This window comes from Nonomuraea sp. bgisy101, assembly GCF_057708945.1.
In genome coordinates this window covers 1-217770 of the sequence record NZ_JBYITD010000020.1, presented here as the reverse complement: position 1 = coordinate 217770, position 217770 = coordinate 1, and the positions used below count along the sequence as shown (strand labels likewise).

233 protein-coding genes, 2 tRNA genes and 4 pseudogenes (1 of these 239 only partly in view) are annotated in these 217770 nt (G+C 70.0%); 98 read left to right on the top strand and 141 right to left on the bottom strand.

What is annotated here, in order from left to right:
• On the bottom strand, positions 1-971 hold the 5' portion of the coding sequence (locus AC3EO4_RS33605; RefSeq protein ID WP_431899395.1) for a DUF2207 domain-containing protein. 625 nt of this gene lie to the left of the window's left edge; 971 of the gene's 1596 nt are visible here — the first part of the coding sequence; its start codon is at positions 969-971; the stop codon falls past the left edge of the window.
• A 196-nt stretch (positions 972-1167) separates the two neighbouring features.
• On the opposite strand from AC3EO4_RS33605, the gene ligD reads away from it, so the two are divergent.
• The gene (gene ligD / locus AC3EO4_RS33600; protein WP_431899393.1) at positions 1168-2133 is read left to right on the top strand and encodes a non-homologous end-joining DNA ligase; all 966 of its coding nucleotides are present in this window, start codon (positions 1168-1170) and stop codon (positions 2131-2133) included.
• Here the strand turns inward: ligD and AC3EO4_RS33595 are convergent.
• Complete coding sequence (locus AC3EO4_RS33595; RefSeq protein WP_431899391.1) at positions 2121-2462, bottom strand: YciI family protein; 342 nt, start codon at positions 2460-2462, stop codon at positions 2121-2123. The genes ligD and AC3EO4_RS33595 overlap by 13 nt on opposite strands.
• Positions 2463-2763: 301 nt before the next feature.
• On the opposite strand from AC3EO4_RS33595, the gene AC3EO4_RS33590 reads away from it, so the two are divergent.
• The 3 genes from AC3EO4_RS33590 to AC3EO4_RS33580 are packed head-to-tail and all read left to right on the top strand — an operon-like array spanning position 2764 to position 5611.
• Positions 2764-3219, top strand: a complete 456-nt coding sequence (locus AC3EO4_RS33590) for a serine hydrolase domain-containing protein (protein ID WP_431899390.1) — start codon at positions 2764-2766, stop codon at positions 3217-3219.
• Complete coding sequence (locus AC3EO4_RS33585; protein ID WP_431899388.1) at positions 3219-3377, top strand: hypothetical protein; 159 nt, start codon at positions 3219-3221, stop codon at positions 3375-3377. The genes AC3EO4_RS33590 and AC3EO4_RS33585 overlap by 1 nt, the downstream gene beginning before the upstream one ends.
• Positions 3378-3379: 2 nt before the next feature.
• Entirely contained in the window at positions 3380-5611 is a 2232-nt protein-coding gene (locus AC3EO4_RS33580; protein ID WP_431899387.1) for an ATP-binding cassette domain-containing protein, read from the top strand.
• Positions 5612-5758: 147 nt separating this feature from the next.
• Here the strand turns inward: AC3EO4_RS33580 and AC3EO4_RS33575 are convergent, their stop codons facing one another.
• Together AC3EO4_RS33575 and AC3EO4_RS33570 are read right to left on the bottom strand one after the other, a co-directional pair.
• Entirely contained in the window at positions 5759-6379 is a 621-nt protein-coding gene (locus AC3EO4_RS33575) for a response regulator (protein WP_379569354.1), read from the bottom strand.
• The gene (locus AC3EO4_RS33570) at positions 6376-7410 is read right to left on the bottom strand and encodes a sensor histidine kinase (RefSeq protein ID WP_431899386.1); all 1035 of its coding nucleotides are present in this window, start codon (positions 7408-7410) and stop codon (positions 6376-6378) included. Before AC3EO4_RS33570 ends, AC3EO4_RS33575 begins: the two co-directional genes overlap by 4 nt.
• A 268-nt stretch (positions 7411-7678) precedes the next feature.
• On the opposite strand from AC3EO4_RS33570, the gene AC3EO4_RS33565 reads away from it, so the two are divergent.
• A complete protein-coding gene (locus AC3EO4_RS33565; protein ID WP_379569357.1) occupies positions 7679-8263 on the top strand; it encodes an ankyrin repeat domain-containing protein in 585 nt (194 codons plus the stop codon).
• A 187-nt stretch (positions 8264-8450) separates the two neighbouring features.
• Here the strand turns inward: AC3EO4_RS33565 and AC3EO4_RS33560 are convergent, their stop codons facing one another.
• Positions 8451-9362, bottom strand: coding sequence for an asparaginase (locus AC3EO4_RS33560; protein WP_379569359.1), 912 nt, complete (start codon positions 9360-9362; stop codon positions 8451-8453).
• Between the two features lie 839 nt (positions 9363-10201).
• Between AC3EO4_RS33560 and dtd the strand changes: the two genes are divergently transcribed.
• The 4 genes from dtd (at position 10202) to AC3EO4_RS33540 (ending at position 13022) form a co-directional block, all read left to right on the top strand.
• Entirely contained in the window at positions 10202-10627 is a 426-nt protein-coding gene (dtd, locus tag AC3EO4_RS33555) for a D-aminoacyl-tRNA deacylase (protein ID WP_431899383.1), read from the top strand.
• A gap of 79 nt (positions 10628-10706) precedes the next feature.
• Positions 10707-11930: a sensor histidine kinase gene (locus tag AC3EO4_RS33550; RefSeq protein ID WP_431899381.1), complete on the top strand. Its 1224-nt coding sequence runs from the start codon at positions 10707-10709 to the stop codon at positions 11928-11930.
• On the top strand, positions 11921-12565 hold the full coding sequence (locus AC3EO4_RS33545; protein ID WP_379569365.1) for a response regulator transcription factor: 645 nt from the start codon (positions 11921-11923) through the stop codon (positions 12563-12565). The genes AC3EO4_RS33550 and AC3EO4_RS33545 overlap by 10 nt, the downstream gene beginning before the upstream one ends.
• Before the next feature lie 13 nt (positions 12566-12578).
• Complete coding sequence (locus AC3EO4_RS33540; RefSeq protein ID WP_431899379.1) at positions 12579-13022, top strand: hypothetical protein; 444 nt, start codon at positions 12579-12581, stop codon at positions 13020-13022.
• A 615-nt stretch (positions 13023-13637) separates the two neighbouring features.
• On the opposite strand, the gene ygfZ is transcribed toward AC3EO4_RS33540, so the two are convergent.
• From ygfZ to AC3EO4_RS33520, 4 genes are all read right to left on the bottom strand, one after another.
• Positions 13638-14576, bottom strand: a complete 939-nt coding sequence (gene ygfZ / locus AC3EO4_RS33535) for a CAF17-like 4Fe-4S cluster assembly/insertion protein YgfZ (RefSeq protein ID WP_431899377.1) — start codon at positions 14574-14576, stop codon at positions 13638-13640.
• 4 nt (positions 14577-14580) lie between these two features.
• On the bottom strand, positions 14581-15000 hold the full coding sequence (locus tag AC3EO4_RS33530) for a Fur family transcriptional regulator (RefSeq protein ID WP_431899376.1): 420 nt from the start codon (positions 14998-15000) through the stop codon (positions 14581-14583).
• Positions 15001-15827: 827 nt separating this feature from the next.
• A complete protein-coding gene (locus AC3EO4_RS33525; RefSeq protein WP_379569373.1) occupies positions 15828-16124 on the bottom strand; it encodes a DUF2470 domain-containing protein in 297 nt (98 codons plus the stop codon).
• Positions 16121-16609: a heme-binding beta-barrel domain-containing protein gene (locus AC3EO4_RS33520; protein WP_379569375.1), complete on the bottom strand. Its 489-nt coding sequence runs from the start codon at positions 16607-16609 to the stop codon at positions 16121-16123. The genes AC3EO4_RS33525 and AC3EO4_RS33520 overlap by 4 nt, the downstream gene beginning before the upstream one ends.
• A gap of 144 nt (positions 16610-16753) precedes the next feature.
• Between AC3EO4_RS33520 and AC3EO4_RS33515 the strand changes: the two genes are divergently transcribed.
• Positions 16754-17116, top strand: coding sequence for a DsrE family protein (locus tag AC3EO4_RS33515; protein ID WP_431899374.1), 363 nt, complete (start codon positions 16754-16756; stop codon positions 17114-17116).
• A gap of 66 nt (positions 17117-17182) precedes the next feature.
• Here AC3EO4_RS33515 and AC3EO4_RS33510 read toward each other — a convergent pair whose 3' ends face one another.
• The 4 genes from AC3EO4_RS33510 to AC3EO4_RS33495 all read right to left on the bottom strand — a co-directional run bounded on the left by AC3EO4_RS33510 (position 17183) and on the right by AC3EO4_RS33495 (position 24398).
• On the bottom strand, positions 17183-17899 hold the full coding sequence (locus tag AC3EO4_RS33510; RefSeq protein WP_379569379.1) for a type 1 glutamine amidotransferase: 717 nt from the start codon (positions 17897-17899) through the stop codon (positions 17183-17185).
• Positions 17889-19118 (bottom strand): MurT ligase domain-containing protein, encoded by a 1230-nt coding sequence (locus AC3EO4_RS33505; protein ID WP_379569381.1) that lies wholly within the window; start codon positions 19116-19118, stop codon positions 17889-17891. Before AC3EO4_RS33505 ends, AC3EO4_RS33510 begins: the two co-directional genes overlap by 11 nt.
• Before the next feature lie 126 nt (positions 19119-19244).
• Complete coding sequence (locus tag AC3EO4_RS33500) at positions 19245-22106, bottom strand: ATP-binding protein (RefSeq protein WP_431899372.1); 2862 nt, start codon at positions 22104-22106, stop codon at positions 19245-19247.
• A 360-nt stretch (positions 22107-22466) separates the two neighbouring features.
• Complete coding sequence (locus AC3EO4_RS33495; protein WP_379569385.1) at positions 22467-24398, bottom strand: hypothetical protein; 1932 nt, start codon at positions 24396-24398, stop codon at positions 22467-22469.
• A gap of 145 nt (positions 24399-24543) precedes the next feature.
• Between AC3EO4_RS33495 and AC3EO4_RS33490 the strand changes: the two genes are divergently transcribed.
• The 3 genes from AC3EO4_RS33490 (at position 24544) to AC3EO4_RS33480 (ending at position 26665) form a co-directional block, all read left to right on the top strand.
• Complete coding sequence (locus AC3EO4_RS33490; protein WP_431899371.1) at positions 24544-25170, top strand: hypothetical protein; 627 nt, start codon at positions 24544-24546, stop codon at positions 25168-25170.
• Positions 25167-25814: a hypothetical protein gene (locus tag AC3EO4_RS33485; protein WP_431899370.1), complete on the top strand. Its 648-nt coding sequence runs from the start codon at positions 25167-25169 to the stop codon at positions 25812-25814. The genes AC3EO4_RS33490 and AC3EO4_RS33485 overlap by 4 nt, the downstream gene beginning before the upstream one ends.
• A 101-nt stretch (positions 25815-25915) precedes the next feature.
• The gene (locus AC3EO4_RS33480) at positions 25916-26665 is read left to right on the top strand and encodes a hypothetical protein (protein ID WP_431899368.1); all 750 of its coding nucleotides are present in this window, start codon (positions 25916-25918) and stop codon (positions 26663-26665) included.
• Here AC3EO4_RS33480 and AC3EO4_RS33475 read toward each other — a convergent pair.
• Positions 26655-27968, bottom strand: a complete 1314-nt coding sequence (locus AC3EO4_RS33475; RefSeq protein WP_431899367.1) for a hypothetical protein — start codon at positions 27966-27968, stop codon at positions 26655-26657. The two genes, AC3EO4_RS33480 and AC3EO4_RS33475, sit on opposite strands and share 11 nt — an antisense overlap.
• Positions 27969-28037: 69 nt before the next feature.
• Between AC3EO4_RS33475 and AC3EO4_RS33470 the strand changes: the two genes are divergently transcribed.
• A complete protein-coding gene (locus tag AC3EO4_RS33470; protein WP_431899366.1) occupies positions 28038-28397 on the top strand; it encodes a tetratricopeptide repeat protein in 360 nt (119 codons plus the stop codon).
• Here the strand turns inward: AC3EO4_RS33470 and AC3EO4_RS33465 are convergent.
• A complete protein-coding gene (locus AC3EO4_RS33465; RefSeq protein WP_431899365.1) occupies positions 28352-29524 on the bottom strand; it encodes a benzoate/H(+) symporter BenE family transporter in 1173 nt (390 codons plus the stop codon). The genes AC3EO4_RS33470 and AC3EO4_RS33465 overlap by 46 nt on opposite strands.
• A gap of 35 nt (positions 29525-29559) precedes the next feature.
• On the opposite strand from AC3EO4_RS33465, the gene AC3EO4_RS33460 reads away from it, so the two are divergent.
• Positions 29560-30111, top strand: coding sequence for a helix-turn-helix domain-containing protein (locus AC3EO4_RS33460; RefSeq protein ID WP_431899363.1), 552 nt, complete (start codon positions 29560-29562; stop codon positions 30109-30111).
• On the opposite strand, the gene AC3EO4_RS33455 is transcribed toward AC3EO4_RS33460, so the two are convergent.
• The 11 genes from AC3EO4_RS33455 to AC3EO4_RS33405 all read right to left on the bottom strand — a co-directional run bounded on the left by AC3EO4_RS33455 (position 30081) and on the right by AC3EO4_RS33405 (position 36496).
• Positions 30081-30554, bottom strand: coding sequence for a type 1 periplasmic-binding domain-containing protein (locus AC3EO4_RS33455; RefSeq protein WP_379569401.1), 474 nt, complete (start codon positions 30552-30554; stop codon positions 30081-30083). The genes AC3EO4_RS33460 and AC3EO4_RS33455 overlap by 31 nt on opposite strands.
• Positions 30551-31318, bottom strand: coding sequence for a methylated-DNA--[protein]-cysteine S-methyltransferase (locus AC3EO4_RS33450; RefSeq protein WP_379569403.1), 768 nt, complete (start codon positions 31316-31318; stop codon positions 30551-30553). Before AC3EO4_RS33450 ends, AC3EO4_RS33455 begins: the two co-directional genes overlap by 4 nt.
• Positions 31315-31869 (bottom strand): RNA polymerase sigma factor, encoded by a 555-nt coding sequence (locus tag AC3EO4_RS33445; protein ID WP_431899362.1) that lies wholly within the window; start codon positions 31867-31869, stop codon positions 31315-31317. Before AC3EO4_RS33445 ends, AC3EO4_RS33450 begins: the two co-directional genes overlap by 4 nt.
• Before the next feature lie 100 nt (positions 31870-31969).
• Entirely contained in the window at positions 31970-32275 is a 306-nt protein-coding gene (locus tag AC3EO4_RS33440) for a DUF1416 domain-containing protein (RefSeq protein ID WP_358144273.1), read from the bottom strand.
• Positions 32275-33114 carry a sulfurtransferase gene (locus AC3EO4_RS33435; protein ID WP_431899360.1) on the bottom strand — a complete coding sequence of 280 codons (840 nt, stop codon included), beginning with the start codon at positions 33112-33114 and terminating at the stop codon, positions 32275-32277. Before AC3EO4_RS33435 ends, AC3EO4_RS33440 begins: the two co-directional genes overlap by 1 nt.
• A complete protein-coding gene (locus AC3EO4_RS33430) occupies positions 33111-33512 on the bottom strand; it encodes a DUF4395 domain-containing protein (protein ID WP_379569410.1) in 402 nt (133 codons plus the stop codon). The genes AC3EO4_RS33435 and AC3EO4_RS33430 overlap by 4 nt, the downstream gene beginning before the upstream one ends.
• A 176-nt stretch (positions 33513-33688) precedes the next feature.
• Positions 33689-34111 (bottom strand): thioredoxin family protein, encoded by a 423-nt coding sequence (locus AC3EO4_RS33425; RefSeq protein WP_431899357.1) that lies wholly within the window; start codon positions 34109-34111, stop codon positions 33689-33691.
• Between the two features lie 36 nt (positions 34112-34147).
• Complete coding sequence (locus tag AC3EO4_RS33420) at positions 34148-34996, bottom strand: anti-sigma factor family protein (protein WP_431899356.1); 849 nt, start codon at positions 34994-34996, stop codon at positions 34148-34150.
• On the bottom strand, positions 34996-35553 hold the full coding sequence (locus tag AC3EO4_RS33415) for a sigma-70 family RNA polymerase sigma factor (RefSeq protein ID WP_431899355.1): 558 nt from the start codon (positions 35551-35553) through the stop codon (positions 34996-34998). Before AC3EO4_RS33415 ends, AC3EO4_RS33420 begins: the two co-directional genes overlap by 1 nt.
• A complete protein-coding gene (locus tag AC3EO4_RS33410; RefSeq protein ID WP_379569416.1) occupies positions 35546-36211 on the bottom strand; it encodes an LmeA family phospholipid-binding protein in 666 nt (221 codons plus the stop codon). The genes AC3EO4_RS33415 and AC3EO4_RS33410 overlap by 8 nt, the downstream gene beginning before the upstream one ends.
• A gap of 33 nt (positions 36212-36244) precedes the next feature.
• Complete coding sequence (locus AC3EO4_RS33405) at positions 36245-36496, bottom strand: MoaD/ThiS family protein (RefSeq protein WP_379569418.1); 252 nt, start codon at positions 36494-36496, stop codon at positions 36245-36247.
• A 218-nt stretch (positions 36497-36714) separates the two neighbouring features.
• On the opposite strand from AC3EO4_RS33405, the gene AC3EO4_RS33400 reads away from it, so the two are divergent.
• The gene (locus tag AC3EO4_RS33400; RefSeq protein WP_379569420.1) at positions 36715-37422 is read left to right on the top strand and encodes a response regulator transcription factor; all 708 of its coding nucleotides are present in this window, start codon (positions 36715-36717) and stop codon (positions 37420-37422) included.
• A 14-nt stretch (positions 37423-37436) separates the two neighbouring features.
• On the opposite strand, the gene AC3EO4_RS33395 is transcribed toward AC3EO4_RS33400, so the two are convergent.
• The 3 genes from AC3EO4_RS33395 to AC3EO4_RS33385 form a co-directional block, all read right to left on the bottom strand.
• A complete protein-coding gene (locus AC3EO4_RS33395) occupies positions 37437-37589 on the bottom strand; it encodes a hypothetical protein (protein WP_379569422.1) in 153 nt (50 codons plus the stop codon).
• A 138-nt stretch (positions 37590-37727) separates the two neighbouring features.
• Positions 37728-38255, bottom strand: a complete 528-nt coding sequence (locus AC3EO4_RS33390) for a GNAT family N-acetyltransferase (protein WP_379569424.1) — start codon at positions 38253-38255, stop codon at positions 37728-37730.
• Positions 38256-38330: 75 nt separating this feature from the next.
• Positions 38331-40088 carry a bifunctional metallophosphatase/5'-nucleotidase gene (locus AC3EO4_RS33385; protein WP_431899352.1) on the bottom strand — a complete coding sequence of 586 codons (1758 nt, stop codon included), beginning with the start codon at positions 40086-40088 and terminating at the stop codon, positions 38331-38333.
• 108 nt (positions 40089-40196) lie between these two features.
• Between AC3EO4_RS33385 and mshD the strand changes: the two genes are divergently transcribed.
• On the top strand, positions 40197-41111 hold the full coding sequence (mshD, locus tag AC3EO4_RS33380; protein WP_431899350.1) for a mycothiol synthase: 915 nt from the start codon (positions 40197-40199) through the stop codon (positions 41109-41111).
• Here the strand turns inward: mshD and AC3EO4_RS33375 are convergent.
• The 3 genes from AC3EO4_RS33375 to dcd all read right to left on the bottom strand — a co-directional run bounded on the left by AC3EO4_RS33375 (position 41101) and on the right by dcd (position 44567).
• Entirely contained in the window at positions 41101-42105 is a 1005-nt protein-coding gene (locus AC3EO4_RS33375; protein ID WP_379569430.1) for an inorganic phosphate transporter, read from the bottom strand. The two genes, mshD and AC3EO4_RS33375, sit on opposite strands and share 11 nt — an antisense overlap.
• The gene (locus AC3EO4_RS33370; protein ID WP_354914137.1) at positions 42106-42723 is read right to left on the bottom strand and encodes a DUF47 domain-containing protein; all 618 of its coding nucleotides are present in this window, start codon (positions 42721-42723) and stop codon (positions 42106-42108) included.
• A gap of 1154 nt (positions 42724-43877) precedes the next feature.
• Positions 43878-44567 (bottom strand): dCTP deaminase, encoded by a 690-nt coding sequence (gene dcd / locus AC3EO4_RS33365; RefSeq protein ID WP_431899348.1) that lies wholly within the window; start codon positions 44565-44567, stop codon positions 43878-43880.
• On the opposite strand from dcd, the gene AC3EO4_RS33360 reads away from it, so the two are divergent.
• The 3 genes from AC3EO4_RS33360 (at position 44553) to AC3EO4_RS33350 (ending at position 45562) form a co-directional block, all read left to right on the top strand.
• Positions 44553-44626, top strand: a tRNA-Gly gene (locus tag AC3EO4_RS33360). The two genes, dcd and AC3EO4_RS33360, sit on opposite strands and share 15 nt — an antisense overlap.
• A gap of 109 nt (positions 44627-44735) precedes the next feature.
• Entirely contained in the window at positions 44736-45038 is a 303-nt protein-coding gene (locus AC3EO4_RS33355) for a DUF6980 family protein (RefSeq protein ID WP_431899346.1), read from the top strand.
• A 266-nt stretch (positions 45039-45304) separates the two neighbouring features.
• The gene (locus AC3EO4_RS33350; protein ID WP_431899418.1) at positions 45305-45562 is read left to right on the top strand and encodes a hypothetical protein; all 258 of its coding nucleotides are present in this window, start codon (positions 45305-45307) and stop codon (positions 45560-45562) included.
• Positions 45563-45613: 51 nt separating this feature from the next.
• On the opposite strand, the pseudogene AC3EO4_RS33345 reads toward AC3EO4_RS33350, so the two are convergent.
• A pseudogene (locus tag AC3EO4_RS33345) lies at positions 45614-45981 on the bottom strand (helix-turn-helix domain-containing protein); the annotation flags it as partial.
• A 120-nt stretch (positions 45982-46101) separates the two neighbouring features.
• Positions 46102-46476 carry a hypothetical protein gene (locus AC3EO4_RS33340; protein ID WP_431899344.1) on the bottom strand — a complete coding sequence of 125 codons (375 nt, stop codon included), beginning with the start codon at positions 46474-46476 and terminating at the stop codon, positions 46102-46104.
• A gap of 364 nt (positions 46477-46840) precedes the next feature.
• On the opposite strand from AC3EO4_RS33340, the gene AC3EO4_RS33335 reads away from it, so the two are divergent.
• From AC3EO4_RS33335 to AC3EO4_RS33325, 3 genes are all read left to right on the top strand, one after another.
• Positions 46841-47494 (top strand): histidine phosphatase family protein, encoded by a 654-nt coding sequence (locus tag AC3EO4_RS33335; protein ID WP_431899343.1) that lies wholly within the window; start codon positions 46841-46843, stop codon positions 47492-47494.
• Positions 47495-47604: 110 nt separating this feature from the next.
• On the top strand, positions 47605-48156 hold the full coding sequence (locus tag AC3EO4_RS33330; protein ID WP_431899342.1) for a zinc-binding dehydrogenase: 552 nt from the start codon (positions 47605-47607) through the stop codon (positions 48154-48156).
• A gap of 166 nt (positions 48157-48322) precedes the next feature.
• On the top strand, positions 48323-48814 hold the full coding sequence (locus AC3EO4_RS33325) for a DinB family protein (protein ID WP_379569444.1): 492 nt from the start codon (positions 48323-48325) through the stop codon (positions 48812-48814).
• Between the two features lie 218 nt (positions 48815-49032).
• Here AC3EO4_RS33325 and AC3EO4_RS33320 read toward each other — a convergent pair whose 3' ends face one another.
• Positions 49033-49662, bottom strand: coding sequence for a hypothetical protein (locus AC3EO4_RS33320; RefSeq protein WP_431899340.1), 630 nt, complete (start codon positions 49660-49662; stop codon positions 49033-49035).
• Positions 49663-50037: 375 nt separating this feature from the next.
• On the opposite strand from AC3EO4_RS33320, the gene AC3EO4_RS33315 reads away from it, so the two are divergent.
• Entirely contained in the window at positions 50038-50583 is a 546-nt protein-coding gene (locus AC3EO4_RS33315; protein ID WP_431899339.1) for a hypothetical protein, read from the top strand.
• Between the two features lie 114 nt (positions 50584-50697).
• Here the strand turns inward: AC3EO4_RS33315 and AC3EO4_RS33310 are convergent, their stop codons facing one another.
• The 3 genes from AC3EO4_RS33310 to AC3EO4_RS33300 form a co-directional block, all read right to left on the bottom strand.
• Positions 50698-51225, bottom strand: coding sequence for a hypothetical protein (locus AC3EO4_RS33310; RefSeq protein WP_431899338.1), 528 nt, complete (start codon positions 51223-51225; stop codon positions 50698-50700).
• Between the two features lie 436 nt (positions 51226-51661).
• Complete coding sequence (locus AC3EO4_RS33305; RefSeq protein ID WP_431899336.1) at positions 51662-52066, bottom strand: hypothetical protein; 405 nt, start codon at positions 52064-52066, stop codon at positions 51662-51664.
• A 167-nt stretch (positions 52067-52233) separates the two neighbouring features.
• Positions 52234-53313: a hypothetical protein gene (locus AC3EO4_RS33300; RefSeq protein ID WP_431899335.1), complete on the bottom strand. Its 1080-nt coding sequence runs from the start codon at positions 53311-53313 to the stop codon at positions 52234-52236.
• 241 nt (positions 53314-53554) lie between these two features.
• Between AC3EO4_RS33300 and AC3EO4_RS33295 the strand changes: the two genes are divergently transcribed.
• Both AC3EO4_RS33295 and AC3EO4_RS33290 read left to right on the top strand, forming a co-directional pair.
• Positions 53555-55771 (top strand): hypothetical protein, encoded by a 2217-nt coding sequence (locus tag AC3EO4_RS33295; protein WP_431899333.1) that lies wholly within the window; start codon positions 53555-53557, stop codon positions 55769-55771.
• 205 nt (positions 55772-55976) lie between these two features.
• Positions 55977-56390 carry a hypothetical protein gene (locus AC3EO4_RS33290; protein WP_431899331.1) on the top strand — a complete coding sequence of 138 codons (414 nt, stop codon included), beginning with the start codon at positions 55977-55979 and terminating at the stop codon, positions 56388-56390.
• 275 nt (positions 56391-56665) lie between these two features.
• Here the strand turns inward: AC3EO4_RS33290 and AC3EO4_RS33285 are convergent, their stop codons facing one another.
• The gene (locus AC3EO4_RS33285; protein ID WP_431899330.1) at positions 56666-57736 is read right to left on the bottom strand and encodes a helix-turn-helix domain-containing protein; all 1071 of its coding nucleotides are present in this window, start codon (positions 57734-57736) and stop codon (positions 56666-56668) included.
• Between the two features lie 221 nt (positions 57737-57957).
• Between AC3EO4_RS33285 and AC3EO4_RS33280 the strand changes: the two genes are divergently transcribed.
• On the top strand, positions 57958-58110 hold the full coding sequence (locus AC3EO4_RS33280) for a hypothetical protein (protein ID WP_431899328.1): 153 nt from the start codon (positions 57958-57960) through the stop codon (positions 58108-58110).
• A gap of 69 nt (positions 58111-58179) precedes the next feature.
• Here AC3EO4_RS33280 and AC3EO4_RS33275 read toward each other — a convergent pair whose 3' ends face one another.
• The 3 genes from AC3EO4_RS33275 to AC3EO4_RS33265 form a co-directional block, all read right to left on the bottom strand.
• On the bottom strand, positions 58180-59805 hold the full coding sequence (locus AC3EO4_RS33275; protein WP_431899327.1) for an ABC-F family ATP-binding cassette domain-containing protein: 1626 nt from the start codon (positions 59803-59805) through the stop codon (positions 58180-58182).
• Positions 59806-60022: 217 nt separating this feature from the next.
• Positions 60023-60580 carry a CGNR zinc finger domain-containing protein gene (locus AC3EO4_RS33270; RefSeq protein ID WP_431899325.1) on the bottom strand — a complete coding sequence of 186 codons (558 nt, stop codon included), beginning with the start codon at positions 60578-60580 and terminating at the stop codon, positions 60023-60025.
• Positions 60581-60631: 51 nt separating this feature from the next.
• Positions 60632-63172, bottom strand: coding sequence for an AfsR/SARP family transcriptional regulator (locus AC3EO4_RS33265; RefSeq protein WP_431899323.1), 2541 nt, complete (start codon positions 63170-63172; stop codon positions 60632-60634).
• A 305-nt stretch (positions 63173-63477) separates the two neighbouring features.
• On the opposite strand from AC3EO4_RS33265, the gene AC3EO4_RS33260 reads away from it, so the two are divergent.
• A complete protein-coding gene (locus tag AC3EO4_RS33260; RefSeq protein WP_379569465.1) occupies positions 63478-64245 on the top strand; it encodes an AfsR/SARP family transcriptional regulator in 768 nt (255 codons plus the stop codon).
• Between the two features lie 52 nt (positions 64246-64297).
• Here the strand turns inward: AC3EO4_RS33260 and AC3EO4_RS33255 are convergent, their stop codons facing one another.
• The gene (locus AC3EO4_RS33255) at positions 64298-67057 is read right to left on the bottom strand and encodes an ATP-binding protein (RefSeq protein WP_431899321.1); all 2760 of its coding nucleotides are present in this window, start codon (positions 67055-67057) and stop codon (positions 64298-64300) included.
• A 317-nt stretch (positions 67058-67374) separates the two neighbouring features.
• Here AC3EO4_RS33255 and AC3EO4_RS33250 point away from each other — a divergent pair, with 317 nt between their 5' ends.
• Positions 67375-67980 carry a TetR/AcrR family transcriptional regulator gene (locus tag AC3EO4_RS33250; RefSeq protein WP_431899319.1) on the top strand — a complete coding sequence of 202 codons (606 nt, stop codon included), beginning with the start codon at positions 67375-67377 and terminating at the stop codon, positions 67978-67980.
• A gap of 22 nt (positions 67981-68002) precedes the next feature.
• On the opposite strand, the gene AC3EO4_RS33245 is transcribed toward AC3EO4_RS33250, so the two are convergent.
• Positions 68003-68401, bottom strand: a complete 399-nt coding sequence (locus tag AC3EO4_RS33245) for an Ohr family peroxiredoxin (RefSeq protein WP_431899317.1) — start codon at positions 68399-68401, stop codon at positions 68003-68005.
• A gap of 238 nt (positions 68402-68639) precedes the next feature.
• Here AC3EO4_RS33245 and AC3EO4_RS33240 point away from each other — a divergent pair, with 238 nt between their 5' ends.
• Positions 68640-69749, top strand: a complete 1110-nt coding sequence (locus tag AC3EO4_RS33240; RefSeq protein ID WP_431899316.1) for an aldo/keto reductase — start codon at positions 68640-68642, stop codon at positions 69747-69749.
• Here the strand turns inward: AC3EO4_RS33240 and AC3EO4_RS33235 are convergent.
• Both AC3EO4_RS33235 and AC3EO4_RS33230 read right to left on the bottom strand, forming a co-directional pair.
• On the bottom strand, positions 69679-70242 hold the full coding sequence (locus AC3EO4_RS33235) for an alpha/beta fold hydrolase (protein WP_431899315.1): 564 nt from the start codon (positions 70240-70242) through the stop codon (positions 69679-69681). The genes AC3EO4_RS33240 and AC3EO4_RS33235 overlap by 71 nt on opposite strands.
• A 66-nt stretch (positions 70243-70308) precedes the next feature.
• Positions 70309-71154, bottom strand: coding sequence for a hypothetical protein (locus AC3EO4_RS33230; protein ID WP_379569476.1), 846 nt, complete (start codon positions 71152-71154; stop codon positions 70309-70311).
• Positions 71155-71489: 335 nt separating this feature from the next.
• Here AC3EO4_RS33230 and AC3EO4_RS33225 point away from each other — a divergent pair, with 335 nt between their 5' ends.
• Positions 71490-74255 (top strand): helix-turn-helix transcriptional regulator, encoded by a 2766-nt coding sequence (locus tag AC3EO4_RS33225; RefSeq protein ID WP_431899313.1) that lies wholly within the window; start codon positions 71490-71492, stop codon positions 74253-74255.
• A gap of 6 nt (positions 74256-74261) precedes the next feature.
• On the opposite strand, the gene AC3EO4_RS33220 is transcribed toward AC3EO4_RS33225, so the two are convergent.
• Positions 74262-75035 (bottom strand): alpha/beta hydrolase, encoded by a 774-nt coding sequence (locus tag AC3EO4_RS33220; RefSeq protein ID WP_431899312.1) that lies wholly within the window; start codon positions 75033-75035, stop codon positions 74262-74264.
• 261 nt (positions 75036-75296) lie between these two features.
• Here AC3EO4_RS33220 and AC3EO4_RS33215 point away from each other — a divergent pair, with 261 nt between their 5' ends.
• Positions 75297-76355: an alpha/beta fold hydrolase gene (locus AC3EO4_RS33215; protein ID WP_379569480.1), complete on the top strand. Its 1059-nt coding sequence runs from the start codon at positions 75297-75299 to the stop codon at positions 76353-76355.
• 85 nt (positions 76356-76440) lie between these two features.
• Here AC3EO4_RS33215 and AC3EO4_RS33210 read toward each other — a convergent pair whose 3' ends face one another.
• The gene (locus tag AC3EO4_RS33210) at positions 76441-76989 is read right to left on the bottom strand and encodes a DUF308 domain-containing protein (RefSeq protein ID WP_379569482.1); all 549 of its coding nucleotides are present in this window, start codon (positions 76987-76989) and stop codon (positions 76441-76443) included.
• A gap of 19 nt (positions 76990-77008) precedes the next feature.
• Positions 77009-78637, bottom strand: coding sequence for a tannase/feruloyl esterase family alpha/beta hydrolase (locus AC3EO4_RS33205; protein ID WP_431899310.1), 1629 nt, complete (start codon positions 78635-78637; stop codon positions 77009-77011).
• 429 nt (positions 78638-79066) lie between these two features.
• Here AC3EO4_RS33205 and AC3EO4_RS33200 point away from each other — a divergent pair, with 429 nt between their 5' ends.
• From AC3EO4_RS33200 to AC3EO4_RS33185, 4 genes are read left to right on the top strand one after another with little or no spacing between them, the layout of a single operon-like run.
• A complete protein-coding gene (locus AC3EO4_RS33200; protein ID WP_379569486.1) occupies positions 79067-79891 on the top strand; it encodes an alpha/beta fold hydrolase in 825 nt (274 codons plus the stop codon).
• 33 nt (positions 79892-79924) lie between these two features.
• On the top strand, positions 79925-80365 hold the full coding sequence (locus AC3EO4_RS33195) for a VOC family protein (protein ID WP_379569488.1): 441 nt from the start codon (positions 79925-79927) through the stop codon (positions 80363-80365).
• 41 nt (positions 80366-80406) lie between these two features.
• Positions 80407-81867, top strand: coding sequence for a dihydrolipoyl dehydrogenase family protein (locus AC3EO4_RS33190; protein ID WP_379569490.1), 1461 nt, complete (start codon positions 80407-80409; stop codon positions 81865-81867).
• A gap of 51 nt (positions 81868-81918) precedes the next feature.
• Positions 81919-82434: a GNAT family N-acetyltransferase gene (locus AC3EO4_RS33185; RefSeq protein ID WP_379569492.1), complete on the top strand. Its 516-nt coding sequence runs from the start codon at positions 81919-81921 to the stop codon at positions 82432-82434.
• A gap of 109 nt (positions 82435-82543) precedes the next feature.
• Here AC3EO4_RS33185 and AC3EO4_RS33180 read toward each other — a convergent pair whose 3' ends face one another.
• Positions 82544-83425 carry an alpha/beta hydrolase gene (locus tag AC3EO4_RS33180; protein WP_431899307.1) on the bottom strand — a complete coding sequence of 294 codons (882 nt, stop codon included), beginning with the start codon at positions 83423-83425 and terminating at the stop codon, positions 82544-82546.
• Between the two features lie 475 nt (positions 83426-83900).
• Between AC3EO4_RS33180 and AC3EO4_RS33175 the strand changes: the two genes are divergently transcribed.
• Positions 83901-84299: a winged helix-turn-helix transcriptional regulator gene (locus AC3EO4_RS33175; protein WP_379569496.1), complete on the top strand. Its 399-nt coding sequence runs from the start codon at positions 83901-83903 to the stop codon at positions 84297-84299.
• Here AC3EO4_RS33175 and AC3EO4_RS33170 read toward each other — a convergent pair.
• Positions 84274-84681 carry a spore-associated protein A gene (locus AC3EO4_RS33170; RefSeq protein WP_379569498.1) on the bottom strand — a complete coding sequence of 136 codons (408 nt, stop codon included), beginning with the start codon at positions 84679-84681 and terminating at the stop codon, positions 84274-84276. The genes AC3EO4_RS33175 and AC3EO4_RS33170 overlap by 26 nt on opposite strands.
• A 159-nt stretch (positions 84682-84840) precedes the next feature.
• On the opposite strand from AC3EO4_RS33170, the gene AC3EO4_RS33165 reads away from it, so the two are divergent.
• Complete coding sequence (locus AC3EO4_RS33165; RefSeq protein ID WP_379569500.1) at positions 84841-85860, top strand: phosphotransferase; 1020 nt, start codon at positions 84841-84843, stop codon at positions 85858-85860.
• A gap of 390 nt (positions 85861-86250) precedes the next feature.
• On the opposite strand, the gene AC3EO4_RS33160 is transcribed toward AC3EO4_RS33165, so the two are convergent.
• Both AC3EO4_RS33160 and AC3EO4_RS33155 read right to left on the bottom strand, forming a co-directional pair.
• On the bottom strand, positions 86251-87138 hold the full coding sequence (locus tag AC3EO4_RS33160; protein WP_431899305.1) for an oxidoreductase: 888 nt from the start codon (positions 87136-87138) through the stop codon (positions 86251-86253).
• 205 nt (positions 87139-87343) lie between these two features.
• Positions 87344-88240: a lytic transglycosylase domain-containing protein gene (locus tag AC3EO4_RS33155; RefSeq protein ID WP_431899303.1), complete on the bottom strand. Its 897-nt coding sequence runs from the start codon at positions 88238-88240 to the stop codon at positions 87344-87346.
• 93 nt (positions 88241-88333) lie between these two features.
• On the opposite strand from AC3EO4_RS33155, the gene AC3EO4_RS33150 reads away from it, so the two are divergent.
• On the top strand, positions 88334-88870 hold the full coding sequence (locus AC3EO4_RS33150; protein WP_431899301.1) for a GNAT family N-acetyltransferase: 537 nt from the start codon (positions 88334-88336) through the stop codon (positions 88868-88870).
• Positions 88871-88960: 90 nt separating this feature from the next.
• Here the strand turns inward: AC3EO4_RS33150 and AC3EO4_RS33145 are convergent, their stop codons facing one another.
• From AC3EO4_RS33145 to AC3EO4_RS33115, 7 genes are all read right to left on the bottom strand, one after another.
• Entirely contained in the window at positions 88961-89191 is a 231-nt protein-coding gene (locus tag AC3EO4_RS33145; RefSeq protein ID WP_379569508.1) for a hypothetical protein, read from the bottom strand.
• A 104-nt stretch (positions 89192-89295) separates the two neighbouring features.
• Entirely contained in the window at positions 89296-89910 is a 615-nt protein-coding gene (locus AC3EO4_RS33140; RefSeq protein WP_431899300.1) for a histidine phosphatase family protein, read from the bottom strand.
• 5 nt (positions 89911-89915) lie between these two features.
• Positions 89916-91067: a bifunctional WXG100 family type VII secretion target/C40 family peptidase gene (locus tag AC3EO4_RS33135; protein ID WP_431899299.1), complete on the bottom strand. Its 1152-nt coding sequence runs from the start codon at positions 91065-91067 to the stop codon at positions 89916-89918.
• Positions 91064-91366: a hypothetical protein gene (locus AC3EO4_RS33130; RefSeq protein ID WP_379569514.1), complete on the bottom strand. Its 303-nt coding sequence runs from the start codon at positions 91364-91366 to the stop codon at positions 91064-91066. The genes AC3EO4_RS33135 and AC3EO4_RS33130 overlap by 4 nt, the downstream gene beginning before the upstream one ends.
• A 175-nt stretch (positions 91367-91541) precedes the next feature.
• Entirely contained in the window at positions 91542-91874 is a 333-nt protein-coding gene (locus AC3EO4_RS33125) for a YnfA family protein (protein ID WP_379569516.1), read from the bottom strand.
• A gap of 21 nt (positions 91875-91895) precedes the next feature.
• Complete coding sequence (locus AC3EO4_RS33120) at positions 91896-92285, bottom strand: MerR family transcriptional regulator (RefSeq protein WP_379569517.1); 390 nt, start codon at positions 92283-92285, stop codon at positions 91896-91898.
• Positions 92282-92611 (bottom strand): hypothetical protein, encoded by a 330-nt coding sequence (locus AC3EO4_RS33115; RefSeq protein ID WP_379569519.1) that lies wholly within the window; start codon positions 92609-92611, stop codon positions 92282-92284. Before AC3EO4_RS33115 ends, AC3EO4_RS33120 begins: the two co-directional genes overlap by 4 nt.
• A 123-nt stretch (positions 92612-92734) precedes the next feature.
• Here AC3EO4_RS33115 and AC3EO4_RS33110 point away from each other — a divergent pair, with 123 nt between their 5' ends.
• Positions 92735-93325 (top strand): shikimate kinase, encoded by a 591-nt coding sequence (locus AC3EO4_RS33110; protein ID WP_379569521.1) that lies wholly within the window; start codon positions 92735-92737, stop codon positions 93323-93325.
• 52 nt (positions 93326-93377) lie between these two features.
• On the opposite strand, the gene AC3EO4_RS33105 is transcribed toward AC3EO4_RS33110, so the two are convergent.
• The 3 genes from AC3EO4_RS33105 to AC3EO4_RS33095 are packed head-to-tail and all read right to left on the bottom strand — an operon-like array spanning position 93378 to position 96850.
• The gene (locus AC3EO4_RS33105) at positions 93378-94574 is read right to left on the bottom strand and encodes a cytochrome P450 (protein ID WP_379569523.1); all 1197 of its coding nucleotides are present in this window, start codon (positions 94572-94574) and stop codon (positions 93378-93380) included.
• Between the two features lie 52 nt (positions 94575-94626).
• Positions 94627-96201, bottom strand: coding sequence for an MDR family MFS transporter (locus tag AC3EO4_RS33100; RefSeq protein ID WP_379569525.1), 1575 nt, complete (start codon positions 96199-96201; stop codon positions 94627-94629).
• A 31-nt stretch (positions 96202-96232) separates the two neighbouring features.
• Positions 96233-96850, bottom strand: a complete 618-nt coding sequence (locus tag AC3EO4_RS33095) for an acyl-CoA-like ligand-binding transcription factor (RefSeq protein ID WP_488186367.1) — start codon at positions 96848-96850, stop codon at positions 96233-96235.
• Positions 96851-96978: 128 nt separating this feature from the next.
• Here AC3EO4_RS33095 and AC3EO4_RS33090 point away from each other — a divergent pair, with 128 nt between their 5' ends.
• The 3 genes from AC3EO4_RS33090 to AC3EO4_RS33080 all read left to right on the top strand — a co-directional run bounded on the left by AC3EO4_RS33090 (position 96979) and on the right by AC3EO4_RS33080 (position 98923).
• Complete coding sequence (locus AC3EO4_RS33090; protein ID WP_379569529.1) at positions 96979-97683, top strand: alpha/beta fold hydrolase; 705 nt, start codon at positions 96979-96981, stop codon at positions 97681-97683.
• Positions 97684-97759: 76 nt separating this feature from the next.
• Positions 97760-98137, top strand: a complete 378-nt coding sequence (locus AC3EO4_RS33085; protein ID WP_431899295.1) for a YybH family protein — start codon at positions 97760-97762, stop codon at positions 98135-98137.
• 138 nt (positions 98138-98275) lie between these two features.
• On the top strand, positions 98276-98923 hold the full coding sequence (locus AC3EO4_RS33080; protein WP_379569532.1) for a neutral zinc metallopeptidase: 648 nt from the start codon (positions 98276-98278) through the stop codon (positions 98921-98923).
• Here AC3EO4_RS33080 and AC3EO4_RS33075 read toward each other — a convergent pair.
• Entirely contained in the window at positions 98920-101529 is a 2610-nt protein-coding gene (locus tag AC3EO4_RS33075; RefSeq protein ID WP_431899294.1) for a M48 family metalloprotease, read from the bottom strand. The two genes, AC3EO4_RS33080 and AC3EO4_RS33075, sit on opposite strands and share 4 nt — an antisense overlap.
• Before the next feature lie 17 nt (positions 101530-101546).
• Positions 101547-102029: a hypothetical protein gene (locus AC3EO4_RS33070; protein WP_379569536.1), complete on the bottom strand. Its 483-nt coding sequence runs from the start codon at positions 102027-102029 to the stop codon at positions 101547-101549.
• Positions 102030-102189: 160 nt separating this feature from the next.
• On the opposite strand from AC3EO4_RS33070, the gene AC3EO4_RS33065 reads away from it, so the two are divergent.
• Together AC3EO4_RS33065 and AC3EO4_RS33060 are read left to right on the top strand one after the other, a co-directional pair.
• Positions 102190-102726 carry a hypothetical protein gene (locus AC3EO4_RS33065; RefSeq protein WP_431899292.1) on the top strand — a complete coding sequence of 179 codons (537 nt, stop codon included), beginning with the start codon at positions 102190-102192 and terminating at the stop codon, positions 102724-102726.
• A gap of 181 nt (positions 102727-102907) precedes the next feature.
• On the top strand, positions 102908-103429 hold the full coding sequence (locus tag AC3EO4_RS33060; protein ID WP_488186366.1) for an N-acetyltransferase family protein: 522 nt from the start codon (positions 102908-102910) through the stop codon (positions 103427-103429).
• Here the strand turns inward: AC3EO4_RS33060 and AC3EO4_RS33055 are convergent.
• Genes AC3EO4_RS33055 through AC3EO4_RS33040 form a run of 4 tightly spaced genes read right to left on the bottom strand, consistent with a single transcriptional unit; the run spans position 103372 to position 105296 of the window.
• Positions 103372-103623, bottom strand: a complete 252-nt coding sequence (locus tag AC3EO4_RS33055) for a DUF6510 family protein (protein WP_379569542.1) — start codon at positions 103621-103623, stop codon at positions 103372-103374. The two genes, AC3EO4_RS33060 and AC3EO4_RS33055, sit on opposite strands and share 58 nt — an antisense overlap.
• A gap of 1 nt (position 103624) precedes the next feature.
• On the bottom strand, positions 103625-104287 hold the full coding sequence (locus AC3EO4_RS33050; RefSeq protein ID WP_431899288.1) for a ferredoxin reductase: 663 nt from the start codon (positions 104285-104287) through the stop codon (positions 103625-103627).
• Positions 104280-104879, bottom strand: coding sequence for a sulfite oxidase-like oxidoreductase (locus tag AC3EO4_RS33045; RefSeq protein ID WP_379569546.1), 600 nt, complete (start codon positions 104877-104879; stop codon positions 104280-104282). The genes AC3EO4_RS33050 and AC3EO4_RS33045 overlap by 8 nt, the downstream gene beginning before the upstream one ends.
• 54 nt (positions 104880-104933) lie before the next feature.
• The gene (locus tag AC3EO4_RS33040) at positions 104934-105296 is read right to left on the bottom strand and encodes a cupin domain-containing protein (RefSeq protein WP_431899286.1); all 363 of its coding nucleotides are present in this window, start codon (positions 105294-105296) and stop codon (positions 104934-104936) included.
• Positions 105297-105335: 39 nt separating this feature from the next.
• Between AC3EO4_RS33040 and AC3EO4_RS33035 the strand changes: the two genes are divergently transcribed.
• Positions 105336-105803: a GNAT family N-acetyltransferase gene (locus AC3EO4_RS33035; protein ID WP_431899284.1), complete on the top strand. Its 468-nt coding sequence runs from the start codon at positions 105336-105338 to the stop codon at positions 105801-105803.
• 11 nt (positions 105804-105814) lie between these two features.
• Positions 105815-106753 (top strand): ribose-phosphate diphosphokinase, encoded by a 939-nt coding sequence (locus tag AC3EO4_RS33030; protein WP_379569552.1) that lies wholly within the window; start codon positions 105815-105817, stop codon positions 106751-106753.
• A 261-nt stretch (positions 106754-107014) separates the two neighbouring features.
• Here the strand turns inward: AC3EO4_RS33030 and AC3EO4_RS33025 are convergent, their stop codons facing one another.
• Entirely contained in the window at positions 107015-107557 is a 543-nt protein-coding gene (locus AC3EO4_RS33025; protein WP_431899282.1) for a TetR/AcrR family transcriptional regulator, read from the bottom strand.
• Positions 107558-107626: 69 nt separating this feature from the next.
• On the opposite strand from AC3EO4_RS33025, the gene AC3EO4_RS33020 reads away from it, so the two are divergent.
• The 3 genes from AC3EO4_RS33020 (at position 107627) to AC3EO4_RS33010 (ending at position 109536) form a co-directional block, all read left to right on the top strand.
• Positions 107627-108256 carry an FMN-dependent NADH-azoreductase gene (locus tag AC3EO4_RS33020; protein WP_431899280.1) on the top strand — a complete coding sequence of 210 codons (630 nt, stop codon included), beginning with the start codon at positions 107627-107629 and terminating at the stop codon, positions 108254-108256.
• Complete coding sequence (locus AC3EO4_RS33015) at positions 108253-108567, top strand: DMT family transporter (RefSeq protein WP_379569558.1); 315 nt, start codon at positions 108253-108255, stop codon at positions 108565-108567. Before AC3EO4_RS33020 ends, AC3EO4_RS33015 begins: the two co-directional genes overlap by 4 nt.
• Positions 108568-108900: 333 nt before the next feature.
• Positions 108901-109536: a maleylpyruvate isomerase N-terminal domain-containing protein gene (locus AC3EO4_RS33010; protein WP_379569560.1), complete on the top strand. Its 636-nt coding sequence runs from the start codon at positions 108901-108903 to the stop codon at positions 109534-109536.
• 207 nt (positions 109537-109743) lie between these two features.
• On the opposite strand, the gene AC3EO4_RS33005 is transcribed toward AC3EO4_RS33010, so the two are convergent.
• Complete coding sequence (locus AC3EO4_RS33005) at positions 109744-110316, bottom strand: TetR/AcrR family transcriptional regulator (protein WP_379569562.1); 573 nt, start codon at positions 110314-110316, stop codon at positions 109744-109746.
• Positions 110317-110325: 9 nt separating this feature from the next.
• Complete coding sequence (locus AC3EO4_RS33000) at positions 110326-110673, bottom strand: TetR/AcrR family transcriptional regulator C-terminal domain-containing protein (protein ID WP_431899412.1); 348 nt, start codon at positions 110671-110673, stop codon at positions 110326-110328.
• 3 nt (positions 110674-110676) lie between these two features.
• On the opposite strand from AC3EO4_RS33000, the gene AC3EO4_RS32995 reads away from it, so the two are divergent.
• Both AC3EO4_RS32995 and AC3EO4_RS32990 read left to right on the top strand, forming a co-directional pair.
• The gene (locus AC3EO4_RS32995) at positions 110677-111045 is read left to right on the top strand and encodes a hypothetical protein (protein ID WP_431899416.1); all 369 of its coding nucleotides are present in this window, start codon (positions 110677-110679) and stop codon (positions 111043-111045) included.
• Positions 111038-112621 (top strand): amidohydrolase, encoded by a 1584-nt coding sequence (locus AC3EO4_RS32990; protein ID WP_379569568.1) that lies wholly within the window; start codon positions 111038-111040, stop codon positions 112619-112621. Before AC3EO4_RS32995 ends, AC3EO4_RS32990 begins: the two co-directional genes overlap by 8 nt.
• Before the next feature lie 4 nt (positions 112622-112625).
• On the opposite strand, the gene AC3EO4_RS32985 is transcribed toward AC3EO4_RS32990, so the two are convergent.
• The 8 genes and pseudogenes from AC3EO4_RS32985 to AC3EO4_RS32950 all read right to left on the bottom strand — a co-directional run bounded on the left by AC3EO4_RS32985 (position 112626) and on the right by AC3EO4_RS32950 (position 121922).
• Positions 112626-113228 carry a gamma carbonic anhydrase family protein gene (locus AC3EO4_RS32985; protein ID WP_379569570.1) on the bottom strand — a complete coding sequence of 201 codons (603 nt, stop codon included), beginning with the start codon at positions 113226-113228 and terminating at the stop codon, positions 112626-112628.
• Between the two features lie 20 nt (positions 113229-113248).
• On the bottom strand, positions 113249-114082 hold the full coding sequence (locus AC3EO4_RS32980) for a CPBP family intramembrane glutamic endopeptidase (protein ID WP_379569572.1): 834 nt from the start codon (positions 114080-114082) through the stop codon (positions 113249-113251).
• A gap of 141 nt (positions 114083-114223) precedes the next feature.
• Positions 114224-115210 carry an ABC transporter ATP-binding protein gene (locus tag AC3EO4_RS32975; protein ID WP_379569574.1) on the bottom strand — a complete coding sequence of 329 codons (987 nt, stop codon included), beginning with the start codon at positions 115208-115210 and terminating at the stop codon, positions 114224-114226.
• Between the two features lie 206 nt (positions 115211-115416).
• A pseudogene (locus AC3EO4_RS32970) lies at positions 115417-116406 on the bottom strand (ABC transporter ATP-binding protein); the annotation flags it as partial.
• Positions 116403-117287, bottom strand: a complete 885-nt coding sequence (locus tag AC3EO4_RS32965) for an ABC transporter permease (RefSeq protein WP_379569576.1) — start codon at positions 117285-117287, stop codon at positions 116403-116405. The gene AC3EO4_RS32965 and the pseudogene AC3EO4_RS32970, both read right to left, overlap by 4 nt.
• Positions 117284-118342, bottom strand: coding sequence for an ABC transporter permease (locus AC3EO4_RS32960; RefSeq protein ID WP_379569737.1), 1059 nt, complete (start codon positions 118340-118342; stop codon positions 117284-117286). Before AC3EO4_RS32960 ends, AC3EO4_RS32965 begins: the two co-directional genes overlap by 4 nt.
• The gene (locus AC3EO4_RS32955) at positions 118339-120168 is read right to left on the bottom strand and encodes an ABC transporter substrate-binding protein (RefSeq protein ID WP_379569578.1); all 1830 of its coding nucleotides are present in this window, start codon (positions 120166-120168) and stop codon (positions 118339-118341) included. Before AC3EO4_RS32955 ends, AC3EO4_RS32960 begins: the two co-directional genes overlap by 4 nt.
• A 122-nt stretch (positions 120169-120290) precedes the next feature.
• Positions 120291-121922 carry an ABC-F family ATP-binding cassette domain-containing protein gene (locus AC3EO4_RS32950; protein ID WP_431899276.1) on the bottom strand — a complete coding sequence of 544 codons (1632 nt, stop codon included), beginning with the start codon at positions 121920-121922 and terminating at the stop codon, positions 120291-120293.
• Positions 121923-121943: 21 nt separating this feature from the next.
• On the opposite strand from AC3EO4_RS32950, the gene AC3EO4_RS32945 reads away from it, so the two are divergent.
• Positions 121944-122294, top strand: coding sequence for a ribosomal maturation YjgA family protein (locus AC3EO4_RS32945; protein ID WP_431899274.1), 351 nt, complete (start codon positions 121944-121946; stop codon positions 122292-122294).
• A gap of 148 nt (positions 122295-122442) precedes the next feature.
• Here the strand turns inward: AC3EO4_RS32945 and AC3EO4_RS32940 are convergent.
• A pseudogene (locus AC3EO4_RS32940) lies at positions 122443-122646 on the bottom strand (heavy-metal-associated domain-containing protein); the annotation flags it as partial.
• Between the two features lie 96 nt (positions 122647-122742).
• Here AC3EO4_RS32940 and AC3EO4_RS32935 point away from each other — a divergent pair.
• Positions 122743-123276, top strand: a complete 534-nt coding sequence (locus tag AC3EO4_RS32935; protein WP_379569584.1) for a type 1 glutamine amidotransferase domain-containing protein — start codon at positions 122743-122745, stop codon at positions 123274-123276.
• On the opposite strand, the gene AC3EO4_RS32930 is transcribed toward AC3EO4_RS32935, so the two are convergent.
• From AC3EO4_RS32930 to AC3EO4_RS32910, 5 genes are all read right to left on the bottom strand, one after another.
• Positions 123269-124462, bottom strand: a complete 1194-nt coding sequence (locus AC3EO4_RS32930; protein WP_379569586.1) for an MFS transporter — start codon at positions 124460-124462, stop codon at positions 123269-123271. The two genes, AC3EO4_RS32935 and AC3EO4_RS32930, sit on opposite strands and share 8 nt — an antisense overlap.
• 287 nt (positions 124463-124749) lie before the next feature.
• Positions 124750-125667 carry a hypothetical protein gene (locus tag AC3EO4_RS32925; protein WP_379569588.1) on the bottom strand — a complete coding sequence of 306 codons (918 nt, stop codon included), beginning with the start codon at positions 125665-125667 and terminating at the stop codon, positions 124750-124752.
• A complete protein-coding gene (locus AC3EO4_RS32920) occupies positions 125664-126485 on the bottom strand; it encodes an ABC transporter ATP-binding protein (RefSeq protein ID WP_431899271.1) in 822 nt (273 codons plus the stop codon). The genes AC3EO4_RS32925 and AC3EO4_RS32920 overlap by 4 nt, the downstream gene beginning before the upstream one ends.
• Complete coding sequence (locus tag AC3EO4_RS32915) at positions 126482-126862, bottom strand: GntR family transcriptional regulator (RefSeq protein WP_379569592.1); 381 nt, start codon at positions 126860-126862, stop codon at positions 126482-126484. The genes AC3EO4_RS32920 and AC3EO4_RS32915 overlap by 4 nt, the downstream gene beginning before the upstream one ends.
• A gap of 53 nt (positions 126863-126915) precedes the next feature.
• The gene (locus AC3EO4_RS32910; protein ID WP_431899269.1) at positions 126916-127440 is read right to left on the bottom strand and encodes a TetR/AcrR family transcriptional regulator; all 525 of its coding nucleotides are present in this window, start codon (positions 127438-127440) and stop codon (positions 126916-126918) included.
• A gap of 118 nt (positions 127441-127558) precedes the next feature.
• Between AC3EO4_RS32910 and AC3EO4_RS32905 the strand changes: the two genes are divergently transcribed.
• The gene (locus AC3EO4_RS32905; protein ID WP_379569596.1) at positions 127559-128392 is read left to right on the top strand and encodes a zinc-binding dehydrogenase; all 834 of its coding nucleotides are present in this window, start codon (positions 127559-127561) and stop codon (positions 128390-128392) included.
• Here the strand turns inward: AC3EO4_RS32905 and AC3EO4_RS32900 are convergent.
• Complete coding sequence (locus tag AC3EO4_RS32900) at positions 128361-130793, bottom strand: GcvT family protein (protein WP_431899268.1); 2433 nt, start codon at positions 130791-130793, stop codon at positions 128361-128363. The genes AC3EO4_RS32905 and AC3EO4_RS32900 overlap by 32 nt on opposite strands.
• 162 nt (positions 130794-130955) lie before the next feature.
• Here AC3EO4_RS32900 and AC3EO4_RS32895 point away from each other — a divergent pair, with 162 nt between their 5' ends.
• Both AC3EO4_RS32895 and AC3EO4_RS32890 read left to right on the top strand, forming a co-directional pair.
• A complete protein-coding gene (locus AC3EO4_RS32895; protein WP_431899266.1) occupies positions 130956-131840 on the top strand; it encodes a phosphotransferase in 885 nt (294 codons plus the stop codon).
• A 19-nt stretch (positions 131841-131859) separates the two neighbouring features.
• Positions 131860-133395, top strand: a complete 1536-nt coding sequence (locus AC3EO4_RS32890) for an amino acid permease (protein WP_379569602.1) — start codon at positions 131860-131862, stop codon at positions 133393-133395.
• 40 nt (positions 133396-133435) lie between these two features.
• On the opposite strand, the gene lipB is transcribed toward AC3EO4_RS32890, so the two are convergent.
• The 3 genes from lipB to AC3EO4_RS32875 are packed head-to-tail and all read right to left on the bottom strand — an operon-like array spanning position 133436 to position 134844.
• Entirely contained in the window at positions 133436-134071 is a 636-nt protein-coding gene (lipB, locus tag AC3EO4_RS32885; protein WP_379569604.1) for a lipoyl(octanoyl) transferase LipB, read from the bottom strand.
• A 19-nt stretch (positions 134072-134090) separates the two neighbouring features.
• Entirely contained in the window at positions 134091-134273 is a 183-nt protein-coding gene (locus AC3EO4_RS32880; protein ID WP_358142826.1) for a PspC domain-containing protein, read from the bottom strand.
• Between the two features lie 52 nt (positions 134274-134325).
• The gene (locus AC3EO4_RS32875; protein ID WP_379569606.1) at positions 134326-134844 is read right to left on the bottom strand and encodes an HAD domain-containing protein; all 519 of its coding nucleotides are present in this window, start codon (positions 134842-134844) and stop codon (positions 134326-134328) included.
• 24 nt (positions 134845-134868) lie between these two features.
• Here AC3EO4_RS32875 and AC3EO4_RS32870 point away from each other — a divergent pair, with 24 nt between their 5' ends.
• Positions 134869-135435, top strand: a complete 567-nt coding sequence (locus AC3EO4_RS32870) for an LURP-one-related family protein (RefSeq protein WP_379569608.1) — start codon at positions 134869-134871, stop codon at positions 135433-135435.
• A 6-nt stretch (positions 135436-135441) separates the two neighbouring features.
• Here the strand turns inward: AC3EO4_RS32870 and AC3EO4_RS32865 are convergent, their stop codons facing one another.
• From AC3EO4_RS32865 to AC3EO4_RS32840, 6 genes are read right to left on the bottom strand one after another with little or no spacing between them, the layout of a single operon-like run.
• Positions 135442-136230, bottom strand: a complete 789-nt coding sequence (locus AC3EO4_RS32865) for an ABC transporter ATP-binding protein (protein WP_431899265.1) — start codon at positions 136228-136230, stop codon at positions 135442-135444.
• On the bottom strand, positions 136224-137180 hold the full coding sequence (locus AC3EO4_RS32860) for an ABC transporter ATP-binding protein (RefSeq protein ID WP_431899263.1): 957 nt from the start codon (positions 137178-137180) through the stop codon (positions 136224-136226). The genes AC3EO4_RS32865 and AC3EO4_RS32860 overlap by 7 nt, the downstream gene beginning before the upstream one ends.
• Complete coding sequence (locus AC3EO4_RS32855; protein ID WP_379569614.1) at positions 137180-138016, bottom strand: ABC transporter permease; 837 nt, start codon at positions 138014-138016, stop codon at positions 137180-137182. Before AC3EO4_RS32855 ends, AC3EO4_RS32860 begins: the two co-directional genes overlap by 1 nt.
• Positions 138013-138939 carry an ABC transporter permease gene (locus AC3EO4_RS32850; RefSeq protein WP_379569616.1) on the bottom strand — a complete coding sequence of 309 codons (927 nt, stop codon included), beginning with the start codon at positions 138937-138939 and terminating at the stop codon, positions 138013-138015. The genes AC3EO4_RS32855 and AC3EO4_RS32850 overlap by 4 nt, the downstream gene beginning before the upstream one ends.
• 33 nt (positions 138940-138972) lie before the next feature.
• Positions 138973-140592 carry an ABC transporter substrate-binding protein gene (locus tag AC3EO4_RS32845; RefSeq protein ID WP_431899260.1) on the bottom strand — a complete coding sequence of 540 codons (1620 nt, stop codon included), beginning with the start codon at positions 140590-140592 and terminating at the stop codon, positions 138973-138975.
• Positions 140589-141710 (bottom strand): C45 family autoproteolytic acyltransferase/hydrolase, encoded by a 1122-nt coding sequence (locus AC3EO4_RS32840; protein ID WP_379569620.1) that lies wholly within the window; start codon positions 141708-141710, stop codon positions 140589-140591. The genes AC3EO4_RS32845 and AC3EO4_RS32840 overlap by 4 nt, the downstream gene beginning before the upstream one ends.
• A gap of 100 nt (positions 141711-141810) precedes the next feature.
• On the opposite strand from AC3EO4_RS32840, the gene AC3EO4_RS32835 reads away from it, so the two are divergent.
• Both AC3EO4_RS32835 and AC3EO4_RS32830 read left to right on the top strand, forming a co-directional pair.
• Positions 141811-142704 (top strand): MurR/RpiR family transcriptional regulator, encoded by an 894-nt coding sequence (locus AC3EO4_RS32835; protein WP_431899258.1) that lies wholly within the window; start codon positions 141811-141813, stop codon positions 142702-142704.
• A 118-nt stretch (positions 142705-142822) separates the two neighbouring features.
• The gene (locus tag AC3EO4_RS32830) at positions 142823-143647 is read left to right on the top strand and encodes an undecaprenyl-diphosphate phosphatase (protein WP_379569624.1); all 825 of its coding nucleotides are present in this window, start codon (positions 142823-142825) and stop codon (positions 143645-143647) included.
• On the opposite strand, the gene AC3EO4_RS32825 is transcribed toward AC3EO4_RS32830, so the two are convergent.
• Both AC3EO4_RS32825 and AC3EO4_RS32820 read right to left on the bottom strand, forming a co-directional pair.
• On the bottom strand, positions 143624-144010 hold the full coding sequence (locus AC3EO4_RS32825; protein WP_431899256.1) for a hypothetical protein: 387 nt from the start codon (positions 144008-144010) through the stop codon (positions 143624-143626). The two genes, AC3EO4_RS32830 and AC3EO4_RS32825, sit on opposite strands and share 24 nt — an antisense overlap.
• A gap of 47 nt (positions 144011-144057) precedes the next feature.
• On the bottom strand, positions 144058-145200 hold the full coding sequence (locus tag AC3EO4_RS32820) for an MFS transporter (protein WP_431899255.1): 1143 nt from the start codon (positions 145198-145200) through the stop codon (positions 144058-144060).
• Positions 145201-145264: 64 nt separating this feature from the next.
• Here AC3EO4_RS32820 and AC3EO4_RS32815 point away from each other — a divergent pair, with 64 nt between their 5' ends.
• Both AC3EO4_RS32815 and AC3EO4_RS32810 read left to right on the top strand, forming a co-directional pair.
• Positions 145265-145585 carry an ArsR/SmtB family transcription factor gene (locus AC3EO4_RS32815; protein WP_431899253.1) on the top strand — a complete coding sequence of 107 codons (321 nt, stop codon included), beginning with the start codon at positions 145265-145267 and terminating at the stop codon, positions 145583-145585.
• On the top strand, positions 145585-148497 hold the full coding sequence (locus AC3EO4_RS32810) for an ATP-dependent RNA helicase (RefSeq protein WP_379569632.1): 2913 nt from the start codon (positions 145585-145587) through the stop codon (positions 148495-148497). Before AC3EO4_RS32815 ends, AC3EO4_RS32810 begins: the two co-directional genes overlap by 1 nt.
• 307 nt (positions 148498-148804) lie before the next feature.
• Here AC3EO4_RS32810 and AC3EO4_RS32805 read toward each other — a convergent pair whose 3' ends face one another.
• From AC3EO4_RS32805 to AC3EO4_RS32795, 3 genes and pseudogenes are all read right to left on the bottom strand, one after another.
• Positions 148805-150370 carry an amidase gene (locus AC3EO4_RS32805; RefSeq protein ID WP_431899251.1) on the bottom strand — a complete coding sequence of 522 codons (1566 nt, stop codon included), beginning with the start codon at positions 150368-150370 and terminating at the stop codon, positions 148805-148807.
• A 116-nt stretch (positions 150371-150486) separates the two neighbouring features.
• Positions 150487-150687: pseudogene (locus AC3EO4_RS32800) on the bottom strand (type II toxin-antitoxin system antitoxin); the annotation flags it as partial.
• Positions 150680-151531 (bottom strand): SPFH domain-containing protein, encoded by an 852-nt coding sequence (locus AC3EO4_RS32795; RefSeq protein ID WP_379569636.1) that lies wholly within the window; start codon positions 151529-151531, stop codon positions 150680-150682. The gene AC3EO4_RS32795 and the pseudogene AC3EO4_RS32800, both read right to left, overlap by 8 nt.
• 182 nt (positions 151532-151713) lie before the next feature.
• Here AC3EO4_RS32795 and AC3EO4_RS32790 point away from each other — a divergent pair, with 182 nt between their 5' ends.
• Positions 151714-152883: an SMI1/KNR4 family protein gene (locus AC3EO4_RS32790; RefSeq protein WP_379569637.1), complete on the top strand. Its 1170-nt coding sequence runs from the start codon at positions 151714-151716 to the stop codon at positions 152881-152883.
• Between the two features lie 71 nt (positions 152884-152954).
• Here the strand turns inward: AC3EO4_RS32790 and AC3EO4_RS32785 are convergent, their stop codons facing one another.
• Positions 152955-153449 carry an NUDIX hydrolase gene (locus AC3EO4_RS32785; RefSeq protein ID WP_431899250.1) on the bottom strand — a complete coding sequence of 165 codons (495 nt, stop codon included), beginning with the start codon at positions 153447-153449 and terminating at the stop codon, positions 152955-152957.
• A 130-nt stretch (positions 153450-153579) separates the two neighbouring features.
• On the opposite strand from AC3EO4_RS32785, the gene AC3EO4_RS32780 reads away from it, so the two are divergent.
• Positions 153580-155895 carry a M28 family peptidase gene (locus tag AC3EO4_RS32780; protein ID WP_379569641.1) on the top strand — a complete coding sequence of 772 codons (2316 nt, stop codon included), beginning with the start codon at positions 153580-153582 and terminating at the stop codon, positions 155893-155895.
• 247 nt (positions 155896-156142) lie between these two features.
• On the opposite strand, the gene AC3EO4_RS32775 is transcribed toward AC3EO4_RS32780, so the two are convergent.
• The 5 genes from AC3EO4_RS32775 to AC3EO4_RS32755 are packed head-to-tail and all read right to left on the bottom strand — an operon-like array spanning position 156143 to position 160624.
• On the bottom strand, positions 156143-156988 hold the full coding sequence (locus tag AC3EO4_RS32775) for an aldehyde dehydrogenase family protein (protein ID WP_379569643.1): 846 nt from the start codon (positions 156986-156988) through the stop codon (positions 156143-156145).
• Positions 156985-157158: a hypothetical protein gene (locus AC3EO4_RS32770; protein ID WP_379569645.1), complete on the bottom strand. Its 174-nt coding sequence runs from the start codon at positions 157156-157158 to the stop codon at positions 156985-156987. The genes AC3EO4_RS32775 and AC3EO4_RS32770 overlap by 4 nt, the downstream gene beginning before the upstream one ends.
• Complete coding sequence (locus tag AC3EO4_RS32765) at positions 157151-158572, bottom strand: aldehyde dehydrogenase family protein (protein WP_379569739.1); 1422 nt, start codon at positions 158570-158572, stop codon at positions 157151-157153. Before AC3EO4_RS32765 ends, AC3EO4_RS32770 begins: the two co-directional genes overlap by 8 nt.
• Before the next feature lie 5 nt (positions 158573-158577).
• Entirely contained in the window at positions 158578-159519 is a 942-nt protein-coding gene (deoC, locus tag AC3EO4_RS32760) for a deoxyribose-phosphate aldolase (RefSeq protein ID WP_431899248.1), read from the bottom strand.
• A gap of 52 nt (positions 159520-159571) precedes the next feature.
• Positions 159572-160624, bottom strand: a complete 1053-nt coding sequence (locus AC3EO4_RS32755; RefSeq protein WP_431899247.1) for a hypothetical protein — start codon at positions 160622-160624, stop codon at positions 159572-159574.
• A gap of 155 nt (positions 160625-160779) precedes the next feature.
• On the opposite strand from AC3EO4_RS32755, the gene AC3EO4_RS32750 reads away from it, so the two are divergent.
• From AC3EO4_RS32750 to AC3EO4_RS32740, 3 genes are all read left to right on the top strand, one after another.
• A complete protein-coding gene (locus tag AC3EO4_RS32750) occupies positions 160780-160932 on the top strand; it encodes a hypothetical protein (protein ID WP_379569651.1) in 153 nt (50 codons plus the stop codon).
• A 78-nt stretch (positions 160933-161010) separates the two neighbouring features.
• Entirely contained in the window at positions 161011-163887 is a 2877-nt protein-coding gene (locus tag AC3EO4_RS32745) for an ATP-binding protein (RefSeq protein ID WP_431899245.1), read from the top strand.
• Positions 163888-164010: 123 nt separating this feature from the next.
• Positions 164011-164478 (top strand): cupin domain-containing protein, encoded by a 468-nt coding sequence (locus AC3EO4_RS32740; RefSeq protein WP_379569657.1) that lies wholly within the window; start codon positions 164011-164013, stop codon positions 164476-164478.
• Between the two features lie 81 nt (positions 164479-164559).
• Here AC3EO4_RS32740 and AC3EO4_RS32735 read toward each other — a convergent pair whose 3' ends face one another.
• On the bottom strand, positions 164560-165126 hold the full coding sequence (locus AC3EO4_RS32735) for a TMEM165/GDT1 family protein (protein WP_379569659.1): 567 nt from the start codon (positions 165124-165126) through the stop codon (positions 164560-164562).
• Between the two features lie 186 nt (positions 165127-165312).
• On the opposite strand from AC3EO4_RS32735, the gene AC3EO4_RS32730 reads away from it, so the two are divergent.
• Positions 165313-165684 carry an ester cyclase gene (locus AC3EO4_RS32730; RefSeq protein WP_431899243.1) on the top strand — a complete coding sequence of 124 codons (372 nt, stop codon included), beginning with the start codon at positions 165313-165315 and terminating at the stop codon, positions 165682-165684.
• Here the strand turns inward: AC3EO4_RS32730 and AC3EO4_RS32725 are convergent.
• The 4 genes from AC3EO4_RS32725 to AC3EO4_RS32710 form a co-directional block, all read right to left on the bottom strand.
• Positions 165681-166700, bottom strand: coding sequence for a UDP-N-acetylmuramate dehydrogenase (locus tag AC3EO4_RS32725; protein ID WP_431899241.1), 1020 nt, complete (start codon positions 166698-166700; stop codon positions 165681-165683). The two genes, AC3EO4_RS32730 and AC3EO4_RS32725, sit on opposite strands and share 4 nt — an antisense overlap.
• An 11-nt stretch (positions 166701-166711) precedes the next feature.
• Positions 166712-168139, bottom strand: coding sequence for a hypothetical protein (locus tag AC3EO4_RS32720; protein ID WP_379569665.1), 1428 nt, complete (start codon positions 168137-168139; stop codon positions 166712-166714).
• Positions 168140-168571: 432 nt separating this feature from the next.
• A complete protein-coding gene (locus AC3EO4_RS32715; RefSeq protein ID WP_431899239.1) occupies positions 168572-168814 on the bottom strand; it encodes a hypothetical protein in 243 nt (80 codons plus the stop codon).
• A 505-nt stretch (positions 168815-169319) separates the two neighbouring features.
• Positions 169320-169811 carry a YajQ family cyclic di-GMP-binding protein gene (locus AC3EO4_RS32710; RefSeq protein WP_379569669.1) on the bottom strand — a complete coding sequence of 164 codons (492 nt, stop codon included), beginning with the start codon at positions 169809-169811 and terminating at the stop codon, positions 169320-169322.
• Between the two features lie 142 nt (positions 169812-169953).
• On the opposite strand from AC3EO4_RS32710, the gene AC3EO4_RS32705 reads away from it, so the two are divergent.
• Positions 169954-170035: transfer RNA gene (locus AC3EO4_RS32705), tRNA-Tyr, on the top strand.
• A gap of 114 nt (positions 170036-170149) precedes the next feature.
• Here AC3EO4_RS32705 and AC3EO4_RS32700 read toward each other — a convergent pair.
• Positions 170150-170416: a site-specific integrase gene (locus AC3EO4_RS32700; RefSeq protein WP_431899237.1), complete on the bottom strand. Its 267-nt coding sequence runs from the start codon at positions 170414-170416 to the stop codon at positions 170150-170152.
• Between the two features lie 126 nt (positions 170417-170542).
• Between AC3EO4_RS32700 and AC3EO4_RS32695 the strand changes: the two genes are divergently transcribed.
• Entirely contained in the window at positions 170543-170692 is a 150-nt protein-coding gene (locus tag AC3EO4_RS32695) for a hypothetical protein (protein ID WP_431899235.1), read from the top strand.
• A gap of 187 nt (positions 170693-170879) precedes the next feature.
• Here AC3EO4_RS32695 and AC3EO4_RS32690 read toward each other — a convergent pair whose 3' ends face one another.
• From AC3EO4_RS32690 to AC3EO4_RS32680, 3 genes are all read right to left on the bottom strand, one after another.
• Positions 170880-171338 carry a hypothetical protein gene (locus tag AC3EO4_RS32690; RefSeq protein WP_431899233.1) on the bottom strand — a complete coding sequence of 153 codons (459 nt, stop codon included), beginning with the start codon at positions 171336-171338 and terminating at the stop codon, positions 170880-170882.
• Entirely contained in the window at positions 171335-171463 is a 129-nt protein-coding gene (locus AC3EO4_RS32685; protein ID WP_379569677.1) for a hypothetical protein, read from the bottom strand. Before AC3EO4_RS32685 ends, AC3EO4_RS32690 begins: the two co-directional genes overlap by 4 nt.
• Before the next feature lie 139 nt (positions 171464-171602).
• Positions 171603-172544 carry a hypothetical protein gene (locus AC3EO4_RS32680; RefSeq protein WP_379569679.1) on the bottom strand — a complete coding sequence of 314 codons (942 nt, stop codon included), beginning with the start codon at positions 172542-172544 and terminating at the stop codon, positions 171603-171605.
• Positions 172545-172653: 109 nt separating this feature from the next.
• On the opposite strand from AC3EO4_RS32680, the gene AC3EO4_RS32675 reads away from it, so the two are divergent.
• From AC3EO4_RS32675 to AC3EO4_RS32645, 7 genes are read left to right on the top strand one after another with little or no spacing between them, the layout of a single operon-like run.
• Positions 172654-172989 (top strand): ArsR/SmtB family transcription factor, encoded by a 336-nt coding sequence (locus AC3EO4_RS32675; RefSeq protein ID WP_354922652.1) that lies wholly within the window; start codon positions 172654-172656, stop codon positions 172987-172989.
• An 11-nt stretch (positions 172990-173000) separates the two neighbouring features.
• Positions 173001-174245, top strand: coding sequence for a GNAT family N-acetyltransferase (locus AC3EO4_RS32670; protein ID WP_431899231.1), 1245 nt, complete (start codon positions 173001-173003; stop codon positions 174243-174245).
• 53 nt (positions 174246-174298) lie between these two features.
• Complete coding sequence (locus AC3EO4_RS32665; RefSeq protein ID WP_431899229.1) at positions 174299-174646, top strand: ArsR/SmtB family transcription factor; 348 nt, start codon at positions 174299-174301, stop codon at positions 174644-174646.
• Positions 174643-175356 (top strand): MIP/aquaporin family protein, encoded by a 714-nt coding sequence (locus AC3EO4_RS32660; RefSeq protein ID WP_431899228.1) that lies wholly within the window; start codon positions 174643-174645, stop codon positions 175354-175356. Before AC3EO4_RS32665 ends, AC3EO4_RS32660 begins: the two co-directional genes overlap by 4 nt.
• Before the next feature lie 48 nt (positions 175357-175404).
• Positions 175405-176085, top strand: coding sequence for an arsenate reductase/protein-tyrosine-phosphatase family protein (locus tag AC3EO4_RS32655; protein WP_431899226.1), 681 nt, complete (start codon positions 175405-175407; stop codon positions 176083-176085).
• 3 nt (positions 176086-176088) lie between these two features.
• Positions 176089-176739 carry an arsenate reductase ArsC gene (locus tag AC3EO4_RS32650; protein WP_379569689.1) on the top strand — a complete coding sequence of 217 codons (651 nt, stop codon included), beginning with the start codon at positions 176089-176091 and terminating at the stop codon, positions 176737-176739.
• Positions 176740-176780: 41 nt separating this feature from the next.
• Positions 176781-177185 (top strand): arsenate reductase ArsC, encoded by a 405-nt coding sequence (locus AC3EO4_RS32645; RefSeq protein ID WP_379569691.1) that lies wholly within the window; start codon positions 176781-176783, stop codon positions 177183-177185.
• A gap of 98 nt (positions 177186-177283) precedes the next feature.
• Here AC3EO4_RS32645 and AC3EO4_RS32640 read toward each other — a convergent pair whose 3' ends face one another.
• Complete coding sequence (locus tag AC3EO4_RS32640; protein WP_431899224.1) at positions 177284-177862, bottom strand: hypothetical protein; 579 nt, start codon at positions 177860-177862, stop codon at positions 177284-177286.
• Positions 177844-178182, bottom strand: a complete 339-nt coding sequence (locus AC3EO4_RS32635) for a PadR family transcriptional regulator (protein WP_431899223.1) — start codon at positions 178180-178182, stop codon at positions 177844-177846. The genes AC3EO4_RS32640 and AC3EO4_RS32635 overlap by 19 nt, the downstream gene beginning before the upstream one ends.
• A gap of 87 nt (positions 178183-178269) precedes the next feature.
• Between AC3EO4_RS32635 and AC3EO4_RS32630 the strand changes: the two genes are divergently transcribed.
• Together AC3EO4_RS32630 and AC3EO4_RS32625 are read left to right on the top strand one after the other, a co-directional pair.
• Positions 178270-178773 carry a hypothetical protein gene (locus AC3EO4_RS32630; protein ID WP_431899222.1) on the top strand — a complete coding sequence of 168 codons (504 nt, stop codon included), beginning with the start codon at positions 178270-178272 and terminating at the stop codon, positions 178771-178773.
• Positions 178774-178944: 171 nt separating this feature from the next.
• A complete protein-coding gene (locus tag AC3EO4_RS32625; protein WP_431899220.1) occupies positions 178945-179772 on the top strand; it encodes a sulfite exporter TauE/SafE family protein in 828 nt (275 codons plus the stop codon).
• 60 nt (positions 179773-179832) lie between these two features.
• Here AC3EO4_RS32625 and AC3EO4_RS32620 read toward each other — a convergent pair whose 3' ends face one another.
• The 8 genes from AC3EO4_RS32620 to AC3EO4_RS32585 form a co-directional block, all read right to left on the bottom strand.
• Complete coding sequence (locus AC3EO4_RS32620) at positions 179833-181047, bottom strand: M28 family metallopeptidase (RefSeq protein WP_431899218.1); 1215 nt, start codon at positions 181045-181047, stop codon at positions 179833-179835.
• Positions 181048-181375: 328 nt separating this feature from the next.
• A complete protein-coding gene (locus AC3EO4_RS32615; RefSeq protein ID WP_431899216.1) occupies positions 181376-182401 on the bottom strand; it encodes an ArsO family NAD(P)H-dependent flavin-containing monooxygenase in 1026 nt (341 codons plus the stop codon).
• On the bottom strand, positions 182398-182766 hold the full coding sequence (locus AC3EO4_RS32610) for a metalloregulator ArsR/SmtB family transcription factor (protein WP_379569705.1): 369 nt from the start codon (positions 182764-182766) through the stop codon (positions 182398-182400). Before AC3EO4_RS32610 ends, AC3EO4_RS32615 begins: the two co-directional genes overlap by 4 nt.
• 31 nt (positions 182767-182797) lie before the next feature.
• Positions 182798-184018: an MFS transporter gene (locus tag AC3EO4_RS32605; RefSeq protein ID WP_431899214.1), complete on the bottom strand. Its 1221-nt coding sequence runs from the start codon at positions 184016-184018 to the stop codon at positions 182798-182800.
• Positions 184015-184284, bottom strand: coding sequence for a hypothetical protein (locus tag AC3EO4_RS32600; RefSeq protein WP_379569709.1), 270 nt, complete (start codon positions 184282-184284; stop codon positions 184015-184017). Before AC3EO4_RS32600 ends, AC3EO4_RS32605 begins: the two co-directional genes overlap by 4 nt.
• Positions 184285-184301: 17 nt before the next feature.
• Positions 184302-185699, bottom strand: a complete 1398-nt coding sequence (locus AC3EO4_RS32595; RefSeq protein ID WP_431899212.1) for an FAD-dependent oxidoreductase — start codon at positions 185697-185699, stop codon at positions 184302-184304.
• A 27-nt stretch (positions 185700-185726) separates the two neighbouring features.
• Complete coding sequence (locus tag AC3EO4_RS32590) at positions 185727-185864, bottom strand: hypothetical protein (RefSeq protein WP_354922619.1); 138 nt, start codon at positions 185862-185864, stop codon at positions 185727-185729.
• A 98-nt stretch (positions 185865-185962) separates the two neighbouring features.
• Positions 185963-187048, bottom strand: coding sequence for a flavin-containing monooxygenase (locus tag AC3EO4_RS32585; RefSeq protein ID WP_379569713.1), 1086 nt, complete (start codon positions 187046-187048; stop codon positions 185963-185965).
• Between the two features lie 81 nt (positions 187049-187129).
• Here AC3EO4_RS32585 and AC3EO4_RS32580 point away from each other — a divergent pair, with 81 nt between their 5' ends.
• Positions 187130-187504: an ArsR/SmtB family transcription factor gene (locus AC3EO4_RS32580; protein ID WP_379569715.1), complete on the top strand. Its 375-nt coding sequence runs from the start codon at positions 187130-187132 to the stop codon at positions 187502-187504.
• Positions 187505-187661: 157 nt separating this feature from the next.
• On the opposite strand, the gene AC3EO4_RS32575 is transcribed toward AC3EO4_RS32580, so the two are convergent.
• Positions 187662-188120 carry a DUF5990 family protein gene (locus tag AC3EO4_RS32575; RefSeq protein WP_431899210.1) on the bottom strand — a complete coding sequence of 153 codons (459 nt, stop codon included), beginning with the start codon at positions 188118-188120 and terminating at the stop codon, positions 187662-187664.
• Between the two features lie 18 nt (positions 188121-188138).
• Complete coding sequence (locus tag AC3EO4_RS32570; protein ID WP_431899209.1) at positions 188139-188357, bottom strand: hypothetical protein; 219 nt, start codon at positions 188355-188357, stop codon at positions 188139-188141.
• A 178-nt stretch (positions 188358-188535) separates the two neighbouring features.
• On the opposite strand from AC3EO4_RS32570, the gene AC3EO4_RS32565 reads away from it, so the two are divergent.
• The 3 genes from AC3EO4_RS32565 to AC3EO4_RS32555 all read left to right on the top strand — a co-directional run bounded on the left by AC3EO4_RS32565 (position 188536) and on the right by AC3EO4_RS32555 (position 190886).
• A complete protein-coding gene (locus AC3EO4_RS32565; RefSeq protein ID WP_431899208.1) occupies positions 188536-188853 on the top strand; it encodes a hypothetical protein in 318 nt (105 codons plus the stop codon).
• A gap of 174 nt (positions 188854-189027) precedes the next feature.
• The gene (locus tag AC3EO4_RS32560; protein ID WP_431899206.1) at positions 189028-189672 is read left to right on the top strand and encodes a DUF998 domain-containing protein; all 645 of its coding nucleotides are present in this window, start codon (positions 189028-189030) and stop codon (positions 189670-189672) included.
• A 476-nt stretch (positions 189673-190148) separates the two neighbouring features.
• A complete protein-coding gene (locus tag AC3EO4_RS32555) occupies positions 190149-190886 on the top strand; it encodes a TetR/AcrR family transcriptional regulator (RefSeq protein WP_431899204.1) in 738 nt (245 codons plus the stop codon).
• 158 nt (positions 190887-191044) lie between these two features.
• On the opposite strand, the gene AC3EO4_RS32550 is transcribed toward AC3EO4_RS32555, so the two are convergent.
• On the bottom strand, positions 191045-191623 hold the full coding sequence (locus tag AC3EO4_RS32550; protein ID WP_379569745.1) for a TetR/AcrR family transcriptional regulator: 579 nt from the start codon (positions 191621-191623) through the stop codon (positions 191045-191047).
• 77 nt (positions 191624-191700) lie between these two features.
• On the opposite strand from AC3EO4_RS32550, the gene AC3EO4_RS32545 reads away from it, so the two are divergent.
• Entirely contained in the window at positions 191701-192522 is an 822-nt protein-coding gene (locus AC3EO4_RS32545; protein ID WP_431899202.1) for an SDR family oxidoreductase, read from the top strand.
• Positions 192519-192716, top strand: a complete 198-nt coding sequence (locus AC3EO4_RS32540) for a pyridoxamine 5'-phosphate oxidase family protein (protein ID WP_379569749.1) — start codon at positions 192519-192521, stop codon at positions 192714-192716. Before AC3EO4_RS32545 ends, AC3EO4_RS32540 begins: the two co-directional genes overlap by 4 nt.
• Positions 192717-192901: 185 nt before the next feature.
• Here AC3EO4_RS32540 and AC3EO4_RS32535 read toward each other — a convergent pair whose 3' ends face one another.
• Positions 192902-193771 carry an anti-sigma factor antagonist gene (locus tag AC3EO4_RS32535; protein WP_431899200.1) on the bottom strand — a complete coding sequence of 290 codons (870 nt, stop codon included), beginning with the start codon at positions 193769-193771 and terminating at the stop codon, positions 192902-192904.
• 290 nt (positions 193772-194061) lie between these two features.
• On the opposite strand from AC3EO4_RS32535, the gene AC3EO4_RS32530 reads away from it, so the two are divergent.
• Positions 194062-194397, top strand: a complete 336-nt coding sequence (locus AC3EO4_RS32530) for a hypothetical protein (RefSeq protein WP_431899199.1) — start codon at positions 194062-194064, stop codon at positions 194395-194397.
• 57 nt (positions 194398-194454) lie between these two features.
• Positions 194455-195255 (top strand): class I SAM-dependent methyltransferase, encoded by an 801-nt coding sequence (locus tag AC3EO4_RS32525; protein WP_431899198.1) that lies wholly within the window; start codon positions 194455-194457, stop codon positions 195253-195255.
• A 115-nt stretch (positions 195256-195370) separates the two neighbouring features.
• Here AC3EO4_RS32525 and AC3EO4_RS32520 read toward each other — a convergent pair whose 3' ends face one another.
• The 4 genes from AC3EO4_RS32520 to AC3EO4_RS32505 all read right to left on the bottom strand — a co-directional run bounded on the left by AC3EO4_RS32520 (position 195371) and on the right by AC3EO4_RS32505 (position 200822).
• Complete coding sequence (locus AC3EO4_RS32520) at positions 195371-196492, bottom strand: catalase family protein (RefSeq protein ID WP_431899196.1); 1122 nt, start codon at positions 196490-196492, stop codon at positions 195371-195373.
• Between the two features lie 299 nt (positions 196493-196791).
• Entirely contained in the window at positions 196792-198111 is a 1320-nt protein-coding gene (locus AC3EO4_RS32515; protein ID WP_431899194.1) for a Dyp-type peroxidase, read from the bottom strand.
• A 215-nt stretch (positions 198112-198326) separates the two neighbouring features.
• The gene (locus tag AC3EO4_RS32510) at positions 198327-198866 is read right to left on the bottom strand and encodes a hypothetical protein (protein WP_431899192.1); all 540 of its coding nucleotides are present in this window, start codon (positions 198864-198866) and stop codon (positions 198327-198329) included.
• Between the two features lie 666 nt (positions 198867-199532).
• Positions 199533-200822: an aminotransferase class V-fold PLP-dependent enzyme gene (locus AC3EO4_RS32505; RefSeq protein WP_431899190.1), complete on the bottom strand. Its 1290-nt coding sequence runs from the start codon at positions 200820-200822 to the stop codon at positions 199533-199535.
• A 712-nt stretch (positions 200823-201534) separates the two neighbouring features.
• On the opposite strand from AC3EO4_RS32505, the gene AC3EO4_RS32500 reads away from it, so the two are divergent.
• The 4 genes from AC3EO4_RS32500 (at position 201535) to AC3EO4_RS32485 (ending at position 205373) form a co-directional block, all read left to right on the top strand.
• A complete protein-coding gene (locus AC3EO4_RS32500) occupies positions 201535-202602 on the top strand; it encodes a PLP-dependent cysteine synthase family protein (RefSeq protein WP_431899189.1) in 1068 nt (355 codons plus the stop codon).
• The gene (locus AC3EO4_RS32495; RefSeq protein WP_431899188.1) at positions 202599-203846 is read left to right on the top strand and encodes an MFS transporter; all 1248 of its coding nucleotides are present in this window, start codon (positions 202599-202601) and stop codon (positions 203844-203846) included. The genes AC3EO4_RS32500 and AC3EO4_RS32495 overlap by 4 nt, the downstream gene beginning before the upstream one ends.
• Positions 203847-204037: 191 nt before the next feature.
• Positions 204038-204769, top strand: a complete 732-nt coding sequence (locus tag AC3EO4_RS32490) for a DsbA family protein (RefSeq protein WP_431899187.1) — start codon at positions 204038-204040, stop codon at positions 204767-204769.
• Complete coding sequence (locus tag AC3EO4_RS32485; RefSeq protein ID WP_431899185.1) at positions 204750-205373, top strand: vitamin K epoxide reductase family protein; 624 nt, start codon at positions 204750-204752, stop codon at positions 205371-205373. The genes AC3EO4_RS32490 and AC3EO4_RS32485 overlap by 20 nt, the downstream gene beginning before the upstream one ends.
• A 12-nt stretch (positions 205374-205385) precedes the next feature.
• Here AC3EO4_RS32485 and AC3EO4_RS32480 read toward each other — a convergent pair whose 3' ends face one another.
• From AC3EO4_RS32480 to AC3EO4_RS32465, 4 genes are all read right to left on the bottom strand, one after another.
• Positions 205386-206324: a M56 family metallopeptidase gene (locus AC3EO4_RS32480; protein WP_431899183.1), complete on the bottom strand. Its 939-nt coding sequence runs from the start codon at positions 206322-206324 to the stop codon at positions 205386-205388.
• The gene (locus tag AC3EO4_RS32475; RefSeq protein WP_379569773.1) at positions 206321-206677 is read right to left on the bottom strand and encodes a BlaI/MecI/CopY family transcriptional regulator; all 357 of its coding nucleotides are present in this window, start codon (positions 206675-206677) and stop codon (positions 206321-206323) included. The genes AC3EO4_RS32480 and AC3EO4_RS32475 overlap by 4 nt, the downstream gene beginning before the upstream one ends.
• A gap of 93 nt (positions 206678-206770) precedes the next feature.
• Positions 206771-207493, bottom strand: coding sequence for a cation efflux transmembrane domain-containing protein (locus tag AC3EO4_RS32470; protein ID WP_379569775.1), 723 nt, complete (start codon positions 207491-207493; stop codon positions 206771-206773).
• On the bottom strand, positions 207490-207903 hold the full coding sequence (locus tag AC3EO4_RS32465; RefSeq protein ID WP_431899180.1) for an ArsR/SmtB family transcription factor: 414 nt from the start codon (positions 207901-207903) through the stop codon (positions 207490-207492). Before AC3EO4_RS32465 ends, AC3EO4_RS32470 begins: the two co-directional genes overlap by 4 nt.
• 272 nt (positions 207904-208175) lie before the next feature.
• On the opposite strand from AC3EO4_RS32465, the gene AC3EO4_RS32460 reads away from it, so the two are divergent.
• The 5 genes from AC3EO4_RS32460 (at position 208176) to AC3EO4_RS32440 (ending at position 211927) form a co-directional block, all read left to right on the top strand.
• Positions 208176-208976: a F510_1955 family glycosylhydrolase gene (locus AC3EO4_RS32460; RefSeq protein ID WP_431899178.1), complete on the top strand. Its 801-nt coding sequence runs from the start codon at positions 208176-208178 to the stop codon at positions 208974-208976.
• A gap of 226 nt (positions 208977-209202) precedes the next feature.
• Positions 209203-209928: a phytanoyl-CoA dioxygenase family protein gene (locus AC3EO4_RS32455; protein ID WP_488186365.1), complete on the top strand. Its 726-nt coding sequence runs from the start codon at positions 209203-209205 to the stop codon at positions 209926-209928.
• Positions 209929-210229: 301 nt separating this feature from the next.
• Positions 210230-210976, top strand: coding sequence for a TetR/AcrR family transcriptional regulator (locus tag AC3EO4_RS32450; RefSeq protein WP_431899175.1), 747 nt, complete (start codon positions 210230-210232; stop codon positions 210974-210976).
• Positions 210973-211584 (top strand): GNAT family N-acetyltransferase, encoded by a 612-nt coding sequence (locus AC3EO4_RS32445; protein WP_431899173.1) that lies wholly within the window; start codon positions 210973-210975, stop codon positions 211582-211584. The genes AC3EO4_RS32450 and AC3EO4_RS32445 overlap by 4 nt, the downstream gene beginning before the upstream one ends.
• A gap of 154 nt (positions 211585-211738) precedes the next feature.
• Positions 211739-211927 carry a hypothetical protein gene (locus AC3EO4_RS32440; protein WP_431899172.1) on the top strand — a complete coding sequence of 63 codons (189 nt, stop codon included), beginning with the start codon at positions 211739-211741 and terminating at the stop codon, positions 211925-211927.
• A 161-nt stretch (positions 211928-212088) separates the two neighbouring features.
• Here AC3EO4_RS32440 and AC3EO4_RS32435 read toward each other — a convergent pair whose 3' ends face one another.
• Positions 212089-213159, bottom strand: a complete 1071-nt coding sequence (locus tag AC3EO4_RS32435; protein ID WP_431899170.1) for a cation diffusion facilitator family transporter — start codon at positions 213157-213159, stop codon at positions 212089-212091.
• A gap of 233 nt (positions 213160-213392) precedes the next feature.
• On the opposite strand from AC3EO4_RS32435, the gene AC3EO4_RS32430 reads away from it, so the two are divergent.
• Entirely contained in the window at positions 213393-214469 is a 1077-nt protein-coding gene (locus tag AC3EO4_RS32430; RefSeq protein WP_379569790.1) for a serine hydrolase domain-containing protein, read from the top strand.
• 83 nt (positions 214470-214552) lie between these two features.
• Here AC3EO4_RS32430 and AC3EO4_RS32425 read toward each other — a convergent pair whose 3' ends face one another.
• Complete coding sequence (locus AC3EO4_RS32425; protein ID WP_431899410.1) at positions 214553-215326, bottom strand: GbsR/MarR family transcriptional regulator; 774 nt, start codon at positions 215324-215326, stop codon at positions 214553-214555.
• Between the two features lie 271 nt (positions 215327-215597).
• On the opposite strand from AC3EO4_RS32425, the gene AC3EO4_RS32420 reads away from it, so the two are divergent.
• The gene (locus AC3EO4_RS32420) at positions 215598-216827 is read left to right on the top strand and encodes a serine hydrolase domain-containing protein (RefSeq protein WP_431899408.1); all 1230 of its coding nucleotides are present in this window, start codon (positions 215598-215600) and stop codon (positions 216825-216827) included.
• Positions 216828-217148: 321 nt separating this feature from the next.
• Here AC3EO4_RS32420 and AC3EO4_RS32415 read toward each other — a convergent pair.
• The coding region (locus AC3EO4_RS32415) for a MerR family transcriptional regulator (RefSeq protein ID WP_431899168.1) at positions 217149-217770 on the bottom strand (622 nt) is incomplete at its 5' end.

Below are 217770 nucleotides of genomic sequence, written 5' to 3'. Positions count from 1 at the left end.
GCCCGCTCGTACGGCATGAGCGAGCCGACGGGCGCGTTCGGCAGCCTGACCAGCAGCCAGTCGGGGGCGTCGTAGGCCTGGCGGGGCTGCTCGTCGATGCGCAGGTAGCCGCGCACCGCCAGGTCGACGATGGTGGCGGTGACGTCGATCACGTCGGCCTGCTCGTCGATCAGCGTGCCGATCTGGCCGGGCCGTACCCCGTCGGGCGGGGTGAAGTGGCCGTCCTGGACGGCGGCGACCGCGCCCTGCTCGTGGCCGACGACGCGGGCGTCGCGACCGCGGGTCCACCACAGCAGGCCCAGCCCGCCCAGCAGCAGGACCAGCAGGCCCGCCAGCGCGCCGCCCGTCACCAGGTCCACCGTGAAGGCGGAGGCCAGCGTCCAGCGCCGCTCCAGGATGGGCTCGCCGCCGCTGGCGCCCTTGGGGAAGCCGACGACGACGGTCAGCGCCTGGCCCGCGTTGAGCCGTTGCTGCTCGAAGTCCGCGCGCGAGCCCGTGTGGTCCATGGACGCGGAGGTGCAGCCGATCGCGGAGGTCAGGTCGCCCGCGAAGCACGAGAGGTTCTGGATCGAGGCCGGGCCCGTGACCTTGACCGTGGCCTTCTCCACGGGGGCGTCCCAGCCGCCGACGGCGAACCAGCGCAGCTCCTCGTTGCCGCCGGCCTGGGTGACGGCGCCGGTGACGTCGTAGGTGACGGTGCCGTCGCCCTTCATCGTGAGCACGTCGCCCGAGAGCGTGCCGCCCTTGACGTTGGAGATCCGGTAGAGCCGGTCGAAGGAGTCGTCGAAGCGGGTGCGGCTCAGGAAGGTCCGCCTGACCTCGCCGCCCGCCCCACTGATCTTCTCGCTCACGTGGAGCACGCCGCCCTTGCCGAGCTCCATCGTCACCTCGTCGGTGAGCGCCCCCGATGGCGCCGTCATGGGGAGCGCTCCAAGCAGGAGTACGGCCAAGGCGACCCTGATACCCGTCATGGCGGCCGATCGTAGCGGTTGGCGCAGACGCTCTGAATGGGTAGGCCCTGACCAGGGGGAATGTGATGGTTCGGGGATTGTCGGCACACCACGGCGCCGGGCGGCGGCCCTGTACGCGCGGCCGCGGACGAGGTTTCATCGTCGGTACGCCGGGAGCGCGCGTCTCCTGGGCCGCGCCCACGCAGGAGGTGTGCTGATGGCACTGCCTTCCTACGAGCCGATGCTCGCCAAGCCCGGATCGCTGCCGGTCGCCGGCGAGTGGGCCTACGAGATGAAGTGGGACGGGGTCAGGGCCCTGGCCTACGTCGAGGACAGGGCGGTCCGCCTCATCTCGCGCAACCACAAGGACATCACCGTCGCCTACACCGAACTGCTCATGCTGGGCGGCGCTGTGGGCGGCCACGACGTGGTCCTCGACGGCGAGATCGTCGCCTTCGACGCCTCGGGCAGGCCCTCGTTCGGCGCCCTGCAGCCGCGGATGCACCAGCGCAACCCCGTGAAGATCGCCGAGCTGGTCAGGTCGGTGCCGGTGACGTTCATGCTGTTCGACCTGCTGCACATCGACGCGGTGAGCGCGGCCGGCCTGCCGTACACGGACAGGAGACTGCTACTGGAGGAGACGGTCACGCCGGGGGCGCGCTGGCAGGTACCCGTGTGGTTCCGCGGGGCGGGCACGGAGGCGGTGGAGGCGAGCAAGTCGCTCGGCCTCGAAGGCGTGGTGGCCAAGCGGCTCGGTTCGCCCTACCGGCCGGGGCAGCGCTCGGCCGACTGGACCAAGGTGAAGAACTTCAAGAACCAGGAGGTCATCATCTGCGGCTGGAAGCCCGGCGAAGGAAGGAGGGCCGGGATGATCGGCTCCCTGCTGCTGGGTGTGCACGACGAGAGCGGCCGGCTGGTCTTCGCGGGGCACGTGGGGACCGGATTCACCGATCGCGCGCTGGCCGACTTGGGCGCGCGGCTGCGACCGTTGGAGAGGCCGGATCCATCGGTGCTCGGGGTGCCGCCCGAGCACGCGCGCGGCGCGCACTGGGTGGAGCCGGTCATGGTCGGGGAGGTCCGCTACGCCGAGTGGACGGCGGACGGGCGCATCAGGCACCCCTCGTGGCGCGGGCTGCGGGAGGACAAGGGGCCGGAGGACGTGCGGATCTCTCAGGCCTCGTGAAGGATCGGCCAGACCTCGACCTGGTCGGCGGGCAGCTCGGCGGCGAGTTCGAGGGCCCGCTCCTCGCTGTCGACGTCGAGGAGGTACCAGCTGGCCAGGTACTCCTTGGACTCCAGGTAGGGGCCGTCGGTGACGACGGGCGCGCCCGTGGTCGTCCTGACCATCTTGGCCTGGGCCGCGTCGGCCACGCCGTACGCGCCGAGCAGCTCGCCGGTCCGCCTGTGCTTGTCGACGAAGGCGTCGAAGGCGTCGATCGTCGACTGCCACTCCTCCTTGGGGACCGACTCCCACAGCTCCTTGTTGCCGTAGATGATCATCATGTACTTCATGACGGACACCATACTGAGGGCGTGAACGGCTTCGGCGAGCTCCTCGACGAGCACAGGCGCGAGCTGCGATCGCCACGAACGCCTGCCTCGACTTCCTCAGGGCGCACCCACGCGAGCCGCGACCGCGTGAGGCGCCCCACGGCCGACGCGCTCGACATCGCCGTGCCGACGGTGAAGAGCGCGCTGCAGCGGGCCCGCCCCGTGCTGAGGGAGCACCTGCCGGCCGAGCGCGGCGAGTGGTCGGCCGAGCCGTCGGCCGCGGACCTGGCCGGGCGCCGCCGACCCCTCCACCGGGCGGCCCATGACCTCCGACACCCTCGTCCACAGCACCTCCACCGGCAAGGGCGTCACGGCGACCGTCGTCAACGTCCTCGTCGACCGCGGGGTCCTGTCCTATGACACGCCGATCGCCGAGGTGTGGCCCGAGTTCGGCGCCCACGGCAAGCAGGCGGCGACCGTACGGCACGCGCTCACCCACTCCACCGGCGTGCCGGGCGTGCCCGCGGGCACCACGCCGGAGGACCTGTGCGACGGGGTCGGGATGTGCGCCGGTATCGCCGCCGCCAAGCCGTGGTGGGAGCCGGGCAACGCGGGCGGCACGTTCTCCGCGCGCGCGATCGCCCGCATGTACGCCGCGCTCATGGACGGGCTGGTCTCGGACACCGTTCTGCGGGGGATCACCTCGGTGGCGGTCGACGGCATGGACGAGGTGATCGGTGTGCCGGTGACGCGATCCTCGGTTATTCGATCAAAATGATGACCCAGACGCTGAATTCGGCCACTATGTTCGGATGGGACGGTAGCGGGGGCACGATCGCGTTCGCCGACACCGCCAGCCGTACCGCCTACGCCCTGACCAAGAACCGCCACTCGGCCGGTGACTTCAGCACGGCCGACCTCGTCTTCAACAGGTGAACATGGACAGCATCCGGATCGTCGGCGCCCGCGAGCACAACCTCAAGGACGTCTCCCTCACCATCCCGAAGAACCAGATCACGGTGTTCACCGGGGTCTCGGGTTCCGGCAAGTCGTCCATCGTCTTCGACACCATCGCGGTCGAGGCCCAGCGGCAGCTCAACAGCACCTACTCCTGGTTCATCCGCAACCAGATGCCGAAGTACGAGCGGCCCCACGCCGACGTGATCGACAACCTGACCACGCCGGTGATCGTCGACCAGAAACCCATCGGCGGCAACGCCCGCTCCACGGTCGGCACGATCACCGACGTGTACGGCATGATCAGGGCGATGTTCGCCAGGGCCGGCGGCCGCCACGTCTCGGCCTACTCCTTCAACGACCCGCAGGGCATGTGCCCGTCGTGCGACGGCATCGGCAGGACCATCAGGGCCGACGTCTCGCTCATGCTCGACCCGGCCAAGTCGCTGGAGGAGGGCGCGATCCTGCTGCCCGGCTACAAGGTCGGCGGCCTCGAGTGGCAGATGTACGGCAAGCACCCCGAGCTCGACGTGACCAAGAAGCTCGCCGACTACACCGCCGAGGAGATGCGGACGCTCCTCCACGGCGACGGCGTCAAGATCGAGCTGACCATGAAGAACGGCACGTTCAGCGCCGAGTACGAGGGCCTGGTCGACCGCTTCACCAGGCGTGGCGTCACCCGCGACCTCAGCACGCTGAGCGAGCGGACCCGCGAGCAGGTGCAGCGCTTCCTCACCGAGGGCACCTGCCCCGACTGCGCGGGCGACCGGCTCAACGCCGCGGCGCTGGAGACCCGCATCGAGGGGCGCAACATCGCCGACTGGGCCCGCATGCAGGTCACCGACCTCATCGAGGTGCTGGACGGCCTCGAGGGCGCCGCCGCTGCGGGGGCGAAGGAGGCCCTGCAGCGGGTCGCCGACATCGGCCTCGGCTACCTCTCGCTCGACCGCGCGACCACGTCCCTGTCGGGTGGCGAGGGCCAGCGGCTGAAGATGGTCAGGCACCTGGGCTCGGCGCTCACCGGCATGACCTACATCTTCGACGAGCCCAGCGTCGGCCTGCACCCCCGCGACGTCGGCCGCCTGAACGACCTGCTCAGGGCGCTGCGTGACAAGGGCAACACGGTCCTGGTCGTCGAGCACGACCCCGACGTGATCACCATCGCCGACCACATCGTGGACGTCGGCCCACGCGCGGGCGTCCACGGCGGCGAGATCGTCTTCACCGGCACGGTCGCCGAGCTGCGCGAGGCCGAGACCCTCACAGGACGCGGCCTGCGCCGCTCCACCCAGGTCAAGCAGTCCGTACGGCAGGCCGCCGGATCCATGCCGATCAGGGACGCGAGCCTGCACAACCTGAAGAAGGTCTCGGTGGACATCCCCACGGGAGTCCTCACCGCGATCACCGGAGTGGCGGGCTCAGGCAAGAGCTCGCTGATCTCCGGCGAGTTCATGGCCGCCTACCCCTCCGCCATCTTCGTCGACCAGTCGGCGATCGCCGCGTCCTCCCGCTCCACCCCCGCCACCTTCCTCGACCTCATGGACCCCATCCGCAAGCTCTTCGCCAAGGCCAACGGGGTCGCGCCGGGACTGTTCAGCTTCAACTCCACCGGCGCGTGCGAGGAGTGCCAGGGACGCGGGGTGATCATCACCGAGGTCGCGTACATGGATCCGGTCACCACCCACTGCGAGAGCTGCGAGGGCCGCCGCTTCAAGCAGTCGGTCCTCTCCCACACGGTTCGCGGCAAGTCGATCGCCGACGTGCTCGACCAGCCCGCGGAGGAGGCCGTCACGTTCTTCACCGAGCCCGCGCTGAAGTCCAAGCTGAACTCGCTGATCGACGTCGGCCTGGACTACCTGACGCTGGGACAGCCGCTGAGCAGCCTCTCGGGCGGCGAGCGCCAGCGGCTCAAGCTCGCTCTCCAGCTCAACCGGACGAGCAGCGTGTACGTCCTGGACGAGCCGACGACCGGGCTGCACATGTCCGACGTCGACACGCTGCTGGCGTTGATGGACCGGCTGGTGGACGCGGGCAACACGGTCGTGGTCATCGAGCACAACCTCGACGTCGTCCAGCACGCCGACTGGGTCGTGGACCTCGGTCCCGACGGCGGCAAGAACGGCGGCGAGGTCGTCTTCACCGGCACCCCGGCCGAGCTGCTGGCCTCCTCGGAGTCACTGACCGGCGAGTACCTGCGCCGCTACCGCACCTGACGTCTTCCCTGCGCTCCTCCTTCGCCGGGCGTCCCTGGTGTCCCTCGGACATCCCCGGGCGCCCGGCGGGCGCGTCCTGGGTGTCCGCGGGGCATCCCGTACGGGGGGCGCCGGGAGGACCGCCCGGCCCTGGCTGGGCCGTTCGGGTCAGCGCCGGATCAGGCCGCGTTCTACCGCGGCGGCGACGGCCGCGGTGCGGGTGTCGACGCCGAGCTTGCCGTACACGTGGACCAGGTGGGTCTTGACGGTCGCCTCAGTGATGAACAGCGCCCTGGCGATCTCCTTGTTGCCCACGCCCTTGGCCAGCAGCTCGAGAATCTCGATCTCCCTGGTGGTGAGGGCCGGGCCGGGGTCGCGCATGCGGCGCATCATCCGCGTCGCGACCTTCGGCGACAGCACGGTCTCGCCCCTGGCCGCCGCCTTGATCGCCTGGAAGAGCTCGTCGGGAGGGCAGGCCTTGAGCACGTAACCGGTCGCGCCGGCGTCGATGGCCCTGACGATGTCCGCGTCGGTCTCGTAGGTGGTCAGCACGAGCACCTGCGGAGCGTGCGGGAGCGCGCGAACGAGCCGCGTGGTCTCCACCCCGTCGGGGCCCTCGCCGAGCTGCAGGTCCATCAGCACGACGTCGGGCTGCCTGAGCGCGATCCCCCTGACCGCGTCCTGCGACGTGCCCGCCTCTCCGACGATCTCCATGTCGGGCTCGCCGCCGACCAGCGCCGCGATCCCCGCCCGCACCACGGGATGGTCGTCGACCAGGAAGAGCTTCACGACGGAATCCTCGCAGCGACGGCCGTGCCTTCGCCCGGCACGCTCTCCACCACCAGGCTGCCGCCGACCTCCGCCAGCCTGTCCCGCATGCCGCGCAGGCCGTACCCGCGCCCTGGGCCGGGGACGGCCTGGTCGAAGCCGACTCCGTCGTCGAACACGTCGAGCGTGACCTCGCCTTCCAGATACGACAGCGTGACGACCACCCTGTCGGCGTGGGCGTGCTCGCGCGCGTTGGCGAGCGCCCCCTGCGCCACCCTCAGCAGGACGGCCTGCGTCTTCGGATCGAGAGGGTACTCCGCCCCCTCCTGGCGGAAGTCGTCGCTGATCGCCTTGAGCGCGTCGGGCAGCGACCGCCCGGCCAGGTCGGCGGGCCCGAGGTCCCTGACGAAGCGCCGCGCCTCCTCCAGGTTGTCGCCCGCCTGGGCCATGGCCTGGCGGAGGTAGGAGCGGGCCCGCCCCGGATCGCTCTCCCAGGCCCTGTCGGCGGCCTGCAACAGCATGCGCTGGCTGGTCAGACCCTGGGCGATCGTGTCGTGGATCTCCCTGCTGAGCCGTTCTCTCTCCTCCAGGATGCCCGCGCGACGCAGCTCCCAGAAGATGACCACGGTCATCGCCGCGACCGCGACCGGCGCGAGCACCTGGCTCGGGTCGAAGCTGTCGGCCAGGTAGATCTGGGCGACGATCACGGCGACGGTCAGCACGGTCGCGGCCACGATCGTCAGCGGCGGGGACAGCAGGCGCAGGCAGACGAAGAACAGCGGGATCGCGCACCACGAGAAGGACGGCGCGAGCTCGACCAGCACGAGCCACAACAGGAGCACCACGACCAGCCACGCGAGCCGCCCACGATGACCCAGCCGGCGCCAGAACACCACGCCCGCCGCGTAGACGACGCCGAGACCGGCGGCAAGGCTCACGTTGCGGATGCTTTCCTGGTTGAGCCCGTGCCTGAACAGCAGCCTGGACGCCGAGGCGGCGAGCAGCAGGAAGAATCCCACGTGCATGGCCCTGTTCAGCCAGACGCGCTCCACCACTCCTCCTGTCCTCGCATCAACCCTTCGGTTGACGTACGGCTCAGCCGTTTTCTTCCCCGAGTTCCACCGGCCGTGCGACGACCTCCCGCTTCAGGAGAGGCAGGCTCACGGTATGGACCCGGTCACGCAGCCCAGCCGCAGGATCATCCTGGCCGCGGCGCTCCAGCTCGGCCTGGCCGCCTGCGCGACCCAGGACCCTTCACCCAGGACCACCGGCCCCGGAGCCCGTCCGTCACCGGCGCGACCTGGCATGAAAGGATCAACTGTGTTCAACGGACAACTGCTCACAGCCGCCGCCTCAGGGGACGCCGCCGCCGTCAGGGAGGCCGTCACCGAGGGCGCCGACCTGGAGGCGCGCGACAGCCAGCGGCGCACCGCCCTGCTCCTGGCCAGCGCCGCCGACCACGTGGAGGTCGCCGAGATCCTGGTCGCCGCGGGCGCCGACCCGAACGCCCTCGACGCCCAGCACGACACCCCGTGGCTGGTCACCGGCGTGACGGGCAGCGTGGCCATGATGCGCGCCCTCCTGCCCGCCCACCCCGACCTGACGATCAGGAACCGCTACGGCGGGATCTCCCTCATCCCCGCCTGCGAGCGGGGCCACGTCGACTACGTGCGCGAGGTGCTCAAGACGGGGATCGCCGTCGACCACGTCAACGACCTGGGGTGGACGGGGCTGCTGGAGGCGGTCATCCTCGGCGACGGGAGCCGGCCGTACCAGGAGATCGTCAGGTTGCTGCTCGCCGCGGGCGCCGACCCCGACCTGGCCGACGCGAACGGGGTGACCGCGCTGCGGCACGCGGAGGAGAAGGGTCAGCGGGAGGTCGCCGAGATCCTCCGTCGCGCCTGAGCCGCCCCATGAGCCCCGCGACAGGCGCCGACCCACCGCCACCCTGCTCGCAGGCCCGTCAGCCACCCTGCTCGCGGGCCCGTCAGCCACCCTGCTCGCGGGCCATCGGCCACCCTGCTCGCAGGCCCGTCAGCCACCCTGTTCGAGGCCGTCGGCCGCCCGCGCGTGGCGGGCTCTCATGAGGCCGTCAGGCGCGCAGCCGTACCTCTCCGACGGGGTGGCCACCGCCGAGCAGCGGCGTGACGGCAAGCGCGTCGAACTCGGGCGCGTCGAGCCCGAGCGCCCGCAGCGCGGCCACGGTCACGGAGACGCGGGCTCGCGACGACCCGTCCTCGATCTTGACGGTCCCCGCGCGGCCGTCGGCGAAGGCGAAGGCGTCGAACCCCTCGGCGCCCACCTTCACCATCAGCCCGGGCACCGCCCGCATCAGCGCGGCCTCGGGCCGGGTGGTACCCGACGTCCACTCTGGGTGGGCGGTCACCGCCTCGTAGACGCGCCGCTCGGGCGAGCCCTGCTCCCCCAGCGGGAACGCCCTGAACGCGCGCGTCACCCCGACCATCGAGACGAAGAACAGCGGCGCGCCGCAGCCGTCCACGCCGGTGGCGGCCACCCGCTCGCCCGTCAGCTCCTCGACGGTCTCCCTGATCGCCCGCTGCAACGGGTGCGTGGGCTCCAGGTAGGTCTCCAGCGGCCAGTCGTTGACGACGCAGGTCGCGAGCATCGCCGAGTGCTTGCCCGAGCAGTTCATGAAGATCCGCGCCTTGGTGGGCACGGACCTGTCCTCCGGATAGTCCTCAGGGCAGAGCAGGGCGCTCTCGTCCAGTCCCACACCGGCGAGGATCTTCCTGGCTCCGTCGACGTGGTACGGCTCGCCCGAATGGGAGGCACAGGCCAGCGCGAGCAGCTCGCCGTCCAGGTCTAGCCCGCTGCGCAGCATGCCGAGCGCCTGCAGTGGCTTCATCGAGGAACGCGGCGAGGCCAGCGCGTCGACGGGACCGTGCGCGCGGACCGGCGTTCCGTCGGCGGACACCGCCAGCATCCGGGCCTGGTGCGTGGACTCCACGAACCCGGAACGGACAACCTCCACAACAAGCGACATTTCCCCTCCCTTTCGCCGATGAGTCTAGCCGTGGCCGCACTCCGTGACCGACGCCTCGCACCCCCGAAGAACCGGCCCCAGGCGGCATCCCGTTCCCGCACGACCGAACCCTCCAAGACCGGAGAAGTCTCCCGGAGACAACGACGACCTCCACCCCGAACCAGGACACGACCCGGGACACCGGCGACCGTCACCTTGGGCAAGGAGACGACCTGCCCCGCCGGCGACCGTCGAGGCGGAAACCGGAGCCGACGGAGCCGTCGACCGCTGCCCCCGGATCCTGGCACACCGCTCCCGAAAACCGGAGACGCCCTTGGGACGGCGGCGACCTCGCCCCCGAGACCGGAAGCTGCCTGGAGACGACAGCGGCCGCCACCCCGAGACCGGAGACCATCCCGGAGACGGCAGCGGCCGCCACCCCGAAACCACCCGCGGACGGCGGTAACCGCCACTCTCCATATCGGCGACCACCCAGGGGACGACGGCGACCTCCACCCCGAAAGTGGCGGCGGCCACCTCCGGGATGACCCCACCTCGAAACCACCGCGGACGGCGGTAACCGCCACTCCCGAAATCGGCGACCACCCAGGGGACGACGGCGACCTCCACCCCGAAAATGGCGGCCACCACCGGGATGATCCCACCCCGAAAGTGGCGGCCACCACCGGGATGACGCCACCCCGAAACCAGGGACCGCCCCCGAAGACGACGGCGACCGCCACATCCGCGACCAGAGATCACCCGTGGGTCGACGGCGAGCGCCGCGCCCGAGTCGGTGCTGCCCCGAAGCGATGGCGACCGTCACCTGGGGGCCGTGAGGTGGGACAGAATGGGGTGTCATGCGAGCAGTCGTGCAGCGGGTCAGCCACGCCTCCGTCGTCGTCGAAGGCCAGACGGTCGGCACGATCGACGAGCCGGGCCTGATGGTCCTGGTGGGCGTCACCCACACCGACACCCCCGCCGAGGCACGCAAGCTGGCCGCCAAGCTGTGGGGCCTGCGCATCCTCGACGGTGAGAAGTCCTGCTCCGACGTCGGCGCCCCGCTGCTGGTCATCAGCCAGTTCACCCTCTACGGCGACACGCGCAAGGGCCGGCGCCCCACCTGGCAGGCCGCCGCGCCGGGCCCGGTCGCCGAGCCGCTGGTCCAGGCGGTGATCGACGAGCTCAGGTCGCTCGGCGCTCATGTCGAGACCGGTAGCTTCGGCGCCGACATGAAGGTCTCCCTCCTCAACGACGGCCCGATCACCCTGGTCATCGACCTGTGAAACGGTAGTGCTAGCCCCACCCCTTTCCGGGGTAGTCCGCCCATTCCCCGCCCCGCGCCGGCCTCTCTACGGTTGACGCATGACCATCTGGCATCGGATCCGCGCCCATTGGGGAGCGGCGACTTGGCTGCGCACGCTTCACGTGGCGATGGGCCTGCTCACCGGGCTCCTCACAGCCGGCGCGATCGTCGCCCTGCTGGCCGCCGCGGTGCTGCTGGTCTGGACCGTGGTCGTGCCCGTGGTCGCGGTCGCCGCGCTGTTCTGGCTGATCCCGCACTTCACCGCCCTGCAGCGCGCCCGCTTCGCCGCCTATCTGGACCTGCGGATTCCGCCCCTCCCGCCGTCGCCGCCCGTCCGCAACCCGGTCAAGTGGCTGATCGGCCAGGCGAAGGCGCTCAGCACCTGGCGGCAGATCGCCTACCACCTGCTGTGCTCGCTGCTCAACGGCCTCGGGTCGGGCGCGCTGCTCATCACGTGGGGCGGCACCGTCGGCATGGCCGTCCTGTCGATCCGCACCCTCGACTTCTCGCCCTACAAAGGCTTGGGCCTGCTGTTCGCGGTGATCGCCCTCGGGCTGTTCTTCGCCGGGCCGCTGGTGGCGAGGGCCTTCACCTGGGTGGACGTGATCGCGGGCGAGGCACTGCTCGGCCCGAGCATCAGTGACGAGCTCGCCCAGCGGGTGGAGACCCTGCAGGAGAGCCGCGCCGAGGTGATCGACGCCGCCGACGCCGAGCGCCGCCGCATCGAGCGTGACCTTCACGACGGCACCCAGCAGCGCCTGGTCTGGCTCGCCATGAACCTCGGCATGGCCCGCGCCACCCTCACCGACCTGCCCGAACCCGCGATCCAGGTGATCGCCCAGGCTCACGAGGAGGCCAAGCAGGCGTTGAAGGAGCTGCGCGACCTCGTGCGCGGCCTCCACCCCGCCGTCCTCACCGACGAGGGCCTCGACGCGGCCCTGTCCGGGCTCGCGGCCCGCGCTCCCCTCCCTGTACGGCTCAGCGTCGATGTCAAGGACCGGGCCTCGCCCACGATCGAGGCCGTGGCGTTCTTCGTCGTCTCGGAGGCGCTCGCCAACATCGCCAAGCACGCCGAGGCGGCCAACGCGTCGATCACGGTGACCCGCAAGGGCGAGCTGTTGCGGCTCGCCGTACATGATGACGGGAAAGGCGGGGCCGCGCCGGAGCGCGGCACGGGCCTGCGCGGGCTGGCCCAGCGGGTCGGCTCGGTGGACGGCAGGCTGCGCATCGACAGCCCTGCGGGCGGGCCGACGACGATCGAAGTGGAGCTTCCATGCGAGTAGTGCTGGCCGAGGACTCCGTCCTGCTGAGAGAGGGCCTGACGTGGGTGCTCGGCTCTGCGGGCATGGAGGTGGTGGCGGCGGTGGCCGACGCCGAGGAGCTGCTGCGCGCCGTCGAGCAGCACAAACCGGACCTGGTCATCACCGACGTGCGGATGCCCCCTTCGCACAAGGACGAGGGGCTGCGCGCGGCGCTCGTCCTGCGCCGCCAGCGGCCAGGACTGCCGATCGTGGTGCTGTCGCAGTACGTGGAGGAGCGCTACGCGAGCCAGCTCCTGTCCACCGAGACCACCGGGGTCGGCTACCTGCTCAAGGACAGGGTGGCCGACGTCGCCGAGTTCGTCGACGCGCTGCGAAGGGTGGCGGCGGGCGGCACCGCGCTCGACCCTGAGGTCGTCGCCCAGCTGCTGCTGCGCGGCCGTAGTGACCCGCTCGACCAGCTCACCCGCAGGGAACGCGAGGTGCTCTCGCTCATCGCGGAGGGCCGTTCCAACAACGGCATCGCCGAGGCCCTGGTCGTCTCGGAGGGCGCGGTCGGCAAGCACATCAACAACATCTTCGCCAAGCTCGGCCTGTCCGGCGCCGACGACAAGGATCACCGGCGGGTGCTCGCCGTGCTGCGGTTCCTGAAGGTCTGAAAGGAGCTCGACCATGCGCAGGCTGTGGCTCATCGGGGGTGGGGCGTTCGCCTTCATCTCGATCGTTGGCATGGGGATGGGATTCGGCTTCGGGGTCGACCCACCCGACGAGGCGGCGGACACCTCCCTGGTCTCCACCACCACGAAGGAGATCACCCAGAGCGTCTACAGGATCACCACACCCGAGGTGTACGTGGACGTGGCCGGCGAGGTCGACATCAGGGTCGTTCCCGGCCAGAGCAGCAATCTGACGATCAGGCGTGAGTCCACCTGGGCCGAAGGGTCCCGCGAACAGAGCGAGTCATGGAACGGCCGCTGGCTTCGCGCCACCTTCGTCTGCGCCACGAAAGGCTGTGGCGCGAGCTACACCCTCGCGGTCCCCAACGGCACAAGGGTGCTCCTGACCGGCCGTCCACGAACGCTCACCTGCCCACGCGGGATGTGCGACGGGATATAGACACCCGCGAACCGCCGAACCACCGCACGCCTGACTGGCCCGCCGGCCGTACCGCGCGAGAGCCTCGAACGGACGCGACGGCTCCCCGGCCGACCAGCGGACGCCACACCCCCGGGACGAACAGCAGACGCGGCGACTCCCGAGACGTCACCAGAAGCGGGCAGACCCCGACAAGCAATGACGCCCGGCCGCCCAGGACGGTCGGTAGAACGCGCGGACCCCCCGAGACCGCCACCAAACAGAAGAAGCGGCCACGCCCCCGACAACCAACGAACGCCCGGCCACCCACGACGGTCGGTAGGACACGCGGACCCCGGGAATCGCCGCCAAACAAAGCGGGCAGGCCCCGACAACCAACGAACGCCCGGCCGTCCGGGACCGTCGGTCGGACGCGCGGACCCCCAGGACCGTCACCAGACAGAAGCGGCCACGCCCCCACAGCCAGCCCAGGACGGCCGGTAGAACGCGCGGACCCCGGAACCGGGCAGGCACCGGGCGGCCAGCGGGCGCGGAACCTCCCGAGACGCCGGTAGACGTGGGGACGCCTGCCCCAGACGGGCAGCCGACGCGGCGGCGCCCCGGATCGATACCGGGCCCAGGAACTCTCGGGAACCGTCAGCGGATGCGGCGGCGCAGGGCCGGGTCGATGGCGACGTTGCGACCCGCGTCCGGGGGCACGATGACCTCCTGACCGGCGGCGACGCCACCGGCCAGCAGTTGCGCGTCGACCGGCACCGTCCGCTTGACCAGTGCGAGCGCGATCGGGCCCAGCTCGTGGTGGCGGGCCGACGATCCGACGAAGCCCACCTCCTGCCCGTCGAGCACCACGGGTGCGTTGTGCGGAGGCAGGGTGTCGACGCTGCCGTCGAGGTGCAGGAACACCAGGCGGCGCGGCGGGTGCCCCAGGTTGTGGACGCGGGCGACCGTCTCCTGCCCGCGGTAGCAGCCCTTGCTGAGGTGAACGGCCTCGCCGATCCAGCCCACCTCGTGAGGGATCGTCTTGTGGTCGGTGTCGAGCCCGAGCCGCGGCCGGTGCCCCTCGATGCGCAGCGCCTCGTAGGCCCACAGCCCGGCCAGCGGCTTGCCCAGATGGTCGGCGAGCTCGGCGCGCGGCACGAGGACGTCTCCGTCGGCGCTCGACAGGACAGCCAAGTTCTCCACGAGCGACACCTCGACCCTCAGCATGAACCGCATGCGGTCGAGATAGTCGATCAACGCGGCCGCCGCCCCCGGCTCCACATGCGCCAGGACGGCCTCGCCGTCGTCGATCAGCGTCAGGTGGTGCTCCACCCTGCCCTGCAGGTCGAGGACCAACGTCTGGGTCCACACGCCCGGCTGCAGGTTGTCGAGCTTCTGCGAGGTGAGGTCGTTGAGCCATTTGAGCCGGTCGACTCCGGCGATCCGCACGATCTCACGGTTGCTGCGGTCGACGACCGCCTCGCCCTTCAGCAGCGCGCGCTGCTCGGCGAACAGGTCACCGTAGTGGGCGGCGACGTCGGCGTCGGGGGCCTCGGCCGCCACGGCGCCGGGGAGATCAAGCAGAGGGCTACGCATGTCGTCAGGCTACCCGGCAGTTACGGCACCGGCCGAAGACGGTCAGGTGCCGGACATCGGTCTCGAAGCCCATCTCGTCATCCAGGCCCTTGACCAGCCCGTCGGCCAGCTCCAGGCGTACCTCGCTCACCTCGCCGCAGTCGCGGCACACCAGGTGGACGTGGTTGGCCTCGGTCGCCAGGTGATAGGTGGGCGCGCCGTGGTTGAGATGGGTGTGGGTGACCATGCCGAGCTCTTCGAGCAGCTCCAGCGTGCGGTAGACGGTGGAGATGTTGACCCCACGAGCCGTCTGCTGCACCTTCGCGCAGATCTCCTCAGGTGTGCCGTGTCCCAGCGTCTTGACCGCCTCGAGGACCAGTTGCCGTTGCGGAGTCACGCGATAGCCCTTGGCGCGGAGCTCCTCGTGCCATGCGGTCTCGGTCATGACTCGAGTCTACGGCCGACCAATAATCGCTTGCCCGTTACCGAACCCTCCACATAGCTTGAAGGCACGCGGAAAGGAGGTGGTCCAAGAAATGGTGATTCATAGTTGGGCTAGCGAGGTGGCTGTCCGCTAGCAGCGGAACCATCCGGACCGAGTCTGGGGGTCTCACGCCGCAGAGGCGAATTTGAGGCAGCCACCGGGGCTCCGAGCAGCTGGAAGGCAGGGGGTTCGCCCCTGTCTGTGGTCCATCCAGCCCGCTTGTACCAAGCGGAGCAAGCTCGGGGCCCTTTCCCATTTCCTGAAAGAACCTGCCCCCTCTTGAGAGCTGCCCCTTCCTGGGGACCCGCTTGAGAGCTGCCCTTTCCTGGGGACCCGCTTGAGAGCTGCCCTTTCCTGGGGACCCGCCCTCTTCCTGGGGACCCGCCCTTCCGGGGGACTCGTCTCTTCCTAAGAACCCGTCCCTTGCAGGCCCATCCTTCTTCGTGACGGCTAAGCCTTTCTTGACGGCACGGCCGTTTCCGTCGCTCAGCGGTCCGTCCGCGGCGAGCACGCACAGTCCCGGGACACGTGGCCATTCCTCGGCGCGTCACCATCCCGCGACCCCTTTGACGCGCCTCCCGTCCCGGACGCGTTTCCGGCCTTCAGACGCGCGGCTGTCTCCGAGGGCATGACCGCTCTCCTGAGCTTGACCGCTCTCCAGACGCACCATCGGCCCCTGACGCAGGAGGTCGAGGTGCCGTGCTCTCGGAGGGCACGACGGAGTGACGTGCCGTGCTCGCAGGGCGGGCCTGGTGGGAGCACGGCGTGCCGTACTGGAACGTGGGACGTCAGTGTTCGCCGCGCGGCGGGACGCCGAGCTTGGCGCAGGCCTCGTTGTAGAGGCGGACGACCGCGAGCCGTACCTGGGGACGTTCGGTCAGTGTCTCGCCCCACGGCACGCGCACCCGCTCGCCCCCGTCGATCGTGAACTCGATCGCCTCGGCGTCCACGTCGCTGGTCGTCGCGGACGTCGCGTCGGGACGTCCGCCGAGCGCGCGCACGATCAGCAGGCCGTCGTCGGCGTGGTCGTCGTTCATGTGACGCTTGATCGCCTCGACGACGTCCGGCGTGAATGGGCTGCTCATGCCACCTTCTTCAGCTCTGCGGACATGTGGGAGGTCATCGGGACACCCTCGGCGGCCATGTCGTAGGCCCACATGAGGTTGCCGTTGACCAGGCCGTACAGGCGGTGACCTGCGGAGTACTCCTTCGCGGTGCCGGTTCGGGCGACCACGTCCGTGCGGAGTTCGATCTTGTGGAACACCACCTCGCCGATGTAGATCTCCACGATGCCCGTCGGATGGGCGAGCAGGACCTCGAGCTGGCGGTCGGGCTGCTGACGCCAGTAGCCGGTCTCGGTGGCCAGCGGGCGGACCTTCGCGCCCGACTCGTCCAGCAGCCAGGCGCGGCTGACGTAGGTCAGGAACGGCTTGCCGTTGTGGCCGAACTCGATCTCCTGGCCGAAGTTGAAGCTGTCGATCGTCGGGTAGCCGCCGACGCCCGCGCCCTCCCACCTGCCGAGTAGCCAGGCGATCGGCTCGAGGTCGGGATGCACTTCAGGTTCTTCCATGTCAAGCAAGCCTAGGCCGTCCTGGCCCTTCCCTGACGGGGACCACACCCTTGGCTGGGTAGTTCGATTCGTGTGGAACGCCTGCCGTTCGGGAAGAACGGCCGGATGCGGACGTCCGGCGCAGATCGGTCTAGGCTGACGAACATGGCACGATCATTGGTCATCAAGGTGACCGCGGGAGCCGACGCCCCCGAGCGATGCAACCAGGCCTTCACGGTCGCGGCCGCCGCACTGGCCAGCGGCGTCCAGGTCTCGCTGTGGCTGACGGGCGAGGCGTCGTGGTTCGCCCTCCCCGGCAAGGCCAAGGAGTTCAGCCTGCCGCACGCCGCTCCTCTGGAGGACCTGCTCGACGCCGTGCTCGCCGCGGGCCGCGTCACGGTCTGCACCCAGTGCGCGGCCAGGCGCGAGATCACCGTCGACGACCTCATCGAGGGCGTGCGGATCGCGGGAGCGCCCGCGTTCGTCGAGGAGGCAGTCGCCGAGGGCGCCCAGGCCCTCGTCTACTGATCTCTCACACAACCGACGATCTTACGGCGCCGCCGCCGTCAGGCTTCCGAACGGCGGCGGCAGGTGTCAGCGGGACATGACCGCGTCGAGCCGCTCCTTGCGCAGCCGGTCGTACCAGGAGTCGTCGATGGGCGAGAGCGTGGTGCCCGTCGCCCAGCCGAGCAGCAGGTCGGCCAGCGCCGGGTTGCGGGCGAGCGCAGGCCCGTGCAGGTAGGTGCCGACGACGTGCCCGGCGAAGCAGCCCTCGAACCCGTCGCCGTTGCCGATCCCGGCCAGCGTCCGCGACAGCGGCTTGACGCCAGGGCCCAGGTGGGTGACCCCCATGTGGTTCTCGAACCCGGTCAGCGTCGGCAGGTTGAGCGAGGTGTCGACCTCGGCCACCAGCTCGCCCACGGCGCGGGCGGGCCCGCGCGAGCTGGCGATGTCGAGCAGGCCGATGCCGTCGACGGGCTGGCCCTCCTCGCCGCCGAACGTGCTGCCCATGATCTGGTAGCCGGCGCAGACCGCCAGCATGGCCGCGCCGCGGGCGATCGCCCGGTGGAGGCCGCCGTCCTTGCGCAGTCTCTGGGCCGCGAGGATCTGCGGCCTGTCCTCGCCGCCGCCGATGAGGTAGATGTCGCCGCTCTCGGGGACGGGGTCGGAGGAGCGGACGTGGACCGTCTCGACCTCGATGCCCCTCTTGCGGGCCCGCTGCTCCAGGACGAGCACGTTGCCCTGGTCACCGTACGTGCTGAGCAGGTCGGGGTAGATCCAGACCAGGCGCAGGGTGCTGTCAGACGGCACGGCCGAACTCCGATCGGATCTGCTGGAAGGCGGTGTAGTTGGCGATCACGTCGAGCCGTCCTGGCGGGATCGCGTTGAACGCCTCGGTGAAGCTGCCGCACAGCTGGAACGGCACCTCGGCGACGTCGAGCCTGAGCGCCAGGTCGAGGCGGCGTTCGCCGGTGATGTAGACGGGACGGCCGCGCAGGATGCGGTAGTCGACGTCCCACAGCCAGGAGGTGTCACGCCCGTCGGGGCCCTGCGCGTTGACCGACAGGATGATCGGCAGCGAGGGATCGGAGACGTCGAACGCCTCCAGCCAGCCCGCGGGGTTCTTCGACAGCAGCAGCCGCGCCGCCCTGCCGTCACGCTGGACGGTCGTGTAGCGGCCCGCGACCGAGGTCACCTCGCGCAGCCTGGGCAGCGCGGACTGCACGTGCAGCCCGAACGCCTCGGCCACCGCCAGAGCCATCGCGCCGTTGGACCGGTTGGCGAGGCCGGGCAACTGCAGGTCGAGCACCCAGCGGTCGCCGCGGGGGTCGATCACCGCGTCGTCGTCGAGCACCCAGTGAGGCTCGGGCCGGTGGAAGGTGCACTCGCGGCACGCCCAGTCGGCGCCCTTCCTGTCGAGCGGGCCTCCGCACTCGGGGCAGCTCCAGGAGTCTTCCTTCCAGCGCTGCCCGCCCGCGACCCAGGTGACCTTGGCGGCCGTGGAGGCGCCCCAGGTGACCAGCGGGTCGTCGCAGTTGGCGATCACGTGGGTGGGCTTGCCTGAGAGCGCCCTGCGCCATTTCTGGGCCAGCAGCCAGATCTCGGCCGCACGGTCCATCTGGTCGCGGCTGAGGTTCATCAGGCAGACGACGCTCGCGCCGGTGGTCTCGAGCACCTCGGGGAGGTACTTCTCGTCCACTTCGAGCACGCCGTACGGCGCGGCCTTGTTGGCCGACAGCGCGGAGACGTGACCGGCGGGCATGTTGGCGCCGAACGCGTTGGTGGCCACCTCGCCCAGCTCGGTCAGTGCCGCGGTGATGAGGCGGGTGGTGGTCGTCTTGCCGTTGGTCGCGCTGACGAGCGCGAGCTTGCGGTCCCTGGCCAGCTGCTTGAGCAGGTCGGGCTCCAGTACCAGGCCGACGCGCCCGCCGATCACGGACCCGTCACCACGCCCGGTGACCCTCGACAAGGTGGCGGCGGTGCGCCCCAGGGCACTCGCGAGCTGGGCCCGCAGCGGAAGCTGGGTCATGCTGACCGATCCTAGTCGAACCGCGTCGGCCGTCACCTCTCGATCACGACGCTGTCGCCCTTTCGCCCGGGGGTTCGAGCGGCACCCGCGGGAACGCCGGGCACCGCTCGATGCCACCGGATGCGGCTAGGAGACGTCGGGAAAGGCGATCTCGGCCGGGCCGTCGCCGTCGAAGGGGAGGACGAAGCGGCGCGGCCACGACAGCACGCCCTCCAGCCAGCCGGCGCCCATCGTCTGCCCCACGTGCCTGATCCTCGCCGAGGGGTCGACTCCGACGGCGACGGTCCCGATGTCCCGCTCCACGCCCGCGTTCTCGTCGTCGCCGAGGATGACCCGCCAGGCCAGGGCCCTGTTGTGGTCCATCTCCATCGACAGCGGGTGGTGCCGCAGCGCCTTGGCCCGATGTCCGAGCAGCTCGCCGGCCGAGGCCCCGCTGAACAGCGCGTACTCCATCGGCGGCGCGGGGCTGCGCAGGTCGGGCGCGGGCCTGCCGTACGGGAAGAGCCTCTCGACCTCGTGCAGCCAGCGCACCTGGGGAATGACCCACGAGGGTCCCGGCCGCTCGCCTCCTGGTTCGACCGCGCCGAGCAGTCGTCCCGCGCTCTCGGCCGCCTTCTCGGTCAGCAGGGCGGGGTCGAACCAGCTGCGCAGCGACCACGCGCGCCGGTTGACGGCCCGTTCGATCAGCGTCGCCAGCAGGCATTCCCTGCGCCGCGCCGGCAGCTCGTTCCAGGTCCCCGCCAGGTGGCGCGGCACTCCGGGCAGCGGCCTGTTGCTGACGTGGGCGAGGACGACCGTGTCGCTCCAGATCCGCAACCACGCCCATTCGGGCGCGTCGGCGAGCAGATCGGCCTCCCGCAGCTCGACCAGCGTGCAGGCCTGCCCGGTACGGCACTGCGTCCCGCACGCCGCGGACCTGCGTCCCCTGATGGGTGGCGGCGGCCCCGCGACGGCGTGCTCCCTGCTCTCGCCGAGCGGCACCTGGATGCGCAGCGGCCTGTCCATCCCGTCGGCGAAGACGGCGGCGACGCCCGGCCGCAGGGAGACGACCTGGCGTGACTGCTCGTCGTTGAGGTTCATCGCCGCGCCGACCAGGGCCCTGTCGTCGGCGGCGGGAAGCCGGTGGACGACCTTCAGCGCCGTGTTCTTCACCACGTCGGGGATGAGCTTGGTGGGGATCTGCTCGGCCACGACGAGGCCTGAGCCGTAGGCCCTGATCTCGGCCAGCATGCCCGCCAGCAGTTCGACCGCGTGGGTGGACGCCCTTCCCGCGCCCCTGTCGCGCAGCAGCCGGTGCGCCTCCTCGATCACGATCACATGCCGGAGATTTCCGGCTTTCTCGTGGCGGGCTCGCATCCGGAGGTGTTCGACGATCCTGATGATCAGCGTCCCCATGAGGAACGCCTTGTCCTCGTCGTTGGCCACGTCCTCGATGGCCAGCACGACGTTGCGCTGGAGGAGCCCGCCGATGTCGGCGGGGTGCCCGCCCTCGAAGAACCGGCCGGCCGAGCCCACGCGCAGCGACCGCAGCCGCAGCGAGATGAATCCCTCGACGTCGGCCTGGACCTCCCGCCCGTAGCCGATCTCCTGGATGACGTGCATGGCGTGCTGCTGGAGCTGCTCCAGCGTCGGCACCGACGGCGGCACCTTGGACCCGGGTACGGCGCCGCCGGTGACGACGTCCCAGCCGTTGGCCTCGTAGACGCGCTGCAGGGCCATGGACATGATCTGCGGGAACGGCTCCTCGGCGTCGAAGGCGGCCATGAACAGCGCCCGCACCATGTCGATGTGCGCCTGCACGGGGTAGCCGGGCTCGGGTTCGAGCGGGTTCACGCTGAACGGCACCGTGTCGGGGGCCGACGGGTTGATCACCGTCACCGGCTCGGCGACGCGCCCCGCCATGGCGGCGTACTCGGACTTGGCGGGTTCGATGGCCAGCCAGGGGATCTTGACCGCGCTGAGCCGTTCGAGCAGGTGTCGTACGGTCTGCGACTTTCCCGAGCCCGTCGCGCCGGTGACGAAGGCGTGCCTGTTGAGCGTGGCGAGCGGCACCCCGAACGAGCCCACGGCCCTGTCCTGCCCGTCGAGGATGGCTCCGAGGTCGAGCTCGCCCGCGGTCTCAGAGGTCACGTCGAAGTATCCGGCGTCGAGCACGCGCACCCCTGGCACCTCCCGCCTGGGCAGCCCGGCGAGCGCGGCCAGCGTCCCCGCCGTCGCCGCGAACGGCACGGCCGCGCCGTCGCCTGTGTCCTGCATGCTCGCCGCGAGCGCCTCCCGCAGCGTGCACGCGGCGGGCAGGGCGCTGCGCAGCCGGTAGGGATGGTGCCCCAGCTCCACCGAGCCGACCAGCACGGGGGCGATCTGCCGCAGGTCCTCGGGGGTCGCCGCGCCCGCCAGCACCCTGACGTTCCACAGCCCCGCCTCGCGGAACGCGTCGAGCTCCTGCATGCGCCGCTCGGCGCGCTCGACGTCGAACCTGGAGCGCTCGGAGGCCTCGCCGTACTGCCTGAGCACGTTGAGCTGGGTGCGCAGGTGGGCGACCTCGGTGTCGAGCAGGCCGGTGGGCTCGGCGACCACCAGCCAGGCGAACGGCCGCGTCATCAGTGTGACCAGCGTCGACTCGAACAGCGTGGGCTCGGAGGGGCCGGCCTCCCGCCTGTTGCCCAGCGGCGGCGCCTGCCGGCCCGGGCACGGCACCCACACCAGGTCTGCGAGGTCGGCCAGGTAGTCCTCCGCCAGCCGCTCGCCGCGCGCCCCTCCCGGGAACAGCAGCGGCTCGACGGGATCGCGCGGCGTCAGCGGGCCCGCGTTGGTGATCAGTTCGAGCGGGGCCCCGCCTCCGCGCGACACCCAGCCGATCACGAAGGAGCTGTCACGCTGCGCGGCGGACAGGACAGCGGGCAGCACGGCGACGAAGTCGGACTCCGCCGAGGCGCAGCGCGCCGGCGCGGCGATGGACCGGATCCGATACCACGGACCACTCAGCACGTCGTTACCTCCAGGGATGGGAAACGTGTGCGTGGAACCGCCGAAGGGTTCCTTGGACGACAGAGGCGGAGGAGGGTCTACGGCACACGTTCCTCATAGGAAAGTCCGCCGATGATCAAGATGCCACCCCTGAATTGACCATCCCATCAGGTTCTCCCGAGGGGACCGTTGCCTTCAAGGCGACGGAGGAATCGGGAGCGGGAGGGCCGCCAAGGCCCGAGCGCGCCCTACCGGATGCGGCCACGAGGCGCACGCCGACGTGAACGCGGCCAAGAACGTTCTCAGGGCAGGGCTTGCCCTTCGCCAGGCTGCGGGAGCGGCTCGGCGAGAAGCCGCTCCCTTCAGGGAGCGGGGGAGTCACTATCCCTTCTTCCGCCAGTCGAGGCGTGGCGGGGGCGGACCGAGGTTCGGCGGCGGCTCGTCGGACTCGGCCGCCTGGTTCATGCCGAGCACCGCTTCGCGGACCTCTTCGAGCTCGCCCAGCGTCGTCTTGGGGAAGGTGAGGATCGCCGGGTTCGCGTCGGCCAGCCGTACCCGGCGGCCGTCGGCGGTGGCGTCGGTGACGATCACGGACGTCGTCGGCAGCTGCTGCAGCTGGTGCGGCTCGACGAGGAACTCGCGCGAGCGCTGCAGGACGCGCTCCTTCTCGCCGATCTTGTCGGCGGTCCTTCCCCACTCGGTGGACTCGGTGATGTCCTCCTTCAGGTCCGTACGGCTGTCGCCCCGCTCCTCCGCCCCCTCCTCCACCTGGTCGATGGTGGAGGTGTAGGGAGCGCCGTTGAGACCGGCCACGGACGCGCTGATCGTCTCGGTGAGCTGGGCCAGCTCCAGCCGGTGCTCGGTGCCGACGTGCTCGCTGGCCACGCGGGCGTCCTCGGCGTTGCCCAGACGCATGAACGCCACCGCGGCGTGCCCGCGCCCGAGCCGCTCGCGCACGGTCGGCGTCAGCGATCTGTAGGTCAGCACCAGCCCCGTCCGCGACGTCTCGCACGCGTCCATGAGCCGGTCGAGGACGTCGCCACGCAGCTTGTCGGCGCCCGCGACGATGATCGTGTGGTACCAGGGCCGGTCGGAGGCGGGCGACTGGCGCAGGATGTGGGTGAGCGCTGTGGCCACGTACGTGCCGAGCACGCGGTTGCCGAACACGCCCGCCTGCCGGTCCATGCTCACCACCCGCAGGCGGGCGGGCGGCAGCCGTACCGCCTCGGTGCCCAGGGTTTCGAGCTTGCGCAGCTGTGACTCCAGCGCCCACGCCCGCTCGATGACCACCCTGTCGCTGACCCCCCGCCCGAACATCGTGCCGATGCGTTCCAGCTGCTCGGCGGTGATGAGCCCGTACTTGAGGTCGTCACGCGGGTCACCCACCTGGGCCAGTGCCCGCAGCGCGGCCGTCACCTGGGCGATCGTCGCGTTCTCTCCGAGCACTTCGAGGACCCGCTCGAGGATCGCGTTGTCGAAGCTCAGATCGCGCGTCGTGCGGTGCTCCTCGCTCACGCTCACCACGTGCGCCAGCACGTCGGCGAACGCCTCGGGCTTCAGCGTCGCCCCCAGGTCGAGCTTGGGCAGGTCGACGGGCAGCACCCACACCAGCGGGTCGTCGCCGCCCCTGCGGGCCAGCTCGATCAGGTCCTTGGCGATCGCGCCCTCCGACAGGTCGAGCACGGTCAGGTGCCCGCCGCTGTAGAGGCGCGTCGCGCCCAGCAGCGTCACCAGCGCCGACCAGCCGGGCAGCGTGCCGCCCGCCACGTCGACGCGGTCGATCTCGTCGGGTACGGCGACCGCGTACCAGGTCAGCTGCCTGTCGTAGCGGTCCTTGAGCTCCTGCCAGCCGCGGTAGCGCTCGGCGTGCTCCTCCTGCGCCCTGAACAGCTCCTTGTCACGTTCCTGCCGGAGCCGGTCGTCCCTGGCCTGCTGCTCCTGCACCCTGTAGCGGACCGCCCTGTCGCCCTGGAGCACGGCGTAGCTGCAGATGCCCGCGACTCCACCCGCCGCCGCCAGGCCGATGATCGCGAACGACCAGTTGAGCGCCCCCGCGATCGCGGCGGCCAGGATGACGACGGCCAGCACCGCCATGAACGTTCGAAAGATCTTGACCGGGCGGTTGAGCAGGTCCTCCTGCATCCGCTCCCTGCGCACCAGCTCGGGATCCGGCTTGGACTCCCGCGCCTGCTCCACGACGGGTGAGGGACGTTTGGGCGGCGATCCCGGATCTGGGTGCAGCAGGACGTACTGCCAGCCCAGGTAGATGCGATCCGCCTGCAGCTGCGCCTGCTCGGGATGCACGTCCGCCACGTGACCCTCCGGCCGCCCTATCTCGTTAGTAGGGCCCAAGCCTACGAGTTCGACGGCCGGTTACGGCAGGGTTCCCGGCAATTCAACCAGCAGATGGGAGGATTGCGGCGGATGGTACAGACGTGACCTATTACCATCGTTGCCCATGACGGAACCCTCCTCCGAGGACAACAGGCCACAACGCCCGATCCTGGTGCCCGCGGTGGGTTTGGTCCTGGCCACCGGACTGGGCATCACCGCCCTCCTCGGCGGCCTGAACGAGGCTCCCGACCCGAATCCGCCCGCGCTCAAGGTCGCCACAGAGATCGACCAGGGCCAGTTCAAGACCCAGTTCGTGGAGAGCAGGGTGACCACCGTGCAGCCCGACACCTCCTTCGGCGACCCGAAGCGCTTTCTCGAGGTGGAGGCGACGGTGACGAACGAGGGTGAGGAGACCGCCCACGCCGGCTCGGCCTTCCAGTCCACGCTGCTGAAGATCACTCCGGAGATCAAGCCGAAGTACGGCGTGATCACGATCGTGCCGACGCAGAGCGGCCCGAGCGAGCAGCTGCAGCCCGGCGTCCCGACCAAGGTCCTGGTCCGCTACGAGCTGGAGCCGGGCGTCGAGCCACCGGACAAGGTCACATTCGACGTGGGCAAGCGCGAGTACCTGAAGGGCGAGTTCAGCCCCGCCAGAGGCTGGGTGACCTCCAGCGAGGAGAAGGACGACAAGCCGGTCCCCGTCGTGCTGGGCCAGATCACGCTCCCCGTGAAGCCGGAGGCCAGGTCATGACCGCCACCGACCAGCGCAGGTCGGCGCCGCCGCGCCAGAACCGCCGAGCCTCCCGCAAGGGCGGCTCCAAGGTCCTCAACGCCGTCGTGGGGCTGGCACTGGCGGGAGGCGCCATCGGCCTGCAGACCCTCATGCTCACCTCCGAGGAAATGGGCGCGCCGCTCACCTACACGGGCGCCGTCAAGGACGAGGTCAGCGCCGGCCGCTTCTCCGCCAGGGTCGACGCGATCTCCTCGGCCCGCGCCATCGACACCGGAGACAAGACGATCGAGGCGGGCAAGGACCAGATCTTCCTCGTGGTGCAGGCGGCGGCCACCGTGCCGAAAGAGCCGCTGCATCTGGAGCCCGCCGAACTGCTCACGGCCGACGGCAAGCGCTTCGCGGCCACGGACCGGCTCGACAAGTCGAAGACCCTGTCCAACCCGTGGATCCAGCCTGGCTGGTGGGCGTCGGGCGTGTACGCGTTCGAGGTGCCCGCCTCCGTCCTTCCGGGCGCGAGGGCGGTGTTCTCCATTCCCACGAGCATCCTCTACGGCGAGCCGTACATGCCGGAGGTCGAGGTGGATCTCGGGCTGGACGACGCGGCGGCCCAGCGGCTGTTCACCGCGCCGAAGGACGTCTACCAGCTGGGGGACAAGCGATGACCGACTGGTTCTCCCCCTCCTCGGGGCAGCAGCGCCCGCAGCCCCAGCGACCGCAGCGTCCGCAGCCCCAGCAACCGCCCCACCTTCCGCAGCACAGACCCGTGCATCCTGACCACCAGGTGTGGCCGCCCGTACCGCCGGGGCGCGAGCCCGCGGGAAGCTCGACGCAGCCGCTGCCCGCCGTGCCCAGTGCCGGCCCGCTGCCGCCTCGGCCGTCCCAGCCCCCGGCGCAGCCGCCCGCGCAGCCTTCCGGGGCCTCGGGGCCTCCCGCGGAGCCTCCAGCCGCCGCGGCCGGCGCGCAGCCGCCCAAACGCCCCCGCCTGCTGCTGCAGGGCGTCGGCGCGATCGTGGCGCTCGCGGTGGCCGTCGGCGTGCCCACCTACGACCGCTTCCTGCTGTTCAAGGGCGGCCAGCCCGACGACAGGATCCACGCGGTCCCGGCCGGTCAGCACATCACGTTCGAGCACGTCACGTGGAAGGTGTCCTACGGGACCATGCAGCCGCCCGCGGGCTCCAAGCACAACACGCCCGACAAGCAGTGGCTCAAGATCGACATCACCAGGAAGGCCGTCGACAAGGACGGAGCGCAGCTGACCGGCCAGCCGGACGTTCGGCTCAAGGACCGTGCGGGCAGGGCCTGGCAGCTGGAGACGCTGGAGGACAAGGCGCCGATCGACCATGTCGTCGGTGAGAGCTACGTGACGACCAAGGTCGCCGTCGTGCCCTCCGCCGTGGCCAAGGAGGTGGAGCTGGAGCTGCGCCCCAGCTCCTACCGCTCGGACACGCCGACCAAGGACCTGCTGAAGTCCACGGGCGACGACAACCTGGACATCCTGCGGTTCAGTCGCTGATGGACTGACCGCTGAGCCTGGCCCTGGTGGCCGCGATGTCGAACGTCGCGGCCAGCAGGCACATCGTCAGCGTGGTCACCAGCAGGTTCTTGACGAAGGCGACCGGCTCACTGATGACCAGCCACCAGTAGGGCGTCTCCGAGCCGATCAGCGTGTGGACGCCCCTGTCGGCGAAGTCGGCTCCCAGACGCAGGGCCACGTACAGCAGGCACATGAGGCCGAAGAGCGGTGCGCCGCCCTTGACGGCGAGCCTGAAGGTGTTGACCAGGGGCACCCAGCGCTCCATGAAGCTGCCCGTCACACGGTTGAACGAGCGCTGGGTGACATCGTGCGACTGCTCGAGCCTGTCGACGCCTTCTTCCAGGCGCCGCACGCCGCGCACCGCCGAGCGGGTGTCCTCGCTGAAGGCGCCGAAGACCAGGATGGCGATGGTCAGCCAGGCGAGCGGCACGATCAGGGCGTCCACCAGGTAGGGCATGATCTCGCCGACCGTGCCCCAGAAGCCCTCCCAGCCGGGCACGTTGTCCTTGGCCTGCTTCCACAGCTCGCCCGAGCCTGCGACGACCTGCCGGTGCCCCACCCAGTCCGCGCGCAACGAGGCGATGGTCAGGGTGGCGTTCAGGCCGAAGAAGAACAGCGCGAACTCCGACAGCGCCGATGCCACGCCCGCGGCCTTGCCCTCGCCGCGCTCGACCATGCGGTTGAAGAACCACTTGAGTCCCAGCGCCACGATCATCGAGGCCAGCGACACGCGCCAGTCGAGGTCGGCGAGCGCCGTGCCCGCCGTGGTCTCGGCCTCCTTGCCCTCCGCCACGGCGGTCAGGATCGGTTTGTAGAAGTTGTCGTCGAGATTGTGCAGCCAGTCGACCTGGTTGAAGTCCTGGGCGTCACGCAGGACGAAGTTCCACGTCAGATAGATGGCCGCGAAGGCGGGAGCGATCCGGTCGAGGGCGGCCCAGAACCGTTCGGGCTCTCCTCCGCGGGCGGCGGTCTCCCAGAGCGCGCCGCGCAGGCTGTACAGCATGCCCGCGGTGGTCACCATGGCGAGCATGACGACGAGCGTCATCACCGCGACGGTCGCGACCAGGCGGGCCTGGCGGTAGTCGCCGTGGGAGATCTCGGTGCCCAGGTAGAGCAGGCCGAATCTGGCGGCCTCCCCCACGGAGAACCACATGATCAAGGGCAGCGCGCATGTGCCCGCAAGGCGTAGCGCGTGCAGGGGCAACGAGAACGGCGACGGCATCCGCTGGGCCGGCGTGGGCGCAGGTCGGGGTGGTGCCGCCACACCTGACGATCCTGACATCTGGTGAATCGTAGCGTCACAGGGTTAACGCCGGGAATGCGGCGCATGTAGTTGAGTGTTCAATCACCCATGAACGAGATCGAGCGGTACCGCTTCGCTGAGCGTCTCCTGGGGATGCGAGACCCGCTCGGCGCCCTGATGATGCTGGAGCCGCTGCTCGAGGAGCACGGCGACGACCACGGCGTGCAGCTGCTCACCGCGCGCGCCTACTACCACTCCGCCCAGCTGGGCAGGGCGAAGCAGGCCCTCGACGGGCTGTTGGAGCGCGACCCGAGCGACCACTACGCCCGCTTCCTGCTCGGCAGGACGCTGGAGCGCGCGAGCAGGCTGGACGAGGCGCTCCCCCACCTGCGCATGGCCGCCGCCATGCACGCCGACCCCGACTACCTGGACTCGGTCGGCAGGGTGGAACGCAAGCTGGCCGCCTGAGCCCGCCGTAGCAGCAGATGCATGAGGCCTCCCGCGACCAGGCCCCAGAAGGCGGAGCCGACACCGAGCCAGCTCACCCCTGAGGCGGTGACGGCGAAGGTGACGACGGCGCCCTCTCTGCCGCGGGGCTCGAGGAAGGCCGAGGAGAGCGATGAGCCGAGCGCGCCGAACAGGGCGAGCCCGGCCACCGCCTCCACCAGGACCGGCGGTGACAGCAGGACGAAGGCGGCGGCCACGCTCGACAGCAGGCCGAGGCCGATCATCGAGACTCCCGCGGTGACCGAGGCGATCCAGCGGCGGGACGGGTCGGGCGAGGCCTCGGGCGAGGCGGCCAGCGCGGCGGTGATGGCGGCCAGGTTGACGGCGTGCCCGCCGAAGGGCGCGCCGAGCGCCGAGGCCGCCCCCGTCGCCAGCAGGACCCCGCGCAGCGGCGGACGGTAGCCGTACCCGGAAAGGACCGCCATTCCCGGCACGTTCTGGGCGGCCATCGTGACCAGGAACAGCGGCACGCCGATGCCGACCACCGCGGGCAGCGTGAAGACGGGAGCCGTCAGCTCCACCACCGGGGCCAGACTGAGGTTCGACGGCGAGGCGGTGAGCGCGATGGCCGCCATCGCGGTGGCGAGCGCCCCCGGCACCGCCCACGTGCGGGCGAAGCGGTACAGCAGCGCCCAGACGACGACCACGGGCCCGGCCAGGTACGGCACGGCGACCATGGCCTGCACCGGCGCGAGGCAGAGCTTGAGCAGCACCCCCGCGAGCATCGCGGCGGCGATCGGGCCGGGGATCGCGGCGATGGCGCGGCCGAGCCACGGCACCAGTCCGGCAGCCATGATGAGCACCCCGCACACGACGAACGCGCCCACCGCCTCGGCGAACCGGCCGCCCGCGGTCAGCAGGAGCGCGGCGCCGGGAGTGGACCACGCGATGGCGATGGGCATCCGGTACCGCAGGCCCAGCACGACGGAGACGGCGCCGACGGCGACGCACAGCGCCATCAGACCGGAAGCGGCCTGCCGTTCGTCGGCGCCGACAGCGCGCAGTCCCGCAAGGACGACGGTGAACGAGCTGGCGAACCCCACTAATGCGGTCACGACTCCCGCGACGATCGGTTGCGTGCGTTCCATATACGGAACGCTACCAGATCGGGCAGGATGACCTCATGACAGCCGTGAACGGCGACCCGCACGAGGTCGGCAGAAGGGTGCGCCGGCTGCGGCAGGAGCGGGGGATCTCGCTGTCCGAGCTCGCCAGGCGGGCAGGCGTGGGCAAGGCGACGCTCTCCGGCCTGGAGACCGGCACCCGCAACCCCACCCTCGACACGCTCTGGGCCATCACCGCGCAGCTCGGGGTGCCCATCGCGGCCGTCCTCGGCCCCCCGGACGACCATGTGACGGTGCGCGGAGCGGCGGTCGAGGCGACGCTGCTCGAGCTGTTCGAGGACGCAGCCGTCACCTACGAGCTCTACCGGATGCGGGTGCCGCCTGGCGCCACGCAGACCTCGCCCGCCCACCACGAGGGCGTGACCGAGCACATCACCGTCTTCACCGGCACGCTCAGCGCGGGCCCGCTCGACGCGCCCCTGCTGGCCGGGCCCGGCGGCTACCTCACGTGGCGCTCCGACGTGCCGCACGGCTACGCGGCCGTGGGCGAGGAGGAGGTCCTCGCCTCGCTGCTGATCCGCTACCCCGCGGCCACCAGCCGGCCGTCGTAGACCAGCCACAGCCCGCCGTCGGCACGCGCGCCGCGCATGCCCTCCGTGGCCTCCTCCCCCGCCAGGGCTGGTAGATCGGGCACGGCGAGGCTCGCGAACGCCACGGTCCTGCCGGGCCGCCACACGCCCGTCGCCACCAGCCGCGGCCCCATGCCCTTCCATCCCTCAGGCTCGTCGGCCACCACCCAGAGGTCTGGATGGCCCGCGACGAGCCTGCAGGCCGGACGCAGCCACGACGCCGCCTCCTGGGGCCACGACACGACCGCGCCGACGTGCCCGCCCACGGCCTCCCACGCCTCCACGAAGGCGCGCGCCCGGTCGGCGGAGGCCGCCGACCGGCCGTGCCCGACGTTGACCAGCAGGGGATGCTGCTGGCTCACCAGCCGCAGCACCCCGTTCAACTCCGCGTCCAGCCCCGCGCTCAGGTTCACCCTCGTCTTCACGCCGCCACCTCCCCCGGCCTGCACGTACGGCACGCGCGATAGCCCGCCGACTCCGCCTGCGCGATGCTGCGGAAGCCGTGCCGATGCCGAGGCGTGATGCGCCTGGCGTTGTGGCAGGTGGGGAAGCACACGATGCCCGTGGTGTCGCTGGCCAGGTAGAAGACCTTCTCCCCTGCCATCGTGCGCAGCCCGTCGAGGTCCACGCCCTCCTCCCGCAGCAGCCGCTCCTTGGCCTCGCCGCCGAACACGTAGTCGCCGACCACGCCGTCCGACCTGATCACCCTGTGGCAGGGGACGAGCAGCGGCACCGGGTTGCGCGCCAGCGCGGTGCCGACCGCGCGCACGGCTCCCGGCCTGCCGATCTGGCGGGCGATCCACCCGTAGGGCCGCACCTCGCCGCGCGGGATGCGCTGCGCCGTCGTCAGTACGTCACGCTGGAAGTCGCTCAGCTCCCGCAGGTCGAGCGGCAGACCCGCGGCCCTCCCCGTGCGAAGCGCGGGCATCAGGCCCGCGGGCGGGCGATCGCCCGGCAGCAACGGCCTGCCGAAGCGGGCCCTGAACTCCTCGGCGAAGCCGGCCAGATCCCCCGCGGCGGGATCCTCGTGCCGGCGCAGGAAGACGATGCCATGGTCGGTGCTGGCGACGGACACCTCGCCGAGCGGGCTCGGCACCCGCACCCAGCGGGCGGCGATCCTGTCGAGCAGCCCCGAGGGCGCGTCGGCGGAGAGTGCGGCGAGCCCTGCGAGCAACGGATCCTGGTTCATCTGGCCATCTCCCTCAGACGCTTGAGCCCCCGCGACACATGCGACTTGACGGTGCCCTGCGGGAGGCCGAGCACCGTGGCCACCTCGCTGACCGGCAGGTCCACGACATGCCTGAGCACGACGGCGGCCCGCTGGTCCTCCGGCAGGAGGCGCAGCAGGTCGGCCAGCTCGCCGCCGGTCTCGCGGCGCTCGGCCGCCGCCTCCACGCCCTCGCCGGTGTCCACCGTGTCCACCGGCTCCTCCAGCAGGTCGGGCGGCGGGTGGCGGACTCTGGACCGGACGCAGTTGCGCCACACGTTCATGAGGATCGTCATCAGCCACGGGCGCGGCTGCAACGCGGCGATGCGCGCGCGATCATAACCCGCCACCGCCCGGTAGGCGCGAAGGAACGCCTCCGCGGTCAGGTCCTCCGCGTCGGCCCACCGCCCGCTCAGCCGCAGCGCCGTGGAGAACACCAGGCCGCGATAGGCCCCGTAGAGCTCGGCGAAGCCGCCGTCGACGTCGTCGAGCAGCGCCTTCCGCACCGGGTCCAGGCAGTCGAGTTGGTTCACGTCCTCTATAACACCGAGATGCCCTGGATCGTTGCGGAATGACGAGAAGGGGGTCACGTCCCGCAGGACGTGACCCCCTTCGAGGTGTCTGGGCGCTCGGTCAGACCGCGACGGCGAGCTGGGCGACCTCACCCAGCTTGGCCTGGACGGCGACGTCCCTGGTGACCCCGCCGCCCGCGATGATGCGGACGGTCCAGTCGCCTGGAGCGGCGAAGAAACGGAAGATGCCCTCGTCTGACACCACGACCTCACCGGTGAACTCGCCCGAGTGGTCGAGCAGGCGCGCGTAGGCGGTACCCGCGCCGGTCACGACGCCCTGGATCACGGCCTGCGTCGACAGGTCGATCCCCGCGGGCAGCGCGACGGTCTGCTCCGGTGCGGCGCATCCCTGAGTCGAAACGGTCATTAGCGTGCCTCCCCCAGCTCGATCGGCACGCCCACGAGCGAGCCGTACTCGGTCCACGAACCGTCGTAGTTCTTCACGTTGGCCTGGTCGAGGATCTCGTGCAGCACGAACCACGTGTGCGCCGAGCGCTCCCCGATCCTGCAGTAGGCGATCGTGTCCTTGCCGAAGTCGACGCCCGCACCCGAATACAGGTCCTTCAGCTCCGTGTCGGACCTGAACGTGCCGTCGTCGTTGGCCGCCTTCGACCACGGGATGTTGCGAGCCGTCGGCACGTGCCCCGCCCGCTGCGCCTGCTCCTGCGGAAGATGCGCCGGAGCCAGCAGCTTGCCGGTGAACTCGTCGGGCGAGCGGACGTCGACGAGGTTGAGCTGGCCGATCGCCGCGACCACGTCATCACGGAAGGCCCGGATGGCGGTGTCCTGCTCCTGCGCCGCGTACGTGGTCGCCGGACGCTCGGGAACCTCGGTCACCAGCTCACGCGAGTCCAGCTCCCACTTCTTGCGACCGCCGTCCAGCAGCTTGACGTTGGAGTGACCGTAGAGCTTGAAGTACCAGTACGCGTAGGCCGCGAACCAGTTGTTGTTACCCCCGTAGAGCACCACGAGGTCGTCGTTGGCGATACCGCGCTCCGACAGCAGCGCCTCGAAACCCGCCTTGTCGACGAAGTCACGACGGACGGGGTCCTGCAGATCGGCCTGCCAGTCGATCCTGACAGCGTTACGGATATGGCCCTTGGCGTAGGCGCTGGTGTCCTCGTCGACCTCGACGAGCACGACACCCGGGGAGTCGAGGTTGGCCTCGACCCAGTCAGCATCCACCAGGGCGGCGGAGCGGCTCATTGGTGAACCTCCATTGTGGCAGCGGGCAGTAGACGGCGAATCATCAAGTACATCTCGCAGCCGAGGCAGAAACCGAAGGCTGCGTTGAGGAAGGCGGCGAGGAGGGCCGCCGCCGTCGCCCCGAGGGCGAGTGGCGTGATCCCGGTGACGAATCCGATCAGCCCCGCGACCGCGAAGACCAGGCCGACCGCCTGCGCGAACCGCGGCGGGCGGGCGTCCTCCGTCTTCTTCGGCGGACTCTTGAAGAGCATCCTGTACGGCGAGCGGCCGGCCACACCGAGTGCGAACACCACGGCTTGGACGGCGAGCAGCCAGACGCTACCCGTCACCAGGACGAGAGCGAGGACGATTGTCGTGACAGCCGCACCGAGGCGCAGCACTCTGGGGTCGGCACGCATCGTGGGATGCTCCTGAAGGGTCGGATGGGGGCGGACCTGAATGTCCGCGCGAGACCGTCCTCAGGCAGCGCGACAGAGCGCGGTGGTCACGCGGCAGAAATCAACCGCGCGCCGCTTCGTCAGCAGCTCTGTCGTGGGGTTCATGGCGACGACATTACCTGTCGTCTCGCCGTCTGTCACATCTCGTCCGGGTCGTGAGACACGATCGGGCCCAGCGCCGCGATCACGTCGGCCTTCCTGGGCTGCCCCGATGCCTTCTTCACGACGTTTCCCGCCCTGTCGAGGACCAGGACGGTCGGCGTCCGCATGATGTCGAGCTCGCGCACCAGGTCGAGCCGCGACTCCGCGTCGATCTCCACGTGCCTGACCCCCGGCACGAGGCCGCTGACGTCCTCGAGAACCCGGCGTGTCGCCCTGCACGGCTGGCAGAACGCCGTCGAGAACTGCACCAGGGTGGCCCGCTCGCCCAGCTCCGTGCCGAGCGTGTCGGCCGTGAGCGTCTGCCCTGCTTCGCGCATGCGTCCGTCGCGGCGCAGCTTCACCACCCCGATCACCGTGCCGAGCGCCAGCGTCGCCAGCACCACCCACCAGCCTGTCATCGCCTGGTGCAACCGCGGTGGCGCGGTGATTCTTCCCTACTTGGCGTTCACCGTGACGAGAAGCCTGCCGGCGTCGTCCCTGATCTCGAAGGCACGGATGGACGCCTGGGGGGTGCGGCTCTCCACGGGGAAGACGGCGGCGCCCTCCTCGTAATGGTTCACGGTGACCTTCCACGGCCTGGTGAACTCGCGCCCGCCGCCCTTGCTCACCACGACCAGCGTGCACTCGGTGCCCGCGGGCACCCCGCCGACCTGCACCTGGAGCGGCATGCCCGGCGTCACGGTCACCATGGCGACGACCTTGCCGTCAGCCGAGTGGCCCCTGAAGGCCGTGCCCTGCGCCTTGAGCGTCATCGCGTCGGACTCGGACGGCTTGGGGGCCGGGGTCGCCGACGGCATGTCGGCGGCGACGCTTGGCTCCTCCTTGGCCAAGGCCTCGGGCTCCTGCGAGGCCTTGCGTTCCGGCGCGGCATCGGGCGCCTTGGTGGCCTCGGGCGCTGCGCCCTGGCCGGCGTCGCCCGCGGAGTCCGCGGCCGGGGCCGAAACCGTGGCCGTCAACTCCTGATGGGTAGTGGTCCAGACCGTGCCGCCCACCGCCAGCACCGCGACCGAGGCCGCGACCGCCAGCAGGATCCGCCCGCGCCTGTGGCGCTTCACGCGGTCGTTCAGCAGCCGGTCGAGCACCTCACGAGGAGGGCGGGCGACCAGCTCCACGTCCCTCTCCGACACCTTCGCCAGGAACGAGGACACCCCTTCGAGCTCCATCAGCTCGTCGGTGCACCCCTCGCACGAGGCCAGGTGCACCTCGATCTCCAGCGCCTCCTCGGGATCGAGTGCCCCGAGCGTGTAGGCGCCGAGCGACAGCCGTACCTCCTCGCACGTCATCACGGCGCCAGCCCCCGCTCTTCCAGGGCGAGCTTCAGCGCCCGCAGCGCGTAGTAGGTCCGTGACTTGACCGTTCCAGCAGGGATGCCGAGCGTCTCCGACGCCTCCTTCACCGATCGCCCCCGATAGTAGACCTCCAGCAGCACCTCACGATGCTCGGGCCGCAGCGCGGCCAGCGCCTCCGCCACCGCCCACGACTCGACCGCCTTCTCGAGCTCGTCGTCGGCGGGGATGACGGCGAGTGCCTCGTCGCCCGTCTCCTGGGGCCTGGCCTTCCTCGCGCGGTGCTGGTCGACGACGAGGTTGCGAGCCACTGTGAACAGCCACGCCCTGATCGGGCGTCCAGAGACCGCCTCGGGATGCCGCCACGCCCGCAGCAGCGTCTCCTGCACGACATCCTCCGCTCGGCCCGGGTCCCCGGTCAGTCGCAGTACGTAACCGTAGAGCGGCCCCGCGTGCTCGTCGAAGAGGGTTCTGACGAGTTCCTCGTCGGCAGTGCCTGCTGGGCTCACCTCCTCATCACGTACGGTGCGCCGTACCGGTTCAAAGTCAGCCACGGAGAGGTACGTCACTTGCCTCGGCGGTGATCTCCAGCCCGGCCGGGACGGTCTTCACTTCCGTCACCTTCACGTCGAACGGGAGTTTGCCCTTGAACGGGATCGTGTAGCCCAGCATGCCCGCGGCCTTGGACGGGATGCCGTTGACCTTCTCCGCGGTCACCCTGATGCCGCCTTCGACGACCTCGACCCGCATCTCGGCGTCGAACTTCACCTTGGTGAGGCCGAGGTTGACCTCGCCCGAGGCGGTCAGCCTGTCGCCGGTCCCGCCGATCTTCACCCCGCGTGGCGCGAACCTGTCCACGGTGGACCTCGACAGGGTGCCCTGGACGTGCACCCGGCCCGCGACGATCTGGGCCCTGTTCTGGATGACGTCGGCGAGCGGTGCCGTCACGTCGTAGGCGGCGCCCCGAAGGTTCTCCACCTTCACAGTGTTGTAGGTCAGCGTGCCCAGGTCGAAGCGGACCTCCGGATAGCGGCCCGCGATCGCCTGCGTGAGGAACGGGATGCCCTCGATCGTCACGGTCGGCGTGCCTGACAGGTCGGAGGCGGCGGCGATCCTGGTGGCGATGTCGCGTTGCACCCCTGACACCGCCACCCTGTCCACGGCTACGAGAAGAACGATCAGCACGATCAGGAAGATGATCAGCTTGCGCATCGGGCTCCTTCGGGGGCGGTGCCTGGCGCTACCCTATCCTCCGGCAAAGGGGGGAAGGATCTCTACAACCGCCCCTTCGGGCAGGATCACCGAGGAATGCTCCCGTTTGCCGACGGGGTCACCGTTCACCAGGAATGACGAGCGGCGCACGACTCTCGCGAGCTCCTCCCGATTCCCTGTGATTTTCATCATGAGCTGGTCCAGCGTGTCGGCCTCGAAAACCTCCTCCGCCACACCCGCCGCTTCCTTCGCCGCGGCCCAATAGCGAACTTTTCCCGTGGCCATAGCCACCTCACAATCAATTCCGTTCCATTGTGCGGGTTCGTTAACGAAGATGTTTCATGTGAACGCCTGTTCACCAGGTGGACGCGACCGAGACGCTTCATTCACGTGGGTTATCCTCACGTACGACGGGATCCGGGCGACGTAGCCCCCGGATCCCACACGTGTTTGTACGGCACACCACGGTCGGCAGACGCGTATGCCCTACCGGAGGAGTCGTAATGAGCAACCTGCTCCTGCTGACCAACGCTCTCGAACCGTCCGCCGAGGTGCTGCCTGCGCTGGGTCTTCTGCTGCACTCCGTCCGTGTCGCGCCGGCCGAGGCCTCCGCGCTCATCGACGCGCCACCGGCCGACGCCGTGCTCGTGGACGCGAGACGCGAACTGGTCCACGCCAAGAGCCTGTGCAGGTTGATCCGCACCACGGGCATCGACTGCCCGCTCCTGGTGATCGTCACCGAGGGCGGTCTGGCGGGCATGACCGCCGAGTGGGGTGTCGACGACGTCCTGCTCGACAGCGCGGGCCCCGCCGAGGTGGAGGCCCGCCTGCGCATGGCCACGGGACGGCTGTCCATGGCGGGGGCGGAGGAGGTCCCCGACGAGATCCGCAGCGGCGACCTGTCCATCGACGAGGCCACCTACACCGCCAGGCTGCGGGGGCGCGCCCTCGACCTGACGTTCAAGGAGTTCGAGCTGCTGAAGTACCTCGCACAGCACCCGGGCAGGGTCTTCACCAGAGCCCAGCTGCTGCAGGAGGTGTGGGGGTACGACTACTTCGGCGGCACGCGGACCGTGGACGTGCACGTGCGGCGGCTGCGGGCGAAGCTGGGGCCCGAGTACGAGTCGCTGATCGGCACCGTGCGCAACGTCGGGTACCGCTTCGTGCCCGACCGGGGTGTCGCCGACGCCGACAGCCCCGCCCACGTCTGACCCTGGCCCCTTCCCTATCCGAGGGTGACGCTCTCCAGCGTCACCAGTCGCATCCCCGTAGCAGTCTGAACGGCCTGGGCGATCTCCACGCAGGCCGGCTCCGCGACCCCGACCGTCAGCCCGGCCCGCTCGTCACACCAGGCGGCGATCCGCTCCGCCGTCGTCACGTGGCTCGCGAAGTGCGCCAGGCTGACGTACGCCGCCGCCCCATCGCCTGGAGCCCTCCACAGGGGGACGGTCGAACGTGGTCCCCCTGTGGAGCAGCGCCGACCGGCCCTGCGCGGCGAACGCCGGGAAGCTCCGCATCAGTCGCGCAGGTCGGATTCGAGCAAGCCCATGATGATCGTGTCGTACCACTTGCCGTCGCGGCGGAAGGCCTCGCGAGCCCTGCCCTCCTCGACGAAGCCGACCTTCTCGTAGACCCGTCGCGCGCCGTCGTTGGCCTCCACCACCCACAGCGTGATCCTGTGCAGGCGCATCTTGTCGAACCCGTACCTGCAGACCAGCCGCATGGCCTCGGTGGCGTAGCCGCGGCCCCACGTGTCCTTCTCGCCGAGGTAGATGTCGAGTTCGGCGTCCCCGGTCTCCGGCTCGGCGCCGCTGAGCCGTACCAGGCCGATCAGCCTGCCCTCGTCGAGGATCTCCACCCCGAGCAGCACGTTCTCGTAGGAGTTGCGGTCACGGGCCTCGTGACGGGCGACGGTCTGGGCGAGGGACTCGGGGTAGCCGTCGTGCAGCCAGCGCATCACGTCAGGGTCGCTGTTCCAGCGCCAGAGCGCCTCGGCGTCGCCGGGCTCCATGGGTCGCAGCCGGATGCGGGTTCCGATGAGCATGGGCGGTAGACGATCAGATCGGACCAAGGGCCCGCAACCGAATAAACCGGGCGGGCCCTTGGCGGGGTGCGAAGGTCAGTCCACGACCGTGATGCGGTTGGTCGCGGGCGGGGCGACGGGGCTGTGCCTGCCCAGGTAGTCGACGAAGGCGTCGATGTCCAGCGGGCCGCTCCACAGGTCCGTGCCGTTCTTGAACTCGGCGAAGGCGTCACCGCCGCCGACGAGGAAGTTGTTCACCGCGACGCGGATCGACTGGCCGTCGGTCACCGCGACGCCGTCGATCTTCATGTTCGACACCTTGGAGCCCCACGGGGCGCTCCTGCTGTAGGTGTAGGTGAAGTTCGCCGACGGCTGGAGGATCTTGGTGAACGCCTGGTTGTTGGGCCCGCCGACGAACTGCTGCTCCAGAGCGGTCTTGAGCTGCGCGCCGGTCAGCGTGATCACCTGGGTGAGGTTGTTGAACGGCTGCACGGTGAACGCCTCGCCGTACGTCACCACCCCGTCGCCCTCGCCCGCGGGCGAGCTCGGGTAGTTGAGGGGCGCGCGCACGCCACCGGGGTTCATGAACGCGATCTGCGCGTTGCCCCCGGTCTTCGTGGCCTCCAGCTGGCTGTCGGCGATCAGGTTGCCGAGCGGCAGCTCGCCCGAAGGAGCGGCGGTGGTGCCGATCTCCGCGCTGATCCTGCCGACCTGCTTGTTCGCGATCGCCGCGCTGGCGTCCTTCCACTTCTTCACCGTGGCCGCGACCTCCGCGTCCTCGGTGACGTCGCGGGTGACGACGTGGTTGCCCGCGACGACGGAGGATCGGACGACGTCACCCGAGCGCCTGTCGACCTGGAAGTCGATCTGGGTGACGACACGGCCGAAGGAGGAGCCCTGCGTGTAGACGCGCGGCTGGCCCGCCGGGTCGTTGGCCTTGCAGATGTAGGCCTGGTGGGAGTGACCGCTGACGATCATGTCGACCTGCGGGTCGAGGCCTTTGGCGATGCGCGAGCCGTTGCCGGGGGTCACCGAGCAGGCGCTCGGGTCCTGGTTCGGGGTGATCTGGTCGCCCTCGTGCACGAGCACGACCTGTGCCTTGACGCCGGCGCGGGCCAGCAGCCTGGACACCTTGTTGGCCGCGGCGACCTCCTCGGTGAACTTCAGGCCCTGGATGCCGCTGGACGAGACGATCGTCGGGGTCGTGGCCGTCACCAGCCCGATGAAGCCGACCTTGACGCCGTTGATCCGCTTGATGAAGTACGGCGGGAGCGCGTACCTGTCGTTGCGCTCCTTCAGCACGTTCGCGCCGAGGAAGTCGAAGTCGGTGCCGCGCCACCTGCCGTCGGGAGAGCAGCCGTCCACCGGGTGGCAGCCGCCCTTCATCAGGCGCTGAAGCTCGGCGTAGCCCTCGTCGAACTCGTGGTTGCCCGCGGAGGACGCCTTCAGCCCCATCTGGCCGAGCACCTGCAGGGTCGGCTCGTCGTGGTAGGCGGCCGAGATCAGCGGCGAGGCGCCGATCAGGTCACCGGCCGCCACCAGCATGGTGTTGCGGTCGGTGCGCTGCTCGACGTGCGCGGCCAGGTAGGCGGCGCCTCCTGCGATGGAGTACTTGCCGCCGACGATGCCGGTCAGCTTGCCGTCGGCGTCGACCAGCGGCCCGTTGGGGTCGAGGATGCGGCTGCTGGACCCGCTCGGCGGCTCGAGGTTGCCGTGGAGGTCATTGATCGTCAGCAGGCGGACGGGAACCGTCCGCTCGGGCCTGGCCGCGTCGGCGGGCCCCGCCACGAGCGCTAACCCGCCCAGGCCGATGGCCCCCGCGACGACAAGCGGGAGGAAAGAGCGAGAGGTCATGCCTGCAGACGTTACGGCGGCAAACTATGCAGCAGACGTCTGAAAGGTAACGATTCATCGGACCCCCACATGGCGTCATTTGCCAGTCGGCCGCCTAGAGTTCGATCTATGACTGTGCGCGTGGTCGAGCGAGGACGGCTCGATGACCAGGAAATAGCCGGTGTGTTGGGGGTCGTTGAGGCGGCGACGGACGCCGACGGGGTTCGCCCGCTCAACGAGCACGTGATGCTGCACCTGCGCTACGGCGGTGACGAGCGGGCGCGCTCGCTGCTGCTCTACGCGGACGGCACGCTGGTCGGCTACGCGCACGTGGACCCCACGGACGAGGTCGAAGGGCCGAGCGGCGAGCTGGTCGTCCACCCGGCGTTCCGCCGCAAGGGGTACGGCAGGACGTTGCTGCGTGCCGTACTGAACGCCGCGGGTGGACGGCTGCGGCTGTGGGCCCACGGCGACCACACGGGTGCGGCCGCTCTGGCGGCCTCGCTGGGATTCGAGCGGGTGCGGTCGCTGTGGCAGATGCGCCGTTCCCTGTTCGCGCCGCTTGCCGCCTCGCCCATGCCCGGCGGGGTACGGCTGCGCACGTTCGTGCCGGGCGAGGACGAGGAGGCGTGGCTCAAGGTGAACGCCGCCGCCTTTTCGAACCATCCCGAGCAGGGGTCGTGGACGCTGGAGGACGTACGGCGACGCGAGTCCGAGCCATGGTTCGATCCGTCAGGATTTTTCCTAGCTTTTCGCGATACGCGGCTGGTGGGCTTCCACTGGACCAAGATCCACGGGTCCTCCTCGGAGGAGCACGGCCACGAGCCGCTCGGCGAGGTCTACGTCGTGGGCGTCGACCCCTCCCAGCAGGGGACCGGCCTGGGCAAGGCGCTCACCCTCGCCGGCCTGCGCCACCTGCGCTCGCGCGGCCTCGCCCAGGCGATGCTCTACGTGGACGAGGCCAACACGGCGGCCATCAGGCTGTACGAGTCCCTCGGGTTCAACCGGTGGGACGTCGACGTGATGTACGCGGCTACTCGATGAGGGCGTGAAGACCGTAGTACGACAGCGCCGCCACCAGCGCGGCCGCGGGGATCGTGAGGATCCACGCGGTCACGATGTTGCCGGCCACCCCCCACCGCACGGCCGACAGCCGCTTGGTGGCGCCCACACCCATGATCGCGCTGGTGATCGTGTGCGTGGTGGAGATGGGGGCGCCGAAACCGATCGCCGCGACGTACAGAACCGTGGCGGCGGCGGACTCGGCCGCGAAACCCTGCGGCGGGTCGAGGGCGATGATCCTGCGGCCCAGCGTGCGCATGATGCGCCAGCCGCCGGCGTACGTCCCCAGAGAGATGGCGCCGGCCGCGGCCAGGATCACCCACTGCGGGATCGAGTCCGTCGGACCCGCGTACCCCCCGACCACCAGCGCCAGGAAGATCACACCCATGGTCTTCTGCGCGTCCTGCAGGCCGTGCCCGAGCGCCATCGCGGCCGCCGAGACGGTCTGCGCGTAACGGAAGCCCCTGTTGGTGCGTCCCGGTTGCGCGTTGCGGAAGATCCAGTAGATTGCGATCATGATCGCGGCGGCGAGGGAGAAGCCGACCAGGGGCGACAGGATCATCGGGATGACGACCTTGTCCACGACACCGCTCCAGTGCACCACGCTGGCCGAGGCGAGCGCCGCCCCGACCAGACCGCCGATCAGCGCGTGACTGGAGGAGGAAGGCAGCCCGAAGTACCAGGTGACGAGGTTCCAGGTGATCGCGCCGATCAGTCCTGCCCCCACCACCACCAGACCGTGAGTGCCCTCAGGCGCGTCGATGATGCCCTTGCCGACCGTCTGCGCGACCTGAGTGCCCAGGTGCGCGCCGATGAAGTTCATCGCGGCGGCCAGGAACAGCGCCGCGCGCGGGGTGAGCGCGCGGGTCGAGACCGAGGTCGCGATGGCGTTCGCCGCGTCGTGGAAGCCATTGGTGTAGTCGAAGACCAGTGACACGACCACCACGCCGATGACGAGGGCGAGCGTGAGGTCCACTTAGCTTTCCTTGACCGCGATCGACTCGACCGTGTTCGCCACATGCTCGAACGCGTCCGCCGCCTCCTCGAGGCGGTCGATGACCTCTTTCATCTTCATGACGGTGAGCGCGTCGTACTCACCGCTGAAGAGCTTGGCAAGCAGCTTCCTGTAGACCTGGTCACCCTGGTTCTCCAGGCGGTTGACCTCGATCCAGTACTCGTTGAGATTCTTCATCGAGCGCAGCCGCGGCATGGCCTCAGCCGTCAGCTCCGCCGCCCGCTCCAGCACCTCCACCTGACGGACGACGTCCTTCGGCAGGTGGTCGATCTTGTAAAGGACGATGAGGTCGGATGCCTCTTCCATGGCGTCCATCACATCGTCGAGGTTCGAGGCGAGGCGATAGATGTCCTCGCGGTCGAAAGGCGTGATGAAGCTCTCATTCAGCCGGTTCATGATCGCATGAGTGCGTTCGTCACCGGCGTGCTCGCAGGCGCGCATCTTCTCGGCCAGCGCTTCCCTGTCCGAGCCGTCACTGATGATCTCCACCAGCAAGCGCGATGCCGTGACCAGGTTGTTCGCGGAGTCCGCGAACAGGTCGTAGTAGCTGTCCTCACGAGGCGTGAGACGCAGGCGCACGTCGTTCTCCAGATGTGCGGGGATGGTCCGCAGAGAAGGGTACGGGTTACCAGCGGAAATGCGAACTTCATGGTGCGCACACCCACTCTTCTCCTTCTCGCTACCCGCCGTATGATCTGCGACACCGGCTACAGGGGTAGTTTGGGGCCCATTTTTCCGGTGACCGCTTTGCCGTGGGTAGCGGGGTTTCGGGAGCTGAGACCGGGTCTGTGCCGCCACCGGTCAGCGACCCTGGGCGCGAGGGTAGATTTTCGGACGGCCGACCTGGGATTTCGGCTCACGAGCCCGGTGACGCCTCGAGACCCGGACCTCCGGCCCGGACGACACCTCCGCTCACCGCCGCCGCGCCCGGCCGCCGCCCATCTCCGCGCCCGGTCGCCGCCCATCGCCGCGCCCGGCTGCCGCCCATCGCCGCGCCTCCAACCGGGGTGAGCGATCAGGCACCCATCGCCCGGACGACGGCCCCCGAAACGGGAACCCTCCGGCCCGGGGGCAACGACCGCACCCATCCCTTTGACCCCCTTGGCCAACGCACGGCCTCAGACCCGAGGCCGCAGCCCTACAGACCGCACCATCCCCGCTCCCGGACGATCTTCTCACGAGAACACCCGGCCTCACCCTCTGGACAACCGACCCCATCGACCCCATCGGCCCGGGCTACCGCCCCATCGACTGCGTCCCTCCGGACGGCCGACCCCGTCGACCCCATCCCCCGGACGACCGGTCCCATCAACCCCGTTCCCGGACGACCGGTCCCATCGGCCCCGTCCCCCGGACGGCCGGTCCCATCTGCCTGGACGACCGGCCGCTGTCCCCCGGCATCCGGCCGACCCTGCCCGCGGCGCCGTACGGAGGGCCCTCTCCTGGACGGACAACCTCTGCCTCCTGGACGCCCGGCAGGCCCTGTTTCGGGAACGACCGAACTCACCCTGAACGGACGACCCCTCCCACAGGAAGCGTCTGGCCCCTGGAAATGCCGGGACCCATCCCTCGTGGAGGACGAATGTCCCTCGTGGAGGACGAATGTCACCTACTCCGCACCCGGGCACACGGCTGCTCCCGCACCGAGCCCACGGCGGCCTACGAGACCGAACACACGCGCCGGCGGACGGCCACAGCCGACACTCCTCAGGAACGAGCCGTCGTCAGGATCGTCAGATCACGGTCCGGTGGAAGTTCCTGAACGACCGGGAAGGAGTCGGCCCACGCTGCCCCTGGTAGCGGGAGCCGTACTTCGCCGACCCATACGGATGCGCCGCCGGCGAACTCAACCGGAACATGCACAGCTGCCCGATCTTCATCCCCGGCCACAGCTTGATCGGCAACGTGGCCACATTTGACAGCTCCAACGTCACGTGCCCCGAGAAGCCGGGATCGATGAACCCCGCGGTCGAATGCGTCAGCAACCCCAGTCGGCCCAGCGAGCTCTTCCCCTCCAACCGGCTCGCGAGATCGTCGGGCAGCGTGATCACCTCATACGTGCTGGCCAGCACGAACTCCCCCGGGTGCAGGATGAACGGCTCATCGCCCTCAGGCTCCACCTGCCGGGTGAGATCAGGCTGCTCGACAGCGGGATCGATGTGCGGGTACCGGTGGTTCTCGAACACCCTGAAGTACCGGTCGAGCCGTACATCGATGCTGGACGGTTGGATCATCTCCTTGTCGAACGGGTCGAGCTTGACACGCCCGGACTCGATCTCGGCAAGGATGTCTCTGTCAGAAAGCAGCACGCTGAGCAACTTACCGTGTGCCACGGGAAACTCGGTTGGCTCGCGGTTGCTGATGTGCGCCTGGTTTCCGCTACAGTGGTGGGCGCGGCTCCAGCCGATGCGGGTGTAGTTCAATGGCAGAACATCAGCTTCCCAAGCTGACAGCGCGGGTTCGATTCCCGTCACCCGCTCCACACATGAAGGCCCAGGTCAGGGATTTAACCCCGACCCGGGCTTTGATCGTTTCTAGGGCTGGTTGATCTTCGCGGGCCATTAGGTCTCGTCCTACGAGAGCCTTGCTCTATGGACGAGCACTGCTGTGAGTTGATGACCCGTCAAGTGACGTGGCGCTGCGACGATCACGAAGATCCGTTCGACTGCCTGGACATCCTCATAGGGTTCGACGCCAGGTTCCGGGAGTACGGACTGATCATCCATGACGGTGGGACCTCGACCATCGGCATCGCCTTCTGCCCTTGGTGCGGGAGCCGCCTGCCCGTTTCTCAGCGTGATCGCTGGTTCGAGGAACTGGAGCAGCGCGGGATCGACCCATGGGGAGCCGAGGTCCCCATGGAGTACAAAGACGGGCGTTGGCTGCACTCATGACCCGGCCAGCGGAGCGATTGGCTCTCGGCACCTTAGTCATCCCGTAGGCACCAGCGTTCCGGTCGCGCCGCCGTCCTCATCACTCTCATGCTCTTCTAGCTGCCGATTGATCGCATCCGTGATCGTCTGGTCGGCACCCCGTACAGCGTGCTGATCAAGGCGGCAGCGCGCGGCCCTCCCCGCGCGGGCATGCGGCCCGGGGGCTGGTCCCGCGCGGGGGAACCGCGCGCCGGGAGCACAAGGTCGCCAAACCTTAAAGTATCGACATGTCCGAGAGCACACCGTCCGACGGCCGGTACGCCGAACTTCGCAGACTGGGCGAGGAAGAGCGTTACATGGCGGTCGAGCTCCAACAGACCCGCGCCCAGATTGCCAGCCTCATTCAGCAGTTCCTTCCGCCGCATGCGCGCGCCGAGAAGATAGACGAGGTTGTGCAGGCCAGCGGCTACAGCCGGACTCTGATTGACGCCCTCCGGTACAAGGACCATCCCTGGCACCAGGGCAGCAGGCCCAAGAAGGAATAAGCCTCCGGCGGGGAACTCCGGCTCCGGGATGATCGCCGCGCCGGGCCTTAGGCCTGTAGGTGGTTGAGGTGGAAGCAGGCGGGCCAGCCTGTAGCGGGACAGGACGCGGTGCACGGTGGAAGGGTGCAGGACCAGCAGTTAGGCGATGCGGGCCGGTCCCCACGACGTGTCACCCGCACCTTGATGATCCGTCGTTCGGTTCGGGTCGGGGTGCATCGGGGACTGTGGTGTGGCAGGGAGGATCGATCGGCCATGCCGGCCGCGCCGTGCTGTCGGTAGCGGTCGGCCCACCGTTTGGCTGTGGTTACGGCCACCTGGAAGCGTTCGGCGGCGCGGCGCAGGGGCCAGCCGTCGTCGACGACACAGCGGGTCAGCCGAAGCCGGCCTGTTTCACTCAGCGGGGCGTTACGGTAGGACACGAGGGCCTCCGGCAAGCTCGGCGTAGATGTCGCAATCCACACCGAACCCGCAGGCCCTCCCTCATTTCAATCACATCGGGCTCGTGTCCTTGGCGAACTCAACCTCTGTGGTCATTACACCTAGCGCGTGAACTCACTTCGGAGGTAGCCGTGAAAGAGCGAGAACGGACTGTATCTTGATCGCGCCTCTTGTTGCACGAAGAGGTAATCGGCGATGACGTGACCAGCGAAGTGACCACTTCTCACCACGAAGGGCAAGCCCGCTGTGCCGCGCAAGGGATCGCCGATATCCACCATGAGTCCGCCTACCAGCGCCACGGGAAGGTTGATCTGGTGGACAGATTTGAAGAGCAGTTCGATGTGGAGCGCATCCGGCTCGAACTCCGTCCGTAAGACGAGCTCGCTATGCGAGGGTGAGTAGCTCCAGATCCGGAAGCGGCGACCGGGGAAGCTCAGGGGGAGAGCGAGCTGGCCGGGGTAGCGATCGTGGCTCACGGTGTGAGCTGACCACGGCCATCATCGTGAAGCAAGACGCCAGCGCATGATCGCCGTACAATTTGCCCGAGGTGACGAGCGGTCAACCACGGTCACTATCAGTCTGGAGGTCATCGCCGCTGACCAGGTTTCCGCTAGTACGGCGGCCATGATCGTTGCAGTTCCCAAGCTGACAGCGCAGGTTCGATTCCCGTCACCCGCTCCACTTCAAAGGCCGCCGCGGGCCGTAGCAGCACCACGCGCCAGCTGTACCCGATACCCACGCCGACCTCTGCACCGCGCCGCCACCTGGCGCTTTACTCCTCGCCGGCCGGCGCGCAATATTCACCGGATTCGATTGCCGACCTCTGGCATGATCCGCTGCATGCAGACCCGGATCTTCTTCGTACGCCACGGCGACTCCCTCCACAAGAGGCAGGGCGTGATAGGCGGTCCGAAGGGATGCCGCGGCCTCACCGAAACCGGACGCAAGCAGGCCGCACAACTCGGGCAACGGATCGCCACTGAGATCGAAGACGACACGGCGACGATCTACTCCTCGACCCTGCCCCGGGCAGTGGAAACGGCCGCCGCGATCTCAGCGGCCACCGGCCTGTCCTCCTCCCAGGACTGTGGGCTCTGCACTTGGCACACGCCGCCCGAGGCAGACGGCCTCACCCACGCGGAATTCTCCCGACGTCTCGACATCGAGGGCGGCGGCATCTACCGCCCCTTCCAGAAAGGTAACGAGACCTGGGCCGAGATGGTGGCACGCACCAGCCGCACGATCGCAGACCTCGCCCACCGCCACCGCGGCGAAACCATCATCATCGTTGGCCATGCCGAAACGGTCGAGATCTCGTTCAACGCCCTCGGACTGTTGCCCCTCTACCGCTCCTTCGACCTGAAGGTGTCCCCTACCTCGATAACAGAGTGGACCACCGACCAAGACCCCACACAGTGGCCACCGCCCAGATGGACACTCGTCCGCTTCAACGAAACCACAGCCCCTGGCGGGAGCACTCCGGCTCCGGGGTGATCACCAAGGGTGCAATAGTCGCCGTCGGCCCGAGGGTGGGTGGCTGAGGCGGGCCCCGATCATCCCGCCCGCCATCGACCCGGGACAAGCCGAGCACGGTGGCCCGCATCGTGCCGGGCGAAAGTGTCCTGGCGCACGCCGCGGCCGGCGGAGTGGGCAGTCAACTCGGCCAGGCCGCCAGACTGCTCAGCGCGGGCCGCGTGGTCGGCACGGCAGGCAGCACCAGCAAGATCGAGGTGGCCAGGAGCAAGGTGGCCAGGAGCTTCGGCTACCAGGAGGTGGTGCTCCGCGATCAGCATCCCTCCGGCTTCGACATCGTGGTCGACATGGTGGGCGGTACGGCACGCCGTACCGGGCTCGATGCCCTCAACCCGATGGGCCGCCTGATCGTCATGGGCAACGCCAGCGGTGCCGAGGATGTGCGCATCCCGGCCAACGAGTTGTGGCTCTCCAACAAGACCGTGTCGGGGTTCAACCTGGCCGCTTTCAGCGCCACCTACCCTGAGGAGACAGGACGGGCACTGCGCCGAGCCGTCGCTGCCGTGGCGGCAGGCGACCTGCGGCTGCACGTGGAGGAATTGGCGTTGGAGCAGGCCGCCGAGGCGCACCGGCGCATCGAGTCCGGCACGACCACGGGCAAGCTCGTCCTCAAGGTCGCCTGATCTCACCTGCTTCGGCGGTGTGGGTACCAGCCCGAAACTCGTCGCCGATCTCGTCGAGCTCATCACCGAAACTCAGCAGTGGTCCAGGCGTCACCGTGCCGGCGGCCCCTCCCCCACAGATGGCTCCCGCACAGCCCCTCGTCGGGAGGCTCTGTAGGGTGACGGAATGGCTGAGACGCAACGTCGACCCGTACCACGCAACGACTCAGGTGAGATTGACACCGCTCTGGCGTTCCTGACGTTCGCTCGGGAATCGGTTCTCAAGAAGACCCACGGGCTGGACGACGAGCAGCTACGACGCGTCCTGGTTGACACCGGCACCACCCTGCTTGGGCTGGTCCACCACCTGACCATGGCGGAACGCTACTGGTTCGGGTACCACCTGACCGGAGTCAAATCGGAGAAGGACTGGGACTTCGGCATGGATGCGGCCGGGCTCGACACCGCACAAGTCCTGGCCGACTATCACACGGCGATCCAAGCAAGCGATGCCGCGATTCGCGCTGCGGGTGACCCCTCGGCCCCAGTGGCGGAGCCCATCGACGGGGAGTTCCGGACGCTGCGCTGGGTCCTTGCCCACATGACAAGCGAAACCGCCCGCCACGCAGGCCACGCCGACATCCTCCGCGAGCAGATCGACGGCACCACCGGCCGATAGACGGCGCGCTGATCAAGGGCGTCTCGCACACGCCCGCGCTTGGGCCGAGACGCCGAAACGGCGAATTGGCGAACAGGTGCAAAGCGGTCCAGACCTCTGATCGCCTCGGGCGGGGGCACTCCGGCTCCGGGATGATCTCCGATCCCAGATCAGGGGCCGTAGGTGGTCAAGGTCCAAGCCTGATCATCCCGTCCGCAACGTCCGGGCAGACGGGAAGATCAGGCAGGAGGAAGGGAAGGGGTACCGAGGGCGGACCGCGCGAGGCGGTCTTGAATGAGCCGCTGGCGGTGGGCAGGAATGCGGCAGGCATTCATTGCCCGTTGCAACAGATCAGAATCGAACCCGCGCGTACCCATGTAGTCGAGGAGCGGGTCATATCGATCAGCCCGGTCTCGCAGGAGCTCCGAACCCAACCGGAGTTCCAGCCGAACCACCGGCACGTGGTGAGAACCGCACGTGATCAGGACGTAATGCTGCCATGGCCCGCTGCCCACACATTCCATGGCGTCGGAATCGACTCGTCGTTCGACTGTGCTGAGCTCCAGTTCAACCCCATTCACCTCGAACCTGGCGAAGTATTGCGAAGATTCGGGTAACCATGAGGCGGTATATAGACAGGGGAACGATGAGAGTGCCGCGGCGAACGTGTCTACGTCTTCTCTGCTGGCGAGCAAGACGTCGATGTCCCCAACAGGGAGTGGTACGCCTTGCAGAAGTGCGGCACTTGTGCCACACACGCGATACGCCGTGTCGGCGCCCGCAGCTCCCAGCGCATCGAGCGCCATGTCTAATGTCGTCGTTATATCCGTCAGGTTCAGTGATCTTTTCCCGTCGCCCATGTAGATCAACGTATCAATCATGCAAGTGCGCGCGTCAGGCGTCCGAGGCGGCCACGCTCATGTTCTCGGTGGGACGAAGGTCATGAACATGCGGACCTGGAAGACCGATCGCGCGTACGGCCTCCGTCCACCCAGCGAGCTTGCTGAACCCGCTCCGCCGCATCGGACCGCCCTTGACCCCGGTCGCTCTCGGGCGCCGGCTGCTCGGGCCTCGCGCAAGGGCGCGAGCGCACCAGACCGGCTGATTCCACATGCTCGACCCACTGATGCACCACGGAGTGCGCGGACGGCGATGTCCGATCTCACGAAACCGGGTGGAGTCTCGCTGAAGTCGGCCGACATCTGACTCGAGCGCGAACCCTGCCAAGGGCGATACTTACGTGGATGAGCAAAGGGGAATCGAAGCGGAACGCCGTCATCATCCCTGGAGGGATGTACGGACCGCAGGCAGGATTACTCGCCTACGTCAGCGAAGCGGCCGCCCGCCGTGACGCCATTATCGAACTGATCTCATGGACGCCGCCGAGAGACCGCCTCCTGGAGAGGGGGCCGTCCTGGGTCTACGAACAAGTGTCGCCCGTCGCGGAGAGGCTGGGGACACCGCTGCTGATCGGCAAGTCGCTCGGCTCCTTCGGCGCCGCTGTGGCTGCGGACCGGGGCTTGGCGGGTATCTGGTTGACGCCGCTGCTCACGACTCCCGCTTGTGTGGATGCGTTGCGCCGGGCCACGGAACCATTCCTGCTCGTCGGCGGCACGGCGGACGAGTTCTGGGATGGCGCGACAGCGCGGGAGTTGACGTCGCACGTGTTGGAGATCAATGGCGCCGATCACGGGATGAAGTTGCCGGGGCCGCTCCACAAGTCCGCCGAGGTCCTCGGTCAGGTGACGACGGCCGTCGAAGCCTTCCTCGACAACATCGTCTGGCATTGACGCGCGTTCCACAAACACAGAGCCCGTGAACAGCCTGCGCGCCACGCAACGGCGAACAGGATGAGGCTTCTGTTCCTCCCAAGGTGACGACGCAGGTTCGATTCACGTCAGGCCTCAGGGTTCAGAAAGTGCTGAAGGGGTTTCATTCGCGGTCTTCAGCACGGCCGAATCATACTGCGGAGCAGGCCATATCTGAAGGTAATGGTCATGTACCGAGTAACGCTCTTCGTCCATTCCTCGGACGTGATACCGCAAGCGGTATGTTCCGGGACCGGAAAGCAGCGGAGAAAGGCTGTGCGCCTTTTCCTCGTCCCAGTCCATGAGCCATCCGATCAGGACGACCTCACCCGACGGGGAATCGAAACCGATCTCCGCGATGTCCTCATAGCCGTCAAGGTCAGCACCCGGATCACGGTCGGCGGCAGTCACCGTGAAGGGAACCATCCCCCACTGCAGCGCGACATTCAGGATGGCGACGCCTCTCCCTTCCACTTTGATGAGCCCGGCCGATTGAGTCGGTGGATCATCCGACCTGTCGGCGGCGTCATAGTCCCCCCGATCCAGGAGATAGACCCGACCGGTGTCCTCCACCTCCACATCCATCCGCTTGGTGCGCATGACAGAAGACTCATCTCCGCTCATGGATGGGAACCATAGAGTCCGTCACCGACAATTCCGGCCTTGGGCCAGCGCACCAGGACTGCGCAAGGAATCACCGGCACTTACGGTCAATCGACCGGCATATGCCCAGGTCATCGCTTTCCTCGCTCAGGTCGCATGATGCCGACAGTTCGGATTCGATTCCCGTCACCCGCTCCGACAACGAGGGCCTGGATCCGGGAGAGATTCCAGTCTGGGCATCTTTCACGCGATTGACGTCCTACGGGGACCAAGATCCCGGCCGAGCCGGCCATCGCCCTCATGGATCCCGCTGATGTGCCGGTCGATGGCGTCCGTGAGCGTCTGATCGGCACCTCGTACAGCATGCTGATAGATCATCGTGGCTCTGACGTTGTCGAGACCCGTCCGCGGGACGTCTCGAGCGTGCCCGCCACTCGGGCCCGCGGCCACGGGGCCATCACAGGGACAACGGCCAATAGAGCACGTACGCAAGCACAGCACCAACCCCGATCGACAACGGCACGACCGGGATGACCCAAAGCGCGGCCAGTCGAGCACCCATCCGGCGCCAACGAACAAGTGAGATCAATCCGAGGAGCATCGCGCTCGCGATCGGCGCCAAGATCCACGCGAAGAAGGTGACAGCTGACCATGTGCTGAGCGGTGAGCACTCCTGGGTCTCATACTCCGTCATCGGATCAAGGCCGCACGCCGTCATCTCAAGAACCGACACGGCCATCCAGGCGACGTAATCCGCTACCCAGAGGACGGCCGAGACAACGATGACGCATGCCTTCGCTATCAACAGCGACCGCGCCTGAGTTGCGCCGGGCGATGCCGTCGTCGGAGGGGGGCTGGCCATCCTGAGACTGTACGGTGGGGGTCCTGAGGTGATCAACGGTTGGTAGTGCGCCTCCGACAGGGGCGCTCCGGCCCCAGGATGTTCGCCACGAACGCGCCATCGCCTGCCCGGACAGGATCCGGGAAAGGGTCCAGCCGGGGCGGTTCCGCCGGTGAGGAACCTTTGACTCATTCCTCCTGTCGCAGGTTCCACAGGTGGAGGGTGGTCTGGTCCTTGGAGACCGTGTACCAGCCGCCCTGTCCCGCCGATCGGGGAGATCCCGAGACTGGGAAGGGGTAGGCGATCCGGCCGCGCAGGGCCATCGTGCGTGGGTCGACCAGCCAGTGGCGGGGGACCTCCGCGTGGTACTCGGTGCCGACCACGGCGGTGTCGTCGTACGGGAACGCCGCCTCGTAGTCCCAGCGAACGCGGTCGTCGTTCTCGTTCGAGGGAGGGGGCACGGCTTCCTCGGCGTCCAGGCTCCGCAGTTCCATGCCGTCCTCCGCCCGGTGCAGGTAGAGGGACCACTGTCCCGGATCCGTTGTCAGGAAGTGCTCCCCGGACGGGCTCACGGCAAGGAATACCTCCTCGACGAACCGCTGGACAGTGAGCTTCGCGCCATCCCAGTGTCCCCACAGCACAGGTGAGTCCTCCTCACCCTCGCCGACAGTCAGTCCCATGTACGCCGGGTTCGGGTGGGGGAAGTGGGTGGAGCCCGATCCCACGGTCATCGTCTCGGCCCGGGTCAGCACCGTGCCGTCGGCGGGGTCGAGGATCAGCCATTCCTCCTTGGTGTCGCGCCCCGCGCGGTTGCGGATGTGGGCCCAGAGGAGCCGGCCGTCCGAGGAGAAGGCCGCCGAGCCGCTGTCCGCGTGGCCGTGGTAGTAGTCGTCGGCGTACTCGGAGAACGAGGCATGATCCTTGGTACATACGGCGGCGGACCAACAGCCGTGCCGGATCTCCCACCGCACGGCGCCGGTCGAATCCACGGCTCGCAGCGCGTGCACGCCGGCGAACACGGCGAGATCACCCGTGGGAGAGACCGCCACCGAGCCGTACCGGCGGGGCCAGGGCGCGGGGAAGCGGACCTCCGTCTCATCCCCGTCCAGGTCGCGGACGGCCAGCTCGGTGTCCCTGCGCTGCACCAGCAGCCTGCGCCCGGGCCAGTGCAGCACCTGCGGGGCGTCCGCCGCGGGGTCGAGCGGAGCGGCGGCCAAGAGACGGGCGGCGAACTGGGCGAAACCCTCGTGGATAGCGTCATTCTGCATAAGGCTGGCATCCTTGCACACTTGTCGGATCGGCAGCCGACCCCGAATTGAAGGGGTCGAACCCCAGTGGGCAGGCGGTGCCGGTGGACCGCCTGCCCACGACTTCAGGAGTGATCACCTGTCTTCTGCCTCATGAGGTCGTTCCGTACCTGCCGAAGGCGGGAGCCGCCGAAGCCCTCCGGCCATCCGGGCATCGTCCGCCTCGAACAACTCCTGTGCCCGTCGGGCAAGATGGCGGTCCATGAACAACGGTGCTGATCCGTTTGCCGGACTGGACGAGGTTCGCTGGAGCCGTATGCGTCACGCCTACGGGTCCGCGGTCGACGTGCCGGACCTGCTGCGTGGCCTGGTGCATCCCGATCCCGCCGAGCGCGAGACCGCACTCGACGGCATGTACGCGGCCGTGCATCACCAGGGTGACGTCTATCCATGCACGGTGGCGGTGATCCCGTTTCTGCTGCGCATCGCCGAGCGTTCGGAACTGCCCGGCCGTCCGGAGGTCGTGCGGCTGCTGGCCGGCATCGGCTCCGCCGAGGATCCCGAAGGGCTGTCGGGGCCGTACCGGAAGGCCAACCAGGCGGTCGCGGCCGCGTACCCGCTGTGGGAGCGGTTGCTGGAGGACGCGGACCCGCGGGTGCGGGAGGCGGCGGCCGAGGTGCTGCCCGCCTGCGTGGATCGGGGTCAGGCGGCGCTCGCGTGCCTGACCGGCCGGCTGACGCAGGAGGGTGACACGGCCGTGCGGACCACGATCGTCCGCACGGTGGGCACATTGGCGCGGCGCGCGGAACATCCTGACTCGGCGCTCCGTGACCGGCTGGCCGGCATCGTCGCCGTGGATCCGGACCCGCGGCTGCGGCTGGTGGCCCTGGCCGAGCTCGCCTCGTTGCCCGGTGCGGCGGACGTTGCGCCGGTGGCCGAGGTCGGCGACGCGCTGGAGATGGTCGCCGCCGTCTACCGCTCGGGCACCCCCGTCGCCCCGCCCGCCGGGTTCGAGACCGATACCCTCACCGGGGCCGTGCGCCGGCTGCGCGAGCAGCAGGACGAGGGGCGACGCGCACCTCAGGCCGCCGAGCTGGTGAGCAGCCTGAGCTTGTCCTTCGGCGACCGAGTGGACGACCGCGTACGCCTGCTGGCGGCCCTGCTTCGTTCACCGGACTGGGAGTGCCGCCTGGACGCCCTGTGGCCCGCGGGCCGGCTCATCGAGGGCTGGCGGGGCGATTACGGGGAGCTCGTCAAGCTGATCGCCGGCCAGGTGCACGACGGGCATGCACGTACGCGCCCGCGCGCCGTCAGCGTGCTGAGGCCTCTGGGCGCGCTGGCCGCTCCAGCCGCCGACGCGCTGGCCAAGGCGTTGACGGACGCTCCCGTACGTTCCCTGCCGCACACGAGGGCCGACGAGAGGGAGCTGCCATGGGTCATCGAATGGCCCGGCGACCTGCCGACCGTGGGCCCGGCGTTGGAAGCGCTCAGCGGCACGGGGGACGCGCGGGCCCTGCCGATGCTGGCCTGGGTACTCGACCGTGAGCCGATGCCACGCCACATCGGCTCGCTCGTGATCGGATTCGGACCGCGCGCGGCACCGCTGGTGCCCCTGCTGCGCCGCCGCCTGCGCGATCTGTGCTCCGACGACCCGCACGACCATCGCCGTGACGGCATGGCCTTCGCACTCGCCGCGATCGGCCCAGCCGCCGCCCCGGCTCTGCCCGACCTGCTCGCAGGGCCGCTCACCCCTGGCGTGCTCCGTGCGCTCGTGGCGCTCGCCCCCGAAGCGCCCGAATGCCTGCCGGTTCTGCGCGAGGCCGCCGCCGGCCAGGACCGGCAACTGGCGGTGCCGGCGGCGAAGGCGCTGTGGCAGGTCAGCGGGGACGCCGACATCGCACTCTCGGTTGCCGGCCGGTGCCTCGACAACGACAGCGAATACGCCTGGCAGGACGGGACGGAGCTGCTCGCCGCGCTGGGCCCGGCCGCCAAGCCGCACCTCGCTCGGCTGCGCCGCCTGGCCCGGCGCAAGGACCCTTACCGCTGGCTGCCACTGTCGGCCGCCCGCGCGCTGTGGCGGGCGACCGGCGACCCGGCACCAGTGCTGCCGGCGCTGGAGCAGGCATGGACGGTGAACGTGCACACCCGGCGCCAGGTCGCGTCGCTCTGGGCCGAGATCGGACCGGCCGCGGCGGACGCCCGCCGACTGCTGTCCGCCGAGCTGAGCCGGGCGCGCCGACACAACGTGAGCGAGGACGTGTACAGCAGCGCGGGGCTGGGCGAGGACGAGGAACTGCTCCGCCTCTGCCGGACGGCGCTCGCGGCCGTGGACGGGACGGCGGCCGCCCTCGCGGCCGTGGACGGGACGGCCGCCGCCAGGCACCCCGACGGTAAGAGCACCAGGGACGACTTCGACCGGCGCGCCCGATCCGCCGGCGACAAGAACGAGCACCGTGGCCAGGGCGACGAAGGCGAATAGCCGCCGCGGTTGCCGAAAGACTCGAGAACCTCGCTGGAGCCCCCGGTTCGCCGTGGCGGCCGTCACCTGCCGGCGAGCGACACAACACCGGGCCCACGTATGGCGGGTGTCCGGTTGTTGTCCGCACGTGCTGTCCACGGGTGGTGGACACCGTACCGGCCCTCCGAAAGTGATCTCGCACTGTTCGTCACGAAGGGAGCAGACGATGAGGACGGCTGGCGCGCTGATTGTGAGCGGGTTCCTGGCAATGGGGATGGCGGCCTTGCCGAGTGCGGCCGCGACCAAGCAGGCACTCACCGGAAAGGTGATCAACACGGCGGGGCTCGCCTCGTTCGAGGCAACCGTCATCGGTGGGACCGCGGATGGAGAGGAGTACAGAATCGACTTCAACAAGCGCCCCATGAGGTGGTACGCGTACGGGGCGCCGATCTATCCGGTGTGCTGGCTGGAGGGTCCCAAGGTCACCGGCCCGTACGGTTCGACCACCGCCTGGATCTCCGTGGGCGGCGGATACGCCTCCAGCGGTGACGGCACGCAAACGGTGCTGACCGACGCGTGGGTCAACACCGGCGACGACATCCGCAAGCAGATCAAGAAGTGCGCGAACTCCAGAGGGTGACGGGCGCGCGGAAGTCGCCGGTGCCGGCCCGGCCGGCCTGATCTGTCGCATGCGCGGCGCACCGGAGCGGAAGTCCCGCCATGGCCGGGCCCCGAGGGCCTTGGTGACTTTCGTTCCGGTGCTCTCGCCGCATGAGACGACACTCGCCCGCGTCGGGACAGCAGAGACCACAGCCGAAAGCCTGGCCGCGCGACAGCACCGGCACTGGCGGGGAGGGACGCGCGGTCGCCGTACTCGCACCGTCCGGGAAGCGACGACCCGCTGACGGACGGAGCCTATTCACCGCTCCAACGGCACGTGGCTCGGGCCGCGGACGCGGTCACGGTGTAGGTGTCGTGGGCTTGACGGGGTTGGTTGGCCAGGATGAGGGTCAGGCGTCCCGGTCCGGGGACCGGCCAGCTGCCCAGGGTGACCCAGGCGCCGCGATGGGCCCGCTGGTCGACGGTGACCGGTCCTGCCAGGTGCGGGGAAGTGGTGTCGTCGTCGTCCAGGTAGTAGAAGGCGGTGCCGGCTGAACGCCGGTCGTCGGCGATGAACGCCTCGATGGTGCACCTGGCTTCAGGCCGGGTGTCGAAGTACCAGAACACGCCCTGGGTGGCATGCCCCGGTTCGGAGGCCACCTGCAGGAACAGCGACGTGCCTGTGCAGCCGTCCTGCCTCCAGCCTCCGCCGGCCCGTCTCCAGCCGGGGTCGGCGTAGGACCATTCCGCCTGGCAGCCGAGACCGTGCACCGCGCTCCAGGTGTTCTCGCCGACGGGCGTGGCACGGCTTGGCGTGGAAGCCGTGGCCGGGGCGGTCGTCTGGGGGGACGCGGCCTCAGGTGTGACGGGCGACGACCCTGTCCCGGTGGGCACGGAGCCGGCGCCCGCGTCTGTACCGCCAAGAGCCGACATCCCGGCCGTGACGAGCACCACGACCGCTGCCACGACCACCAGTGTGGCCATCCATCGCGTGGAGGGCGCGCGCGACAGGAGCTTGTGGCCAGGGCCGGCCGCATGATGCCGGGCAGGGCTCTCCCGGGCTGAGGCGGACTGTTCATCGGTGCTGTCGCGCTCGTCGGCAGCCTGCTCGACAGGGTTCTCCGGCTGCACCGTCGGTGTGGTTCTGGTGGCTGCGAGGGCCTGGGCACGGCGCTCCAGCCAGGGTTGGGCGTCGTCGACGCCGAGAGCGTGAACCAGCGCTCGCAGCACTCCTTCCGACGGCAGACGATGTCCCTGCAACGCCTGGCCGATGACCGACTTCGAGTACGGTGCCTGGGCGCGCCTGGTCCTGTCCGCCAACTCCCGCACCGACGGCGCCCCCTGCCGCTGATGCAGCGCCCGTAACTGTGCGATGAAGACGGCCACGGGGTCCTCACCAGGTCCTGGCCGTCGTCCACGTCCATCCTCGGAGATCGGGTCATCGAGATCTGACACTCGCCTACGTCCTCGTTCCCTCGCTGGTCAGCTTCTGTCCGGACGTGGCGGGTGTCCGGTCGTTGCCCGCATGCGCTGTCCACGGGTGGTGGACACGGCACCGGCCTTCCGAAAGCGGTCTCACACCATCTCGTTCCGACAGCAGTCATGCAGTGAGATCATTTCAGCGCATCGCCGCCCGTGCCATCGCAGCAGCGACCCTCGCCCTCCCCGCGCTCACCTTGACCGGCTCGCCCGCCGTCGCCGAACCTGCCGGCTCGCCCGCCGTCGCGATCCTGCCGAGGAGACGCTCCCGCTCCCTCTGAGCGGCGAGCTCGTGGGCGCGGTTGAGGCCAGGCGGCCAGACGGCCGCCCAGCCGCCCAGCCGCAGCGTGTCACTCGCCGGCGGGCCCTCCGATCTCCAGCAGCCGCCCCTCGGACAGCTCCAGCCAGCGCTCCACCTTGATCTCCGCGAGGAACCGCTCGTCGTGGCTGACCACCACGAACGCCCCCTCATACGCGCTGAGCGCGCTCTCCAGTTGCCCCACGCTGACCAGGTCGAGGTTGTTGGTGGGCTCGTCAAGCAGCAGGAGCTGGGGCGCCGGCTCGGCGCACAGCACGCACGCCAGGGTGGCGCGCAGCCGTTCGCCGCCCGACAACACGCCTACCGGCAGGTGCGCACGCGCGCCGCGAAACAGGAAGCGGGCGAGCATGTTCATCCGCTCCGCTTCCGGCATGCTGGGGGCGAACACGGCCAGGTTCTCCGCCACGGTGCGCTCGACGTCGAGCAGGTCCAGCCGCTGTGACAGGTAGGCCACCCGGCCGTCGGCCCGCCCTGCCCGCCCGCCGTCGGGCTCCAGCTCGCCGCTGATCAGGCGCAGCAAAGTGGACTTGCCCGCGCCATTGGGACCGGTCAGCGCGATGCGCTCGGGCCCGCGGACGGTCAGGTCGATGCCCGGCTCGGCGAACAGGCCGCGTGCCTGCAGGCGTTCGCCGTGGAAGACGGTACGCCCCGCGGGCACGTTGGTCCCTCGCAGCTCCAGCGCGAGCTTGAGGTCGTCACGCAGCGCCCGCCCGGCCTCGTCGAGCCTGGTCTTGGCGTCGCTGACGCGGGCGGCGTGCATCTGGCCCGCCCGCCCGGCGGACTCCTGGGCGCCCCGTTTCATGTTCCCCGCGAAGATGCGCGGCAGGCCGGCGTTCTTGAGGTTGCGGGCGGCGTTGCCGGCCCGGCGCTCGGCGCGCTCGCGGGCCTGCTGCATCTCCCGCTTCTCGCGCTTGAGCTCCTGCTCGGCGCTGCGCACGTTGCGTTCAGCGGCCTCCTGCTCGGTGCGCACGGCTTCCTCGTACGCGGTGAAGTCGCCGCCGTAGAAGCGGACCTCGCCCCGGCCGAGCTCGGCGATGCGGTCCATACGGTCGAGCAGGGCCCGGTCGTGACTGACCACGAGCAGGCAGCCGTTCCAGTCGCCGAGCACGTCGTAGAGTTTGCGGCGCGCGCCGAGGTCGAGGTTGTTCGTCGGCTCGTCGAGCAGCAGGACGTCGGGCCGCTTGAGGAGCTGGGCGGCCAGGCCGAGCGACACGACCTGGCCGCCGCTCAGCGTGCCCAGCGTGCGGTCGAACGCGAGGTCGCCCAGCCCGAGCCGGTCGAGCTGGGCACGGGTGCGCTCCTCGATGTCCCAGTCGTTGCCGATCGTGGTGAAGTGCTCCTCGCCGGCGTCGCCCGATTCGATGGCGTCCAGCGCGGCGATCACCGGGGCGATGCCGAGGACCTCGGCCACGGTCAGGTCGCCGGTAAGGGGCAGGCTCTGCGGCAGGTAGCCGAGCACGCCGTCGACGGACACGCTGCCGCCGCGGGGCGCGTGTTCGCCGGCGATCAGCTTGAGCAGCGTGCTCTTGCCCACACCGTTCGGGGCGACGAGGCCGGTACGGCCGCCGCCCACGGTGAAGGACAGGTCGCTGAAGACGGGCGTGTCGTCAGGCCAGGAGAAGGACAGGTGGGAGCAGATGATGAACGCATCGGACATGCGAGAGACCTCGTACGAGAACGCGGGCGTGCCGAAGCCGCCCGGAAAAGGGGACAGGGGTTCGGGGAACGACGACCAATGGCCACGTCGGCGGCGCCATGTGCGCCTGCCGGGGCCGGTCAACCTCCGGTATCACCCGGAGATGTCGTCGTCACCTGCCACGTCTGGTCTCCTAGCTTCCGATCTCGAGCGTCTTTCACCATAGCAGCCGCCGGGATCAGCGTGCGCCGGCCACCTGGGCCTCCTTCTTGCGCGCCCGGTAAGCAGCCGCCTTGATCTTGTTGCCGCACGACTCCATGCCGCACCACTCCCGGCGCCCGCCCCGCGACCGATCGATGAAGATCTTGGTGCACTCGGGGTTGGCACACTCCTTCATCAGCGGGACCTCCGGCCCGCTGAGCAGTTCGATGGCGTGCCGAGCCACGGTGGACAGCGCCTGCGCGGGGGTCGCCTCGACCCACCGCCCTTCGGCCGTGAGCTGGGGCGCCGCCGGGGGCTTGCGCGCGGTCTCGTTCACCAGGGCGAGCGCCTCGTCGTCGTATCCTTCACCGGCGAGCCTGGCGGTGACCAGCGCGTAGACGGCCTCCCGTATCGCCACAGCCTGGGCCAGATCCACTTCCTGGCAGGGGGAGACGGCGTCGACGATGCCGGACTCCAGGTACCAGGCGTCGAGCCGGCCGGGGACGTCGAGCGTCTCGACACGCTCCGTACGGCGCGCGCGGAGCGTGCAGGCAAGGTCGAGCGCGGGGTCGCCGCACAGAAACACGTGCTTCACGTCACCAGCTTGACAGGTGACTTCGAGCCGCGCAATCGGAAGCCGGTTCTGTCAGCCGTCACCGTATGCGTCCTGGCGGAGGAACAGGTTCAGGTGCCGTTCCGCCCACAGCTCGTCGTCCAGGTGGCGGTCTCGCCATTCCTCCGGCGGGTCGGCCAGCCAGTCGTGACCGAAGATCGCGTACGAGTGATCCGCCCGTACGCGCTCCACCTCGTAGTGGCCCAGATACTCCATCAACCGCCGCCACCACCGGCCGTTCGCGACGACCAGGTACGAGGCCGCCAAGCCGGGTTCGTGCAGCCAGCCCCGCATCATCCGCGCCTGGAAGACGTCCGTGACGGGCGACGGCATGGCCTCGAAGTCCGGGAAGATCAGATGCCGAGCGACAGCGACGTGCGCCCCGGGAGGCACCGCCATCCGCCGGCTCACGTCGCGCCAGATCTCCCCCACCACGGGGTCGGCCTCCCGCTCTTCCCGCTCCGGCGCCGGCAGGGTCAGCCAGCTCATGAAGGCGCGCAGGCGGTTGCTCGTGCGACACCGGAGCAGGGTGAAGGCCTCTGGCTGACGGCCCAGCCAGAACCGGACGGACGCGGCCGTGACCTCGCCGTGGGTCTCGCGTGCCATGGTGACGAGTTCGTCGTGGTCAGCAGGGGTCGCCCCGGACGACCGCATATCCTCCTCGTCCACCCGTGAGACCTCGTCCACCCGTGAGACGTACCGGCGCACGGGCCCGCCGCGCCGGCGCAGATGGCTGATCGTCCGCATGACCGCCACGCATGCGTGCGGGTCCCGGGCGTCGCGCAGGAACCGGCCCATGGCGTAATGGCGGATCCGCAGGTGCATCCGCTCGTAGCCGACGGGGTCCCGCCACCGGAGGTCGTGTTCGAGGGCCTCGCGCAGCACACCGTTGATCTCCAAACCGTGGGCGGCGGCTTCGACATACGGCTGCGCTCGGAGCCAGTCGAACAGTTCCGCCGCCTGGCCTTCCGGCACCACCGCCCTGAGGAGGTCCTCGGTGGTGTGGCGGGCAAGCGCGCACACGTGCAGCGCCGACCGGTGCACTTCTGTCGGCACGCTGCCGGCCAGGAGTGCGAGCACGTTGTCGACCACGTACCGCACGGCGTCACGGCGCGACGGCATTCCCGTGGCCGACATGCTCCTGCTGACCTCTGCGGCGAGCGACAGGGCGAAAGGGTTGCCTGCGGCGAAGTCCACGATGGACCTCTGGAGGCCGGGGTCGACGCCGCGGGCCTCTACCAGCGCGGCAGACTCTGCGACGGTGAGGGCTTCGAGGTGCCGGATCACGATCGTCCCGGCCCAGGCCGGGTCGGTGAGCCAGGCGGCGCTCGGCCCGGTCCGGCCCGCCACCACGATGATCGCGTCATCGGGCAGCTGCCGGAGGTATTCGTCGCGCAGCCACGGTTCGGCTTCTTCCAGCTCCTCGAAGGAGTCGATGAGGAGAACCCCGCCGGAGACACCCGAGAGCTCCTGCGCGAATCGTTCGAGGTGTTCGCGTGCTTGCGTGGTCGCCGAGCCGTGGAGGTGGCATACTCGCCGGCCTGCGGCAGCGGCGTCGTCCGCGAACCTGCGCAACAGCGTCGACTTGCCGATGCCGGCGGGTCCGCGGACGAAGAGAAGACCTGGACGTTCCCCACGACTCCTCTTCAGCAGTTCCTGGAAGGCGGCACGTTCCGTACCCCTGCCGACGAACTGCCGATCGGGAGACCGCTCCGGCTTCGTGCCCGCCGGCTCGGGCGAGGCAGGCGGCTCCTCTGGGGAGTGGACGGCGGGCGGCTCGGCCCATGGAGCGGAGGCGAACTCGTCGTCGTGGTCCGCGTCGGCCCGGAGGATCTTGTCGTGGATCTCCCGCAGCCGCGGTCCAGGACTTGCGCCCAGCTCCTTGCCCAGCAGGTCATAGACCGTTCTGTAGACCTCGAGCGCCTGTGCCCGCCTGCCGCTGCGGTACAGGCCGAGCAGGTAGATCTCATACAACGGCTCTTCGAGCCGGTTCTGCTCGATGAGCAGCGGGACCTCGGCCACCACCTCGGCGTGCTCCCCCAGCTCGAGGCGGAGTCGCAGCAGTTCCTGGGTGACTGTCAGCTTCAGCCGTTCCAACCGGAACCGCTCGCGTTCGACGGCCTCGCCCGGGACCCCGGCCATCGCCGTGCCCGTCCAGAGGTCGAGCGCCTGCTCCAGGCGCTTCGCGGCCGCCGCGATGTGCCCGCTCGCGCGCTCTTCCCTGGCGGTCTCGACCAGGTTGGCGAACTCGGTGGCGTCCAACGCGAACAGCGACGGGTCCAGCATGTAGCCTCCGGCCTGCGAGCTGATCGCCGTGCCCAGTCCGTGCTCGGACAGCAGTCGCCGGATGCGGGAGATGTAGGTCCGGATGACGGCTTCGCCAGTGGCCGGCGCATGCTCGCCCCATAGGCCGTCGACCAGCTCACCGATCCGTACGAAGCAGCCGCTGTTGGCCAGCAGCAGCATCAGGACGGCCTGTTGCTGCGGCGCGCCGAGACCCAGCCGCGTGTCACCGCAATCGAGGCCGGGCGGTCCGAGAACGGTGAACCTGCACGCATTCGGCTCTCCAGTCACGATCGGGACGCTTCCTTCGCGAGAATGCACGGCGGCCGGCCTGTCGCACGGCCCCGCGGTAGTACGTCGCAGAAGGTAGGTTCGCCCGGATCGCCTTCGCGACCGTCACGTGACGCCGTACGTGTACGTCGTTCGCGGCCCGTGCCCCGGGGACGGAAAGATTACGGACCGCTGACGAGCTCGACAGCGCGGCGATGGGCCCGACGCGGCGTCAGTAGGGTCGGTCAGAGACGCCCGGGCACGGCTCCAGGGCGTCAGCGACGGTCTCGCTACGCGGGAGGGTTGGGGGAACCTCGATGGCCGGGGTGAGTTTCGGGTTACTGGGTCCGATCAGGGTCTGGCGCGGCGGGGAAGATCTGGAGGTCGGGTCTCCGCAACAGCGGGGGGTGCTCGCCCTGCTGCTCCTGAGCGAGGGGCGTCAGGTTCCGCTCGACGAGATCGTGAGCGCGGTGTGGGGCCCCGAGGCGCCGCGCAGTGCCGGCGTGAGCACGCGCACTTACGTCTCCCGCCTGCGCCGGGTGCTGGCCGAGGGTGGTTCGGCCGGGCTGGGCACCGAGGCGGAGATCAGGTCGGCGGGCCGGGGCTACCAGCTGGTCGTGGATCCCGGCGCGGTGGACGTGACGGTGTTCAGGCAGACCACCGCCGCTGCCAGGGAGGCCCGCGAGCGTGGGGAGGTCGCGGAGGCCTCCCGGCTGCTGCGCGGCGCGCTGGCGCTGTGGCGCGGACCGGCGCTGGACGGGCTGAGCGGAGCCTTCTTCGCGGGCCGCCGCGCCTGGCTCGAACAGCTGCGTGCTTCGGCCGTCGAGGAGCGCTGGGCGGCTGACATCGAGCGGGGCGACTGCGGCGAGGCGATCGCCGAGCTGAAGCTCGCGACGGCGGCCGAGCCGTATCGCGAGCGGTTGTGGGAGCTGCTGATGTGGGCCCTCGACCGTGACGGCCACCGCGGGGAGGCACTGTCGGCCTACCGTCTGATCGCCCGGTTGCTGGACGACGACCTGGGCCTGGAGCCTGGTCCCGGCCTGCGCAGGATGTACGCCAGGATCAGGACGGCAGCTGACGTCTCACTTGTCTGAGCCGCTCCACGGGCCGGCACACCGGCGGCGATCTCGGGCTGCCAGGGGCGCCTCATCGGAGAGTCTTGAGCGTCCGCGCGAGATCGGCCCGGGAGCTCACCCCCAGCTTGGGGAAGATCCGGTGCAGGTGGGTGCCGACCGTGCGGTGAGAAAGGTACAGCCGTTGCCCGATCTCCCTGTTCGTCAGCCCCTCGGCGGCCAGCTGCGCGATGTTCAGCTCGTGCGGGGTGAGCTTGTCCCGCGCGTCCGGGTCCCGGTTCGGGCTCGCCTCCCCCGCACTGCGCAGCTCCAGCCGTGCGCGCTCGCCCCATGCGGCCATCCCGAGCGCGTCGAAGGTCTCCCTGGCCGTGCGCAGGTGCGTCCGGGATTCCGCGGCCCTGCGCTGCCGCCGCAGCCATTCGCCGAACGCCAGATGGAGGCGTCCGCGTTCGGCGGGCCACCCGGTCAGGTCCGCCCGCAGCGCGGCGGTGAACAGCTTCTCCGCCTCCTCGTTCGGGGCGAGCACGGCGCGCGCGTAGCGCAGCCCGATGTGCAGCGCCGGTGACGGCGTCGATGCGGCCAACGGCTCCAGGCCGTGCAGGATGTCCCGCATGGTGTCGGTCCGCCCGGCACGTACGGCGGCCTCGGTGAGCTCCGCGAGGCAGTAGGCACGGAGGGCCAGCTGGTAGGCGGGGTCCGAGGGGTCGAGGATCCTGCTCAGGGCGGCGAAGGCGTCGTCGAAGCGTGCCTCGCTCAAGGCCGCGAGCCCGCGCGCGAGCTGCACGGTGGCCAGGACGGGCCGGGCGCCGGCGGGAAGTGCGACCCGTTCGGCCTCGTCGGCGAGCGTTGTGGCCTGCCCGTGGTCGCCCCTCAACGCGGCGATCTCGGCCTGGACGGCCGTCGCCAGCCCGTACATGAACGGCTGCCCGGTCTCCTGGGCGAGCTTGGCGGCCTCTGCCGCGACAGGGACGGCCGCGGTCAGGTCACCGAGCCTGGCCCGGCTCCACGCCTGCACGGCCAGCGCCCGGGGAAGCAGCCCGAGCCGGCCCTGAGCACGCAGGCCGGGCGCGGCCGCCGCGGAGAAGCGGGCAGCCAGGTCGAACGCCCCGACCTGCAGGGCCGCGCTGCCCAGGTAGCGATCGATCTCCGGGGCGGCACCGGCCACGCCGGCCAGCTTGCGCAGCAGGTCGAGCGCGATGCCGCCCCGCTCGAACGGCGCGACGTACGCGGCGACCGCGACCATGCGCGGGTCGTCGGCAGGAACGGGCAGCCGATCGGCCACGCGCAGCAGCGAGCGGCGCGCGGCCGGACCAGGTTCGGACCAGAAGCAGCGCATGGCGGCGCCCCACAGGATCCGGACAGCCGGCTCCAGCTCCCCGTCGGCGGCCACCGAAGCGGCCAGCTCGGCCAGCTCTGACACGCGGGAGACGTCCTCACGCACCCCGTCCTCGAAGCCGCTGAGCAACCAGGCGCCAGCGGCCCGGCGGCGCGGCGAGAGTTCGAGGGCCTGTGCGTCGCGCACCAGACGCTCGGCCGTGGCGCGGCTGCCGGATTCGACCGCGAGCTCGGCCGCCTTCAGCAACCTGTGCGCCTTCCGGTCCTGCCCTTCGCTCAGTCGGGCCGCCTGCTCCAGCGCCGCGATCGCGGCGGCGACGCCGCCCCGGTGCCGGGCCCGGTCGGCCGCGCGGTCCAGCTCGGCCGCCACGCCCTCGTCGGCTCCGGCCGTCGCGGCGGCCCGGTGCCAGGCCCGCCGGTCCGGGTGTTCGTGCAGCGTCTCGGCGAGAGCCAGGTGGGCCTGCCGGCGTTCGGCGAGCGTCGATGCCGCCGCGATGGCCGACCGCATCAGGGGATGGCGGAACGTCACCGTGCCGATGGCGAGCTCGCGGAGCTCGATCAGCCGGGCCTCGGCGGCCGGTACGAGGATCTCCGGCTCGGCCGTCGACCCCAGGATCAGGCCCGTGGCCGCGAGCGTTTCGGAGACCGAATCGCTCTGTTGGAGCGCCGCGACCAGCAGGGCGGTGCGGGCCGGAGTCGGCAGGCCGGCGACCCGGGCGGTGAACGCCCGCTCAAGACGCTCGCTCAGCGGCAGCACCGGACCCAGCCCGCCCAGGCGATCGCTCAGCGACGGCACCGGCAGTGGGCCGTCGTGGTGTCCCAGGGCGGCCGGCAGTTCGGTCAGCGCCAGAGGGTTCCCGGCCGCCTCCTCCAGCAGCCGCATCCTGACCGTTGGAGTGAGGCCGGGGGCGATCGAGTCCAGGAGCTCGGTGGCGACCTCGTCGGAGAGCCTGTCAACGGGCATCGGGGACAGCCCGGCGTCCTGCACGTGCGAGCGCTCGCCTTCCCGGAGCGTCGCGACCATGACGATGGGCTCGGACTCGATCCGGCGCGCCACGAAGGCGAGGACGTCGACGCTGGCGCGATCGAGCCAGTGCACGTCCTCGGCGACGACCAGCAACGGCCGGACGGCGGCCGCCTCCGCCAGCAGGGTCAGCGTGGCCAGGCCTACGAGGTAGGCGCTGGGTTCGGCCGCTTCGGCGAGGCCCAACGCGCTGCGCAGGGCGTCACGCTGCGGGCCAGGCAGCGCGCCCACGCCCGCCCTGACCGGGTACAGCAGTTGGTGCAACCCGGCGTAGGCGAGGTTCCGCTCGGCCTCCACGCCGGTCGTCGTCAGCACGCGCAGGCCCGCGGCCGCCGCGGCGGAGGCGGCCTCCGCCACAAGCGCGGACTTCCCGATGCCGGCCTCTCCCCGGAGGAGAACGCCGCTGCCGTCTCCGGGGTCGTCGATGAGCTCGGCCAGGGCCTTCAGCTCGGCTTCCCGTCCGACAAGCGGCATGGTGCGGTACTCCTACCTCGGTGTCCTCGGCTGTCTCCCCCAGCCGTGCGCGCGTCCTGCCGCGACCCTACCGAAGTCGCCCGTCCACGCCGCTCACCCGCGGGTGGCCTGTCAAGCCCGCGCGTGCTCCGGTTCCGGTCTCCGCTTCGGCGAGCGCGGCGCGCCACGGCGTTGTCGTCCGAGGCCGCCCTCCGGCCCTCCGTCCCACTCGCGGCCCTGGCCGAGCTGCGCGAGGTCGTCGTCAAAAGCCCGCCAGGGCCCCGCCTGGTGCGCACCCCAGCTAGCATGGACCGGCAAGTCCAATCTGGAGGGCGATCATGCGCGCTCTGACCCGCAAGGGGGCCGCGACGCGGCAGCGCATTCTCGAGGGCGCGGCAGCGCACATCCGCGAGCACGGCGTGGCCGACATGACGCTCGACGACGTGCTGGCCAGGACGGCGACGAGCAAGAGCCAGCTTTTCCACTACTTCCCTGACGGCCGGGAGGAGCTGCTGCTGGCCGTGGCCCGCTTCGAGGCCGACCGGGTGCTGGAGGACCAGCGGCCCCAGCTCGACGACCTCACCTCGTGGCCCGCCTGGCAATCGTGGCGCGACAAGGTCGTCGACCGCTACCGGCGGCAGGGCCGCCTGTGCCCGCTCAACTCCGTGACGTCACAGCTGGGCAGCCGCACTCCCGGCGCCCAGGCTGTGGTCAGCGAGCTGATGCACCGCTGGCAGGCCGAGATCGCCGCCGGCGTACGGCACATGCAGGACGCCGGTGAGATCGACCCGGGCCTGGATGTCGACCGCGCGGCGGCGGCCCTGCTCGCCGGCATCCAGGGCGGTGTACTGATCCAGATGTCCACCGGCGAGACCGACCATCTGGAAGCCGCCCTGGACATGGGCATCGCCCACCTGCGCGCCGGCGGGCCTGCGTCGCCTTGACGGAACGCCGGGCGGCGGCGGGTCAGGCGACGGCGGTCGCCCGGATGGTGACCGGGATGTTGCCGCGAGTGGCCTTCGAGTAGGGGCACAGCTGGTGAGCGGCCGCGCCGAGCTCCTCGGCCGTCCGCTGGTCCACGCCGCCCAACTCGAGGTTGAGCACGGCGGCGAGGCCGAACTCGCCGTCGTCGCCGTGGCGCAGGGTCGCCTCGACCGTGATGCTCGTGCTCGTGAGCCTCACCTTGCGCTGCGCCGCCGCCCTTCTCACCGCGCCGAGGAAGCAGGCGCCCCAGCCGGCGGCGAACAGCTGCTCGGGGTTCGTGGCTCCCCCTGTCCCGCCCAGCTCCTTGGGGATGGCGAGGGTGGTGTCGAGGAGACCGTCGTCGGCGGCCACGCGGCCTCCGTTGCGACCCTCTCCTGTCACGGCGCGGTGTAGCTGGCAGCCATGGCAGTTCCTTCCGACGTGCGTCTCTCATTCCGGACGGGCACGCCGGTCAGCGTCACCCGTCTAACAGGTGACGACTTTCGCAGCATTGCCGTCACCTGTCAAGGCGGTGACTATTGGCTCATTTCTGGACTTGACAGTCCATTTTTTGTTTCGCAAGCTGACGAGTGCCCGTCCCCACCTCCTGGAATCCGCTTGCGAACGGAGCGACACCCTCATGTCCCTGGATCACTACTACCTGCTCGGACGTTCCGGACTGCGCGTCAGCCGGCTGGCACTGGGCACGATGAATTTCGGCACCGGCGGCTTCCACGCCGCGTACGGCAAGACCGAGGAGGAGGCTCGCCCGATCTTCCGTCGCTATCTCGAAGCGGGCGGGAACCTCATCGACACCGCGGACTTCTACACCGCCGGCGAGAGCGAGACCATCCTCGGCAACCTCATCGCGGAGGCCAAGGTGCGCGACAGGGTGGTGCTCACCACCAAGTTCACCAACAGTGTCGCCCCCGGAGATCCGAACGCAGGGGGCAACGGCCGCAAGCACATGATCAGAGCGGTCGAGGCGTCACTGCGCCGCCTGCGCACCGACCATCTCGACCTGTTCCTGCTGCACACCTGGGACCGGATCACTCCCGTCGAGGAGGTCGTGCGGACCTTCGACGACCTCACCAGAGCCGGCAAGATCCGCTACGCGGGCCTGTCCGACGTGCCCGGTTGGTACGCGGCGCGGGCCCAGACCCTTGCCGAGGCCCACTCCCTCGCACCGATGGTCAGCCTGCAACTGCCCTACTCCCTCATCGACCGGACGATCGAACTGGAGCACGTCGCCATGGGGCAGAGCCTGGGACTCGGCATCACCGCATGGAGCCCGCTCGGCGGCGGCTTCCTCACCGGCAAGTACCGGAGTGCCGACCAGGGCCTGACCGGAGACGGCCGGCTCAGCGGCGCGGGCTCCTCCGGGCGCTCGTGGACGGAGCGGGACTGGCGGCTGCTGGCGACGGTCGAGAGCGTCGCCGACAAGCTCGGCGTGACGATGGCCCAGGTCGCGCTCAACTGGGTCGCCACCCGGCCCGGTGTCGCCTCGGCGATCGTCGGGGCGAGCAGCGCGGAGCAACTCGCCGCCAACATGACGGCCCTCGACTTCGAGCTGCCGGCCGAGCTGCGCGCCGAGCTCGACGAGGCGAGTTCCGTGCCGCCCCTGTCGGTCTACCGGATGTTCACGCCTGGCTACCAGAGCCGGCTGGTCAGTCCGGGCGTCAAGGTCGGGGACAAGCCGGCCGGGTACGCCCCTGCCGTACGGAACTGGGCACCCGAAAGCAGCGGTTGACGGACGTCGCATGCTGGTCGTGCGGGTGGTCCGTCACTCGACCGTGGCTGCCACGAAGGTCGTCACGGCACGGGCGAAGGCGTCCGGCTCCTCGACGTGCCCGAGATCGGACGACGCCGGCGAGCCGGTCGGGGCGCGTCAGGGCGTAGTGCGGTGCGACGAAGCCGCCGTGGGAGTGGCCGAGCAGGTGGACGCGGGCCACGCCGAGGTGCCGGATCAGCCCGTCCAGGGCCTGCGCGTAGCGTTCGCGCGTGTAGCCGTGCGGATGCGCAGGCAGCCGGCCGGAGGCGCCCGTCCCGATCGGCTCGACGTACACCAGGGTCAGGAGCTCCTCTGCCGCAGGCATCCGCAGGTACTCCCACGACAGCCCCGGGCCGCCGGGGTGGGCCAGGCAGACCGGCCCGGTCCCTGCGACGTGGTAGCGCTGGGCGACGCGCCCGACGTCGACGGTGTGCGTGCCCGGCGACAGTGGGGTCGTGACGGCGGTGTTCATGTGTCTCCCTTGCGTACAGTCGATGATCGGAGCACGTTGAGGGTCCGGATCTCCGCTGGATGCCTGTTACGGGGTGTTCTGCTGTGCCAGGCCGCCGCAGGTGAAGCCTGCTTCACGCTCGGGATCGAGCTCGATCTGACCGAGGTTGGTGGTCTCCATCGGCCTTCGGAGGGTCTCCAGCTTGTCGCAGTCGTACAGGACGTACGTGCCGTCGCTCTCGCCCAGCAGCATCATCCAGCGGCCGTCGTAGAGCGGCTTGTCGTCCTCGGCGCTTTTGATCACCGCCCACTGGTCCTGGAAGCCGACGGCGTTCAGCAGTTCGTTGGCCTGGCCGCTGTTCTGGACCTCGATCGCGCCCTCGACGAGCCCCAGGATGAGCAGGAAGCCCAGGCCAACCCCGGTCATGCCACCAACGATCACCTTCGTCCCTGCGCGCCCGACCGGCTTGCGACGCAACAGCCGGAACGGAACCAGGAAGGCCAGCACGCCGAGCCCCACCGCGACGACCACCATGAAGAACAGATCCAGCTCTCCGAAAAGGCGAAAAATGCCCCAGTACGTCGCCCCGCACCACAGCGCCGCCAGCGCCGCGACGATCCAAGGCCGTTCCCGGATCCTCCGTACGAGCCTGCTTCCCGCCCCCCGGGTCATCCTGTCGGCCAGCCAGCACAGGCAGACGACGACGCCGAGCAGCGGGAGGGCGACCAGCAGGAGCAGAACCAGGGTGCTCGTCATACGGCCGAGCAGCACCGCCTGATCGACGCCCACCTGCTGCGGGTTGACACCGAAGACGGCGTACATCTGCTCGATGCCGATGTAGAGGACCGCGTAGAGCGCCACCGCGATCGGCACGACGACGGATCCGATGCGTTCGAGCAGTTCCAGGACACCGCCACCGTCCTCCCGCGACACGGGGGTGTGGTCATCCGGAAGTGCCGGTGTCTTCGGCGTTTCGAGGGATATCGGGTGACTCGACATGGCGCACGACCATAGGGGCCGCCCTCCTGCGAAACGTTGACGACGCGTATGCGCCGTGGCCGGACATGTATACGCGTCGTCGACCGTTCGTATGCGGGCGGTGTCTAGGGTCGCACCGGGGCGGGCTTGCCTGAGGCCGGACCCGCCCGGCCGCACCGTACATCGGTGTCCAACCGGGATCCGGGCACACCGCTGGTCCATTTTTCTACCGTGAGCTTGGCGGACAACGGCTCCGGCCTGATCGCCATACCTGAGGAAGTGAGGGAAGCGTGGAGTCGCTCGTCTCGACAATGGTGGGCCGGGATGGCGTCCATGAAGAACTGTCCGCGTTCATGACGGCCACCGGAGGGCAGGCCCTCATCCTCAGGGGCGAGACCGGGGTCGGCAAGAGCGCCCTGCTCGACCACGTGGCCGGCCTCGCGGCCCCGGAGAACCACCGGGTGATCCGCGCCGCCGGGGTCGAGGCGGAGGCGGAGCTGCCCTTCGCCGGCCTGCACCAGCTGCTGTACTCGCTGCTGCCCCGCTCGGCCGAGCTCGACGAGGGCCACCGTGCCGTCTTCGACGTCGTCTTCGGGCTGCGCGAGGGCAAGGCGCCGTCGGTCATGTCCCTCGGCATCGCCGTCCTCGACCTGCTGTCCTTGGCGGCGTCGGAGAAACCGCTGCTGCTGTTGCTCGACGACGGCCAGTGGATGGACGCCTCCAGCGCCGAGGTGTGCGGGTTCGTGGGGCGCCGGCTCACCGGCAGCTCCGTGAAGATGCTCATCGCCGTACGGTCCGACGTCGGCTCGCGGTTCGACACGGCCGCGCTTCCCGAGCTCCCGGTGGCGGCCCTGTCGGAGGAGGCCGCCGGACACCTGCTGGACCTGCGCCATCCGCAGCTCGACACGCAGGCCCGGCGCATCGTCCTGGAGCACGCCATGGGCAACCCCCTGGCGCTTTTGGAGCTGCCCGCCTACCTGAACGGCGGCCACAACGGTCGCACGGCCGAGGAACTCCTCGGATTCGGCAACATCCCGCTCTCGCGCCGTCTGCAGCACGTCTACGGCATCCGCATCGAGCGCATGGCCGGGCCCGTACGCGAGGAACTGCTGCGCGGCGCCCTCGACGGCGTCGGGGCCGGACCGGGCGGCAACCGCGCTCCCAGCGCCCGCTACCGCATGCGCCAGGCCGACGAAGCGGTCGCGGCGGGCCTCCTGGACATCGACCCCGCCACCGGCGACCTCGTCTTCCGGCACCCGCTGATCCGCACGACCGTCGTTCAGCTGGCGACTCCCAACCAGCGCCGCGCGGCACACGCCGAGCTCGCAGGGGTGCATCGCCACGACGTCGAGCGGCGCGCCCGCCACCTGGCGGCCTCGATCGTGGATCCCGACGAGGAGGTGGCGGCCGCGCTGGAGGCCGCGGCCGACTCGGCGACCCGGCGCGGCGGCGCGGTCGCGGCCGTGGCCTGGCTGACCCGCGCGGCCGAACTGAGCGAGAGCCCCGCTGACCGCTCCAGGCGGCTCGGCGACGCCGCCTTCATCGCCGGGCAGGCCGCGCTCCTGGACCAGGCGCAGAAACTCGTCCGCTCGGACCTGCTGCCGGGCGCGAGCGAGTCCCCCGCCACGGTCGTCACCTCCGCCTACGTGGCCCTGTACGAAGACGGCGACGTACGCTCCGCGCATCGCCACGTCGCGGCGGCGATCGAGAGCCTGCGAAAGGGCAGCGCCCACGAGCCGGCCGAAGTACTCACCCGGCTGGTGAACGTGCTGCTGGCCATCAGCCAGTACGCCGGCGACGCCGCGCTGTGGGATCGCACCGAGCAGCTCATGGACTCTCTGGGGGACCGGGTCGACACCCGCTCGGCGATCTACCGCGACGCGTGGAGCGACGTCGTCCGGCACGGCGCGGGCGTGCACGAGCGCGTCGAGCGCGCCTTCGCCGATGTCTCGGAGCTGGAACCGTGGGACGTCTCGCGCCTGGCCGTCGCCGCCTACCACATCGACACGCTGAGCCAGTACCGCCCCTACCTGCAGCGGGCCGTCGACCGCGAGGTGGAGACCGGCGCCGTGGCCAGCGGCATGACCATGCTGCACCTGATCATGCTCGACCAGCTTGCCGCCGGCGAGTGGGACGACGCCGAACGGACGGGGCAACGCGCGCTGGAGCTGACCACCTCACACGGAAACGCGCTGTTCACCCACCACACCCGCGCCTACCTGGGGCTCCTGGCCGCCATGCGCGGACAGGTCGAACGGGCCCGGGAGTCGCAGGCCGTTCTGGACGCCTGGGCCCGCCCGCGCGGCGTGGGATTTCTGACCCAGATCGCCGACGCCATCGGCACGGCGGCGGCCCTGAGCGAGGGCGACTACGAAGCCGCCTACCTGTACGCCATCGGCATCACGCCGCCGGGATCGTTCGAGCGCTGCGCCCACCAGGCCTCACGCACACTGCTCGACCTGGTCGAGGCCGCCGTGCACACCGGGCGCATGGAGCAGGCCCGACGGCACGCCCAGGCCGCCTCCGACGCCGGCCTGCCCGGCGTCTCCCCCCGGCTGGCCCTCATCACGTACGGCGCCCTGGCGATGACGACCACCGACGAGAAGGAGGCCGAGTACATGTACGCGCGGGCCGAGGCCCACCCGGCCGGAGCCTCCTTCCCGTTCGAGCTGGCGCGCATCCGCCTGGCCCACGGCGTCCGGCTCAGGCACACCCAGGGGCCCAAGGCCGCGCGGCCCGTCCTGGTCCGGGCCGCCGAGTCCTTCGAACGGCTCGGCGCAACAGGCTGGGGCGAACGCGCCCAGGCCGAGCTGCGCGCCTCAGGGGCGCCCGCCCGGGCCTCGCTGTCATACCTGACCGCGCTGACCTGGCAGGAGCGCCGCATCGCCGAGCTGGCCGCAAGCGGTCTGACGAACAAGGAGATCGGCGAACGCATGCACCTGTCCCCGCGCACCGTCAGCTCCCACCTCTACCGCGTCTTCCCGAAACTGGGCATCACCTCGCGCGCCGCACTGCGCGACGCGCTGGGCAAGGCCGGCGACGGCGGCGACGCGTGAGCCCCTTCACCACGTCGACGGGTCGGCGCGCACCCCTCGCTCGGCGAGCCAGACCAGCACGTGGTCGGCGACCGCCCGCCACCCGCTGTCGACGACCAGCGAATGGGCCCGGTCAGGGAACTGCTTGAGGCTGCTGGTGGCCGTCGAGTCGCCGTACAACTTGTACACGGCCCGGGTGACCTGGTCGGGCACCAGCCGGTCCTCCTGCCCCGAGATCAGCAGCAGCGGGCCGCGGCCGGTGTTGCCATGGTCCACGACCGCCCGCGGGTGCCGTACGGCGCCGCCGTGTCCCAGCTCGGCCAGCAGCCGGCGCGGCCCGGGAACGACGTGACGTTCGAACAGCTCAGCCGACTCCTGCTCGGTGACCGCGTTGGCGAACAGCCGCCGGAACCTCCCGGCGTCCATCGACACCGGCCACGGCTCCCCAAGCTCCGGGGAGGTCGCGTGCTCGACCGGGGTGGGAGCGATGGCGACCGCGGCACGGCCCGCGTTCGTGCCGAGGAGGTGCTGCGCGATGAGCCCGCCCACCGAGTGGCCGACGATCACGGGTGGCGTGTCGAAGGAACGGACGATGCGCGCGTAGTGATCCGTGAGCGCGTCGAGCCCCAGCTCGTGAAGCGTCTCGGGACGCCGGCGGGCCTCGCCCACCGTGGCGGGCTCTCCCGGCCAGCCCGGCGCGCAGACGGCGAAACCGAGACGGGAGAAGCGCTCGTTCCACGACTCCCACGACGACGCGTGGAGCCACGCGCCATGGATGAAGACGACGGGAGTGGGGTTCACGGATCCTCCGGAAAGGCTCAGAGCCAGGTCTGATCAAGGATTGTCCGGATGCGCCTGAGCGGGAACAGTCGAATGACTCAATGTTCCTGCCCGCACCGCGTCCCTGGTCCGGCGCGGTCTGCCAGGACGCCGTGGGTTTCGCGAGGCCGGCACGGCTGCCGTTCGCCGTGTCTCGCCGTCATCTGACTGATGTGTCGGATTCCCCCGCCCGAAACAGTAAGAAATGCCGCATTTCTAGTGACACGACATGGAGGACTCCACATGATCAACAGGCGCACCTTCGGCAAGGCCGTCGGTTTGGCCGCCGGCGCGACCGTCGCCTCGCTGGCGGGCTTGCAGGCGTTCCCCGCCGCATCCGCCACCACGCGTGGGGCCGCCCCGACGTTGCCGGCGGTCACCCCCGGCACGCACACGTCCTTCGCCTCGCTGAAGCAGGTCAAGGCCGGACCGCTGGACATCGGTTACGCCGAGGCGGGACCGGCCCGCGGGCCCGCGGTCATCTGCCTGCACGGCTGGCCGTACGACATCCACAGCTTCGTCGACGTCGCTCCACTGCTGGCGGCGCAGGGCTACCGGGTGATCGTTCCCTACCTGCGCGGTCACGGCACGACGCGGTTCCTGTCCTCGAAGACGTTCCGCAATGCCCAGCAGTCGGCGATCGCACTCGACATCATCGCTCTGATGGACGCCCTCAAGATCGACAAGGCGGTTCTCGCCGGCTTCGACTGGGGGTCGAGGACCGCCGACATCATCGCGGCCCTGTGGCCGCAGCGGTGCAAGGCCCTGGTGTCGGTGAGCGGCTACCTCATCACGAACCGCGAGGCCAACCTCGAGCCGCTGCCGCCGAAGGCCGAATACGCCTGGTGGTACCAGTACTACTTCGCCACCGAGCGGGGCCGGAAGGCCATGGAGAACAAGGACAAGCGCCACGACCTGACCCGGCTCGTCTGGGACACCGTCTCCCCGACGTGGGACTTCGACGACGCCACCTTCGAGCGCACGGCCGCGGCCTTCGACAACCCCGACTACGCCGCCATCGTGATCCACAACTACCGGTGGCGGCTGAGCCTGGCCGACGGGGAGCGCCGTTACGACGGGCTGGAGAAGCGGCTCGCCGTACGGCCGGCCATCACGGTGCCGACCATCACCCTGGACGCCGAGCGCGACCCCTTCACGGCACCGCCGGGCGACGGCTCGTCGTACCGCAGCATGTTCACCGGCGCCTACGAACACCGCACCCTGGAGGGCATCGGCCACAACCTGCCGCAGGAGGCGCCCACGGCCTTCGCCCAGGCCGTCGTCGACGTGGACCACTTCTGACGAACCTGCGACACCGAGACAGCCTGCCGGATGCGATCCGGCAGGCTGTCGGTGTGTTCGTGCTCGTGTCGAGCTCGGAGTGCCGTCAGACGGTCTGCGTCCGCGGCCGGCGGGCACGCCAGGCCAGCAGCCCGGCCTGGATGATGAAGAACACGCCGCCGCCTGTGGCGTAGACCGACAGCACGTCGAGCGAGGCGTCGTCCCCGGCGGCCTGGATGTTGTAGAAGACGCCCACGAGGAACGACAGACCGCCCGCGATCAGCATCGGCCACTGCCGGCCCAGCTCCGGGCCGCGCCGCCGCAGCCCGACCAGCACCTGCGCCGCGCCGGAGACGACGGCCCAGGCGCCGAACACGTGCAGCACCGCCGCCACCCCGCCCGCCCCCGCCAGGCCGACGCCGACGGCGGCCAGGGTGCTGAGCACCCCGTTGAACAGCGTCAGGCGACGCTCCGATCCGTCCGGCAGCGCACGCAGCTCGATCAGCGACGACACCGCGTCGATCAGCGGGTAGACGACCAGCAGGGTGATCGCGAGGGCGTCAATGGGGTCGTGCGCCACGGCGAACGCGGCGGCCCACGCCACGGCCAGCACTCCACGGCCCAGGTACAGCTTCAGCAGGGATGACGCATTCATGATGGGGCCTTTCGAGAATTCAGTGCCGGGCTGTGACGCAGGAGTAGCTGCCGGCGTCGGCCGGGTCGCCATGGCCGGTGTAGCGGGAGACGTACGGGTACCGGCACAACTCGCGCGTCACCGTCTTGCCGGAGGAGTCCTTGATGGCGGCGCTCAGCGTCTGCGGGGCCTTGCCCTGTTCGACCCAGGCCGTCAGAGCGCCGAGGGCGTCGGTGGGCTTCGGGCCGGTGCTCGTGTCGCCGGCGCAGTGGTCGACGCCCGGCGCCAGGAACAGCCGGTAGAAGTCGTCGACCTTGCCCGCACCGCCCATGGCCCGCTCCACGCGCCGGCGGTAGTCCACGGTGCCCTGGGCGGGAATCAGCTGGTCGGCCTGCCCATGCCAGGTGAGGAGCTTGCCGCCGGACCTGCGGAACGCCGACAGGTCAGGGTCGTCGGTGCCGATGATCGTGTCGTACTCGGTCTGGGACTGCTCGAACAGCTTGACGAACTCGGCGTAGGTGATCGTCGAGAGGTCGTAGGAGGGCTGCCGCTTCAGGAAGGTCGAGACCCAGATGGCCGGGACGGGGAACGGCGCGCCCACGCGCTTGCCGTCCGCGTCGATGCGGGTGCCGGCGAGGTCGAAGCCGGCTCCGATCGGGATGCCGGACCACAACTTCGTACCCGACGGGGTGCGCGGACCGGCCCAGATCTTGCGTACGACGGCGGCGTCGGCCGCGGTGATGGTCTCCTGCTCGCCGCCACATTCGACGCTCTTGCCGATGAGCTGCCGCGGGTCGAACGCGCACGTGGCGGGGTCGCCGATCAGCCCGTCGGGGGCGCCGTCGAGCGGGTCGCAGGCCTTGACGGCGGCCTCCTTGAAGGCGTTGAACTCACAAGGGGAGGGGAAGGTGTTCTCCTCGTTCATCACCACCTGCGGCCACAGGGTCGCGACCTCGAACTCGTCCCAGTTGATCGCCGGAGCGGTGGCCAGGATGCCGTCGAAGTCGCCAGGGTGGCGCTGGGCCTCCATGTAGCCCTGGCGGCCGCCGGTCGAGCAGCCGTTCCAGTACGAGTAGGAGACAGGCCTGCCGTAGACCTCGTTGACGACCTGCTTGCCGACGACCGCCATCTCGTGCTGGGAGCGGTCGGCGAAGTTCTTCAGCAGCGCCGTGTCGACCTCGCCGTCACTGTTCAGGGCCCAGCTGGTGTCCAGGTACGTGCCGACACCGGCGTCGGTGGTCGCGGCGGCGTAGCCGCTCTTGATCGCGCCGGCCAGGCCCGCGCCGTAGTCGCCGGCGGCGAAGGCGCTGCCGCCCACCGCCTGGAAACGGCCGGTCCAACCCGTCTCGGGCAGCCAGACCCGCACCTTGGCGTGGTCGCCGACGCCCGGGTGGGTGAGCGTGACAGTGACATCGCAGTAGGCCGGCACGTCCGGGATCTTCACCACTTCGGTGAACGGCGGCACGGGCTGGACGGTCACGGTGCCCGCCTCCCGGCTCACCGCCGTCACGGACTCCACCGAGGTGCCGGCCGGGGCGTTCACGGAGATGGACGAGCACGTGAACGGGGCGGCGGCGGCGCTCGCGGTACCGGCCGAGGCCGCGGCCGGCAGGCACACCGCCGCCGCCAGCGGCACTCCGGCCGCGAAGATGATCAGAAGGCGTTTCATGACGTTCCTCTCCCGGGTCGTCAGCTGTTGCGGTGCGTCTCACTGTCGTTCGCGGCCGACGCCGGCACATCAGTCAGTTGACGGTCAGCACCGGCGAGCCGCTCCGGGCGCAACGTCACGGACGTCGCGGCGCAGGTCAGCGGGCCACATGCGGAGACATGCGCGCAGCTCGCGGCCCACGGCTGAGCGGTGCCGCCCGTGCTCACGTCACAGACTGAAGAGTCGAATGGCTTAACGCGCTGGGGCGCGCACACCCGTACACGACCGCCGCGCAAGGCCGGGCGTCCCGCCGACCAGCACCGTTGTGGCACCGAACCACGGCCAGGCCGACCCGCCGTGACTGACCGTCAAGTGACGGATGTGACCGCGGTCCTTCCCGGACAACAGTGATGGCGCCAGATCTCTGAAGCCTCCTGAAAGGGGAATGTCGTGGTCAGCATCAAGGGTGTGCGCCGCCGACGGCTAGCGATGGGCGCCCTGTCGACGCTCGCGATCGGCCTCCTCGCCACCGCCGCCACGCCCGCCTTCGGCGCCGACAAGGCCGCCAAGCCGACCATCGTGCTGGAGCACGGCGCGTTCGCCGACGCCTCCAGCTGGAACGCGGTGATCGAAGAGCTGCGCGCGAACGGCTACCCCGTCGTCGCCGCGGCCAACCCGCTGCGCGGACCGGCCAATGACGCGGCCGCACTCCGCAGCGTCCTCGACCACGTCGCCGGACCCAAGATCCTCGTCGGGCACTCCTACGGCGGCTCGGTCATCAGCGTCGCCGGTGCGAACGACCCCCAGGTCAAGGCCCTCGTGTACGTCGCAGCCTTCCTGCCCGCCCTCGGCGAGACCGCCCTGGAGCTGACGAACAAGTACCCCGGTTCCACGCTGCCCGGCGCCCTCGACCCCACCCCCTTCACCCTCCCGGACGGCACCGCCGGAACCGACCTGTACATCAAGCCCGGCACGTTCCACCGGCAGTTCGCCGCCGACGTACCGGCCGGCACCGCGGCCCTCATGGCCGCCACCCAGCGGCCCATCGCCCAGTCCGCCCTGGAGGAGAAGACCGGGGCCGCCGCCTGGAAGGACAAGCCCACCTGGGCCGTCATCACGACCCAGGACCTCAACATCCCCGTCGAAGTCCAGCGCTACATGGCCAAACGCGCCCACGCGCACTCCATCGAGGTACGCGCCTCCCACTCCGTCGCCGTCTCCCAGCCCAAGACCGTGGCCGGCGTCATCGAGAAGGCCGCACGAGCCACCCGATAGCACCGAACCGAAAGAGAGATCATCACCATGGACATGAAGCTCGAAGTCGTCGTCCTGCCCGTGTCCGACGTCGATCGTGCCAAGGACTTCTACACCCGGCAGCTGAACTTCCGTCTCGACGCGGACTTCCCCATCAACGACAGTTACCGGATCATTCAGGTCACTCCCCCCGGCTCCGCCTGCTCGATCATCTTCGGCGACGGGCTCACCGACGCCGAACCCGGAACGGCCCAGGGACTGCACCTGATCGTGTCCGACATCGAGCAGGCCCACAAGGAACTGGCCGGCCGCGGCGTCGACGTCACCGGCCCGTTCCACGACGCCACCGGCGCCTTCCACCAGGCCGGCGAGACCGGCCGCGTCATGGGCCCGCACCCGCAGCGTGCCAGCTACGGCTCCTTCGCCTCGTTCGCCGACCCCGACGGCAACCGCTGGTTCCTGCAGGAGATCACCCAACGGCTGCCCGGCCGCTGACCAGCGGCATCCCCGAGACACGGCCACACCATGGAGGACCAGTGACCACCGAAGACACCCGCACCTATGACGTGGTCGTGATCGGGGCCGGCCCGGTCGGCGAGAACGTCGCCGACCGGACCACCGCCGCCGGGCTGAGCACCGTCATCGTGGAAAGCGAGCTCGTCGGCGGCGAATGCTCATACTGGGCGTGCGAACCGAGCAAGGCCCTGCTGCGGCCCGCGCTCCTGCGTGCCGACGCCGGCCGGGTACCTGGCCTGAACCCGGCCGCCGCCGGACGCCTGGACGCCGCCGCCGTACTGGCCCATCGCGACCGCATGGCCGCCCACTGGAACGACGACGGCCAGGTCGAATGGCTCAAGACGGCCGGCATCGACCTCCAACGCGGCCATGGACGGCTCGACGGGCCGCGACGCGTGGCCGTGGCCACCCCCGACGGCGGCACCGTCCACCTGCGGGCCAGGCACGCCGTGGCCGTGTGCACCGGCAGCGGCGCCGCCCTCCCCGACCTGCCCTGGCTCGCCGCCCTGCGCCCCTGGACCAGCCGCGAAGCCGCCAGCGCCCCGCAGCCGCCCGGACGACTCGTCATCGTCGGCGCAGGCGTCGTGGCCACCGAGATGGCCACCGCCTGGCAGGCCCTCGGCACCGAGGTCACGCTCCTCGCCCGCGGCGCCCGCCTGCTGCCGCAGATGGAACCCTTCGCCGGCGAACTCGTCGCCGACCGCCTGCGCGAAGCGGGTACCGACCTGCGGTTCGGGGTGACCGTCGCCACCGCTGCCCGTACGGGCGGCGAGGTCCGCCTCACCCTTTCCGACGGCGGCAGGCTCACCGCGGACGAGGTTCTCTTCGCCACCGGCCGCGCACCCCGAACCGGCGACATCGGCCTCGAAACCGTCGGCCTGACCCCCGGGGGCTGGCTCACCACCGACGACACCCTCACCGTCACCGCCGCCCCCGGCGACTGGCTCTACGCCGCCGGCGACGTCAACCGGCGGGCCCTGCTCACCCACCAGGGCAAGTACCAGGCCCGCATCGCCGGCGCCGTCATCGCCGCCCGAGCCCTCGGCATCCCGCTCGACACCGGACGCTGGGGCCCCCACGCCGGCACCGCCGACGTCGCGGCCGTCCCTCAGGTCGTCTTCACCGACCCCGAGATCGCCAGTGTCGGCCTCACCAGCATCGAGGCCCGGCGCACCGGCCGCCGCGTGCACGTCGTCGACTACGATCTCGGCCACGTCGCCGGCGCCCTCCAGCACGACCCGGACTACCGCGGCAGAGCCCGCGCCCTCATCGACCCCGAGCGCCGCACCGTCGTCGGCGCCACCTTCGCCGGACCGGGCGTCGCCGAGCTCCTCCACTCCGCCACCGTGTCGATCATCGGCGAAACCCCCATCGAACGCCTCTGGCACGCCGTACCGCCCTTTCCCACCATCAGCGAGGTGTGGCTGCGGCTGCTCGAGACGTACCGGGACCAGCACGGCCAGGGGAACGGAAACCCATGAAAGAGGCTGCCGTACCTTCGGCGGCCATGAGCGCGGACCGGATGATCAACTGTGCGGTTCGCGTGGCAGGGGGCTCCCCGGGTGACGGGAACCCGGGGCGATAACATCGCGATCGTGGCGGACTGGGAGCTTCGACCGGCTTCGGCGGCGGACGTCGAGGCGGTGGCCGAGTTGCGGGCCGTCGTGCTCAGACCGGATCTCGAGCGGCTCGGGCGGTACGACGAGCTGCGTGTGCGACAGCGGCTGCGTGACGGGTTCGCACCGGCGCACACCTGGATGATCCAGGTGGGTGGAGCCTCGGCGGGCTGCGTGGCGCTGCGGCCGGCGCAGGACACCTACTGGCTGGAGCACTTCTACCTGGACCCGGATTCGCAGGGCCTGGGCATCGGTTCTGCTGTGCTGAGCAGGTTGCTGGAACGGTGCGACCACGAAGACGCCGTGGTTCGCCTGAACGTGCTGCAGGGCAGTTCGGCCCGCCGGCTGTACGAGCGGCACGGGTTCACGGTCGAAACCGAGGACGAGATCGACATCTTCATGGTGCGCCACCCGTCTTCGGTTGGTGGCTGAGGGGTTTCACACCGCCACCCCTGTGGGCGGACCTCGGAGGGGCGTCTTTCTGGTGAATGTCATACCGTCGACGATCGCATGCGGGAAACAGACCCCCGGCCGGCGGGCTTCAGGAGCCGAGGTTGCGGTGGAGGAAGTCGGCGGTGGCCCGAACGGCCTGGGTGACGTACGGTTCCACGTCGTACAGATCGATGTGCCGGTCGGTGTCCAGCCAGACGATCTCCTTGTCACCAGGTGCGCGCTCGTGAAGCTCCCTGGCCAGGTCAGGCGAGCAGTAGGCGTCGGTCCTGCCGTGGACGACCAGGAGCGGGGTGGCGGCCAGGAGGTCCGCCGCGCCCATGGCGTCGAAGGTCATCAGCGAGTGGAGAGACCCTCTGGTGACTTCGTTGCGCCAGTACGGCGAGGCGGACCGGGCGGTGCCGTAGTAGGCGTACGGCTCGTCGCCTCCCATGGCGGCCTCACCGTTGTCGGGCGCCACGGCGGGCAGGCACTCGTCGTAGCGATCCAGGAAGCCGGAGAGCGCGGACCTGTAGGCGTCGACGCCCATGCTCCGCGCCATGTGAACCGGGCTGTTGTAGGCGCCCGCGATTCCGGCCACCGCCCTGATCCGGGGGTCGGTGGCGGCGGCCCGCACCGCGTAGCCGGCGCCGAGGCATACTCCGACGACACCGATCCGGTCCGGGTCGACCTCGGGCCGGCCGGCCAGCGCACCCACCGCGGCTCTCAGGTCGGCCAGTTTGCCCTGGCTGTCCTCATGCCGGCGGCGTCCGCCGCTCTCCCCGAATCCCCGGTGGTCGAAGGCGAGGGTGGCCAGCCCTGCCCGGGCGAGCAGCTCGGCGTAGGTGCCGACGACCTGTTCCTTCACTCCGGTGAAGGGGCCGGTGAGCGCCACTGCCGGCACAGCGCCTGCCCCTTCCGGAATCCGGAGCTCGCCTACCAGCTCGATGTCTTCGCTGCGGAACGTGATCCGCTGGGCTTTGACGGATGTCATGAACTCTCTCCAGGTGCCGACATGGCGATCATCGTGGTGACGCGGCGAGTTCGGCGGCGACGCGGCGCCCCCGCGGCCAGGCGCCGGACCGCCTCGCGGTACATGCGCAGGTACTGTCGCTGCCGGATGAGCATGCCGACATCGCCGGGCGCGCCGTGACCGGGGTACAGCGGGACTCCTGCCAGCTCGCCCGTCAGGCGATCGAGTGCGGTCGGCCACGCGCCCGAGTGACCGTCCGCGGTGTAGGGGGTGCACGCCGTCGAAGGCCAGGTCCCCGTTGAAGGCGATCCGCTCGCCGTCGGATTCGACGAGCACGACGCCGTCCGCCGTCTCCAGGAGGTAGCTGTTGACGAAGATTCCGGGCTCTGCCGCCGTGTACCTGTGAACCATAAGCTTTGTCACGAACGGGACACTAGGCACCCCGATCTTTGTCGGCCAGAAGGCACTTTGAGGTGCCCCTGCGAGCGGGAGACCCATGGCACTGGTGATACCGGACGTGCTGGAAGAAGGCTGCACGACCCGGCAGGCGCTGGAGCGGTTGGCCGCCAAGTGGCGGGTCCTGCTGATCTACGCGCTGCTGGCGGGGCCTCAGCGCCATGCCGAGCTGCGCCGCAGGCTGCCCGGCATCACGCAGAAGGTCCTGACCGAGACTCTTCGGGGCATGGAAGGCGACGGGCTGGTCGAACGGAGAGTGCTCAAGGACACCGCTCCCCAGCATGTCGAGTACGCCCTGACTCCCCTCGGCGCCACGCTGCAGGAGCCGCTGTCGGCGATCTGCGCCTGGGCGGCGGACCAGAGTCAGCCACGGCGTCCACCGCCACAGGATCATTCGGCCACTGGTCCTTTGATCAGCCGCAGTGCCCCCAGTCACTGATCCAGGAGCTGTCGCCGTACGCGCCGCCCCACTGAATGCAACGGCCTTGGGCGTCGACCTTCACCGGCCCCGCGTAGTACTTGTAGTTGCCGGGGTCGACCCTGAAATACATGCTGCTGTGACGCAGCCGGGCTTCCACGTACGCGGTGTTGCCCGTGGCTCCCGTCTTCCAGGTCACCACGCAGTTGGTGGTGCCGTTGTAGAGCAGGTAGATGGTTGCGCTGGAGCCGAAGTCGTGGCTGTCGATGACGTGGTACGAACCGCCACCGCAGGCTTCGATGGGGGAAGACGCCGCCGCGGCGGGGCCGCTGGTGGCGATCATGCCGGTCAACGCCGCGACCAGGCCGAGCGTTACGACAGCCGACTTTTTGATCTTGTTCATGTCAGGTGTGATCCTCTCGTGCGACAGACGATGCCGATGGCGAATTGATCAACATGCCAAAGGTGTAGATGCCGGAAACGGCCATCGTGTTGCGTGGGATAGATCACACTGAAAGACCGTCCCACTCTTCCGCGGGCGGGTGGGGCAGAATGCCGACCCATGAGGGACAGACCGGCGGGCCTGGCGGAGGTCGAGCTGTTCGCGGCACTGGCCGAAGGCTGGGGCATCGAGGTTCGGTCGGCGGAGTACCTCCCTGTGGGCGCGGGCAGCTACCACTGGTCGGTGGCCGATCAGCGCGGGACGGCGTGGTTCGTCAAGATCGACGACCTCGGCGTCGAGGACTCCGGGCGCGAGGAGGAGTTCGACCGGCTCGGCCGGTCGTACGGCGCCGCGCTGGCCCTGCGCGAGGACGCCGGGCTCGACTTCGTTCTCGCACCCGTCCCGACCGCGACGGGCACGGTGGTGCGGCGGCTCGGCTCGCGGTACGCCCTCTCGGTGTTCCCGATGGTGGCGGGTGTCGCAGGGGAGTTCGGCGCGCACCGGCCCGAGGACCAGGTCGAGGTGGTGGACCTGCTGGCCGCGCTGCACGAGGCGACGCCGGTCGTGGCGGGCACCGCGCCGCGGGCCGACCTGGTGCTGCCTGGCAGGGACCGGCTGGATGCGGCGCTGCGGGACCTCGACAGGGAGTGGACAGGCGGCCCGTACGGCGAGCGGGCCCGCAAGCTGCTGTCCGTCCACGCCGGGCACGTCGAGCGGTGGCTCGCCGACTTCGACCGGCGGGTGGACCGGGTACGGGAGGCCCCGGCGGACTGGGTGGTCACGCATGGCGAGCCGCACCCGGGCAACCTGATGCGCACTCCTGCCGGGCTGCGCCTCATCGACTGGGACACCGTGCGGATCGCCCCGCCGGAACGGGACCTGTGGATGCTGACCGGCGGCCTGGCGGACATGCTCGGCGAGAGCCCGGCCTCAGGTGTCGAGGAGGTGCTCGACCGCTACGCCAGGGCCACCGGCCGGACCGTCTCGCCGGACGGCCTGGCCCTCTATCCCCTCTGGTGGAAGCTCGCCGACATCGCCGTCTACGTCGACGAACTGCGCCGGCCGCATGGCACCGGTGCGGACATCACCGCGTCGTTGACCTATCTCACCGGCAATCTCGAATCCAGCTACCGCGAATAGGGGGCGGCGCGCGTGGCGTCCCTGGGATCGGCAGCGCCTCCGGTCGGCGGGGACTCGTCCCGCGGCTCGTACCACGCCCGATACCGCGTACGGCCGATCGCACTGCACACAGTTGCGAGCATCTGGAGGGCAAGCCACACGTACACGTGGAACATGGGCCACGGATGCCTGTTGGCGTCGACGATGAGGACGAAGTAGCAGCCCGATGCGAACCAGCCGATACAGAGGAACAAGGATGTTCGAGACGCCTTGTACCAGGCGGACCGCCGATACCTCGCCATGTTCATACGCGGACTGTCGCATGAATCGTGTCATCCCGACAGGGATCTCTCCAACGGGCCGGGTGCGTGGCGGAAGTCGCGGGACACCCGGCGGTCGAGGGGGCGGAGGTCAGTGGGCGGCGACCGCGTCGAGCGTGCGCAGCGCCTGCTCGGGCAGTTCGATGGCGGCCGTCGCGATGTTCTCGTGGAGGTGGGCGACCGACGAGGTGCCGGGGATGAGCAGGATCGCCGGGGAGCGGTGCAGCAGCCAGGCCAGCGCCGCCTGCCGGGCCGTGATGCCCAGGTCGCGGGCGACCCCGTCGAGGGCGTCCGCCTGCAGGGGGCGGAAGCCTCCCAGCGGGTAGTACGGCACGTAGGCGATGCCCTGTTCGGCGCACCAGTCGACGAGCGCGTCGTCGGAGCGGAAGGCGACGTTGTAGTAGTTCTGGACGGCGACCACCGGGGCGATCGTCCGGGCGACCCTGACCTGCTCGGCGCTGACGTTGCTGACGCCGAGGTGCCGGATCAGGCCTTGGTCGCGTAGTTCGGCGAGCACGGTGAAGGGCTCGACGATGTCGGCGGCGGCCAGGGTGTCGGTCATGCGCAGGTTGACCAGGTCGAGCACCGGCACGTCGAGGCGCTTGAGGTTGTCGTGGACGGCCTGGACCAGCTCGCCGCGTGACAGGGCGGCGGGCCAGGCGCGGTCGGGGGTACGGCGGGCGCCGACCTTGGTGGCGATGCGCAGGTGCTCGGGGTAGGGGTGCAGGGCCTCGCGGACGAGGTCGTTGACGATGTGCGGGCCGTAGTAGTCGCTGGTGTCGATGTGGGTGATCCCCGCGTCGACGGCGGCGCGCAGGACGGCCAGGGCCTCGTCCCTGTCGCGGGGCGGCCCCCAGACCTTCGGGCCTGCCAGTTGCATCGCGCCGTAGCCGATCCGGGTGAGGACCAGGTCGTCGTCGAGGCGCAGCGTCCCGCCGAGGGGGCTCCTGGTGACTGTGTGCTCGTGTTCCGCTCGCATGGATCAAGGGTGCGTCTAAGGCGTCTCCCTCGGCATCGGGCGCATGACCTATCCCGGAGCTCGCAGCCGCGATCGCAGCCAGGTGACGAGCCGCGTGCCGGGGTCGGACAGGTCCAGGCTCCGGGCGGCGAGCGTGCGGATGCGGTAGCGGAGCGTAGTTCCCAGGGCGAGCCCGAGCTGGTCGTCGCCGAGATCCTCCGGCTCGTCAGGGACCGGTGAGGCGCACGTCGCCCTTGGCGGACAGGACGAAGACCTGCCAGTTGTAGTAGGCGTAGAAGCTGCGGGGATCGCGCTTGATCTGCCGCGCGTGGGCCAGCACGGCGTCCACGTAGCGGGTGTCGTGGTTGTAGGCGAACACCGCGCGCCGGTAGTCGCGGGGCGCCCCTGTCGCCTTGAGGTAGTTGGCGGCGGCAAGGACCGCGTCGCGGGCGTCGTGGACGTCGCCGCCCATGCCGTACTGCCGCCACGTGCCCGGCATGAACTGCATCGGCCCCTGCGCCCCCGTGGAGCTGGCCGACCTGACCCTGCCGAACCTCGTCTCCACCAGCATGATCGCCGCGAGCACCTCCCAGTCGACGCCGAAGCGCCTGTCCGCCTGGAGCAGGTAGCCGCGCAGGCGCTTGGCGGGCTGCGGCTCGCTCAGGCGGATCTTCTTGCGCTGCGCCGCGGTGATCGGGTGCGCCATGGCCAGCAGCTTGCCGACAGCGGTCGCGTTGTCGCGCGCCTCGGCGGCCAGCGGCTTGGGCAGCCGCCGGACGACCCCCTGAGCCAGGGACGTGCTGCGGGCCATCGCACGGTAGACGCGCTGCTGGTGCAGGGCGAGCAGGACGACGTCGGGCGGCGGCTGTTCCTGCCCGCCCTTGGTCCACTCGTCGATCCCCTTGCGGAGGGCGGCGGTCGTCTTCTGCAGGGCGACGGCCAGCTTGGCCGGGTCGGCGGGGATGCGTGCCTCTGGATCGGGCGCGGCCGCGGGTACCGGGGTGACCGCCTGAGTGGCGCTGGGCGAGGGGAGTTCGAGAACCGCTGACCCGGCAGCCGTGCCGCCGCAGCCTGCGAGGCTGACCGTCAGGGTTACGGCGGGCAGGACGCGGATCAATCTCATGAAAAATCACCGTATCGCCAGTCGCTCGCGCGTCCGGCGCCCGACACACCGCCAAGGAGAGCCGTGCGAGGAGCCTCTGGGAGGATTGTCCGGATGAAGCCATCGATTCGATCACGAACGCCGCACGACATGGACGGGTGCGTCGAAGCGCTCGCTGCCGTACAGCGTGTCGATCGGTATCCGGTCGACTGGCCGGCCGATCCGGCGCGATGGCTCACGCCGGCCGACCTGGTCTCCGCATGGGTGGCCCTGGACGACGAAGGCGTCGTGGGACACGTGGGCCTGTCGCGGATCCCGCTCGCGAGCCTGGGGCCGGCACTCGCGCAGGCCGTTGGAGCCTCGGGCGAGCTCGTCGGCGCGGTGACCCGGCTCTTCGTGACGCCGCGCGGGCGAGGCCACGGGCTCGCGAGGGACCTGCTCGCCACGGTGCGGAAGGACGCCGCCGCCCGTGGGCTGCCGCTCGTGCTCGACGTCTCCGACGAGGGGCAGGCCGCCGTGGCCCTCTACGAGCGAGCCGGGTGGCGGCGCGTGGCCAGCGCCCGCGCACGGTGGCTGAACTCGGCGGGCGAGCACGCCCTCGTCCACTCCTACGTGAGCCCCGACGTCCAGAACGGCCTTCACGGCCGCTGATCGACCGGCTCGCAGCCGGCCGGGGCGTCGCGGACCCGGGATCCTCCTCGTGATCGCGGGCCGTTGGCGGGAGACCTGTCGAAGGAGGTCTCAGAGCTTGAAAAGCCTGGGGTACGGCGCGGCGATGCGGAGCTTCTCCGAGCCGAAATCGACGATCACGGCGACGTCTTCCTCGACACCGATGACCGAGCCTAGGCCGTACTTGTCATGGCTCACCCAGTCCTGCAGTTCGAAATGCTCGACAGGGGGCGAGGGGGCAGCAGGGACGTTGAAGGGACTTCCGGGCAGGGGACGCCGGGCCGCGGCTCTTGTGGGCTTCATTACCCCTAGTATGCGCCCGTTGGACCCGGTGGCGGACATATTTCCGCCCAACCGAATCGACCGGGCCCCACCGGCGAAGGTCGTCATGACCGGCCGCCGGATCTTCAGACGCGGAGTTCGGGAGGGAAGCCGGTCCACCGCAGTTCGGGAGGCAGGTGCGTCATGTCGTTGTAGACGAGCACGGACGACAACCGGCCTGGCGCGTAGCGGATGACCGTCAGCGCCGCGTTGCAGTGGTTCAAGCCGAGCCAGCGCCATGCGGGCGCGTCCTGTGCCGCCCGGACGAGCCAACCGATCAGGAAATTGTGCGTGACGACCAGCTCGTGCCGCGGCTCGGCGCCGTCGACAGGGCCGGTGAAGCTCTCCATCGCCTCGCGAGCGAGCAGGGGTCCTCGCTCACGTTCCTCAGGAGGGAACCGGGCCAGGAACCCGAGCAGGGAGTCGGCGGAGTCCGGCGGCAGCTCGTCCCGTTCGGGAAAGTACGGGACGTAGTCCCCCGCGGCCTGCGAGACCCGCGGGAGCGCGCCGCCCAGCTGCTCGCCGATCAGGCGGGCGGTGTCGGCCGCCCGCGGCAGCGGGCTGTGGTGGACCGCCGCGAAGGGAACTCCCCGCAGTCGCCTGCCCAGCAGCTCGGCCTGACGACGGCCGTTCTCCGTCAGCCCGCTCTCGTCCGGTGAGGCCTCGCCATGCCGGGCGAGGTAGAGATAGCGCGCGCCCATGCTCGTCAGCCCATTCCCGGCCTGGTCATGCCCAGGCGGCCGGGGTAGGTGGCGTAGCTCTCGATGCGGACCACCGAGCGCGAGTTGGGGGCGTGGATCATCGTCTGCTTCTCGGGGTCGAGCACGATGCCCACATGGTCGGCCGTGCCGTCCCCGTTGTTGTCGAAGAAGATGAGGTCTCCCGCCTGCGCCTTGCCGTCCGGGATGCGCGGCCCGCGCAGCCACTGGTCATTGGCGACACGCGGGATGTCGGTCCCCGCCGACTGGTACGCGCGCAGCGTCAACCCGGAGCAGTCGAAGGAGTTGGGCCCCGTGGCACCCCAGACGTAGGGGTCGCCGAGCTGCTTGAGGGCGTAGTCGACGACCGCCTGCGCGCGGGGGTTCGGGGCGAGGCTGTGGGCGTTCGGAGGCACGGCGAGCGAGGGCTTGCCACCGCCACCGCCACCGCCGCCACCGCCGCCACCGTCGCCACCGTCGCCGCCGTGGGGCGCGCCGTTGTAGGCGTTGCCGACGGGCGTGGCGCCGTTGCCGTCGTACGACGCGAGCTGGGTCGTGCCCTTCGGCGTGAACTCCGGGTCGGGGACCCAGCCCTTTCCCTTCGCGGGGACGAAGTCGTGATCGCCAGGGGCGGTGATGCCGGTGAAGAACCGCACGTCGCCGAGGTACTTGTTGATCTCGTCGGTCGCCTGCTTGACCGCGTCGGACGCCCGGCCCTTCGGCCCCTTGGCCCGCTCGATGGCGTCGTCCACCTGGGACCTGATGCTCGTCATCGAGATCGTGGTGGTGTCCGGGTCGTTGCGCTGCTCGTCCAGCCAGGCGCGCTTCTCGCGGTACAGGGCCTGGACCTCGCCCTTGGCGGTCGCCAGTTCCGTCCCTGCCGTGTCCAGCTTTCCTGCGCAGCTGGTCAGCGCTGTGCTCAGCGACGTACCGGACGCGGGGTACTTGGCCATGTGGTCGGCGAAGTCCTGGGCGGAGTCGCCGTTCCACGCGTCGTTCACCGATTTGACCGCGCGTTTGAGGGCGCCGGTCTCCGTGGTGAGGCTGGTGGCCAGCGCCCGCCAGCGCTTGGAGATGTTCGAGATCTCTTCCTGGTTGCCGCTGAGGTCGTCGATCACGTTCTGGATGCGGCTGAGATAGGTGTCCCAGATGTCCGTCACACTTGCTCCGCCCGGGGAACGGGCAGGTCGGCCTTGCGGACGTTCTCGATGACCTTGTGGACGGCGGCCTCGACCTTGGTCAGGTTGTTCTCGGCGTGGCGCGTCTCAGTGTCGATCTTCGCCTCGAGGTCGTTGACGGCCTTGCTGAGCTTTGCCGAGAAGCCCTCGAGCGAGCCGAACACGGAGGCGCCGACGCTCGCGGGAGCCTCGTCGGCCATGGCCTTGAACTGGTTTCCCACGCCCTTGGCCTTGCTCGCGCATTCCTCGAGTGCGTCGAAGTAGATCTCCAAACCTGCCACGTGAGCTTCGCCTCCCGTGTCACACCAGTCTCAATGGCCCCGACAATCTAACACTCTTGGTCATCTTTCGGTCGGGACGTCAGCCATGGGCCCTCGTTCACGATCGACGTGCCGATGAGGCCGCCTGCCGTCTGTGGGAGCTCTCGGGTGGGCTCACCGGGGTGAGCGCGTCCGGCTAGCCGCGGGGCGCGTACATGATGACCAGGACGCCGAGCAGGCAGATGGCCGCTCCGATGATGTCCCAGCGGTCGGGGTGGAACCGGTCGACCACCATGCCCCACACCAGCGAGCCTGCCACGAACACCCCGCCGTAGGCGGCCAGGATCCGCCCGAAGTGGGCGTCGGGCTGGAGGGTGGCCACGAGGCCGTACACGCCGAGCGCCACGCATCCCGCCCCGACCCACAGCAGCCCGCGATGCTCTCGCACCCCTTGCCAGACCAGCCAGGCCCCGCCGATCTCGGCGAGGGCGGCCACCACGAAGAGCAGGAGGGAACGCGCGACAGTCATGAGCGTGACTGTAGGGGGCGGCTAGAACGGCAGCGGGCAGCGCGGGCTTGTCGTACAGGTCATGAGGTCGTCGCAGCCCGCGTCCACCGCCTGGATCAGCGTCTCGCGGACCGCCCGCAGGTCGGCGATCTTCCGCTCCACCTCGGCGAGCTTCGCGCTCGTCCGGGCGCGCAGGCGCGGGCGGGCCGTCGCCTCGACCAGGTCGGCGACCTCCTCCAGCGTGAAGCCCAGCCGTTGCGCCGCCTTGATCATCCGCAGGCGCGTCACGGTCTCCTCGGGGTACAGCCGGTGCCCCCCGTTGCTGCGCCGGGGCTCCTCCAGCAGGCCCCGCCGGTGGTAGTAGCGCAGCGTCTGCGCGTTGACCCCCGCCGCCTCGGCGACCTGTCCCGTGCGCAGCCAGGTCCCGCTCATGACGCGGCCCGCGGCGCGGCCTCGAGCGCCCTGGCCGCCAGCCCGTCGAGGACCCTCGCGTGGACGGCGGGCACCTCGACGTCCAGGACCAGTTCCTCGTCGCCGGACGTGAAGGCGAACGCGAAGAACGAGCAGCAGGCCGTCTCCCTCGCCGTCAGGTCGCGCGCGGTCTCCTCCACCTGAGCCCCGCCGTCCAGCGTGAGCCGCAGGTGGGTCGGGTCCACGCGGTCGAGCCCGCGCAACGCGGACGCGAACAGGTCGTCGAACTCCGCCACGCGCAACGGCCGCTCTTCGGTCGGTAGCGTGCACGCGTCAGGTGCCCACATCAGTCCTCCCAGGTCCGCCTACCTTCCGAAGGTAACCCTGTACCCCGGTACAGGATGCAACCCCCTGGCGCGGGCCCGAGCCGTCCCGGGCGGCAGGCGCTCCGGGACCGGCAGAATGACCAGGTGACGAGTTCCCCCTGGATGGTGCTCATCGGACCGGCGGCCACGGGCAAGAGCACGCTGGGCGCGATCGTCGCGGCGTCGACGGGCCGCCCCTTCGTCGACATCGACGAGATCGGTGCCGCCTACTACGCCGAGGCGGGCTGGTCGATGGACCGGCTCCGCGCGCACGTCGAGGCGGTCGGCAGGGTCAGGGCCGAACGGGAGTGGGAACCTGCCCGCGCCCACGCGGTACGGCGCGCGGTGGCCGACCACCCCGGCGCGGTCCTGTCCCTCGGCGCGGGCCACAGCAACTACACGGACCCCGCGCTGTTCGACGAGGTCAGGAAGGCGCTCGGCGTGGTCGAGCACGTGGTCCTCGTCCTGCCGTCGCCTGACCAGGACCGATCGGTGGCGGTCCTCCGCGAGCGGAGCCTCGCCACCAAACAGACCGGCTGGGTGACGGAGGACGGGCACGACTTCCTCGCCGAGTGGGTGCGCGATCGAGGGAACGCCGACCTCGCCACCGTCATCCTCCACACCGACGGCGAGGACCCGCCCGCGAGCGCGCGACGCCTCTCCGAGCTCCTGCGCGCCGCGGATCAGGACCGCTAGCAGGTCAAGACAGCCGGCCGGTCACCACGGCCGGCCGGTCACCACGCCCGGATCACCAGGCGATCTCGAGGGTGCGCAGGCCGTACACGACGTGGAAGGAGCGGAAGTCGGCGGGCCCGCCGACCTCCCTCAGCTCGGGAAAGCGCCGCAGCAGGGCGGGGAAGGCGATCCGCATCTCCATGCGCGCCAACGGCGCACCCAGGCAGTGGTGCACGCCGTGGCCGAAGGCGACGTGCCCCAGCGCGCCGCGTTCGATGTCGAACCGGTCGGGGTCCGACAGCAGCGCGGGGTCCCTGTTCGCGGACGGCAGCACGCACATCACCAGCTCGCCCGCGGGGATGCGCCGGCCGGCCAGCTCGACCTCGGTCGTGGTCAGCTTGGCCGTCCCCGAGTGGACGATGCTGAGCCAGCGCAGCAGCTCCTCCACGGCCGCGTCGATCCGTGACGGCTCCTTCCTGAGCAGCTCCAGCTGGTCGGGGTGACGCAGCAGGGCGAGCGTGCCGAGCGACAGCATGTTGGAGGTGGTCTCGTGGCCGGCCAGCAGGAGCAGGCTGCCGATACCGATCAGCTCGTCGGTCGTCAGGTCGTCGCCATGCTCGCGCACCAGCATGCCGAGCAGTTCGTCGCCGGGGTCGGCCTGCGTCCTGGCGACGAGCTCGCCCATGTAGGCGCGCGATTCGAGCTGCAGCGCCACCCGCTGCTCCAGGGGCGCTGACAGGTCGAGCATCCCGTTGGTGCGCCGCTGGAAGTCGGCCCTGTCGGCGTACGGCACGCCGAGCAGCTCGCAGATCACCAGAGAGGGGACCGGCAGCGCGAAGTCCGCGACGAGGTCGGCGGGCGAGCCGTTTCGCTCCATGGCGTCGAGGTGCTGCTCGACGATGTCGGTGATGCGGGGCTCGAGCCTGCGCATCCTGCGGACCGTGAACTCGGGCGTCAGCATGCGCCGCAGCCTGGTGTGCTCGGGCGGGTCGAAGGAGAGCATGTTGCCCGCCCGCATCGCGGCGATCTGCTCGTCGCTCAGGTCGATCTGGCCCGGCGGGCGGAAGCTCGCCGTCCTGGCGTTGCTGAAGCGCGTGGCGTCGCCCAGCACCTCGCGGACGTCGGAGAACCGGGTGACCATCCAGGCCTCGATGCCGAAGGGAGTGCTGACCTTCCGCACGCCTTCGTCGTCGCGCAGCGCGGACAGCTCGGGGGCCGGGTCGAACCCGGCCCTGCGCATGTGGAGCGGCAACGTCACGGATTCGCTCATGTCATCTCCCGCCGGATCGACCGTGCCCCGTGACTTCCACCATAGCGATCTATCAGTGACCCGCGGCGGCACGTTCCTGTGCCAGTCGCTCCTCTCCTGAGAGGGTGTTGAGCGGCTTCTCCTTGATGAACAGCACGGCCAGCAGGGCGAGCGCCGTCAGCGGCACGCCGATGAGGAACAGGTCGGCGGTGGCCGTGGCGTACACGTCCTGGATGACGCGGACCACGGGCGCGGGCAGCTTGGAGATGTCGGGGACGGACGCGCCCTCGCCTCCCGAGCCGCCGCCGGCGGCGAGCGGGCCCAGCTTCTCGGTCATCAGCGTGGTGATGCGGTTGGCCAGCACGGCGCCGAGGGCGCTGACGCCGACCGCGCCGCCCATGCTGCGGAAGAAGGTGAGCGCGGAGGTGGTGGCGCCCAAGTCGTGGGCGGGCACGTCGTTCTGCGCGGCGAGCACCAGGTTCTGCATCAGCATGCCGACGCCGATGCCGAGCACCGCCATGTAGACCGACAGCAGCAGCGTGCTGGTCCCACCGTCGATGGTGGCGAGCAGGCCCATGCCGGCGAGCATGACGACGCCGCCCGCCACGAGGAAGCCCTTCCATCGGCCCGACCTGGTGATGAGCTGGCCGGCGACGGTCGAGGAGATCAGCAGGCCGAACACCATGGGCAGGCTCATCAGCCCCGCGACCGTCGGCGACTTGCCGAGCGCCACCTGGAAGTACTGCGACAGGAACACCGTGCCGCCGAACATCGCGACGCCGACCAGCACGCTGGCGATGGTGGCCAGGGCGACCGTGCGGTTCCTGAACAGCGACAGCGGGATGATCGGCTCGGCGGCCCGCGACTCCACCCAGACGGCCAGCGCGAGCACGGCGACGCCGCCGGCCACGAGGCCCGCCGTCCACCAGGAGGCCCACGGGAACTGGTTGCCTGCCAGGGAGGACCACACCAGCAGCGTGCAGACGCCGAGGGTGATCAGGAAGGCGCCCAGGTAGTCGACCTTGACCTCCTTGCGCACCACCGGGAGGTGGAGCGTGCGCTGGAGCAGGACGATGGCGACGATCGTGAACGGCACGCCGAACAGGAAGCACCAGCGCCAGCCGAGCCACGAGGTGTCGACGAGCAGCCCGCCGATGAGCGGCCCCGCGACGGTGCCGACGCCGAACACGGCGCCGAAGATGCCGGCGTACCGGCCGAGCTCACGCGGCGGGATCATGGCCGCCATCACGATCATGGAAAGCGCGCTCATGCCGCCCGCGCCGACGCCCTGGACGACGCGGCTGACGATGAGGATCTCGACGTTCGGCGTGAGGCCGGCGATCAGCGAGCCGACCACGAACATGCCGAGCGACAGCTGGATCAGCAGCTTCTTGCTGTAGAGGTCGGCCATCTTGCCCCACAGCGGCACGGTGGCCGTCATGGCCAGCAGCTCTGAGGTGACGATCCAGGTGTAGACGGTCTGCGAGCCGTGCAGGTCGGTAATGATGCGCGGGAGCGCGTTCGCCACGACGGTCGAGGCCAGGATGGACACGAACATGCCCACCATCAGCCCGGACAGCGCTTGCAGGACCTTTCTGCGGGAGGTGGTCGGGGGCGCGGCCTCGGGCTGCGCGCTGGTGGTCGTCATGCTTCCTCGGTTTCTCGACGTCCGGGGTGGTTCATGGGGTGGGGTCCGGCAGCCCTGCGGCCACCTGGGCGAACGCCTCGTCGACCAGGTCCGCGAGCACGGGCTCGCCGGAGGCGGAGCTCCAGCGCAGCATGGCCACGCGGAAGGCGGTCAGCGCCACGGCGATGACGAGCTCCGGATAGCCCGCGGCGGCCGCGTGGTCGCCGATTCTCGCGGCGACCACCGCCGTGAGGGCGCGTTCGGCCTCCGCTCCCGTCGCGAGCAGGCGTGGCAGCAGTGACGGGTTCTGCTCGAACACCTTCAGCCTGAGCAGCCACTGCTCGCGGTGCCGCTGGGCTCGCTCGGCCTCGGCGAGCAGGACCGTGCGCAGGGCCTGGAGGACGGGCACGCCGGGAGGCGTGGCGGCCAGGCGCTCGCGCAGCGCCACCTCCGCGGCCGGGTCTCTGCCGATGAGCGCGTCTTCCTTGGAGGGGAAGTAGTTGAAGAACGTCCTGGAGGAGACGTCCACCGCCTCGGCGATGTCCTCGACGGTGACGCCCGCCAGTCCGCGTTCGGCGACGAGCGAGAGCGCGGCGCGCTCCAGCGCCTCGCGGGTCTCGAGCTTCTTCCTGTCTCGCCGCCCGAGTTCGCTACTGCTGTCCACGCTCATCTCAACATCAACCTTAGGGAGGAAATTTCACAATCTGCAAACTTTCAGGATCTGAAGTGTTGGATGTCACACGCGAGCGTGATAGAAAGCTGCTTATACGTATAAGCACGAGTGTGCAGAGGGATGCCATGCAGCTGAAAGTCCACACATGGGGGTCGGCGGGGGCCGGCAGGCTCGCCATCCTCGTCCACGGCGTCATGTCCTCGGCGGGCACCTGGTGCCGCGTCGTTCCGCTGCTGGTCGAGCGCGGCTACCACGTCCTGGCCCCCGACCTGCGCGGCCACGGGGAGAGCGCGCACGCCGACTCCTACCGTGGCGAGGACTTCGCCGCCGACGTGGTGGAGTCGCTCCCCACCGGAGCCGACATCGTGATCGGCCACTCGCTCGGCGGCCGCACGCTGGCGCTCGCCGTCGACGAGCTTCGCCCCGCCAGGGCCGTCTACAGCGACCCCGCGTGGCTGCTGTCCGGCGCGAAGGCCGACGTGGAGATGATGGCCGGGTTCGCCCGCTCCACCAAGACCGTGACGGCCGAGCAGATCGCCCAGATGAACCCCCGCTGGGCGCCCGAGGACGTGGCCGCCGAGTTGGAAGGCTTCGCCGCCTGGGACCTCAAGGTGATGGACGGCGTCGGCGCCTTCGGCGACCTCGACCTCAAGGCACCCGCGGTCCCCTCCCTGGTCCAGGCGGCCGACCCGAGCTTCCTGGTCTCCAGGGAGTACGGCAGGCAGTTGGAGCAGCTCGGCTACCAGGTCACGTTCGTGCCGAACACGGGACACTGCGTCCACCGCGACGACCTCGACGGCTTCATGGCCTCGCTCGACGGCTGGATCTGACGTTTCCCCACGTCGGTCCGGGCGAAAATGTTATGATCCTTTTGTCATGAATATTCATGGCTCAGGCCGTTCTTCCGTGACGCTCACCGATGATCCGGCACGGCACCACGAGGTCTACGTCACCGCCTTCAACACCGGCGACGTCAGCACCGTCGAACAGGCCTACGAGGACCTCGCCGTCCTCGTCCCCGCGCCCGGCCGGCCGATGACCGGTCAGGACCGCGCCGCCGCCACCGAACACCTCCTCAGCCTGGGGCTTCCCATCCAGGCCCGCCCCCGCCACGTCTACGTCGCCGACGACATCGCGCTCCTCATCGTCGACTGGGCGATCCACGGCACCACGCCCGACGGCAGGGACGTCCACATGGAGGGCACCGCCACCGACGTCGCCAGGCGCGGCCCCGACGGCCTCTGGCGATACGTCATCGACAACCCTTTCGGCACCGCCGCGTAATTTCTCCTTTTCACCGTCGCCCTCGTTTCGCGGGGGCGACGGTTATATCGCCGCAGTGGTGACTACCCGCGGCCAATCGGCGCGCCTATCGTTCGGAGCCTGCCAAGCGGCGCGATACCCGAGAAATTGGGAGGCTCCATGTCATCGCTTTCCCGGCTGACCGTCGTCGCCATTCTCGTCGTCGCGTGGGTCGGTGGCGGAGCGAAGGCGGCCGCGGCGACGGTGAAAGCCGACGAACTCCAGCAGGACATAAGGACGGCCGTCTACGCGGTCAACCGGTTCTGGTCAGATCACTGGTCGGATTACTTCCCGGGTCAATACCGGCCGCCTCGGGTCGTGGGCGGCTACGACGGGCGCAGCCCGAACCGGCCGACGTGTTCGGGGTACAGGCTGCTGCCGTACAACGCCTCCTACTGCGCCACCCAGCACTTCATCGCCTGGGACGTCAACCTGATGAGGTTGAGCCACTCCTACGGCGACGGCCTCGTCTACCAGGTCATCTCGCACGAGTGGAGTCACGCCGTCCAGAACCGCATGCCGTACAGGCATCTGGCGTGGCAGATCGAGCTGCAGGCCGACTGCATGGGCGCGGCGGCGCTCGCGGGAGCGGCGAGGGACGGCACGCTGGTCTGGGAGCGAGGCGACAGCCAGGAGATCGCGGCGACGCTGCGGGGGCTGTCGGGTGACACGCCGTGGACGAACCCGGCGGATCACGGCAGCGCCGCCGAACGGATCGACGCGTTCAACACGGGCCTGCGGTCCGGCATGCGGGCCTGTCTCGTCTAGCTCGCGCCGGCATTCGCCTGGTGCTCGCCACGGACCAACGCGCAGTAGTGCAGGAGTCTGTCGACCACCTTGGTGACCATGTCCGCCCGCCCTCGGCCCAGCCAGACGAAACCGGCCTTGGCCGTCTCCTGCAGAACGGGGTCGTCGGACGAGGCGACACGGTTGATGAGCGTGGCAGCGAGCACGTAGTAACGCTGGTCGACGTTCAGGACGTCGCCCAGTTCGGGGCTGGCGAACACGCCCAGCGCGTAGCGGCAGGAGTCGAGTCCCGGGACGGTGCCCGGTTCGATCGGCCGGTTGGCCGCGTCGATGACGGACTTCTGCCAGGTCATGCGCGCATACGGACTCGCGCCGACGGTCAGCTGCCAGTTGCGCAAGATGCCGTACCCGCCGGCCGCCAGGGCGAGCGTCACGACGACGGTCACGACCGCCGCGACCACGCGGAGGGCGCCTCGGCGCGGCTCGGGAGCGGCCCTGTGTCTCCTGGCCCGCATGAGACTGCCGCAGCCGGCGAGCACGAGTCCGGGGTAGACGGCGTAGGCGTACGTCAGCGTGGCGTAGTTGCCGATCGTGAGCGGCAGCGGGGCCCCCTGCCCCAGGCACGCTCCCGCCCGCTCCCACCCGCATTCCGCGACGGCGACATGCCCGAGGATCACCAGGCTCATCGGTACTGCCGCCGCCAGGAGCACGGTGCCCGCGTGAGCCATGGACCACCCGCCCATGCCGCGCCCGCCGATCATGACGCCGATCACCAGCGCCGCGAGAACCAGCAGGCCGACGGCCACGCCCATGGTCACGTAGACGGCGGCAAGGAACTGCCCCGTCTCCTTGTGCCGGCTGCCCTCCGTGAGCATGGGGTGGAGGGCGAAACCCGACACCGCCACGGCAACGCAGGCGATCGCCGCCGGGGCCGCGGCGCGGGCCACACGGACGTAGGACCGCTGGAGCAGGACGGGCGCGCCGCCGTCGAGGTGGAGCCGCAGGCTCCGCCCTGGCACCGATCGCCCCCGTGTCCCGGCGGCCAGCAGGTAGGCGCAGGCCAGCGCGATGGTGAGCACCAGCGGGGAGTACCTGGCCATGGTGACCAAGGTCACGGCCAGCAGGTCCCAGGTGCTGCCGGCCAGGGCGATGACCGTGATGCCGTGGAACCAGAAGCCCAGCCACGGCCCGACCACCAGCCCGGAGAGCGCCACGGTCGCCAGCGCGATCGTCCGGGGCCGGACGGAGACGGCCGTCCAGGCGGAGAAGCAGGCCTTGGCCCAGCCGAGGAACACGCGGACGATCAGCAGGAGCACGAGACAGTAGGTGAGTCCGAGCAGCGGATTCGCGAAGGCGATGGTCCAGATCCACTGCTCTGAACTCACCCTGGTCACGAACTGGCCGGCGACGACGCCCAGCGTGAAGCTGGTCGCCGCCCACCACAGAGCCGCGCCCGAGCCACGCTCTGTTGGCCGCTCGATGCCCGCCCGCCAGACGGCGACGACGACGATGCCGGAGACGAGAAGCCCGAACATCACCCCCGGCACGAAGAAGCGGAGGTCGAGCACCGCCTCTGAGTCGAGATAGGAGTACACGGTGTAGACGGGGGCGAAGCCGAGGCCCGCGAGCAACCCGGCGGTGGCCATCTCCCACTGGTCCAGGCGCAGGAGCCTGCCGGGATCCTCGAGGACGGCCAAGCGGTACCGCTTGCCGGGGTGGTTGCCGAAGTGGCGGAGCGGCCCCCGGCTCCACCAGGTCGGCCCGTCGGTCTCGATGGCCCTGGCCATGGCGTCCTGCCGTTCGGCGGTGTCGCCCGCCCGGACGTCGGCGTGGTGCTCACGGGCGCGCAGCACCGCGGTTCGCGCCAGCCACAGCACCAGGACGAGGACGGACAGCCTGGCGCACCACGCGGGCAGCTCGGCGGGACGCCCGATCGCCATGGCGGCCACCATCGGCACGCAGGCCGTCAGCAGGAACGACCACCAGATCGCCACCGTGATGTGCGCGATGCCGACGTCACGGTTGCGGATGTGCGCCAGCTCGTGGCGGAGGACCGCCTCGACGGCGGCGGGCTTGGTGGAGTGGGCGATGACCAGCCCCATGCTCAGTGCCACCACGTGACGTCGCGGCAGCCCGAAGGCACGCCCGGTGATGCCCGGCCTGCCGGAGTCCACCAGCATCCGGATGTTCCTGCCAGGGAGTTCCTGCTCCGCGATGACGCCGAACCTGCGGACCAGGTCCGCGTGGGCGTCGCCGTCGCCGACCGTCGCCAGGGGGTCGTAGCGGAGCGCTCGCAGCGGGTGGAGCGCGTAGAGGAGCAGGGCGAAAGCCACAGGAACGGCGAGCGACGCGATGACGAGGAGAGAGCTCATCGTCGCCACCCCCGCGGCGCACTTGCCGTACCGGTCGAGGAGCAGGATCGGCTCGATCGAGCGCACGCCTGAACGCAGCGCGGACAGGCACTCCGCGTGCCGCGCGTGCTCGGGGAGATGGGCGAGCTCTCGCCAGAGCGTGACGAGGAAGCCGTTGAGGTAGAGGCAGCCGGCGACCGTCGCGGCGATCAGGATCAGGAAGCGGGACGTCGTCGACGAAGGCAGCACGAACGGGTTCAGCCGACGCCCGGGCACCGTCTCCCCCGCCGCCGTCACCTCTCGCCCGACAGGTGCCCGTAGGTGGCCTGGCGCAGGCGGAGCGCGGTGGTCCTGTCCACGCCCAGCGCGAGCGCGATGTCCTCGATCGCCTGTGCCGTCTCCTTCGCCTGGGCGGGCTCGAACACGGGAACGGCGGTCTCGGGGCCGGCGATGGGCGCGGGGCGCGGCGGGAAGAGCCTGTCCCACAGGCTCTTGGAGACCTGCTTCGAGGTGCGTTCGACGGCCTGGGTCAGCGTGTTGGTCACCGCGCCGGTGAGGACGGTCATCACGACGGGGGTCAACAGTGTCACCGCGTCGGCGAGCGAGAACCCGAGAAGGTCGTCACCGCCGCCGCGAAATGCGCGCCGCGGATTCCGCCGGGCGGCGCGAGCCACCGCGGGAAAGTATTCCGCCTCTCGCGGGGCGACTTCGGCGACAATGGCGCGGGCCACGTCGTCCAGGTGCCGAATGGATCCGCTCTCCGATTCCGCCGCCATGGTTTTCCCTCACCGGACGATTGGCCAGAGTCACCGCATGGTAGCCGCCTTATCGACGAGAACACCAGGAAACGGCATTCCGGCCGCAATGATTGGCATTCGGCGTCAAGCCCAAAAGCGCTTTCTATTTGGAGCTCCATTTCGGCTAGGGTCGGTGATCGTGGACGATTTCCGAGCCTGGTGGCAGCTCGCCCTCCTCACCCCCGCGATCGTCAGCGCGATCCTCGCCTTCCTGTCCTGCCTCACCCCCGGCGGCGACTTCCTCCTGCTGGGGATGGCGATGCTGGGGTGGATCCTGGCAGCGATCGGCTGGGCGACGAGCCTCGCGGTACGGCCGCTGAGACGCCCGTTCCTGCTAGTCGTCCCTCCGCTGCTGTGCGTGCTCAGCGTGGCGTCGGTTTCCACCGGCGCTCCCCTCCGAGCGGCGCTGCTGTTCTCGGAGTCCGCGCTCCACGAGCGCGCGCAGGCGCTCAGGGCGGGCGAGGAGCGCGACGTGGACGGGGGACGGATCGGCCTGATCCCGGTCTCCTCCATCCGGCGGTCCGAAGGGGTCACGGAATTCGCCTCCGAGGGCGCCGGGTTCCTCATCCGCTGCGGTCTCGCGCACTCTCCAGGCGGACCCGCGAAGATCTCCGACGTCACGTCGGTCGATCACCTGACCGGCGACTGGTATGTCACCTGCACCGACTTCGACTGACGCGGCGCCCTGAACCACCTCAGCGACCGAGCACCCCCGCCAGGTGCCGGCGCGGTCGATGCCGTGCCTGGCGGCGTAGATCTTCGACACCGCCTCGAATTCCTCGGTCAGCCGCCGCAGGTCCATGCGCCGAAGTGTGGAGCGGTCACCGGCACGCGGGACGAGCCCGGACAATTCTCTGGTGGACATCAGACAGGGCACGACGGCCGACGCCGCGGCGGTCGCCGCGTTGCACACCAGGAGCTGGCAGACCGCCTACACCGGCATCCTTCCCGACGGGTACCTGAACGGCTCGCTCGCCGACCGGCAGGCCGACCTGTGGCGGGACAGGCTGGCCGGCGGCGGCGCCGGGCGCCTGCTGATCGCCGACGCCGGTGAAGGTGTGGCGGGGTTCGCGTACCTGGTCCCCCAGGAGGACAGGGTCCTGCTGGACAACCTCCATGTCGAACCAGGGCTCAAGCGCTCCGGCATCGGCGGCGCCCTCCTGCGGCACGCGCTCGACCGGGCGGGAACGCGGGAGCTCTACCTGGAGGTCCTGAAGCGGAACACGACCGCCATCGCCTTCTACGAACGCCACGGCGGCACGAGGGCCAGGGAGTTCGTGGAGCGCTTCCCCGAGGGCTTCGAGGTGGACGTGCTGGAGTACTACTGGAGCGGGATCCGCAGCGACACCGTCCCCCGCAGGTCGAGCCACGCCTCCTGAGGCCCTCTGACCAGGCGCAGCACGACCTCCTCGCAGCCGGGGCAGCGGGCGACGAGGCCCGCCCCCTCGTAGACCCGCAGCGCGGCGACGGGACCCTGCAGGCCGCAGTTGGCACATCGGCCGACGGCGGCGGTGAGGTCCACGGCGAAGATCTCGCCCAGCGGTCCCGCGAGGGCGTTGCCGTCGAGGTGCATGTCAGCCTCCAAAGCGCTCGGTCCTGATCCGTGCCGGGTCGTGGCCGAGGTCGAGCAGCAGGTCGGCGACGGCCTCGACGAAGCCGGTCGGCCCGCACACGAACACGTCGGGTCCCGGCCCCGGCAGGTCCTCCTTGCCTATCCTGCGGCGCGGCTCGACCCGGGTGTAGAGGTGGGTGACGCTCAGCCCCTGCTCGGGCCGGTCCAGCTCGTCGCCGTAGTAGCGGGCGTCCGGGGTCCGCACCGAGTAGACCAGCTGGAAGGGGGCCGCGCTGCCTGCCTTACGGCGGGCTCTGATCATCGCCATCAGCGGCACGATCCCGGAGCCGCCCGCCACCAGCAGCACAGGCGCGGTGCCGGGGCGCCACACGAACCAGCCGCCGACGGGCCCGCGCAGCTCGATCTCGTCGCCGACGGCCAGCTCCCCGACGAGGTACGGCGAGACCTCGCCGTCGGGCAGCCCCTCCACGGTGAGCTCGACGCCTTCAGTCGTGGCGAGGGAGTAACTGCGTTGGGCGGTGTAGCCGTCGGGGGCGGTCAGCCGTACGTCGACGTGCTGGCCGGCCAGGTGACCCGGCCAGTCCTCCACGTCGAAGATCAGCGTGCGCGCCGTCGGGGTCTCCTCGCGCGCGGCGGCCAGCCGCGCGCGCCGCCACCTAATCACCTTCGTAGCGCTGCTCGCGCCACGGGTCGCCGTAGTTGTGGTAACCGGCCGTCTCCCAGAAGCCCGGCCAGTCCTCGTTCATGAGCCTGATGCCACGCACCCACTTGGCCGACTTCCAGAAGTACAGGTGCGGGACGACCAGCCGGGCGGGGCCGCCGTGCACGGGCTCCAGTTCCTCGCCGTCGAATCGGTGCGCGATCCACGCTTTGCCGTCGAGCAGGTCCTCGAGCGGCAGGTTGGTGGTGTAGCCGCCGTAGGAGTAGACGAGCGCGTACTCCGCCGCGGTCTCGACGTCCTCGAAGAGCACGTCGAGGGAGACGCCCTGCCAGTTCGTGTCGAACTTCGACCATTTGGTGACGCAGTGGATGTCGACCGTGGGGGTCTCCTGCGGCAGCGCCATCAACTCCTGCCAGGTCCACCGGTGAGTCTGCTCGGCCTCGGTGTCGATGGCGAACTCCCACCGCTCCAGCGGGATCCGCGGCGTCGGCCCCGCGGAGAGCACGGGAAAGTCGTGGACCTGGTACTGACCGGGCGGCAGGCGGCCGTGGTCGTCCCTGGGCCGACCGCGGAAACCGCGCGAGATGATCCCCATATGCTCATTTTTGCCCCATGGAGGGTCAAGGGCATCGCATGAACACGTGAGGTTTCAGGTGACGGCGTAGCCGGGAACCGAGGGCCAGCGGACGGTCATGACCACCGACTCCTCCTCCGCCACCCAGGAGTGGTCGACCCCGACGCCCCACACGACGTAGTCGCCCTGCCGGTCGAGCACGACGCTGCGGCCGGGGAACTCCATCCTGAACCTGCCGCTGATCAGGACCAGCAGGGCGGTCCGCTTCTCGCCGCGCACCCATTGGGCCCGCTCGTCGCCCTTGGGATGGACGCCCCATTTGATCTCGACGTCCTCGCTGCGCCGTACCTCGCCCTCGGGCCTGAAGTGCCCCAGCAACCAGCCATGGTCACCGATGGCGTCGGCGGCGGCGTTGCCGACGTAGATGTGCTCCGTCACGAGCGGCGACGCTAACACGCGTGCGGGTAGGCTGCGCGCGTGATACGCACAGCCACCATTCATGACGTTCCTGCCATCATCGGCATGATTCGCGAGCTCGCCGACTACGAGAAGTCTCTCCACGAGGTGCGCGTCACGCACGAGCAGCTTGAAAGCGCCCTCTTCGGGCCAGAACCGGCGCTGCACGCGCACGTGGCCGAACAGGACGGCCAGGTCGTCGGCTACGCGCTGTGGTTCCTGAACTTCTCCACCTGGCGCGGCACCCACGGCATCTACCTGGAGGACCTGTACGTCCGCCCCGAGGCCAGAGGCGGCGGCCACGGCAAGGCGCTGATGGCCGAGCTTGCCAGGATCTGCGTCGAGCGTGGCTACCACCGCCTGGAATGGTCGGTCCTCGACTGGAACGAGCCCGCCATCGCCTTCTACAAGTCGATCGGCGCGATCCCGATGGACGAGTGGACCGTGTTCAGGCTGACCGACGAGGCGCTGCGAAGACTGCCTCGATAGGGTGGCCTGACGTGCGAGACATCACTGTTTTCAGCGGCAGCGCCCACCCCGAGCTGGCCGCGGAGATCTGCGCCCACCTCGGCACCCCCCTCCACCCCGTCCAACTGCACCGGTTCGCCAACGACTGCCTCGGCGTGCAACTGCAGGCCAACTGCCGCGAACGCGACGTCTTCCTCATCCAGCCCCTCGTGCCGCCCGTTCAGGAGCACCTCGTCGAGCTGCTCCTCATGATCGACGCGGCCCGTGGGGCCTCGGCGGCCCGCACCACCGTCGTGATGCCGCACTACGCCTACGCCCGCTCGGACAAGAAGGACGCCCCGCGCATCTCCATCGGCGGCCGGCTCGTCGCCGACCTCCTGGTCGCCGCGGGGGCCGACAGGGTGCTCGCCATGACCCTGCACTCGCCGCAGGTGCACGGCTTCTTCAGCGTCCCCGTCGACCATCTGCACGCGCTGCGCGAGCTGGCCTCGCACTTCCGGCGGTACGACCTGTCCAACGCCGTCGTCGTCTCCCCCGACCTGGGCAACGCGAAGGAGGCCGCCGCCTTCGCCAGGCTGCTGGGCGTCGAGGTGGCCATGGGCGCCAAGCAGCGCCTGAGCGACGACAAGGTGACGATCAGCTCGGTGATCGGCGACGTGCGCGGCAAGGACGTCATCGTGCTCGATGACGAGATCGCCCGCGGCACCACGGTGATCGAGCTCCTCGACCGGCTGCGCGAGCGCCAGGTCAACTCGGTCAGGATCGCCTGCACGCACGGCCTGTTCTCGGCGGGCGCGGTCGAGCGGCTCAGCGACCAGCCGGACGTGCTGGAGATCGTCTGCACGAACACCGTGCCCATCCCGGACGTGAAGCCCGACGGCAAGCTGCGGGTCCTGTCGATCGCGCCCGCGCTCGCCGAGGCGATGCGCCGCATCCACGAGGGCGAGTCGGTCTCCGCGCTGTTCGGCTGACCTCTTCCTGTTCCTGTACGGCACGCGGGTCATGGCCACCGTGGTCACCGGTGGCCGCCCGTCCATCACGCGCACTCCAGCGGGACTCCGCCTCCCGCCGTCACGCCGCCCGTGAACCCCGCGGCCACCAGCGCCTCCCACCGCCCGTCGACCCGCCGCGCGCAGCCGTACGATCATCGCCCCCGCCGCCGGTTAACCCGCCCCCGTCGTTACGACCCCGCTGAGCGACGACGGCCTCGTCAGCCCGCCGGCTCGGCCGCGTCAGCCCAGCGTCCTGGCCAGCCTGGTCAGCCCCGCCACGATCTGGGCGGGTGCGAGCCCTCTGACCTCCCGCTGGTAGGTGTAGACGTCCGGCGCCAGCGGCGCCAGGAGCGCGTCGACGAGCGCGTCCGCCTCCCGCACGTCGCCCAGCAGCGACCGCACGTGGACGCGCCAGAACCCGTACGCGCCGGTCTCGAAGCGGGAGCGGCCCACCTCGGAGCCGAGGATCAGCGGGGCGTGCTCCTCCAGCAGGTCGACCATGGCGGCGTAGAACGCGGCCAGCCGTTCGGGGGCGGGAGCGCCGGGGCCGAGCGGGGGCTCGCCGCGGATCAGCTTCTCCTGCAGGGCGCGCTCGTGCTCGTCGAGCAGCGCCACGGCGATCGACGCCCTGTCCGGATAGCGGCGGTAGAGGGTGCCCCTGCCGACGCCCGCCGCCTTCGCGATGTCGTCCATGGTGACGTTCGGCGCGCCCTTGGTCCTGAACAGATCGGCGGCGGCCTCCAGGATCCTCGCGCGGTTGCGGGCGGCGTCTGCTCGTTCCATATGGACATGGTGTCCGGTTATGCGGTAGCTTGCAAGCGGACACGATGTCCACTTATCTGAGGAGCCTTCATGAACCTGTTGCACCTGGACGCGAGCGCCAGGCGAGCGTCCTTCTCCCGCGAGCTGTCGAAGATCTACGCCGACACGTGGCGGGCGGCGCACCCGGACGGCGGCTACGTCTACAGGGACCTGGCCGCCTCGCCCGTGCCGCACATCGGCGAGGCGTGGACGGAACTGTGCGACTACGTGCTCGCTCACGAGATCACCGACATCGGACGGTACGAGGAGGCCGTGCGCACGCCCGCGCAGAGGCAGGCATGGGACATCCTGGAGCCGCTGCTGGCCGAGGTCGTGGCGGCGGACGTGATCCTGATCGGCACCCCGATGTACAACTTCTCGATCCCCTCGTCGTTGAAGGCCTGGCTCGACCAGATCACGTTCCCGAAGATGTCGCTCAAGGGGCGCTCGTTCGTGGTGACCAGCGCGCGCGGCGGCGCGTACGGCCCCGGCACGCCCCGCGAGCCCGTCGACCACCAGGAGCGGTACCTGCGCGACTTCTTCGCGGGACACTTCGCGGTCACCGACGTGGCCTTCATCAACGCCGAGCTGGTGAACGCGCTGATCGACCCCCGCCTCGCCCACCTGCGCGAGGCGCACGTCGAGTCGGTGGAACGGGCGAGGAAGGAGGCGGCACGATGAACTGGGCCATACTCGCGCTGGCGGGGCTGGTGGAGGTGGCGTGGTCGCAGAGCATCAAACCGACCCAGAACTTCACCCGCCCCATCCCGACGATCATCTCCCTGGTGCTGATGTCGGCGGCGGTGTGGCTGCTGTCGAAGGCGATGGACACGCTTCCCGTCGGCACGGCCTACGCGGTGTTCACGGGGATCGGCGCGGTCGGGGCGATCACGCTGGGAATCGTGCTGAACGACGACCCGGTGAGCGTGGGACGGCTGGCGGCGCTGGCGCTGATCGTCGGCGGCATCGTCCTGGCCCGCGTCACCGCCTGACCTCGTTCGACTGCCCCCTCGACGCCCCCGGTCGCGGCCGGGCGGGATTTCCGGGGCCCGGCCAGGCACCCACGGGGGCGAGGCCTGCTCGCCCCTGGAAAGACCCCCACCCGACCAGGCGGGCGTCGCACCCGAACCCCGCCACTCCCCCGTGCGCCGAATCCCCCGTCCGCCGAACGTCCGCCACCCGAAAGCCCGCCTCCATCCGGACCACGCGACCGGCACACCCGAACGATCACCGACAACCACCCGCTCAGCCGGGCCCCTGGAGCGAGTGGGTCAAGAGAAGGCCCGTCCGGCGATTTGTCGGAGCCCGTTAGTAGGATCGCGGACGTGGCTGATATCAGGGAGCTGTATCTGACGGCAGCGGCCTCAGCGGTCGCGTTGCTGCGTGACCCGGCGGTGGCGGTGGCCTGGAGGAAGCCCAGCGCGCTCACCGAGTTCACCGTCGCCGGTCTGGCGGGACACCTCGCCCAGCAGCTCTTCAGGGTCGAAGCGGCTCTCGGCGCCGAGGTGACGAACGCGGTCATCCCCCTGGGAGAGCACTACTCCCGCTCCGCCTGGGTCACCGCGGGCCTCGGGCACGAGTCGAACGTCAGCATCAGGCGCGGCGGCGAGGACGCGGCGGCCGAGGGGCCCGAGGCGCTGGTCGCCCGCGCCCAGGCCAATCTCGACCAGCTCACCGCCGCCCTGCGCGACGAATCCGGCGACAGGGCGCTCGGCCTGCCGTGGGCGCAGTGGTCGCTGACGCTCGACGACTTCCTGCTCACCAGGCTCGTCGAGCTGGTCGTCCACTCCGACGACCTGGCCGCGAGCATCGGCATCCCCACACCCGAACTCCCGCAGGACGTCGTCGACCCGGTGGTCGACCTGCTGGCGCGGCTCGCCGTACACCGGCACGGCCCGACGGCCGTGATCCGCGCGCTGAGCAGGGCCGAGCGCGCACCGGCGACGATAAGCGCCTTCTGACCCGGCCGCGGCCCGGACCCCGGTGAGGGCCGCGCCCTGCCACCGCGATCAGCATTTCCGTCACCAGGAAGAACGGCGCCGCCTCATCGCCGACGAGCTGCGACACGCCTCCGACGCCGCGGAGATCGCGGATCTGGACGCCGACCTGGTCGCCTACGTCCTGCCGGCTGAGTCGATCCCGCCGGCTCGGCGGCACGGAGATCCGCCTCAGGAGCCGGCGATCATGCTCATCGCGTCGGCCACGTCCCGTGCCGTCGGCGCGCTGGCCGGGTCGACCAGCCACTGCATCAGCAGTCCCGACAACATCGCCTGGTAGAAGGAGCCGAGCACGCGTGCCCGCTCAGGCTCCGCCGCGGGGTCGATCTGGCTGAAGACCTCGGCGAGCCCGAGCCTGGCGGCCTGCAGTCCGGCCGCGAGGTGCGCCCGTATCTCCGGCAGGTGGTCGATCTGCCCGACGATCTCGAACTGCGTGACCCACAGCGGCCTGAGCTCCTCGAAGGTGTCCATGACGCGCCGCCACACCGTCTCGAACCGCTCCATGGGGGTCGCGTCCTGGTCCGTCTCGCTGGTCAGCGCCACCTCCAGCGACTCGCCCCACTCCTTCATCGACTCGAACAGCGCCTCGTTGAGCAGGGTCTCCTTCGACCCGAAGTGGTAGCCGATCGCGGCCAGGCTGACTCCGGCGGCGTTGGCGATGTCGCGGGCGGTGGTGCGCGTGTAGCCCTTCTCGATCAGGCAGCGCTTCGCTCCGGCCAGCAGGTCCTCACGATTTCGTCCCATCCCCAGAATTTAGCACAAACGTCTAAGACGTTCATCCAAGCCGTGGATGATGGCCTCGAGCCCGAGCTCGAAGGCCTGCATGGCCCGCTCGGGACGCGCGCCCTTCAGCGCCACGGACAGCAGCGGCACCTCCTGCGACGACGGGTCGATCATGACATCGGGCGCGGCCAGGTCGAGCGCGGAGCCGATCGCGAACGACTCGATCGCGGTGAACACCGCCACCACCTGATCGCTCGGCCAGCCCGCCCGTTCGAGCAGGGCCACCGCCCTCTCGTACATCTCCAGCGTCCTCGGCGACCTGATCGTGGTCGTGGACAGCAACTTCGCGGTGTTGGGATGGCGGGCGAAGGCGGCCAGATCATGGCAGGCTCGGACCCCTACACCGTGATCTTCCTGTGGACGAACGGCACCGGCATCATCGGAGTCATGGTGCTGCAGGCGCTGGCCGCCCTGTCGGTGGTCGCGTTCTTCTGGAGGGACAGGCGCGGATTCGGCGCGGGACGGGTGCCGGCCGCGCCGCTGTCCGCCTTCGTCCTGCTCGCGGTGATCATCGTGCTCGTGGTGGCGAACTTCGAGCTCATCACCGGCGCGACCGGCACCGTGAACGCCCTGCTCATCCTGCCCGTCCCGCTCGTCTTCGCGCTCGGCGCGCTGCTCCCGCTGCGCATCCGCCGCCGCGACCCCTCTCGCTACGTCGTTCTCACCACGGAGGAAGCCACTCGTGCCTGATCTGCTCTTCACCAACGGCACCGTCTGGACCGGTTCGGGTTTCACAGGCGAGCTCGCCGTCTCCGGCGGGCGGATCGCGGACCGCGTCACGGACGCCACGGTGATCGACCTGGAGGGCGGCTTCCTCATGCCGTCCTTCGGCGACGGCCACGCCCATCCGCTGTTCGGCGGGCTGGAGGCGCAGGGTCCGCAGATCAAGGGCAGGACCACGGTGGAGGAGATCGTCGCGGAGGTCGCCCGCTACGCGGCGGACAACCCTGCGCTGGAGTGGATCGTCGGCGGCAGTTACGACCCGACGATCGTGCCCGGTGGCGAGTTCGACGCCCGCTGGCTGGACGCGGTGGTGTCCGACCGGCCCGTGGTGCTGCGGGCCTACGACTACCACACGGTCTGGTGCAACACCGCGGCGCTGGAGCGCGCGGGGATCGGTCCGTCGACCCCCGACCCCAGGCTCGGCTGGATCGTCCGCCGCCCCGACGGCACCCCACGCGGGACTCTCAGGGAATGGCACGCGTGCGACCTCGTACTGGACCTGGTCCCGGCCAAGTCGCTGGACGAGCTGGTCGAGGGGCTGGCGGCCGCCGGCGAGGCCATGGCCTCCGCGGGCATCACCTGGGTGCAGGACGCGTGGGTCGAGCCGTACATGGTGGAGGCCTATCTGGAAGCGGCACGGCGCGGACGGCTCGGGTTCCGCGCCAACCTGGGCTTGCGCGCCGACCCCGACGGCTGGACGTCCCAGCGCGCGCTCTTCCCCGCGCTACGCGCCCGCGTGGAAGACCACCAGGTACGGCAGGCGGGCCCCAGGCTCGTCACCGCGAACACCGTCAAATTCTTCGCCGACGGCGTCATCGAGGGCGGCACCGCCGCCATGCTGGAGCCGTACGTCGACGCCCCGCACTCCTGCGGCATGCCCGTCTGGGACCCGGCCGCGCTGGCCGAGGCGGTGGCCGCGTTCGACGCCGACGGCTTCCAGGTGCACATCCACGCGATCGGCGACAGCGGCATCCGCGCCGCCCTCGACGCGATCGAGCGGGCCGTGCGGGAGAACCCCGCATGGGACCGCCGCCCCGTCATCGCCCACACGCAGCTCGTCGCCGCCGCCGACCTGCCGCGCTTCGCCGAGCTGGGTGTCATCGCGAACTTCGAACCGCTGTGGGCCCAGCTCGACCCGCTCCAGACCGAGCTGACCGTGCCCAGGCTCGGCCCCGACCGGGCAGATCTGCAGTACCCGATGGAGACCCTGCGCGTCCTCGGAACGCCGCTGTCCTTCGGCAGCGACTGGCCGGTCAGCTCGCAGCAGCCCCTGCTGGGCATCCAGATCGCGACCACCAGGCAGACCGTGGACGGCACGCCCCCGTGGACCCCCGGCGAGCGGCTCTCACTGGAGGACGCGCTCGGCGCCTACACCTCGGGCGTGGCCTACCAGGCGTTCGGCGAGGGCGACAGGGGGACGCTGGAGGTCGGGAAGGCCGCCGACCTGGTGTGGCTGTCGGCCGATCCGCGCGAGGCGCCCCCGCTGGAGCTTCGCCACATCGAGATCCGCGGCACCTGGCTGGAGGGCAGGCGCACGCACTGACGGGTCAGAGGATCGTGTCGTCGCCGTGGCGGCCGAGGGCGCGGCCGTAGCGGCGGGACACCTCTGGCATGATCGACTCGCCGTCGGCGGCGCGCGGCAGCCCGAAGACGTACCCGGGGAAGTCGAGCTCCCGCTGCACCGCCCAGATCGCGTCGTGCCGGTCGGGCGGGAACAGCTCGGCCGGATCGCCCACCGCCACCCAGCCGATCGGCACCGTCGTGCCCTCGGCCACGGTGGTGCGCAGGTGGACGACGGCGTTGACGCGCACCTCCGCCCGTGTCCTGATCCGCGCCCCGTTGAACACCCTGGACCCGGTGGCGAGGAAGGCGTCGTCCTCGACCGCGCATCCGGTGAGGTAGGCCAGGGGGCCGACCAGGACGTGCCTGCCGAGCGTCAGCGGGTCCTGCCTGGTGCCGCGCAGCACGGCGTTCTCCATCACGATGCAGCCCTCGCCCAGCTCCACGGGCCCTCCCTCGGCGGTGAGGACGGCGCCGAACAGGACCCGGCATCCCGGCCCGACGCGCACGTCCCCGCAGAGCGTGGCGGTGGGGGCGACGTAGGCGGTCGGATCGACGGACGGGCTCTTGCCCAGATGTTCGACCAACATGAACCCATCATGCTCGACCACTAGATCAGCATGTCGACGTAGATCAGGTTGACGATGGCGTGGACGAGGATGATCACCCAGATGTTGCGGTAGCGCGCCCACAGGTAGCCCTGCATGAGCCCGAACATGCCCTGCGCCGCCACGACGGAGGCGATGCCGATGCCGACGGCCTCGGGGTCGATGTGGCTGACGTGCATCGCGGCGAACAGCAGCGCGGAGGCGAGGATCGCGGGCCATCTGCCGTACAGGACCTCCAGCCTGGTCTGCAGCCACGCCCGGTAGAAGACCTCCTCCAGCACGCCTGCCGTCAGCAGCGTGATCAGCGAGCCGATCGCGAGCGTGACCGGGTCGGGCAGGTGCTGCGTCAGCGGCGGCGACAGCGGGCTGACCTCCGCCAGCAGGAACCACGCGACGACGGCGGGCAGCGGCGCCAGCCAGGTCACCGGTCTGGGGACGGACCTGGCCGCCGGGCCGTCCCCCCTGATCAGCCTGAAGCCGACCAGCGGCACGACCAGCAGGATCGCGATCTTGGCGACAGGGTAGAGCAGGCCGCGGCCGACCAGCGCCACCGCGACGGGGAAGGCGACCGCCGCCGCGAGCAGCAGCCACGTCTCCCTGACCAGGCGGGGCCGCGGCAGGCCGGCCAGCGGCTGCGGCACCGCCGCGCGCGGCGCCACGAGCATGGCCAGGATCACCGCGGCCAGCGGTGGCAGCAGCGCCGCCCACAGGGTGGCGCCCGTGGCGCCGGGATCGGCCGACTGGCGGATCACGGTGGTGCCGGTGAGGATCAGCGACGCGTAGGCCAGGACGAACACCGCCAGGCCCGCCCCCGTCAAGAGGCCGGTTCTCGACATGTGTTTCATGATTGTCCCGGCTCCGGCCCGATTCCTCCTGCCGTGGAACCAGCCGGACGTCATCCCTTGTGTTGACGCGGCCATGCCCGACGCCGGCGGGCGAGCGCCGCCACGCCGGCCCTGTGCGTCACGCCGTCCGGTTCATCCGAGGGCGACCTCGTCAGGGATCGACCTGTTCGCGAAGTAGCAGGCCGCCTGAGCCTCGGCTACGGCAGGCAGCACCTGCAGCGGCTCCGACCTGCACAGGCCGTCCACGCCGGCCGACGCCGCCGCGCCCGACGCCAGCACCTGGCAGCGCGCGTGGAAGCGGCACCCGCCAGGGATGCGCGTCGGGTCCGGGGGCTCGCCGGTCAGCACCACCCTCTCGGGCGATTCCGGCAGCACCGAGAGCAGTGCCTGCGTGTAGGGGTGCTTGGGCGCCTTCAGCACCTCTTCGACAGGTCCCGACTCGACGATCCTGCCCAGGTACATCACCGCGACCCGGTCGGCGATGTTCCAGGCCAGCCCGAGGTCGTGGGTGACGACCAGCGCGGAGAGCCCGAGGTCGGCGCGCAGCTTGAGCAGCAGCGCGAGGATCTCGCCGCGGACGCTGGCGTCCAGGGAGGCGACGGGCTCGTCGGCGACCAGCAGGCGGGGGTTCAGCGCGAGCGCGCCCGCGATGACCACGCGCTGGCGCTGGCCGCCGGACAGCTCGTGCGGGTAGCGGAGGAAGAACCGCTCGGGTGGTCTGAGGCCCGCCCTGGCCAACGCGTCGGAGACGACCTGCTCCTCGTTGGCCAGACCGTGGATGCGCGGGCCCTCGGCGACCGCCTCGTAGACGGTGTGCCTGGGGTTCAGCGAGCCCATCGGGTCCTGCAGGACGAGCTGGGCCTCGCGGCGGTAGGCCTTGAGCGCCTTGGAGCCGTAGGTGAGGGGCTGCCCGCCGTAAAGGACGGTGCCGCTGGTGGGGCGTTCGAGGCCGAGCAGGGTGCGGGCGAGCGTGGTCTTGCCGCATCCGGACTCGCCGACCAGGGCCACGATCTCGCCCTCGCCGACGGCCAGGTTGACACCGTCGACGGCGCGGGCGCGCCGCCCCCTCGAGGCGAACTCGACACGCAGGTCCCGCGCTTCCAGGAGCGTCGTGGTCATGGGATCTCCTTGGCGCGGCTGGACGGAACCCGCTCGTCATCACGGGCCACCGCCGTTTCGGGGGCTGCCGGGACGGCCTCCTCGCCGGTCTCCTCGGACGGGTGAGCCGCCTGCTCGGGGGACGACGGAGCGGCCTCCTCCACCTGCTCGGGGGACGGGTGAGCCGCCTCCTCCTCGGTCCGCTCGGGGGACGGCGGAGCGGCGGGGGTCGCGCCCGCGGTCAGGTCGGGGCGGACGTGGACGCAGGCGGCGGTGTGCGGGCCCGCGTCCGCGTCGCCCGCCGGCCACAGCTCGACGTCCAGCGACGAGCACACGTCCAGCGCGACAGGGCAGCGGGGGTGGAACGAGCACCCCGACGGCAGGTCCATCGGGTCGGGCGGGTCGCCGCCGAGCCCCTTGGGCGCCATCCGGGAGACGGGGTCGCCGACAGTGGGGAAGGCGGCGGCCAGCGCCTTGCTGTAAGGGTGGCTGGCGGCGTGGAACACCTCGTGCGAGGGCCCGTTCTCGACGATCCGGCCCGCGTACATGACCGCCAGGCGATCACACATGTCCGCCAGGACCGACAAGTCGTGAGAAATCATGACCAGGGAGATGCCGTGTGACGCGATCAGCTCCTTGATCAGCGTCAGGACCTGGGCCTGGACCATCACGTCCAGTGCCGTCGTCGGCTCGTCGGCGATGATCAGTCGTGGCGAGCACGCCAGCGCCATCGCGATCATCACCCGCTGCCGCTGCCCGCCGGACAGCTCGTGCGGATAGCTTCGCGCCCGCCAGCCCGGCAGCCCGACCTGCTCCAGGAGCTCGGCCACCCGCGTCCGCGCCTGGGACGGCTGGGCGAGCCCGTGCACCAGCAGCGGTTCAGCGATCTGCTCGCCGATGCGCCGCACCGGGTTGAGCCCGTGCTGGGCCCCCTGGAACACGATGGAGGCCTCGGCCCAGCGCACCGCGCGCAGCCGCCCCCACTTCATGGCCAGCACGTCCTCGCCGTCGAGCAGGATCCTGCCGTCGACGCGGGCGTCGCGCGGCAACAGCCGCAGCAACGCCATGGCCAGCGTCGACTTGCCGGAACCCGACTCACCGGCGATCCCCAGCGCCTCACCGGCTGCCAGCGACAGCGAGACCCCGCGGACCGCGGGCACCTCGCCCGAGGCGATGGAGTACGTCACCGAGACGTCCTCGAGTGACAACACGTTCATCGGCTGACCCCCCGGAGGCGTGGGTTGAGCACGGCCTCCATCGCCCGCCCGCACAGCGTGAACGCCAGCACGACCGCGACGATGCAGAGACCGGGAGCGAGGATGTACCACCAGGCGCCGGCCGTGGCCGCGCCCCAGTCGTAGGATCCGCGCAGCAGCTGACCCCACGACGCCTGACCCGAGTCGGCGCCGAGGAAGGCGAGCGTCGACTCGGCGACGATCGCGCTGGCCACCTGCAGGGTGGTGTTGGCCAGGACGAGCGGCGCGACGTTCGGCAGGACGTGGCGGCTCATCACGTGCCAGTGCCCGGCACCGAGCGCGCGCGATCTCTCGATGTACGGCCTGGCCTCGACGGCTAGCGTCTGGGCCCTGATCAGCCTGGCCGTGGAGGCCCACGAGGTGATGCCGATCGCCAGGATGATCGTCGAGGTGCTGCCGCCGAGGATCGCCGACAGGACCAGCGCCAGCACCAGCGAGGGCAGGACGAGGAACCAGTCGGTGACCCGCATCAGCGCGGCCGACGCCCAGCCCCTGAAGTGTCCCGCCGCGATGCCGACGACCGTGCCGATCACCATGCTGAGCAGCGCGGACATGAACCCGATGAGCAGCGAGACGCGCGAGCCCCACAGGATCATGAGCAGGATCGAGCGCCCCGACTCGTCGGTGCCGAGCAGGAAGTCGAGGCTCGGCGGGGCCATCTTGGCGCCGGTCGCCTTGGTGACGTCCATGCCCGAAGGGTCGGTGACCAGCGGCGTGATCAGCGCGAGCACGACGAAGACCGCCAGGACGGCGGCGCCGATCACGCCTGCCCTGTGCCGGCGGTACTGCTGCCAGAACCGGGCGAGCGAGGAGCGCCTGCGCGCCCACGTCACGGAGCTCATGCCGACCTCACCCTCGGGTCAAGGACGTGGTAGGCCACGTCGGCCAGCGTGTTCATGATGATCACCGCGACGCAGACGACCATGAACGTGCCCTGCATGACCGCGAAGTCAGGCCCCTTGATCGCCTCGTAGAACAGCAGGCCGAGGCCGGGCCATGAGTACACGGTCTCGACGGAGACCGCGCCGCCCACCACGAAGCCGATGTGGATGAAGACGAGCGTCACGGTCGGAAGAAGCGCGTTCGGCACGGCGTGCCGCCGCCGTACCATGTCGTCGCGCAGCCCCTTGGCGCGCGCGGTGGTCACGTAGTCCTGGCCGATCTCGTCGAGCAGCGAGGAGCGCATGACCAGCAGGTACTGCGCGTAGACGACGGCGACCAGCGTGAGGCACGGCAGGACCATGTGGTGGCCGACGTCGAGCAGGTAGGCGAAGCCGTCGGGCGCGTCGACGCTCTCCATGCCACGCGTGGGGAACAGCCCGGGAATCGGCCCGATGCCCGCGCCGAGGACCATGAGCAGCAGCAGGCCGAGCCAGAACGTCGGCACCGACCACAGCACGAGCGAGACGCCGGTGGAGAAGCGGTCGAGGCGGCCGCCGTGGTTCCATGCGGCACGCGTGCCCTGCCACAGGCCGAGGCTGACCGCGATGAGCAGGCCGACGCCGGTCAGCAGCAGCGTGGGGCCGAACCGCTCGCCGATCAGGTCGGTGACCGGCCGCTTGTACTCGTAGGAGGTGCCGAGGTCGAACTGGAGCGTCCGCAGCACGAAGTCGACGAACTGCTGCAGCAGCGGCTTGTCGAGGCCCATCTGCCTGCGCAGCAGGTCGATCTGCTCGGGGCTGAGCGGCACGTCGCGCGTGTAGGCGATGACCGGGTCCCCGGGGATGAGGCGGAACAGGAAGAACGTCGCGACGATCACCATCGCGATGCTGAGCAGTGCCCCGCCGAGCTTGGTGGTGGCGTACCTGAGCGTGCCCCTGTAGGCGGGCCGATCCTCGCCGGGGCCCGCCGCCGTCTGGACGGCGGCGGGCTCGGTTTCGAGCGGAGTGGCCATTATTCGCGTTCGTCCGAGGTGCTCTTACGCCGCCTGGCCAGGAAGAAGCCGCCGGCGCCCACGACGACCACGGCCGCCACGACACCGATGATCAGGCCGGTGTTGGAGCCGCCGCCACCGCTGCCGCCCGAACCGCCGGAGGCCACGGCCTTGGCGTCCAGGGTCACCATCGGGTAGCCGCTGGCGCCGCCGTACAGGATGCCCTCGCCCTGCCTGCCCGCCGGGATCGGGGTGATGCTGGTGATCCGGTCCTTGCGGTACAGCTCCAGGTTGTTCGGGTAGTAGAGCGCGATGACCGGCGCGTCGGTGTAGAGGCGCTGCTGCATCTGCTTGATCATGTCAGCGCGCTTGGTGGTGTCGAGCTCCTTGAGCTGCGACTGGTAGAGCTCCTCGTACTGCTTGTCGCAGTAGAAGGACTCGGTGCCGCCGCCCTCGCCCGACGGGGTGGGCCGCCTGCTGCACAGGTGCGTGGCCAGGACCTCCTCGGGGTCGGGGTTGACCGACCAGCCGCTGATCGCGATGTCGAACAGGGCGGTGCTGCCGGTCTCCTCGGTGAACTTGTTGGAGTCGAGCTTGCGCGTGGTCAGCGTGATGCCGATCTCCTTGAACCACCCGGTGAGGAACTGGGCGAGCTTGTCCTCGGTCGGGGTGTCGGTGTGGATGCTGAAGCGCATCTCCAGCTTCCGCTTGCCGTCGGGCATCGTGCGGACGCCGTCGGCGCCCTTCTTGTAACCGGCCTCGTCGAGGATCTGGTTGGCCTTGGCCAGGTCGAAGGTGACCTTCTCGTCACCGGTGGCCTGCCAGAAGAAGTCGGTGTACATCGGGGGCACGATCGAGCCGTCGGCCGGCACCGCCAGGCCGTTCTGGACCTGGTCGACGAGCGCCTTCTTGTCGATCGCGTAGTGGATGGCCTGGCGGACCTTCGGGTCCTTCAGCGCCGGGTGGCCGTCACCGACCGGCTTGTCGTCGGACGTGGTGGCGCCGTGGTTGATCTGCAGGTACGCGGCGCGGCGGCCGGGGGTGTTCCACTGCGTGATGTTCGGGTCGCCGGCGCCCGCCTCGAACTGCGGCGCCGCCAGGCGGCCGATCAGGTCGATGTCGCCCTTCTTGAGGCCGGCGATGGCGGCCTCGGGGTTCTCGTAGAAGATGACCTGCAGCTCGTCGATCTTGGGCTTGCCCTGCCAGTAGTCAGGGTTGGCCTTGAGCTTGACGTAGCTGTCCTTCTTGTGCTCGATCGGGATGTACGCGCCGTTGGTGACGGCGGGGTAGGTCTCGTTCTCGAACGTGGCCATGTCGCCGACCTTCTCCCAGATGTGCTTGGGCACGATCGGGATCGGGTTCGACAGCATCGACGCCTGGGGCGCCTTGGTCTTGATGACCAGGGTCCTGTCGTCGGTGGCGGTGACCGAGGCGAAGTTCTCCACGGCGGGACCGTTGCCGGTCTTGGCCGCGTCATCCGTCATGATCTTGTTGAAGGTCCAGGCGGCGTCCTGGGCGGTGACCGGCTGGCCGTCCGACCACTTGGCCTGCCGGATCTTGAACGTCCAGGTGAGCCCGTCGGCGGACGATTCCCACGACTCCGCCAGGTCCGGGCTGGGCTGCAGGGTCTTGGGGTCGGGGGTGGTGAGGAACATGTACGTCCACCGCTGGAGCTGGCCCGCGATCAGCCGTACCGCCAGGAACGGGTTCATCGAGTCGACCGACTGGATCGAGCCGATCCTGACGGTCTTCTTGCCCGTCGTGGCGGGATCCGCCTGCGCGGCGGTGACCGGTGCCGCCAGTGCTAGAGCCACCCCGAGCGCCGTCAGGCGCGCGAGCCATTTACCCATTGGTGCCTCACTCTCAGGCAAGGGGGAGACCTGTTGTAGAGAAAGGCACACCATCGCAACATCGTGTGTCAACGAGAGACGGAAAATTGTTTCACTCTCGTTTCCATCAGCGATGTTATTTTTCACCCCTCTTCGGAAACGTGACCTCCGTCCACCCTCAGCCGCCGATCCACCTGGACGGCGTCGAGCATCCTGCGGTCGTGGGTGACGAGCAGCAGCGTGCCAGGGTAGGAGGCGAGCGCCGACTCCAGTTGCTCGATCGCGGGCAGGTCGAGGTGGTTGGTCGGCTCGTCGAGCACCAGCAGGTTGACGCCCCTGGCCTGCAGCAGCGCCAGCGCGGCGCGGGTCCGCTCGCCGGGTGAGAGGGTGGAGGCCGGCCGCAGCACGTGGTCGGCCTTGAGCCCGAACTTGGCCAGCAGCGTCCGCACCTCTCCTGGCGGCATCTCGTCGGAGAACGATTCCGCCAGCGGCGCCGACCCCTCGAACAGCCTGCGGGCCTGGTCGACCTCGCCGACCACCACGCCGGGCCCCAGCGCCGCGTGGCCCTCGTCGAGCTTCAGCCTGCCGAGCATGGCGGCCAGCAGCGTCGTCTTGCCCGAGCCGTTCGCGCCGGTGATCGCCACGCGCTCCGCCCAGCCGATCTCCAGGTCGACGGGGCCGAGCGTGAACGTGCCTCGCCTGACCACGGCGCCGCGCACCGTGGACACCACCGCGCCCGCGCGAGGCGCGGCCGCGATCTCCATCCGGAGCTCCCACTCCTTGCGCGGCTCCTCCACCACCTCGAGGCGTTCGATCAGCTTCTCGGTCTGCCGGGCCTTCGCCGCCTGCTTCTCCGTGGTCTCGACGCGGGCGTTGCGGCCGATCTTGTCGTTGTCCTTCTGCTTCCTGCGGGCGTTCTTGACGCCCTTCTCCATCCAGGCGCGCTGGGTGCGGGCGCGCAGCTCCAGTCCGGAGCGCGTCTCGGCGTACTCCTCGTAACGCTCGCGGGCGTGCCTGCGGGCCACCTCGCGCTCGTCCAGGTAGGCCTGGTAGCCGCCGCCGTACAGGTGGACCTGCTGCTGGGCCAGGTCGAGCTCCAGCACCGAGGTCACCGTCCTGGCCAGGAACTCGCGGTCGTGGCTGACCACGACGGTTCCCGCGCGCAGCCCCTTCACGAACCGCTCCAGCCGGTCGAGCCCGTCCAGGTCGAGGTCGTTGGTGGGCTCGTCGAGCAGGAACAGGTCGTACCGGCTGAGCAGCAGCGACGCCAGACCCGCACGGGCGGCCTGCCCGCCGGACAGCGACGTCATGGGCAGATCGAGATCGATCATCAGCCCGAGCTCGGCGGCCACCTCGTCCGCGCGTTCCTCCAGGTCCGCGCCGCCGAGCGACAGCCAGCGCTCCAGCGCGACGCTGTAGGCGTCGTCGGCGCCCTGCGCGGCCTCCACGAGGGCCTGCGTGGACGCGTCGAGATCCTGCTGCGCCTTGGTGACACCGGTACGGCGGGCGAGGAACTGCCTGACCGTCTCGCCCTGGCGCCGCTCGGGCTCCTGGGGCAGGAAGCCGACGACGGCCGTGGGCGGGTTCAGCCTGATCGAACCGTGCTCCGGCCGGTCGATCGCGGCAAGGAGGCGAAGCAGTGTCGACTTGCCCGCTCCGTTGACACCGACGAGTCCGATGACGTCGCCAGGGGCGACCACGAGGTCCAGACCGGAGAACAGGACCCGCTCACCGTGACCCGCGGCGAGATCTTTTGCGACAAGAGTTGCGCTCATAACAACCGTTAGCGTAATCGCATGCCACGGACCCGCATCGCGATTTTCGCCGCCCTGACGATCATCCTCGGGCTGGCCACCAGGCCGTTGTCGAAGTACGCGGGGGACGCGTTCTACACGGTGCTGCTGTACTGGATCGTGGTTTTCGTCGCACCACGGGTGCGGCCGGTGTGGGCGGCGGGGGTCGCGCTGGGGGCGAGCTGGGCGATCGAGTTCGCGCAGCTGCTGGACCTGCCGCGGGTGCTGGCGCCGGTCCTCGGCAGCACGTTCAACCCGCCCGACCTGTTCTGGTACGCCGTGGGCGCGGCGGCGGTGTGCGCCTTCGACCACGTCCTGCGCCGCCGCGGAACACCGGACGCCCGGACCGCCTGACGCACCGCGCGTGGGCCGCGGGCGGCCCCTCCGCTCCTGGAGAGGACCGCCCCCGCTTCAGGCCGTGTCCCGGGGAGGACCGCTAGTGGCAGCCGCCCGAGCCGCAGCACGAGCCGCCGGCCTGGGCCAGCATGATGGTGTCCTGGCGACCGGCGAGCTCGTAGCCCGCCTCCGTGACGGCCGCGCCCACGACGGCGTCGTCGAGCGGCGACGCGCTCGTCACGGTGACGGCCTTGCTCGCCAGGTCCACCCGCACCTCGCTCACGCCTGCCACCTTGCCCACCTCGGCGGTCACCGAGCTGACGCAGTGGCCACAGGTCATACCCTCGACCTGATACGTGGTGACGGTCATCGAACTCTCCTCACAGCTCGGGAACTCGTGCCCTCACTATATACCCCCTAGGGGTTTATTGGGCATAGATCCGCTCCCTCAGGGCACGCGACGACCATGGATACCATCGCCTTCCTCGTCGCCCCCGAGGGCGTCGAGCAGATCGAACTCACCGAACCGTGGAAGGCCGTCAAGCAGGCAGGCGGCACCCCCCGGCTCATCTCCACCTCGCCAGGGCGAATCCAGGCCTTCAACCACCTCGACAAGGGGGACACGTTCGCGGTGGACGCCACGCTGCCGGAGGTCTCGGTCGAGGACTTCGACGGACTCGTGCTTCCCGGCGGCGTCGCGAACCCCGACTTCCTGCGCACCGTCCCGGCCGCCGTCAGCTTCGTGCGCGGCTTCTTCGACGCGGGCAAACCGGTCGCCGCCATCTGCCACGCGCCGTGGACGCTCATCGAGGCGGACGCGGTCCGCGGGCGCACGGTCACCTCGTGGCCCAGTCTCAAGACCGACCTGCGCAACGCGGGCGCGACATGGCAGGACAGGGAGGTCATCATCTGCACGTCAGGCCCCAACACGCTGGTCACCAGCCGCAAGCCCGACGATCTCAAGGCTTTCGACCAGGCGGCCGTGGACGCCTTCAGCTGACCTGAAGCTCCGACCGAACGCCCCTCAGCAGGGCCAGGGCGGCGAGCGCGCCCGCCGCACCGAAGAGCGCGATGGCGCCGCCCGCGCCCGCGAACTCGGCCACGATCCCCGCCAGCACCATCGCGAGACCCTGCGCCGCGGTCAGCGCCGCGGCGACGACGCCGATCGCGCCTCCGCGCCGCTCGTCGGGCACCAGCGAGACGAACTCGGCGTTGGCCACCACCTGGTAGGCGGTCAAGGCCCCGCACGCCACGAGGAGGACGAGCATCACCGGCAGCGGCGGCAGCAGAGCCGCGCCGAGCAGCGGCACGAAGCTCGCCAGCGCGAGCGGCCCGAGCAGGCGCGGCCGCGTCTCGGGGCGGACCCGCTTGGTCAGCACGACGGTCCCCGCCACGTACCCGGCGGGGATCGCGGCCATGAGCAGGCTCGACAGGTCCTCGTCCAGTCCGATCTGCCTGCCGTACGGCACGGCGAGCGCGAGCGGCGTCATCGAGAAGGCCGCGAGCAGCGCCAGCGCCGCCAGCCGGCGCAGACGGGGATGCCCCGTGATCGTCTCGATGCGATCACGGAGTCGCGGCTTCGCGACCCGCGCGGACTCGGCGGGCGCGTACGCGGGAAGACGCGAAACCAGCAGCGCGGACACCACGAACGTGGCCGCGTCGATCACGAAGGCGGGCCGCGGCCCCGTCGCCGCGACGACCAGGCCGCCGACCAGGAAGCCCAGGACATAGGTGGCCTGGTTGGTCACGTGGTAGGCGGCGACGCCGACGGTGTACCGCTCGCCGGACAGCATCTGGGGCAGGATCGCGGCTCTCGCGGCACGCGCCGGCGACTCCAGCGCCTGGACGGCGAAGAGCAACGCGTAGAGCGCCCCCAGCGGCATGCCGGGGATCGCGATGAGAACGACCAGAATCGCGCGGATGAGGTCCGCGGAGATCATCACGTTTCTGCGCGGGTATCGATCGGCGAGAGCCGCGAGCAGAGAGCCGCCCATGATCGTGGGCACATACGTGAGCGCGTAGGAGAGCGCGGTCAGCCAGGCGGAGGACGTCCGCTGGTGGACCAGCATGACGACGGCCACCCTGGCCAGCTGGTCACCCAGTTCGGAGATGACGGTCGCGCTCCAGAGACGGCGGTACTCCGCGACGGAGAAGACCTCGCCGAAGCCCGGGGACCGCTTTTCCATGGATCATCGCCACCCGTACCCATAGATCGCAAACGGTTGCAACCTAACAAGATCGAGTGGCGCGATCAAGGACTTGCAATGCCCCGGACAATTTCAGATCATTACGAACGCAGCGTAGATCGTTTTATCACCATAATCAGCGATAAATCACGATTCACCGCTGTGGCATCCCTGAGGGAAGGGGGGTGGCACCCGTGCAGCGCGGAGTCTCCTGGACCTGATCGGTGGCCCTCCGCCAACCGGCGACCACCTCGTACGGCTGGCGCCCGCCAGCCGTACACCCCCACCTACCGGGGGACGCGGCGGACGGTGAGCCAGCCGAGCAGCCCCGCCCCCGACAGCAGGATCGCCGCGTCGGTGAGCTGGAAGCGCCAGAACATCTCAGGGCGGTGGACGTAGAACACGTAGCGGTAGCCCTTGACGATCAGGCAGCGCTCGTGGGCCACCTGCGCCCGCTCCCCTCGCCCCAGCCCGGACTCGCGCGGGCACACCCCCGGCGGCGGCGAGGTGAGCTCGGCGCCCGCGGGGTCCGCCCAGGCCCGCGACACGAGCCGCACGTCCTGAGCCAGGCTTCCGTCGGCCGTCACCACCCTGGATGGCGTCGCGTAGTGGTCGCTCATGCTGAACAGCGCGAACGTCATGACCACGAGCACACCGACGACCACCGCCATCGCGGGAAGAGTGCGCCGGAGCACGGCCCCCGCCGCGGTTCCCAGCATGAGGGCGAACACCCACCAGGCGACCGGCTCCACCCCGAGCATGTTGAAGATGCCGACGTTGCCGAACGTGTCGGTGCGGAAGAGCGGACGCCACGCCGACACCATCGCCGACATGGCGAGCCCGCCCAGCGCCACCGCCCCGCCCAGCACCGCCAGCTTGATCGCCAGCCACCTGCGCGGCGACACCCCCTGTGTCCACACCAGCTGGTGCGTCCCCCGCTCGAACTCCCTTCCCAGCAGCGGCGCGCCCCAGAAGACCCCGATCAACGCGGGCGCCACGATCGGCAGCCAGCCGAAGAGGGTGTAGACGGCCTGATAGCGCTCGCCCAGCGCCGCGTCGAGATCGCCGGCGCCCAGCCCTCGGTGCGACGCGACGAAAGCCGACGCCTCCAGCCATGACACCGTGAACATCACCCCGAGGGCGGCCAGCAGCCCCGCCATCACCAGCAACTGCCCCCTGTGCTGGCGGTAGGTCAGCCAGATCACGCCCGCACCCCCGCCGGCCTCGGCAGCGCCGCCGCCTCGGGGCTGCGCAGATAGGCCATCACCAGGTCTTCGAGGCCGACCGTCCGCGTCCGCCACCGCGGGTCGGTCACGGGCGCGCCCCGCACCAGCCAGCTCTGCTCCCTCTCGGTACGGCTCCCGCCCACGGCCGCCGCGTTCAGCGTGAGCTCCGGCGGGCCCGTCATCATGCGGTGCTCGGCCAGCAACTCCTCGATGTCGCCGCTGACCTGCACCCGCCCCCCGTTCAGCACGACCAGCCAGTCGCAGGTGTCCACCAGATCGGACACCACGTGCGAGGAGATCATCACGCCCATCCCCGTCTCGGCCACCGCGGTCATGAGCGAACGCATCACCTCGTGCCTGGCCAGCGGGTCGAGGTTGGCCAGCGGCTCGTCCAGCACGAGCTGGTCGGGCCGCCTGGCCAGCGCGAGCGTGAGCGCCACCTGGGCCCGCTGCCCTCCCGACAGACTGCCGATCCTGCGGCCGAGCGGGATGCCGAGCTCGGCCGTCCGCGCCGTCGCCAGCGCGGGGTCCCATCGCGTGTTGAGCCTGCGCCCGAGCGTCAGCGTCTCGGCGACGGTGAAGGAGTCGTAGAGCGGCTTGTCCTGCGCCACGAACGCGACCTCGCCCGCCGTCCTGACCGTGCCCCTGTCGGGGGTGAGCAGGCCGACCACCGTGTGGAGGAGCGTGGTCTTGCCCGCGCCGTTCGGCCCGACGAGCGCGGCGACCCGTCCAGCGGGCACGTGGAGCGAGCAGTCGCGCAGCCTGTCGCCGACGCTGAGCCCGGTCACCTCGATCATGCGGCGGCCTCCCTGACGACCGCGCCGAAGAGGGCGTGCAGGTCCTCGTCGGCCAGCCCGGCTTCGCGTGCCTGCCGTACCCATGCGGCGAGGGAGGCGCGCAGCCGCGCCTGGGCGGCCGGCGAGGCGCCGCCGATCGAGCGCTGCACGAACGTGCCCATGCCGGGACGCCCGGTGACCAGGCCCTCTCGTTCGAGCTCGCGGTAGGCCTTGAGCACGGTGTTGGGATTGATCGCCAGCCGGTCGACGACCTCCTTCGCGGTGGGGAGCTTGTCACCCGGCCGCAGGGTGCCGAGCCGTAGAGCCTGCTTGACCTGGTGGACGAGCTGGAGGTAGGTGGACACCCCCGAGCTCCTGTCGAGATAGAAGTCGATCACGCCCGATAACACCCTTTCACTATTGCAATAGTGAAAGGGTGTTATATCGACGATCAGGCTGTCAAGGCCGCCGCCAGTTCGCGGACCGAGCGCTTGAGCCGGTCGACGCCGAGATGGCGCACCAGTTCGCCGCCGAAGCAGGCGAGCACCGTGTGGGCGAGGAAGCCCGCGTCCCTGTCCGGCCGCGCCTCGGCGATCAGGGCCGTGACGTGGGCGTGCCAGCGCAGGTAGGTCGGGTCGGCGTACTTGTCCTCCGCGCAGGCGCGCTCGTGGGCCGCGAACAGCGCGATGTTCCGCCCCGCCAGATCGGCCAGCTCGTCCAGGAAGCCGAACAGGCGCTCACTGGCGGGGATGGCCGGATCCTCGGCGGCGATCCGGGCGGCCAGCCGTTCGGCCCGCTCGGCCAGCAGTTCCTGGAACAGCCCCGTGCGGTTGCCGAACCTGCGGAACACCGTGCCCTTGCCCACGCCCGCCGCCTCGGCGACGCGGTCCAGCGAGACGCTCTCGCCCGTGGCGAGCAGCTCTTCGGCCGCCCGCAGGATGGCCTCGCGGTTTCTGGTCGCGTCGGATCGCACCACGATGGCCCCCTTGTAAGCGGACTGACGGTCCTCATACTATCAAGCGGACCGACAGTCCGGTTCAGGCTCCGTAGCGGCGGGCCGCACCGGGCCGAGCATTCCGTGCCGAAGGAGAATCATGCGTGCGCTGCGGGAACTGAGGCTGGCCGAGGCACCCGAGCCCGTGCCCGGCCCTGGCGAGGTGCTCGTCGAGGTCCGCCACGTCTCGGCGAACCACGGCGAGCTCCGGCACCCCCGGATCGGCGGCCACGACGCCGCGGGCATCGTGCTGGAGGGCCCGGGCAAGGGCGGCAGGGTCGTCGCGTTCGGGCCGGGCGCCTGGGCGGAGCGGGCGGTCTTCCCCCGGTCGTCCGTGGCCGCCGTGCCCGACGGCGTGGACCTCGCGCACGCCGCGGCGCTGCCGATGGCGGGCCTCACCGCGCTGCGCACGCTCAGGGCCGCAGGACCGCTGCTCGGCAGGCGCGTGCTGATCACCGGCGCGTCGGGCGGCGTCGGCAGGCTGGCCGTCCAGCTGGCCCACCATGCGGGCGCGCACGTGATCGCCGCCGCCCGGCGCGGCGAAGGGCTACGCGAGCTGGGCGCCGACGAAGTGGTCGCCTCGCTCGACGGCGTCGGGCCCGTCGACGTGGTGCTCGAACTGCTCGGCGGCCCTCACCTGGTCAGGGCGTGGGAGCTGCTGGCACCCGGCGGCAACCTGCAGAGCATCGGCTGGTCCTCGGGCGAGCCCGCCGCGTTCACCTCGCTGTTCGCGCTCGGCGCGGCCAGGTCCATCCACTCCTTCGGCGACGTCTCCGAGCCGGGCCCCGACCTGGAGATCCTCGTCGACCTCGTCGCCCGCGGCCTGCTGTCGCCGTCGATCGGCTGGCGCGGCTCGTGGGAGCGCGCCGGCGAGGCCGCCGACGCGCTCTTCTCCGGGCAGGTCAGGGGGAAGATCGTGCTGGACGTGACCTGATCCGCTCGTGACCGGGGTCGTACGGCGGGCGCTCCTCGACCGCGGCCTCCACCCAGGTGCCGTCCACGCCGACGGTCACGTCCCGCGGCTCGCCCCGCAGGTAGGCGTAGGCGATCGAGGCGTCCACGCGGTGCCCGTAGCCGCCGCTCGTCACGCGGCTGGTGGGCACGCCGTCCACCCGCACGGGCTCCCCTCCCAGGCACACCCGCCGCGGGTCGCGCAGCACCAGGCAGCGCAGCGTCCGTTCGGGCGCGGGATCCAGCGCGTCCCTGCCGAGGAAGTCCTTGCCCGTGGTGACGGCGAAGCCGAGCCCCGCCTCGTACGGCGTGGTCTCGGGGGTGATGTCCAGCCCCCAGACCCGATAGCCCTTCTCCAGGCGCATCGAGTCGATGGCCCGGTACCCCCCTGGACGCATGCCGTACGGCAGGCCCGCCGCCATGAGCGCGTCCCACAGGGTCAGGCCGTACTCGGCCGGGCAGTACAGCTCCCAGCCGTACTCGCCCACGAACGTCACCCGCTGCGCCAGCACCGGCACGTGCGCGACGCTGATGTGCCTGGCCTGCAGGTAGGGGAAGCCGAGGTCGTCGTCGCAGATCCGCTCCAGGATCGCGGCCGCCTGCGGGCCCCACAGGCAGTAGCAGGCGTAGGCGGAGGTGACGTCCGCGACGTCGAGGCCGTTGCGGCGCAGCCACGCGGCGTCGTGCGTCCCGTACGCGGTGCCGGTGACCAGCCGGAACCTGTCCTCGCCGAGCCGGGTGACGGTCAGGTCGGCCTCGATGCCGCCCCGGTGGTTGAGCAGCTGGGTGTAGACGACCGCGCCGGCCTTCCTGTCGATCTGGTTGGCGCACAGCCGCTGGAGCCGGTCGAGCGCGCCCGGCCCCGACACCTCCAGCTTGGCGAACGAGGTCTGGTCGAACAGCCCCGCCGCGTCCCTGGTGGCCAGGCACTCCTCCCGTACGGCGGGCGACCACACCCGGCCCGCCCAGCCCAGCGGTCGTGGCCCGTCACCGGTCGCGTTGGAGTCGAACCAGTTGACTCGCTCCCACCCGGCCTTCTCGCCGAACGCCGCGTCGAGGTCGGCGTGTCTGGGCCAGGCGGGTGAGCGGCGCAGCGGCCTGGCGGCGGTGCGCTCCTCGCCCGGATAGACGATGTCGTAGTACTTCGAGTAGGAGTCGAGCGCCTTCGTCCTGGCCCAGCGCTCCGATCCGGCGTAGCCGCCGAACCGTCTGACGTCCATCCCGAACAGGTCGTACTCGGGCACGCCGTCGACGATCCACTCGGCCATCACCTTGCCGACGCCTCCGGCGGCCGCCAGCCCGTGGACGCAGAATCCCGCCGCGACCCAGAACCCGCGCACCGCGGTCTCTCCCAGCAGGAACTCGCCGTCGGGGGTGAACGCCTCGGGCCCGTGCACGATCCGCGCCACCTGGCCGGCGTCGAAGTCGTCCGTGGTCCGCTTGGCGATGACGGGCAGCCGGTGACGGGCCGACGCCCACGACTCCCTGAACTTGGGCAGGTTCGGTTCGAAGAGCAGCCTCGACTCTGCCAGCGGGTCGGCCGCCTCCCAGATCTCGGGCGTGCGGATGTAGCCGCCGACGAGGATCCCGCCCTCGTGCTCGCGGAAGTAGACGATGTTGTCGGGGTCGCGCACGGTCGGCGTGGACGAGGGGATGTCCGCGGGGTGGGTCACGACGTACTGGTGCTTGATGGGCACGATCGGGACGTCCACGCCTGCCAGCGCGCCCACCTTCCCCGCCGCCGCTCCGGCGCAGTTCACGACGGTCTCGGTGCTGACGACCCTCTCGTCACCGTCCCCCGCGGTGGAGGTCAGACGGACCCCGCGGACCGCGCCGCCGGCCACGTCCACGCCGGTGACCCGCACGCCGGTGACGATCCGGACGCCGAGCTTCGCCGCCCCCTCGGCCAGGGCCCGCGCCAGTGACGCGGGGTCCAGCCACCCGTCGCCCGGCAACCACAGCGAGGCCAGGATGTCCTCGTCGTTCAGCATGGGCATCAGGTCGTTGGTCTGCCTGCCCGACAGCAGCGACATGTCCAGGCCGTACGTCTCGGCGGCGCCCGCCTGCCTGACGAGCTCCTCCACCCTGTCGTGCGTGGTCGCGAGCCGCAGCCCGCCGACGCCGTGCCAGCCGGGGTCGAGGCCGGTCAGCTCGGCCAGCTCGGGGTAGAGCCCGGCCGAGTACATGATCATTCGTGTCTGCGTGACCGTGGAGCGAAGCTGGCCGACGAACCCGGCCGAGTGCCACGTGGTGCCCTCGGTGAGCTCGTGCTGCTCGACGAGCACCACGTCTTTCCAGCCGAGGCGGGCCAGATGGTAGGCCACGCTGCAGCCCGCCACCCCGCCGCCGATCACTATCGCCTGTGCCGAATCGGGTATTCCCATGATCGAAACCGCCATGTACCTATGAGAAACGTGCTAGGTGGACCGCCACCAGGACCCGGGTATGGCGCGGACGTGTGGTGGAGATCTGGTGAGCACGTTTCTCATGAGCCACCTTGCCCGCAGGATCGGAATGGTCTAAATGTAGGCCAAAGGGAGTCGCGCATGCCAGACGTGATCGAATTGGTCTCCGATTGGGCCGGGCGACCGGTCAGTCAGACCCCCATCAAGGGTGGGCTCAGTCACCTGATCGCCAAGGTCGAGACAGGGGACGGGGAGCGATGGCTGCTGCGCGTGCTCGATCCGGCCGTGTGCGCGGCAGGCCTGGGCATTCCCATAGACCAGGAGGTCGAGAACACGATCAGGGCCGCCGAGACCGGCGTCGGCCCGAAGGTGATCCACCATTTCCCCGAGGCTCACGCCCTCTTGATCGAATACCTGGACGGCATCACCCTTAATGCCGGACAAATAAGTAAAAATCTGGAAAAGGTGGCTATCGCTTGCCGGCGACTTCACGCCGGTCCCCGCTTCGTCAACGACTTCTCCATCTTCGACAAGCTGCGCGAGTTCCGCGCCCGCTGCCACACCCATGACCTGGGAGTTCCCCACGGTTACGACGACGTCCTTCCCGCGATAGCGGACATCGAGCGGGCCATCCCCGCCGTCCCTACCGTGCCGTGCCACAACGACCTGCTGGCCGAGAACTTCATCGCCCAGGACGACGAGATCCGCATCGTCGACTACCAACTCTCAGGCAACAACGACCCCGCCTTCGAACTCGGCGACATCGCCGCGGAAGCGGACCTCGACCCTGACCAGACCGCACACCTGGCCAGGGCCTACTTCAGCAACGGCGACCACGACTCCCGCGTCCGCCTCTTCCAGATCATGTCGAACGTGACGTGGACCCTCTGGTTCTCCGTCCATCACGGCCTCCTCGTACGGCAGGCCGACTTCGACTACGAAGCGGAAGCCGCGGGCAAGTTCGCGCGAGCCGTACGAGACCTGGACGGTGTCGGCCGTCTGATCGACGACGTCCGGAGGCACTAGCACAACCCGAGGAGATTCCATGACATTGGACGAGGATTCCCAGACATTAGACGAGGATTCCCGGCGGCTCGCCGAGCTCGGTTACAAGCAGGAGTTATCGAGGACCTGGAGCGGCTTCTCCAACTTCGCCATCTCATTCTCGATCATCTCAATCCTGGCCGGGTGCTTCACCACGTTCGGCCAGGCATGGAACAACGGCGGTCCCATCGCCATCTCCTGGGGCTGGCCGCTGATCTCGATGTTCATCCTCATCATCGGCTTCTGCATGTCGGAACTGGTGTCGGCGTACCCGACGGCGGGCGGCATCTACTGGTGGGCGGCCACGATGGGCAAGCCGATCCACGGCTGGTTCACCGGCTGGCTGAACCTCATCGGGCTGGTCGCCGTCACCGCGTCGGTCGACTACGGCTGCGCGACCTTCCTGAACATCACGATCAGCCGCCTCACGGGGGGCGCGTGGGAGGCCACGCTCACCAACGCGTTCCTGCTGTTCGTGATCGTCCTGGTCCTGCACGCGTTGATCAACATCTACAGCCACCGGCTCATCTCGCTCCTGCAGAACGTCTCCGTCTGGTGGCATGTGGCGGGCGCGGCGATCGTGGTCGCCATCCTGGTCTTCGCGCCGAGCGAGCACCAGACGCTCCGGTTCGTGTTCACCGAGACGATCAACAACTCCGGCTTCTCGGACTCGTCGTTCTGGTTCTACGTGCTGCCGCTGGGCTTCCTGCTCACGCAGTACACGATCACCGGGTTCGACGCGTGCGCCCACGTCTCCGAGGAGACCCACGGGGCGTCGCTGTCGGCGGCCAGGGGCCTGTGGCAGTCGATCTTCTACTCGGCGATCGGCGGCTGGATCCTGCTGCTGGCGTTCCTGTTCGCCGCCACGAACGTCGACGAGATCAACAAGCAGTTCGGCTTCGTCGGCGCGATCTTCGACACGGCGCTGCCCGCGAGCCTGGCCACGGCGATCTTCGCGATCTCCACGATCGGCCAGTTCTTCTGCGGGATGAGCTGTGTGACCTCGATGTCGCGCATGACCTACGCCTTCTCCCGCGACGGCGCCGTTCCCGGCTGGAGGCTGTGGTCGAAGGTCGACCGCAACCGCACGCCGGTCAACGCCATCATCGCCGGCTGCGTGGCCGCCGGCCTGATCACCCTGCCCGCCCTCTACGCGCCCGCAGGCCTCGGCACGCCGATCGCGTTCTACGCCGTCGTCTCGATCGCGGTGATCGGCCTCTACCTGGCCTTCCTCATCCCGATCTACCTGAGGCTGCGGATGGGCGACGCGTTCAGGCCGGGGCCGTGGACGCTGGGATCCAAGTACAAGGTGCTCGGATGGATCGCCGTCATCGAGATCGCGATCATCTCGATCTACTTCATCATGCCCCTGTCGCCGGCGGGCGTGCCGGGCAATCCCGACTTCACCTGGACCGCGGTGAACTACGCGCCCATCGCCGTGGGCGGCGTCCTGCTCGGCATCGCCCTGTGGTGGACGCTGTCGGCCAAGAAGTGGTTCACCGGACCCCGCCGCAACGTCGACGAGACCGTCGGCTGAGCCATCGGGGGTACGGCCCGCACGCCGTACCCCCGCTGCGCTAGGACGCGTCGAAGGCCGCGGCCACGACCGCGCGGACCTCGGCCATGTCGGCCGAACCGCGCTCGCGCAGGAGGGAGGTCATGTCGGCCTCGGGCATCCCGCACGGGATCGCCCAGTGCCACGGCTCGAGATCGCCGTCGACGTTGAGGGCGAAGCCGTGACTGGTGACGCCGCGCGACTGGCGCATGCCGATGGAGACCACCTTGCGGCCGGTCTCGCTGGTCCAGACGCCGGTGAGCAGTTCGGAGCCCGGCGGGGTGTCGCGGCGCTCGGCCGCCAGCCCGAGGTCGGCCAGCGCCGAGACCAGGCGCAGCTCGACCTCGCGCACGTAGTCGACGATGCCCTCGTCCTCGCCGAGCTTGACGATGAGGTAGCCGACCAGCTGGCCGGGGCCATGGTAGGTCAGCTGACCGCCCCTGCCCGTCTCCACCACGGGGATGCCGCGCGTGGGGTCGGGCAGGTGGTGAAGCGGCGTGCGCCTGCCGACGGTGAAGACCGAAGGGTGGCTCAGCAGCCACAGCGTGTCGGGACGCTCATCGCGTTGGCGCTCGCCGACCAGGTCCGTCATGCGTTCCATGGCCTTGTCGTAGTCGACGAGTTCGTCCTGGATGAGTGTCAGCGACCGTTCCCTCATGCCTCGAGCATAAGCGCGGTCAGTAGCGCTCGGGCCCGTTGGGCATGATGATCCAGAGGATCACGTAGAGGACCCACAGCGGTCCGGGGATCAGCGAGAGCAGCAGCCACACGATCCTGACGAAGGTGGGCGGCAGGCCCAGACGGTCGGCGATCCCGCCGCAGACGCCGGCGATGATTCGGTGTTCTCTCGAGCGGTGCATCGAGCTCCTCCGTGTGGTGTCGATTCACCTGGTTCAACGAACCCGACCTCGATCAGCGTTCCTGACCGCGACCCTGATTGAACCCTGACAGGGTCAGCCACCGCTCCGCCGCGGCCAGATGTCGCATGGTCAGGCCGTGGCGCGGGTCGACGGGAACGAGCAGGAAGTCGTCGACTCCCTGATGCGCCCTGAGGTACTCCTCGTCGGCGGCCCAGAGGTGGTCGTCGAACCAGACGAACGGCCTGCGGTCCACGTAGTCGGCGACGCAGGGCGTCTTGAACGACTCGCCCCGCTCGCTCGGCCGCTTCGGCTCCATGGGCACGACCGGCAGCCGGGGCAGGCCGACCCTGGGCGCGATCCACTCGTTGGCGCTGTGCTCCCACGTCGTCGCCCACACCAGCTCCGACCGCGTCTTGAGCGCCAGCTCCATGAGCCTGGCACCATGGCGGACGTTGAGGTGCACGGTGTACGAGTCCGCGCCGATCGTGCACAGGTAGCGCCTGAAGTCCCCATTCGGACGGCCGAACGGATTGAGCACGCCGTCCACATCCACAAGCAGCAGGGGCTTCACCCGATTTACCCTAGGGTGCCCTGCATGGATTCGCACTCCCTCCAAGCGCAAACCCGCCTCCTGGTACGCCAGAAGGTCACCATGATGGTGAACCGGTATGTCGTCCACGCCCCCAACCCCGACGGCTCCGAGGGTCCGATGGTCGCCTTCGCCGAGCAGAAGCGCATGAAGCTCAAGGAAGAGGTGATCCTCTTCACCGACGAGTCGAGGACCCGGGTACTGGCGAGCTTCAAGGCCCGCAACGTCATCGACCTCGGCAGCGGCTACGACGTCTTCGACGACGCCGGACGGCCCATCGGGCTGTTCCGCAAGAACTTCGGCCAGTCGCTGATCCGCTCCACCTGGCACCTCGACCAGCCGGGCATGCCGACGCTCACCGGGCAGGAGCGCAGCCCGTTGGTCGCGGTGCTGCGCAGGTTCGTGGACTCGCTGTCGTGGCTGCCGTACCACTTCGACTTCGGCGACGTGTTCTCCGTGGTCAAGAAGTGGGGGCTGCGCGACCGCTACGTCGTCGACATCAACGATCCGCGGACGGACCGGCGGCTGGTGATCGCCATGGCGGTCGCGCTCGACGCCCTTCAGTCCCGCTGAGCCCGGCTATGACGTCGAAGGCATGCCGTTCCGGATGACGGCCACCTGAGCCGGATCCCAGCCCGGCTTGGGAACCGAGGCGAGCAGCAGCCTGGTGTAGGGGTGTTCGGGCTCCTCGAGCACCCTGGCGACCGGGCCGCTCTCGACCACCTTGCCCCGGTGGAGCACCAGCGTGTCCTCGCACAGGTGCCTGACGACGGCCAGGTCGTGGCTGACGAACAGCAGCGCCACTCCCGACTCCCTGCGCACCTCGGCGAGCAGGTCGAGGATCTGCGCCTGGATGGAGACGTCGAGCGCGGCCACCGCCTCGTCGAGCACCACCACCGACGGCTCTACCGCCAGCGCCCTCGCGATGGCCAGCCGCTGGCGCTGACCTCCGCTGAGCTGGTGGGGCCGCGCGGTGGCCTCACGGCTGCCGAGCCCCACCCGGTCGAGCAGGGCGGCGGCGTGCGAGCGGTCCCTGCCGTGCAGCCGGAGCACGGCCTGCAGGCACTCGGCGGCCGTCAGCCTCGGGTCGAGGGAGACGTAGGGGTCCTGGAAGACCATCTGGACCTCGCGGGCCCTGCGCAGCCTGGCCGCGCGGCCGCGCTCGCGTGGGCCTCTGGCGCGACCGTCGACGGTGATCGTCCCCGAGTCGGGGGCGACCAGGCCGACGAGCATGCGGGCCACGGTCGTCTTGCCCGACCCCGATTCGCCCACCAGCCCGAGCGAGCCGCCGCTCGGCAGCGTGAACGACACGTCGTCGGCGGCGACCGCGCCCGGATAGGTCTTGCGCAGCCTCTCGACGGTCAGCATGCCGGGGCCCCCTCCTCGATCAGGTGACAGGCGGCCACCCCGCCGGCGACGGCCACGGGGACGGGCCGCCGCTCCTCGCACGCGGTGCCGGCCATGGCGCAGCGCGGCGCGAAGGGACAGCCGTCGAAGGCGTCGTCGAGCGAGGGAGGACGACCGGGAATCGGCCTGATCGGCCGGGGGTCGCCCAGCTCGGGCGTGCAGGCCAGCAGCCCCGCGGTGTAGGGATGACGCGGGTCGGCGAACAGCGCCTCGGCGGGCCGCGACTCCACGACGGTGCCCGCGTACAGTACGTAGATCCGGTCGCAGTAGGCGGCGGCCAGATGCAGGTCGTGGGTGATGAACAGCATGCCGAGCGCACGCTCGGCCTGGATCGCGCGCAGCAGCGCCAGCGTGTCGGCCTGGGTGGTGACGTCGAGCGCGCTGGTCGCCTCGTCGGCCAGCAGCAGCGCGGGCTCGGCGGCCAGCGCGGCGGCGATGACCACCCGCTGCAGCATGCCGCCCGACAGCTCGTGCGGGTACTGCCTCATCCGCAGCTCGGGCTCGCGCATGCCGACCGCCGCCAGCAACTCCAGTGCCCGCACTCGCGCCTCCTTCCTGGTACGGCCCAGCGTGTGGACCATCCGTTCGGTGAGGAAGTCGCCGATCCTGCGTACGGGGTTGAGCGACGAGCGCGGATCCTGGTAGATCATCGCCACCTGAGAGGCCCGCAACGACCGGAGCGCGGCGGCGTCCATGGTCAGCACGTCGGCACCCTCGACCAGCACCTCGCCCCGCGCCGCCGCGTTCTGCGGCAGCAGCCTGAGCACCGCGCGGGCGATCGTGGACTTGCCCGAACCCGACTCGCCCACCAGCCCGACGACCTCGCCGCGCGCCACGCTCAACGCGACGTCGCGCAGGATAGGCCGGCCGCCGCCCACCTCGATCGTCAGGCCCTTCACATCCAGCAGCATCAGGGCCTCCTCGCGGCCAGGCGGTCAGCGAGCCTGACCCCGATCACGTTGAACGACACCACCACCAGCGCGATCGCCGCGCCCGGCACGAGCACCGGCAGGAACGCGCCCTGCACCATCGCCGCCTGCCCCTCCTTGACCATCAGCCCCCAGTCCGACGACGGCGGCTGCGCCCCGAATCCGAGGAAGCTCAGCGTGGCCAGGCTCATCAGCCCCTCGCCGAACAGCACCACGAGGTAGCCGACGATCGACCTGGCCATGTTGGGCACCAGATGGCGCACGCAGATGCGCAGGCCGCTCATGCCCTGCACCCGGTAGGCGTCGATGTACGGCTTCGCGCATTCGGTGATCGCGATCGCCCTGGTGTACTTGGCGATCGTCGGCGTGTAGGCCAGGCCGAGCGCGACGACCGCCGTGGTGATGCCGTTGCCGAACACGGCGACGACCAGCACCACGAACAGCAGCCCGGGGAAGGCGTACATCACGTCGGTCACCCGCGAGACGAACGCGTCGACCCAGCCGCGCCACCAGGCGGCGAGCGTGCCGAGCGCGACGCCGAGCACCGAGGCGATCGCCAGTAGCGCCAGCGGGCCGATCAGCGAGGTCCGCGCGCCGTACAGGATCCTGGACAGCAGGTCGCGGCCCGACTGGTCGGCCCCGAGCAGATGCTCGGGCGACAGCGGGGAGAGGGTCGCGGCGAAGTCGACCGCGTCCGGCGCGTACGGCGCGACGACGGGCGCGAGCACCGCGCCCGCCACCACCAGGACGAGCAGCGCGGCGGCGAGCTGGAATCCCAGGGGCCGCCTCGCTGAGGGCAGGGTCGCGACAACGGTCATGCCCCGCTCCTCGCCCGCGGGTCGATCAGCGGCTGGGCGAGCTCGACCAGCGTGGTGACCGCGATGTAGGCCGTGACCATGAGCAGCAGCACCGCCTGCGTCACCGGGAAGTCGTGGGTGTTGATCGCGCCGACGAGCAGGGTGCCGACGCCGCTGAGCTGGAAGGCGCTCTCGACGGTGACCGTGCCCGCGAGCAGACCTGCGGTGACCAGGCCGCACATCGTGACGATCGGCCCGAGCGCGCCGCGGAGGACGTGTCGGACCACGATCAGCCGCTCGGACAGCCCGGAGGCGCGGGCGACCGTGACGTGGTCGAGCTCGCGCTGCTCGACCATCGCCTGCCTGGTCACCCTGCTGATGATGGCCAGTGCGCCGAGCGCGAGCGTGATCGCGGGCAGCGTGAGATGCCACAGCGACCCGCCCCCGCCGACGGGGAACCAGCCGAGCTGCACGCCGAACAGCGAGATCAGGCCCGTGGCCACCACGAACGGAGGCACGGAGGTGGCGAACGTGGTGCCCGCCACGACCGCGGCGTCGGTGCGTCCGCCGCGGACGGCGGCCAGCGCGCCGAGGGCGACGCCGAACACCACGAACAGCACCGCCGCGTAGGCGACCAGGCCGAGCGTGGTCGGGACCCTGGCGGCCAGCAGGTCCGCCACCTGGTCGCTGTACTTCAGCGAGCGTCCGAGGTCGCCGGTGACGGCGTCGCCGAGCCACCTCAGGTACTGCACGAGGAACGGGTCGTCGAGGTGGTACTGCGCCCTGATGGCCGCCAGGTACTCGGGGGTCAGGTTCTCCTTGCCGCCCGCCAGGAACGTCACGGGGTCACCCGGCGCCGCGTAGGCGGCGCCGAAGATCACGAACGACGTGGCCAGCAGGGTCGCCACCAGGCCCGCCACCTTGCGGGCCGCGCGCGTCACCATGTCGGCCCGCCGTGCCCGGGTCGCGTCGCCATGTCAGCCCTTCGCGCCCAGGTCGGCGGCCCACGGGTAGCCGAAGTACGTCATGGAGGCGGGCGGTCCCGTCACCTTGCCGCCGAGCACCACCGTGGACGGCACTTCGACCAGCGAGATCCACACCATGTCGGCGGTGAAGCGCCGCTGCAGCTCGATCACGTGCCCGGCCCTGGCCGCGGCGTCGGTCGTCTCCAGCGCCTTGGCCACCAGCGCGTCGTACTCGGGCGAGCTGAACCCGACCCAGTTGTTCGACGACCCGCTGAGGGCGTTGTCGTAGAAACCGACGGGGTCGCTCTTGGTGATGTACCAGTCGTCGGGCACGAGGTCGACCTGGGCCCGCTTCGCCTTGTCGGTGTAGAAGGTGCCGTACTCGGAGCTCGGGATCGTCTTGATCTCCGCCTTCAGCCCGATCTTCGTGGCCGCGTCGACGACCGCGTTGGCGATCACCGACCTGGCCTGGTCGCCGTCGGAGGCGATCACGATCGGTGTCCGCGGCGAGCCCGCCTCCTGCACGAGCTTCTTCGCCGCCTCCACGTCGGGCGCGTCGGGCGCGCCCTCGAGCCGGTCGTAGGCGCTCTGGAAGGTCTGCCTCTCGTACGACCACGCGCCCGCGCCCACGGGTACCTTCCACGGCCTGGCCAGCCCCGCGAAGCCCGACTTCGCGATGCCCGCCCTGTCGACGGCCAGCGAGAGCGCCCTGCGGATCCTCGGGTCCTTCAGCACACCCCTGTCGGTGGGCAGCAGTACGAACACCCTGGTCGTCGGCCCGTAGGCGACGCTGACGGCCGGGTTCCCGGCCAGCGCCACCGCGGGGCCCGTCTCGGCCAGGTAGGCGCCGTCGGCCGCTCCGGTGGTGAGGCTGTTGACCATGGCGCTGTCGTCCGCCCACCTGAACGTGACGGCCTTGGTCAGCGGCTTGACGTCCTTGTTCCAGTAGCCCTCGTGGCGGTCGATCGTGATCTCCGTGCCCGACCTCCACTCGCCCAGCTCGTAGGGCCCGGAGCAGGCGTCAGGGTGGCCCGGCGTGCCGTAGTCCTTGCCGAGCCTCTCGACGACCTTCTTGTTGAGCACGATGCCCGCGTCGCCCGCCATCGCCTGGATGAACAGCGCGTTGGCCTTCTTGAAGGTGACCTTGACCTGGTCGTCGCCCTCCTTGGTGACCGCGGCGACGTCCTCGAACTCGTCGGACTCGTTCATGCCGTCGCCCGCGTGGCGCTGGAGGCTCCACACCACGTCGTCGGCGGTCAGCGGGCTGCCGTCGTGGAAGGTGACGCCCTTCCTGATCGTGAACACCAGCGTCGTGGGGTCGACCTGGTCGGCCTTCTCGGCCAGCCACGGCTTGATCGTCATGTCGGGCTGGGTCTGCATGAGCCGCTCGCAGACGTTCGACATGATCGTACGGTTGGGCGTGCCGCCGTCGCCGTCGAGGTCGAGCGTGCCCGGCTCCTCGCCGAGCAGCCAGGTCGCCTTCTCCAGCGCGCCCGTCGCCTTGGGCGTGCTGTCGACCAGCGTCAGCTTGGCCACGTCTGGCGCCTTCGTGGTGGCCGCGGGGGCGCCGCACGCGGCGCTCACCCCGAGCAGGCCTACCAGGACCACCGGGGTCAGGGTCTTCTTCTTCATTGCGTGTCTCCGTCGTAGAGGTTCCAGGGCACGCGTTCGTATTCGTGGTCGCAGGGCGTGCCGGCAGCGATCAGGTAGTCGCCCGTGGTGAGGTCGACGCAGCTCGACAGGAGGGTGGCCCACCGTTTGACGGCGGGCTGGTCCTGGTCGGGGTGGGTGCACAGCGACTCGGGGTGACCGAGGTGGTCGGACATGGCGGTGCGGATCAGCTTGCGGGTCTCGTCGCCGCCAGAGGCGTGCCGTACGGCGCGCAGCCCCGCCTCCGCGCGCGGCACCCTGAACAGGGAGTCGGCGGAGCCCGGCCGGTAGGTGGCGGCCAGTTGCGGCGGCACGAACGCCTGGTAGTGGTTGCCGTGGACGAGCAGCCCGTCGGTCGGGTACATCCAGCCCACCGGGCCCGGCGTGGTCTCCAGGTCGATGGCGAACCCGTCGCGGTGGGTGACGAGCGCGTTGCTGGCGATGTGGGCGCGGGACTTGGTGAGCGCCTCGAGCGCGGCGTTGAGGTTGGGGCTGTCCAGGACGCGCCGCCTGATGAGCGTCTGGGGCACGCCGACCGCGTCGTCGAACCTGCCGCCGAGCCCGTTGGCGTTGAGCGCGATGCCTGCCGAGTTGGCCCCCTGCCGCCCGACCTGACCCGCTTCGACGTGCATGATGACCGTCGGTTTGCCGGGCTGGACCACCCTGAGCACCATGACGGTGTCGGCGACGCCGTGGCGCCAGTCCCAGTTCTGGCCCGCGTAGACGTGACCGTCGCCCGAGGCTTCCTGCAGCAGCGCGAAGGAGGTGCAGCCGTCGGGCTCCATCGTGCCGAACGTGCTGTCGTAGATGATCTCGCCGCGCGCGTTGAGCGCCAGGATGTCGAGGAAGCCGACGCCTGCGCCCTCGGCGATGCCCTCCATCTCCTCGACCAGCTCTGGCGCGAAGGCTGTGGAGGGCGCGACCCAGCGGGTCGCTCGCTGGGTGACCTGGTCCCAGCGCAGGCCGCTCGAGTGGGCGAACGCCTCCCGGTAGTAGGTCAGCGCGCGCTCGATCAGCTCGCGGGCCTGCTCGCCGTACTGGCGGCCGCGTTCTCGCGGCGGGCCCGAGATCTCGACGAGAGGCAGGGAGATGAGGCTCAATGGTGCTCCTTGGAACCTAGCCCTGTAATCTATGTTTCAGGGCCCGGGGAACTCTGTAACGCAGATTTCCAAACTCGTTCCGTGGGAGTCAATAGCCGTAATGGAAAATTCACTGAGTCCGATCGAGCAGCTCAGAGCGGTCGTCAAACAGGTGTGGGACGAGCTGTCGCCCGCCGAGCGCGCGGTGTGCCAGTTCCTGGTCTCCGCGGCGCCCGAGCAGATCCTGTTCGCCAGCGCTCAGGAGCTGGGCACGGCCACGGGCACCAGCAACGCCACCGTGATCAGGACCATGCAGCGGCTCGGCTTCGGCGGCCTGCCAGGGCTCAAGCGGGCGCTGGCCACCGAGTTCACCTCCTCCGTCGCCCCCGACGTACGGCTGCAGCAGCGCATCAGCCACGTCGGCCACGACCTGTCCGACATCTGGACGAGGGTCTTCGACGAGGCCTTCGAACGGATCGAGCACTGCAAGCGGCTGTTCGACCAGGAGGCGTTCACCCGCGCGGTCTCGGTCGTCGCCGCGGCGGGCTCCGTGCTCGTCTACGGCGCGGGCGCCTCCGAGCCCGCCGCCCGCCACCTCGCGCTCAAGCTCGGCCGCAGGGGACACCGCGCCCGCGCCATCACCGCCACCGGCTTCGTCCTGGCCGACGAGCTGCTCTGGCTGAGCCACGGCGACGCCGTGGTGATCTTCCAGCCCGGCAGGCGGCTGAAGGAGATAGACGTGCTGATCGACCGGGCCCGCGCGGTCGGCGCGGGAGTGGTCCTGGTCTCCGACGAGCTGGGCGCCGCATTCGAGGGCAAGGTGGAGGCGGTCCTCTCCGCGCCCCACACCCCGACCGGCATCACCGCCGAGCCGCTGACCGGCATCATCGTCGCCGACGCCCTGCTGCTGGCCATCGACTCCCTCGACGAGAACCGTTCGGTGGCCTACTCCCACCAGCTGACCGGCCTACGCGAACAGCTCCTCGGCCCGAGGAGGGTCACCCCCACGGGCTGATCATCCGGCAGGTCCTCCGGCAAGGCGACACACCGGCCCATGACACGACCATGCCGATCACGTGCCAAACTCAGGATCGTTTGGCCAACACCTCGATACCCAACGGAAGGTGCGTCTCGTGATCGGCTGGTTCGAAGCGGTGGTCCTCGGGCTGCTCCAAGGGCTCACGGAATTCCTGCCGATCTCCTCGAGCGCGCACATCAGGGTCGTCTCGGCCTTCTTCGGCTGGGAGGACCCGGGGGCGGCCTTCACCGCGGTCATCCAGCTCGGCACCGAGACCGCGGTGCTCATCTACTTCCGCAAGGAGCTCTGGGAGATCATCTCCACCTGGACCCGCTCCCTGTGGACGCCCTCCCTCCGCTCGGCGTTCCCCGCGCGGATGGGCTGGTACGTCATCGTGGGCACGATCCCCATCGCCGTCCTCGGCGTGACGTTCAAGGACCAGATCGAGACCGTCTTCCGCGACCTGCGCCTGATCGGCACGACCCTGATCGTCTTCGGCGTCATCCTGTGGTTCGCCGACCGCACGGCGCGCACCAAGCTGACGCTGGAGAAGCACCTGTCGTTCACCCACGCCCTGATCTACGGCTTCGCGCAGTCGCTCGCGCTGATCCCCGGAGTGTCGAGGTCGGGCGGCACGATCACGGCGGGCCTGCTGCTCGACTACCGGCGGGAGGAGGCGGCGAAGTACTCCTTCCTGCTGGCGATCCCCGCGGTGCTGTCGTCAGGCGTGCTCGAGCTGTTCGAGATCGGGGACGGGAAGGCGCCCGACTGGGGGCCGACCATCCTGGCCACGGTCATCTCGTTCGTCGTGGGCTACGCGGCGGTGGCCTGGTTCCTGAAGTACATCAGCACGCACCGCTTCACCGGGTTCGTCGTCTACCGGATCCTGCTGGGCGTCTTCGTCATCGCCGCCGTGTCATTCGGCTTGATCCCCGCCTGACCCCGCGGGGCCGGCCTCCCGGCCCCGCGGATCCCCCAGCGCGACACGGCCGGCCAGGCAGAAGATCACCGCGAACAGCGCCCACCCCGCGACGTACGCCACGGGCTCCCACACCATCTGGCGCCCCTCGAAGTAGACGGCCGCCCCCACGACAGCCCCGGGAACGGCGCCCCACCAGCGCCGCCACCACACCTCGTGGACGACGACCTCGAATGCCACCAGCGCGACCGGCCCGAGCAGCAGCATCTTGAGATTGAGCCGCTCGGCCACGACGTACTGGAGCGCCGCCACCGCCACCGCCGACAGCGTGGTCAGCAGCACGACCGGGGCGAACGGGGCGGGCTCGTCACGGGGATCGGTCATGGCCCCATTCTGGCGAGCCGCCTTCCACCAAGGCATTCGCCTTTGGTCTATGCCGCGACCGCGGACTCCGCGACTCTGACCGGCCGGTAGGTGGCCAGCGTGAACAGCAGGGTCACCGCGCCCAGCGCGGTCGCCAGCACGGTCACACCCGCCCTGCCGTACAGGTCGAGGGCGACGCCTCCGGCGATGCCCGCCACGAACAGCCCCAGGTACTGGCTGGAGGCCAGCAGCCCGAGACCGACGGGCACATTGCCCGGCACCGCGGCCACCGTCCTGAACTGCTGCGAGGGACCGACCAGCCAGCCGAGCGCGCCCCACGTGAACGCCCACACCAGCGCGACGCCGAGGTTGAGGTTCGCCACGGGGATGAGGCCGAGCAGCACGGTCGCCCCCGCGATGCCGATGAAGACCATCCTGCGCGGGCCGTAGGCGTCGGTGAGACGCCCGCCGACTGCGTTGCCGACCACGCCGCCGATGCCCCACGCCCACAGCACCGCCGCCAACGGCAGGTCGAACAGCGAGCCGATGTAGGTGTAGGCGGTGAAGGCGGCAGCGAAGATCAGCAACTGGGTCAGCAGGACGGCCAGCACCGCCCTGTCGGCGAGCGGGGTGAAACGGTCCCTGATCCTGGTCGAGGCGGGCAGGTGCACCTCGGGCACCACGAGCGCGACGGCCGCGAACCCGATGGCGGCGAGCACCACCACCATCCACACCGCCGCGCGCCATCCCGCGGCGCCGCCCATCCATGTCCCGAGCGGCACGCCCACCGCCGAGGCCACCGTCAGGCCGCCCATCACCACCGACAGCGCGCGGCCCCGCCGTTCCGGCTCGAACAGCGCGGTCGCCACCGCGGAGGCGACCGGGGTCACCATGGCCGCTCCCGCGGCGGCGATCACCCTGGTGCCCAGCATGAGGGCGAACGTGGGCACGAGCGCCGTCAGCGCGTTGCCCGCCGCCAGCACGCCGAGGCCGATGAGCAGCAGCCGCTTCTTCGACAGCCGGGCGGTGAGCGCGGCCAGGATCGGAGAGAGGATCGCGTAGGCAAGCGCGAACACGGTCATCAGCTGACCCGCCGCTGAGGGGGAGATGGCCAGGTCGTGGGCGATGGGCAGGACCAGGCCCGCGGTGACGAACATGCCGGTGCCCACGGAGAAGTTCCCCAGGGCAAGCGCGTACAGCTTGTGGGTCATGGGGACCAAGTTCGCCTATAGTTGGATTGTTGTCAAACTTTCAAACCGAGGGCAGGGTGATGCCATGCGCTTGCTACCTCAACCGGCGACCGAAGACATCCGGCTCACCGAGGTACTGCACGCGCTCGCCGACCCCGCGCGGCTCGACGTCATCACCCAGCTGGCCGCCGAGGCGGAGCTGACGTGCAGCGGCGTCGGCGAGTCGATCGGACTGCACAAGTCGACGATGTCCCACCACTACCGGGTCCTGCGCGAGTCGGGAGTCGTCTCCACCCGGCAAGAGGGCAGGAAGAAGTTCATGACGCTGCGTAAGGCCGACCTCGACCAGCGCTTTCCCGGCCTGCTCGACTCGGTGCTCGGCGCGGTGCTCGGCGCGGTGCGCTGATGCTGCCGGTCCACGCCGCGCTGCCCGCCCTGCTGCGGGCGCTCGACGACGACGGCCGCGCCGTACTGACCGCGCCGCCCGGCACGGGCAAGACCACGGTCGTGCCGCTCGCGCTCGCGGAGACGGGCCTGCGGGTGCTGGTCGCCGAGCCGCGCAGGCTCGCCGTGCGGGCCGCGGCGCGCCGGATGGACGTCGCCTACACCATCCGCGGCGAGCACCGCGAGGGCCGCCGCCCCGGCGTCGAGGTGGTCACCACCGGTGTACTGCTGCAGCGGCTCCAACGCGACCAGGAACTGCCGGGCGTCGACGTCGTCATGATCGACGAGTGCCACGAACGGCACCTCGACGCCGACACCGCCCTCGCCTTCCTGCTCGACGTCCGCGAGACGCTCCGACCCGACCTGCGCCTGCTCGCCGCCTCCGCCACCGCCGACACCACGCCATGGTCGCGGCTGCTCGGCGACGCTCCCGTGATCTCCGCCTCCGGCGTCGCCCACCCCCTCGAGATCGTCTGGGCGCCGCCGCCGCGGCCCGTCGCGCCACCGCACGGCCTGCGCGTCGACCCCGCACTGCTGGCCCACGTGGCCCACGTCGTACGGCGGGCGCTGGCCGAGCGGGAAGGAGACGTGCTGTGCTTCCTGCCCGGCGTCGGTGAGATCTCCCGGGTGGCCGGGATGCTCGACACGTCCTTCGACGTCCTCCAGGTGCACGGCCAGGCGCCCGCCCACGTCCAGGACGCGGTCCTCAGACCAGCCTCGACCAGGCGCGTCGTGCTGGCCACGTCCGTCGCCGAGTCCAGCCTGACCGTGCCGGGCGTGCGGGTGGTCGTGGACTCCGGGCTGGCCAGGGAACCGCGGACCGACCACGCCCGAGGACTCGGCTCGCTGACCACCGTCCACGTCTCCCGCGCCTCCGCCGACCAGCGGGCAGGACGCGCCGGACGCGAAGGGCCTGGCACCGTCTACCGGTGCTGGACCGAGGCCACCCACGCACGGCTAGCGCCGCAGGCGCCGCCGGAGATCCTCCTGGCCGACCTGACAGGGTTCGCGTTGCAGGCGGCGTGCTGGGGTTCACCCGACGCCTCCGACCTCGCCCTGCTCGATCGCCCACCGGCCGCCGCGATGGCCGCCGCGACCCGCACTCTCCGCAGCCTCGGCGCCGTCGAACCACTCGACGAGGATGCCGGCGCGTGGCCGCCCTCAGACGACGTCCTCGACGACGGGCGCGGGGGTGACCGGCCGCCTTCGGATGACATCGTCGACGACGGGCGCGGGGGTGACCGGCCGCCGCAGAACGGCCACCCGGCCGCCGGCCCGTCCGACGCCGCCCGTCTCGAGGCCGCCCCTCGAGAGAACGGCGGCATCGAAAAGGACCCCCTGGGCAGCGGCAGCGCCTCGGACAGCGGAATCCCCCCGGACAGCGGCATCGCCCCGGACAGCGGCATCGAAGACGGCGGCATTCCCTCGGACAGCGGCGTCGAAGACGGCGGAGGCGGAGGCGGCCCGTCGCGTGATCGGGTTCAGCGGCGTGACCGGATTCAGCGGAACGGGAGGCCGGGAGAAACCCCGGCGAGCGAACTGCCCGAGAGCGAACTGCCAGCGGGTGAGCGCCCAGCAGGCGGGACTCCGGGAGGGACGAGGCCAGCAGGCGGCACTCCGGCAGACGGCACTCCGGAAGGGACGAGGCCGACAGGCGGGACTCCGGCAGGGACAAGGCCGGCAGGCGGAAGCCCGGCGGGTGGGGTGGTGCGGCGGGTTCGGGTGACCGACAGAGGGCGGCGGATGGCCGCGGCGGGGGTGCACCCGCGCCTGGCCAGGGCCCTCCTCGACGCGGGCCCGCGCGCCGCCGAGGTGGTGGCGCTCCTGTCCGACCAACTCCCCCGGGACGCCGGTGACGACCTCGTCGACGTCTGGAGGAAGGCCGCCCGCGACCGCGACCCCCGATGGGCCCGCGAGGTCAAACGCCTCACCAACGCCAGGATCCAGGGCCCCGACGACGAGGCGGCGGGCCTGGCGGTCGCCATGGCCTTCCCCGAGCGGGTGGCCCGCAGGAGCGGCGGCGGCTACCTCATGGCCTCGGGCACCAGGGCCCAACTCCCGGAAGGTTCAAGGCTCGGCACCGCCGAATGGCTGGCCATCGCCGTCGCCGACCGTCCCACCGGCGCCGCCTCCGCCAGGATCAGACAGGCCGTCGTGATCGACGAGAGCATCGCCAGGCGGGTCGTGCCGGTGACCGTACAGGAGGAGGTGGGCTGGCGCCGCGGCGACGTCTCCGCCCGCGTCGTGGAACGGCTCGGCGCCATCGAGTTGTCCGTCAGCCCGCTGAAGGACGCCGACGTCCGACCGGCCCTCCTGCACGGCCTGCGCACGGAGAACGTCCTCACCTGGACCAGGGAAGCGGTCGCCGTCAGGGACAGGATGGCGTTCTGCCATCGCGCCATCGGCGACCCGTGGCCGTCGATGGACGACCTGATCGACCTCGCCGACCAGTGGCTCGAACCCGAGCTCTCCCGCGCGCGCCGCCGCGCCGACCTCGAACGGCTCGACGTGGCCGCCGCGCTCAAACGGCTGGTCCCGTGGAGCCGCCGCCTGGACGACGACGCGCCCTCGCACATCGAGGTACCCAGCGGCTCCAGGATCCGCGTCGACTACTCGGGCGAGCAGCCGGTGCTGGCCGTCAAACTGCAGGAACTGTTCGGGTGGCAGGAGGCGCCGCGCGTGTCCGGCGTCCCGCTGCTGATCCACCTGCTGTCTCCGGCGGGACGGCCCGCCGCCGTCACCTCCGACCTGGCCTCCTTCTGGCGGGACGGCTACCGCGCCGTCCGCGCCGAACTGCGCGGCCGCTATCCCAAGCACCCGTGGCCGGAGGACCCGCTCACCGCGACCCCCACCCGCCGCGCCAAACCCCGCTGACCCCAACACCGGGAACGGCGCGTTAGCTGGGCCGATCATCACGCCCCGAAACAACCGCGCGCTGGGTCCGGACGGGACCGTGGTCGGACGGAGCCACCCGACAACCCGCCGGTCGGCCCAGGTCACCCGACAACCGCCCGGTCGACCCGGAGCCACCCGACAACCCACCGATCGACCCAGGATCACCCGACAACCGGCCGATCGACCGCAGACAGGCAGCGACCCGTCGGTTCTGGCAGGTGCAGGTTGGGGGCGACGTTACGGCGGCGGCCGGAGTCCTGCTGGAGCACGCGTGGTGGACGGGCGGTCACCGGTGACCGCGGTGGGCTTGGCCGGGCTTGCCGTACGGACTGGAAGGGATGGACGGACTGGAAGGGATGGACGGGTTGGAAGGGATGGACGGGTTGGGCGTGGCGGAGATGGAAGGAGCAGACGGGGCAGGAGGGGTCGGAGCCGGCGGGGTGGAGGGGACGGAATGGGTGGTGAGGTGGGCGGCGAGCAGCAGCAGGTAGGGCTCGCCGCCGGGCGGGGCGACCAGCTGGAGGCCGATGGGCAGTCCGCTGGAATGGCTGCCGTAAGGCAGCGACAGGGCGGGCCAGCCCGCCAGGTTCCACGGGGCGGTGGCGGGGCCGCTGCGGACGTTGACCAGGACGTTGCGCAGCAGCCCGCGCGAGCCCCAGCGGTCCGCGGGCGGCGGGAGCGTGGCCAGGGTCGGGGTGAGTAGCACGTCGGCGTTGCCGAACCACTGGTCGGCGCCGTAGTCGCGCCAGCGCTCGCGGACCCTGCGGCCGTCAAGGCCGAACCTGCCCAGCACGCGGCCCGCGCGGGCCAGGGCGCGGGTGCGGCGCTCCATGAGCCCCCTGTCCAGGTGGGCGGCCTCGTCGGCCGCGCACGCCAGCCACGTCGCGACGGCCGACGGCCCGAGTTCGGCGGGCAGCCGCTCCGGGTGTTCGACGACGGTGTGACCGGCTTCGCGCAGCCGTTCGGCGGCGGCGACGGTCGCCTGGGCGAACTCCGCGTCCATGCCGAACCCCGGCGGCAACGGCTGCGGCGCGTAGGCGACGCGCAGGCCGGGCCGTACCGGCGCGAGGGCGCGGGGCGGTCTGAGCAGCCAGTCGTCGTCCTCGGAGTCCTCATCGTCGTCCTCGGGTAACGCGGGCGGCCATTCCCTCCATGCGGTGGCGAGGCCCGGCTCGCCCGCCAGCACCGACAGCGCGAGCGCCAGGTCGGCGGCCGAGCGTGCCAGCGGCCCGTTCTCCGACATTCCCCGCCAGTCACGCGTGGGCGGCGGCACCACCCCGGGGCCGGGCTTGAGCGTGAACACCCCGCAGCCGGCGGCCGGGATCCTGAGCGAGCCGAGCCCGTCGTTCCCGAGCGAGACGGGCACCATGCCCGCGGCCACCGCCGCCGCGCTCCCGCTCGACGAACCGCCTGCCGTGCGCGCGGGGTCGTGCGGGTTCCTGACCGTCCCGAACGCGCTGTCACCCATCCCGACCAGGCACAGCTCGGGCACGTTCGTCAGCCCGACCACGACCGCGCCGGCCGCCCGCAGCCGCGCCACCGCCGGGTGGTCCCCCTGCGCGAGCGCCGCCGACGTCGCCCTCGACCCGTTGCGCGAGCACTCGCCCTCGACCGCCAGGTTGTCCTTCACCGCGACGGGCACGCCCGCCAGCGGCAGCGCGTCCAGATCCGCCCTCTTCTGTACGGCGCGCGCCTCGTCGACCGCCTGCTCCCTGACGATCCTGAACGCGCCGACCTCGACATCCCGTTCGGCGATCGCGCGGAGATGCTCCTCGACGACCGCGATGGCCGATGCCTCCCCCTGGCGTACGGCCGCCGCGATCTCGATCGCGGACCTGCCTGCCCACACCATGAACCGATTCTGTCCTCAGCGGAAGGCGTCCACCAGAGGCGGCGTCCGGCTACTATCCGTCACGGTCCCGATGGGGGCTCACGGGGGACGGCGGAGCCGCAGGGCCGGCGGGGTCACGACCGGGGCTCCCTGCCCGCCTGCCTCAGCGCCAGGCGCAGCGCGTACTCGATCTGCGCGTTGACGCTCCGCAGGTCGTCCGCGGCCCACTTGGCGATCGCCTCGTGGACCGCTGGATCGAGCCGGAGCAGGAGCTTCTTCCGCTCGGACGCTCGTGCGCCCCGCGTCGTCGGACCCTGCTCGTCGTCCGTGTCAGGCATACAGGCTGCCGGTGTTCACCACCGGCTGGGTCGCCCGGTCGCCGCAGAGCACGACCAGGAGGTTGGACACCATCTGCGCCTTGCGCTCCTCGTCCAGGTCGACCACGCCCTCGGCGGCCAGCCGGTCGAGCGCGAGCTGGACCATCCCGACCGCGCCCTCGACGATGCGCGTGCGCGCCGCGACGACCTGGGCGGCCTGCTGCCGTACGAGCATGGCCTGCGCGATCTCGGGGGCGTAGGCGAGGTGGGTGATGCGGGCCTCCAGCACTTCGACGCCCGCCAGCTCCGTCCGGTCCCGCAGCTCCGTCGTCAGCTCGGTGGCCACCTCCGCGCCCTCACGCAGGCTGGTCCGGTCGGGCTCGTGCGAGTCGTACGGGTGCGTGGTGGCCAGGTGCCGCACCGCGGCCTCCGACTGGATCGCGACGTACTCCTCGTAGTCGTCGACGGAGAACGTCGCCCTCGCCGTCTCCACGACCTTGTAGACGACCACCGCGGCGATCTCCACCGGGTTGCCGTCGGCGTCGTTGACCTTGAGCTTGGCCGTCTCGAAGTTGCGCACCCTGAGTGTGATCTTACGCTTGCTGGTGAACGGCAGGACCCACTGGAACCCCGCGTCGGCGATCGAGCCCACGTAGCGTCCGAGGAACTGGACGACCTTGGCCTCGTTGGGGTTGATCACGGTGAAGCCGGTCAGGACGACGACCGCCACCACGGACCACGCGATCGCGAGGACGGCCGTCATGGCCTCGCCCCTTCCCAGGCCGACGACGGCGGCCAGGGCGCCCAGCACGATCAGCACGGCGAGGACGAGGAAACCGTTCAGCCGGAAAGCTCTTCTCTCCATCCACATCCTCCTGGTATCGAAGTGATATCACCACGATAGCTCACCCGGCAGCGCGGCGCGCACCCCCAAGCAGCCCGCGGCGGTCGTCTGGCCTCGACCCGGGCCTCTTCCTCGAGCGATCGCTGAATGTCGGTGGTCTCTGCTGGGATGAGCGCGACATGACCGATGTGCAGGAGTGCCCCGTGAACCATGACGTCTGGAAGCCGTTCTTGAAGCGCTGGAGTGAGGAGTGGCTCGCGGTCCACGACGTGGAGCCACGCTCGGCGTTCGAGGAGCCGGTCATCGACGGTTGGCTGGGCTTCCCGCCTGCCTCCGCCGCGCAGGTGGCCGCGGCCGAGGCGCGGCTGGGCCGCAGGCTGCCGCCGTCGTTGCGTGAGTTCCTCCTGGTGACCGATGGCTGGCGGGACGCCGGCTCGTTCGTCAACCGGCTCCGCGGCGCAGACGAGCTCGGGTGGCTGCGTGACCTGGACCCGATGTGGGCCGAGATCTTCGAGGACGTCTACGGAGAGGAGGACGAAAGCGGCGAGCTTGCCATGCTGCGGCGGGCCTTGCTGATCTCGCTGGAGGCGGACGCGGGCATCCTGTTCCTCGACCCGGAAGACGTGGATGAGCACGGAGAATGGGCCGCCTACGAGCTGTTCTCATGGAGGGCCACGGGCCCGGAACGGCACGTCTCCTTCTACGAGCTGATGTACGACCTTCATGCCGGCTTCCACGCGCTGGACCGCCCGCAGTGTCAGACCCAGCGTGAGTGGGACGCGAGAATCGAGCAAGCCCGCCGGTCGAGCCTGGCGGGTGAGGTCGACGGGCCGCTAGCGGTGCTGGAGGAGGCCGCGCGATTCGGCCGCGACCGCGCCGAGGTCCTGCTGTTCCAGATGGCGGTCATGCTGGGCTCCACCGACGCAGGTGAACGGATCGAGTCGGCATTGAGGCGTGGCGACGCTCCTAGCCGGCACCTCGACGCTCCCCTCCTCTTGGCCGAGGTCCTGCCTGTCCTCTTCGCCGAGCACGAGCGCATCGACGATGGGTGCCGTTCCCGTTCCACTCTCGCCAGGTTGGCGGAGCACGGGCCCGAACCTGTCCAGCGACTGATCGCCGACTACCGGCGGCAGGCGAGCGCGCTGGGCTTCCAGGTTCGGTTCGGCGGCACGGAGTTCGACGCCGCGGTGCGCGCCGCGACCGCCGACCCCGTCCGGGACGATGCCTGGCCGCGCCTACGAGACGCCCTCTCGATGTGGCGTCCGCGAAGCGACGACCATCTCGCCCCCATCGCCCTGCTGGCCGACCCCCAGGTAGCTCGGCTGATCACGCCGGAGCGAGGGCGAGAGATCCTCGCCATGCGACGCGGGTGACGGCTCTGATCAGGCACGCCGGCTCCTCAGGATCCCGCACGATCGAAGATCCCCGAAGAGGGTGGCCGGGGTCAGAGGCCCATGGGGATCGGTTCGGCGAGGAGGCCGTCCGTCAGGAGCGACCGGAGCCTGTCGGCGAGGGCGCGCGGCGAGAAGACCTCTTCACCGCCGTGGGCCGCGATGTCGGCGACCGTCCACCACCGGAAGCGGGTGATGTTCTCTGCGGCCAGTTGCCGGTCCGTCCACGACCCGCGGGGCGCGAAGCGCGGCGTCCGGATCAGGAAGTAATCATTGATCACGCCGTCATGCCCGTCCGCGTAGTCCGGGCCCCGTACCTCCTGATGCCACACGTGGAGGGGATCGTCGCGCAGAGCGAGACCGACTTCCTCGTCCAGTTCGCGCCGAAGAGCCGTGAGATCGGACTCACCGGGTTCCACCCCGCCGCCCGGCATCGCCCACACGACGGGCCCGCCCCTGGACGTCAGATCGTGGCAGCAAAGGAGTACGTGGTCATCCTCATCGACCAGGATGGCCCTGACCGACCGGCGCAGCTCTAATCTCGGCACGCCGAAACCCTACCGAAGCGGCGTCGACAGGTGAGGCGAAGCGAAGGCCCGAACCTGTGGAAAACCACAGGTCTATCCGGGTATGCGCATCATTACGGCGGCCAGGCGACGGAACCTAACGTTCCTGCCCATGACGGGAAAGTTCTTCGACGTCCCACGCCGCGTGCTGGCGGGGATGTCAGCCCTGCTCGCGCTGGCCGGAGTGATCATATTGACCGCGATGACGGACAGCACGGCGCAGCCGCGCCCCGCCTCCGCGCCGGGCGGGGAGTTCAGCGCCGAACGGGCGCTCGCCCACCTCGAGAGCTTCGCCGCCGTGCCGCGCCCCCTCGGCAGTCCCGCAGGCGACCGGGCCAGGGACTACCTGGCTGGGCAACTGCGCGCGGCGGGACTCGAGGTCGGGATCCAGCGTTCCGTCGGGGCGTGGTCGTCGACGGGCCTGGCGACGTTCGGCCAGGTGGACAACATCGTGGCCACCCTGCCCGGCACGGACTCGACGGGCACCGTGCTGATCGCCGCGCACTACGACTCCGCGGCCATGGGACCGGGCGCCTCGGACGACGGCGCGGCGGTCGCGGCGATGGTGGAGACCGTGCGGGCGCTGCGGGCGGGCGGCGGGCTGCGTAACGACGTGGTCCTGCTGATGTCGGACGGCGAGGAGGACGGCGTGCTGGGCGCCGAGGCGTTCGTCCGGGAGCACCCGCTGGGCCGCAAGGGCGGCGTGCTGCTGAACTGGGAGGCCCGCGGGGTCGGCGGCCCCTCGCTGATGTTCCAGACCTCGAGGAACAACGCGGGGCTGGTCGAAGCGTTCGTGAACGGCGTGCCGCGTCCGCGCGGCGACTCCTCGATGGGCGAGCTGTACCGGCTGCTGCCGAACAACACCGACTTCACCCCGCTGACCAAGGCCGGGTTCACCGGCTTGAACTTCGCCTACATCGAGGGCTCCTCGCACTACCACACCGCCGGCGACTCCATCGCGAACCTCGACCGCGGCAGCCTGCAGCACCACGGCGAGAACATGCTGGCGCTCACCCGAGCCCTGGGCGACGCCGATCTGCCCGCGCTGGCCTCCGACCACGACGTCACCTACTTCAGGGTCTTCGGGACCATGGTCACCTACCCTGGCGGGCTCGTCTGGCCGCTGGCTGTGCTCGCCGTACTCGCGGTGGCGGGGCTGGCGCTGCTCGCGCGCCGGATGCGGCTGGCCGGCGTTCCCCGCCTGCTCGCCGCAGCCGTCTCGGCCGTCGTGCCGCTCGTGGTGTCGGTGGTCCTGGCGCAGGCGCTGTGGGAGCTGCTGGTGGCCTGGCGGCCCGAGTACGACGGGATGGGCGGGCTGCTGCACCGCCCGCAGGGGTTCCAGGCGGCCATCGTGGCCCTGTCAGGTCTGGCGCTGCTGAGCTGGTACCTGCCGCTGCGGCGCAGGCTCGGGCCCGCGGCGCTGGCCGTCGGCGCGCTGGTATGGCCGGCCGGGCTCGGCGTGCTGTGCGCCCAGGCCGCGCCTGGGGCGTCCTACATGTTCGCGCTGCCCGCGCTGTCCTGCGCGCTCGGCGGGCTGGCCGCTCTCCTGCTTCCCGGGCCCGTGTGGGGGCGGGTCGCCGCGACGACGCTGGGCACGGCGACGGCCGCGATGCTGCTGCCCGCCCTGGCGGGGAACGCCTTCGACGGGATGGGGCTCGCGCTCGGCGGCGCGCCGGGGTTCGTGCTGGCGCTGTTCGGGCTGACGGCGCTGCCGGTCGTGGAGCTGTTCCTGCCCGGACCCGACCGCGGGCCGGGCCGCGGCATCATGGCCACCGTGCCCCTGGCGGCCGCGGGACTCGCGGTGGTGCTGACCGGCGCGGGACTGGTGACGGACCGGTTCGACGCCGAGCATCCGCGGCGCACCCATCTGGCGTACGTCATGGACGCCGACACCCGCGACGCGCGGTGGGTCAGCGCCGACACCGATCCCGGCGAGTGGACCAGGCGGTACGTGTCCGGACGCGACGTCACGGCGCTGCCCGAGGGATACGCGCGGGGCACGCTGTGGACCGGCGCCGCACCGGCGGTCCAGGCCGACGGCCCCAGAGTCTCCGTGCTCGCACGCCGCGGGGACACGTTCAGGCTGCGCGTGACCGCCGGGCGGGGCGCGCGCTCGGTCACGCTGCGACTCGATCAGCCGATCACGGAGGTGACGGCGTCGGCCGCCGAGATGGACGCGGTGACCGTCCCCGTCTCGGGCACGCGGGTCAACACCTGGCCGGCCGAGATCCGCTTCCGCGGCATTCCCGCCAAGGGCGCGCTGATCACGGTACGGGTGCCGGGCGCGGGCCGGGTCCGCCTCACCGCGATCGCCGAGACGGACGGCCTGGCCGCGGTGCCCGGCTTCACCCCCCGGCCGCCGGGCCTGGTGGCGGCCACCCGCGAAGACGGCGACCTCATCGCGATCACCCGCACCTTCACCCTGTGACCCCGGCCGCCCTGCGATCTTCCCCGGCCTCACCTGCCGCAATTCAGGCATGTTCGTTGTCACAGTGACCTACACGGCACCGCTGAAAGACGTGGATCAGTGGCGGCTCGGCCCACGGCGACTGGCTGAACGAGCTCATCTCACGACGGCTGTTTCTCGTGGCCGGGCACCAGGTGCCCTTGACCGGCGGCGTCTGCCGCCACCCGGCCCAAGGCCGTGCGTCGGGTGGCGGCGGGCGTGCCGTCCCTTAGACGCCCGCCGGATGCCAGACCGTCTTGGTCTCCAGGAAGGCCGTCATCCGGCCGATTCCCGGGTCCGCGCCCCAGTCGCCCTCAGCGGGCCTGAGCACGCGCTTGAGGTTCTCGGCCGCCTCCTGCTCGCAGCGTAGCGCCAGGTCCGTGTCCGTCACCCCGGTCAGGTCGAGCCCGTTGACGTCCATGTGGGCCGCCAGCCACGGCGCGATCTCGGCCTGGTGCCCCGTGAGGACGTTGACCACCCCGCCGGGCAGGTCGGAGGTGGCCAGCACCTCGGCCAGCGTGATAGAGGCCAGCGGTGACCGTTCCGACGCCACGACCACGCACGTGTTGCCCGTGACGATGACCGGTGCGACGACGGAGACGAGCCCGAGCAGCGGGTCAGCGGGCGCGATCACCGCGACCACTCCGGTCGGCTCGGGCGAGGACAGGTTGAAGTACGGCCCTGCCACGGGGTTGGCCGACCCCCGCACCGAGGCGATCTTGTCGGACCAGCCCGCGTACCAGACGAGCCGGTCGATGGCCGCGTCCACCTGCTCGAGCGCCGCCTTCTTCCCGCCGCCGATCTCCTCGGCGAACTGGGCGCGGCGGCCTTCCAGCATCTCGGCGACGCGGTAGAGGATCTGCCCCCTGTTGTACGGCGTGGCCGACGACCATCCGGGGAACGCCTTGCGCGCGGCCGTCACGGCGTCGCGCGCGTCCTTGCGCGAGGCCCTGGACGCGTTGGCCAGGAAGTCGCCCTTCGGGGACGTCACGACGTACGACCTTCCGCTCTCGGAGCGCGGGAACGCCCCGCCGATGAACAGCTTGTAGGTCTTGCGAACAGTCAGCCTGCTCATCGCTTCTCCTCCGCCGGCCGTACGGGAACGAAGATCTGACCGCAGCGGCTGACTCCGCAGCGGTGGGCGAACCAGCCGGTCCGCACGGGGCGGCCCGCGCGGGCGTAGGCGTGGCCGCGGGTGGCGTGGGCGCGCCTGGCCCGCCTGCGCCGCAGGCGATGATCACACATCAAGGTAGGCCTCCAGACCCGCGAGACCGCCTTCACGGCCGTACCCCGACTCCTTGTAGCCGCCGAAGGGCGAGGTCGGGTCGAACTTGTTGAAGGTGTTGGCCCAGACGACGCCGGCCCGCAGCCGGTCGGCCATCCACAGGATGCGCGACCCCTTCTCCGTCCACACGCCGGCGGACAGGCCGTAGGGCGTGTTGTTGGCCTTCTCGACGGCTTCGGCCGGGGTGCGGAACGTCAGCACCGACAGCACGGGGCCGAAGATCTCCTCGCGGGCCACGCGGTGCGACTGCGCCACCCCCGTGAAGATCGTCGGAGGGAACCAGAAGCCCTTGTCGGGCAGCGGGCAGACGGGCGACCAGCGTTCGGCGCCCTCCGCCTCCCCCGCCTGCGACAGTTCCTTGATCTTGGCGAGCTGCTCGGCGGAGTTGATCGCCCCGATGTCGGTGTTCTTGTCCAGCGGGTCGCCGAGGCGGAGCGTGGACAGCCGGCGCTTGAGCGAGTCGAGCAGTTCGTCCTGGACCGACTCCTGCACCAGGAGCCGCGATCCCGCGCAGCACACGTGTCCCTGGTTGAAGAAGATGCCGTTGACGATGCCTTCGACCGCCTGGTCGATCGCGGCGTCGTCGAAGACGATGTTGGCGGCCTTGCCGCCGAGCTCCAGCGTGAGCTTCTTCGACGTGCCGGCCACCGTACGGGCGATGATCCTGCCCACTTCGGTGGACCCGGTGAAGGCGACCTTGTTGACGTCGGGGTGCGCGACGACGGCGGCGCCGGTCTCGCCCGCGCCGGTGACGATGTTGACGACGCCGGGCGGCAGCTCGGCCTGCTGGCAGATCTCGGCGAACAGCAGCGCGCTCAGCGGCGTGGTCTCGGCGGGCTTGAGCACCACCGTGTTGCCGCACGCCAGGGCGGGGGCGATCTTCCAGGCCAGCATCAGCAGCGGGAAGTTCCACGGGATGACCTGACCCGCCACGCCCAGCGGACGGTCGCCGAAGCCGGCGTAGGCGAGCTTGTCGGCCCAGCCCGCGTAGTAGAAGAAGTGCGCGGCGACGAGCGGCACGTCGACGTCCCGCGACTCGCGGATCGGCTTGCCGTTGTCCAGCGACTCCAGGACGGCCAGTTCCCGCGCCCGCTCCTGGATGATCCTGGCGATCCTGAAGAGGTACTTGGCGCGCTCGGAGCCCGGCAGTGACGACCAGACGCCGAACGCCTTGCGGGCCGCCTGCACCGCCCGGTCCACGTCGTCAGAGGAGGCCGAGGCGATCTCGGCCAGCGTCTCCTCGGTGGCCGGGTTGACCGTCTTGAACGCGGGCCCTGTGCCGTCCACGAACTCGCCGTTGATGAACAGCCCGTACGACGCCTTGATGTCGACGACGTCACGCGACTCGGGTGCGGGGGCGTACTCGAACACCATCGTCATCAGTCCAGGGTGAAGTAGTCGGGACCGGCGTACCGGCCTGTGGCGAGCTTCTGCCGCTGCATGAGCAGGTCGTTCAGCAGCGAGGAGGCGCCCAGCCTGAACCAGTCGGGGTTCAGCCAGTCCTCGCCGACGGTCTCGTTGACCAGCACGAGGTTCTTGATCGCGTCCTTGGTCGTGCGGATCCCGCCCGCGGGCTTCACACCGACCTGGCGGCCGGTCTGTGCCCGGAAGTCGCGCACGGCCTCGAGCATGACCAGCGTCACCGGCAGCGTGGCCGCGGGGGCGACCTTGCCGGTGGAGGTCTTGATGAAGTCGGCTCCGGCGATCATCGCCAGCCACGAGGCGCGCCGTACGTTGTCGTAGGTCGCCAGCTCGCCCGTCTCCAGGATCACCTTCAGGTGGGCGTCGCCACAGGCGGCCTTCACCGCGACGATCTCCTCGAACACCTTCACGTAGTCGCCGGACAGGAACGCGCCCCTGTCGATCACCATGTCGATCTCGTCGGCGCCGGCGGCGACGGCCAGCGCGGTGTCGCTCACCTTCACCTCGAGCGAGGAGCGGCCGCTGGGGAACGCGGTGGCCACCGAGGCGACCTTCACCCCCGAGCCGCGCAGCGCCTCGACCGCCACCGGCACCAGGTCGGGATAGACGCAGACCGCGGCCACCTTCGGCGCTCCCGCGGCGGTGTACATCGCCTTGGTGCACATCGCCTTGACCTTGCCGGCGGTGTCGGCGCCCTCCAGGGTGGTCAGATCGACCATGGAGATGGCCAGGTCGATGGCCTCCGCCTTGGCGGTCGTCTTGATGGAGCGGGTGGACAGCATCGCCGCCCGCTGGTCCGCGCCCACCCGGTCGACACCGGGCAGGCCGTGCAGGAAGGCTCGCAGAGTGGCATCGGAGGAGGCCACGTCCACGAGCGAGGTAGTCACAGTTGACACCATCACAGCATCGCCGACCGGGACGGGTAGTTCCAAACCGGACCTGCCGGAATGTTCATTGATAGGTCAGCACCAATTGCCGTACCCCCGTGGGGGCTCCGATCTCCACCGTCGCCCACATCCGCGTGGTGCCCGGCACGTTGGTCAACCCTCTGATCTCCGTGCGCGGCGCGCCGGGCGAACGCAAAGGGATCTCCGACCACGCGCCGTCGACGAAGCGGACAAGCGCCCCCGACTGCCGTGGCCGTGCCGCGCCTAGCCACAGTCCGCTCCCTCCGTCGGTGGCCACGTATGTATAGGTGGTCGAGAGCGCGCGGTGGTCGAGCCGCTGCCATGACGTGCCGTCCCAGCGCAGGACGACCGCCTCGAGCGGCAGGCCGCCCACCGTGATCGCCCCGACCGCGTACCCCAGCCCCTCGTACGGCATGGCGATGTCGTTGAGCTCCAGGTAGCCGCCCATGGGCAGTTCCATCGCAGGAAGCGGCGTGCGCGTCCACTGCCTGCCGTTCCACCGCAGGATGGAGGCGACGCGCTCGCCGTCGTAGCCGAGCTTGTCCTCGCCGGGGCTGCTCAGCGCCCACACCTCCCGCGCGGACACAGCGGCGAAGTCGCTGATCGGGTACGGCGCGGCCACCGTCTGCCATGCCGTACCGGACCAGTGCCAGAGCTCGTCCGTCATGCCGCGCGGCCCGAACCTGAGCCCCGCCGCCCAGCAGTCGCCGGCGCCCGTGGACGCCGCGGCCGTCACATGCGCGGACTCCACGGCGATCGGCAGGCTGCTCCACTGTCCCTCCACGAACCGGTGGACCTCGATCTGGTCGGGATTGTCGGCGAACCTCCAGCTCACCCCAGGTCCTGGGGAGGTGACCAGGTACGGCATGGCCTGATCGGCCTCGTCCTGCCATGTCACGCCGTTCCACCGCATGAGCGGCAGTCCCGGGCGGATGACCCACGCGTCGTCCGGGCCGGTGGCGCCCACCTCGCCCACACCACCCCAGACGCTTGCCTCAGCCGTGGCCGAGACGCGCCATTCGCGGTCCTGAGCTGCGACGGGGACGCCCGCGACGAGCAGCGCGCCTACCGTCGCGGCGATCATCCATAGCTTCACGCCGCACCATCGTGGCCTGTCTAAGGCGGCACTCAGGCGTGTCCTAGGTAGTCCTAAGCCGAAGGTTCGGCAGAGATAAGGCATCCGACCGATGCCGCGGGGTGGGCCTTAGGGCGAATCTTAAACATGTCAGCAAAGAGCAGGAGAAAGCAGCTATGAACCCCGAACTTGAGTACCAGCTCATCCAGTCCCACACGCAGGAGCTCCGCCAGGCGGCCGCCGCCCACCGTCGAGTACGGGAGGCCCAGAAGTCCGGCGAGACCGAGCGTCGCCACCGCTCGGTCTTCGGCAAGCTCCGCAAGGCATGACCACCGCAAGAGAGCCCGGCCGCATCCTCCCTCGCGGCCGGGCCTCACAACCCCCCTAATCACCAAGGGTCATATGACATGCTTGAGGACGTGTTGGGGCGTTCCGTAAGTCCAGTCTTCGTCGGACGGGAAGCAGAGCTGTCGGTCCTGACCGAGTCCTTCGACGAGGCCCGCAAGGGCGCGGCGACCGCCGTGCTGCTGGGTGGAGAAGCAGGAGTCGGCAAGACCAGGCTGGTGCAGAGTTTTGCCGAGTGTGCCGCGAACGACGGCGCGCACGTGCTGTTCGGTGGTTGCGTCGAGCTGTCCACCGACGGTTTGGCGTACGCCCCTTTCACCGCCGCGCTGCGCCAGCTCGTCCGCGAGATGGGCACAGCCAGGATCGGCGCGCTGCTGCCTGACGGCGCGGAGCGCGACCTGGCCAGGCTGCTGCCCGAATTCGGGGAGCCGAGCGCCGACGGCGAGACCGACACCGGCAGGGCCAGGCTCTTCGAGCAGTTCCTCACGCTGCTGGAACGGCTGGCCGAGTCGCGGCCCGTCGTCCTGCTCGTCGAGGACATCCACTGGGCCGACAGGTCCAGCCGCGACCTGATCGCCTTCCTGAGCCGTAACCTGCGCGAGTCGCAGCTGCTCATGGTCCTGACCTACCGCTCGGACGACCTGCACCGCCAGCATCCCCTCCGGCCCGTCCTGGCCGAGCTGGGCAGGGTGGCGGGCGTGATGCGGCTCGACCTGCCGCGCCTGTCGCGCGACGAGGTGGCTGCGCAGATGGCCGGCATCCTCGGCGCCACCCCGCAGTACTCCCGCATCGAGACCGTCTACCAGCGCAGCCAGGGCATCCCGCTGTTCGTCGAGGCCCTGATGGAGTGCGACGACGGCGCGGGCGAGGTGCCCGACTCCCTCACCGACCTCATCCTCGGCTCGGTCGAACGCCTCCCCGAGGACACCCAGCGGGTCCTGCGCATCGCCGCCGCGGGCGGCATCCGCGTCGGCCATGCTCTTCTCTCGGCGGTCAGCGGGCTGTCCGACATCGACCTGGAGACGGCGCTGCGCCCCGCCATCGCGGGCAACGTGCTGCAGATCGCCGACAACCGGGCCTACGTCTTCAGGCACGCGCTGATCCGAGAAGCCGTCCACGACGAACTCCTGCCAGGCGAGCACCAGCGCCTGCACGCGCGCTACGCCGAGGAGATCTCCCGCGACCGCGCTCTCGTGCCGCCCGGCAGGGCGGCCGTCGAGATCGCCCACCACTGGTACGGCGCGCGTGACGACCAGTGGGCGCTCATCTCGGCATGGGAGGCGGCGCAGAAGTCGTTCCGGGCGTTCGCCTACACCGAGGCCATCCCCTTGCTCGAACGCGTCCTCATGCTGTGGGACAAGGTGCCAGGCGCCTGCGGCGACATCGGCGTGGACCACACCGCCGTGCTCGAACGCGCCTCGGAGGCCAGCCACGCCTGCGCCGACATCGACAGGGGTGTGAAGTTCGTCAAGGCCGCGCTCGACCAGCTCGATGAGCGCGCCGAACCCGAGCGCGTGGCCGCCCTGCTGGTCCGCTGGGGCAACCTCCAGCTGGCCAAGGCCAAGCCCGGCGCGATGGAGAAGTTCAAGCACGCTCTCAGCCTGGTCCCCGAGCCCGGGCCCGCCCGCGCCGACGTGCTGGTGAAGCTCAGCCGCCACCTCATGCTCACCGGCGAGCTCGCCGAGGGCACCGCGCTCGCCGAGGAGGGCCTGGCGCTGGCCAGGACACTCGGGCTCCAGGTCATCGAGGGCGACCTGATCATGAACCTGGCCCTCGGGTACTCCCTCGACGGCGAGATCGAGCGCACCTTCGAGGCGAACCTGCGTGCCATGCGCATCGGCGAGCAGGTCGGCTCGGGCCAGCTCGTCCTGCGCGCGATGGCCAACAACGTCGACGCGCTGAACGAGCTCGGCCGCTCCGCCGAAGCCATCGAGCTGGCCCGCGAGGGTGAGGTGCTGGCCAAGAAGTACGGCAGGGTACGGGCCTCAGGCACGTTCATCCTCAACAACCTCGCCGAATGCCTGGAGTCTCTCGGCAGGTGGGACGAGGCCGTCCAGGTCATCGAGCACGCGCTCAGCCTCGGACCCACCATCAGCACCCGCTACCACCTCATGCGCGCCCGCGCCGACATCGCGCTGGCCACGGGCGAGCTGGACCTGCTGGAAGGCATCCTGTCCGAGCTCGGCGTGCTCAGCGAGCGTCCTGAAGCCTTCATGCAGGACATCACCAACAGCACCCGCCTGCACATCGGATGGCACCTGCTCAAGGGCGAGCCCCACCACGCGCTCGCCGTCGCCGAACGCATGCTCAGCAGGCCCACCCAGGCGAGCAAGGCAGGGCTGGCCTGGAGGCTGCTGTCCCTCATCAGGACCGTGTGCGACGCCGCCGCCCCCGCGGTTCCCGAGCGGGCGGCCGTCGTCCACGCTCTGGCCACCGAGGTCGCCGGCTCGCTCGCCGTCATCGGGCCGGTCTCCGAGGCCTACCGGCTGACCTTCGTCGGCGACTTCGACGCGGCCTCGGCCGCCTGGGAGCGGCTCGGCAGGCCCCACTCCCACGCCAAGTCGCTGCTGCGGGCCGCCTCCGCGCTGGCCCACACCGGCGACAAGGAAGGCGCCGCCGTACGACTGCGCGCCGCCTACCCGCTGGCGACCGCGCTGCCCGCCCCGCCGCTGGTCGCCGAGATCGAGGGCCTGGCCCGCCGCCTCGGCGTCGCCCTGGTGGAGGAGAGCGCCCCCTCGCCCGAGCTGCTCACCCCGCGCGAGCTGGAGGTGCTGCGGCTGGTCGCCCTCGGCCGGACCAACAGGGACATCGCCGCCGAGCTGTTCATCTCGGCCAAGACGGTGAGCGTGCACGTGTCCAACATCCTGGGCAAGCTACGCGTCTCGACGAGAGGCGAGGCCACCGCGGCCGCCCACCGGATGGCGTTGCTGACGGTCTGAGCCCCGGCGACAGGGCACGCCCTTCACAACCAGGTAGCAGCCGGGAGGGGCGCACGACCCCAGCCGAGATCGGGCGAGCCACCCGAGAACATCGAGATCCCACCGCTCTGCCAGAATGCGGTCATGATCGAACACGAGGTTCCCGCGCCGCGCCCGCTGCTGCGCCGCCCCGAGGACGGCGAGCTGATCGATGTCGCCGGGGTGGCGCACTTCTTCCGGCTGACCGGCGAGCACACGGGCGGGCGCTTCGCGTTCGAGGAGTTCACCCTGGAGGCGGGGATCGTCGGGGCGCGTCCGCATGTGCACGCGGAGCACGACGAGTACTTCTACGTCCTCGAAGGCGAGTTGACCCTGCACAACGGGGACGGAGAGGTCACCGTGGGGCCCGGGCACCTGCTGTCCGCGGTGCGCGGAACGCCCCACGGCTTCCGCAACGCGGGTACCGGAACGGCACGGGCGTTGTGCCTCTACACTCCCGCCGGATACGAGGGATACTTCCGCGACGTGCACGCCGCCGTGGCCGCGGGCGCCGAGGTGACGGACGAACTCCTCGCCGAGTTCCGCGCCCGCTACCGCACCGCCTCGCACTGAAGGAGATCACGGCGGCCCAGGGCTGACCGTCCGGGGCTCGCGGTCCGCGGCCGGTCCTGAGCCCCGCGCGGCGACCATGCCCTAGAAGAGGGGCTCCAGCAGGAGCAGCACGCCGAACACGGCGAAGGCGGCGGCCGCGCCGTACCGGATGACCTTCTCCGGCAGGTGATGGCCGAGCATCCGCCCGACCACGATGGCCAGAGCGTCGGCGGCGACCATGCCCACGGTCGATCCGATCCACGTGCCGAGCCAGCCGTGCTGCGTGGCCAGCGTGATCGTGGCCAGCATCGTCTTGTCGCCCAGCTCGCTGAGGAAGAACGCCACCGTCACCGCGATCAGCGCGCTGCGGGTGGTCCGCTTGGCCTTCTGCGCCTCTTCCTCGGTGAGTTCGTCGCCGCGCAGCGTCCACAGCGCGAATCCGAGGAACGCGAGGCCCGCGACGATCGAGATGGCGGTGGTCGGCAGCGCGTCGCCGATCAGCCCGCCGACGGCGACGCTCACCAGGTGCACCGCCGTGGTCGCTATCGTGATGCCGGCCAGCACGGGCCACGGCTTGAAACGGGTGGCGAACGTCATCGCCATCAACTGGCTCTTGTCGCCCAGCTCCGCGACGAAGATCACGCCAAGACTGATCCAGAAGGCTTCCAACGGTCCTCTTCCATACGGCCGGACCAGAAGCGACTCAAAAAGGGCAGCACAACTTCGGCCCGGCGAGATTGCCAGGCCGAAGGTCTCGTCCGCCTGTTACAGGCCCGCGTGACCGGGCAGATGCCAGCATGTCGACCACGCGAATTGAGGACTACTCCCCTTCGGTATTTGGAGTGAGTTTACCCCATGGACAAGCTGTACCGTCGCTGGCTGCTGGAGATGTGGAACGGCGACTTCGACCTGGCCGACGAGCTGGTGGCGCCCGAGTTCGTGGGGCACTGGCCGGGCATGGACGTGCACGGGCCCGAGGGGCTGAAAGGCGCGCTGGCGCAGGGCTTCGAGCCGTTCGCGAACGTTTCGGTCACGCTGGATGCGGGCCCGATCGTCGACGGCGACCTCGTGGCGGCCCGCTGGACGTTCTCCGGTGACCACACCGGCGCCATCCCCGGCGTGGCAGTGACCAGAATCACCTTCAGCGGGCACGACATCCTGCGCGCCGAGGGCGGCAGGTTCGTGGAGTACTGGGTGATCTCCGACACCCGCTGGATGCGTGGCTAGAGCGAGCAGCCGATCAGCGTGGGCTCGTTGACCAGCGTGACGCCGAACTTCTCCCGCACCCCATCGCGGACCTCGCGGGCCAGCGCGAGCAGGTGGGCCGTGGTGCCGTCGCCGTCGGGGTTGGTCAGCGCGAGCGTGTGCTTGGTGGAGATCCGCACGGGGCCACGCGCGTAGCCCTTCGGGAACCCGGCCTGCTCGATCAGCCAGGCAGCGGGCACCTTGACCGTTCCGTCGGGCATGTCCCACCGCGGCGTCCCGTCCCCGAGCGCGGCGGCCTCCTGCGCGGACACGATCGGGTTGGTGAAGAACGAGCCGGCGCTGCGAGTGTCAGGGTCGGCGGGGTCGAGCACCATGCCCTTGCCCCTGCGCAGCTGGAGTACGGCTTCGCGCACCTCGGGCAGCGGCGCCCGCTCGCCGACCTTGTTGACCAGTTCCTTATAGGTGAGCGCACCCGACATCGCCGAAACATCCAGCAGAAAGGTCACGCCGAGCACCACGTACCTGCCGAGGTCCTGCTTGAAGGCGCTCGTCCGGTAGGCGAAACCGCACCGCCGCGCCTCGACGTCGCGCACCTCGCGCGTGCGCCGGTCGTAGATCCGCACGCACCGCACCGTCTGCGACACTTCCTGCCCGTACGCGCCGACGTTCTGGATCGGCGTCGACCCGGTCTGGCCGGGGATGCCCGACATGCACTCCACGCCGGACCAGCCCTCCGCCACGGCGCGCGCCACCAGCGGATCCCAGTCCTCACCCGCCTCAGCCTCGACGACCATCTGGTCGCCGTCGCGCGAGACCGTCACCCCGCGCGTGACCACCTTGACGACCAGCCCGTCGAACCCGTCGTCCGACACCACCAGGTTGCTGCCGCCGCCCAGGATCAGCGTCGGTATCTCACGCCGGTCCGCGTCGGCCACCAGGGACACCAGCTCCTCCGCCGTCGTCGCCTCCTCATAGGCGCGCGCGGGCCCGCCCAGGCCAAGCGTGGTGTACGGCGCAAGCAGCCTCTGATCTCCCATAAGCCCCAAGCCTATGAGGAACGCAGCATGCGCAGCACCCTGTCGTAGGTCCTGCGCGACTCCTTGTCCCTGTAGTCGGCGGGAACGTCGTGGTAGCCGTGATGGCGCTCCTGCCGTACAGGGAGCCGCTTGTCGGGGACGACCAGCGGGCCCTCCAGCGCGAGCGACAGCTCCAGGTCGGCGTTGCGGTAATAGCGCGCCTCCTCGGGGAACGCGCCGAGCGCGGCACCCCGCCGTACCGCCATCAGGTACCCCAGCAGCGCTCTCACCTGGCCCGGACCCGCCTCGTGCCACTCCATCCCGCTCTCGTCCGGTTCGACGCCCTTCCAGCCCGCCGCCACCGCGCCATCCTTGATCGCCGCGACCAGCGGCGTCAGCGCGTCACCCTCCAGGACGGTGGAGGTCTCCATCAGCACGTGCACGTCCGAGGTGTCCAACCTCATCAGCGTCGTACGGCACGCGCCCCACTCGGCCGTCCCCCCACGCCAGTGCGGCGCCTCCGCGACATGCCACACGGTGAGCCGCTCGTGGTGATCCTCGGCCAGTTCGTGCAGCACCTCCCCCGCGCCCTCGTGGTTGCCCAGGTCGATGGCGAGGATCTTGGCGTGGGTGTGCTCCAGCAGCGCGGACACGCACCGGCGCACGTCCTCCCCCCAGCCGTCGACCACCAGGCCCACGCCGACCGTCACGTCCGCGGTCTCGATCCGCTGCCGCTCCACGTCGATGCCCGCCTCGTCGAGCCGGTTGACGGCCAGCGAGGAGTCCCAGATCTGCTGGGCGTGCACCATGTCCTCGGCCACCTCGTGCGGATGCCACACATACCGCCCGACCCGCCCGGCCTGCCTGCCTCTTTCCCCCTGCTCAGCCTGCCCGGCCTGCGTGGCCTGCCCGACCTGCTCAGCCCGTTGTGCCTGTTCGGCCTGCCCAGCTCGTTGCGCCTGCTCGGCTTGTCCGGCCTGCCCGGCACGCCCGCCTTGTTCTGCCTGCCCAGCTCGTTGCGCCTGCTCGGCTTGTTCTGCCCGCCCGGCACGCCCGCCTTGTTCTGCCTGCCCGGCCTTGGCGGGTCCACCTCTCGCTGCCTTGTCCCCGCCGGTCACCATGCCGCCCCCGGCCGCCATGCCGCCGCGCTTGCCGGGATCGCCTCGCTGCGCGGGATCCCCGGAGAAGCCCAGCTCAGCCGCCGGGCTGATGGGCGAGAGCTTCCCGCCGGACCGCGGCCGATCGTCCGTCACCGCGCTGATGGGGATCGACCGCACCGACGGCCACATCTCGAACAACGGTTTCACCGTCAGCTCGAAACCTTGCTGTGAGTCGCGGACCAGCCAACCCGCGCGCTCGATCTCGCGCCTGAGCGCGTCGGCGACAGGGTAGTCCCGCTCCGCTCTTGCCTTGGCCCGCCGCTCGGCGAGCTCGACGACGTGTCTCGGCGCATCACTCATGTTCCACGCTTACCCACTCAATTCGCCGAAACGCCGCTTGAAGCCGTATCTCGGAAGCAATCTTGACCAGCGCGGCCGGAGCGCAAGCGCCCAGCGCCCGGACGCCTATCCGGGCGGCCGGCCACGCGCCTCCACCAGCCAGGACCGCGGAGAACACCACGCCGGATGACCATGCCGCCCACGACGACCACCGCGCGCGGAGACACCGGCCGGGTCGACGGACGGAGACGCAGCCCGGGTGACGAGTGAAGCCACCGGCCTGGGCGATGGGCGGAGACACCGGCCCGGATGACAGGCGAAGACACGTCGTCGGCGGCCGACTCTCCCAGGCGCAGGTGGGCCTAGCGGTGGACGGCGACGAACGGCCTGGGTGACGAGCGGAGATACCGGCCCGATCAGCAGCATGGACACCGTGAACGCGCCGAGGAGCGGTCAGGCCGACCAATCCAGGAACGCCTCGCCGGCAGAGACGCCACCCAGCCAGATGGCCACCGCGAGGAACGGCGTCGCCAGCCCCCAGGCGGAACGCGTGCGCACCGCCCATACGGCCACACCCAGCAGCCCCGCCCACACCAGGAGAAGGACGATGATCGCCCAGAGCGGGGCCACCAGCCCGCTCGCCAAGTAGAAGGGCAGCGTGCACAGGTGACCGACCAGTCCCAGCCAACTCGCCACTCGAGACACCATGGGCACCCTCAAAGGACTGAGTCCGGACCACGTCTCGTTCACCGTACAGCCGAGGAGCGCAGCGATCAGGGGTTCCGAAGAAGCCAAGCCGGGCGGACATGCCGAACGAGGAGGATCGGCATGTCCCCTTCACCACCGAACGACGGCTCCCATCGGGTCAGCACCGGGCGTGCCACCCGGAGCGCTCGCGCCGAAGGGGTCGTCTCGCAGAGGCGGGCTCACCCAGTGGCCTCGGACGCCGGACCTCCCGTCCCGCATCACCCTCCGGCAGCCTTCGCGGCTCCGCTGATCCACAAGGGCGCCTCGCCTCGGTGAAGACCGTTCAGCTCGCCCTCGGCCGCTCCTCGCCGATGATCACATCGGGAGGAGCGGCCCGAGGCACACGAGAAGACGCGTGCCCTCGCGGACAGCGCGCTGACCGTGTGCCCCGGATGTGCCCTCCACGCTCCTCCCGGCGGCAACCGCCCAGGCCGGAGCCGTGATCCACCCGCTTTCAGCGGTAGTTCGTGAACTGCAGGGCGATGTCGAGATCCTTGCCCTTGAGCAGCGAGATGACGTCCTGCAGTTCGTCCTTCTTCTTGGAACTGACCCTGAGCTCCTCGCCCTGGATCTGGGCCTTGACCCCCTTGGGGCCCTCGTCCCTGATGATCTTCGAGATCTTCTTGGCATGCTCCTGGTCGATGCCCTCCTTGAGGGCGACCAGCAGCCGGTACTCCTTGCCGGACAGCTTCGGCTCGTCGGCGTCGAGGATCTTCAGGGAGAGGCCGCGCTTGACCACCTTCTCCTTGAAGACGTCGAGCGCGGCGTTGACCCGCTCCTCGCTGTTGGCCTTGAGCTCGATGTTGTTCTGCCCGGACCAGCTGATCGCCGCCCCAGTGCCCTTGAAGTCGAAGCGGTGTCCGATCTCCTTGACCGTCTGGTTCAGCGCGTTGTCGACCTCCTGGCGGTCGATCTTGCTGACGATGTCAAAGCTGCTGTCGGCCATCGGTGTGAGTGTCCTCTCTTCGTCCCCTCCGACCTTAGCGACCACGAGGCGCTGGGGTGGGGATCGGGCATGGGACAAACCGATGTCACGCACACCTCCAAAGTCCGCTATTCTTCTGTCTGTCGCCGCGAGCGGATGACACGGCAGGTTGCCCGAGTGGCCAATGGGAGCGGACTGTAAATCCGTCGGCTTAGCCTACCCAGGTTCGAACCCTGGACCTGCCACAGCAGTACAAAGAGGCCCGTCACCAGCGGAAGCGCGGTGACGGGCCTCTTTTGTTCACTCCGGTTGGTTACGGTCGTCTACGGCGATTCACGGTTGATCGTTCCCTCGGGGAATCATGATCGAGTCGCATCCCAGATTCGTTTCATTGCCGCCGCTTCCTGGCCATGGATGCACTTGGCATAGACACGCAAGAGAACGTCCACGCTGTGCCCTGCCCACTCGGCGACCTGCGGGGCCGGAACACCGGCGTTGAGCCACGTGGAGACAGCCGCGTGACGAAGGGCGTACGGGACATCCACAAGGGGCGACTTGAACTCCGCCTCGGTGAACGCCTTCTCGCACGCCTCGTGGAACACCTTGAGATAGGCGCGGTCAGTCATGAGCCCTCCCCTGGGGCCGATGAAGATCCGTCCACCAGAACCGGTTCCGAATCTCTTGATGTGCTCCCTGAGCAGAGCGCACAACTCAGGTTGGATCGGAACCGGCCTGATCTCCCCCGCCGCCCGGTGCTTGAGCCCGCGCAGCGCCCACCGATCGCGGGTGGGCTCATCGGCAACGCGATCCCGCCGCCCATGGCCGAGGTCCTGACCTGCGCCATCATCGAGGCGATTCTCGGCATCGAGCTGCCCAGGTTCGAGTACAGCCTCGCCGCCTGATAGCGGTAACGCAATCTGCCCAGCCGTGGCGGCGGCGGGGCAGATTGCGTTACCGCCGAGATGCTCACCCCCGAGGCGGTCCCGCTGCCAGGAGCCGCCCGAAAGCGAGAAAGGTAGGGCTGGCGACACTACGAATCGCGCCGCCAACTCCAGACGTGCGCTTGGCTGGAGATTCGGCGCCCGCACCCTACGTCAGGCACTGTTGCATGGTCTTCCGTCGCGAGCCCGTGATCGGGCAGACCCTGAGCTCGCGGCCTGTCTCGTCGACGACCTTCCTGCGTCCCAAGGGCCGATCGAGCAGGACCGGCACTTCGACGCCACGGAGGATGTCGAGCACGGCAGGCGGCCACAACTCGTCCCGCCACATCTCCAGCAGCGTGCGCCCGGGGGGCGGGCAGGCGTCGCGAAGCACTATCCGAAGCCGAACACTCGCCTCGGACTCGACGGCTTCGACTTTGTCGGTTTGGAGACATGCCGAGTCGCTCGCCCCGCCGAAGACGTGCAGGATGAGGACCCGTCCTTCCACCATGACCGTGTCGATCCGCCCGGGAAAGGGCGGTTCGACCGGCCGGGACTCCCGCATGCCAGCCACCATGGAGACGGCGACGGCCAGCACCAGGAGGCAGCACATGCGCCAGGGGTTCATTTCTTGTAGGTATCCTTGCCGACGGCCTTCATCACGTCATGGATGTCGGTGAAGTAATTGATGCAGGTGGACTGGACAGGGTTGTTGTCGGCGCTTTCGCTGCCGTGGTGAATGCCCTTGGCCACCACGTATCCATCGCTCTTGCGGAAGGTGTAGACCGGGGCGCCTGAGTAACCGTCGATCGTGCACCTTCGTGGCCGCACGAATATGAGGACCGAGCCCTCTCCCAAGTGCGCACGAAGACGTTCTTGATGGCAGATCTGATCACTTCGTCAGAAGTGCAACAGCATCAGGAGTGAGACGGCCAAGGGTTCCGTCGGGGCGCAGGAGGTTACGGCATCCGTCAAGCTCGACGTATGCCTCCGAGTAGCCGGGGTCCAGGATGGCGAAGCGGGTGTGGTGGCTGGGACAGTCACTGGCCGGCGCGCTGTCCAGGGCGGCGAGTAGGGCGCGCATACTACGGCCCTTGAGGATGCGCGAGGACTCGAATCTTCCCCATGGAATGTCCACCGGGTCAGGCCTGTCAGAGGTCTTATTCGCGGTACGGAAGATGCATACCCGCAGGCCCTCGGGTGCGGGGTTCCAGGTACGCGGGCGATTCCGTGTCTGCGGGCCCTTCGGCCGTCCAAAGCGTTGGAGCACGTCCAGATACTTCTTGTAGCAACCGGCCTGGAATGACTTCTCGCTCTCGAGCATCCGGACGGGTATCTGTCCATCCACCTGGAACGGCAGGTGGCGAAGGGCGTCCAAGGCGGAGCGGAATGGCTTTCCACATATCCCGGTCGGCAGCTTGGGCAGCACCGCCTTGCCAGAGGAGTCCACCACGACGAAGTAGTCAACGAGGACGGCTTCCATCGTGCACATCGGGGGAAAGAACGAACTCTCGGAGGGGCGGCGTAGCTCCTTCATCAGCCCGTCGGCCGGGCCGTCGGCGTGCTCCTCGACCACAACCTCCCACTTTCCCTTCCCGGCCAAGTAACGGAACCCCCAGCGGCAGCGGATGACCTGAGCCGTGACGAAGCCGGCGGGGAGCTTCTGGCGGGGCATGGAGAACAAGTCGGGGCTGGGTATCTTCGGGCAGGAAGCGGTGACGACGTGATCCACTTGTGGGATCTTGTCCTCCGCGCTGTCCCGCTCGGTCAGAACAAGGACGGAGAGCAGGGCGAGCACTACCCGAAGAGATCTCATCCCGTTGGGACGTGTCACCCGCCCTCCTTGGTTCGCCGAGAAGGCGATCAAGGGTAAGCCGGTCCCGGGCGTGCTTCAGCACCGCCCCCTAGACCTTGGCTTGATAATCGACTATCGTCGATAATCGATGAATAACGATGCGAAGCCGCTGGACCGGGCCGAGGCCGAGGAGTACGCGAGCTGGTTCAAAGCGCTGGCCGACGCCACGCGCATCCAGATCGTGTCGCTGCTGGCGCGCCGCCGCGAGCCGATGACCGTAGGCGAGATCGTGACCGCCTCGGGCGTCGGCCAGTCGACCGTGTCGCACCATCTGAAGATCCTGGCCGAGGTGCGCTTCGTCCTGGTCGAACGGCAGGGCACCAGCAGCCTCTACCGGATCAACGAGAACTGCGTGAGCTGCTTCCCCACCGCCGCCGACGTGGTGATGGGCAAGCCCGTTCCCGCCACTCCGATCTGCGACTGAAGGAGACAGCCATGGCCCACGACGAGGTCGTCAAGCGATACTCCGGACTCGCTCGCGCCGCGATGACCGGCGAGACGATCATCGACTGTTCGGCCGACGAGTTCGACAAGGGCTGCTTCGGCACCGCCGGCTACGACGACATCGCGGAGCTGCCAGGCGGCGCCGCGCGGGCCAGCCTCGGCTGCGGCAACCCGGTCGCCGTCGCCGAGCTGCGCGCCGGCGAGACCGTGCTCGACCTCGGTTCGGGCGGCGGCATCGACGTCCTGCTGTCGGCCCGCAGGGTAGGCCCGTACGGCAAGGCCTACGGCCTGGACGCCAGCGGCGACATGATCGAGCTCGCCAGGCGCAACGCCGCGGAGGCCGGCGCGGCCAACGTCGAGTTCCTGCACGGCACCATCGAGGCCATCCCGCTATCGGACCAGTCGGTGGACGTCGTCATCTCCAACTGCGTGATCAACCTGTCCGACGACAAGGCGGCCGTGCTCGCCGAGGCCTTCCGCGTCCTACGCCCGGGCGGGCGGCTGGGGATCAGCGACATGGTGACCGAAGGCACGCTCGACCCGGTACGGCGCGCCGCCGCCGAGCAGCGGGTGGGCTGCGTCGCCGGCTCCCTGGAGGTGGCCGAGTACCGCGACCTGCTGCGCTCGACCGGCTTCGTCGGCACCTCGGTCACCCTCACCGCCGACCACGGCGACGGCGTCCACTCGGCCATCGTCCAGGCGGTCAAACCCGCGATCGGCCCTGGCCTGGAGATCCGCCCGATGTGCGAGGCCGACGCGAGCCAGGTGCTGGCCATCTACCAGGCCGGGCTGGACACCGGGCAGGCCAGCTTCGAGACCGTCGCCCCCAGCTGGGAGGGCTTCACCGAGGGGAAGCTTCCGCAGCTGCGCTACGTCGCCGCCGACACCGAGACCGGCGACCTGGTCGGCTGGATCGCCGCCTCCCCGGTGTCCTCCCGGCCGGTCTACGCCGGGGTGATCGAGCACAGTGTCTACGTCCACCCCGGCTGCCAGGCCCACGGCATCGGCCGCGCCCTGCTGACCGCCTTCATCGCCGCCAGCGAGGACGCCGGCATCTGGACGATCCAGTCCGGCATCTTCCCGGAGAACACCGCCAGCCTCTCCCTGCACCAGGCGCTGGGCTTCCGGATGGTCGGCACCCGCGGACGCATCGGCCGCCACCACGGCCTCTGGCGCGACGTGATCCTCATGGAGCGCCGGAGCTCGGAGGTCGGCGTGGAGGGCGCGTCCATCTGACGTTCATGTCGGCTTGACCATGCTGATATCCATGGACGTCAATATTGACGCCCATGGATGAGCTGACGGTCTTGGACTGCTGCGCGCCCCTGGCGCGAGAACCGCTGGACGAGGAGAGCGCCGCAGGGCCGGCGCGGGCGTTCAAGGCGCTGGGCGACCCGGTACGGCTGCGCATCATCTCGATCGTGTCCGCGCACGAGGGCGGCGAGGCGTGCGTGTGCGACCTGACCGCGAGCTTCGACCTGGCCCAGCCGACGATCAGCCACCACCTCAAGGTGCTCAAGGACGCCGGCCTGCTGACCAGCGAGCGGCGTGCCTCGTGGGTGTACTACCGAATCGTGCCCGACCGGCTCGCCGAGCTGTCCGCCCTGCTCTCCGCGCCCGCCGAGGTGACCAGGTGAGGCGCCGGCTGCTGGCCGAGTTCCTCGGCACCGCGCTGCTGGTGACCGTGGTCGTGGGGTCGGGCATCATGGCCCAGACCCTCTCCCCGGACGACGTGGGCCTGCAGCTGCTGGAGAACTCCACCGCCACCGTCTTCGGCCTGGCCGTGCTCATCGTCGTGCTGGGCCCGGTCTCCGGCGCCCACTTCAACCCGGTGGTGTCGCTGGCCGACTGGTGGCAGGGACGGCAGACCGGCCTGGGGCTGCAGACGGGCGAGCTCGGCGGCTACATCGCTGCCCAGGTGCTGGGCGGCATCGGCGGCGCGGTGCTGGCCAACGCGATGTTCGACAAGCCCGCGATCACCTGGTCCACCACGGAGCGGGCGAGCGCGCACCTGTGGCTGGGAGAGGTCGTCGCTACGGCGGGCCTGGTGCTGGTGATCTTCTGCCTGACCCGGTCGGGCGGTACGGCTTTCGCCCCGCTGGCCGTGGGCGGCTACATCGGCGCTGCGTACTGGTTCACCTCCTCCACCAGCTTCGCCAACCCCGCCGTCAGCGTCGGCCGCGCCTTCTCCGACACCTTCGCCGGCATCGCCCCCGCCTCGCTGCCCGGCTTCGTCGTCGCCCAACTGGCCGGCGGCATTATCGGCCTGCTGCTGGTCCACGGTTTGTTCGGCCGCCCGGTGGTGGGCACGGCCGAGCCGGTCGTCCCGCATCCGGACTCCCGCTGACCGGTCGCCGCTTGACGCGGTCATGATTACTCAATAATTATTGACTCAATGAACGCTGACTGGAGTTCTTCGGTGGAGGCCCGAGCGCGAGTGCACGCCGCGCTCGGCGACGCGGGACGGTTGGCCATCGTGGATCGACTGCTGCTGGGCGACGCGTCGCCGGGCGAGCTCGGCCAGGCGCTCGGCCTGCCCACCAACCTGCTCGCCCACCACGTGAAGCTGCTGCAGGAAGCGGGCATCGTCGAACGCCACCGATCCGAAGGCGACCGCAGGCGCACCTACCTGCGGCTGGTGCCGCAATCGCTGTCCGGCCTGCTGCCGGCCGCGGCCCGGCCCGCCCCTCGCATCGTCTTCGTCTGCACCCACAACTCCGCCCGCTCCCAGCTGGCCGCCGCCCTGTGGAGCCGCGCCAGCACCGTGCCCGCCACGTCGGCAGGCACCCACCCCGCTTCGCGCGTCCACCCCCGCGCGCTCACCCTGGCCGCCCATCACGGCCTCGACCTCGACCACGCCGCCACCCGCCACGTGGATCAGACGCTGCGCCCCGACGACCTCGTCGTGGCCGTCTGCGACGCCGCCCACGAGCAGCTCCTCGACATCGACCGGCTGCACTGGTCCATCCCTGACCCCGTCCGCGCCGGCGACGACGAGGCGTTCGAACGGGCTTACATCGACATCGCCGACCGCGTCCAACGGCTGGCGCCCGCCGTGCACCCCCCGCAGGAGTGAGCCATGTCCCAGACCTACCGCCACCCTGACCTGTCCATCGATCAGCAGCACGCCCTGTTCACCGCCGCCCGCCGTCTGGCCGAGGAATTCACCGGCACCTTCGGCACCGAGACCATCGAACGGTTCCTGCACACCAGCTACGACCAGTTCGCCATCCACGGCAAGATCCCCAACTATCTGCCGCTCCTGGCCGAACGCTTCGCCCGCCAGCGCCTTCACGCCCTGGCCCGCGTGGAAGGCCACAGCGACGGACGGCCCGTCGTGCTGTTCCTCTGCGTCCACAACGCCGGACGCTCCCAGATGGCACTGGGCTTCTTCCAGCACCTGGCCGCCGACCGAGCGCTGGCCTGGTCCGGCGGCTCGGAGTTCGCCGGCGAGATCAACCCCGCGGCCGTGGCATCGATGGCCGAGCGGGGCATCGACATCGCCGGCGAGTTCCCCAAACCCTGGACCGAGGAGATCGTCCGCGCCGCCGACGTCGTCATCACGATGGGCTGCGGCGATGCCTGCCCCGTCTACCCGGGCAAACGGTACGAGGACTGGGAGTTGGACGATCCGGCGGGCAGGAGCGTGGAAGACGTGCGACCCATCCGCGACGAGATCGAACGCCGGGTCCGCCGCCTGCTCGACGACCTCGACATCCCCGCCGCCTGACCAGCGTGATCAGCAAGACCAGCGAAGGAAGGTATCAACCCGTGAGCGACACCCCCAGCGTCCTGTTCGTCTGTGTCCACAACGCAGGCCGCTCCCAGATGGCCGCCGGATGGCTCGCCCACCTGGCCGGCGACCGCATCGAGGTCCGCTCCGCCGGATCGGCGCCCGCCGACCGGATCAACCCGGTGGCCGTCGAGGCGATGCGCGAGGTCGGCGTCGACCTCACCGACCAGCACCCCAAGATCCTCACCACCGACGCCGTCCAGGCCTCCGACGTTGTCATCACCATGGGCTGCGGCGACGCCTGCCCGATCTTCCCCGGCAAGCGGTACGAGGACTGGAAGCTCGACGATCCCGCAGGCCAGGGCATCGAGGCCGTCCGCCCGATCCGCGACGAGATCCGTACGAAGGTGGAGAGATTGATCAGCGAGCTGGACGCCGGTTGAGGGGCTCAGGCAACGGCCACGCACGATCGTGGCCGCCAGCTCACCGCCAGCCTTCACGCGATCTTCCGGGGCATGCCCGTGGTGGGCCGAACGGTGCACTACACCGTGAGGACGCCAGGCAGGCTGCGCATGATGGCCAGGATGCGGATCACGCTGGCCGGTATGGCGAGCAGCATGGGCCACTCCGGGCCTGCCGCCAGCAAGGAGAGCGCGGTCAGCGCCAGCATGTCCAAGACGATCAGAGTGGTGGCGCTACCGATCAGAAGGGTGCGGGTGCGGCGGTAAGCACGCTTCTCGCGCACGACCGCGATCAGGACGGCGACGACGGCCAGCAGCGCCGCGCCGTAGCCGACCTTGACCGCGATCGGGAGGGACCAGGCCCAGGCGTGCACGCTGAGCAGGGTGGTAGCCCAGGCAGCCGCCATCAGCGGGCCGGTCAGCAACAGGACCGTGGCGGCGCGCCGCCACGGTGACTGAGCCATGAAGGAGGCGGTGATGGTGTCGGCGTCGCCGAAGTCGGCGAGGGCGGCACGGGCGGCCTGGTCGGGGTCGTTGTGGATGGCCAGCCGCGCCTCGTAGGCCTCGTGCAGTCCGTCGGCCAGCTCCTCGACGACCTGCGGGGGCAGTCGCGCGGCCAGCAGGGCGAGCTGAGTGTCGATCAGCTCGTGGCCGGCCATGTCCGCGCTCCCAGGGCCGCGGTGATCGCGGTGGCGAACTCCTGCCATCCTGCCCGCTCGGTGCTGAGCGCGTCGCGTCCGGCGTCGGTCAGTTGGTAGCTGCGGCGTCTCCGTCCGCTGACGACCGACCAGGTTCCGCTGATCAACCCGGCTCGCTCCAGGCGGTGCAGTGCGGGATACACGGTGCCGGTGGGCAGGTCTATCCGTCCCCCGGTCGCCTCGGCCAGCGCCTCCTTGACCGCGTACCCGTGGCGCGGCCCCTCCTCCAGGGTGGCCAGCAGCAGCCCGCCCAGATGACCTTTCAGCGCTTCGGCCCTCATACGTAGTAACGCTACATCGGGCCTTCCATCAGGGCAATCGCCGGAGTAGCGTTGCTACATATAGCAACGCTACCTATGGAGGGCGGCGTGGACGAGATCGATGTCCTCGGGCTACCGGTGCCGAACGCAGGGCCGGTCTTCCTGGCCGCGCTGGTCGTGCACGTCTCGGCCGGTCTGGCGTGCGTGGCCTGCGGGGCGCTGGCCGCACTGTCTCGCAAGGGCGGCACCTGGCATCTGCGTTTCGGCCGCGCCTACCTCTGGGGTCTTGGCGCGCTTCTGGCCTCGGTGAGCGTGCTCGCGGCGATCCGGTGGCGGGAGAACGCACACCTGGCCGCCATCGGCGTGGTCGCCGCGGCAGCCGCCCTCATCGGCTACCTCAACCGGCAGCGCCGGCCCATCCTCCACATCGTCGGGCTGGGCCTGTCCTACGTTACGCTGCTGACCGGCTTCTACGTCGACAACGGCCCCCACCTGCCCTTGTGGGACCGGCTACCCGCCTGGGCTCACTGGCTGGTGCCGAGCTTGGTCGGCTTTCCGCTGATCGCCCGTGCCGTCCGGAGCAGACTCCGTCGCAAGGCGGCAGCGGGATGAACCTCCCTGTCAAGGCCGACCAGCAGATCCAGAAGCCAAGCGCCCGAGAAGGGGGTCGCACGCCATGGCCACCGAGGTGAGGCCGCGCGCTGGGCAACGTTTGCGATAGGAGATGCTGGACGCCGACCCACGCAGATGCGGGGGCGGCGAGCAGTGAGGAGCGTAGGTGGCGTGAGCGCGGATGAAGGCACCGTGCCCATGCGCAGGGTGCGCTCGGCGCCGCTGACCTTCGCGGCCGGGGCTGCGGTGGGCGTATTGGGCGGGCTGATCGGCCTGGGTGGCGCGGAGTTCCGGCTCCCGCTGCTGATCGGCTTGTTCGGCTTCGCGGCGCTGTCGGCGGTCATCCTGAACAAGGCGATGAGCCTGGTCGTGGTGCTCACCGCGCTGCCCGCGCGCCTGGCCGCCGTACCCTTCGCGGACCTGAGCGCGCACTGGACGGTCGCGGTCAACCTGCTGGCAGGAAGCCTGCTGGGCGCATGGGCGGGGGCGTCCTGGGCGGTGCGGATGCGCACCGCCACTCTCTACAGAGTGCTGACCGCTTTGATGGTGCTCATGGCCGGCGCCCTGGTGCTCACCCACACCACCACCTTCGGCTCCTTGATGCTGCCCAGCCCGGTGCGGACGGTGGCCGGAGTCGCGGCCGGATTCGGAATCGGCGCCGTAGCGGCGATCATGGGCGTGGCCGGCGGAGAGCTGCTGATTCCGACGATCGTGTTGCTGTATGCGGTGGACATCAAGGCCGCGGGCAGCCTGTCGTTGCTGGTGTCCCTGCCCACGATGCTGGTGGCCTTCGCCCGCTACAGCCGCGACGGCAGCTTCGCCGTCCTGGGCGCCAACCTCCGCTTCGTCGCGATCATGATTGCCGGCTCGATCGCCGGTGCCCTGCTCGGCGGTCTCCTGCTTGGAATGATCCCTGACCTTGTCCTCATCCCTGTCCTCGCCGCCGTGCTGCTGATCTCGGCGGTCAAGCTCGCCCGTCACACCGCACCGGGCGAGTGACGTTCAGGCCGTCCGCGACGAGATCGAACGCCGCGTGCGGGCGTTGCTGAAGGAGCTGGCTCAGGACCCGGCGTGAGCCAGCCGCCACACCGTGGCGGTGATCAGCCGGGCTGCGGCCAGGAGCGTGTCCTTGTCGATGCGGTCCGGTGTTTCGGCGGGCGTCTGGTAGCCCGGCATGCCCATCCCGATGCCGAGCGCGGCCAGTCCTGCCGCGGCATAGCGGCGGTTGTCGGAGGCCATGGCCCCTGCTCGCAGCGGCACGCCTGTTTCGCGGGCGGCTTGGTCCACGGTGGCCAGGAGGGCGTGCGCGGGGCCGCCCGCCTCCACGGAGGCGGCTTGGTGCAGCTGAGCCGCCCCATCGAGGTTGATCACCATCGTGTCCGGCGGCACGGTCGGGGCGTGGTGGGCCGAGCCCCAGGCGCCGGCCTCCTCGGCGTCCAGGAAGGCCACCGCCAGGTCGACCGGTACGGCATGCGCGGCGAGCACGCGGGCGGCTTCCAGGATCGCGGCCACGCCTGAGGCGTTATCGGCTGCGGCCGGCAGCCGGCGTTCCGGGTCGTCGCCGACGCCGTCGTAGTGGGCGGTCAGCAGCACGCGCGCAGGCCCGTCGTTAAGGCGGGCGTGTACGTTGCGGCCTTCGACGGTGACCGGCCGCAGCGGCATCGATGCCGTCACCTGGACGGCCCCGCGGGCCAGGGCGCCGGACAGCTCGCGGTGAAGATCCGTGCGCAGCGCGACGACGGGGACCGCACGGACGCCTGGCCCGGCGATCATTTTGGGCATCCAGCCCTCGGCGTCGGTACCGCGCGCGGTCAGCACACCGGCCGCGCCGCTCTGCTCGGCCTTGCCGCAGGCTTTCGCCCAGTCGCCGGGTTCGGCCAGGATCCATCGGCCGCGGACGTCGGCGTCGTCGGTGTCGGCTACCAGGGGCGCGGTGAGCGGATGAGGAAGCTCCGCGGAGGCCAGGTGCTCGACGAAATCACGCCGGTGCTCCAGCCTTCGCGGCTGCTCGTCGATGTTCCATTCCAGGACCGGCGTGGCATACAGCTCGCGCACGCCGGTGACCGGGAAGGAGACCAGTTCGACCTCGCCGCCCAGATCCCGGAGCTGGGTGGCGAGCCATTCCGCGGCGGACCGCCCGCCGGCCGTGCCCACGCGGCGGCCGGCGAAGCGGTCGCCGGCGAGCTCGCGCACGGTGGCGGTCATCCGCTGGATCGACACCTGCTCAAGGGCGATGGCTGACCCCGGCGCCTGGATGGGCGTGGAGGAGGTCATCCGCAGCATCCGGCCGCGTCGCTGCCCGAGGCAGGAGTGGCAGCAGCCGGCGCCTGCCCGCAGCAGCCGGCAGCAGCCGCATCGGTCGCGGCGGTCTCGCTCCCGCAACAGGTGGTCGCCGCTGCCGCGGCGGACGCCGCATCTGACGCCGTAGCGGGGGCGCCGCAGCAGCCGCCCGCAGGGGGCGGTGTGAAGGCGTCCTGCATGTCGCCGATGAAGCCGCCGGAGGTCTCGGTTGCCATGACGAGATCCTTTCTAGATTCGATGACCATCTAAGCAAGGGCGAGTCTAGCCGCCTACTTAGATGCAAATCAATATAGAAGGACTTCTAATTAAGCTGCAGTTGGCCGGCGATGGCCGTGACCATGTCGCGTGCCGTACGGCCGGCGCCGATGAGGGTGGCGGAGGCGGGGCCGGTCCAGTCGCCGTATCCGAGCAGGTGCAGGCGCGGCTCGCCGATCGCCTGGGTGCCGTGGACAGGGATGAGGCCGTCGGGGCCGCGCAGCTTGAGGGGGGCGAGGTGGCTGAGGGCGGGGCGGAAGCCGGTGCACCAGATGATCGCGTCGCAGTCCCAGGTGGTGCCGTCCGCCCAGGCGACGCCGGTCTCGGTGAGGCGGGCGAACATGGGCTCGGCCTTCAGCACTCCCCGATCACGCGCCTCGCGGACGGGTGGCACGGCGACGATGTCGCCCAGGTCGGCGCCGTCCCCGTGCAGGCGGCGGGTGGCGTGCTCGAACAGCGCGCGCCCGTCGAGCTCGTCGGGCAGTAGGCGGGGCGGGCGGACAGTGACCCAGGTGGTCTCGGCGATGGCGGAGACTTCGGCGAGGATCTGCGCTCCGGAGTTGGCGCCGCCCACGATCACCACGCGCTTGCCGGCGAAGGGCTCCGGGCCGCGGTAGCCGGCGGTGTGGAGTTGCTCGCCGCGGAAGTCGCGCGTGCCCGGGTAGTGCGGGAGAAAGGGGCGCCACCAGGTGCCGGTGGCGCTGATCACCACGCGCGCCTGCCAGGTGCCGCGGCCGGTTTCCACCAGGAGCCGTTCGCCGGCTCGCCGTACCGCCCGCACGGTCACCGGGCGCTGAACCGGCAGGTCGTAGCGGCGCTCGTAGTCGGTGAGGTAGGAGACGGTGCCGGCGGCGCTCGGATAGCCGCCGTCCGGCGGGATCGGCATCATGCGGCCGGGCAGCGAACTGTACTGGGCGGGCGAGAACAGGCGCAGCGACGGCCAGACGTGCCGCCACGCTCCGCCGGGCTGCTCCTGGGCGTCGAGGATGACGAAGTCGGCTTTGGCCCTGCGCAGGTAGTAGCCCGCCGCGAGTCCTGCCTGGCCGCCGCCGATGACGACGACGTCGGTCATGCAGGGACGAGGCCCAGGTCGGCCCGCGCGGGCTCGGCCAATGGGGCGAACAGCTCACCCAGCTTGTTCACGGTTTCGGGGATGATCCGGTAGTAGACCCAGGTGCCGCGCCGCTCGCCGTCGATGAGCCCGGCGGTGCGCAGGACCTTCAAGTGGTGGGAGATGGTGGGCGCGGTCAGGTCGAAGGCGTCGGTGAGGTCGCAGACGCAGGCCTCGCCGCCCGCGTGCGAGCCGATCATCGACAGCAGGCGCAGCCGTACCGGGTCGGCGACCGCCTTGAGCAGGACCGCCAGCTCGGCCGCGTCGTCCTCCGACAGCGGCCCGCGCGTGATCGGTGCGCAGCACTGGCTTGTCACGGTGGTCATACGGCACCCCTTACTTCGAAAACTATCGAAATTATAGGCGATGGTAGGCGACCAGAGCCAACGCCGCGGTCGCGCAGGCCAGAGCCACCGCGCCCATCACCCAGCCGTAGCCGACGGCCTGGGCGAGCGCGACCGCTCCGAGCGGGGCCAGAGCCTTGTCGGCGACGGAGAAGACGGCGATCCGGCCCGAGAGCGTGGCGTAGGCGGCCGTGCCGTACCGCTGGACGAGCAGGTGCGGCAGGGTGATGGAGGCGATGCCGAACCCGAGTCCGAACAGCAGCACGCAGCCGATGGCGCCCGGCACCGTACGACCGAGCAGGGGAAGCAGCAGGACGGCGACGCCCTGGAGGGCGAAGATCGTGGCGGCGATGAGGGCGGCGGGCAGGCGGGTTTGCAGGCCGGTGGTGATCAGACGTCCAGTGACCGAGAGCACGCCCAGCAGACCGGCAAGGGTCGCGGCCAGCACCGGGGAGTGCCCGAGGTGGACGAGGTAGGTGACGAGCAGCACCGCCATCACGGACACCGCGCCGCCGTTGGCGGTGAAGGCGATCACGAGCAGCCAGAACGGCCGCCGGCGGGTGGCCTCCTTGACGATCTCTTTCCGCTCCGCGTGCGGCTCCGTGTGGGTACGGCTGCGCAGGACGAACGCGTGCAGCGGGATCGCCGCCACGCCGTAGACCAGGGCCAGGATCACCAGGGCGTGGCGCCAGCCGTAGGCCTCCACGAGCAATCCGGTCAGCGGGATGAAGATGGAGGAGGCGAACCCGGCGACGATGGTGAGCGCCAGCAGGCCATTGGCGCGGCCACGCTCGTTACCGGCATGCCAGGCCACGATGACGGCGAAGGCCGCCTCGTACAGCACCATCGAGCAGGCGACGCCGATGGCGGCGAACACCGCGTACAGCTGCGCCAGGTTGTCCACCCGCGACCAGGCCAGCACCGCTCCCGTGCCGAGCACCGAGCCCACGGTCATGAGCCCGCGCCCGCCGTGGGCGTCCAGCCAGCGGCCGGCCGTCGGGGCACACAGCGCGGCGACCAGAACCGCCAGGGTGAGCGCGGCAGCGACCTGGGCGTTGGAGGCACGCAGCTCGCGGGCCATGGGGACGAGGAAGACCGAGAAGGCGTAGTAGAGCACGCCGTAGCCGGCGGTCTGGGTGATGGCCAGCGCGGCGACGATCTGCCAGCCGTACCGGGAACGCGGCTGACCGCCGCCCCCGAGGTCGGAGGCGACGGTCCTGGCGGTGGAGCTCATTCGCGCTCGCTGGAACAGGAGATGAGCGCCCTTCCCCTTGCCGTCGTCGTCCAGGCGCCCTCGGCTTCGGTGATGAAGCCCTGGGCTTCCAGGCGCCAGGTCAGGGTGCCTGCCATGTGGGCGATCGCTCGGGCGTAACCCGGGTTGGTGCTTGATCGCCGGACACCGACCAGGTGCCGGCCCAGCCGCTCGGTGTCCAGCCGGCCGTGGTCGCAGATGAGGCGCAAGGCCTCCTTCTGCGCTGCGGTCGGATATCCGTCTGACATGGTGATCATCCCTGCTTTCAGCCGCAGCAGCCGCCGCCGTCGGAGGCGCCGACGGTGACCAGCGGCAGCGGGGTGGCCAGCAGGCCGCCGCTGATGCCGGTGGCCAGGCCGACCCGCTGTTCCTGGGCCTCGGCCAGGTTGGAGGAGCATACGCCGGTCTCGGGCAGGTCGAGCTGAACATCCCGGGCCTCCTCCCAGTCTCCGGCGATCGCGGCGACGACCGAGCGGACCTGCTCGTAGCCGGTGGCCATCAGGAAGGTCGGCGCGCGGCCATAGCTCTTGACGCCGACCGCGTAGTAGCCGGGCTCGGGATGCGACAGCTCATCGACGCCGTGCGCGGGGACCGTGCCACAGGAGTGCTGGTTGGGGTCGATCAGCGGGGCCAGCCGGCGGGTGGAGCCGAGGATCGGGTCCAGGTCGAGACGCAGTTCGGAGGCGATGGAGTGGTCGGGCCGGTAGCCGGTCGCGGCCACGATGCGGTCCACGGTCACGGACTGCCCGGCTCCGGACGGGTCCCGGCTGATCACCGTCGCCTGCTCGCCGTCCGTGGTGACGGAGTGGGCGAAGAAGCCGGTCAGCAGGGTGATGCGGCCGGAGTCGACGTGCGCGCGCAGGCGGGTGCCGAGCGCGCCGCGGGCGGGCAGCGCGTCGGCGTCGCCTCCCCCATAGGTACGGCCGGCGCTGCCGGCGCGGATGGCCCAGGTGATCTGGGCGTTCTCCAGCTGGGCCAGGGCGAGCAGTGTGGTGGCGGCCGAGTGCCCGGCGCCCACGACGAGGGTGTGCTTGCCCTCGTAGCGCTCCCGGTCGGCGCCGAGCACGTCGGGCAGGGCGTGGTCGACGTCGACCGTGTTCTCGCCATGGGCCGGCAAGCCGCTGGCGCCGAGCACGTTGGGGCCGGTGTAGTTACCGGAGGCGTCGACGACGGCCCGGGCCTGCAGTTCCTCGCCGCTCTCCAGGCGGATGAGGAACGGCACGTCCTCACGGCCGTTGGTGCGCACCCGGTCGTAGCCGAGTCGGCTGATCGCGCTCACCTTGGCGCCCAGCCGTACCTTGTCGCCGAAGAGCTCGGCCAGCGGGGCCAGGTAGTCCTCGATCAGCTCGCCGCCGGTGGGCAGCCAGTCAGCGTCGGGCGCCGTCCAGCCGTCGGCCTCCAGGAGACGGCGGGCTGCGGCGTCGATGTTGTACTTCCACGGACTGAACACCCGCACGTGCCCCCACTGGGCGACCGAGGCGGCCACCCGCTGGCCGGCCTCCAGGACCAGGAAGTCCTGACCCCGCTCGGCCAGATGCGCGGCGGCGGCCAGCCCGACCGGGCCCGCACCGATCACCACGATCGGCAGCACGCCGGCAGCGCCGGAGGTCACATTCTGCTCAAGTTCAAGGGAGGCGGTGGTGCCGCAGCAACTGGCGCTCATGATGGCTTCTCCTGGGTCTCGTACGGCTTAGCGGAACAGCAGGATGTCGATGTGGACACGGTCCACGGCGGCCCTGGAGCGGCACGCAGCGTCGCAGACCTCGCCGGTGGCCTCGTTGAAGACGAAAGTCGGGCCCTGGCGGTAGCGGCGGAACCGAGCGCGCATCGCGCACCTCCTGTTTTGAAGTTCATCTAAGCAGTGCCTATAGTGCGGCACTGCTTAGAGGGATGTCAAATTAGCTGGATGTCGAATCAGGGTCGGCGTCAGAGGCCGACCAGGGCTGGAGCGTGGCGGGCGTGCGCGGCCACCGGGCCCATGATGTGCGCGGCGTCGGCCGCGACGCCGCGCAAGGTGTTGGAGGCGAACGAGCGCTGGAACTCCAGCCCCAGGTAGGCCAGACCCGGCCGGACCAGGGACAGACCGCCCTGATGCAGCGGCAGGCCGTACTCGTCCAGCGCGCCGAGCGGCGCCAGGTAGCCGAGGTCGGGCAGATAGCCGGTGGCCGGCAGCACCACGTCCACCGGCTCCCGTGCGCCGTCGGCCCACACGACGTGTCCGCCGTCCAGGGCGCTGAACATGGGCCGGCGTGACAGGCGGCCGTCCTCCACGGCGGCGGCGTAGTCGCCCACGTCCACGACCAGACGGGCCCGCACATGGTGGATCAACCAGGCCGGCGGCAGCTTGTCGAAGCCACTGGAGACCAGCCAGTGGTGCACATCCCGGCCGTCGCGCCGCTGCGGCAGGAAGGCCAGCGGCGCACGCGAAGCGATGCTCACCCGCTCGGCCGTCTCGGTCAGCTCGTAGGCGATCTGCACGGCGGAGTTGCCACCACCGACCACGACCACACGCTGCCCGGCCAGATCCTTCGGGCTGCGGTAGTCGGCCGCATGCACCACGCGGCCGGTGAAAGTCTCGGCGCCTGGTAGGTCGGGAAGGATCGGGCGGGAGAAGGAGCCACTGGCGGCCACCACGCCCGCGGCCTCCAGTTCCTGACCGTCCGCGGTGCGCACGACGAATCGCCCGTCCTGGCCCTGCTCCACCGCCTCTACCCGAGTGCTGGTGCGGATCTCCGCGTCCAGGCCGGCCGCATACCTGAACAGGTAGTCGACAACCTCGTCGCGGTGCGGGTAGCGATCAGGGTCGCCGTCGAAATCCAGGCCGGGCATCGCGCTGAAGCGGGCCGGGGAGAACAGATGAAGGCTGTCGTAGTAGTCCGACCAGGAGCCGGTCGGGCGCGGTCCGGCCTCCAGTACCAGGGGCCTCAGGCCGGCTTCGAGAATGGCGCGAGCTGCGGCAAGGCCGGACTGGCCGGCACCGATGACGACGACAGGATGGGTGGGGATGGTCATGCCGGGGACCATATATCTCTGATTTCAGATATGTCAAAGAAGGGATATGATGATGGAATGTCCGGCAGGAGGGAGTCATCCATGCCGCCATCCGCGCCCGACACGGGCCTGGAAATCGCCGAGGAGCAGCAGTCGTGCTGCCCAGCCCCGGCCGAGCCGCAGACGGACGAGGTCGAGCTCAGCCCTGCCGTCCACGCCTTCCTCAAAGCGCTGGCCAGCCCTGTCCGCCAGCGCATCATGCTGCTGTTCGCCAGAGGAACCGAGCTGTCTGTCGGTCAGGTGGCCGAGCTCGCCGACCTCGGACAGCCGCGCGCCTCCGAGCAGCTCGCCGAGCTCAGGCGGGGCGGCATCCTGACTTCCCGCAAGGAGGGCAAAGTGGTGCTGTATCGCGCCGACAAGAAGGCCACCGCCGCGGCCCTGGCCGACCTTCAGAGCTACCTCAAGTACTGCTGCTGACCCACTCCAGATCGCTCACGCCGCTGAGCTCCGCCTTGGGCAGGGCCAGCCCGTGAGCATCCCCTGCATTTCCATGGGGGCCCTGCCGGCACGTCACCGACCTGGTTGACGAGCACCTGGCCCAGATCGAGCAGCGCCTGACGCTCGCCAGCCGCCATCAGCCCGCCGGCGCCGACCACTCCACCAGCGGCGGGCGCACCGACGCGCACAACGGCTGACCGCGGGAATCCGTCAGCCCCAGCCGAGCCACCAGCAGCCCGGTGCTCACCGCGCCCTCCAGCACGCCCGCGGGAACACCCTCAAGCCACAGCTTCGCCCGCCGGAACATCGAGAACACCCCGGCGTCGTCGACCGTCCCCCACGACAGATACACGAACCGACCGCCCGGCCTGCCCTGCACGAACGGGCCCCGAAGATCCCACCCCGTCTCCCCACGGGTCGCGGTCGCCTCCAACTCCCAGACCGCTGAGGGGGCATCTCCTGGATGCAGGTCGAGCAGTTCGTCACGGCGGTCCCGCCGCTGCACACCGACATGGATGTTGCGGTAGCCGGGGAAACCGGGCGCCTGCCCGCATTCCCGCCCAGGCAGGTCGGACGCCTCGATGCGGATCAGCACGACAGCATCATCTCCCGCTCACGGGGCAGCCGGCTCGGCTCCCACGGGGATCAGCGCGGCCTTGGTCTGCTCAGCCTGCATCCCGGCATCGGCCAGCAGGCCCGTCAGCCGCCGTACCTCCTGCGTCTGGGCTGCGGGCTGACCGATCAACGCCTGCATGTGGAAGGAGTCTCTGGTCTTCTTGGCCTGCAGCGCCAGCCGGTTCGAGGACCGCGCTGGCCTGGTCGCGGGGTGCACTCCATGTCCGCATGCCCCATCGGCCGTCCGTGACGAGGTAACCGAAGCCGCCTCTGCGCTGCTTGTATGCGGCGTCCGTTGCGGCCACCAGGGGGCCAAGGCCGGTGAAGCCCGGCACCTGACGCGGCTGCGCCTGACTCGGCGCTGTCGCGGAAAGGTGCCGCGCGCAGCTGCTGAGATGACGGTCGCTCACCGCTTCCGTTTCGGCCTGCTCGACCAGCTGCTGGGCGGCTGCGTGGTCGCCGAGGAACGCCGCGTCGAAGGACAGCCAGATGCTCTGCTGTGCCTGCTTGCAGGGATCGCACTGGCCGGTGTCGGCGAGCGCGCGCCTGCGCAGCTTGATCACGCGGTCGCGCAGCGTCTCGGGCAGCAGAGAAAGACAGGAGTCGAACTCGCGATGAGTGCCCACTCTCTGCACTGTAAGGCTGGTTGGTGCGACGACGTGGTGCTTTGGCTCATCTGTTCCCGCTTCACCGGTCAGTCCAGTTCGGCATGATCGCCGAGAGCCGCCGTCGCGGACGCTCAGTAGACAGAACTGAGCGAGCCGTACGCCCTGAGGGCGGACTCCTTGCGGTCGCGCAACGGCAGAGCGCGAATCGGGCGGGCTCCTACGTTCCCTGTCACATCGCGTGGACGACGCGTAGGCAAAACCACGAAGGGAACAGGGAACATGACCACCACCACCCGCAGCTCCGCCTCCACCCGCACGCTGCTCACCGCCGCGGCGGCCGTCATGCCCGTCTGGACCGTCGTCGCTCTGGCACAGGCGTTCACCCGCGAGGGCTTCGACCTGGTCCGCCACCCGCTCAGCCAGCTCTCCACCGGCTCGCTCGGATGGATCCAGATCACCAACTTCCTGATCGTCGGCTCGTTGCTCATCGCCGGTTCCTTCGGATTCCGCAAGGCCCTGTACGGCAAGCCCGGCGGCACCTGGATGCCGCGCCTGACGCTGGTCGCCGGCATCGGAATGATCGGAGCGGGCGTCTTCGTCATGGACCCCGGCAACGGCTTCCCCGTGGGCACGCCCGCCGGGCCGCCGGCGGCGATGAGCTGGCACAGCATCATGCACATGGTGACCGGGTCGGTGACGTTCATCGCCCTCGCCGCGGCCTGCTTCGTCCTCGGCCGCCACTTCACCCGCACCGGCGCCCGCGGCATGGCCGTCGCCTCCCGCCTGGCCAGCGTGGCCCTGATCGTGGGCGACGGCTGGGCCATCACCGGCGGGCACGCCGGCTCGGTGACGCTCGCCACCGGCGTCATGATCGCGATGGCCTGGGTCTCCCTGGTCGCCGCCCGCTTCCGCACGTCCGCCTGAATCACGCACCACTTCAGCCCGCCGGAGAAGGGCGTGGAAAGCCGACCGGGCTCCTGACCAAGGTGGCCCGAGGCGGAGTTCTGCTGAGCCCCGTCGCACAGCCAACCCACGCCCACCACGCCAACTGCCGGTCGGAGTAGCACAGGAGGACATGGAGGAGAGCAATGCGAGACGCGATAGCCGGGCCTGCGGCGCCTCGGGCGAGCGCCACAGCAGCGGAATGTCGGCCACCCCGTCATCAGGGCTCAGCGCCACGAACTCCTCGTGGACCAGCACCTCGCGAAAGCACAGGTGTCCAGTGAAGAACCGGCTGCCTTTCCGCGGAATGACCGCCCTGATGCCCTGCCTGCGCAGATAGAGCGGTCACCCCCGCCCGGCGGCGTCCGACGCGGCAGTGGGCGCCACTCTGCTTCTCATGCTGTACGCATATGCGCACAGCGTGCGCTAGGCTGGGTCACCGGACGAGAGGAGCTCACATGCCGGCACCTGACGGCCAGCCCATCCCCTCGGTGTGGGCACGGCCCCGCAAACAGCGCGAACAGCCCACGCTCAGTCCGGAATCCATCGTGGCCGAGGCCATCAGGCTCCTGGACGCCGAAGGCGTGGAGAACCTCTCCATGCGCCGCCTCGGCCAGCGTCTCAACGCCGGAGCCACCTCCCTCTACCGGCACGTCGCCAACAAGGACGAGCTCATCGAACTCGTCGTCGACGAGGTCTACGGCGAGCTCAGGGTGCCCGACCCCGGCGACCCCGCGGGCTGGCGCGCCGCCATCACCGAAGGCGCCCACAGCCTGCGCGCCATGATCCTGCGCCACCCCTGGGTGGCCGCCGTCCTCGGCCAGGTCGGCCTGGCCTCGCTCGGCCCCAATCTCGGCCGTCAGTCCGGCCGTATGCTCGCGCACTTCAGGCAGGCCGGATTCCAGGCCGGCGAGGCGGGCCAGGCCATGGACACGCTCATCGCCTACGTCATCGGCATGACCACCAGCGAGGCCGCTTACCTGTCGATGCTCGCGCGCAGCGGCAAGACCGAGCAGGAGTGGATCGCCGGCCTCCGGCCGCTCACCGAGCAGGCCGTGCGCGACGAGCCGACGCTCAGCGACCTCTACGCCGCGATGCAGGGGGAGGACCCGGCGAAGACGCGGGACGCGAACTTCGCCTACGGGCTGGAACGCGTCCTCGACGGCCTGGCCGCGCGCCTCGGCTCACAGGGCTGACGCCCACGGCCGGCGGCCTGGCCGCGCGCCCCAGCCTGCGAGGAGGGCGGGGCGCGCGACGAGCCGCCTTCATAGGTGAAGCGTCAGCCCTGTGGGCGGATCTTCTCCGAAAAGATCACCACTCGTGATCCCCTACTGCGCCGGCGAGCGCGCGGCGCTCACAGAGAGTCCAGCCAGGCGACGAGCCTGGCCCCCTCGCGTGTCATGATCTCCGGGTCCCGCAGCGCGTTGGCCAGCAGTGACATCCCCTGATACGCGCCCACCAGGGTCACCGCAAGCGCGTCGGGATCGGGCTGCCCCAGCTCGCGGAACTGGCCTGCCACCCAGTCCAGCAGCAGCCGGATGAGGTTGCCCGCCGCGACGTCCAGCCCGCCCTGCTCACGCTTGTCCAGCTCGGCGGCGAGCGTCCCGGTCGGGCAGCCGTAGAGCGCGGCCTCGTCGCGCTGGGAGATCCAGCCCTCCACCAGATGCTTGAGGCGGTCGCGCGGGTCCGGCAGGCGGTCCAGCTCGCCGGTAATGAGCTGCAGCCGACGCTCGTGCTCGGCGAGCGCGGCCGCGACCAGCTCGTCCTTGGTCTTGAAGTAGTAGTACACGTTGCCCACCGGGACATCGGCGGCACGCGCGATGTCGGCGATGGTGGTGCGCTCGACTCCCTGCCGGTGAACTACCTGGGCGGCGGCCGCCATCAGGCGCTTGCGCTTGGCTCCGGCGGCTTGCACCCGTTGTGAGTCAGTCACCCGACTAACTATAGGCGACAGAGTGTGTTACCGTTTCTCTAAGTCAGCCAACTAACTCAGAACTAGGAGAGCTCATCATGATCGTTGTTACGGGTGCCACGGGGAACGTCGGCCGGACCCTGGTGCGGCTGCTGGCCGAAACGGGCGAGCAGGTCACCGCGGTGGCTCGCCACATCACGCAGGCCGACGTCCCAGAAGCCGTACGCGCCGCCGTCGCCGATCTGGGCGACGTCGAGAGCCTGCGCCCGGCGCTGGAGAGAGCGGACGCGCTGTTCCTCCTGGTCGCAGGGGATGACCCGCAAGGGCTCGTGGGGGCGGCCAAGGCCGCGGGCGTCCGCAAGATCGTCCTGCTGTCCAGCCAGGGAGCAGGGACACGGCCGCAGGCCTACCGGCACGCCGGGGCGTTCGAGGAGGCCGTGCGAGAGTCTGGGCTGGGCTGGACGATCCTGCGTTCCGGCGGCATGGCCTCCAACGCCTACGCGTGGGCCGAACCGGTCCGCCTGCACCGCACCGCTGCCGCGCCCTTCGGCGACGTGGGCCTGCCGTTCATCGACCCCGACGACGTGGCCGCCGCCGGGGCTGCCGTCCTGCGTGAAGACGGGCACGACGGCGCCACCTATGTCCTGACCGGCCCCGCGGCGACCAGCCCGCGCGAGCGGGCGGCGGCGATCGGCCAGGCGCTGGGCGAGCCGGTGCGCTTCGTCGAGCAGACCCGGCAGGAGGCCCACGAGCAGATGGCGCGGTTCATGCCGCTGCCCGTGGTCGAGGGGACTCTGGCCATCCTCGGCGACCCCACCCCCGAGGAGCAGCGCGTCAGCCCGGACGTCGAGCGGATCCTGGGCCGTGCCCCGCACCCCTTCGGCGAGTGGGCCGCGCGCAACGCCGCCGCCTTCCGGTGAGCAAGAGCCCTCCGGCGATCCAGACCTTCCTGTCCGAGCCGCCTGCGGCCACCCCGACCGCCCTGCGGCCGGGCGGCGCCCCGCACGTCGCGGCCGTCCACTTCACCTGGGACGGCCACGCGGTCCTGGCCCGCGCGCTGAAGGGCGCCACGGTCGCGTTCATCCCCCGAAGCCGACGACGGCGCCGGAGCTGAAGACAGTGGTTCCAGCGAGCGCCTAGTCCTGGGTCCCGGTGCACCGAGCCACTGTCATCTCGGAGGAGTCCTGCTCATGTCGTTCGTGGCCGACGCCGGCGGCGACCCGACCACTGCAGGGTCTACGACCAGCACCAGGTGACCATGAGGCCCGCCCACTCGACGAAGTGGGCGGGTCTCGCGGCTCACGAGAATGAGGCGACGGCCTCCTTCTCGTCGTCGTAGGCGTCGAAGACGGTGATCAGCTGGGTGATGGTGAGCAAGTCCTGGATCTTCGGGGGGAGATCGAGCAGGATGATCTTCCCTTCGTGGTTTTGGACGGTCGTGTAGCTGGAGACCAGCTCTCCCAGCCCAGAGGAGTCGATGGAGCTGACCTGTGCCAGGTTGAGAACGATCCGCCTCTGACCGTCGCTGAGCGCTTCCCGCACTGCCTCTCTCACCTGTATGGCGCCTTCCCCAATGGTGATCTTGCCGTTGAGGTCGAAGATCACGACGCCGTCGGCCGTACGCTTCTTGATATCCATCCCGGATCCCTTTCTCTCCTCCCGCTCGCCGTCACGGCGGGCGGCAATGACGGTCTTGCGCAGCGTGAGCACACATCCACCGCCGGGCGGGAAGGCGTACTCGACGCTGTCCATCAGGTGATGCATGAGGAAGATCCCCCGGCCCGATGGCCGCAGCCGCTGCTGTGGGGCCAGCGGATCGAGCACCGTTCGCGGGTCGAAGCCCGGCCCGGCGTCCGCCACCCGCACCACGAGCCGACTCGATTCGACAGCCAGGTCGACCACGGCCACGGTGCCCGGGTGAGCGGCGCAACCGTGCTGCACGGCGTTCGCCACCGCCTCGCGTACCGCGATGAGCGCCCCCTGCGCGGCGTCGACGTCCACCGGCACGTCGGCCAGCAGTTCGATGAGGGCGTGTTCGGCCTCATCGAGTAGCGCGTATTGGTTGCCGGCCACCCGCCGCGTGCGCTGTGCGGGTAGCTGGGCCGTCTCCCGGTCGAGCTCACGTTCGCCGGGGCGGTCACCTGCAAACTCTGGGGCGATGCTGTCCACTCACACTCTGTACCCGTCTGATGACGAATTGCTACCTTCCGTGACCGACGGGTGGTTCCGACAACTTCGGCACTCACGCGCGACAAGCCACCAGGCTCTTACCGTGCAGGTAGAACGAGGAACTCGCCCGCAGCAACCAGTCGAAAGCCGACCAGGACCCATCCACGTGGCTGCCACCGTATGACCGCAGCGCGGACGACGACCCTCAGGCCGCAGCAGAACGGTTCTCTGAGCCGCGCGCCTCCAAGGGCACCGGCAGCTACCTCGACACCACCCAGACCGAGATCGCGATGGCCGCCGACCCCGCCACCGCCACCCCCAACCGGCCAGCCTTCCTGACATCGCCGCTGGCGAACGCGATGCGGCTGTTCAGAAAGCCGTCGGTGAGCCTGCGCCTCACGCTGGACAAGCCGACCGCGCGCTATCTGATCCGAGACCGGGATGGGAAGTTCTCCGCCCTCGTGGACGGGATCATCGCCGAGACCGGTATCCAGAGCGTGTTCACCGGTATCTGGTGCGGGTCAGCGCTGTGGAAGCCCTCCCTGGTGGTGCCGTGCTCCTTCAACAGCTGCCGGCGCCGGTGGCAGCCCCACTCGTCCCGGCAGCGCCGGCTCGGAAGCGGCTAAGCTCGTGACGACAGGCTGGTCACATCACTGCGGTAACCGACAGTTGGGGTGATCCTGATGGCTGAGCCTGAACGCTGGCAGGTCTCAACGGATGCCGCCGAAGTCTACGAGTCCTGTTTCGTACCTGCGATCTTCGGCGCCTGGGCGAGCCCGGTTGCTGACGCCGCTGGAATCAGGACGGGGAACAAGGTCCTGGACGTTGGCTGCGGGACCGGCGTGCTCGCCCGCGAGGCCCTTCGGCGGGTCGGGCAAGGAGGCCAGGTCGTTGGCGTTGATCTTAATGAGGGGATGCTGGCGGTCGCAGCGCGAACTGAGCCGAAAATAGCGTGGCGACTGGGCGATGCGGTCTCGCTTCCTTTCGAAGATATGAGTTTCGACGTCGTGGTCAGCCAGTTCGCGCTCATGTATTTTCCGGACCGCGTGGCCTCCCTCCGCGAGATGTGGCGCACGCTCGCGACAGGGGGACACCTGGCGGTCGCCGGGTGGGCGCCGATCGATCACGCCCGGGGTTACCGGATTCTGGTAGATCTAGCCGGCCGACAATGCGGGCGTGAGGCAGCGGACGTGCTGGCAGCGCCGTTCGTCCTTGGCGATCAGATCGAACTGGGCAAGCTCTTTGAGAGCAGTGGCATTTCGGGGGCCGAGGTTACCCTCCATGAGGGTTCGATCCGGTTTCCGTCGGTGGAGGAGTTCATACGCATAGAGGTCAAGGGTTCGCCCTTGGCTGAGATGCTCAGCGACGATGCGATGCGATCTCTCGCCGCGGAATCCGAAGATGCGCTTGCGGAGTTCGTGATGCCTTCAGGCGAGATCATTATGCCGATGGACGCGCACATCGTGACCGCAAGCAAAGGCTAGTGTCGTGCGTGAGCACGAACGGTTCGATAGCCAGTACCGCGCCCATCAAGCCCGGGCCCACTGAGCACGCTGGTCACCAGGTCCTCGTGCCCCTGGATGTCGTCCGACTCCAACATCACGACGAGACCTCATCAGCGCTGCGCGGCTCCCTGCGTTCTTGCTGGTTGAGCCGGTGACGCTGGATGGAGGAACGGCGGTAGACCTCCTCGCGTGCCCGCATGATCTCGCCGAGCGGCGCGTGTTCGGCCGTCACCCGCCACGGGGTGAAGGAGAGCGCGTCCATCTTCCTGAGGGTTTCCTCATCCGAGATGTCCTGCCGCGGCAGGCGTAGCCTGGCGACCGTGACGAACGGCGACAGCCGCTCGGGCCACTCGACGGTGAGGTCCTCGACGGGCATGCGGTCCAGGTCGGCGCACAGCTGGACCTGGATGTCGAACGCGTACGGCCGGTCCCTCATCTCGGCCACCAAGGCCGGCCGGAAGACCTCTTCCGCGGATGCCGGGTCGATGGCGCGATGGACGACCGCGGCAGCGGAGGCGGGGTCGGGGGCGAGGCGCACCTTGGCGATGTAGTCGCCGTGCCGTACCGCGCCCATCGTGAAGTAGGTCGACAGCAACACGTTCACCAGGGGTCGCTGTGACACCGCGAGGAAGGCCAGGAACTCGTCCCATGCCCATTCGTCCTCGGCCAGGCTTCCCTTGCCGGTCACGAACTCGCGGTAGAAGCGATGCCGGCCGGGCGCCCCCTGGGCGAAATACTTCGGCGCGTCGAGGAACAACTCCTGGATGAACAGGTAGTGCTTCACGGTGTTGCAGAAGAAGACCGGTGCGTTGATGAGGTTGTAGTCGAAGGTGCCGGTGTCGGGCTCGTCCTCCAGCAGGGTCGGACCCTGGACGCCGAACATCTTCAGCGCCAGCCCCGTGGCGCGGCCAAGACTGGCGTCGGCGCCCGCGTGAGGAGAACCGTTGGAGAAGCGCACGAGCGCGTCGTGCCGTCCCGGTGCGGCGTAGATGCCCTGCGCGTACTCGGCGGGGAGCCCGTCGAGGATCTCGACTTCTCCCCTGACGAGCCCGTACCCCTTGGCATGCGCGTCACGGACCGCCATGCCGGTGCCTTCGGCGGTCACCGATTCGGCGATGAACCGCTCGGTCTTGGCGATCACCGTCTGCAGCATCTCGTCGAAATCGGGGACGGCGGCTTCGACGTCTGGTGTGTAAGGGATGAACCGCGATGGCATGAGCTCGACCATCTCCCCTTGCCTGCCGTCGGCTGCGGGATGACACCGTTGTTTCAGACCGGGGACGGCAGGACCACGTGTCGGCCCAGGTCACACCTCAGCGTAGGCATGCCGACAGGTCGGGCGGACAGCCCTTTGGCGATCAGATTGTCGGTGGATCGCCGAAAAATCGCTCACGTGCCTCTATGCGATCACCAGGCTGGCCGCCGACCACCCGCCGATCCCGGTGGAACCGTGCTGTCATGACGTCGGCCTCTTCTCGGAGACCGTGGTGGCGACCTCGGGGTAGGGCAAGGCCCTCAGTCCTTCAGTTCGGCCAGCCAGCGCAGGGCGCGCAGACCCGGCAGGAAGCAGTATTCACCGCCTCGGGTGACCACGAAGCTGGGCAGGTTCTGCAGGCGGCGCCGGATCGGCTTCTCCGGGATGGTGGCGCTGCCGATTCCGTCGTGATGCCCGGCTATCGGGTCCTTCTCGCCGGGGAAGCCGATGAAGTTGCCGTCGTTGATCCACTCGGCCTTGATGAATTCGAATTGTCGTTCCAGATGAGCTCCGATGAAGACGCCGACCAGGCCCCGGTCGGCGCCGTCGTCCTCCAGCACGCCCTCCGGCAGCGGCGGGCCGTAGCTGGTGCCGCGGCGGATGAGGCGGTGCATCCGCGCGTCGCCGATGATGGTGGCGTCGCGGGGGTTGGTACGCCGGATGTGCGCACCGGCGGGGCACCGGAAGCCGCGGTCGTCGTTCTCCCGGTACAGGAAGTCGTTGTTGCGGTGCGGATCGGCGCCCAGCGCCGCGTCGTCGTGCTCCGGGGTCAGCGTCAACGGTGCCCCGCTGGGCCAGCGTCCGACCATCTTCGCCGCCAGGAGCGCCTCTTCCTGGGCGCTGGAGGTGTTCGCGCGCAGGTACTGGCGCCAGGCCGCCACCTTGGTGTGAATCTTGCGCACGGCAACGTAGGTCCCGTTGCGCCCCAGCACATCGGGGCTGGGCATGGGCGGCAGATTGCCGGTTTCGTCGGGGTAGCCGAGGATGAACTCGCCGGCCTTGAGGGGGGCCTCCTGGGGATTGGAGCCGGGCAGTCCGAGGCCCTCGATGTTCGGGTGGCTGATGCCGTCGCGGAAGCCGAAGGTGGTACGCCCGGTCGGGAGCTGGCGGACCTCCTGCTGCCAGATCACCCGGACACCAGGCGTGTCCTGGTAGGCGATGCGGGCTCGCTTCAGAGCCTTGTCCAGCCGCGCCGCATCGGGAGAGAGGGCACTCAACGCGATATGCACATCCGCCGTTCCGAACGGCGGCTCCCAATGGGCCGGGGCGCTCTCACCCACGTCACCGATCAGTTCCGCGCGCGCAGCCATGCCTTGGCGAAACGCCCGCGGAAAGCTGTCCAGCGACTCCTGGGGCACCCCCAGGGCCCGCAGTCCTTGGTAGGTGAACGCCACCGCCACCCAGGCGTCCTGGCTCGGGTCCGCACTGTGGAAACCACCCTCGATCGCCGGGAGCAGCCGCCGCAGCAGGGAACGTCCGGCGTGGCGGTCATCTATACGGAGGAGGATGAACCTTCCCTCGTACGGCGCAGGCCGTGGATGCAATGCCCCGCTTTGGATGTCGTCGATCTCGATGCCCACGCCGGCTCCGCTCGGGCTTGCCCCCGCGTTCATGATCGTTTGCGCCTCCGCATCGGTCTTTCCCTGGACAACCCCGTGGCGGCCGGCTCACGCCCGCCGTCGCGGTCCATGACGCGCCGGGCTCACCGCCGCGGCACCGTGCGCTCCGGCGGCCGCCCGCGTCGCCCCCCGCTGCGACGTTGGCTCAGCCTTAGGGGTTGGTTGTCTTATGGGTTCTAGCCTGCGGCTTCCTCCATCAGCTTCTGGAACGCCGGTGTGGCCAGCAACTCGGCGTTCGCCGGGTTGTCCAGCGCCGCCCGGAACTCAGGGGTGTCCAGCACCGCCTGGAATGCCTCGTTCACGCGTTGGTCCTTCCAGATCTGCTGAACGGTCAGATCGGGATAGGAGCTGACGAAGACCCCCGCGGGCGCCTGCTGGGCGATGAACCAGTCCTTCACCTTCGGATCGGTGATACCGGGGAACCCTTCGGCGTGCGAGAAGACCTTGTCGAAGCGGGCCCCGATCGCCGTCTTGCCGAAGTCGTCGATGTAGGTGTCCCAGGAGCCGTCGAAGACGCTGGCGAACATGTGCCGGGTGTCGTTGTCGAAAATCACGTGGCGTGCGTCGTGCAGGGTGCCGATCTGGCGCAGCGCCGCTCGGGCCTCCGCGTCAGATGACCCGCCGGCGAGCGTGGCGAGATCCTCACGCAGCGCATCCGCATGACCCGGCTTGATCTTGGTAAAGACGGTGAACTCGCTGCACACCCCGTCCTTCATGCCCGGGCGCTCGGGCTGAGCTGATGGGGTTGCGTCTGGCGTCGCAGTCATGGTGAGCCCCTCCTGCCACGGATCCGTCCGAGGAGAGCCAGGCGCTCGGCGATGAGGCGCCATCGCCCTCAACTCCATTCTGACCACACCGCTGTTGGCCGGCTGGAGGCAGGTCAGCACTGTGAGCGGACGCGTCATCCGCCAAGGTCCGGTGTCCACAAATCGGCGAACCGGAGATGCGAGACCGGCCCATCGATCAGCGCGTAGCCGAAGGGCTCGTGTTGCAGGATGTGAAGGGTGACAGTGATCCCCCCTGGCCGCCCCCCTCGGCCGCCCGTGTCGGCCATTGTGTGGAAGACGTATCTGACAGCCGCGGCGATCTCTCTCGTGGTGGCGATCTACGCTGCGATCATGAAGGACCCCCAGGCCATGACGGCCATGGCCACCGCCTCCGCCGGATGCGCCGTCTTGTTCATCCGGGCCTACGTCCGCCGGAGACTCTGAGGCCGGGGCCGAGGTGCAGAGCGTGGCTCGCGGCCGCCTCGTACACCACGGCCGTGGACGCAACCCCCTTCCTCGGGGCGGACGGCCTGCCATGGGCACCTCGTATGTCGATGGGCGCCTGCGCGAACAGTTCGGCGTCGGGGCGGGAGGCGCGTTCCGGGCCGGGACCGATCACACCCGCATGCGCCAGGCGATGTCACGCAGGGCGGCCGCGAGGCGATCCACGTCGTCCGTCGAGGTGAACAGCGCGGGCGTGACCCGCACGCAGTCACCGCGTGCCACTCCCCCGCGCTGGACCGTGAAGATGCGATAGGTCTTCATCAGCGTGTCGGTGATGGCCACGTTGTCGGCCTGCGAGGTGCGGCCGGAGATGCGGAAGGCGGTGATGGCCCCGTATGTCTCCGGCTCCTCCGGGGTGAGGATCTCCAGGTTGGCGATGTCTCTCACCTGGTTCACCCACCGCTCGCGCAGGTGGCGAAGCCGTGCCTGCTTGACCGCCGCGCCGAGGGACTCGTGGAAGTCCAACGCGGCGTCGACGGTGAGGATGGGTGCGACGTTCATGGTGCCTGAGTGGACGCGGGAGCGGATGTCGGTCATGGGATAGGTCTCGTCGGTGTAGAGACGGTCCATGTCGGACAGGCGCTGCTTCCTGATGTAGAGGAAGCCCGATCCGAGGGGTGCGCCCATCCACTTGTGCAGGGAGAACACGGCGAAGTCGGCGTCGAGGTCGGCGACGGTGAAGTCGAGCTGTCCCCAGGAGTGGGCGGCGTCGACGATGACGTCCACGCCCGTGTGGCGGGCCATGGTGACGATCTCTCGCACGGGTGTGACGAGCCCGGTGCGGTTGTTCATGTGGCTGAGCAGCAGCAACTTCAGGCCGGGGTGGTCGCGCAGCGCCTGGTCGTAGGTGTCGAGCACCGCCTGTCGGGTGGCCGGCTCGGGAATGACGATCTTCGCTACGTGGACGCCGCGCCGCTCGCGCAGCCAGTTCATCGCGTACTGCCCGCTGTGGTAGTCCAGGTCGGCGTACATGACGGTGTCGCCCTGGCGCAGGCGGTTGTACCCCGAGATGAGGTTCTGGAGCGCCTCGGTGCCTCCCCTCGTGAGGGCGATCTCCTCACGAGAGACGCCGAGCACGGCGGCGATGCGGTCGCGAACCAGGTCGGCGCGCGGCTTGTACTCGGTGCGCAGCAGGTGGGAGTTGCGCTCGTTGAGGTGGTCGACGTTGCGGTGGTAGGCCCGCCGTACCGGATCCGGCATGATCCCGTAATAGCCGTTCTCCAGATTGACGAAATCCGGGCTCACGCTGAACTGCCGCGCGACGGCGGCCCAGAACCGCTCATCATGTGCGAGCGCTTCGGGAGTCACCTCCTTGGGTACGGCAGGCAGCACGGATACCGCCTTTCCGTAGACCGGCAGAGCACTCAGCCCGGCGATCACATTTCTTCTGGACAGCGTCATAAAGGCATCTCCGATACGTCTCGAGAATCGCTTCCGCACGCCCAAGGCTCCACGCCGCAGCGTTCCTCTTCGCCACCGGCAAAGCGAGATAAAACGCTCACGTTTTGCGAAAAGGTGTGTCTTCGCTGGGCGCGCCATGCCTGGCGCCGGGCATCATCCCCAGTGATGTTCGCGACACGATCAGCCTGCTCAGGCCGACCCGCCACCACAGATGCCGGTCGGGCACTGGCGCACGCGTTGACCGTGCTCGCCATGATCATCGGAGTCGTCTTCGCCCACGGCGGAGCATGTGCCGCCCTGGTGCTCTCGGAGGCGGCCGCGCATGACGTGCACAATCCGCACGCGAGCGCTCCGATCGCAACGGCGATCCCTGATGTCACGGCATGCGCCCACGGCGAACTCCCCGCTCGGCACCATCACGGCATGGAGCAAGACTTCTCCGTCCCAACCTGCCCACTGACGTCCTTCGATCGAGCGACTGCCTCGCCTTCGCCTACTCAGGCATATCTCGGGTTCCGCGGGCCGAATCCATTGACGACGCGATTCTCCAGAACAGACATCGCTTGCCTCTGCGTGCTGCGCGTATAGGGCGACGATTCCCCCTTCGTCATTCCTGATCACCGCAAGGCGACTGTTTCGCCATGCCCGCAAACGCACCAGCAACCTGAGGAATCACATGTCAACGCCAGTGTCTTTCGCGCGGCCTCTGGATATGCCGTCCATTTCGTATTCTTCGCTTTCTCTCGCTGTCGGCAACACGCCGGTCACGTTCGTTTCCGAGCCCTTCGTCGGGGGTGGAAGAGGCTTCTGGGCCAAGCTGGAGGGTTTCAACCCCGGCGGGATCAAGGACAGGCCGGCGCTGCACATGGTGCGCCAGGCCCGTGCCAGAGGAGACCTCGCTCCCGGGGCCACGATCATCGAGTCGACCAGCGGCACCCTGGGCCTCGGTCTGGCTCTGGCGGGAATCGTCTTCGGCCACCCCGTCGTGCTGGTGGGGGACCCCGGGATGGAACCGCTCATGCGGCGGCTGCTGACCTCCTACGGCGTGCGCCTGGAACTCGTCACCGAGCCGCATCCCGTGGGCGGCTGGCAGGAGGCCCGCCGCGCGCGAGTGCGCTCCCTACTGCGGGAGACACCAGGTGCTTACTGTCCCGACCAGTACAACAACCCGGACAACGTCGAGTCCTACGCCGGGCTGGCGCATGAGCTGCTGGCCCGCCTCCCGCACATCGACGTGCTGGTGTGCTCGGTCGGTACCGGCGGGCACAGCGCCGGCATCTCCAAGGTGCTGCGCCACCACTTCCCTGGCCTCAAGCTCGTCGGAGTCGACACCGTGGGCTCCACCATCTTCGGCCAGCCGGCCAGGCCGCGGTTGATGCGCGGGCTCGGCTCCAGCATCCATCCGCGCAACGTCGCCTACGACTCCTTCAGCGAGGTGCACTGGGTCAGCGCTTCCGAGGCGGTGTGGGCATGCCGTGCTCTCGCCGTCCAGCACTACATCTCCGGCGGCTGGAGCACCGGCGCGGTCGCGCTGGTGGCCCGCTGGCTGGCGAGCACCGCCCCAGGTCAGAGCATCGTCGCGGTCTTTCCCGACGGTCCGTGGCGCTACTGGGACACCATCTTCGACGACGCCTACTGCCACGCCCACGGGCTGCTCGATGTCGCCCCCGCGGACGAGCCCGACGTGATCGGCGCGACGTCGGAGCGCGAAGTCCACCGCTGGACGCGATGCGCGGGCGTGACCGACCCGCTGGCGCCCTCCAGAGGAGGCGCACGGTGATCGAGACGCTGCGGCAGTTCCGCTCCTTCGAGACACCGATCAAGCTGGTGCAGGTCAACCAAGCCGGCATCAACCTCGGCTTCTACATGCTCATGCCGTACCTCGCCCAGCATCTGGCGACCGGCGTGGGCCTGGCCGCTTGGACCATCGGGCTGGTCCTGGGTCTGCGGAACCTGAGCCAGCAGGGGCTGTTCCTGATCGGCGGCACGCTGGCCGACCGGCTCGGCTGCAAGCGTGTCATCATGGCCGGTTGCGCGCTGCGCACGCTCGGTTTCGTGCTGTTCGGCCTGTCGGCCGCGCTGCCAGTGCTGCTCGTGGCCGCCGCCGTGACAGGCTTCGCGGGCGCGCTGTTCAACCCGGCGGCCAGGGCCTATCTCGCCCGGGAGGCGGGTGACCGCAAGGTGGCGGCGTTCGCCGTGTTCAATGTCTTCTACCAGGGCGGCATCCTGCTCGGGCCGCTCCTTGGCATCGTGCTGCTGAACGGCGGCTTCACCGTGGTGTGCCTGTCCGCGGCGGCGATCTTCGCGGTTCTGACAGTCCTGCAAGGGATCTACCTTCCGGAACGGCGGGACACGGCGACGCCGGACAGGTCCCCGGTCTGTCGTGAATGGCGGCAGGCGTTCGACGACCGGGCGTTCCTGGCGTTCGCCGCGGCGATGATCGCCTCCTACGGCCTGTCGTTCCAGATGTACCTGGGCCTGCCCCTGGAGGTGCAGCGCGCCGGTGGTGGTGATGGCTGGGTGGCGGTGCTGTACGCGCTGTCGGCCGTCCTCGGGATCGCCGGCCAGGTACGGCTGACCGCCTGGTGTTCCCGCCGCTGGACCCGGGGCCGAGCGATGAGCATCGGCCTGGCCCTCATGGGGGTGTCGTTCGTTCCGATGGCCGTGGCCGCACACCTGTCGCCGCCGTGGCCGTGGGCCATCCTGCCCGCCCTCGCCTGCACGCTTGTGCTCACCGCAGGCACGCTGGTCGCCTACCCCTTCGAGATGGCCACGATCGCCGACATGGCCGGCGACCGGCTGGTCGGCACCTACTACGGGCTGTACAACCTCCTGTCCGGTGTGGGCATCCTGGCCGGCTACCTGGTGTTCGGGTCCGTGATGGACCTGACGGCATCCACCGCCTGGGCGAGCGTGCCGTGGGTGGTGCTGGTCGCCGCCGGTCTCGCCTCCGCAACCGCCGTCAGGCGGCTGACGAACCGCGACCGGCTGATCGCCGGACAGGCGACGGCGGCCGCGACCTGACGTGAGCGTGTCGCCGGTCCGGAGCCGAACGAGAGGCGGCGACGAGGCTGTGCGCAACGACTGCCACAATCTTCTACATTATGTAGAAGTAACTCGGAGAAGCTCGACCGGCCTGCCCGGGACACGGCATGCGATGGACACGTTCGGCACATCACGTCCGATCCGAGGTCAGCACTGGTGAAGGGAGAAGCATGTCGAACGATGACGATCGGACGGAAGCCCGTAAGGCGAAGGTCGAAGCGATGCGAGCCGAGGACCGGCGCAAGGAGGCGCGCAGGAAGAACCTCGCCGTGACGCTCTCCGTCGTCGGCGTCTTCGTTGTGGTGGTCGCCGCGATGTTCGCCGTCAACCGCCTCGGTTCAGGCCAGACGAGTGCCGTCGCGGCCGGCGAGTCCCAGCTCGTCCGCGCCGACAGCCACCGCCTGCAGACGGCCGCGGACGGCAAGGTCACCTTGGTGGAGTTCCTGGACTTCGAGTGCGAGGGCTGCGGCGCGTACTTCCCTGTCATCGAGGAACTGCGCAAGCAGTACGCGGGGAAGGTGACCTTCGTCGCGAGGTACTTCCCGATCGGCAGCCACTTCAACGCCGAGCGGGCGGCCCGCGCGGTCGAGGCGGCCGCCAAGCAGGGCAAGTTCGAGGCGATGTACCAGCGTATGTACGAGACCCAGAAGCAATGGGCGGAAAAGCAGGTCCCTGCGGATGCCGCCTTCCGTGGCTTCGCCAAGGACCTCGGACTGGATCTGGCCGCGTGGGACAAGGCCTACAACGATCCCGCCACTCTGGAGCGAGTGAAGAAGGATGCCAAGGACGGCGAGGCGCTGGGCGTGCAGGGCACCCCGACGTTCTTCCTGAACGGCAAGAAGATCGAACCCCGCTCCTCCGACGAGTTCAAGGCGGCCATCGATGCAGCACTCGCCGGCTGACACCGCGGCCGTTCCGTCCGTTGGCAGCGCTGCGGAGCACGACGAGCCGTATCCCCGGCTGCTGCCACGGCTCCTGCTGGTAGGCGGCGCGCTCGGCTTCGTCGCTGCCTTCGTTCTGGCAGTCGAGAAGATCGCGCTGCTGAAGAACCCCGCCTACGTGCCCACCTGCAGCATCAACCCGGTCCTGTCCTGCGGCTCCGTCATGAACACGCCGCAAGCCGAGGCGTTCGGCTTTCCCAATCCACTCCTCGGCATCGCCGCCTTCGCCTGCGTGACCACCGTGGGCGCGGCCCTTCTCGGTGGCGCACGGCTCCCGCGCTGGTTCTGGCTCGGGCTCCAGGCGGGGGTCACCTGCGGGGTGGTGTTCGTCCACTGGCTCATCTATCAGAGCCTCTATGTGATCGGCGCGCTCTGCCCCTACTGCATGGTCGTCTGGGCGGTGACGATTCCCCTCTTCTGGTACGTCACCCTGCGCAACTTCCGCGGCCACAAGGTCATCGGGGCACTCGCCGGCTACCACACCGTCGTGCTCGCCATCTGGTTCATCGCCGTCGTCACCCTGATCGGCATCAGGTTCTGGCCCTACTGGAGCACCCTCGTCTGATGCTCCGACCGGTCAGACCCAGATGGCGACGCACAAGAGAGGCGCCACGAGAACGGCAAGCGGCCCGCTCAGCAGCAGGCCGGCCGCCGAATACGCAGCCGCAGGCACCCAGCCCGACTCCAGCCGACGACCGAGCAGGCGTTCCAGCCGTTCGGTGAGCCCCGCGTCAGCGAGAGCGAACGCACCAGCGCCCTTCCCGGCCGCCGGCGCCGCCATCCGCACCAGAGCGCGAGCCAGTGGCAACTCGCCGTGCACCTGACGTGCGTGATCATCGGCGATCATCTCGAGCAGCACGGCAACGGCCTGCCTGGCCGTCGCCACCAGCGGCAGCCACGGAAAGGCATGGTTCAGCGCGAGAAACGGAAGCAGCACCAGGTCGTGGCGGCCACGAGCGTGAGCACGCTCGTGCGCGAGAACCGCGTCCAACTCCTGAGCACACAGCAGATCCAAGGTCCCCCGGCTGAGCACGACGCGCCCATGCCTGCCCGGCACGCAGTACGCCACGCACCCCTCACTGGGCAGGACGTACACGTCGTGCATCGGCAAGTGATCCGCGACGACGTCGACCAGAAGCCGCTGACGCCGCTGATCGAGCACCGTCTTCGCGGCCACGCGGATCGTATGAGCCAGCAACCAGACGGACAGCCCAGCCGACCAGGCCAGAGCACCCATCTGCACAGGTCCGAGCCCATCGAGTCCATGTCCGCTGGCTATCTGACGCGCGAGCGTGTGCATGCCGTGCGGGAAGACGGCCGCCAGGGGCCATACCGCCGCGACCAGTCCGACGCACACCGCACCCAAGCCCCCGGCCAGCCCGACGGCTTGCCAGAGCACCAGAGCGGCGCGCGGATACCGGAAGGTCCAGGCCGCCGACGCCAGTCTGCGAGCCATGCGGCTTCCCAGGGCCGCGGGAAGCACCGCGGCACCAGCGGCGATCAGCCAGACGGTCACGACGGCGTTTCCCCTCGGGCACCGAGCGCCTCGCGCAGGGCTGCCGCCACCTCGGGACTCACCGTTCCGACAAAGCGCTGCACCGCCGCCTCGATGTCGCTCGCCTCGTCCAGCGCGGCGCGCATGGCCTCCGCGACGACGGCGTCCTTCTCCACGACGGCCTTGTAAAGGTGGGCGCGCCCCACCCTTTCTCTCGACACCATGCCCTTACGCGAAAGCCGTACGAGGACCGTCAACACGGTGGTGATAGCCGGGCGGGAGGGGAGACCGGCCGCGACGTCCTGAGCGAACATCCCGTCGGGGTGCCGCCAGAGGGACTCCATGATCGCCCGCTCGAGATTGCCCAGGTGCATCTGGGAGCTCCCTGCCCAGTTCGTTCTACTGACAGTAGAAAGGCTACAACTCGCGGTGCACGGCTCCCACGGCCTTGACGATCGGGCGGCCGATCATCGGGGGTCCTCCTTGGGGGAGCAGCAGCCGTCGGCGCACCCCTCGGGCTCGGCGGCGTCGGCGGGTGAGGGAATCGAGATGGCGGGTACGGCGCAGCACGCGTCGCCGCGCCAGGCTTCGCGGCCTTCCTTGACCGCGACGGCGGCGATGACCAGAGCGGCGATCGGGTCGGCCCACGACCAGCCGAACACGCTGTTCAAGGCCAGTCCTGCCAGCAGCACCGCCGACAGGTAGGTGCACAGCAGCGTCTGCTTGGAGTCGGCCACGGCTGAGGCCGAGCCGAGCTCCCGTCCGGCGCGCCGCTGCGCCGCCGACAGGAACGGCATGATCACCAGCGACAGTGCGGCCAGGATGAGACCGGGGGTGGAGTGTTCGGCCTGGCCGACGCCGAACAGGGCGCGGGCGGCGTCGACGGTGACGTAGGCGGCCAGGGCGAAGAAGGACAGCGCGATGACGCGCAGCGCGGCCCGTTCCCGTCGCTCGTGGTCGGCGGACGAGAACTGCCAGGCCACCGCCGCGGCGGAGGCGACCTCGACGATGGAGTCCAGGCCGAAGCCGATCAGCGCCGCCGAGGAGGCGATGGTGCCGGCGGTGATGGCGACGGCCGCCTCGATCACGTTGTAGGTGATGGTGGCGGCCACCAGCAGCCTGATCCGACGTCGCAGAACGGCACGCCGGGCCGGAGCAAGGCCCGGGCCTGGCGGGTTCAACGCGGTCATGACACCGCCTTCCCCAGGAGCTCGATGTCGTCGCCGTCGGCCAGGCCGCCTGCCGGACTGCCGTGGGCGGGGCGCAGCGCGACCGCATGCCCGGTGGCCGCTAGCAGCTGCTCGGCGGAGGCGAGCAGGTCCATCAGCTCGGGCCGGGTCAGGAAGTAGAACGACTGGCGGCCCTCGGCCCGGTAGTCGACCAGGTCGCAATCACGCAGGCAGGCCACGTGCTTGGAGACGGTGGACTGGGCCAGGCCAAGCTCGCCGGTCAGGTCGACCACGCGGGCCTCGCCGCGGGCCAGACGCTGGACGATCCTCAGCCTGGTTTCATCGGCCAGCGAGTGAAACAGCGCGGCCGCCGGCGGCAAGCCCGCGGCGATGTCGGCGCTGACGCACCGGCCACCATCATTCATCGTCATACTGCGATGATAGCCATGGATTGCGATTGATTGACAGGCGGCCCCCTGGCGACGTCTCAGGCGTCCAGGCGGTCCGGGGAAGAGGGTGAGGCAACGAAACCGCACGTGACAGGCTTAGGGTGGCCGGTACAAGCCACCTCCATGCGGGGAGCGGGGGCGGGCGATCCCATCCCCAGCGACCCAGGTGATGCTCCGAAGGGAGGCAGTCGATGACCCGACCGCTCCGACATGCCTTGCGGCTGGCAGTTGTGCTCGCCACCACAGTCGCGGCCGTGAACACCATCAGCATCAGCGCGAACGGCGAGAGCCGTTCGGGCGGTCAAGGCGGCGAGCTCCGTCACGTGCACGGCCTGGGGATCAATCCCGGTGACGGCAAGGTCTACGTGGCCACCCACCACGGCGTATACCGCATCGAGGCGCCCGGGAAGGCCGCCCAGGTCGGGACCGGGCGCCAGGACACCATGGGCTTCACCGTCATCGGCGAGAACACCTTCCTGGGGAGCGGTCACCCCGCACCCGGCCAAGGCGGGCCCTCCAATCTCGGCCTGATCGAGTCCTCTGACGCCGCGGCCACCTGGCGCACGCTGTCCCTGGCCGGCCAAGCAGACTTCCACGCCCTCGAATACGCCCACGGCACCGTCTACGGCTACGACTCCACCTCCCAGCGGCTGCGGGTCAGCGCCGACAAGATGACCTGGGACAACCGCGCCCAGCTCGACGCCGCCGACATCGAGGTAAGCCCGGCCGACCGCGGCATCGTCCTGGCCACCACCGAGCAGGGCGTTGCCAGGAGCACCGATGGCGGCCGGACCTTCCGCCCCAGTGGTGGCGTGCCGCAGTTGCTGCTGTCCTGGCCCGCCGCCGACGTGCTGTACGCCGTCGATCCCGCCGGGACTCTCAGCAGGAGCGCCGACGGCGGCGACATCTGGAAGACGATCTCCACCGTCCCGGGTGGCCCGCCCCAGGCGTTCGAAGCCGTCGATGCCCGCCACCTGCTCGCCGCCACGGACGGCGGCATCTACGAATCCCGCGACGGCGGCGCCACCTTCACCCGCCTGCTGCCGCTGTCCTGAGAACATCGCATCGGGTGCGAGCCCACCTCGTGCCGGGAGGAGAGGAGCTAGCCCGTGGATTCGCGGCGTCGCGAGACGGCTCACGACCGCGACAGTCCCGCCTCCCTGGCCCCCTGGCGCCCCGCCCTGGCCCTGGTCTCCGCCGGGAGCGACCCGTCCGCCCCGTCATCACGACTGGCCACGGAGGCGGCCGGGGCCCGGAAATCCGGTTGACCACGCTTGTAGCGTGGCGGGCATGCAATGGGCCGAACAATTTGTGAAGCAGGGGTTCGTCAAGGTTCGGGCGGCCGCGCCGGAGGTGGGACTAGCCGCGCAGGAGCTGCTGTGGAAGCAGATCGGCCTGTCCCCCGACGCGCCCGAGGGCTGGACGCAGCCGGTGGTGTGGGCCGCCGACATGACCGGCCAGGGGCCGTTCGGGCAGATCATCGGCTCGCCCGAGCTCGCCCGGGCCCTGGACGAGGTGTGCGGGCGGGGCGGCTGGCAGCCGCTCGGCAGCTGCGGCAACATCCCGATCCGGTTCCCGAACCTGCCGCCGGCCGATGACAGGGGCTGGCACATCGACCTCAACGTCATGACCGAGGACGGCGGTTGGGCGGTCAGCGGGCGCTCCACCACGCTGCTGCTGCTGATCCTGTTCTCCGAGGTGGGGCCGGACGACGCGCCGACCAGGATCCGGGTGGGCTCCCAGCGTGACGCGCTGCCCGCCCTCGGTGACGGCACGTACGACCATGTCAGCGCCGGCCAGCTGGTGGAGACCGCCAGTGCCGAGCGGCCGCTGGCCCACGCCACGGGGCTGCCGGGCGAGGTGTACGTGGTGCATCCGCTGACCGTGCACGCCGCGCAGGAGCATCTGGGCAGCCGGCCGCGGTTCATGGCCCAGGCGCCGGTCTTCCTGTCGGCACCGCTGGACCCCGCGGCGGACACGCCGCTCGCCCGCGCCGTGCGGGAGTGATGACGCGACAGGCTCGCCGCCGTTGAGGCTCGTGTAGTCCTTGTCGGCGAACACCTCGGGAGCTCGTTCGATCCATGCCGCCCAGCATGTCGGCCGTCGCCGCGGGCCAGGGAGACGGAGAGGTTGCGGACCGGACCGCAGGAAGCTGCGGGAGTGGAATCAAGGGCCGCGTGCGGGTTGCGCAGCAGGTGGCGGTAGAGGCGTTCCTGCTCGGCGGTCAGCCCCAGGCTCGCAAGACTCGTCATGCACTTTCTCCGTACAAGATACAGTGTATCTTGTACGGCATTAGGGGAGGTGTGTGATGGGATCCGAGCAGGAGCTGCCCACCGTCGTCGCACGGATGTGGGGGCGAGAACCTGTGTCGCGCCGCGGCCCCCGCCCCGGCCTGACCCTCGAGCGGATCACCGATGCCGCGATCGAGATCGCGGACGCCGAGGGTCTGGCCGGAGTGCGGATGAGCAGCGTGGCCGCCCGGCTGGGCGTTTCCACGATGTCGTTGTACGGCTACGTCGCGAGCAAGGACGACCTGCTCACCGCGATGGTGGACGCGGCGGCCCCGGAACCGCCCGAACCGGGCATCCTGCCGTGGCGGGAGTACCTGGCCGCCTGGACCCGCGCCAACCGCGATTTCCTGGCCGGCCACCCGTGGCTGCTGGAAGTCTCGCCCCTCACCCCGCCCACCGGGCCACACACGCTGCGCTGGCTGGACCGGGTGCTGACCGTGCTGACCGGCGCCGGGCTTGCAGCGGCGGAGGCCATCAACATCGCCTCCACCTTGTCCGCCTACGCCGCCAGCTCCGCCACCCTCCAGTCCGCCATGAGCGGCACGGTCGACGACGCAGGACCGGAAGGACTGGCCGGCTACACCGCGCTGCTCACCCAGCTCATCGACGCCGACGGCTACCCGGGACTGGCGGCGGCGCTGGAGTCGGGGGCGTTCGGCGCCGCGCCGGACTGGATCGAGGACGCCGACTTCACTTTCGGCCTCACCCTGCTCCTGGACGGCATCGAGGCGCTCATCGTCCGGCGGAAGAAGGCCGAATCATGATCGAGGTCAGACGCGCCGCCCACTTGGGCGAGAGTTACCGCAGAGCGATCACCAGGATCTTCGTGGACGGCTTCGGCCCCGACCTGTCCTACTTCTCCAAAGAGCCGGACAAGCTCACCGACGCCCTGGCACACATGCTGGTGCTGGAGGCGTTCTACGTCGGCCTGGTCGACGGGGAGCCGGCGGGAATCGTCGCGTGCACCGACGGGCTGCAGCGGGCGGTCCGGCACGACGCCAGAGAGCTCCGCAGGCACCTCGGCATCTTCAAAGGAACGATCGCTCACGTCTCGTTCACCCGTGAGTTCGAGCAGCCTCTGCTCTATGCCAGGGAGAGGATGGCCTCGCTGGAGTTCGTCGCGACCGGGTTGACGTTCCGTGGGCAGGGAGTGGCCTCGGCCATCATTCAGCACCTCCTCGACCTGCCCCAGTACGACGAGTACGTGCTGGACACCATCGCTGACATCAACACCCCGGCCCTGCGCCTGTACGAGAAGCTCGGCTTCACCGAGTTCAAGCGGACCAAGGTGCACCACGCGAAGATCACCGGGATCAGCGCCTATGTGGGCATGCGTCTGGTCCAGGCAGGTTCGAGGCCGCGGACGCTCTGAGCGAGCGCGCGGACGAGGTTCGGCTTGGCCCAGGCGAGGAGTCTTGCACCGTGTCCCCGCCCGGACCGTCGTCGATGCGGCTCGCTCACTGTAAGTTATCGCCTTGTACTGACAGTAGTCGGCAGTCTGTCTGCCACCAGCGAAGGGCCAGCACATGCGCGTTCTCACCGGGTCGTTGATCGCGGCCGTCATCCTCGTCGGCCTCGCCGCCGCCCCCGCCTCGGCCGCCGCCCCCGATCCCACCTCAGCCCTCAACTCGCTCATGGACCAGGTCAACGACTTCCTCAAGGGCCCGACGATAGGCGCGCTCGGGGACAGCAACTTCCTCCCAGGAGCGCGTTAGGTCCCCGGTCCCGAGGGGAGACATGTCGGCGGGCCGCCCACGCGGTGACTGGATGATCGTGCTGCTGGCCGGCCGGCGGCGCTGTGCGGCGATCTCGTGCTTGCTCAGCGAGCCGTCGATCGCCGCCGCAGTTGTCCGGCAACGGTCGATCAGAAAGCACTTCAGCGGTGAGTGGCAAGGACGGCGTGATGGTCGATGCCGTCAGAACCATCAGGATCCGCGTGAACGGTGGCCGCCGTAAGGCGCGGAAGATCGTGGATGAGCCGATGCTCGGCCGCCACCGCCACGGCATGCGCCTCGACCAGCGAGAGCCGATCGCTCACCTGGATGTCGACCTCGGCCCGCAACGCATGACCGATCCAGCGCAGCCGTACCGATCCGACCCCCTTCACACCCGGCACCCCGGACAGGATGCTCTCCGCCTGCTCCACCAGACGAGGGTCCACAGCGTCCATGAGCCGGTGGTAGATCTCCCGGGCGGCGTCACGCAGGACGAAGCAAATGGCGGCGGTGATGGCCAGGCCGACGATCGGGTCAGCGATCGGGAAGCCGAGGGCCGCGCCGCCCGCGCCGAGCAGGACGGCGAGCGAGGTGAAGCCATCGGTGCGGGCGTGCAAACCGTCTGCTACGAGGGCGGCCGAGCCGATCTCGCGGCCGACCTTGATGCGGTACCGAGCGACAGCCTCGTTTCCCAGGAACCCGATCACGCCTGCGGCGGCGACCCAGCCGAGAGCGTCAACATCCTGTGGATGCATGAGCCTGACCACGGCCTCGTATCCGGCCAGCGCCGCGGAGGCCGCGATGAGCAAGACGATCACGATTCCCGCCAGGTCCTCGGCTCTGCCGTACCCGTAGGTGAAGCGCCGGGTGGCGGCCCTGCGGCCCAGAGAGAACGCGATGGCCAGAGGTAGCGCGGTCAAAGCGTCGGCGAAGTTGTGAAGCGTGTCCCCCAGAAGGGCGATGGAGCCGGAGACGGCCACGATCACGGACTGCACGAGCGCGGTGGCCATGAGAGCGGCGAAGGAGACGGCGAGCACGCGCATGCCCTTGCTGCTGGCCTCCAGCGCTTGATCGGTCTTGTCGGCGGTGTCGTGGCTGTGGGGCCTGATCGCATGCCCGACCCGTGACAGCAGACCCGCGACGGTCCTTGACCGCGAATGACCGTGGCCATGCCCATGACCGTGCCCATGACCGTGCCCGTGGCCGACTTCGCCGGTGTCCTGTCCTGACATGCCCACCTCGCTTGCATCTGGCGCGCTGAGCAGGACTCTACGTAGCCATGGACGCATGAGACAACGGATCAGGTGCCACATACTTGCAGGAGCAACCACCCAGCGCAGCGGGCCTCACCCCGCATCCGGCGGTGCCGCTCCACCTCGGCTCCTGAGCTGCTGTGGTTTTCCGCAGGTGGAGTGGGCGGAGCACCGCATTCTGCCGAACAGTCGATCTCCATAGCGTTGAGCACATGATGCAGACGATGATGAACGTGCTGGTAGCGGCGGCTGTTGCGGCGGGCGGCCACGGTGTGGACGTACGCTCCGACCTGGAGAAGATCGTGGCGGGCAACGGGGCCACGGCCGCCCTGGCGCGGGTCTCCGACGGCGGACGCACCTGGTCGACCGCCGTTGGTGTGCGCGACATCGAGCGCGGGGGACGGCCGTCGCCCCATGGGTACTTCCGGATCGGCAGCGTCACCAAGACCTTCGTCGCGACCGTGGTGCTCCAGCTTGTGGACGAGGGCAAGGTGCAGCTCGACGACCCCATCGACCAGCACCTGCCCGGCCTGGTGCCGGGCGGCGAGCTGATCACGGTCCGCCGGCTCCTCAACCACACCAGCCACCTGTACGACTACATGAGCGAGCCCGGATACTCGACCAACCGTTGGCGCGGCGACGCCCGGTTCCGCTCCTACCAGCCGCGCCGGTTGCTCAAGGTGGCCTTCGCCAAGAAGCTTCCCGATGATGGGAAGTGGCACTACTCCAACACCAACTACGTGGTGCTCGGGCTGCTGGTGGAGAAGCTGACCGGCAACCCGTACGGCGAGGAGGTCATGCGCCGCGTCCTGCGCCCGCTGGGGCTGCGCCACACGGTGGTGCCGGGCGACCGGGCAGGGCTGCCGTCTCCGCACGCCAAGGGGTACGAGCCGCTGCCCGACCTGGTGGACGCGACGCGGATGAACCCCTCGCTGGACTGGGCCGCGGGCGAGATGATCTCGACCGCGGCCGACCTGGAGCGGTTCATGTCGGCGCTGCTCGGCGGCGAACTGATCAGCAAGACGTCATTGCAGGCGATGCGCACGACGGTCGAGACGGGGGCGGGCTTCGGCTACGGGCTCGGACTGCAGGCCTACCCGCTGCCGTGCGGCACGGTGTGGGGGCACAGCGGCGAGCTGATCGGTTACCTGACGTTCGCGTTCCGCTCGGACTCCGGCAAGTCGATGACCCTGTCGATCAACCCCTCGACCCGCAACCCGACCACCGAGGAGGTCATGGGCATCGCCGTCAAGGCGTTCTGCGGGTCGGCGAGCCGGCCGCGCGGTTGATGGTCGCGACCGCCCCCGCGGGAGGGGGCAGCCGCGCCGCCCGGGCGTGTGCCCCCACGGAGGGCCTGTCGGCGCGTTGCCGATCAGCCGCCGGCCGCCGGCTTGTCTTCTCGGTTCACGAGTTCGTCGCGTGTCCGGGCGTTGGGCGTTCCGGGTGGTCGCCTCTGCCGCCACTGCTCCATGGCCTGCCGGAAGGCCTCGCTCAGGAGGAGAAGAAGTTCGGCCGAGGACTCGAAGCGGGCGCCCGCCGGGGTCGCGACTCCCATAATCTCGGCTCCGCGCTGCGATGCGGCCACCAGGGCCTCGTTCATCTGCAGACCTGCGAGGAGAGACCTGAGCCAGATCTCATCGTCGATGACGTAGCGTTCGCGCCGCGCGCCTGGAGCCCGTTCCCGCCTGAGCATTCCCTGCTGTTCGAGGAAGGCGACGGCGTGCGAGATGGACGCCGGGCTGACGCGAAGCCGCGCGACCAGGTCAGCGGCGGTGAGAGCGCCGGAGTCAGTGATGTACAGGCAGGCCAGCACCCTGGCCTCCATCCGGGGCACGCCCTGCTGAACGAGGAGAGCCGTGTAGGACTCCGTGAAGTCCCGCACCGCTTGGGGGTCACGCCCATGGCCGCTGTCAACGATCGGCGGCGCCGGAGGCTGGGCCTGCTTGTGCCGGTGCGCACGATGCCGTGTGGCCTCGTGCGCCCGGTCCGCCCCGTAATCGTCGGGGCCGCCGTTGCGGGTGACCTCCCGCATGATGGTCGAGGCGGGCCGCCCTAGACGCCGGCCGATCTCCGCGTATCCGAGCCCCTCGGCCAGCCCCGCAGCGATGTGCCGGCGGTCCTCATTGGTGAGCCTGCCTCCGGGCATCGGTGCTCGCCCCCTGTCTGTCGACATGCACGGGAGCTCCGCGCCCGCACACCCGCTGCACAGTATGCATTCACTCGGATCCCATTGCAATGCACATCTGATCATCCATTGCATTTAGCTTCATACTCATTGCAAAGATAGCCATATGCATGCCACAGAGCAGGACTTATGTGAGCTCTCTTCTTTTGACGAATTGATAAACGCAATGTAGTGTCGCAGACGTTCAGCGATCCCCGAACGTTTGGCGGGGCCGTAAGCAAGGAGATTCATGATGGGAAACGGCAACAGCGGCTTCTCCGAAGCAGGGCTGGGCAGACTGCGCGAGGTACTGGCACGGCATGTCGATTCCGGGAAGGTTCCCGGGCTGGTCGCCCTGGTCAGCCGGGGCGGTGCGACGCACGTCGAAGCGATCGGGACGATGCGCCATGACGGTGGCGCGCCGATGCGCCGGGACACGATCTTCCGGATGGCCTCGACGTCCAAGCCGGTCGCGGCCGCGGCGGCGATGGTCCTGCTCGACGAGTGCAGGCTGCGGCTCGACGACCTGGTGGAGCAGTGGCTGCCCGAACTCGCCGACCGGCGGGTGCTGAAGCGGATCGACGGCCCGCTGGACGACACCGTGCCGGCGCGGCGGCCGATCACCGTGCGGGACGTGCTGACCTCCACGTTCGGGCTCGGCATGGATATGACGGCGCTGGGCGCTCCGATCATGAACGCGGTCTTCGAGCAGGGGCTCACGCCCGATCTGCCGGAGCCGATGCCCGAGCCGGATGAGTGGATGCGCCGCCTTGGCACGCTTCCGCTGATGTACCAGCCCGGAGAGCGCTGGCAGTACCACATCAGCAACGATCTGCTCGGCGTGCTCGTCGCCAGGGTCACGGGCCAGCCGTTCGAGACGTTCCTGCGCGAACGCCTCTTCGACCCGCTGGGGATGAAGGACACCGGTTTCCACGTGCCCGCCGACAAGATCGACCGGCTGCCGACCCTCTACGCCCCCGACCCGCAGACCGGAGAGTTCCTCGTGTGGGACGAGGCCGAGGAGGGACGCTGGAGCAAGCCTCCGGCGTTCCAGGGCGGCGGTGGCGGGCTGGTCTCCACCGTCGACGACTACCACGCCTACTATCGGATGCTGCTGAATCAGGGGACGCACGGGACCGAACGGATCCTGTCCCGGCCGGCCGTCCAGCTGATGACCACCAACCGCCTCACGCCCGAGCAGAACGCCGCCCGAAACGCCATGGCCACCGACAACGTCCATCTGTCATTCGGCCAAGGGCAGCACGGCGGCTGGGGCTTCGGGATGGCGGTGCGCACCTACCGCGGCGACTACGCGCCCATCGGCCAGTTCGGCTGGGACGGCGGAAGCGGCACCTCGACCTACGCCGACCCGGACAACCAGCTCACCGGAATCCTGCTCACCCAGGTCGGGATGTCGGTCCCGAATTCGGCGCGGCTGATCCACGACTTCTGGACCACGACCTACCAGGCCATCGACGACTGACACCGAGCCCGCGCCGGGCAGACCCGCCCTCAGCCCCCTGGCGGCCGAATCGTCGATGGGCCGATGCCGCCGGCTCACCCCACAAGATCGCCACCCACGGCAGCATCGCCCTGGCCTCCGCGACCGGCCTGACGGCATGTCCCGGGGTCCTCTCCGGACCCCGGGACGCGGCGTGCCGGGTCAGGGAGGGGCCGCGCCCATGTTCATCTCCACCGCCTCCACGGATTAGAGGGTCTCCGCCGACTTCCCGCCGAATCGTCACGCCCGACCGGGCAGGCCGGAGATCAGACACTCCCGGCCGAGCGGCGCGCACCGTCGAGGCTAGCCATTCATGAGCTGGGCCAGGCGTTCCCAGGCCGGAGATGAGGCTCCAGGCTGGGATTGCGCGGCCAACCGGGCGATGGCGGGATTGGCGACGGGGCGGGTCTCGGAGCGGCTGTGATGGTTGGTGAACCAGCTCCGGGTACGGTCCGCGAGGGCGGGGAGGCGGGGATCGTTCGCAGGCCAGTCGTAGGCGGCGTCGTGTTCGAGGTAGAGGGCGCGGAACTCGGGATTGGTCAGGAGTTCGCGCTTTTCGGCGATCCACAGGCCGGCGTCCTCGGGTGAGGCCGTTTGCATGAGGATCCAGCCGTCGCGCTCCAGGTGTATCTGGCGCTCGCTGACGCCGAGTTGGCGCAAGTCCTCGAGATGGTCGGCGACTTCCGGGGAAACGAAGAGCCGGTCGCCGCCGCGCAGCTGGGCGAGTTGATCGCGGACTCGCCGCAGCTGCGCGATGCGGTCTTGGAGGTCGTGGTCGACCTCGGCGATGGCTGCCGTGAGCGTGTCCGGGTCGGCGTCAAGAAGGTCTTTGATGCGGGCCAGCGGCAGGCCCGCGTTGGCCAGGGTCCTGATCTTGACGAGCTTGATGGCGTGCTCGGCGGTGTAGCGCCGGTAGCCGGAGGAG

Bases quoted from the DNA above. Each gene is read 5' to 3' on its own strand.
- AC3EO4_RS33420 (WP_431899356.1), bottom strand. From the start codon at position 34,996: ATGACGTGCGAGGAGGTACGGCTGTCGCTCGGCGCCTACACGCTCGGG.
- AC3EO4_RS32640 (WP_431899224.1), bottom strand. From the start codon at position 177,862: ATGGCCGGCCACGAGCTGATCGACACTCAGCTCGCCCTGCTGGCCGCG.
- ygfZ (WP_431899377.1), bottom strand. From the start codon at position 14,576: ATGCGTAGCCCTCTGCTTGATCTCCCCGGCGCCGTGGCGGCCGAGGCC.
- AC3EO4_RS33430 (WP_379569410.1), bottom strand. From the start codon at position 33,512: ATGCGTGCCGACCCCAGAGTGCTGCGCCTCGGTGCGGCTGTCACGACA.
- AC3EO4_RS32670 (WP_431899231.1), top strand. From the start codon at position 173,001: ATGGCCCACGACGAGGTCGTCAAGCGATACTCCGGACTCGCTCGCGCC.
- AC3EO4_RS32450 (WP_431899175.1), top strand. From the start codon at position 210,230: ATGGGATCCGAGCAGGAGCTGCCCACCGTCGTCGCACGGATGTGGGGG.
- AC3EO4_RS33550 (WP_431899381.1), top strand. From the start codon at position 10,707: ATGACCATCTGGCATCGGATCCGCGCCCATTGGGGAGCGGCGACTTGG.
- AC3EO4_RS33125 (WP_379569516.1), bottom strand. From the start codon at position 91,874: ATGACTGTCGCGCGTTCCCTCCTGCTCTTCGTGGTGGCCGCCCTCGCC.
- mshD (WP_431899350.1), top strand. From the start codon at position 40,197: ATGACTGTGCGCGTGGTCGAGCGAGGACGGCTCGATGACCAGGAAATA.
- AC3EO4_RS33115 (WP_379569519.1), bottom strand. From the start codon at position 92,611: ATGTGGGCACCTGACGCGTGCACGCTACCGACCGAAGAGCGGCCGTTG.
- AC3EO4_RS33315 (WP_431899339.1), top strand. From the start codon at position 50,038: ATGAGCAAAGGGGAATCGAAGCGGAACGCCGTCATCATCCCTGGAGGG.
- AC3EO4_RS32965 (WP_379569576.1), bottom strand. From the start codon at position 117,287: ATGAGCTCCGTGACGTGGGCGCGCAGGCGCTCCTCGCTCGCCCGGTTC.
- AC3EO4_RS33390 (WP_379569424.1), bottom strand. From the start codon at position 38,255: ATGCTCATCGGAACCCGCATCCGGCTGCGACCCATGGAGCCCGGCGAC.
- AC3EO4_RS33525 (WP_379569373.1), bottom strand. From the start codon at position 16,124: ATGAGCAGCCCATTCACGCCGGACGTCGTCGAGGCGATCAAGCGTCAC.
- AC3EO4_RS33440 (WP_358144273.1), bottom strand. From the start codon at position 32,275: ATGACCGTTTCGACTCAGGGATGCGCCGCACCGGAGCAGACCGTCGCG.
- AC3EO4_RS33140 (WP_431899300.1), bottom strand. From the start codon at position 89,910: ATGGGCGCGCGCTATCTCTACCTCGCCCGGCATGGCGAGGCCTCACCG.
- AC3EO4_RS32635 (WP_431899223.1), bottom strand. From the start codon at position 178,182: ATGAGGGCCGAAGCGCTGAAAGGTCATCTGGGCGGGCTGCTGCTGGCC.
- AC3EO4_RS33155 (WP_431899303.1), bottom strand. From the start codon at position 88,240: ATGAGATTGATCCGCGTCCTGCCCGCCGTAACCCTGACGGTCAGCCTC.
- AC3EO4_RS33160 (WP_431899305.1), bottom strand. From the start codon at position 87,138: ATGCGAGCGGAACACGAGCACACAGTCACCAGGAGCCCCCTCGGCGGG.
- AC3EO4_RS32650 (WP_379569689.1), top strand. From the start codon at position 176,089: ATGTCCCAGACCTACCGCCACCCTGACCTGTCCATCGATCAGCAGCAC.
- AC3EO4_RS33450 (WP_379569403.1), bottom strand. From the start codon at position 31,318: ATGAACCAGGATCCGTTGCTCGCAGGGCTCGCCGCACTCTCCGCCGAC.
- AC3EO4_RS32955 (WP_379569578.1), bottom strand. From the start codon at position 120,168: ATGGGTAAATGGCTCGCGCGCCTGACGGCGCTCGGGGTGGCTCTAGCA.
- ligD (WP_431899393.1), top strand. From the start codon at position 1,168: ATGGCACTGCCTTCCTACGAGCCGATGCTCGCCAAGCCCGGATCGCTG.
- AC3EO4_RS32905 (WP_379569596.1), top strand. From the start codon at position 127,559: ATGCGTGCGCTGCGGGAACTGAGGCTGGCCGAGGCACCCGAGCCCGTG.
- AC3EO4_RS32665 (WP_431899229.1), top strand. From the start codon at position 174,299: ATGGATGAGCTGACGGTCTTGGACTGCTGCGCGCCCCTGGCGCGAGAA.
- AC3EO4_RS32445 (WP_431899173.1), top strand. From the start codon at position 210,973: ATGATCGAGGTCAGACGCGCCGCCCACTTGGGCGAGAGTTACCGCAGA.
- AC3EO4_RS33305 (WP_431899336.1), bottom strand. From the start codon at position 52,066: ATGGCCAGCCCCCCTCCGACGACGGCATCGCCCGGCGCAACTCAGGCG.
- AC3EO4_RS33435 (WP_431899360.1), bottom strand. From the start codon at position 33,114: ATGAGCCGCTCCGCCGCCCTGGTGGATGCTGACTGGGTCGAGGCCAAC.
- AC3EO4_RS33145 (WP_379569508.1), bottom strand. From the start codon at position 89,191: ATGAAGCCCACAAGAGCCGCGGCCCGGCGTCCCCTGCCCGGAAGTCCC.
- AC3EO4_RS32980 (WP_379569572.1), bottom strand. From the start codon at position 114,082: ATGTCGAGAACCGGCCTCTTGACGGGGGCGGGCCTGGCGGTGTTCGTC.
- AC3EO4_RS33005 (WP_379569562.1), bottom strand. From the start codon at position 110,316: ATGGGACGAAATCGTGAGGACCTGCTGGCCGGAGCGAAGCGCTGCCTG.
- AC3EO4_RS33560 (WP_379569359.1), bottom strand. From the start codon at position 9,362: ATGTCGCTTGTTGTGGAGGTTGTCCGTTCCGGGTTCGTGGAGTCCACG.
- AC3EO4_RS33530 (WP_431899376.1), bottom strand. From the start codon at position 15,000: ATGACCGAGACCGCATGGCACGAGGAGCTCCGCGCCAAGGGCTATCGC.
- AC3EO4_RS33400 (WP_379569420.1), top strand. From the start codon at position 36,715: ATGAGCAACCTGCTCCTGCTGACCAACGCTCTCGAACCGTCCGCCGAG.
- AC3EO4_RS32620 (WP_431899218.1), bottom strand. From the start codon at position 181,047: ATGACCTCCTCCACGCCCATCCAGGCGCCGGGGTCAGCCATCGCCCTT.
- AC3EO4_RS32520 (WP_431899196.1), bottom strand. From the start codon at position 196,492: ATGCCATCGCGGTTCATCCCTTACACACCAGACGTCGAAGCCGCCGTC.
- AC3EO4_RS32820 (WP_431899255.1), bottom strand. From the start codon at position 145,200: ATGACCCACAAGCTGTACGCGCTTGCCCTGGGGAACTTCTCCGTGGGC.
- AC3EO4_RS32470 (WP_379569775.1), bottom strand. From the start codon at position 207,493: ATGACCGCGTTGAACCCGCCAGGCCCGGGCCTTGCTCCGGCCCGGCGT.
- AC3EO4_RS32930 (WP_379569586.1), bottom strand. From the start codon at position 124,462: ATGGAAAAGCGGTCCCCGGGCTTCGGCGAGGTCTTCTCCGTCGCGGAG.
- AC3EO4_RS33290 (WP_431899331.1), top strand. From the start codon at position 55,977: ATGAGGACGGCTGGCGCGCTGATTGTGAGCGGGTTCCTGGCAATGGGG.
- AC3EO4_RS33170 (WP_379569498.1), bottom strand. From the start codon at position 84,681: ATGAACAAGATCAAAAAGTCGGCTGTCGTAACGCTCGGCCTGGTCGCG.
- AC3EO4_RS32420 (WP_431899408.1), top strand. From the start codon at position 215,598: ATGGGAAACGGCAACAGCGGCTTCTCCGAAGCAGGGCTGGGCAGACTG.
- AC3EO4_RS33310 (WP_431899338.1), bottom strand. From the start codon at position 51,225: ATGAGCGGAGATGAGTCTTCTGTCATGCGCACCAAGCGGATGGATGTG.
- AC3EO4_RS32505 (WP_431899190.1), bottom strand. From the start codon at position 200,822: ATGACGCTGTCCAGAAGAAATGTGATCGCCGGGCTGAGTGCTCTGCCG.
- AC3EO4_RS32825 (WP_431899256.1), bottom strand. From the start codon at position 144,010: ATGACCGATCCCCGTGACGAGCCCGCCCCGTTCGCCCCGGTCGTGCTG.
- AC3EO4_RS33175 (WP_379569496.1), top strand. From the start codon at position 83,901: ATGGCACTGGTGATACCGGACGTGCTGGAAGAAGGCTGCACGACCCGG.
- AC3EO4_RS32485 (WP_431899185.1), top strand. From the start codon at position 204,750: ATGCAGCACTCGCCGGCTGACACCGCGGCCGTTCCGTCCGTTGGCAGC.
- AC3EO4_RS32565 (WP_431899208.1), top strand. From the start codon at position 188,536: ATGACGGTCGCTCACCGCTTCCGTTTCGGCCTGCTCGACCAGCTGCTG.
- AC3EO4_RS33470 (WP_431899366.1), top strand. From the start codon at position 28,038: ATGAACGAGATCGAGCGGTACCGCTTCGCTGAGCGTCTCCTGGGGATG.
- AC3EO4_RS32890 (WP_379569602.1), top strand. From the start codon at position 131,860: ATGACATTGGACGAGGATTCCCAGACATTAGACGAGGATTCCCGGCGG.
- AC3EO4_RS32855 (WP_379569614.1), bottom strand. From the start codon at position 138,016: ATGACCGTTGTCGCGACCCTGCCCTCAGCGAGGCGGCCCCTGGGATTC.
- AC3EO4_RS33545 (WP_379569365.1), top strand. From the start codon at position 11,921: ATGCGAGTAGTGCTGGCCGAGGACTCCGTCCTGCTGAGAGAGGGCCTG.
- AC3EO4_RS33540 (WP_431899379.1), top strand. From the start codon at position 12,579: ATGCGCAGGCTGTGGCTCATCGGGGGTGGGGCGTTCGCCTTCATCTCG.
- AC3EO4_RS32490 (WP_431899187.1), top strand. From the start codon at position 204,038: ATGTCGAACGATGACGATCGGACGGAAGCCCGTAAGGCGAAGGTCGAA.
- AC3EO4_RS33150 (WP_431899301.1), top strand. From the start codon at position 88,334: ATGAAGCCATCGATTCGATCACGAACGCCGCACGACATGGACGGGTGC.
- AC3EO4_RS33055 (WP_379569542.1), bottom strand. From the start codon at position 103,623: ATGCACCTCGACGGCAACGCCCTCGCGGGACCGCTGGGCGAGATCTTC.
- AC3EO4_RS32555 (WP_431899204.1), top strand. From the start codon at position 190,149: ATGCCGGCACCTGACGGCCAGCCCATCCCCTCGGTGTGGGCACGGCCC.
- AC3EO4_RS32525 (WP_431899198.1), top strand. From the start codon at position 194,455: ATGGCTGAGCCTGAACGCTGGCAGGTCTCAACGGATGCCGCCGAAGTC.
- AC3EO4_RS33385 (WP_431899352.1), bottom strand. From the start codon at position 40,088: ATGACCTCTCGCTCTTTCCTCCCGCTTGTCGTCGCGGGGGCCATCGGC.
- AC3EO4_RS32440 (WP_431899172.1), top strand. From the start codon at position 211,739: ATGCGCGTTCTCACCGGGTCGTTGATCGCGGCCGTCATCCTCGTCGGC.
- dtd (WP_431899383.1), top strand. From the start codon at position 10,202: ATGCGAGCAGTCGTGCAGCGGGTCAGCCACGCCTCCGTCGTCGTCGAA.
- AC3EO4_RS32815 (WP_431899253.1), top strand. From the start codon at position 145,265: ATGCGCTTGCTACCTCAACCGGCGACCGAAGACATCCGGCTCACCGAG.
- AC3EO4_RS33585 (WP_431899388.1), top strand. From the start codon at position 3,219: ATGACCCAGACGCTGAATTCGGCCACTATGTTCGGATGGGACGGTAGC.
- AC3EO4_RS32430 (WP_379569790.1), top strand. From the start codon at position 213,393: ATGATGCAGACGATGATGAACGTGCTGGTAGCGGCGGCTGTTGCGGCG.
- AC3EO4_RS32700 (WP_431899237.1), bottom strand. From the start codon at position 170,416: ATGACTGACCGCGCCTATCTCAAGGTGTTCCACGAGGCGTGCGAGAAG.
- lipB (WP_379569604.1), bottom strand. From the start codon at position 134,071: ATGAGGGAACGGTCGCTGACACTCATCCAGGACGAACTCGTCGACTAC.
- AC3EO4_RS32585 (WP_379569713.1), bottom strand. From the start codon at position 187,048: ATGACCATCCCCACCCATCCTGTCGTCGTCATCGGTGCCGGCCAGTCC.
- AC3EO4_RS32720 (WP_379569665.1), bottom strand. From the start codon at position 168,139: ATGAGTGATGCGCCGAGACACGTCGTCGAGCTCGCCGAGCGGCGGGCC.
- AC3EO4_RS33180 (WP_431899307.1), bottom strand. From the start codon at position 83,425: ATGACATCCGTCAAAGCCCAGCGGATCACGTTCCGCAGCGAAGACATC.
- AC3EO4_RS32500 (WP_431899189.1), top strand. From the start codon at position 201,535: ATGCCGTCCATTTCGTATTCTTCGCTTTCTCTCGCTGTCGGCAACACG.
- AC3EO4_RS32935 (WP_379569584.1), top strand. From the start codon at position 122,743: ATGGATACCATCGCCTTCCTCGTCGCCCCCGAGGGCGTCGAGCAGATC.
- AC3EO4_RS32845 (WP_431899260.1), bottom strand. From the start codon at position 140,592: ATGAAGAAGAAGACCCTGACCCCGGTGGTCCTGGTAGGCCTGCTCGGG.
- AC3EO4_RS32780 (WP_379569641.1), top strand. From the start codon at position 153,580: ATGACGGGAAAGTTCTTCGACGTCCCACGCCGCGTGCTGGCGGGGATG.
- AC3EO4_RS33215 (WP_379569480.1), top strand. From the start codon at position 75,297: ATGATCAACAGGCGCACCTTCGGCAAGGCCGTCGGTTTGGCCGCCGGC.
- AC3EO4_RS32995 (WP_431899416.1), top strand. From the start codon at position 110,677: ATGGCAGGCTCGGACCCCTACACCGTGATCTTCCTGTGGACGAACGGC.
- AC3EO4_RS32770 (WP_379569645.1), bottom strand. From the start codon at position 157,158: ATGTGTGATCATCGCCTGCGGCGCAGGCGGGCCAGGCGCGCCCACGCC.
- AC3EO4_RS32860 (WP_431899263.1), bottom strand. From the start codon at position 137,180: ATGCTGCTGGATGTGAAGGGCCTGACGATCGAGGTGGGCGGCGGCCGG.
- AC3EO4_RS32945 (WP_431899274.1), top strand. From the start codon at position 121,944: ATGCCACGGACCCGCATCGCGATTTTCGCCGCCCTGACGATCATCCTC.
- AC3EO4_RS33465 (WP_431899365.1), bottom strand. From the start codon at position 29,524: ATGGAACGCACGCAACCGATCGTCGCGGGAGTCGTGACCGCATTAGTG.
- AC3EO4_RS32745 (WP_431899245.1), top strand. From the start codon at position 161,011: ATGCTTGAGGACGTGTTGGGGCGTTCCGTAAGTCCAGTCTTCGTCGGA.
- AC3EO4_RS33015 (WP_379569558.1), top strand. From the start codon at position 108,253: ATGAACTGGGCCATACTCGCGCTGGCGGGGCTGGTGGAGGTGGCGTGG.
- AC3EO4_RS33095 (WP_488186367.1), bottom strand. From the start codon at position 96,850: ATGAGCGTGGACAGCAGTAGCGAACTCGGGCGGCGAGACAGGAAGAAG.
- AC3EO4_RS32435 (WP_431899170.1), bottom strand. From the start codon at position 213,159: ATGTCAGGACAGGACACCGGCGAAGTCGGCCACGGGCACGGTCATGGG.
- AC3EO4_RS33490 (WP_431899371.1), top strand. From the start codon at position 24,544: ATGACGGAACCCTCCTCCGAGGACAACAGGCCACAACGCCCGATCCTG.
- AC3EO4_RS32545 (WP_431899202.1), top strand. From the start codon at position 191,701: ATGATCGTTGTTACGGGTGCCACGGGGAACGTCGGCCGGACCCTGGTG.
- AC3EO4_RS32615 (WP_431899216.1), bottom strand. From the start codon at position 182,401: ATGACCGACGTCGTCGTCATCGGCGGCGGCCAGGCAGGACTCGCGGCG.
- AC3EO4_RS32835 (WP_431899258.1), top strand. From the start codon at position 141,811: ATGGAAAATTCACTGAGTCCGATCGAGCAGCTCAGAGCGGTCGTCAAA.
- AC3EO4_RS32690 (WP_431899233.1), bottom strand. From the start codon at position 171,338: ATGAACCCCTGGCGCATGTGCTGCCTCCTGGTGCTGGCCGTCGCCGTC.
- AC3EO4_RS32805 (WP_431899251.1), bottom strand. From the start codon at position 150,370: ATGGTGTGGGCAGGCAGGTCCGCGATCGAGATCGCGGCGGCCGTACGC.
- AC3EO4_RS33595 (WP_431899391.1), bottom strand. From the start codon at position 2,462: ATGAAGTACATGATGATCATCTACGGCAACAAGGAGCTGTGGGAGTCG.
- AC3EO4_RS32655 (WP_431899226.1), top strand. From the start codon at position 175,405: ATGAACGCTGACTGGAGTTCTTCGGTGGAGGCCCGAGCGCGAGTGCAC.
- AC3EO4_RS32560 (WP_431899206.1), top strand. From the start codon at position 189,028: ATGACCACCACCACCCGCAGCTCCGCCTCCACCCGCACGCTGCTCACC.
- AC3EO4_RS33025 (WP_431899282.1), bottom strand. From the start codon at position 107,557: ATGGAACGAGCAGACGCCGCCCGCAACCGCGCGAGGATCCTGGAGGCC.
- AC3EO4_RS32975 (WP_379569574.1), bottom strand. From the start codon at position 115,210: ATGACCACGACGCTCCTGGAAGCGCGGGACCTGCGTGTCGAGTTCGCC.
- AC3EO4_RS33355 (WP_431899346.1), top strand. From the start codon at position 44,736: ATGGACGAGCACTGCTGTGAGTTGATGACCCGTCAAGTGACGTGGCGC.
- AC3EO4_RS33205 (WP_431899310.1), bottom strand. From the start codon at position 78,637: ATGAAACGCCTTCTGATCATCTTCGCGGCCGGAGTGCCGCTGGCGGCG.
- AC3EO4_RS33210 (WP_379569482.1), bottom strand. From the start codon at position 76,989: ATGAATGCGTCATCCCTGCTGAAGCTGTACCTGGGCCGTGGAGTGCTG.
- AC3EO4_RS33515 (WP_431899374.1), top strand. From the start codon at position 16,754: ATGGCACGATCATTGGTCATCAAGGTGACCGCGGGAGCCGACGCCCCC.
- AC3EO4_RS32895 (WP_431899266.1), top strand. From the start codon at position 130,956: ATGCCAGACGTGATCGAATTGGTCTCCGATTGGGCCGGGCGACCGGTC.
- AC3EO4_RS32590 (WP_354922619.1), bottom strand. From the start codon at position 185,864: ATGCGCGCTCGGTTCCGCCGCTACCGCCAGGGCCCGACTTTCGTCTTC.
- AC3EO4_RS32595 (WP_431899212.1), bottom strand. From the start codon at position 185,699: ATGAGCGCCAGTTGCTGCGGCACCACCGCCTCCCTTGAACTTGAGCAG.
- AC3EO4_RS33020 (WP_431899280.1), top strand. From the start codon at position 107,627: ATGAACCTGTTGCACCTGGACGCGAGCGCCAGGCGAGCGTCCTTCTCC.
- AC3EO4_RS32870 (WP_379569608.1), top strand. From the start codon at position 134,869: ATGGATTCGCACTCCCTCCAAGCGCAAACCCGCCTCCTGGTACGCCAG.
- AC3EO4_RS33460 (WP_431899363.1), top strand. From the start codon at position 29,560: ATGACAGCCGTGAACGGCGACCCGCACGAGGTCGGCAGAAGGGTGCGC.
- AC3EO4_RS32605 (WP_431899214.1), bottom strand. From the start codon at position 184,018: ATGAGCTCCACCGCCAGGACCGTCGCCTCCGACCTCGGGGGCGGCGGT.
- AC3EO4_RS33090 (WP_379569529.1), top strand. From the start codon at position 96,979: ATGCAGCTGAAAGTCCACACATGGGGGTCGGCGGGGGCCGGCAGGCTC.
- AC3EO4_RS33520 (WP_379569375.1), bottom strand. From the start codon at position 16,609: ATGGAAGAACCTGAAGTGCATCCCGACCTCGAGCCGATCGCCTGGCTA.
- AC3EO4_RS32765 (WP_379569739.1), bottom strand. From the start codon at position 158,572: ATGGTGTTCGAGTACGCCCCCGCACCCGAGTCGCGTGACGTCGTCGAC.
- AC3EO4_RS33350 (WP_431899418.1), top strand. From the start codon at position 45,305: ATGTCCGAGAGCACACCGTCCGACGGCCGGTACGCCGAACTTCGCAGA.
- AC3EO4_RS33405 (WP_379569418.1), bottom strand. From the start codon at position 36,496: ATGGCCACGGGAAAAGTTCGCTATTGGGCCGCGGCGAAGGAAGCGGCG.
- AC3EO4_RS33070 (WP_379569536.1), bottom strand. From the start codon at position 102,029: ATGGCGGCGGAATCGGAGAGCGGATCCATTCGGCACCTGGACGACGTG.
- AC3EO4_RS32900 (WP_431899268.1), bottom strand. From the start codon at position 130,793: ATGGGAATACCCGATTCGGCACAGGCGATAGTGATCGGCGGCGGGGTG.
- AC3EO4_RS33045 (WP_379569546.1), bottom strand. From the start codon at position 104,879: ATGGGGATCATCTCGCGCGGTTTCCGCGGTCGGCCCAGGGACGACCAC.
- AC3EO4_RS33120 (WP_379569517.1), bottom strand. From the start codon at position 92,285: ATGAGCGGGACCTGGCTGCGCACGGGACAGGTCGCCGAGGCGGCGGGG.
- AC3EO4_RS32425 (WP_431899410.1), bottom strand. From the start codon at position 215,326: ATGCCCGGAGGCAGGCTCACCAATGAGGACCGCCGGCACATCGCTGCG.
- deoC (WP_431899248.1), bottom strand. From the start codon at position 159,519: ATGGTGTCAACTGTGACTACCTCGCTCGTGGACGTGGCCTCCTCCGAT.
- AC3EO4_RS32985 (WP_379569570.1), bottom strand. From the start codon at position 113,228: ATGTTGGTCGAACATCTGGGCAAGAGCCCGTCCGTCGATCCGACCGCC.
- AC3EO4_RS32710 (WP_379569669.1), bottom strand. From the start codon at position 169,811: ATGGCCGACAGCAGCTTTGACATCGTCAGCAAGATCGACCGCCAGGAG.
- AC3EO4_RS33410 (WP_379569416.1), bottom strand. From the start codon at position 36,211: ATGCGCAAGCTGATCATCTTCCTGATCGTGCTGATCGTTCTTCTCGTA.
- AC3EO4_RS33425 (WP_431899357.1), bottom strand. From the start codon at position 34,111: ATGACAGGCTGGTGGGTGGTGCTGGCGACGCTGGCGCTCGGCACGGTG.
- AC3EO4_RS33485 (WP_431899370.1), top strand. From the start codon at position 25,167: ATGACCGCCACCGACCAGCGCAGGTCGGCGCCGCCGCGCCAGAACCGC.
- AC3EO4_RS33275 (WP_431899327.1), bottom strand. From the start codon at position 59,805: ATGTCCGATGCGTTCATCATCTGCTCCCACCTGTCCTTCTCCTGGCCT.
- AC3EO4_RS32740 (WP_379569657.1), top strand. From the start codon at position 164,011: ATGATCGAACACGAGGTTCCCGCGCCGCGCCCGCTGCTGCGCCGCCCC.
- AC3EO4_RS32675 (WP_354922652.1), top strand. From the start codon at position 172,654: ATGAATAACGATGCGAAGCCGCTGGACCGGGCCGAGGCCGAGGAGTAC.
- AC3EO4_RS33335 (WP_431899343.1), top strand. From the start codon at position 46,841: ATGCAGACCCGGATCTTCTTCGTACGCCACGGCGACTCCCTCCACAAG.
- AC3EO4_RS32880 (WP_358142826.1), bottom strand. From the start codon at position 134,273: ATGCACCGCTCGAGAGAACACCGAATCATCGCCGGCGTCTGCGGCGGG.
- AC3EO4_RS33100 (WP_379569525.1), bottom strand. From the start codon at position 96,201: ATGACGACCACCAGCGCGCAGCCCGAGGCCGCGCCCCCGACCACCTCC.
- AC3EO4_RS32775 (WP_379569643.1), bottom strand. From the start codon at position 156,988: ATGAGCAGGCTGACTGTTCGCAAGACCTACAAGCTGTTCATCGGCGGG.
- AC3EO4_RS32730 (WP_431899243.1), top strand. From the start codon at position 165,313: ATGGACAAGCTGTACCGTCGCTGGCTGCTGGAGATGTGGAACGGCGAC.
- AC3EO4_RS32580 (WP_379569715.1), top strand. From the start codon at position 187,130: ATGCCGCCATCCGCGCCCGACACGGGCCTGGAAATCGCCGAGGAGCAG.
- AC3EO4_RS32795 (WP_379569636.1), bottom strand. From the start codon at position 151,531: ATGGAGAGAAGAGCTTTCCGGCTGAACGGTTTCCTCGTCCTCGCCGTG.
- AC3EO4_RS33235 (WP_431899315.1), bottom strand. From the start codon at position 70,242: ATGAACACCGCCGTCACGACCCCACTGTCGCCGGGCACGCACACCGTC.
- AC3EO4_RS33590 (WP_431899390.1), top strand. From the start codon at position 2,764: ATGACCTCCGACACCCTCGTCCACAGCACCTCCACCGGCAAGGGCGTC.
- AC3EO4_RS33250 (WP_431899319.1), top strand. From the start codon at position 67,375: ATGCGCGCTCTGACCCGCAAGGGGGCCGCGACGCGGCAGCGCATTCTC.
- AC3EO4_RS33475 (WP_431899367.1), bottom strand. From the start codon at position 27,968: ATGTCAGGATCGTCAGGTGTGGCGGCACCACCCCGACCTGCGCCCACG.
- AC3EO4_RS33195 (WP_379569488.1), top strand. From the start codon at position 79,925: ATGAAGCTCGAAGTCGTCGTCCTGCCCGTGTCCGACGTCGATCGTGCC.
- AC3EO4_RS33325 (WP_379569444.1), top strand. From the start codon at position 48,323: ATGGCTGAGACGCAACGTCGACCCGTACCACGCAACGACTCAGGTGAG.
- AC3EO4_RS32750 (WP_379569651.1), top strand. From the start codon at position 160,780: ATGAACCCCGAACTTGAGTACCAGCTCATCCAGTCCCACACGCAGGAG.
- AC3EO4_RS32600 (WP_379569709.1), bottom strand. From the start codon at position 184,284: ATGTCAGACGGATATCCGACCGCAGCGCAGAAGGAGGCCTTGCGCCTC.
- AC3EO4_RS32530 (WP_431899199.1), top strand. From the start codon at position 194,062: ATGGCCGCCGACCCCGCCACCGCCACCCCCAACCGGCCAGCCTTCCTG.
- AC3EO4_RS32920 (WP_431899271.1), bottom strand. From the start codon at position 126,485: ATGATCGAGGTGACCGGGCTCAGCGTCGGCGACAGGCTGCGCGACTGC.
- AC3EO4_RS33505 (WP_379569381.1), bottom strand. From the start codon at position 19,118: ATGACCCAGCTTCCGCTGCGGGCCCAGCTCGCGAGTGCCCTGGGGCGC.
- AC3EO4_RS33105 (WP_379569523.1), bottom strand. From the start codon at position 94,574: ATGAGCGAATCCGTGACGTTGCCGCTCCACATGCGCAGGGCCGGGTTC.
- AC3EO4_RS32465 (WP_431899180.1), bottom strand. From the start codon at position 207,903: ATGACGATGAATGATGGTGGCCGGTGCGTCAGCGCCGACATCGCCGCG.
- AC3EO4_RS33240 (WP_431899316.1), top strand. From the start codon at position 68,640: ATGTCCCTGGATCACTACTACCTGCTCGGACGTTCCGGACTGCGCGTC.
- AC3EO4_RS32510 (WP_431899192.1), bottom strand. From the start codon at position 198,866: ATGAAGGACGGGGTGTGCAGCGAGTTCACCGTCTTTACCAAGATCAAG.
- AC3EO4_RS33580 (WP_431899387.1), top strand. From the start codon at position 3,380: ATGGACAGCATCCGGATCGTCGGCGCCCGCGAGCACAACCTCAAGGAC.
- AC3EO4_RS33165 (WP_379569500.1), top strand. From the start codon at position 84,841: ATGAGGGACAGACCGGCGGGCCTGGCGGAGGTCGAGCTGTTCGCGGCA.
- AC3EO4_RS32865 (WP_431899265.1), bottom strand. From the start codon at position 136,230: ATGCTGACCGTCGAGAGGCTGCGCAAGACCTATCCGGGCGCGGTCGCC.
- AC3EO4_RS33080 (WP_379569532.1), top strand. From the start codon at position 98,276: ATGTCATCGCTTTCCCGGCTGACCGTCGTCGCCATTCTCGTCGTCGCG.
- AC3EO4_RS33295 (WP_431899333.1), top strand. From the start codon at position 53,555: ATGAACAACGGTGCTGATCCGTTTGCCGGACTGGACGAGGTTCGCTGG.
- AC3EO4_RS32810 (WP_379569632.1), top strand. From the start codon at position 145,585: ATGCTGCCGGTCCACGCCGCGCTGCCCGCCCTGCTGCGGGCGCTCGAC.
- AC3EO4_RS33255 (WP_431899321.1), bottom strand. From the start codon at position 67,057: ATGCCGCTTGTCGGACGGGAAGCCGAGCTGAAGGCCCTGGCCGAGCTC.
- AC3EO4_RS32725 (WP_431899241.1), bottom strand. From the start codon at position 166,700: ATGGGAGATCAGAGGCTGCTTGCGCCGTACACCACGCTTGGCCTGGGC.
- AC3EO4_RS32950 (WP_431899276.1), bottom strand. From the start codon at position 121,922: ATGAGCGCAACTCTTGTCGCAAAAGATCTCGCCGCGGGTCACGGTGAG.
- AC3EO4_RS32850 (WP_379569616.1), bottom strand. From the start codon at position 138,939: ATGGTGACGCGCGCGGCCCGCAAGGTGGCGGGCCTGGTGGCGACCCTG.
- AC3EO4_RS33300 (WP_431899335.1), bottom strand. From the start codon at position 53,313: ATGCAGAATGACGCTATCCACGAGGGTTTCGCCCAGTTCGCCGCCCGT.
- AC3EO4_RS32475 (WP_379569773.1), bottom strand. From the start codon at position 206,677: ATGCACCTGGGCAATCTCGAGCGGGCGATCATGGAGTCCCTCTGGCGG.
- AC3EO4_RS32610 (WP_379569705.1), bottom strand. From the start codon at position 182,766: ATGACCACCGTGACAAGCCAGTGCTGCGCACCGATCACGCGCGGGCCG.